The following is a 230,686-nucleotide window of genomic DNA, read 5'->3' on the forward strand; positions in this document are numbered from 1 at the left end:
ATGCCGTTAAAACACGCGAAATGGATCACGGGGATTATCACCCTGTTACTGGTCTTTCCCATTATCATTGGCTTGGTCGGCACCTTGCTTCCTGCGTTTGCGTATTTTCCGCCCCTTGGCGAATACGATGTTTCTTTGACACCTTGGCGCAATTTGTTTGCCCAAGGGGAATTCTACGCCAGTTTGAAACTCAGCCTAATCACCGGCATCGGTGCGCCTTTGCTGGCACTTTGGTTGGCATTGTCGCTGTTAGCTTGGGGTTATCAACAGGCGTTTTTTCGTAAAATTGAAGCCTTGTTATCGCCGATTCTGGCCATTCCCCACGCGGCCATTGCCATTGGCTTGTTTTTTTTATTAAGTCCATCCGGTTGGTTAGTGCGTTTGTTTAGCCCTTGGCTGACAGGGTTTGATCGACCGCCCAATTGGATTACCGTACAAGATCCTTATGGCATCTCGCTCATTCTCGCTCTGGTGATCAAAGAAATGCCCTATCTGTTGTTTGTCATGCTTGCCACGATGAAAAGCATCAAGGCGCGAGAAAGCCTGCAAGTCGGCCAAGCCCTCGGTTATAGCCGTTTAACCCTGTGGCGAAAAGTGATTATCCCTCAGCTGTATCCCATTATTCGATTGCCGATTTTTATCGTCGTTGCCTTTAGTCTTACCGTGGTGGATTTGGCCTTGGTAATCGGCCCCAACACACCGTCTACGCTAGCGGTGACTCTGTTGCGCTGGTTCAACGATCCTGATTTATCCATGCGTTTGATGGCTAGCGCTGGCGCGATTTTTCTTATGTTAATGATCGTTTTTGTCCTCGCTGGATGGGAACTGGCACATCAAGTATTGCGCAAGCTAACCCAAGCCGAGCGCAGTAATGGCAAACGTTTTGGCTTAACCGACAACTTATTGCGATTGGGCGTTGTGTTGGGCTTGATCGTTTTGTTGAATGCCTTTGTGGCGCTGGCTTTGCTGCCGATTTGGTCGCTTGCCAGACGCTGGCGTTTTCCTGATGCGTTGCCAAGCCAATGGACGTGGGACAATATCGACCGCGCCACGCCACTGCTAATAGAACTTAGTCGCAATACCTTGATCATCGCGTTCGTGGCGACATTAATCGCCTGTGCTATCAGCCTAATAATGCTAGAAACCAAACGCCACGCCATGGCTAAATCAACCGACATCAAACAGCACCATGTCTTTGATTGGCTTATTTATGTGCCGATTCTATTGCCGCAAATTGGCTTTTTGTTTGGTTTGCACGTATTGCTGATTTATACCAACCTCAATGGCGATCTATACGCCATTATTGCTCTGCATCTGATGTATGTGTTGCCTTATGTGTACCTTACACTCAAAGGCCCGTATTTAGCTTACGAGGAAGAATACTTGCGACAAGCCAATCGACTCAATCATCGGCCTTGGCGCAACTACCTTTTAGTGAAAATTGCCATGCTAAAGCCTGCATTATTCACGGCTTTTGCCCTAGGATTTTCCGTCAGCATCGCCCAATATTTACCGACGCTCATCGCCGGTGAAGGCCGTTACAGCACCTTAACCACCGAAGCCGTAGCACAAGCGGCATCGGGCGATAGAAAACAAGTCGGCAGCATGGCACTACTGCAAGCAGTCTTTCCCATTATGGTATTTTGGCTCGCGCAGTTCATCCCGCCACGTTGGACAAGATGGCGACTCAAACTCAAGCAAGTCTTTAACACTGGATTAATAGAAAAGGACAAACTGTGCTGACTGTAAAAGCTTTCTCTCTATCATTAGGCGATAAAACACTCATCAAAGAGTTAAGCTTCGACATCGCCGACGGCCAAGTCTTGTCTATCATGGGACCAAGCGGTATTGGTAAATCCAGCTTACTGCACTTTCTCAGCGGCTCCTTATCGCCTAATTTGACCACCACGGGCGAGGTGTTTTTAAACGACAACACCTTGCACACAAAACCCACCCAAGATCGCAAAGTCGGCTTATTGCAACAAATGCCCTTGCTGTTTCCGCACATGAGCATCATCGAAAATCTGCTCTTTGCCATCCCGGCCAACATCCACAAATCACTGCGCATTAGCATGGCGCAAAACGCCTTGGAAAAGCTCGGTATTCCCGATAAGGCCAACGCCCTACCACAGGAACTCTCCGGCGGCCAACAAGCCCGCGTCGCCCTGCTCCGTACCCTACTTTCCCAACCCGACTACCTACTACTCGACGAGCCCTTCAGCAAACTCGACCCAGCCCTAAGACGTGACGTTCGAGCCTTTGTACTCAACGAAATACAAAAAGCCAGCATACCAGCACTACTTGTCACACATGATCCTGAAGATGCAAAAGCCATGGAAGGAGAATGTTTGGAGTTAGGACGTGAGTAAATAACCTTTTAATTTCATATAAAAGGTTCGTAATGCGTTGGCTCGCGTTCAGGCGTTAAGTCTGTCTAACAACACGTAATTTTGCAAAGTCCCCCTGTTAAAGTTTATAAACTCGGCATAAGCACTTATTGCGCACATTAATGATATGATATAACATTTCTTTTATCATTAACCTAGATTGACATTACCTGTGCAAACAACGAACCCCGCATTGAGTAAAAATTATAATTTCCAAGGAGAAAACTGAATGATCAAACGCCTTAGCAGTGTTAGCCTTCTCGCACTGAGCATTAGTACTATTGCGATTGCAAGTGAAAACCACGATGACAGCATGACTCGTTATCGTGTATTTATTGGTGATCACGCTACACCACAAGTCACTGCTTTTGACTTAGATAATCCGGATAAGCGTTGGACCTTTAATACTGCAGGACAAAGCAAGCTTTACTCTGTTTCCAACAATGGCCTAATCGTTGCGGTTCAGTCTGATAATGATCAGGTGAACTTTATTCAATCCGGCTTTCACTTCCATGATCACGGTGCCCATACTGATATAGAAATCAACTATCCTGTCGCTCTAAAAAAAGTGCTTCAGGGCCCTCGTCCATTTCATCTAGTTGAGCACGATGATCTAGTGTCCATCAACTTTGACAAAGGTGGGTACGCTGATGTTTTAGATGGTCATGAACTAACGGAGGGACATATTGAAGTAACACGAGTACAACAAAATCATGCACATCATGGCTTTGTGACACCTTGGGGCGATAACTGGCTTTCTAGTATCGCATCGAACGAAGCTGAAGAAGGTCATGCTCCGCCACGAATTGGTTTACAAGCAATTAAGGCAGACGGAACACCAGCAGGTGATCTGCAAACTTGCACAGGATTACATGGAGAAGCTTTTTCTGGCGCTTATCTAACTGTCGGTTGCAAAGAAGGAGTCTTAGCCGCAAAAGCCGGTAAAAACGGTACAGAATACAAAATGCTTCCTTACCCTGCAGACTTTCCAAAAGGGGAAACAACAGGCACCTTATTAGGCTCTAAATCCTTTCAGATATTCCTTGGCAACTATGGCAAAAAAAGCTTAGCTATCATAGATCCAACAGAAGCACCTTACATGCAACTTGTGGAGTTGCCATTCCGCCGTGTGGACTTCATTTTAGATCCAGTTAGGCTTCAGAATGCCTACGTTCTAACTGAAAATGGTCAAATCCACCGTATTAACTTATTGAGTGGTGAAATCGAAAAAAGCACTCGTGTAACAGCGCCATACAGTATGGACGGGCACTGGAATGATCCAAGACCTCGCTTAGCAATGGCGGGTGATAATATTGTTATCACTGACCCAAATGCTGGCCTGATACGCCTCATTAATGCAAAGGACTTCTCTGAGTCGAAGACCATTAACATTGAAGGCATTCCTTATAATATTGCCGTTGCTGGCGGTAGTGGTATTAGCCACTAACTCAACCTTAGCCTTTAGATTTCGCAGATTCTAATTCAAAACCACTTTATGCAATGTAAAGTGGTTTTGTTGTTTTAAATTGACCAACAATATTGCAGACTTTAATACCGCTTAGAAGTAAAACCCCAACTTCTATTCACCGATAAAAAACACCTCTTAATATTATATTTCTCATTATTTACCGCAGCCTACTATTTGTATTTTTACCTTCTTTCTTATAAAGCGGCCACACACTGAACATAGAATACAACTCTAATCGTTAGATATGTAACTTTAAACTAAAAAATCCATTAGATAACGAATCATTAGACATGATATTTATTTCTAACGATCATTTTTAAGCTTAGCGCCTATTTTTAGGGCGTTGAAGGGCATTTTAAGAACTCAAAAAAGCGCTTACTTCATTGATTGAAATGTGAATTTTCAGATATTTTTGAAATTTTTGATTATTTCTCTATGTCTTTGTTTTGAGCGTTTTTTTTGATGGCTTTAGGTTTTATTTCTTAGCTTAAATGCCGATTACTGATGTCTTTTTAATTTTAACCACTTGCAACCCTATAAATATTTAATTACTACTGTATGAAGTCTTTCGATTTTTATATTCATTAGGTTTTATTTTTAAGGGTGCGTTATGCAGAATTTATGGCAAGAGAATGTGATCTTTGCTGAGAACTTGCGTAAGCAGTTGCACGCTCATCCCGAGTTGAGTTGGCAAGAAAAAAACACCGCGTCTTTGGTGCGCAGCCAGCTTGATGACTTGAATATTCCATGGCGCGCTTGCGCTGATACAGGCACGGTCGCTTGGTTAAATAAAGACGCCAAGGGCGCAGCGATTGCTTTGCGCGGTGATATGGATGCCTTGCCTATTGAAGAGCAAACAGGCAAAGCATGGCAATCGGTGAACCAAGGCTGCATGCACGCTTGTGGTCACGATGGTCACACGGCGACCTTGCTGGCAACGGCACGCTGGCTAAAGCAATTTGAAGCCGAGTTACCACAGCCTGTAGTATTGATCTTCCAACCTGCGGAAGAAGGTTTTCATGGTGCCCGTGAGATGATCAAGGACGGCGCGCTGGAAAATGTCGGGGCGATTTATGGTTGGCATAACTGGCCTGCTCTGCCCTATGGCACGATAGCTTGCCCAGACGATATTGTGATGTGCGGTAATGGCACCTTCACCATGACATTCAAAGGTCGTGGTGGTCACGCGAGCCAACCCGAATTATGTGCCGATCCTATTCTGGCCGCCAGCGCGGTCAATGTGGCCTTGCAGCAAATCGTCAGCCGACGCATTGCGCCACAAGCTACCGCAGTAATCAGTGTCACACAAATACACGGCGGCACCGCGCCAACGGTGATTCCAGAAACCGCCACACTCAGCGGCAGCATTCGTGTTCCCGACGAAGCAACGCGCCAACAAATCAATCAACATATTAGCCAGGTCGCCACGCACACCGCCGCCGCTTATGGCGTGGAATGTGTCGTCGAACATGACATGCGCTATCAGGCGACCATCAATCATAAAGAGCAAGCCACGCACGCCCGCACGGTTTGGCAGTCGCTTTATGGCGAACAAACACTCAATCATGGGCAAGCTTTGCCAATCATGGCGTCGGAAGATTTTAGTTATTACCTACAAACCATTCCTGGCGCCTTTGCCTTGATTGGCAGTGACGATGGCGAAGGACACAACATAGCGTGCCATAGCCCACATTACGATTTTAATGACCGATTGATTGCTGATGTCTGCCATTGGTTTTGCCAACTTGCAGGCCTTAGCGATCAATCATTGCCCAAGCGATAAATAGCGAGAGAACAAGCGATAAATAACGAGAGAAAAAGTACAACCGAGAAACAGTTTTAGTAAAGGCCAAGTGGCTAATTAGGAGGCAGTATGAGTATTTTTGAACAACGAGAATCCAACATTCGAGCTTACGCTCGCACGTACCCAACGGTTTTTGTTACGGCAAAAAACTCACGTCAGATTGACGAGAACGGCAAGGAATATATTGATTTCTTCGCGGGTGCAGGGGTACTTAATTTTGGTCATAACAACCCACTCATGAAAGAAGCCATGATCGATTATCTGCAAAAAGATGGCGTGCTTCACAGCTTAGACATGCAAACCCAAGCCAAAGCCAAGTTTATGCAGAAATTTACTGACGTTATTTTGAAGCCAAGAAACATGCCCCATCGCATGCAGTTCATGGGGCCAACAGGCACCAACGCCGTCGAAGCCGCCATGAAGCTGGCCAGAAAAGCCACCGGGCGCCACAACATTGTGGCCTTTAGCCAAGGCTTTCATGGCATGACATTAGGCGCCTTAGCAGCAACGGCAAACGAGTATTTTCGTCAGGCATCTGGCGTGCCGTTATTGCATGTCAGCCACGAATTATTTGACCAAGCACACGACCAAGAAGCGTCGCTGGCGGCGTTAGATACCTTGGCAAGCCAATATCGCGATCCTTCTAGCGGCATCAAGCCACCAGCGGCCTTTATGGTGGAAACCATTCAAGCGGAAGGCGGCGTCAACGTTGCCAGCAAAGCGTGGATGCAGAAGCTAGAAAAACTCGCCAAAGAGTTCGGTGCCGTATTGATCGTCGATGACATCCAAGTGGGCTGCGGCCGCACAGGGTCTTATTTCAGCTTTGATGACATGGGCATCAACCCAGACATCATCACCTTGGCCAAAGGCATTGGCGGCGCAGGCACACCAATGGCAATGAATTTGGTACACCCTGATTTGGACAAGCATTGGTCGCCGGGCGAACACACCGGCACCTTCCGTGGGCAGAACTTGTCCTTCGTGGCGGGTGAAGTGGCGTTAAGTTACTTTGAAGACGACTCGCTAATGTCGGTCGTTATGGAAAAAGTAAAACAAGTACGCGATGCACTAGAACCCTTGGTGAGCGAAAACAGCGCCAAAGAGCTGCGTGGTAAAGGCTTGATCCTTGGCCTAGACATGGGCAGTGGCGAAGTAGCCGCAAAAGTGGTGCAACGCTGCTTTCAGAAAGGCTTAATGCTCGGCGCTTGCGGTAGCGGCGGTCGAGTACTAAAAATCATTCCACCATTAACCATTCCAGAGACAGACCTCGCGGAAGGCTTGGATATTTTGAAAGACGCTGTACGTTTTGTGATGGAGGACGTTGCATGATTGAACGCGATGATATGACCTTTACCTTTGCTGAATATCAACGCCGCTTGGGTGAACTGCGCACTCGCATTGCCGAGCGCCGTTTGGACGCGGTGGTAGTCACTGACCCAGAAAACATTACCTATTTAACCGATTACCAAACCACAGGGTATTCGTTTTTTCAGGCGCTGGTGATTCCGCTCGAAAAAGAGCCCTTCATGATTACTCGTGCATTGGAAGAATCGAATATTTTTGCTCGTACTTGGGTTGAGTTAACCAGACCTTATCCAGACACAGGCGATGCGATTCAGATGCTCGTCGACGCGCTACGTGAATTTGGTTTGGCAGACAAACGCATCGGTTACGAACGCAATAGTTACTTCTTCCCTGCTTACCAACAGGATTGCATTCATACCACCTTAAAAAATGCCAAACTCATGGATTGCTTCGGCATTGTGGAAGAAGGTCGAATCTGCAAGTCGCAAGAAGAAATAGCCATCATGCGTCGTGCCGCCTTGGCAACAGAAGCGGGCATGAAAGCCGGTATTGAGGTTTGTCGCCCCGGCATTACGGAAAATGAAATCGCGGCCGAAATCGCCGCGGCCATGTTCCGTGCTGGCGGTGAAACGCCTGCCGTCATGCCTTACGTCACCTCTGGCCCACGAACCATGATTGGTCACGCCACTTTTGAAGGCCGCACAGTGCAACCAAACGAGCATGTCTTTTTAGAAGTGGGTGGTTGTTATCGCCGTTATCACACGGCCATGATGCGTACTGTCATTCTTGGCGAATTATCCGACGCCATGTATCAATCGCAAGAAATCATGAAGCGCGCGCTCAATGAGATTCATCGAGTGGTGCAACCGGGCATGACGGTGTCGGACGTGGATAACATGGTGCGCAACATCATTATGGACAACCAAGTTGGCGCGAGTTTAATCACCCGTTCTGGTTATTCCATTGGCATCGCCTTCCCGCCAAGTTGGGATGAAGGTTACATCATCAGCTTAAAACAAGGCAATTCTGCGATACTAAAACCCGGTATGACCTTCCATATGATTCCGTGGATGTGGGGCATTGAAGGCGATAAAACTTGTGGTATTTCAGACACCATCGAGATCACCGAAGACGGCTGCCGTTCTTTCTTTAACATGGATCGGGACTTCACAGTGAAATCCGGTGTCGCCGTACCGCAGGAAAAGAAAACCATAGACCTGTCCGGCACCTTGCCGATGAAAGAAGACGACAAGAAATCCAAATCAAACACCAAACAGTCTGAAAAAGCAGCCAGCTGATACGAGGTGACTATGTTAAAAACAATTAACCCAACCACAGGACAAGCCTTGCCTCCCTGCCCGGCTTTAACATTAGACGAAGCCCACGCAGCCATCGATAAGGTGGCAAAAGGGTTTGCCTCGTGGAAAGCCAAAACTTTTTCTGAACGAGCGGCCGTATTAAAAGCCGTGGCGGCTTCCCTACGGGAAAACAAAAGCGAGCTAGCCAATTTAATGGCAGTGGAAATGGGCAAGCCCGTAAAAGAAGGCCTTGCCGAGGTTGAGAAAAGCGCATGGTGCGCGGACTATTACGCAGAAAACGGCGCTGATTTTTTAGCGCCCGAAACCTTAGCGTCAGACGCCAGCCACAGTTATGTGCAATATCCACCGCTTGGCACAGTTTTGGGCATCTTGCCTTGGAACGCACCGGTTTGGTTGGCGTTACGTTTTCTCGCGCCCGCCTTGATGGCGGGCAATACTTGCGTGTTAAAAGCCGATCCCAATGTGCCTGCTACGGCCAACAAATTGGTCGAATGTTTTTATCAAGCGGGGGTACCAGAAGACGTGGTCACTAACTTAGCCGTGCCGAATTCGGTGGCGAGCAAAATGATCGATCACCCACAGGTGAAAGCCGTGTCTTTTACCGGCTCTAGCAAGGCGGGACAATCCATTGCCTCGCAAGCCGCAGCGGGACTAAAACCCGCCGTATTAGAACTGGGCGGCTCAGATCCTTGTATATTAATGGCCGATGCGGATTTGGAAAAAGCCCTCGATATTATCACCTTGTCGCGCATGGTCAACGCGGGGCAATCGTGTATATCAGTGAAGCGGTTATTCGTCGAAAAAGCAATTTACAACCAAGTCTGCGACGCCTTGCGAGAACGCTTTAGCAAACTAAAATGCGGCGACCCAAGAGACGAAAGCAATAACCTAGGGCCATTGGCTCGGGAAGACTTACGTGACCAACTGCACCAGCAAGTGTCACAAAGCATCGACGCCGGTGCTCGCTGTTTAACAGGAGGCGATTTGCCTTCTCGCTCGGGCTACTTCTATCCGCCCACCCTATTGGTTGACGTAAAACCCGGCATGGCGGTATTTGAAGAAGAAACCTTTGGCCCAGTACTCAGCGTGACGCCGATTGAGAATATTGATCAAGCACTGGAACTGGCAAACAACACCGAATACGGCCTAGGCGCCAGTATTTGGACACGCAGCCAAGTGGCTATAGATCGAGCCATCCAGACACTGGAGTCAGGACAAATTGCCGTCAACGGCATCGTAAAAAGCGACCCAAGACTGCCATCAGGCGGGATTGGTAAATCCGGCTATGGGCGTGAACTTGGCCCGCAAGGCATCCGTGAATTTGTTAACGTACAACAGATTTGGATTGCTTAACGTTATATTACTATCATGCTTAAAACCCATTAAAAGAGCCTCAATATGAGGCCCTTTTTTCATCTGAACAATAAGACAACTCGCCGTCTTACTTGAATGTTTAAGCGATGGTGACGCTGTCGGCTGTCGCGGAAAGTTGCTTTTATTCGTTGGATTGTTTGGGTTGATGAAGACTAGGCGCTAATTTTCATCTGACCCTAAACTCAATAACCTAGGGCCATTGGCTCGGGAAGACTTACGTGACCAACTGCACCAGCAAGTGTCACAAAGCATCGACGCCGGTGCTCGCTGTTTAACAGGAGGCAATTTGCCTTCTCGCTCGGGCTACTTCTATCCGCCCACCCTATTGGTTGACGTAAAACCCGGCATGGCCGTGTTTGAAGAAGAAACCTTTGGCCCAGTGCTCAGCGTGACGCCGATTGAGAACATTGATCAAGCACTGGAACTGGCAAACGACACAGAATACGGCCTAGGTGCCAGTATTTGGACACGCAGCCAAACCGCCATCGATCAAGCCATCCAGACACTGGAATCAGGGCAAATTGCCGTCAACGGCATCGTAAAAAGCGACCCAAGACTGCCATCGGGCGGCATTGGAAAATCCGGCTATGGTCGTGAGCTTGGCCCGCAAGGCATCCGTGAATTTGTTAACGTACAACAGATTTGGATTGCTTAACGTTATATTACTATCATGCTTAAAACCCATTAACAGAGTCTCAAATTGAGGGCTTTGGTTAGTTTAGCGACTAAAAACTTACCTATTTTCTTCAAGAAGCTCTCTTTCAAGCCTAGATATATCAACAAAGTTTTCTAGTCCGATCCACAATATTTGAAGGATCAACTTAACCTGGATAAGACCAAGTAAAACTAAAGCAGAAAAGGATACGCCTTTAAGATACGGGGCATAGGGCTGCACAAAGCTAACTTTAGAAAGTGCGTAATAAGCAAACACTTGAGTAAGACATACAAACAATACAACACTGCTGGCGGTGATTACATCGCTTAGACTCCCCATTCTTTCGATAACAGGAGACATACTTTGGCGTTCCTTAGCAAGCTTTCTCATTTGTGCTTCAGCATCAATTTTCATTAATGCGAGCCAAGCACCAATCACCCCAAATAAAATAGATGATATAGTGATCATACTGCCAGCGATTGAAACCTGATCTATCCCCTTAACGTTCGTGCCAGGGAAATAAGCAAAAATAGTAATAACCAAAAAGCAGCACCAAACGAAAACGTTAAACCGACGACAAAACGTTAAACCGACGACAAAACGTTTCATTTGCATGCAATTTAGCAAATACCTCTGGCCACTTTCTGAGCAAATTCATCATAAAATCACTCCGTCCGATAGATTGATTTTAGCACAATAGCGCTTTCACGAACTACGTAGAAAAGAACCAAATCGTGATAAAAGCTCTTTGTGGAATGCATCTTGATCAGGAAACTCTCTATTACCTTTTTGAGTTTTAAGATTAATAGTGTCGCCTTCCTTACTATAGCTTCCTGATAACCAGTACTCCCGACCATGCCCACTAATTTGAAAGCCCACGTTAAAAGCTTGCTCCTTAGTAAACTGCTCAAAATTTTGCTCTAGTTCTTCCACTTCACTTTTAAGCATGCCCGCAACTGGCACAACCATCCGTATTTGGCGCTTTTTATCAAAGTCCCCACTGTGGTTCATATACCCAGCTACAGACTCTTTCGCTTGCCAAAGCTGTCGGTTTGCAGTTTTTGGTATCAGATCTGGTTGCTTAATCTGATAGGTTACTTTGTAAATGTCACTTGCGTACTTTTTAACAGTATCTAGCTCTGAGTCGCCGTACCTGCGATTCCAATCTACTTTTGAAACTAGGCTAGCATTTAATACTTGAGTAGGATCAGATGATTTTTTCTCAGAAAAACCACCGTCTTTGCAGCGATACAAAGAATGACCATTCATGTAAGCCTCAAGATAACTTTTTAACTTGGGAGTTGAGACATAAGGTTTTCCAAAGCCTTTAAACCATAACTGAACAGTAGCCAATCGATTTAACTTAGGGAGGAAAAGGAAATACGCCATAAACCCTGGTATATCATGTACGTCTAGATTACCTCTAGGGTTCTTAGGAATTTCCCCCTTAACAGGTCTATTTCCAGGCAGCGTACTTACTCCTGCTCGCCCTCTGGGCAAAGCAACCCAAAATGCAGCTAAAAAAGTGTCTTGTAATTTAGTGATGTTGTAGCAATAAATTTTTTTTTCATCGGGTATGATATCAGGGCATGTGTTCGCCAACGGTTGACCGGATGCTATGGCCCATTGCTCAACTTCTATAAGTAGCTCTTCTATCCCCAAGCACTTAGGGACATCACTCTTATGAACAATTTGTCTACTGCCTTGTTCTGTCGCTTCGTACAATCCACACTTTTCAATATTGTGTAGAATTAACTCGACCTCAAAATCCGTTGTGCTCAAATGATTTCCTCCATACCCACTGAAAAACTAATGTCTTTGAACTTTAAGTATCTCTATAACCGTTTCACTTGTCACCATTTGAAAACATTTTATTGACTATTTACTGACAAATAGCGGATTGTCTTGCTAGTCTGGGAGGCAGGTCATTGAGGGTACGAGCATGCAGAGGAAAAGCAGGTCTGACATTCGCTGTGAGATCGCTGACGAGGCGATTAAAGAAGAGAACTACGACTGGCATCGCTCTGTGGACTTAGCTATCAAGCGTTACAAGGCGTGGGGAAGTCACTCTTCCGCTGAGTTAGATGACTTGATTGATATTGTCCGTCGTAAGATTGAAGATGAAGAAAAGCTACAGTCAAAAATAAAGCTAGAACAGTATAAGAATTTGAGAGGGTGATAATTCCCACCCGCTCCTAAATTAACTAAATTGGACTTCGAGATGGCTACAAAAGAATATTTGGATGAAGAGCGTATAAAGTTGTGGGCTGCGGTCGAGTCTTTACAACAAGAGCTTTCTTACATAAAAGAAGACTTCAGTAAAAGAACGCCAGAATTTGAAGCAGAAGCAAAACAGTCGTCTAGGAAAGCGTCAGAATATCGAAACAAAACATCGGCTTCAAAAGATACAGCAGATCAAGCACTAGCATCTATTTTATCTATGAAAGAATCAATGGAAGCGCTATATACTCAATTTGATGAAAAAAACACCGAAATACAAAGCTCTTCGATGATATTAAACGAAGCTAAGAAAAAAATTGAAGAGTTTTACTTAAAATCAGATGAGTTCGACACTCTCCTGGCTAAGAAAAGCAAATATGAAGGGCAAGTAAAAGAAATATCTGATTTACATGATAAATCAGAAGATGTCACCTCTAAATTAAGCGTGCTCTATAATTCAGTATTAAAAAAGAAAAAAGAGGTTGACGATCTCTATATAGAAGTATTTGGGTATGACGAACCAGACACAACAGGTAAAAATAAACATATTGATGGTTTGAAAGATGAGCTTAAATCCTCATTCACTAACCTTGAAAGCAGTATAGAAGAGTCGATATCTGAAATAGAATCATTAAAGGAATCAACCGACCAAAAATACAAGTCATTTTTGAAAGAGCAATCCGAAAATTTAACATCAAAAACAGAAAGCTGGCATTCTGAATATTCAACACTTGCGTCAAAAATAAAAAGCCTTCTTCCAGATGCTTTAACTGCAGGTTTAAGCTCTGCATTCGAAGAAAAACGCAAATCGGAAATAAAATCTGGCGAGAAATTAAGCACTCTATTTAACTACTCTATACTTGGATTAATTGCTGTTTCATTTATACCATTTCTAGTCAATGTGTACCTCTTCAACGGAGGGAAATCTTTAGACAAAATAATTCAAGACCTTCCTAATTTATTAGCTGCTATTCTACCACTATATATCCCTCTAGTTTGGCTAGCATATTCAGCAAACAAAAAATCAAACCTTTCAAAACGGCTAGTTGAAGAATACACACACAAGGAAGTATTAAGCAAAACATTCGAAGGCTTATCACACCAAATAGAATCAATTGAAGAAGACAGTATCTCTACTGAACTCAGAATAAAGCTTTTATATAATCTATTAGACGTCAGCTCAGAAAATCCGGGGAAATTAATTTCAAACTACAACACATCAGACCACCCTTTAATTGATGTATTAGAAAGCAGTTCTCGTTTAGAGGAAAACGTGACCAAGCTAGAAAAAATACCTGGAATGTCAAAAATAACAAAACTATTAAACGAACGTTCAAAGCGCTTAATTGAAGAGCAAAAGGCAAAAATTGAAAGTGGAATTGACATCAACAACAACTAAATAAACATATAATAGGAGAATATGAATTCATACCATAAAACAGCCCTGAACGGACGATCTGTTTATGAAAAGCAGTCTATTAATGACAATTTTCATCTGCCCCTGAGGTATCCCCACAAACTTACTCACGAATAGGCTCCTTGTTTGAGTTTCTGAACAAGTTGCCTAATGCCGTCCTGCCATTCCTTTTTTGATATCTGGAAACGAGTCATAATGGCTCGTTTCCCAAGGTAAAAGTGTGACAGAACTCTTCGCTTACGTAGAGTGTTCACTTGGAAGCGTTTTGCATAGCCTGCCAGCTCTATTGCTTTACCGATTAAAACAAGCAGAAGCGCAGTAACAGTTGTAAGCAGGATTAAGTTGCTCAACCGTTCTATCTTTGATGTAAAATTCAACTCAAATCCCAGGCCGAATCGGCTGCTTTTCATATCGCGAAACCCTTCTTCAATTTGAATTTGGGGTCAGATAAAAAAACAGCCCCAAACCTAAATTTATTTTTCCTCTGATCCAAAACTTATATTGGATTAGCAAAAATAACAGGTATAAAAAAACCCGCTTCTGCAGGTTATTCTTCGGTGTCTTCTTTAATTTTGCCTTTATCTGACTTGCTAGCATTAGGGTCAAATGCCCTATTCTTTTGTCCTAGCAAAAAGGCAATAGCGAGCGCGACTAGTACACCACTTAGTGCAATAGGAACAGCGACATTACCCTGATCGGCGAGATAAACAATTGCCAATAAAACCAACAATACAACGGCCATTGCTGCACTTCTATTCCAATTGGATTCTTTGTATTCGTTGTCTTGCGCTTTGGCGATGATTCGCTCCTCACGCTCAGCATTTTCACGCATCATTGCAAAAGAATCTTTAGTAAAGCCTGGATGAACCTTCTCGTATTGTTCTAAATGTTCGGGCGGGGGAAATGGACCTGAATGCCGCTCTGAACGAACAGCCATCATCACCTTGCGACGTTCTTCAGGATTCTCACGAACAACCCTTTCTACGTCTGGGATATCTTCCATGACAATAGATAAAGGCTCGTTTTCTTTGATTTCCTCTATCTCTTGATCAACAATTTGGCTATCTTCTTGGGCTTCCTGCCTATCATTCATTGAGCTGAAATACCTTTTTTAACTTTTTTGAGATAAGCACGACCGTCAACCAACTCGGCTTGTTGGTTAAATGCTAAGTTGAAGTCGGAGGAAAATCGTTCAGTTGCTCTACGATGGATTTCACCTTTTTTAGGCACCATTGCCATGTAATCTGTCTGAGGGAAAAGGTTGAAAACGCTTCCTATTCCTCTTAAAAAATTACTCATATCATGTACTCCATAGACAATTTAATATGCATTGTTAGGCACAAAACTTAGGGTAACTAGAACACAGTAGACTAGGATAATGGAACCAATTACCTACACACAATGTGTATTTCGCACTAAAGTGACGAGGCCGTCAACAAATATATTAACATAATTAAGCGGATTTCTTATTTTTTGAACCTCTAACATTCTATCTACGAAGGCTTTTTCTTAAATTCCATCGAGCTGCCATCGGCTATTTTGGCCACGACCATATCCCCCATCATACCCAGCGGACTATAGCCAAATTCGACTTTCAGGTGTTCTATTACTCGGTCGCAGATTTGTTTCTCTTAAACTTTCTACCATAGCTAGAAAATATTCGAACTCCAATGTCTGCCAGTGCTAAAGTGACAGGCAATCTCTATCGCTATTCAATAATCACGGGGCAATATGAACACAGCACAGCAGCAATACAAGATGAAAGGCATGCTTATTACCGAGTACGAGCTGGAGGTTCCGTTGGATTGGCGTCCCTCTAACAAGAGCTCTAACAAAAATGTCGATAACAACCCTGACAACAGCCCAATGATTACCCTGTTTGCTCGGGAGGTAGTGGATGTAAATCGCGCCGATGACGAATTACCTTTGTTGCTGTTTTTGCAAGGTGGCCCTGGTGGCAAATCCCCTCGCCCAATGCCAGGTTCGCCGTCTTGGATGGTGGAGGCCTTAAAAACCCATCGTGTTATTTTGATCGATCAGCGTGGCACGGGGCGCAGCAGTCGTATTGACACGAATTTGATCAGCCAATTGTCGGCGGAAGAAGGCCGTGATTATCTACTTAAATTCCGCGCTGACAGCATAGTGGCCGACTGCGAACACTTACGTAAAACAGTCTATGGCGGCCGTTTATTTGAAACCTTGGGACAAAGCTATGGGGGTTTTATCACCCTAGCTTATTTATCCCAAGCGCCAGAAGGCTTAGCCGCGTGTTATATAACGGGGGGATTAGCGGGGCTGGAGGAATCTACACAAGAGGTTTATCAATTAACTTATCAACGGGTGATCGAAAAAAACCAAGACTATTATGCGCGTTATCCAGAAGACGCCAAGGTCATGGCGAAGATTACACAATGTCTGACTAACGACACGGTACTTTTGCCTGATGGCGATCAACTGACGCTAGAACGCTTTCAAAGCATCGGCATTTTATTAGGCATGGGGCCCGGTATCGATCAAATCCATTGGCTGATCGATGAAGCCTTTGCGGGCAGCGATAAAACGCGTCTTAGCGATGTATTTTTAGAGCAAGTGATGAACCTCACCAGCTACCACGAAGGCCCGCTGTTTGCGGTGATTCATGAGAGCATTTATGGTCGACCTAACGAAAGCACCCGCTGGGCGGCACAGCAAGGCCGTAGACAGTTTAGTGAATTCGATGCTGAGCATTCACCCTTAATGTTAACTGGTGAAATGATCTATCCATGGATGTTCGAACAGATTAGTTCGCTACGCCCTTTTGCTGATGCGGCAAATGCTCTGGCAGATTATCAAGATTACACGCCACTTTACGATCTTACTAGGTTGGCCGAGAACAAGGTGCCTGTCGTCGCGGCCGTCTATTACAACGACATGTATGTACCGCGAGAGTTGTCACTTAAAACTGCGAATCAAGTCGCTAATACTCAAGTCTGGATTACCAATAGCTACGAACACGACGGCGTTCGTCAATCGTCAGAGGTATTCAACACACTAAGGGCGTTATTGTTGGATCAAGGTGGCCCGTTAAAAAACACAGCAAACGCTTTGCTCAAACCATAAAAGATCTCTAAAAATAGTGTTGAATATATGGATAATCAAATATATGATTATCCATATATTTTAATCATTGGCTGAATTCTTAATGACGCAAAAAAACCATAACGACATGAACCAAATGGACTTTACACAGTTGGAAACACCAGACTTCCAACGTTTTGTCACCACGCCCTCTGCACATAAACCCCGTATTCTATTGTTATATGGCTCATTGCGAGAGCGGTCTTTTAGTCGCTTAGTGATCGAGGAATGCGCTCGCATTCTTACGCACTTTGGCGCTGAGGTTAAAATTTTCAACCCTGAGGGCTTGCCTCAAACCGACAGTAGCGATGAGAAACACCCTAAAGTGGCTGAACTGCGCGAGCTTATGATGTGGTCTGAAGGACAAGTATGGTGCTCGCCAGAACGTCATGGCTCGATGACCAGTATTTTCAAAAGTCAGATTGATTGGGTGCCGTTGAGCATCGGCAGTGTGCGCCCTACGCAAGGAAAAACCCTCGCCGTTATGCAAGTTTGCGGCGGCTCGCAATCGTTTAACGTGGTTAATCAGCTGCGTATTCTTGGCCGTTGGATGCGCATGTTTACCATTGCCAACCAATCTTCGGTTGCCAAAGCCTTTTTGGAATTTGACGACAATAACCGGATGAAACCCTCGGCTTATTACAATCGCATTGTGGATGTGATGGAAGAGTTGATGAAATTCACGCTTCTTCTCAGAGACAACAAAGACTACCTAGTCGACCGTTATTCTGAGCGCGTTGAATCCGCCGAGCAATTAAGCCAACGCGTCAACTTATCCTCAATCTAGGAGCGGCCATGATCGTCATTCATCACAACCCAGACTGCGGTACATCTCGTAATGTGCTTGATATCATCACCGACGCAGGCTACCAGCCGATTGTCATTGATTACCAAAAAGAAGGCTGGACAAAAGCACAGCTACTGGCGCTGTTTGCCGCTGCCGATTTAACCCCCAAAACCGCGCTAAGAATCAGTAAATCGCCCGCGGAAGCGCTAGGCTTGCTAGAAGAAGGCGTGTCAGACGACGACATTCTACAAGCTATGTTGAGTCATCCTATTTTAGTGAATCGGCCCATTGTGTGTACGAATAAAGGCGTGAAATTATGCCGCCCCAGTGAATCCGTACTGTCATTGCTCGACCAGTGGCCAGCGGGTCCCTACTACAAAGAAGACGGTGAATGCATTTTAGACGCCGATGGTAAGCGGGCGCTAAACACCAACTAAACACGCTAATCTGTTGAGCGCTCTTATCTGTGGAACACTCTAATCTGTGGAACATTTTTAGTAAAAGGAGAGAACAATGAAGGTATTAGTATTTTTAGGCAGCGTTCGAGACAGCACACCGCCTTCGCCAGCAAGGCTTGGTGAACGTGTTGCTCTGGCTTGCGTTAAGCACCTTGAGGAACATTTTACGGATTTGACGGTTGAATTAATCGATCCTCTAGACTGTCCATTAGACACTATTTTTAAGCCGCATTTTTCTTATCACCAAAGTAAAGTACCGGAACCTCTTGGTACGCTAGCCACTAAAATCGCCCAAGCCGATGCTTATGTGATGGTCAGCCCAGAGTACAATCACTCGATGAGCCCGGCGCTAGCGAATCTACTCAACCACTTTGGCGCGTCACTCTTTTCCTACAAACCCAGCGCCATTGTGACTTACTCTGCAGGCCAATGGGGTGGCGCACGCGCTGCCGTAAACATGCGAACCTACTTAGCAGAACTTGGCTGTTTGCCCGTGTCTGCCATGATACACATACCTAAAGCGCAAACAGTTTTTCAACAAAATGGCGACTTTATTGCAGAACAAGACAGCGAGCAATGGCAAGGCTATTTGGGACGCACTTTCAAGCAGCTCTGGTGGTGGGCGGCCGCAACGAAACAGCAGCGTGAAACATTTGATCCACGCAAGTTGGTGGAAGATTTAAAACGCGATCCGTCGCAGCGTAACGCACCAAACACGCCATCAAGCTGATGGCTCAATTCCCTTAGTCATTGACAGGCGTCGAAGTGATTTCATGCGACGCCATTGTTGGCTATTGAATTTTTTATAAAGCCACAAGCAACCGATATCAAACGCAAAATAAAACACACTGATACCACTTGGCGGATTACTGCTGGTAATGAAAGGTACCTTGTTGAACCAAGTCTCTGGCCACACCCAGCACTGGTAATAGGTCCCCAGCAATTCCAAATACACCACCATGAAAAACATAATGAGAAAGAACAACTCATTGCTTGGTTTCTTTCTTAAAAAATACACCACACCCAGCATACAAAGAAAGCCAAACACGTCTTTATCAAACACCAACCATAGGCTGGAATAGACAATCATTGCCCAATACAAAACAGAAACAACACGCGTCTTGTTGCGCTGAATAATCTTCTCTTTTTGCAGATAAAACACCGCCGCGTAGACAAGACTATGGCCTAAAGGAACATAAAGCGGCACATTTTCCAGCCGATATTCATACATGCCCAACCAAATGGCAAAAACCACTTCACCAAGCAGCGCCAGCACAACGCCATACAGCATCAGCTTTTTTAGCTTGGTAGCGACACGAGAATAGACCCAAGCAAAGCACAAGAACACCAACCCATTAGTGATCCATTGATTGTATTGAAGAAATGCATGGTATTGAAATGAATGGTATTGAAGCTGCGCAGCCAAATCGGCACTGTCCAGAAACAGACCAAGCCAGAGCACAAGAAACACAGGTAAATAAATGGCGGTATATTGCAGTTTTGAAATCATGTTTGAATGATAAGTAAACTTGACGATAGGCACCACTAAAAACCAACTGATTAGTGCAATCCCTTATTTTTAAGATAACGCTTTGGCGTAACACCTGCGATTAGTTGGCATTCTCGCGTCATGTGAGCTTGATCTGAAAAACCGTATTCGATAGCTAGCTCTGCCAGTCGGAAGTGACTTTGCTCTTCTTTTAAAGCCAACAAAACGGCTCGCACTCTTCTCAGCCGCTGGAAGTATTTTGGCGACATGCTCAAACGACGCTGAAACTGGCGTTCTATTTGGCGCTGACTAATAGGAAGCACATCTAACAAATCGACTCGGGAAGATTGCTGCAGCAATTCTACGGCTTTCATCACAAAATCGCAGGTATCAGTCATACTAGAAACCCTTTGATTAAACGCCTTATCCAATAAGCCAATACGCTCTTCAATGTCCAAACAGTCTTTTAACTGCGCTAGTAAAGATTGAATAAATTCAGACGCTAGCAATGAACCTGCATTGTCCTCTTGCTTTGCCAACTCAGTTTGAAATAAGCGCCCCATTCCAGGCTGAAAACGCACGCCGACTAAATCGGCACCGGCTGGTAAATGAATAAAATGGGCCTGCTTATTGGTTGACTGAAACACCACCGGATCATGCCAAACCTCGTTATCAACACGTATCAGCACTCCAAGATTGAACAATATGCCACTGCCCGCATCCGCCACCAAACGACGAGTAACAGCTTGTCGATCTATTGGTACTTGTGCCGACCAAATAGCCTGCACCCACAGAGCAAGCGGCCCTTGAGGAAAGTGAATATCAAACAACAAGGGCGATGACATATGAATCCTCTAACTTACTAGCCAGCAGAAACGGCTTGTTTAGCGAAAACTGCCAACCTCAGGTTTAAAAACTTTTACAATTCGATTCCAACTAGAAATCGCATTTATCGCAATGGTTAAATAGGTTAATCCAGATTCACCAAAGCTGGCCAGCATTGCTTCGTAATGAGCATCATCCACAGAATGACCAGCAACAAGATGCTCTGATAAAGCCAACGCCTGACGCTCTTGCTCAGAAAACAGCGGTGAATCTTGCCACGCACTCAAAGCAATCATTCGCTCGTGCGTCTCCCCCATTTCTAACGCTTGCGTGCTATGCATATCCAGACAAAAAGCACATTGATTTATCTGTGATACACGAAGCTTCACCAATTCCAAAATAGCCTTACTTAGAGTTGGTATCTCTTCGAATTGCTTGCCTAAAACTTGTTCTTGCTTAAATAACAGCTCGAATGCTTGTGGTGCAGTAGCATAATAGTTGATGCGTTTTAACATAGTGAGATCTCCAATGAATAAATTTGAAGACCAATCTTAACGATAACGGGTCGGCATTAATTGAAGAAATTCGACATTTGAAAGGAAAAAATAAAATACGCCAAATAGGTGTAAATACTCCTATTCAGCGTGTTTTACTTAATTGTTCTATAGCGCCCTAGCGCCAATACCAAAACACTTATTGAACAAACTGCTCGGCCCAAAACGCCACTGGCGAGGCGATCAAAATAGTCAAGGCCACGCGTTGATACCAAACAATCAGCATTTGTTTAATGCTTAATGGAATCTCAGTCGACAGAATGCAAGGAATCGATGCAGAGAAGAAAAGGATCGATGAAATAGACACCACACCCACGACAAATTTCACCACAAAGACGCTTTTCGCGGCGATCAATGCAGGTAAGAACATTTCCGCCAAACCGGTTGCTGATGCAGTGGCCACCATCATAGGATCAGGCAATTGAGCGATCCAAGCGAATGGGTAAAACAAGTAACCAATCCACTCAAATACCGGCGTGTATTTCGCCAATAACAAGCCACACAAACCCACCGACATGATAGAAGGCAAAATGCTCATGGCCATTAACATGCCTTCTTTGATGTTTTGCAGAATCTTACGACCGATTGTATCGGCGTTCTTAGCCACCTCGATGCCTTCCAATGCCGCTTGCTTGAAGCGTGAATGCTCGAATTTTTCGACTTCACGACTTTCGGCTGTATCATCCATTTTGCTCAGCGGAAAAAGTCGCACTGTAATGGCTGTCACCACAAAGGTAATCAACAAGGTTGCCCAGAAAAAGACGTTCCAAACCTCCATTAAACCCAGTGTTTTCGCCACAATCACCATGAAGGTCGCAGACACGGTGGAAAAACCAGTGGCAATAATCGCCGCTTCTTTGGCAGAATATTGACCCGACTTATACACTCGGTTGGTAATCAACAAGCCAATGGAATAACTGCCCACAAACGACGCCACCGCATCAATCGCAGATTTGCCCGGCGTTTTAAACAAGGGTTTCATAATCGGTTGTAACAACACACCGGCGAATTCAAGCAAACCGTAACCGATTAGGAAGGCCAGAAATACCGCACCAATCGGTACAATCAAGCCAACCGGCACAACAAGCTTGCTAAACAAGAATGGCAACATGTCTTTTTCGAGTAAAAAAGCGGGCCCGACAGAGAAAAACGCCATGACAGCGGTCACAACGCCTAGCACCTTGAAAATAGACAACACGGTTTGGGTTTTATTAGCGCGCCAGCCCCCAGAAATGAAGGGATAAGCACCACCCGCCAAAACAACCAAGATAGCGTAAACCTCAGTCATTTGAGCAAAATCACTTCTTAGCCATGACACGATATGATCAAGCGGAATGGTTTCTTTTCCACCGATACTAATCGGAATAAAAAAGACAAAAATACCAATACAACTATAAGCAATAAGTTTGAGAAGAGACAGTGGAGACACAACGCCAGGTTTTGGATCTGTAGCATTCATATGACGACTTCCTATGAGAAGGTTATTAATCACAAGATGTAAAGCAACATACATACCAACATGTATATACATATAAAAGTCATGTAATGATGCGCTATTGTCTTGAAATTAATATCAGTTTGTTTTTATTTTTACGACCAACTCGCCGAGAATCGCACAAAAAAAGCGCGAAATAAAGCTTTATGCGCCAAAATAAAACATGAAACGTTCAATAAGATTAAGTTATCAATGATAATGTTTAAAATTAGTTGTATATACATAAGACAGGTTGCAAACCTTCACCCTATCAACCCAGCATACTTCTCAAGTAGGCGGTCTTTGCGATATTGATCAACCGATGGCGCTGCTACATTCTGCTTCGTAAGCTGCTCAATCAAATCCACTGCATGTTTCGCTTCTTGTTTTATGTTGTTTAGGTCGCTTTGATAGAGATATTGATCTCCGTTAGATGTCTGGGTAAAAAGCTCTGGGTAAACCTGTCGATTTGGCAATACAGGCACACAACCAAGCGCCACGGCTTCTAATACGGCCAGACCTTGAAACTCGTGCAAGGCGGTAGACAACACCATGTCTGACGAGGCAAGAAAACGCAGATAATCCGCCCGACTCGGCGCAAAGCCAAATTGCGTAATACGATGTGAAAACTGCGCTTTGATCTGCGCAAATTCTTTTGGAATAGAGCGAAATTGCTCGCCAAGAATGGCAATCTCATAGTCCAGCTCGCGATGTTCTAACGCTTCCAAAATGGCCAACAACCGATCTGGCCCTTTGTCGAACTCCCAACGCGCCGACCAAACCAATTTAACTCGTTTGGATTGTGTTTTTAGATTCACGTCCTCTTCTGCCAACAGCAAAGCCTCCACAGAAACGGGAATATCCAAAGGCACGGGCAGCACTTGGGCTTTTGCTTCTGTGTCATTTAGCCAATCTGGCGAAACATAATCCGGCAGCTTTTTTAACAACGCCCGAGCGCCTGCAAAAAATGACGTTTTGTTAAATTGACTGTTAAAAATACAAGTATCGGCTGCTAAGGCGCTGTACAGGGTGACCATTTGCATTTCAATCAGCCCTTGTTGCTTATCACTGGCCGGATAGGCGAATTGGTTTTCGTGGAAGTACAAAAGCCATGGCAGGTTCTGCAGGTTCGGACAAAACGCTTTCAAGCCCACCACGTCGGTCATCGAAGTGGCCAACACCAAATCATATGACTTGTCTAATATCGGCTTGAATTGCGGATCAAACGCCAAGCTCATGGCATTACCGCGAATCCGCCAAGCAAAATGCCGAGCGGGCAAAGACAAATACTCCCACTCATGCTGACCTAAACCGTCCATCAAGGTATTTGCCCAGGCTTTATGACTACTGGCTTCGTAGGCACTGATCAATAAAATTCGCACGCTTCTTTTTCTCGCTCGTCTTGTTAATTTCGCTTTTGCGGCTGGCTCATCAAGGTTGGGTCGAATATCATGTAGGAAAGTAACGAATCCTTTGAGGAAAAACATGATCATTCAACGCCACGATGAAGATATTAACACGCCAACCGGCACCATGCGCTGCACCGTTTATCGCCCTCAAGCAGCAGGACGCTTTCCTTGTATTTTCTTTTATTCTGAAATTTTCCAACAAACCGCGCCGATTGCTCGTTCTGCTGCCATCATGGCGGGTCACGGATTAGTGGTTATCGTGCCAGAAGTGTTTCACGAACTTAACCCAATCGGCACCGTATTGGGTTACGACGATGAAGGCAAAGACAAGGGCAACGCAGACAAATTCACTAAAACCCTAGAAGCTCACGACAGCGACACGGTGGCCATGCTGGAATATTTCGAACAGCAGGACTATTGCACCGGTCAATTTGGCACCATGGGCGTGTGCTTGGGTGGGCATTTGGCGTATCGTGCGGCACTGAACCCTCGCATCCAAGCGGCTTTTTGCTTGTACGCAACGGACATTCATTCAAATACCATTCCTTGTGACGAAGGCAATGATTCCTTCACTCGCACCAAAGAGATTCAAGGGGAATTAACCATGGTATGGGGCAAACAAGACCCGCATGTTTCTACAGAAGGACGTCAGAAGATTTATCAACAATTGATCGATACTGACCGCTTATTCACTTGGCATGAATTCAACGGCCAGCATGCTTTTATGCGTGATGAAGGCGACCGTTACGACCCTGCCCTTGCCTTGGAATGTTACAACAAGGCGGTAGCGTTGTTTCAACGCACCTTGCACAAGGCATAACACAGCAAATTGCACACTGTGTCGAAGGGGAGCTTATTGCTCGCCTCGCCACATTGGCGTCATAAGGCACTCGCCTAGTTCACCAGAAATCCACATATCGTTGTCTTGAATGGTCACGTTTAATTGCATCGAACGGGTGCAAATTTTCGCCAACGCTTCAACTTGAGCCTCAGGAAAACGCAAGACACGCATGTTATCAAAGCGGCTGTTTTTGCCTTTGTTTTGTTCCCACCAAATATCAGATTTATCGTTGTAGTTAACGACAACCACCTGTTGAGCACGACCACAAGCTTTGCGTAAACGCTTTTCATCAGGTTGCCCCAATTCTACCCACAGCAGTATTTCGTCTGAGTAGTTTTTCTGCCAAAGATCTGGCTCATCTTCGGTACTAATGCCTTTGGTGAAACTAAGTTGCTCACCACCCTCTTTTTCATCCGCCAATAAAGCAAACGCCGCCAACCTCACCATCATGCGCTCTTCGGTTTCAGAAGGGTGTAATGCCAAGGTTAATTCGTAACTTTGGTAATGATTTCGATCCATATCAGATACTTGAACGGATGCTTTATACACTGTTGCTTTCGTCGCCATGAGCTCACTTACTAAATTATTAACTACAAAAAAGAGAAGAGGAAAATCGCGACGAATTGTACAGCAAAAAACACTCACATTACTGCGGTAAAATGAGTGTTTTTTGTAGACTGAGGCATTAAAACCGATTTTCAAAAAAAATGGTTATTTCAATATTAGTAAGAATTGTGAATAAGATTTATAATTCTTACTACACTTCATGATCCTTCAACAATTCACTTTCAGTCACCTGTCCGTTGGTTGCTTTTGAGATACGCCGAATGTATTTCGCGGGAGAGCGTTTATGGACACGCAACCAATTCCACACATGGGCTTGCTTCACCCCCAAGATGTTAGCGAGTGCAGTTTGACCTCCTATAATTTCGACTGCTTTTGCAATGGCTGACATGTTACCTCCTTAACAACCTTTACTGTATCTAATGACAGTTTTTATTGCTTGTCAAATACAGATAAAGTTGTAATCATTCTTTTCATGAATATTGCCGATCGCGTCAAACAAAAAAGACTCAAACTAGGACTGACTCAAGCTGAATTAGCAAGACGTGTCGGCATTACACAACAATCTCTGCAAAAAATTGAAGATGGCAGAACTCAAAATCCGCGCAAACTATTAAACTTGTCCAAGGAACTCCATTGCTCCGCTGAATGGTTACAACTAGGAACCCAAGATGAGGTTAGGGAAAGCGCATCCCTTTATCACAACACAAATGAAACACTGATTACTCATCTTCGTCCTGTAATATCCAGCTCACAAGCCGCGGTATGGCCTTTTGATAAACAACAAGAAGATCAACCAACGCAATGGTTAGAGACACCCGCGAATACCTCAGAAAGTGCTTTTTGGTTGAAAGTTATTGGCGATAGCATGACATCAACATCAGGACTTAGCGTCCCTGAGGGTTACTTTATCCTTGTGGAACCGGATGTCAAACCTAAAAATGAAGACTTGGTCGTTGCAAAAGTCACAGAAAACCATGATGTAACGTTTAAAAAGCTGATCATGGATGCTGGGCAAATCTATTTAAAGCCACTTAACCCAAACTATCGCCCCATTGAAATCGCGTCGACCACCACCATTATTGGCACCGTCAAGCAAGCCCGCGCCTTATTTTAACCATCCTAACCACCTCTGAAAACCTCTATTAATGCTCACTCGACACTGCATAAAAGGCATCAACCTCGGGGATAAAATGAAAGTAGCCCTATTAAGCATTAACGAGCGTGTTTTTTAAACTATCTGCACACGTCTAGTCGTGTACTGGCGTCAATGTGGTAAGATGCAGTTTTTTATTACATTGGGCCAAATTTATGTCAAATACTCCCTCCTCTCAGGACACGTTTTACCGTCATACCAGCAGCGAACGAGACGATTTGATGCTAAAACACCTCAAGAAAGGAGAATCCATCTGGACGCTTGCAGACACCGAGGGCTGTTTAATCATCGATCTTGGCAGTGATAAAGTATTACCCATTTGGCCATCAGAAGCCCTAGCCACCGCGTGGGCTGAAAAAGATTACCCAGAATTTACCAGCCTAGAGATTCATGCCGCAGATTGGGCTGAAAAATGGCTACCTGGCATGCAAAATGACGGCTTTTCTGTTGGCGTCGCGCCGAACCTTGCTGGTGAATGCATCGTTTCTTCTGCAGAAGAGCATGCCGCTGACTTACAGCGCTAATATAACGGTTAGATAAAACACGCTAAGCGCTGTGAATTTTCAATTAGAAAACCCTCGATTAACGAGCCACCAAAATAAACGTACACAGTTCGCTGTGTGTGTTTGCTTGTTCGCGGTTTTGCTTATTTATTTTGGTCCGCTGTTCTCACAAATAAGCAACGCACTGTCGCCCCAAACGACTACGACACGCATGTCGATACAAAGCCTGTCCGCTCACACCATGAACACGCAAACCATGGACATGACTGGGCACAACCATGCCAAAATGCTTGCCAAGCAGACAAGCAACACGCCAGTGGCCATCGAGCATTCTCATACTGGCCATCACGCCCAAGGCGAAAGCACCAACCTGTTAGAAGCCTGCGGTTATTGCTCACTCCTGTTCCATTTAAACTGGATTGACGCCAAAACCTTCGACCTTATTCCACTAATACAAAGCCACTATCCGAACCGGATAATCGCCCAAATTTCGCACAAACACCCTGTGCGCTTCAGCCCTATCCTTCCCAGAGCGCCACCCGCTACCTCGGTCTAATTCCGATTTAAAATAACACCGCCATCGATTCTGATTCCTAACAGAACCGGTATTTTGATGCGTGTTTTTCATAATGATAGAAAAGTGAGTTTTTCACTCAAAGGCGCGGCTTTGCCCTTTTTTATAAAACGAGAATCCAACATGTCGACAACATCCCATAACAAGCCCCAACCTTCTTCCAATGCCCTGCTGCTGCTCATTACACGACTGCATTTTTACATCGGCCTTTTCATTGGGCCCTTTATCTTTATCGCCGCCCTGACCGGCACGCTTTACGTCATTTCTCCGCAGATCGAAAATGCGATTTACAAAGAGGTGTTGACCACACAAAGTGTGGGCGACAATCAACCACTTGCCCGACAAATTGCAGCAGCCAAATCCCACTTAACAAGCGATTTAAGCCTGTTCGCCGTGCGTCCAGCACCAGAACAAGGCGATACAACGCGCATCATGTTCTTGGATTCAAGTGCCCAACATTCAGGTACTAGAGCCGTGTTTGTTGACCCAATAACCCTCGAGGTGAAGGGCAATTTACCCGTCTATGGCACCAGCGGCATACTGCCATTAAGAACCACCATAGACTTTATGCATCGCCAACTGCTCTTGGGGGAAGTCGGACGCTATTACAGTGAACTGGCGGCTTCTTGGCTATGGATTGCGGCCTTGGGTGGGCTTTTCCTTTGGTACCAAGGCGGCAAGAAAAACACTGCAGAGTTTGCCGCCAAAACCGAACATTTACGCAAGCGTCGACGCCACTACCAAGTTGGTCTTTGCCTGTTTGTTGGCTTAATTTTTGTCTCCATTACAGGACTGACTTGGTCAAAATGGGCTGGCGACAACATTAGCACGCTGCGCAATAACATAGGCTGGGTTACGCCCTCCGTAAATCAAGACCTTAGCGCGAATACCCATGATACGATGATGTCAGATGAACACGCCGATCATCCAAATCATTCAAGTCACTCAAGTCACTCAAGTCACTCAAGTCACTCAAGCCACCATGACATGGCCACCAAAAAGCAGCCCGTGGAAAAGTTTGAAAATATCGATCTGCTTTTTGATGGTGTTCTTAACGCCGCAAGGGAAGCAGGCATTGACGCCAATACGCTGGAAATAAGGCCCTCATTCACCAAGGACAAAGCATGGCGCGTCAGCGAAGTAGATCGCTCTTGGCCCACACAAGTCGATAGTGTCGCGGTGGACGCCAGCACCATGACCGTCACCAGTCGCGCTGACTTTGCCACTTTTCCGCTTGTTGCCAAGCTGATTCGCTGGGGAATCGATGCTCACATGGGGGTTTTGTTTGGTGTCGCCAACCAAATCATTCTCGCCATCTTTGGCGTGTCTTTGTGCTTGATGATCATTTGGGGCTATAAAATGTGGTGGATACGTCGTCCACAAGCAGGCTCCACCTCGAAACCCTTACTGCAAGCATGGGGCAAACTATCCTTCTCGCAAAAAATACTGACACTGTTAATCACCATCGCATTGAGCATCAGCATGCCCGTAATGGGGGTGAGCTTGCTGGTCTTTTTGCTCATTGACCTTTATCGCTGGAAACGCCACTAGGCTAATAACCAAGAGCGCTATAACAAACACACTATAACAAATACCAACGTCTCACTGAGCTCAAAAAAAGCGTTACGAACTCAATGAGACGGCTGGCTTTCACTGGCCTCTTGGCGCGTTATCAGTACAATACCTGCTCTTAATTAATCATCATGTATCTTACGCAGTTGTATTTTATGGACACACAGTCACTAGCAACACTGACCGAACAGGTTTTATTCAAGCTCGCCCAACCCCCTCAAGGTGCTCAACGCCTATTTCATGGACGCGGCCGCTGCTTTCCCGGTTTAGAACAGATCACGGTTGATTGGCTGGAAGGCCAGATATTGGTGTCTCTTTTTAAAGAGCCCACTTCCGACGAATTAGATAAATTACATAATGAACTTATCAATTGGACGAATGAAACGGAATGGCATGACAGCAAAGCCCGCTCCCTGTTGCTACAACATAGAAGCCGTGACAAAAGCCCGACAGAGTGCCTTTGGGGTGACTATCAAGAACAGCAGATTGTGAACGAAGAAGGCCTGCTTTTTCAGCTGGACTTAGGGAAAAACCAAAACTCAGGTCTTTTCTTAGACATGCGATACGGCCGACGCTGGGTAAAGGAAAACAGTCAAAACAAACGCGTACTCAACTTGTTTGCCTATACTTGCGGCTTTTCACTGGCGGCCGTGGCCGGTGGCGCGGATTTTGTCGTTAACCTAGACATGGCAAAAGCCGTCCTGAGCCGAGGCAGGGAAAACCACCGCCTCAACCAACATGATTTGCATAACGTGAAATTTTTCGCTCATGATATTTTTAAGTCATGGGGAAAAATCAAAAAGTACGGCGAATATGATCTTATTATCATAGATCCACCCACATTCCAGCGTGGCAGCTTTGCTTTAACCAAAGATTATCAAAAAATATTACGACGCTTACCCGAGCTCTTAACCGAAAACGGCCAAGTGCTCGCCTGCGTTAACGACCCAACCGTGCCAGCACAGTTTCTCATTGACGGCATGCGTGAAGAAGCACCAAGCTTAGCCTTTCAACATCGACTCGATAATCCACCAGAGTTTATGGATATTGACATCGAAAGCGGCTTAAAAGCCCTTATCTTTAAAAAAATCACTGACCATAAAATCCATCAAGGAAGCCACAATGTCTAACACCACTGTTACCTTCGAATATGAAAAAGAAACCAAAAACAGCGTACGCTATCAAGAAGTCCCAGAAGAAGGAAAAGCCCCCATCATGGGGACTCTCTATGTGCAAAAATGGTTCGCTGGCAACAGCAAAACGCTAAAAATCACCCTAGAAAAGCAAGACTAACGTAATCGCTCAGCAGACAACCACGGATACCTAGGCATGCTTGAGTCTGTTTACGCATTGGCTGCTAACCATTAATAGTCGCCATTGCGCAAACGTAAAAAGCTAGCAAACCTAGGAATCCCACGCTGTGTGAAGCCATGGTATTTATAGGTGACCTGGTCACCTACTTGCGGAGGATGCAACCTTTCTTGGTCTGAAAAACCGCTGCCAATTTTAAAGCGAATGCCTGATGGCATTTCCACCAAAATAGACCCCATCATGCCATCGTATTTGCCCGCGCCATTTAAGATAGCAATCACTTTGGCCTCCGCGTCCATATACGGCTTTAATTTTAGTAGGCTATCCGTTCGGCCACTTTCAAAGGTCGCCAATTTGCGGTGCAGCATTAACCCCTCTGCGCCGTTTTTCACATACATCTCCAGTTGCGATGACAATGCCTGATTGTCCGCTACGGAAAATTGCGCTACTGGAAGTATGTGAGAAACATTCAAACCGTTAACAATACGGCTATAGCGTTGATATCGTTTTTCAAACGGCATCTCCTTTGCTTGGTCTGGCGCATCAAACACCATGTAATGGATTTTGCGCCACTCACTCTCTACAGGATCGTGTTTTCTCACAGCGGACATAATAAAAGCAAAATCATTGTGCTGAGACCAAAGCTCACCATCTAACCAAATAGGAGGAAGTGGGTCCGTAAACCAATCGGGGGCATAAATAGGATTACCTTGACGAGTAACAAGCTCATTTCCCGTCCAAATCGCGCGAATACCGTCGTATTTTTCGCTGATTAAATACTCATTAACCTGCACATCATCAGAAAACAAAGTGGCAAGCTGCACGGCTGGCTGATCTGGCTGAGGTAATGCAAACGCGGGGAAAAGCAAAAAACACACGACTAGACACTGTTTTAAAAACATAGTTCACTCCTTTGATATTGAATACACCGTCCTTGATGTACCAACAAGTTAAAGCGTTTTAGAGTAAGAAGCAAATATCGCGGACATAATATTGTGAACATAAAAAAGCCCATATTCATCACTCAATATGGGCTTAGGTTTGACTATTTTACGCGGTTATTACTTGCTTAGCTGAACGATCAACTTGTTCATGCGGCCAACAAATGTCGCAGGATCTTCTAACTGACCGCCTTCAGAAAGCGTGGCTTGCTCAAACAGCAACCAAGCCATATCCGCAAAACGCTCTTCGTCTGTTTCAGCGTCCATCTTAGCGACGATTGGGTGATCTGGGTTCACTTCTAGCGTCGGCTTAGAATCAGGCAACTTCTGCCCCGCCTGTTCAAGTAAGCGACGCATCTGCAGACCCATATCGTATTCACCCACCACTAAACAGGCTGGGGAATTGGTCAAACGGTCCGTTGAGTTAACACCGGCCACTTTCTCATCCAACACGGTTTTCATACGATCAAGAAGCGGCTTCATTTGCTCAGCCTTTTCTGCTTTCTCTTTTTTCTCTTCTTCGTTTTCTTGGTCAGCTAAGTCAAGCTTACCTTTGGTAACATCTTGGAAAGATTTGCCGTCGAATTCTTGCAAAGAAGACATCATCCATTCGTCAATGCGATCACTTAGTAACAAGACCTCAAAGCCTTTTTTACGCAAGATTTCTAAGTGCGGGCTATTCTTCGCAGTATTATGGTTCTCCGCGTAGATGTAGTAGATCTTATCTTGACCTTCACTCATGCGCTCAATGTAGTCTGCCAAAGACACGGTTTGCGCCGCCGCATCGGTATGAGTTGAACTGAAGCGCAACAAGCCAGCAATTTTGTCTTTGTTGCCCATATCATCGGCAGGACCTTCTTTGATGACATTACCAAACTCATCCCAGAATTTTTGATAGTCTTCTGGCTCGTTCTTCGCCATCTTGCTCAACATATCCAATACACGCTTGATCAAGGCAGAGCGCATAGAGTCAACCGCGTGGTCGTTTTGCAAAATTTCACGAGAGACGTTCAAAGACAAATCATTAGAATCCACCACGCCTTTCACGAAGCGCATATACGGCGGTAAGAAGGCTTCTGCTTCATCCATAATGAACACGCGCTGAACATACAACTTCAAGCCGCGCTGCATATCACGGTTCCAAAGGTCGTAAGGCGCCTTAGAAGGAATGTACAATAAGCTGGTGTATTCCAACTTGCCTTCTACTTTATTGTGCGACCATTTCAACGGCTCTTGGTAATCATGAGAAATATGCTTATAAAACTCTTGATATTCTTCGTCAGTGACTTCGTTACGAGGGCGAGTCCACAGCGCTTTGGCTGAGTTCACGGCTTCATATTCTGTTGCTTTGCTTTCATCAATCGGCTTAGGGTTGCCCTCTTCGTCCATTTCTGGGTAAACAGGCTTTTCCATTTCCACAGGAATGGAAATATGATCAGAATACTTGGTCACCAAATGACGTAGACGGAAGTTGTCCGCGAACTCTTTTTCATCGCCTTTCAAATGCAAAATGATGCGTGTTCCGCGTGTTTCTTTATCAATGTTTTCGATAGTGAACTCACCCGAACCATCAGACACCCAGCGTACCGCTTGATCCGCCGCAACGCCGGCGCGACGGGTTTCTACTGTGACTTTATCCGCAACAATGAAAGAGGAATAAAAGCCCACACCAAACTGCCCAATCAGCTGGCTGTCTTTTTTCTGATCGCCACTTAATTGCTCTAAGAAAGAAGAGGTGCCGGATTTGGCAATCGTACCTAGGTTAGTAATCGCCTCTTCACGGGACATACCCACACCGTTGTCATCAATAATGACGGTGTTGGTGTCTTTATCAAATTCAATACGAACACGAAGATTAGGGTCTTCAGCGAGAAGGTCTGCGTTAGCGACAGACTCAAAACGAAGCTTATCGACCGCATCAGACGCGTTAGAAATAAGCTCTCGTAGAAAGATCTCTTTGTTGGAATACAAAGAGTGGATCATCAAATGAAGTAATTGCTTAACTTCTGTTTGAAACCCTAACGTTTCTTTTTGAGTATCAGTTGCCATGTTGTAGCTTGCTCCTATTTGAATGAACCTTCGACCAAAAGCCAAAGGTGTATTTCGTTTCACTTGTGCCTCATAGATAAAGCCTCTTGCAGCAATTTCAAGAGGCTAACGCCGCAAAAGAAGCAAAAAGTCACAATAAACTTATGGATATAAAGCGGTTAGATGCATTCAGGTAGGGTCAAAGAAAATACCGACTCACCTTAACAATCAAAGTGAGGTGTTTTTTCGAACCAAAGTCAGTCCATCACCGATTGGAATTAACGACAACTCAACCTCCCCATCAGTATGAATGATCTTATTGAGTTCACGCACAATGTTGGTGTCTTTATCGGTAAACGCCTCGTCGGCGACGTTTCCCCACCACAGAGTATTATCTATCAACATACAACCACCTGGACGCAACAATTGTTTTGCCAATTGATAATAAGCCAATAAATTCTGCTTATCCGCGTCGATGAAGATGAAGTCAAAGGTTTCGCGCTCTTCTTCTAAAAACGACGCCATAACCGGCAACGCCTTATCGCAATAAGCCCGAACACGATCCATAACGCCAGCTTGCTCTAAATAACGCGTCGCAATATCCAGCCACATTTGTTTCTTTTCAATGGCAACTAATATGGCATTTTTGGGCATCGCCATGGCCATCGACAAAGTGCTATAACCCGTAAAAACACCAATCTCAAGCAATTTTTTTGGCGCTTGCAGTTTGACTAATAAAGCCAGCAACTGCCCCACTTCAGGCGACAGCTGCATGCGAGCCATATGATACTGGGCCGTTTCTCGACGCAAAGCTCTCAATAGATCATCTTCACGCACCGAGACATCAACCAAGTATTGATAGAGCCTGTCATCGACCTTAATCGTACGATTAACAGGCTTATCGTCTTCCGGCAACGGTTTGGGGAAATTAGGAAGCATGAGATTTCATAACCAGTCCACGGCTCAAGGTTTTGAAGGTTTTAGAACGGAATTCTCGACGATAAAGCACCGCCACAACCATCACGCTGGCCGCCATACAGAAATACGGCCCAAGGAACCAACCACAAAACGCCATGGCAAAATAGAAAGCACGCAAGCCGTAGTTAAATTGGTTCGCCGCCAAACTGCAGATTTGCGCCATATGCATCGCATATAATTCCCGCTCGCTGTCTTCGATACCACGCTCTGTTGCTAGCGGCGCACTGCCAACCAAAACGGAGCAAAAGTTATACTGCCTCACCGACCAAGTGAAGGTGAAAAATGCATAAGCAAAAATCGCTACCAGCACAACAATTTTCAACTCCCACTCTTGCTGACTCATTGGCGCCAAAAGATAAAAATCAGACAAAATGCCAATGGCTTTCTCAGAGTAGTTAAACGCCGTAAAAAGGCCCGCTATAATCAATAAGCTACTTGAAGCAAAAAACAAACTGCTGCGCTCTAAATTGGCCATCACGGAAGCATCGGCAATGCGGTTATCTCGCCTTAACAATCGCGACATCCAAGCCAACCTAAACTGATGCAGCACACTGACTAAACAAGCGCGCCGCTTGGAGTTATATTGAGCATAAAAAGCATACCCCCACCAACAGATAAAAAAGACCAAAAGTGTTGCAAGATCAAGGGTATTTAACAATGAAGAAACCGAACGACTTTCCATAATTCCACTCTGCTTCGATGGTAATTTATCAAGCGCTCATTAGAGCATTTTTCATTTTACATGTCCCAATTTAGACCGATAAAATTTTGCCTATTCGCGGTATTTTTTACGGATAAAAAGTTTCAAAAAAACAGTTGCATCGGGTAGAAATATCGGTAATATCTGCGCCCATCAACACGACATGCGGATGTGGTGGAATTGGTAGACACGCTGGATTTAGGTTCCAGTGCTTCACGGCGTGAGAGTTCGAGTCTCTCCATCCGCACCATCTTATTGCCTCCCCTAGCTTGCCTCTCTCGCCAGCTAAACTGACTCTTTTTTCCATCCTGTCTTTTACTTTAGACAACCCTAACCAATACGCTCAATGTAAAATTCTCAATAAAAAACCGAACCCATTGCTGAATTCGGTTGTTAGACATTTCAGTCAATTCGCGCCGCTTACTTTAACGTCCAAGCAACGTTTTTACCGGCAAAGAAAGGCACGATAGGTTCGCCGTTTGGCAAGGTGATGCTAGCGGGCACTTGCCAAGAGTCACGCACCAAGGTGACGGTTTCTGTGTTGCGCGGCAAGCCATAGAAATCGGCACCATAAAAGCTTGCAAAGCCTTCTAGCTTATCCAATGCGCCCAATTCATCAAATACCTGCGTGTACAACTCAAGTGCCGACCAAGCACTGTAGCAACCCGCACAGCCACAATCTGACTCTTTACGATGCTTGGCATGAGGAGCAGAGTCCGTTCCTAAGAAAAACTTCGGCGACCCAGACTTCACCACCGCACGCAAGGCCTCTTGATGAGTACTGCGCTTTAACACTGGCAAACAATAATTATGCGGACGAATGCCACCGTCTAACATGTCATTTCGGTTCAACAATAAATGCTGAGGCGTAATCGTTGCTGCAACACCATCACGGGCCGCCAAGACAAAATCCACCGCATCTTTGGTGGTGATATGCTCAAACACGACTTTCAGGTTGGGCACACGCTCAACAATCTTCACCATATGCTGATCGATAAATTCTTTTTCACGATCAAAAATATCAATGTGCTTTTGCGTGACTTCACCATGTATGAGCAACAACATATCGTTATCGGCTAACGCCTCAAACACCGGGTAAAGAGACTCAAGCGAATTGACGCCAGAATCCGAGTTTGTGGTCGCCCCAGCTGGGTACATTTTCGCCGCCAAAACACCCGCTTCTTTTGCGTCTTTAATATCTTGCACGCTGGTTTTGTCAGTTAAATAAATAGTCATGACAGGCGTAAAAGTACTGCCCGCAGGACGAGCCGCCAAGATACGCTCTTTATAACTTAATGCCAGCGCTGCCGTCGTAACTGGCGGTACCAAGTTTGGCATCACCACGGCACGCTCAAAGCAACGCGCTGTCGCCGGCACCGTCTCTAGCAGCATCTCTTGATCGCGGAAATGCAAATGCCAATCGTCTGGCTTGATAATCGTAATTTCGTTCATAATAAAACCTACGGTGATTTTTCAGGTGAAAAGCGATACAGAGTATTATCAATCAACCCATTGATATAAATTTGCACATAGGCCTTTAATCGACGCTCTAATTGCTCGAAGTCTGTCGGATTACTCTGCTCTAATGGTGTTACAAATGTACTAGGCAAATAGCCCGTCTCAAAGGGTGCATTTTGCGCCATGGGCAACTTCACATATTTGTCTTGAGACAACAACCAATAAGCGTCTTCTGCTTGAATGATCGCATCTGCCTGACTATTTTCCACCAACAGTGAACGACCAAATGGCAAAGTTTTATCCTTTTCTGGCAAATTCAAATAGTCAATAACAGTCGCTGGAATGTCAATTTGCTGGGCGATTTCGGTCACAACACCCGACTCGATACCTTCATTTGGCTGGTACAAAATAATAGGAATTTGATGACGCCCCAATGAAGACGCAAAACGTCGATCAAAATTATCAGAGGTATGGTCCGCGGTGATAACAAACAAGGTATCTTTGTACCAATCCTTTGTCGCTGCCGTTTCAAAAAAACGCTTTAGCGCCATATCAGTGTATTGCACGACCCGATGCATTGGAATCTCACCTTCTTGGATCACACCTTCATATTGCTTTGGCAGCGTATAAGGCGGGTGGGAGCTGATGGTAAACATACCCACCATAAACGGCTCGGGCATTTTATCTATTTCTTGCGCTGCAAATTGCAAAAATGGCTCGTCGAAAATCCCCCACTGGCCATCAAACTGAGCATCATCTGGGTATTCATCCAACCCATAGTATTGCTGAAAACCAAAACGGTATGTGGTGTCATCAAAATACATACTGCCATTCTTAGCCCCATGAAAAAAAGCACTGCTGTAGCCATAAGGTGCCACTATCCCCCCCAATCCATATACGGTATTTGATTGGTAAGGAGAACGCATATACGCTTCCGACATCAATGAAGGAATACCCGCCAAAATAGAAGGCACCGCTTCTATTGAGCGACGACCATTAGCAACGCCATTAGGAAAAAAGCGCCCCTGCTGAGACAGTTGCTGCAAAAAAGGCGCATAAGAATGAAGCCCGTAAGGAGGACCAAAATACTCAAGCCCAAAGCTTTCTAGTATCAAAATAATCACATTATGCTTTTTAATCGTCGCACTTTCTTCCTCTGGCGACCCAAGCTGCAGCGCCGCTTTGATGTCATTATCAGAGGAAAAGTATTGCACTCGTTTCAAATCATCAGCCTCTTCTCGCAATAAAGAAAATGGTGTATTCAAAACCAGCGCACCCAACGCACTCGAAGGATAACTGTAGGCGTTTAAAGCGCGAATAGGCTTAGATTGCAAACCGCCCCGACCCACAATAATAAACACCACAGTCAACACAAGACACATCAAAACCAATAAAGACGCCCTGATAGACACTGTTTTGACACGCTTTTTTATCGCAAACAAACACCAAACATAACCAATCAATAAAGCCACACTACCAGCAGCATATCCCCAATACACAAAAATCAGCTCTGGAAACTGTGACCGCACATCATTAAACATGGAAAAAACTTCAGGACCACTTCGGCGCCCCGTGTAGGGAAAATAAACCGAGTCGATCAGATTGATAATAACCATCGGAATATCAACCAAACATAAATAGAACAACACCAACGCCATGCAGAGACGGGCGAGAGCGCGAAACCAAATGAGAGCGAACAAAAGAAGCAGAATAGGAGTGTTTAATAAAGCAACGATAGACAGGTCGAATCGCACACCGTGCAACAAGGCGAGAAAAATATCCCCCACCGGTTCGGCTGAAAAATAGCCCATGTGAATAAAAAAGAAAAACAATCTTGTGAATATTAGCCCTAAGGTTGTGAACAGTAACCCATAACCCAAAAAGACAAGCGGTGTTATGTTTTTTTCTTGTTGTTTTAACCGAATGCTTCGCAACATAGCCGACCTTATTTATCCAATGTCAATATTGAGTGACATATCATACAAAAAAAGCCGCATAAATGCGGCTTTTTATCGGTATTATTTACACAATTTAGCTGTTTTTGCGTGGCGCTCTTGGGCGACGCTCAGCACCGCGATTTGCATCACGATCACGACCGCCAGCACCCGCGTTTGGACGACGACGTTCACCGCCACCCGCTGGACGCTTACGAGTAGAAGGCGCTGCAGCGCGCTTATTTAGCTCATCAGCATTTTGAAGCTGAGCAATATCAGTACGCTGACCACAAATACGTGTTTTGCTCAACTTGCCCAGTGCTTCTGCACTTAAACTAGATGGCAAATCGACGGTAGCAAAATCTTCATAGATTTCGATGTGGCCGATATAGCGACTTTCAATGTCAGCTTCATTGGCAATAGCGCCAACAATGTTGCCAGGCTTAACACCATCACTGTAACCCACTTGAACGACGTAGCGTGTCATAGCGGTATTTGGGTCATCTTTTAATGGCATTGCCTCTGCAGTAACAGGGCGAACTTTACGCTCACGCGGTGCACGATCACCTCTGTCTCCACGATCGCCTCTGTCTCCACGATCACCCCTGTCTCCGCGATCGCCACGAGAACCATCACGGTCATCACGTCGCTCTCTGCGCTCTTGGCGAACTTCCATCTCAGACAACAGTAGCGGTGTTTTGCCTTGCGCCATGTGAGCCAAAGCCGCGGCCATTTTCAATGGGTCGACTTCGTTCTCTTTTTGATAGCCTTGAACAAGATCTAGGAAAAAGTCTAGATTTTCATTGTCCATAACATCGGTAATACGCTGTTTAAAGCGATCAACACGGTGCGCATTAATATCTGACGCCGTTGGCAATGTCATACTTTCGATTGGCTGACGAGTCGCACGCTCAATGGCTTGCAACATACGACGCTCACGATGAGCAACGAACAATATCGCTGTACCTGAACGACCAGCACGACCAGTACGACCGATACGGTGAACATAAGATTCCGTATCGTATGGAATGTCATAGTTAACAACGTGACTAACGCGTTCTACGTCCAAACCACGTGCTACAACGTCTGTCGCTACAAGAATGTCAATTTGACCATTCTTAATGCGCTCAACGGTACGCTCACGTAGATTTTGGCTGATGTCACCATTTAAGGCTTCACAAGCATGGCCGCGTGCGGTTAGCTTTTCAGCCAATTCAACGGTTGCCGCTTTAGTACGAACGAAGATGATCATGCCATCGTGTTCATTCATTTCAAGAATACGAGTCAAAGCGTCTAGCTTATGCAAGCCGCTTACTGGCCAATATTTTTGCGTAATCGTCATCGCCGTAGACGTTTTAGTGACAATTTTCACTTCTTTCGGATTATTCAAGTGACGGTTGGCCACTTGACGAATCACCGCCGGCATCGTAGCCGAGAACAAAGCGATTTGACGTGTCGGTGGTGTTTGCTCAAGAATCCATTCGACATCGTCGATGAATCCCATGCGCAACATTTCGTCCGCTTCATCCAGAACCAACGCTTTTAGCGTGTCCAATTTCAGCGTTTTACGACGAATATGATCCATCACACGACCAGGCGTACCGACCACAACTTGAACACCACGCTTTAGCTGGCGCAGTTGAGTGTCGTATGACATACCGCCATAAATAGGCAAGACATGAAAATCGGGAAGATTACGGGCGTAGCTTTGAAATGCTTCAGCAACCTGAATAGCAAGTTCACGGGTAGGAGCCAGTACAAGTAATTGTGTCGTTTTATCTGTAACGTCAATGCGAGACAGTAACGGAAGCGCGAACGCCGCTGTCTTACCAGTACCCGTCTGCGCTTGCCCCAAAAGGTCTCGACCTTCTAATAGATATGGAATACTTTGCGCTTGGATAGCAGATGGTTGCTCGTAACCTAGGTCAGCAACCGCTTTAAGAACAGGGGCGATTAGGCCCAACGAATCAAATGTAGGCTGAGTATCAGCGTCAGACATGTAAATTAGTACCTTTTATTGGTGAGTATAAGGCGTGTAAAAATTTACATGCCCTAATAGAATTCTTCGGACGAAAATCCGATGGCGAAGTATACGTGAAAAAAGAAAAAAAAGCCAGTAAGCTTATAAATAAGATCTTACTGGCTTAGCGCACGCTAAATGAAGGTACCGGAATTAAAGTGCCTGAATGCTGAATACATCAACGCTTAGGCTGGCTCGTCTCAGAATCAATCATAATCGCCAACCAGTGCATTTTAGGGTTCGCCTCAAACGCCAACTTCATAATAATAGTCAGAGGAATCGACAGCAGCATACCGACTGGACCAAACACCCAGCCCCACAATAATAAAGAGAGAAACACAACCAAGGTCGACAAGCCTAGGCCTTTTCCCATGTAGCGAGGCTCAATCATATTTCCCACCACTAAATTCACGGCTAAAAAACCCGCCGCAGTCAAACCCGCAGACAAGCTACCAAGCTGAACAAATGCCAACAATACCGCGGGCACGGCGGCAATAATGGAGCCGATGTTCGGTACAAAATTCAATAAGAAAGCACACACACCCCATAAGATAGGAAAATCAACCCCTAATATCCAAAGCCAAAAGGTGATCAACACCCCCGTCAGGATGCTAACAAGCGTTTTGATCACCAAATAGCGATTAACGGACTGAATGAATGACTCAAATTTTTGCAAAGAGTTCGAGGCATCATGCAAGGCTAAAGACAGTTTTTTAGGCAACTCCACCGCCTCAAAAAGAATAAAAATCACAATCATCACCACCAGAACAAGATTGGTCAACGCGCTGCCTAGTCCTCGTAATGCATTTGCCACCATCTGCATCAATGCAGAAGGGTCAACATAGCCTTTCACTTGATCATAAGAAATAGGCAAGCCCAAACGACTCACCACGTCAATAAGACTCGACATTTCTTCCGCAAAGCGCTCCTTATAGCTGGGCAATTGATTCGAAAAATTATCTAGCGAGGCCCCAACCAGTAAGGCCAAAGAGCCGATTCCGACCAATATTAATAAAACCACCAATATAATGGCCAACCAAGTCGGCACTTTGCGCTGGCGCAAACTCGACATCACGGGCGCACAAATAATCGCAATAAACACCGACAGCATAAAAGGCACCACGATTTGAGAGGCCGCCTTTAAACCAGCAATAATAATAATAAAAGCAGCAAAACCGACCAACCAGTGAGTTCCTGAAGATTGTTCACTCATTTTTATGTCCTTACAGTGCTATAGGATAAATGCTTTGCGCATAGTCGGCTAAATCCTGCAGCATAATTTGCTTTGCCGCAGGCAAGTCTGGCGTTTGAGCAAGCTGATTCAAACGTTCAAAATATTGTTCCATATTAATAGACCCTCCGCCGTCTTTTTCAAGCAGACGAAGCTGACGATACTCTTCCCATTCCATACGTTGCTGATCGTTTAATTGATCTGGATAATTACGCCCAATATAGCGCATCAACATTTCTGGCAAGCGTCGATCGTCAAACGACAAGGCCAATTCGGCTAAATGCTCGGCCGGTGTCGAGCGAATGGTTTCCATTCTAGCCTTATCTTCACGAGAGAAGAAACCACCAGAATACAGCATGGTGTCAGGGTCTTTCTGAATCGGTCGCTCTTCTTGTAAAAACACCTCACTCAATTTTGCCGCCAGCTCAGTGTGCCCTTTTATCATGGCAAGATTATGACGACAAACCGCACCATCCAAGCCAAGACGCTTTACGACTTCCGCGTCTTTTAAAAAGGTCGCTGGCGCAACCGCGGGTGATTTATTGTAATGAATCACTTTGAGTGGCAGCCTTTCTAAATCGCCTAACTCGTCTTGGCGCGTAAACACGCGGTGACGAATCTCCTCAACACTCAGATCAATCAGCGGTTGTGCGTCCGCCATTAGGTCAAACACAACCACGCCATTTTTATTGGTGGGATGTGGCGCAATTGGCACGACAAACGCTGCATAATGCCTCGCTTGACCAAACATGCCTGAAATATGCAAAAAGGGCTTTAATCTCGCAATATCAATGAATTGCTGTAATTCATGTTTTTGGCGCATTTTCAAATAATAGCTGAACAACTTAGGCTGCTTATTACGAATCAACTTAGCCATTTCAATCGTGCCGTAAACATCTGACAACGCATCATGGGCCTGCTCGTGAGCGATGTCATTGGCTTTTGTTAGCGCTTCAAGTTTCATCGAAACCTGGCCATCTTCGCCTTTCGGCCAGACAATGCCATCAGGACGCATGGCGTAAGTCATTCTCACTAAATCAATAATGTCCCAGCGCGAACAATGGTTCTGCCACTCTCTTGCGTAAGGATCAATAAAGTTACGATAAAAGCCATGACGAACCACCTCGTCATCAAAACGAATCGAGTTATAGCCCAGCGCACAGGTGCCGGGCAATGACAATTCCGCCTCGATCGCCTGCATAAATTCCGCTTCACACAAACCTTCACGGTTGGCATCTTGCGGACTGATTCCCGTCAACAAACAGGCCTCTGGCTGAGGCAGCACATCTTCCGCCAAGCGACAATAAAACATCACCGGCTCGCCAATCGGATTAAAATCTAAGTCGGTTCGAAGCCCTGCAAATTGCATAGGACGATCTCGTGCTGGGTCCGTTCCGGTTGTTTCAAAGTCAAACCAAAAAAATGAAGTAGGGCCCGATGAGGTCACAAATAATTCCTGTTAGCCGTTAAATAAAAAGGTATTATACGCACCTTAAAGTACATTTGTGAAAATGCATTTGAGAAAGTACATTTAAGAAAGTGCATTTGGCGATGAGAGGAGTAATCTATGCCAACCCCAGTAAATTGTCCATGCGGAACAGGCAGCCCCTATGAGATGTGTTGTGGTATGTACCATAACAACCCTGGCACAGCGCCAACTGCAGAAGCATTAATGCGCTCTCGTTATACGGCCTTTTCTCTTGGCCATTTTGATTACATTGCCGCCACACAAAAACTCAAAGAAGCCCCCAACCAGTCAGCCTCCGACATACAAGACAGCAACGAATATACTCAATGGATAAAACTTGAAATCAACGCCACAGAAGAAGGCTCAGAAAAAGACAAACAAGGCACAGTGGCTTTTTCCGCGCACTTTAAAGAAGGCAAACACATTGGCTGTTTAAACGAACGCTCCGTCTTTAAAAAAGTAAAAGACCAATGGTTCTATATTTCAGGTGAGCATGACATTGCCAAAAACACACCACTGATTAACTCTGCTGCGATGAAACTGGGAAGAAACGACCCTTGCTTATGTGGGTCAGGCAAGAAATTCAAGAAATGTTGTGCGGCTAGCTAATCTAACCGCACAACAAGATAGGCGATGACAAAAGAGACGCTACGGCACGGGATGACCTTGAGACGCCACCCAAACACGAAACCAGTCGTCATCGCTTAATGATATAGACAAGGCTTGCGTTGCGGCGCTTAAACGAGCCACTTTCCCAGACCCCATAACAGGGCAAATACCGGCGGGATGACGTAACAACCACGCCACGACGATTTGATCAACAGCACAGTTCTTTTCTTGCGCCAAATCACTCAATACCGCTTGAACTCGCTTTGCTTTGTCGCTTGTACCAGAGAACAACTCCCCTCCCGCAAAAGGCGACCACGCCATTGGCGTTACCGCGTGTCGCTGCAGGTGATCCAGCGTGCCATCCTCAAAATGCGGTAATGCCAGCGGCGACAATTCCACTTGATTAACAATCAATGGCACATCAAGACGCGACTGCAACAAATCAAACTGTTGTGCGGTGAAATTCGACACGCCGAAATGCTTCACTTTGCCAAGTGTGAATAATAGATCAAAAGCCTGAGCCACCTCATCAGCGTCCATCAATGGACTGGGGCGATGCAGCAATAGCGTATCAATATATTCGCATTGCAAGTTTGCCAAAGAGCGATCGACACTGGCTATAATATGCTCCGCACGATAATCATAACGATGAATACGAATGTCTGGTCGATGCGTCGAAGGCAATAAAATCCCGCATTTAGTCATTATCTCCATCTTATCGCGCAGCACGGGCTTTTGTTTAAGCGCTTCACCGAACAAAACCTCGCACTGATAATCGCCATAAATGTCAGCATGGTCGAATGTTGTAACGCCTAGATCCAAACAGCCTTCAATAAACCCTAAGGCCTCCTGAGACGTCATATCCCATTCTTGCATTCGCCAAAAACCTTGAGCTATGCGCGACCCTTCAAAACCAAGAGGGTGATATTGGTGCCTCATAGAAATACTCCTTTCATGTTATTTTTAATAATCGCCATTCTACCCGCAAAAACCGATTCATGTAGATGTTTTGCAAGACTGACACAACAGATCATCGAAGGTATACTATGCCTCATTCAAGACTGACCTCTGATTAATAGAGCGACGCGACCACCAACATAAATAAGACACCACCGATAACAAATATTTTTGAGCAACACAGAACACTCTCGCAGCGACACGCTACTTACTAATAAACACAACACTGTGATGGACTTAATAATGAACTCAATAACGCTAGGCCCTCTTTCTAATGCCAATGGAGAAATCCAAATTCCAGGCTCAAAAAGCCTCTCTAACCGCATTTTGCTTTTAGCAACACTGGCCAAAGGCACCACTAAAATTACCAATCTATTGGACAGTGACGACATTCATCATATGCTCGCAAGCCTGACTAAATTAGGCGTCAACTACTCATTAGAAGATAACGGCACCACCTGTATATTAGAAGGACTTGGTGGCCCAATTAAAGCGCCATTTGGCGATTTATTTCTTGGCAACGCCGGCACCGCCATGCGACCTCTAACCGCCGCCCTTTGTTTAGGTCATGGTGAGTTTCACTTACATGGTGAGCCTCGTATGCATGAACGCCCAATCGGAGATCTAGTTGACGCGTTGCAGGCTCTTGGCGTCGACATATCGTATGAAGGTGAAGCCAACTACCCTCCTCTGTGCATTAAAGCCAATGGCTTATCGGGCGGAGAAGTGTCGATCAAAGGCAACATTTCCAGCCAGTTTCTTACCGCCATTTTAATGAGCGCGCCAATGGCAAAAGACGACTTAACTATCAAGGTTGACGGTGAATTGGTCTCTAAGCCATACATAGACATCACGCTGCATACCATGAAGCAATTCGGCGTCGAAGTAGAAAACCAAAATTACCAAGCATTCGTTGTTAAAGGCCGACAAACTTACCAGAGCCCTGGTGACATCATGGTCGAAGGCGACGCTTCTTCTGCGTCTTACTTCCTAGCCGCCGCCGCCATTGCCGGTGGCAAAATCAAAGTACATGGCGTGGGCACAGACAGCGTCCAAGGCGACGTGAAATTTGCCGATGTCCTGGCCAAGATGGGCGCAAAAATCACCTACGGCCCAACATGGATAGAAGCAGAGAGAAACGAACTCAATGGCGTCGACCTCGACATGAACCACATCCCAGATGCTGCCATGACCATCGCCACCACCGCACTCTTCGCCAAAGGCCCAACCACGATTCGCAACATCTACAACTGGCGCGTCAAGGAAACTGACCGACTATACGCCATGGCAACCGAACTTAAAAAACTTGGCGCCGAGGTCATTGAAGGCAAAGACTTTATCACCATCACACCCGTTAACAATTTAAAACATGCCGCAATCGACACCTACAACGACCACCGCATTGCCATGTGTTTTTCACTGGTTGCCTTCTCAAACACCCCAGTGACAATCAACGACCCAGGATGCACATCGAAAACCTTTCCCACCTACTTCGAGCTCTTCAACAGCATTGCTCGCTAAAAACTGACCCTCGCATCATTTTAAGATTTAAAATGATGCGAGTTACTCCTCCCTCTTACCAAATCATCTTCATTCCGCTCACTATGGATAAACACTCCTTTCTCTCGTGCAAATTCGGCAAAAAAATTAGTTACAAAAGCTTCAAAAGCATTTTTTAGTTTCATTAAAGGAAAGTAACTTCCGCTTAGAAGGAAGCTTGGTAGACTGCGGGCATATTAAAAACAAGCAAAAAAAGAGAGTCTATCATGATCACTAACGATGTTATGACGGTGCAAGATCAACGCACCAGTAAAATCATACTGGCTATTGCCGCTATCACTATTTTATTAGCCACTTTCGCGGGTAAAATGCCTAGCGGAATGATAGGGGCGTTAGGCATTATGGTTATTGTTGGCTTTATCCTTAATTATGTTGGGGATAGAACGCCGATTATCAACCAGTTTTTTGGTGGTGGTGCCATCGTGGTGATTTTCGGTTCTGCTTACTTATTTCACAGCGATTTTTTCCCTTCCAGCGCCGAAAACAACGTCACGACTTTTATGAAAAGCGGTGGCTTCTTGTCTTTTTATGTAGCCAGTCTTGTAACAGGTTCCATCTTTGGTATGGACAGGCAAACCCTAAAAAAAGCCGCGCTTAAGTACATTCCTGTTATTTTAGGGGCTGCTTTCTTTGCTTGTGTGTTTACAGGCCTAGTGGGCATGTTAGTGAGCAAAAGTTTTTATGACTCTGTGATGCTGATCGCTCTTCCTATTATGGGCGGCGGTATGGGCGCGGGGGCTGTGCCTCTGGTTGAAATCATGTCTGGAAAGACGGGAATGAGCGCCGAATCCCTCATGTCGCAAATGGTTCCAGCGCTGGCAATTGGTAATGCGATTGCCATTGTCATCGCTGGCTTATTAAATAAGCTTGGTCAAATGGCTCCTAGCCTTACGGGCAACGGCCAACTGATTCGTGGGCAAAAAACCATTGAAGAAGAGGGTCAAAAAAACGCACCGCTTAACATCACTATTTTAGGTGTTGGCGCATTATTAGCCGTCAGTATGTATTTCCTTGGCACTCTGTTATCAGACTATATCAGCATGCATACTTATGCCTTGATGATTCTATCAATCGCCCTAATCAAGGTGTCTGGCATCATGCCTAAAGGACTAGAGCAAGCGGCTTTCTCTTGGTATAAATTTGTCGTAGGCAATTTAACTCCGGCCTTATTAGTTGGTATTGGGGTGGCTTATACGGATCTAAACCAAATTCTAGACGCTTTGTCTCCTATGTACTTTTTGCTCGTATTAATCACCGTTCTTGGTGCCGTGTTTGGCGCGGGTTTAATTGGCTGGTTAATGGGTTTCTACCCTATCGAAGCGGCCATTACTGGCGGCCTTTGCATGGCAAACATGGGCGGAACTGGCGATGTGGCGGTACTTGCGGCCAGTAAGCGTATGGAGCTGATGCCTTTTGCACAGATATCGTCTCGAATTGGCGGCGCTTTTATGCTGATTCTGGCAACGCTGGTGGTTCAAGCCATCGCTTAACTGGCTTTCCCCCTTTCAACACAAAGGCAAAAACACATCTTGTTTTTGCCTTTTCTATTTTGCCTTTTGTTTAGCCCTTACTCTGTATGCGGTATAATGGCGCTTCTTCTTTTTCATGGTAATGAAGCCGCAATGACGCTCAAGTCTTATCTTGCCTTAATCACGATCTCGACCATTACTATTATTATCGTTGCTGTCGCCCTAGTCTTTGGTTACTCCTTACAAAACGCGTATTTGGATGGCATTAACAAACGAGGATTAGAGTTAGCACGCGTTGTCGCGCATGACGAAAAAGTCATTCAGGCGGTGCAAGCCAGTAACCGCGGACAGCACTTATCTCTCGAACAGCATATCGAGAACCTTCGCCGCCAAACGGACGCTTCCTACATTGTCGTCGTCGATAAACAGGCCATACGCCTTAGTCACCCTACCCCTTCTCTGGTTGGAGAGACCTTTATCGGTGATGACGTTTACCCCACTTTACGGCAAGGCATAGACTCAACCAGTTTAGCCAGTGGTTCCTTAGGTGAAGCCATTCGTAACTTCACCCCCATCAAAGACAATAGCGGCACTATTGGCGCGGTGAGTGTCGGCTACCTATCAAAAACCACCAGCGAATTAATTTATCAACACCTTAGAGAGGCCGGTTTATTGGTCGCCTTTGTGTATTTACTGGGCGTGATTATCGCGGTCGTATTAATTGCTAAGCTAAAACGCACTTTTTTGTGCCTCGAACCAGAAGAGATAGTACAAAAATTCAAAGAGCATGAATTGATTTTAGACAGTATCCGTGACGGCATTATTGCCATCGACCATGAGCTAAATGTCACGGCCATTAACAGCATGGCGGTTGAATGGTTAACCATGAATGTGCTCAGTCCATCACAGGTGATCAAACAACCCTTGAGTAAGCAATCGCAAAGCCTTTCTCATTTTGCTTTAGAAGCCAAAGGTCAAATCACACAAAACCGCTTCAGCTTAGGCAAGCGAGAGTTTATGGCGACCTTATACCCAATAAAAGGAAAAAAAGGCGACGTAGGATACGTCATTGTATTCTTTCCTGATCACGGCGAAAAATCCTTAGAACAAGAGCTAACAGCCAGCAAAAACTACGCCGATTTATTGCGCGCAAAAACCCATGAATACGCCAATCGTTTAAATGTGCTGTCCGGCATGCTGCAAGCAGAACATTACGAGGATGCCATAGAATTCCTACAGCAAGAAAGCGATGGTGATCAAGCCGCTTTGAGGCGTATTATAAAAACCATTGAAAACAGCGCCGTTGCTGGACTTATCTTCGCCAAACACAACAAAGCCAAAGACTTAAAAGTCGAGATGCTAATCGAACGTGATTGCCAGCTTGGTAGATACCCGCCTAAAACCAATGAAACATTGGTCACGTTAGTAGGAAATTTAATAGACAATGCTCTATTAGCCGCTTGGTCTAACAGACTTATCACCTCGCCTTTTGTTAAACTCTACATCAGTGATCGTAATGCACACATCATGATCCAAATCGAAGACAGCGGTGCCGGTGTGGATGAAAAACTAGAAAGCCGCATATTGGATTTTGGCGTCAGCAGCAAACACAATACAGAACAACATGGCATTGGGCTCTATTTGGTCAAAAAAGTAGTCGATCAATATCACGGCAGCCTTGATTGGGAACGCAGTGAGGTGAATACCACTGTGTTTAGTATTTATTTAGATAAACGAGCGCTAACAAGATGAATCGAATTCCTGTGATGATAGTGGAAGATGACCTACGTGCTAGCTATGTATTAGAAAACACCATCAATCAGCATCGTGATTTTTATGTGGTCGCCGCCTGTGAAAGCCTGCTAGAAGCCGAGCTAAAAGCCGAAGCGTTCGAACCAGAATTGATTATGGTCGACATTAGCCTACCGGATGGCAACGGCGTCGAACTGATAAAGCGGTTAAAAAGCAAAGGCATGAAAAGCGCTTTTATCATGACCACCGCAGAGAGAGAAACCGCCACGATCGAAAAAGCCATTCAACTTGGCGTCATGGACTATCTTGTCAAACCCATTCGCATGTCTCGAGTACTTCAGGCGCTTGATGACTATTTGGACTTCAAAAAACGCCTCACTCAAAACAATACCATTGATCAGCAAGCTATTGACGCACTTTTTCGCAAAAGCGCCACACAAGACAGCAGCCGAAAAACGCCGAAAGGCATCGATGAAAACACCTTGGATAAACTCACTCACTATCTAGACACCCTAGATAACCGCCCATTCACCGCTGAGGACATTGGCGAAGCCATTAACCTTAGCCGCATCACCGCCAGACGCTATCTTGAATACTTAGAGACCCAAGGCCAAGTCAGCATGAGCCTAGATTACAAAACCGGTGGACGACCAAAACAACGCTACAGTAAAACGGTTTAGTGGCTGATGAACAATCCTCTCGCGCGTATTTTAAAACCGCTTTTCCAACGTAAGCCAGCGCCCAAGAAAGTCATTTTTATTGGCATAGATTATCGATGTTTTTCCTTAGCAAAAACCTTACTCGACAACAATAAACAGGCCCAACAAACTATCGAGATTACAGCGTTTATCGATGATGAGCCATGGAACAACCGCACTCAGGTTCATGGCGCTACTGTTTTTTCTCCCAGCGAAATATCGGCCCTCGTTCGCAAACACGAGGTTGCCTTGATCATCCAAATACAGGGTGAATCTATTCACATCGCAGACAATATTTGGGACGGGATCTTGAAGACAAAAGCCAAATTAATCACCCTAGAACAGGATCAAGATTTGGCGACAATGCGGGAAATGGTGTATCAGGCTTGTTTGGCTTAATAGCGTTGGATCTTTAAATTAAAGCATTCTCTCTAGCTTAAAGATCCAAGTATTAATGGCTATTACTGAGCTAAGGCAACTCGTTCGTTAGACAGGCTCATGGCTGTTTTAAGAGACTGAGTCGATGACATAGCAACCTCTCTCAGCTGCTCTGTATAAACATTTTTAGGCAGTTTAATATCGCTACGTTGCGCCATCAGGGTTTTGAATTTTTCCACATCTATCGAGTCTGGACCATTTTTAATCGTCTTCAACTCATCTTCCGTTAAGCTTGCCATGCCGCCGCCCGGTAAATAAATTGCCCCAGTGATAAAGTCCACACCGAACGCCACCACACCAGGAACAAAGAAAAACAACAAACCAATCGCGTCTAATGCCGCAACACCAACATCGATTTGACCATTGGTCTGACCACGACGTTCTGGGTAAAGCAAGGTGCCACACGCCGCCACTTGCGTAACAAGCAGCGCTGCAGCAATGCCTCGTGCCAAATGCGTAAAACCTAAATTTTTCTTTAAACCAATCATACTTATTCCCTATTGGTGATTATTATAAAAACTACTTTATATCGAAACACCGAAAAAGCACACAGCAAGCCACCTTTATTTCACAATACTTTCGTACTAAACAGACGTTATTTGCTCGTCCAGCTTGTCGATGATGTAGGCACCAATCGGAAAGGCACTGGTCGCCGCTGGAGAAGGTGCATTGCAAACATGTAAGGTTCGAGCGCTTTGAACAAAGAGGAAGTCATGCACCAAGCTACCATCCTTCATCACGGCTTGGGCCCGAATGCCCGCAGGATAAGCTTGTAAGTCTTCTAAGGAAACGAGATCACAATACTTTTGGACTTGCGCTAAATAGCCGGGCTTATACCAAGAATTTTTTGTTTCTATTAAGCCAGTCCGCCAATGACTCATCAGTAGCTTCCAAAACCCTGGGAAACGCACCATATCGATAATATCACGCAGATTGATGTTAATGCGGCCATAGCCTTCTCGCTTCCAGCCTTGCACAGCATTAGGGCCAACCGTCACTGAGCCATCAATCATGCGAGTCAGATGCACCCCTAAAAAAGGCAAATCAGGATCGGGGATCGGATAAATAAGATGATTCACTATCTTATTATGCTTTGCTGGTAGCTGATAATATTCACCACGAAAAGGGATGATTTGGAAATCCGTCGGAATGCTCAGCATTTTAGTCAATCGATCGGCCATCAAGCCGCCACAGCTGACCAAATAAGAAGTACTCACCACATCGTTATTGAGTGTCATGGTAACGCGTTCATGACTTTCATCGAGACCAATCACCTCGGCACTTAAGCGCAGTTCACCCCCTTTTTGCACAAATAGTTCCGCCAACTTTTGGCAAATCTGCTGGTAGTTAACAATCCCAGTGGACGGAACAAACAAGGCCGCCACCCCTTTTACATTCGGCTCACGCGCTTTTAATTGAGCTTGGTCCAGCTTATGCACCGCCAAGCCATTATCCTGACAACGCAGGTACAGAGCGTCCATACGCTCTTTTTCAACGGCGTTCGTGGCAACCAGTAACTTGCCACATTCATCAAACTCAATATCATGTTTGCGACAAAAGTCCTTTGTGGCTTTTGCACCTCTTTGACAAAAATCCGCTTTAAGGCTGCCCGGCGCATAATACACACCCGCGTGAATCACACCGGAATTATGACCCGTCTGATGCTGCCCTACTGCGTCTTCTTTCTCGATCAGTAAAATACGATATTTGGGGTAGCGCTGAAGCAACTGCCACGCCGTCGAAAGCCCAACAATACCCGCACCGATTACAGCAATGTCATAAATAGAGTTTTTTAACGCTTCACTCATCACCTCATTCCTTTTTTATTGTTGTTAAAACACATAACAAAATACTATGCGCTAGCGACAAATCATCTCAAACAATAGAGAGCACTTTAATCAAAGCCAAATACTTTTAAGAAGCCTAGCTTATCGGCGCGATAAAACTCAATACATTGCCGACAAACACAAACGCTACCTTTTTGCTCAGGTGGAATAAGCGCCACCATGTCGTCAGGCACGATGACATGAAAACACCAACAAGCCTGACTCTCATCAGGTGCACAGTCATCGAGAGCACAACCATTATCCGTCAAACAAAAAGGACACTTCATTTTCACACCCATTTACGTAGTGATAACGCAAAAAAAATCCCCGCCGCAGCAGGGATTTTATAATCAGTCACACTTTAAAATACTAGCTTACCAGCCAGTAATTTCTTTCAGTGCAGTACCGATGTCCGCTAAAGAGCGAACCGTTTTAACACCAGCGTCTTGTAATGCTGCGAATTTCTCGTCAGCTGTACCTTTACCGCCAGAAATGATCGCACCAGCGTGACCCATACGCTTACCAGCAGGTGCCGTAACACCAGCAATGTAAGACACAACAGGTTTCGTCACGTTTGCTTTGATGTAAGCCGCCGCTTCTTCTTCCGCTGTTCCACCAATTTCACCGATCATCACAATCGCTTCTGTTTGTGGATCGTTTTGGAACATTTCCAATACGTCGATGAAGTTAGTACCTGGGATTGGATCACCACCGATACCGACGCAAGTAGATTGACCAAAACCTGCATCCGTCGTTTGCTTAACGGCTTCATACGTCAAGGTACCAGAACGCGATACGATACCGACTTTACCTGGCAAATGGATATGACCAGGCATGATACCGATCTTACACTCACCAGGTGTGATAACACCTGGGCAGTTAGGACCGATTAGACGTACGCCTAGCTCGTCACATTTCACTTTGCAGTCAAGCATGTCAAGTGTTGGCACGCCTTCAGTGATACAAACGATTAGTTTGATACCAGCATTAGCCGCTTCTAGGATAGAGTCTTTAACGAAAGGCGCTGGAACGTAGATCACAGACGCTTCTGCACCTGTTTGTTCTACCGCTTCTTTCACTGTGTTAAAAACGGGTAGGCCTAGGTGAGTTTGACCGCCTTTACCAGGTGTCACACCGCCAACCATTTTCGTTCCGTAAGCAATCGCTTGCTCAGAGTGGAACGTACCTTGTCCGCCAGTGAAACCTTGGCAAATTACTTTCGTATCTTTATTAATTAAAATAGACATTATTACTTGCCCTCCGCAGCTTTAACAACTTGCTCAGCGGCGTCTTTCAAGCTAACTGCAGCAATGATATCTAGACCAGAGTTCGCAAGAACTTCACGGCCTAACTCAGCATTTGTACCTTCAAGACGAACAACAACAGGCACGTTAACACCGACTTGTTCAACCGCACCGATAATACCTTCAGCGATCATATCGCAACGCACGATACCACCGAAGATGTTAACCAATACCGCTTTAACATTGCTGTCAGACAGGATGATTTTGAATGCTTCAGCAACACGTTCTTTTGTTGCACCGCCGCCTACGTCTAGGAAGTTAGCCGGTTTGCCACCGTGTAGGTTAACGATGTCCATTGTGCCCATTGCTAAGCCAGCACCGTTTACCATGCAGCCAACGTTACCGTCTAGCGCTACGTAGTTAAGTTCCCATTTAGCGGCATGTGCTTCACGCTCATCTTCTTGTGATGGATCGTGGAACTCTTGCATTTTCTTCTGACGGTAAACCGCGTTGCTGTCGATGCCAATTTTGCCATCTAGACAATGAAGGTTGCCTTCTTCTGTGATAACAAGAGGGTTGATTTCAAGAAGCGCAAAATCGTAGTCGTGAAACATTTGAGACAAGCCAAGAAACACTTTAGTGAACTGCTTGATTTGCGTTGGGTTAAGACCCAATTTAAAGGCAAGTTCACGTGCTTGGTAAGGCTGAGCACCTACTAGAGGATCAATGATCGCTTTGTGGATAAGCTCTGGAGTCTCTTCAGCAACTTTCTCAATTTCAACGCCGCCTTCTGTAGACGCCATGAAAACAACGCGACGAGTAGAACGGTCAACAACCGCACCTAGGTACAATTCGTTGGCGATGTCAGTGCAGGATTCAACAAGAATCTTAGTAACCGGCTGACCTTTTGCGTCTGTTTGGTAAGTAACAAGGTTTTTACCAATCCAGTTTTGCGTAAACGCAGCCACTTCTTCATAAGAATCAACAAGCTTTACACCGCCCGCTTTACCGCGACCACCAGCGTGAACCTGAGCTTTAACCACCCACTTGTCACCACCAATTTTCTTCGCTGCTTCAACCGCCGCTTCAGGCGTGTCTACTGCGTATCCTGTCGATACTGGCAGGCCATATTCAGCAAAAAGCTGTTTAGCCTGATATTCATGTAAGTTCATTTGATTCTTCCGCTCATCTGAATGGTTGACATAAGCTCTGCCCGTTAAGACAGAAATTGCCGGCTCATGGCCGGCAAATCCAATTTTTATTAACGCTTTTTACGGTTTGCGATATGGATCGCGTGGTTATCTACCGCTAGAGCCGCTTCATGAACTGCTTCACTGACTGTTGGGTGAGCAAACACAGTCAAAGCGATATCTTCCGCGGTAGAACCGAATTCCATTGCAATAACCGCTTGAGCGATCAAATCCGCCGCATGACCACCAATAATATGGCAGCCTAAAATACGGTCCGTTTCTTCACAAGCAATCATTTTAACGAAACCATCAGTGTCATTCGCCGCCATAGCACGGCCAGACGCTGCAAATGGGAATTTACCCACTTTAAACTTAATCCCTTCTGCTTTTAGCTCTTGCTCATTTTTACCAACCCAAGCAAGTTCTGGGTGAGTATAAATAACAGACGGGATGCAGTCATAATTCATTTGTGCTTTATGGCCAGCGATAATATCCGCTACCATAACACCTTCTTCTGAGGCTTTGTGAGCCAACATAGGACCACGAACGATATCGCCAATCGCGTATACGCCCGGAACAGAAGTACGGCATTGTTCGTCTACAAAGACAAAACCACGCTCATCTAGGTTAACGCCAGCATCACCTGCCAAACAGCCATCAGTAAATGGCTTACGGCCAACCGCAACAATCAACTTATCAAAGGTTTGCTTCTGCTCTTCACCTTTTGCATCAAGGTAAGTCACTTCTACTTCTTCACCATTGATTTGGCTGCCAGTAACGCGCGCGCCAAGGCGAATGTCTAGGTGCTGTTTTTTGAAAATCTTCGCCGCTTCTTTAGCAAGATCTTGATCACAGAGACTTAGGAAAGAATCTTGCGCTTCAAGCACCACTACTTCTGAACCAAGACGCGCCCAAACAGAACCAAGCTCTAAACCAATCACACCCGCGCCAATAACGCCAAGGCGTTTTGGTACCGCGCGAAAATCTAATGCGCCTTGGTTGTCCACAATAATGTCGCCCGTACGAGGAGCCGGTGGAATATTCACCGGTACAGAGCCCGTCGCCAAGATAACATTTTCTGTTTCAAGAACCGTCACTGTGCCGTCATGCGCGGTAAATTCTACTTTTTTGTTCGCTAGCACTTTACCGAAGCCTTCAAAGCTCGTCACACCGTTCGCTTTGAAAAGACCCGTGATACCACTTGTCAATTGGTCTACGATTTTATCCTTACGATCAACCATAGTATCAACATTCATAGCAACATCCTTCATGCTAATACCATGGATGCCAAATGTGTCTTTTGCATCATGGTATTTTTGTGAAGAGTCTAACAATGCTTTAGACGGAATACAGCCAACGTTCAAACAAGTCCCACCAAGGCGAGGCTTGTTATCTTTGTCTAACCATTTTTCGATACAGGCTGTTTTCAAACCTAACTGAGCAGCTCGGATAGCGGCAACATAACCACCAGGGCCGCCACCAATTACAACAACATCAAATTTATCAGACATAAGAGGTCCCATTTTTCAGTCAAGCTGAGCAGCACTTAAGAGTGCCACTCAGCATTCAATTCATACAAATTAATTGGTACGAATACTTAGATTTCAAGTAAAAGACGTGCTGGGTCTTCAAGTAGGTCTTTGATCGTTACCAAGAATTGTACGGCTTCTTTGCCGTCAATCATACGGTGATCATAAGACAAGGCCAAATACATCATTGGCTGAATCACCACTTGACCATTAACCGCCATTGGACGCTCTTGGATTTTATGCATACCCAAGATACCCGTTTGCGGTGGATTAATGATTGGCGTAGACAACAAAGAACCAAAAGTACCACCGTTAGTAATGGTAAAAGTACCACCTTGCATGTCGTCCATACCTAGCTTGCCGTCACGACCACGAAGTGCAAAGTCCATGATGGCTGACTCGATGTCCGCAAGGCCCATCGCTTCCGTGTTACGCAATACTGGCACCATCAAACCACGGGCAGTCGAAACCGCCACACCGATATCTTGGTAACCATGGTAAACCATGTCATTGCCATCGATAGAGGCGTTTACCGCTGGGAAGCGCTTAAGTGCTTCCGTCGCGGCTTTCACGAAGAATGACATAAAGCCAAGCTTAGTACCGTTATGCGCCTTAATAAATTCGTCTTTGTATTTCTTACGAAGTTCCATGATTGGACCCATGTTCACTTCATTGTAAGTGGTCAACAGAGCCGCTGTTTGCTGAGCTTCAACCAAACGTTTTGCGATAGTCGCGCGAAGACGCGTCATTGGAACACGTTTTTCGATGCGACCTTCAGCGCCTAATGCCGCCATTGGCGCTGCTGCTGCTTTAGGAGCAGGTGCAGAAGCCGCTTTGGCTGGTGCTGCAGCGGCAGGAGCCGATGATTTTGCTTTAACCGCCGCGTCAACGTCTTCTTTAGTAATACGACCGCCCTTACCGGTGCCTTTAACTTGAGCAACCGTTAGACCCGCTTCAGAAAGCGCTTTACGAGCAGCAGGACCTGCAACACCATCTTCATCGCCACCAGCAGTAGAAGCCGCCGCTGCCTGAGCAGGTGCCGCTTCAGCGCCAGATGCGCCAACCAAGAAGTTAGCAAGTACTTCATCACTAAGAACGGTATCACCTTCATTTTTCAAGATATCACCAATCACACCATCAGCAGGTGCAACCACTTCTAGGACCACTTTATCGGTTTCGATATCAACAATATGGTCATCACGCAAACAGGCTTCACCTGGTTGTTTGTACCAAGTTGCAACCGTACCGTCTGCAACAGACTCCGGAAAAGTCGGCGCCTTGATCTGAACGCTTTCTTTTGCAGCAGCAGCGGGTGCCGCAGCTTTCGCCGCTGGAGCCGGTGCTTTATCAGCCGCTGGAGCCGACGCTTTATCAGTCGCTGACGCGACAGCACCAGATTCAAAAACAGCCAATACTTCATCGCTCAATACGATATCGCCTTCCGCTTTTAAAATTTCTTTTAATACACCATCAGCAGGCGCAACCACTTCTAAGACAACTTTATCTGTCTCGATGTCGACAATATGCTCATCGCGTGCACAGGCTTCGCCTGGCTGCTTATACCAAGTAGCAACGGTGCCGTCGGCTACGGATTCTGGAAAAGTAGGTGCTTTAATTTCAATGCTCATTTTATACCCTTATCTCTCTGACAGGCTATGGTACTAACCAACTAGTGCGTCGTTGACCAGCGCTTCTTGTTCTTCAACATGGATAGACATGTAACCAGCCGCTGGTGCAGCAGACGAAATTCGACCTGCAAAGCGGATTTTCAATTCTGGGTACAGTTTTTCCAATACTCGGTTCATCCGGTGACGGTTAGCATGCCAAGCGCCTTGGTTTTTCGGCTCTTCTTGACACCAAACCAAACTCTCAACATGTTTGTACTGCTCCAACACAGACTCAAGGTCAGCGTATGGGAACGGATACAATTGCTCCAAACGAATCACCGCAACATCGTCTTTTTGCAGTTCTTCACGACGGTTAATCAAGTCGTAATACACTTTACCGCTACACAGAACAAGGCGTTTCACCTTGTCTGCGGTAACTGTTTCGACAGATTCTGGCAATACCGTTTTGAAGCTTCCTTCCGCCAAATCTTCTAATGTCGAAATTGCTTGCTTATGACGCAACAAGCTCTTAGGTGACATGATGATAAGCGGACGACGCATAGGTCGAATCGCTTGACGACGAATAATATGGAAAATTTGCGACGGCGTTGTCGGAACACAGACCTGAATATTAAATTCAGCACAAAGCTGCAAGAAGCGCTCTAGTCGTGCTGATGAATGCTCAGGACCTTGACCTTCATAACCATGTGGCAACAACATAGTCAAACCACATAAGCGGCCCCATTTGTGCTCACCACTGGTGATAAATTGGTCAATAACAACCTGCGCACCGTTAGCGAAGTCACCAAATTGCGCCTCCCAAATGACCAAGCCCTTAGGTGAGGTACTCGCATAGCCATACTCAAACGCTAATACCGCTTCCTCTGAAAGGTAAGAGTCGTACAGATCCAGAGTTGGCTGGTCTTCAGACAAATGTTTCAGCGGAATATAAGTACTGCCATCTTTTTGACTGTGAATGACCGCATGTCGATGAGAGAAGGTACCACGACCAGAATCCTGACCCGTAATACGAATCGGGTAGTCTTGCTCCAACAAGGTGGCAAATGCCAACGTTTCGGCGTAGCCCCAGTTTAGAGGTAACGCGCCCGCTGTCATTTTGTCACGATCCTGATAAATCTTCTGAACCTGACGCTGAACCACTATGCCATCTGGAATGCTGGTTAGCTTTTTAGCCACTTCCTGCAATTTAGACAAAGGATAGGTGGTATCACCCGCGTCCGTCCATTCGACGCCCAAATAGGGCTTCCAATCAACAAACGATCCCGTTTGAGATTCGAGCACCAGACTTTTCGCAACATGACGAGCATTATCTAAATCTTCACGATTTTCACTGACCATTTGGTCTGATTTTTCTTGCGTGACAACCGATTCCGCCACTAAGCGCTCTGAATAAAGAGTACGCGTCGTTTTCAGATTATTAATGATGCTATACATCAACGGCTGAGTACCAGAAGGCTCGTCTGTTTCATTGTGTCCACGGCGACGATAACAAACCATGTCAATCACAACATCACGGCCAAACTCGTAACGGTAATCCAGTGCCAACTGAGTAACGAACAGTACCGCTTCTGGATCATCACCATTAACGTGGAAAATAGGCGCTTGAATGATTTTAGCAACATCCGTTGCGTACTCAGTAGAACGCGAATCTTCTTGGCGGTTAGTGGTAAAGCCCACTTGGTTATTGATGACGATATGAACCGTACCACCAGTGCGGTAGGCACGAGTCTGAGACATCTGGAATGTCTCCATTACCACGCCTTGACCTGCAAAAGCAGCATCACCATGAATCGAGATAGGTACGACGGTTTTCCCCGTTGTGTCCTGACGACGATCCTGACGAGCACGAACCGAACCTTCAACAACCGGAGAAACGATCTCCAAATGCGATGGGTTAAAAGACAGAGCAATATGAACTTCTCCGCCAGCCGTCATCACATTGGAAGAAAAACCTTGGTGATACTTAACGTCACCGGAGGTATTGACGAGTTTTTTACCTTCAAATTCGTCAAACAAATCTTTCGGGTTTTTTCCTAGCGTATTGACCAATACGTTAAGACGACCACGGTGAGCCATGCCAATCACAACTTCTTTCGCACCCAGTGCGCCAGAACGTTGAATCAACTCATTCACCATCGGAATTAAGCTCTCGGCACCTTCAAGACCAAAGCGCTTCGCACCAGGGTAACGGCTTGCTAAATATTTTTCCAAGCCTTCTGCTGCAGTCAAACGCTCTAGTAAACTTTCGCGAGTTTCTTGAGAGTATTCTGGATGAGAACGAACAGACTCGACACGCTGCTGAAGCCATGCTTTCTCTTGCGTATCAACAATGTGCATAAACTCATAACCAATGCTGCCGCAATAGGTTTTGTCAAGTTCAGCAACGATTTCACTTAACTTTAATGCGTCTTTGTTAAAAAACAAAGAACCGACATTGAATGTCGTATCTAAATCCGCACCCGTTAAATGATGATAACCAATATCAAGGTCGGCGACTTTCTCACGCTTTTGCAATCCAAGCGGGTCAAGTGTTGCATGTTGATGCCCACGCACACGATAGGCATTAATTAATTGCAAAACATTGATCTGTTTCTGTTCATGGTCAGAACCGACAACCGGACCTGAAGACACAGGCAAGGAGCGGAATTTATTCTTACCTATTTCGAGAAACTGCTCTTGAATCACAGAATGAGGAAGATCCGTTGATTGCGCTTCGCTTACACGAGGCAATTGATCAAAACATTTACGCCACTCTTCCGACACTGAGTTCGGGTCGACGAGGTAGCTTTCAAACAACCCTTCAACATATTCCAGGTTTCCACCTGAAAAGTGAGAGGTGCTCCACAGCAACTCCATTAAACTTTCGTGCATTCTCGATCACCCTTATGTTCGAGCCAGCTACCGGGGTCCCGGTATCAATCTATAGTAAGACCGATCATTTTATCAGGCCCGTAAGGCTATTAAAGCCTCGATTTTTTGTTTATTTCCAGCTACTTTCGCCCTTTCACGTTCAATACTAAGTCACTAAATATGCTTTATTTAAGCAATAAAACACACTGAATCCATAATCACAATGTTAGTCACTTTTCTTAGCACATCCCTGTTCGTGAAGATCGAATTTTAAATTCTTTTCATTGCATCCTCTAGATTAGAATATGCAAAAACGGCGGCATTGAATCACATTCAAGCCGCCTTTTTCTCGTGGTCACATTAAAACAGCACAAAAGACCACTTTAGGCATTGTTAGGTCGCTCTCTGCAAAAGCATCGTACGAATATTACCAATGGCCTTAGTCGGATTTAACCCTTTAGGACAAACATTTACACAGTTCATGATACCGTGGCAACGGAACACACTGAACGGATCATCTAAATCACTTAGACGCTCTTGTGTGGCTGTATCTCGGCTGTCTGCTAAAAAGCGATAAGCCTGCAATAAGCCAGATGGCCCAACAAACTTATCTGGGTTCCACCAGAAAGACGGGCAAGCCGTTGAACAGCAAGCACACAAGATACATTCATAAAGGCCGTCAAGCTTTTCACGCTCTTCAGGGCTTTGCAAGCGTTCAATGGCTGGTGCCGGTGTATCATTAAGCAAATAAGGACGAATTTTTTCGTACTGCTTATAGAATTGCCCCATATCCACCACAAGGTCACGAACCACAGGCAAACCAGGCAGTGGACGCAATACCAACTTACCTTTTTTAACCGCTTCAGAAACCGGTGTAATACACGCCAAACCATTCTTACCAGACATATTCATACCATCGGAACCACACACGCCTTCACGGCATGAGCGACGGTACGAAATACTAGGGTCTTGAGCCTTCAATAAGTTCAACACATCAAGCACCATCAAGTCTTTACCTTCTGGCAACTCAATTTCATAATCCTGCATGTAAGGAGCGTCGTCCTTCTCAGGATTGTAGCGATAAATACTAACCAACATTGACATAACTCCTTAGTATGAACGAATCTTAGGTGGGAAAGCTTCCATTGTTTTTGGCGCAAAGTTTACATCACGCTTGGTCACTCTCTTATCCGCTGGGTGGAACAAAGAATGTTTCAACCAGTTTTCATCGTCACGTTCAGTAAAGTCATTACGGGCGTGAGCACCACGACTTTCTTTGCGGAATTCAGCCGGAATGGCTGTCGCTTCAGCAACCTCTAATAGATTCTCAAGCTCAAGTGCTTCGATACGAGCCGTGTTAAACGCCTGACTCTTATCTTCAAGATGCAAGTTCTCAACGCGAGCACGAATATCTTTCAGCTGCGCCAAACCTTTTTGCATTGCCTCGCCATCGCGGAACACACCAAAGTAAAGCTGCATAACACGCTGTAGATCAGCACGGACAGCAGCCACACTCTCACCACCTGTCGTGTTATTAAGGCGATTCAAACGCAACAGCGCCTTCTCAACATTGGTGTCATCGGCATCCAATGACTCAAAACCTTCATCCAATGATTTTTTAACTTGCAAACCAACGGCACGACCAAACACAACCAAGTCAAGCAATGAGTTACCACCAAGGCGGTTAGCTCCGTGTACAGACACACAAGCCGCTTCGCCACAGGCATACAAGCCATCGATAACGCTGTCTTCACCCGCTGTGTTTTGCTTAAGCGCTTGACCACCAATATTGGTTGGAATGCCGCCCATCATATAATGACAAGTTGGCACAACCGGAATCGGCTCTTTTACTGGGTCAACGTGTGCAAAAGTACGTGAAAGCTCAAGAATACCAGGCAGACGCTTGTTTAACGTCTCTTCACCCAAGTGATCCAATTTAAGCAATACGTGGTCGCCATCAGGGCCACAACCGCGACCTTCCAATATCTCAAGAACCATTGAACGAGCAACCACGTCACGACCCGCAAGGTCTTTCGCGTTAGGGGCATAACGCTCCATAAAGCGCTCGCCGTCTTTGTTTATCAGATAACCACCTTCACCACGACAACCTTCCGTTACGAGCGTACCCGCACCGTAGATACCCGTTGGGTGAAATTGCCACATTTCCATATCTTGCATCGGAAAACCAGCGCGCAACGCCATACCAACACCGTCGCCAGTATTGATGTGAGCATTGGTAGTTGATTGGAAAATACGACCTGCGCCACCCGTAGCAATCACGGTTGCCTTAGCTTTAAGGTAAACTGTTTCACCGCTTTCGATACAGATTGCGATAACACCCACCACCGCATCTTCATTGTTCTTCACCAGATCCGTTGCGTACCACTCATTAAAGAAAGTGGTGCCGCCTTTAAGGTTACCTTGATAAAGCGTGTGTAGCAGAGCGTGACCTGTTCGGTCAGCTGCGGCACAAGTACGAGCGGCCTGACCACCTTTACCAAAGTCTTTAGACTGTCCACCAAATGGACGCTGGTAAATACGGCCCTGCTCGGTACGAGAAAACGGCAAGCCCATATGCTCAAGTTCAAAAACGGCTTGAGGGCCAACAGAACACATGTATTCAATCGCGTCTTGGTCACCAATATAATCCGACCCTTTAACCGTGTCGTACATGTGCCAGCGCCAATCATCATTTGGATCATCACTTGCAATAGCGCAAGTAATACCGCCTTGAGCAGACACAGTGTGAGAACGGGTCGGAAATACTTTCGTAACACATGCAGTATTCAAACCAGACTCAGTCAACTGAAGCGCAGCACGCATACCAGCGCCACCACCACCGATAACAATGGCATCAAAAGAAATCGTACGGATATTTGCCATTACTTATAGCCCCCAAAGAACCTGAACACCCCACACGATGTAAATAAACATTACAAGGCCGCATAGAGATTGAAAGAAGAAACGTGCACCGGTGGCTTTAATATAGTCAGTAGAAATAGACCACAAGCCAATCCAAGAATGCATACCGATAGACAGAAGCACCATCAAGCTAAAGATGCGCATCCATGTTGCTTCAAATAAAGCGCTCCACTGATCGTATGTAAGATCAGGATTGAGTAGCAAGTAACCGATAATAAAAACCGTGTATAAAGACAAGACAACAGCAGAAACTCGCTGCATCATCCAGTCATAAAGGCCTGAGCGCCCAAAACTTGTAATCTGAGTTACCATATCCATACTCCTGCTAACACGATAAGAACAACCGCAATGACGATATTTGCAATGGCTGCATTACGCCCACTTTCTAATTCTTCAAAGCACCCCATATCCATAAACAAATGCTTAACACCCGCTACGAAATGGTACATCAAAGCAGAAACCACACCCCAAATAACAAACTTCACTAAAAAGTTCGTTTGCAATGCGTTAACGACTTGATCAAAACCTTCTTGCGACTCTAAAGAAAGGTCAAAGGCATAAAACAAGAAAGCCAATCCTACAAAAAGGATAATTCCTGTTATGCGGTGAAGGATAGATACAATTGCTGTGACGGGCATCGATATTGTTGAAATATCAAGGTTGACTGGTCTTTTTTTATTCACGACTTTTTACACCACTTTGTTGATTGAATGGTCAATCACGACCCAATGTCTATACGTGCTACATTTGCTGTTAGATTAAGAAAACATAGTGACGTCATAGGCCTACTTTGAAAATCTCATCGATTTGCAAACAAATGTTTAAAAGCGGCTCTCTTTTATCCATTAGCATCAACAAATCAATGAAATCGTCTGAGGCGCAATTATAGACCAGCGAAAAATACTAAGACAAATAGACTAGACAAGAGGTTTTCAATGGTCACCATTCATCAAATGAATGTAGCCATAAGCCGAAACAATAATGGTATAAAATTACATAAAAATAAACCCGAAAAAACCTTATAAAACACAGTAAATTCATAAACTTAAAGAATTAAATCGATTACCTTGACTTTACACAAGACCCGCGTTTTGTCAGATAATTACAAAATAACACAGCGCATTGTAAATGATGTGCAAACGAACAAGATTGACTTTTATACTCTAGAGACAGTATTTTTTCCGCACCTTCTGGGCCAGGAGAGTCAATCTACGACTTCTTTGCCCCGGACCAGAATACGAAGGAGACCATAAATGGCTGATAAAAAAGCGCTACTCACAGTGGATGGGATCGATAAAACCATCGAACTTCCCGTTCTTTCAGGTACCTTAGGCACCGACGTTATCGACGTTCGTGGTTTAGGTGCTAACGGTGTATTCACCTATGACCCAGGATTTATGTCTACCGGCTCTTGTGAATCCGCTATTACTTATATAGATGGGGACGCAGGAATCCTTCTGCACAGGGGCTACCCTATTGCCCAGCTGGCAGAGCATTCAGACTACTTAGAAACCTGCTACCTGTTGCTCTATGGGGAACTTCCCGATAAAACGCAAAAAGCAGAATTTGAAGAAACGGTTGGCAAACACACCATGGTGAACCAATCGATGCACAAATTCATCGAAGGCTTTCGCAATGATGCCCACCCAATGGCCATCATGTGTGGTTTAGTGGGTGCCTTGTCGGCTTTTTACCAAGACCACATGGACATTAACAATCCTAAGCATCGTGAAATTGCAGCTTTTCGCTTGATTTCAAAAATGCCAACCTTGGCTTCGATTTGCTACAAGTACTCTAAAGATCAGCCTGTTATGTACCCACGTAACGACTTATCTTATGCGGAAAACTTTCTTTACATGATGTTTGCAACACCTTGTGAAGACTACGTTGTTAACCCTGTTTTCGCCAAAGCAATGGATAGAATCTTTATCCTTCACGCCGATCACGAGCAAAACGCCTCAACGTCTACCGTGCGCTTAGCTGGCTCTTCTGGCGCCAACCCGTTTGCCTGTATTGCAGCGGGGATTGCAACACTTTGGGGGCCTGCTCACGGTGGTGCCAACGAAGCGGTACTAACCATGCTTGAAGAAATTGGCGACGTCGAAAATATCGACGAATACATTGCAAAAGCAAAAGACAAAAACGATCCATTTAGATTGATGGGCTTTGGTCACCGAGTGTATAAAAACTTTGACCCTCGCGCTAAAGTAATGCGTGAAACCTGTGATCAAGTATTGGCAGAACTGGGCCAATCAGATGACCCATTGTTAAAAATTGCCAAACGTCTTGAGCAAATCGCCTTAGAAGACCCTTACTTCGTCGAGCGCAAGCTTTATCCGAACGTAGACTTCTACTCTGGCATTATCATGAAAGCAATTGGTATTCCAACCAGTATGTTCACGGTGATTTTCGCCATGGCTCGTACCAGTGGTTGGATTTCCCATTGGAACGAAATGATCAGTGGACCTTATAAAATTGGCCGTCCTCGTCAGCTTTATGTGGGCAAACCTGAGCGCGATTACCCAAGCAAAAAGTAATTCAAAAGCGTTAATAAAAAACCGCGCCAATTGGCGCGGTTTTTTTATGGAGCAAAACAAGTCGACACTAAAGCACTACTCATCTTCCTCAACGATTTCCGTAATAGTGACCTGCCCACACTTCACACAGTTTCCTTCTATCCAAACGCCATCTTTGCTCTCAAACTCTTTAGGATTCGTCATTCCTAAGTCCACTTCCATACAGTGATTACACCAAGTTTGAGATAAAAAATCGTTTTGTTCCTCGATAGATCGAGCAAAAAAGTCACGCGTGACGGCATTGTCATTTAATAAATCTGGCATTTAGTTCACCCCACTATATTGATAAGATGCCACCCGATTCGCGTCAGGATCTAGAGCATTTAATGGCGCATCAATCAGCAGACGACTGAGGGAAATACTGTTAAATAACTTTTGCTTATCACCATCAATCTCAACAGAAAACTCTATTTTGTCGCCTTCAACGCGAACCAAGATCACATCTCGTACCACGCTAATGCTTTCCAAATAAGACTGCACTTTATTCATGATGTCATACGCTGTCACGCCCACAATTTGCAAGCTCAATTGGCTTGATGAATTGCGGTTGCGTACAGAAGCATATCTAGACGAAAAAACGCTCGCTAGGTTCGCGCTCGCTTGATCAATCACGCCATCCAGCGTGTCTGCGTTTAGCGTAAATTGCTCTGTCTCACCCTCTTTGAGCAACACCAACAAACGCCCCTCTAGGTGACCGGCGTAATTACTTATGCTCAATGCAGCAACAGAATCGGTCTGATAACGTTTACTGGCATTCGCAATACGATCTTCAAAAAAGCCCCACACTTCAGAGGCGGTAATCGCACTTTTATCAACACTGTCTAGCAATGGCGCGTATATGGGCACCCCTGCTTGATTTGCAGACAAAGCAAATTTATTCAACACCTCAGACGTCTCTCGTGAGCCAGATAAACTCCTGACACCATTGTTTTCATTCACCAACCAAACCAACACCGAAGGCCGGTTATCCCCCCATACAGGCAAGTTCTGTTGAGACAAAAACAAATCAATCGATGCCTGATAAAAGCTCACCCGAACCTGTCTACCAGGAACCAGACCGTTACTAGAGGGGATTAACTCACTAAGTGATGCAACGGAATGTTGAGCAACCCAATTAGGCGACTGTTTTTTGGCCTGCTCTACAAGGTCACCCGATATCGCCGCTTTATTGCCCGACACTTTAATCAGAACCTCTTCAGCGGCCAAACCAAATGCCTCATTCAACATCTGCGACTCAGATGATGTGACTGGCAGGTTAATTTCTGCACTATAAAGCCCCTTGACCGGAACCGCATTGGCGACAGAAACACAAAAAACACTAATAAGTAGTAAAAATATACGAGAATTCATAGCCCTTCCTTCGTTTATTTGCCTATTCTACTGCCTTAATTGCAAAGAACCATAGCCCTAATGCGTCACTATGCTAAAATGCCTTTTTTTCCCTCGTACCATCAAAAGGCATAGGCAATGACCAAGTCGGATAAACCATCGATTAGTTATAAAGACGCAGGCGTAGATATCAACGCAGGCAATCAACTTGTTGAACGCATCAAAGGCGTAAGCAAAAAAACTCGTCGCCCTGAAGTAATGGGTGGTCTGGGTGGATTTGGCGCGTTGACACGCCTTCCAACAAAATACAAAAACCCCATTCTTGTTTCCGGCACAGACGGTGTTGGCACCAAGCTTCGCCTAGCGATGGACCTTAACCAACACGACACCATTGGCATTGACCTCGTCGCTATGTGCGTCAATGATTTGGTCGTTGCGGGCGCAGAACCGCTACTTTTCCTTGATTACTATGCGACGGGCAAACTGGATATTGATGTGGCGGCCAATGTTGTCACAGGCATAGGTGAAGGCTGCCTACAAGCAGGCTGCGCACTGGTTGGCGGAGAAACCGCCGAAATGCCAGGCATGTACCATGATGGTGACTATGACCTAGCGGGTTTTTGCGTTGGCGTCGTAGAAGAAGAAAACATTATTGACGGCAGCAACGTAAAAGCGGGCGACATCTTAATTGCACTAGGCTCATCAGGCCCTCATTCCAATGGTTACTCCCTGATTCGTAAAATCCTTGAAGTCAGCAAAGCCGATTTGAATCAAGACATCGACGGTGTTGCGCTAAAAGACGCATTAATGGAACCGACTCGTATTTACGTTAAACCCATTCTTAAACTGATGGAAACAATTTCTGTCAATGCCTTGGCTCATATTACGGGTGGCGGCTTGCTTGAGAACATTCCTCGTGTGCTTCCTGAAAGCGCCGCCGCACGCATTGATGCGACAAGCTGGAAACGCCCCGCTGTGTTTGATTGGTTGCAAGAACAAGGAAACGTTGAGCAAGAAGAAATGTACCGTGTATTAAACTGCGGTGTGGGTATGGTACTTTCTATTGATGCAGAAAAAGCAGATGACGCCCTCGCTATTCTAAAAGCCGAAGGTGAAAATGCTTGGATTATCGGTGATGTTTGCCCACGCAATGGCGGAAAAGAGGTATTAATCTCTGATCTAGAGGCGCAGGCATGAGTTTTCCGATCGTTGTCTTAATTTCTGGCAGCGGCAGCAACTTGCAAGCTTTGATTGACCAAAGCTTGCAAGGACAACTCGACATTAACATCTGCGCGGTTATCAGCAACAAAGCCGACGTTTATGGACTAGAACGCGCCAAGGTAGCGGGTATACCAACGCACACCCTTAACCATAAGTCGTTTGATAGTCGCGAAGCATTTGATAACGAGCTACAAAAGCTGATTGATCAATATCAACCCAAGCTCGTCGTGCTTGCTGGGTTTATGCGTATTCTGACCGACACTTTTGCGCAACATTACGAAGGTAGAATGTTAAATATTCATCCTTCATTACTGCCAAAGTACAAAGGCTTGAATACGCATCAGCGTGCTATTGATGCGAACGAAAAAGAACATGGCGTGTCTGTGCATTTCGTTAGTCCAGAGCTGGATGCGGGAGCCGTAATACTGCAAGCCAGTACCGCCATAACAAAAGAAGACACAGCAGAATCCTTGGCGAATAAAGTTCACGCTTTAGAGCATGTCATCTATCCTCTGGCCATTAAATGGTTCAGTGAAGATAGGTTAACATTCCATCACGGCAAGGCGTTTTTTGAGCAAAGTGAACTCGCTGAAAGCGGAATTCTTTATAGCAAAGCACTAACTTGATGTAGGAGAAAGTATGAGAGCTGGTAAAATCCAAAAGCGTTTAATGGCTGTTTTTGTGGTGATTTTTATAAGTACTCCCATGCTTTCTTTTTCTTCCAGCGCACCACAAGACACCTTCTTGCAACCTTACTCTGCGGTTTACAGCACGGTGTGGAAAAAAGGCATCCGTTTAAAAGTCGAAGGCAAACAGACTCTTTCAAAACAAGACAACAATCTTTGGAAGTTTGTTTTTTCGGCTGATAGCATGATTGCCTCTCTGAGCGAATCCTCTATTTTCCATGTCGAAAACCATCAAATCATCCCTTCTCGATACGAATATAAAAGCACCGTTCTCGGCAAAAAAAGAGCCGCCACACTCACCTTCGACTGGGATAAAAATCTGGTCCGTAATGATATAAAAGACAAGCCTTGGAATCTTACTATTAATCCAACGACATTGGACAAACTGTCGATTCAGCTGCAAATAAGACAAGATCTAAAACTGGGCAAGAATAAATTTGACTATCAAATTGCCGATGGCGGGTATGTTAAAAACTGGCAGTTCAAACGCGAAAAAATGGAAACCATTAACACCAAGCTGGGCCGAGTTTCCGCGATCAAAATCATTCGTACGGACAATTTAGAGAAAGACAAAAAAACCTCATTTTGGTTTGTACCAAAATATGATTATCTACTGGTCAAACTTGAACACAAAGAAGACGGAGAGTCTTACCAGCTTGATATTGAATCAATGACGCAAAGTTAACTCACAAAATAATCACTTTAGCTGTTTGCTTGTATTGACATTCAACAACGCAGCGTCATCCTCCCAAATCACCGATTGACAACCAAAAGCCTCATAAAAAGCCATAACACTGCAGCCTTGCTCTTTATCAAAAAAGTGCTTGAGCGCCGCCAATGCAGACGCTGTTGGTAATATCGCATGCAAGGGATGAATACCCGAAGCGGCGCTTAAATAATGAATTGTTTCCGGACGTGATTGACTGGCCTGTTTCAGCCTTGCAAAAGCCTCGCTGCTAATACGCGGCGTATCGCAAGGCGACACCAACAAGTGAGACGTTTTTGCAAAGGCCAAACAAGTAAATAACCCAGACAATGGCCCTTTTCCTTGATAATCCAGACCATCAAGGATCACTTCGTAGCCAAATTCGGCATAGTGCTCAAGATTTCGATTGGCATTAATAAACACCTCATCAACGACACCGCGCAAGGCAGAGCTTATCCACAGCACCATGGGCTTGTCCTGATACAACAGCAGCCCTTTATCTTGCCCTAACATACGCTCAGCCTTACCGCCGGCCAAAATCGCAGCAGATAACGATGTAAATATCATTGAAACCTCATTGATACAATACGTTTAAGCAACAGAATCAAAATAGGCCCTGTCGCGCTTGGCCCAAATATCATCCGCCAGAACAAGACAGTCCTCATGAGAGGCGACACCATAAAGCAGTCCAGCAACCGAGGCAATGGTTTGTCGCACCGCTTGCTCACCAAATTGATCAAGCTGATCGCCACGCCAATGATCCGTCAAACGCGACAAATCTAAATTGTCTTTGAGGCGTTTATGCTCTTTTTCCGCCTTGGGCCAATCAGACCAGCTCGCCATGCCGTGCTGCCATTTACCCAAGGTGACATCTCGCTCTGGGTTCACTTCTGCCTCGCCATTACCACCCCGAAACACCAACACAGACGCATCGCCTAATTGTTCACAAGCCGCCAGGTGCAACTGATCATAACCACGATGAAACACACCGTGCACACTGTGATCCGCAAAAAAAGGATTCATCATACGCACCACAGTATTCACCGGCGAACGCAACCCCAATACATATTTAAGGTTCATCATGCCCCCCAGCATAGGGTCTACTTTTGCCAGAGGCAAATAGGCAAAATTCGTTGTTTCGAGCGCGCGTTTTACGTCTTCTCTCGATTGACAAACGGCCAAGCCCAACTGACTGATCGCATGCTCCACATACCATCTATTTTCCCCTTCAAAGGTATGCCCGTGCATGACAATCTTCACGCCGGTGTTGCTCAATGCCAACGCCGCGAGTAAAAACCAAGGCAATTCATTGCGCTTACCCGCATAAGCAGGCCAATCCAAATCGACTTTTATGCCCAGTGGCTGTTTTTTTGACAAATACGCCCTAGTCGCTTTGGTAAAACCCACCGTTTCCTCTACCGTCTCTTCTCGTATGCGAATCAGCATCCAGAAAGCCCCCGATTGCTCTGGCGCTACCTTGCCAGCCAACATCAAGCTCATCGCATGTTCCGCTTCTGTTACGGTTAAACTGCGCGCGCCTTTTTTGCCTCGCCCTAAGATTTTCACATAATTCGTGAAGTCATTACTCATGCAAATCATCATGCCGATAACTCCGTTGCTGTAGGGATAAAACGTTTTAATTCAGGCAGGCAAGAACCACAATTGGTGCCACATTTTAATTGTGTCCCCAAGGTCTCAAGAGAGCAGGCTCCGTCTGCGACGGCTTTTTCTATTTGCCAACTGCCGACTTGATAACAAGAGCAGATAATGTCACCTTTTTCTTCCACATTAGCAGGCGCTCCAACTAGCATGGCGATTCTATCTTGAGTTGACAAAGGCTCTGCACTGGCTAATGTTGACACCAACCAATCAGCAACAATAGCCTCAGGCTGCGGGTGTAAATACACCAGCAACACAAGCCGTCGCTGAACAATCTGCGCCAGCCGAAGCTGCTGCGTCACCGGGTTGGCATACTCTAACCACTCGGCTTGTTCCACTCCTTTTAATCTTTTATTCAATGCCTTCAAGGCCATTTGAGTCTGCCCTTGTGGCCATACGACTTCGTAATGAAAACCCTGCTCAGATGGCACGAGGCACCAATAAAGACAATCAGATAAGGTCAGCTCTGTGGTGGAAACCACCATGCCGTAACAGATATCAGTCACCGCTTCGAGCTGCACTGGCGTATGTTTAGACTCTGGCTGCCCTGACAAAGGATCCACTACTTGAGGAATCAAATTCGACACCACCGAGGCATTGGCAAATTGTTGCGTCCAGTGAATGGGCGCAAATACATTCGTTGGCGCAACAGCACGACTCAACTTGGCTTTTAACAAAACCTCACCATAGGGCGACGTAAGGCGCACCAAGGTTTTGTCTTTGATACCAAGGCGTTTTGCATCTTTAGGATGAATTTCCACATAAGGTTGCGCAGTATGTTTAGCCAATGACGCTGCATCACCGGTTCTCGTCATGGTGTGCCACTGATCACGCACACGCCCGGTATTTAACATGAAAGGCCACTCTTGTGAGGTGGCGTTTTTGGGTAAAGCTGGCGTAATGGGCACAAATCGCGCTCGTCCGTCAGGGGTAAAAAAACGCCCCTCTTCGAACATCCGCTTGGTGCCTTCTGGTCGGCCCTTTGGCACAGGCCATTGCACGGGTGTCAAAGCGTCGTATTCAGCCTTGGTTATTTGGCTAAAATGACCAATATCAAAATCACGTTTGCCATTGTTTTCAAATGCCGACAGCGCCGCATGTTCAGCAAAGATTTCATGGACATTTCGATACGAAAAAGCCGATTGATAGCCAAGCCTTTTTGCCACCTCACAGATTGCCCACCAATCATGTTTGGCATCACCCGGCGCAGGTAGCAAGCCTCGTTGGCGCGAGATGCGTCGTTCCGAATTCGTCACCGTGCCGTCTTTTTCACTCCAACCTGTGGCGGGAAATAACACATCTGCCATCACGGTTGTGTCGGTATGGGCCTTGCAATCACTGACAATCACCAGCTCACACTTTTCCAGCGCGCGCCGGACTTGCGCCGTGTCCGGTAAACTCACCATGGGATTAGTCGACATAATCCACACCACTTTGACCTTGCCTTCCTCCATCGCCTGAAATAAATCAACGGCTTTCAAGCCATTTTCTGTCGCCATATTTGGCGCTTGCCAGAAACGCTGCACCAATTCCTGCGCACCCGGTGTAGCAAAGTCCATGTGCGCCGCTAATTGATTAGCCAAGCCCCCCACTTCTCGCCCGCCCATGGCATTGGGTTGACCCGTAATCGAAAACGGCCCGGCGCCTTCCTTGCCAATACGACCCGTGGCCAAATGACAGTTAATAATCGCGTTGCATTTGTCGACGCCAGACGAAGACTGATTCACGCCTTGAGAATAAAAAGTTACTGTGTTCGGCGTATCGCACCACCAGCGGGCTAAGCTGGCTAGATCTTGCTCACTGACACCACAAAACGCCGCCGTGGCAGACAAGGTCGGCGTCGACTCATGCGCTTGCGCCAAAGCGTCAGCAAAACCATTGGTATGATGCGCAATAAAATCACCATCCAAAATATCGGCTTGCGACGAATACTGCAGCAGAAACGAAAAGATCGCCGCGTCACTGCCCGGTTTAATCGCCAAGTGCAAATCTGCAATATCACAGGTTGCGGTTTCTCGTGGGTCAATCACCACAATTTTCATCGCGGGTCGCTGTTTTTTTGCCGCTGCAATGCGCTGATACAAAATAGGATGCGTCCACGCGGCGTTTGATCCGACCATAATCAACAAGTCGCAGCGCTCTAAATCTTCATAGTTGCAAGGCACGGTATCTGAGCCAAACGCACGTTTGTAACCCACCACCGCAGACGCCATGCACAAACGAGAATTGGTATCCACATTGGCGGTGCCAATAAAGCCTTTGGCGAGTTTATTGGCCACATAATAATCTTCGGTAAGAATCTGCCCAGAAAGGTAAAAAGCAAAGGCATTAGGACCATGCTCTTTAATGACTTGAGAAATTTTCGCGCTCACTGTCTCAATGGCGGACGCCCAAACAACGGGCTGACCATTGACCCTAGGCGTTAGCAAACGATCATCCGACTGGATCGTTTGCGCCAAGCTACTGCCTTTGACACATAAGCGACCAAAATTCGCTGGGTGATCCAGATCGCCAGAAACCGGCGGCAGCGCATCCATAGATGCACTAGGAAGAGATAGATTCACGCCACAGCCAACCCCACAATATGGACAGGTCGTTTTTACGCTGGTTGCTGTCGTGCTTGTTACCGTCATAGACCCTCCTCACACTTTTCGCATTTTTAAGCAAAAAAAAGCCCAATCACTTTTCTGAAAAAGTCATTGGGCCTCGTTGCCTTTTGTCATATCTGTATGCTTTATGGGTAAACCATCGTCGGTTTACGGCGCATCAGTTACCTGTAACAAAGCAATAAGTAAGCCAAAATCAAAAAAATCACGATTAAGCGCGCATTTCTTATTATTCATGGCGCTGATGATCAAACAGTCCGGTAAATCATCCTAATGCACGTCGAGAAAGCCCTCAAACAGTGCAAATCACCCACAAAATGCACTGTTATCCACGGCAATTAAGGTGCTTTGGCTAAGGTGTTGTGATTAATGCAGCGCGATATACACCGCGTCACCCTCTAGTTTCGCTTCCCAATAAGGCACCTTAACCTCTTCTTCAAGGCATTGACCCGATGCCAGCACAAAGTGCTGTTTATACAAAGGACTGGCGACAACCCATTCATTTTTCAGGTGCGCCACCAAGCCTCTAGACAAAACATTGGCTTTTCCGACGGGATCCCAGTTGCCAATCGCATACACTTTTTTCTCAGACTCCGGTACATAAAAAAGCGCCACTTGTTCACCATTTACCATGGCAGCAACGCCAGCACCTGACACTAAATCACTTTGCTTACACACCATTTTCCACTGTATCGTCATCGTATTAGCCCACCTTCGCAATGAGTTGCTGCTTTTCTACATCCGTCGCTGGACGCATTTGATTACGCTCTTCAACAAACACTACATTGTTATCACTTCCCTCATAGTTGACAAATTGACGGAAGGTTTTAAGCGCATCGGGGTCTTCTAAGGTGGTTTTCCATTCGCACTGAAAGGTCTCAACAACATGCTGCATGCTCGCTTCAAGCTCAGCGCACAACCCCAGTTTGTCGTTAATTACCACGTCTTTAAGATAATCCAAGCCCCCTTCTAAGCCATCCATCCAAACGGAAGTTCGTTGCAATCGATCGGCGGTTTTAGTGTAAAACATCAATACGCGATCGATGTATTTGACCAGCGTTTCGTCATCCAAGTCTTTGGCAAACAAATCACCATGGCGCGGCTTCATGCCACCATTGCCACAAACATATAAGTTCCAACCGCCCTCAGTGGCAATCACGCCAATGTCTTTGCTTTGTGCTTCGGCGCACTCCCTTGTGCAACCCGACACCGCGAATTTGATTTTATGGGGCGAGCGCAACCCCTTATAACGATTTTCTAGATCAATCGCCATCTTCATGCTGTCATTAACGCCATAACGACACCAAGTGCTGCCGACACAGGATTTTACTGTCCGGAGCGACTTACCATAGGCTTGACCCGTTTCAAAGCCTGCAGCAATTAACTTTTGCCAAATTTCTGGCAATTGTGACAAGGTTGCTCCAAACAAATCGATACGCTGGCCGCCTGTTACCTTGGTATACAAACCGTATTCCTTTGCCACTTTACCCAACACGATCAATCTATCCGGGGTAATTTCGCCCCCCGGAATACGCGGTACAATGGAGTAAGTGCCGTCTTTTTGCATATTGGCCAAGAAACGATCATTGGTGTCTTGCAAGCTAATGTGCTCTTTTTTCAGCACATAGTCATTCCATACGCTCGCTAAAATAGAGCCCACTGCTGGCTTGCAAATCTCACAACCATGACCCTTACCGTATTTTTGTAATAACGTAGCAAAGCTTTTAATGCCTTCTACTTTAATCAGGTTATATAAGTCTTGGCGTGTATAAGCAAAATGCTCACAAATGTCCGTGCTAACCTCAACACCCAATGCCAGCAGCTCGTTATCAACGACTTTTTTCAATAATGCCGCGCAACCGCCACAGCCAGTCGCCGCTTTCGTCACGCCTTTCACATCCCCTACTGACAAAGCACCATTGCAAACCGCGTCACTGATATCTTGCTTAGACACGTTATGACAACTACAGATCGAGGCTGTCGCAGGCAAGGCATCCACACCTAATCCAACGGGTGCGCCGTCCATGGCCGGTAAAATAAGCGCTTGCGCTTGTGCGGGTAGATCAATCCCATTGAGATAATATTGCAGCAAGGTGTCGTAATAACTGTTGTCACCAACCAAAACAGCACCCAATAGTTTCTTACCGTCTTCCGAGACCACCATTTTGCGGTAGCTTTGGCTGATTTCATCTTGATACACAAAGACTTTACAGCCTTGGGATTGCGCATGTGCATCGCCAACCGAGCCTACGTCACAGCCCAGTAACTTTAGCTTGGTGCTCATGTCTGCGCCCGTAAAGGTCACACCAACCTGCCCTAAAAAATCAGCCAGTAAATGCCCTGCAGCCGATTTTGCCATGGCGTAACCCGGTGCCACCAAACCAAAAATACGATTATTCCAAAGGGCACATTCGCCAATCGCATAAATACTTTCATCACTGGTTTGACAATGATTGTTGACGCTAATCCCGCCCCGCTCCCCCACGGTTAGCCCTGACTGATGCGCCAAGGCGTCTTGTGGTCGAATACCAGCAGAGAATAAAATCAGATCCGTTTCAAGATGAGAGCCATCCGCAAAGTTCATTCGATGAAAGGCACTTTCCCCCTCCACAATGTCTTTGGTTGCCGTGTCGGTATACACCTTCACACCTAAACCTTCGATCATTTCTTTCAGCACAGCACCGCCTTTTTCATCAAGCTGAACCGGCATTAAACGTGGTGCAAACTCCACCACGCTGGTTTCCAATCCGAGATTTTTTAGTGCATTCGCGGCTTCTAAGCCCAGCAAACCACCGCCAACCACCGTGCCTCGTGTCACTTGTTGCGCACAAGCTCGAATCGCATCCAAATCATCAAGGGTACGATACACAAAGGTGTTCTCGCGTTGATGCCCCGGAATGGGTGGCACAAAAGGATAAGAACCCGTCGCTAAAACAAGCTTGTCATAAGGCAAGCGCTTGCCATTTTGCAGTAATAATTGCTGAGCATCCCGATCAATCTCGGTCACCAAACTGTTGGTAAAGTAGCGCACGCCATGGCGGTCGTATAAAGAGCCATCGGTCATGGCCAAATCGGCCGCGCCCTTTCCGGTGAAATATTCACTTAGATGCACACGGTCATAGGCCAAATACGGCTCTTCCCCAAACACAGTAATATGAAAGGCTTCATGGCCACCTTGGGCAATAATTTGCTCAATAAAATGGTGGCCGACCATGCCATTGCCAATGACAACGAGATGCGGTTTTGTGGTAAGAAAAGACACGGTTGACGTCATTGTATTCCCCTTGCGGTAACCCTTGTTTAAGTAACATGCCTAACGGCTAGCAATCTCTAAAACAACTTAATTCAGGCGACTTGGGGGCGACAATACGCCTCACCAAACACCAGTAAATCGAGCATGTCAGAGACATTGGTCTTATTTTGAATTAGCTGGAAATACCAGCTTCCATCGGCGACGTTGCCATATAAAATTGCCCCAACCAGTAAGCCATCGTTGACCACCAGCTTGCGGTAATGATTTGCGCCCACATCTTTAAAAAAGATGCAGCGGTCCTCGTCTGAAGGTTGAATCCTTCCGACTGAAAAAAGATTCACTCCTGACACTTTTAATTTTATCGGCGTGGGCTCGATTTCAAATCGAGCGACCTCTCCAGCCAATACCTTTATTAAAACGTTTATCTGAGTCCAAATCGGCGCGACCAAACCAAAGGTTTGTTGTTCAAATTCACAACATTCTCCCAAGGCAAACACATCAGCGTGAGAGGTCTTCATCTGTTCATCGACTAAAATTGCCCGATTAGTGGCTAATCCAGCCGTTTTAGCTAAGGTAACTTCCGGTGTAATACCCGCCGCCATGACCACTAAATCGACATTCAGCACTGAACCATCTTGGCTTAGTAACTGATTCACTAGCCCGTCTTCTGAGTGCAAAAAGCACACCGGCGATTCACCAAGACGAAACTCAATGCCCATTTGTTTCAGTCGAGTGAGCAAAAGCTCAGCTGCTTCGGCGTCTAATTGACGATTTAACAGCCAATTTGAGCGATGAAAAACCGTCACCTTGTGACCGCGCTTCGCCAAACCAACCGCCGCTTCTAAGCCTAAAAGCCCGCCGCCAATCACACACACTGATTGACACGTTTCCAGCTGCGTCATCCGCTCAACATCTTGCCAAGTACGAAAGCCCATCACATTGGGGGCTTCTGCGCCATCAATCGGTAATATGCTTGCTCGCGACCCTGTCGCCACCACTAACTGGTCATAATCAATGTCTTGGCCACTGGCTAACGACACGCTTTTGGCGGCCACATTGATGCTCGTCACTGGGGTATTTGAAATGACATTGACGCCGTTTTTTTGCATCGCATCGACGTCCACCAGCGGCATATCTAGGTGGGTAATATCACTCGCCAACAAAGACGACAGCATGATTCGGTTATAACCGACCTGGCGCTCTTCCCCGATCAAAATAATTTGATAGTCATCGCCATGTGCTTTTAACACCTCATCAGCCAGTTTGCTGCCTGCCATACCGCCGCCAACAATCACCAAGCGACGCTGCTTACTTGCCTGACGTACAGTGTTTGCTTGACGCACAGTGTTTGCCTGACGCACTAAGTTAAGCATGGGCGACCTTAGCCTTAGCTGGCGACGCTTTTGCGGCTTTTACGCCGCCTTGAATCGGCTCGACTTTGCGTTGTTTTTCATACAAGAAAGTCAGTACTTGAGTTCGATAATCCACATAACGGGGGTCTTTCGCCAAGGCTAAACGATCCCGTGGACGCTCTAAATCCACATGTAGAATTTCCCCAACTGTGGCGGCGGGTCCGTTTGTCATCATCACAATACGATCAGACAATAGAACCGCTTCATCCACGTCATGGGTGATCATAATCACGGTATTGTTTAGGTCTTTTTGAATTTCCATCAAAGAGTCCTGCAAGTGCGCACGCGTCAAAGCATCCAAAGCGCCAAAAGGCTCATCCATCAATAGAACACTCGGTTCCATCGCCAAGGCGCGGGCAATACCCACACGCTGCTTCATCCCACCTGAAATTTCATCTGGGCGTTTGTCCGCCGCATGGGTCATGTGCACTAACTCTAGGTTATGCATAATCCAGTCATGCATTTCTTTCTTCGATTTGGTTTTGCGAAAAACTTGTTTCACCGCCAATTCAACATTTTGATAAGCGGTTAGCCAAGGCAGCAAAGAATGATTTTGAAACACGACCGCTCGCTCGGGCCCTGGCCCTTTCACTTCTCGACCATCTAATAAAATCCCACCTTCCGTTGCGTCGTACAAACCCGCCACAATATTTAGTACGGTGGATTTACCGCAACCCGAATGACCAATCAGTGAAACAAACTCGCCTTTCGCTATTTTCAAGCTGACATTGTCCAGCGCTTTAAACGGCCCTTTTGGCGTTGGAAACTCAATCGAAACCTGACTGATGTCTAAATGTGTCGCCATGATTTTTCTCCAATTAGCGGATTTCTAATGAATGTATTGCTTAACGAAGCACTTGAGTTTTATCCCAAGAAACAAAACGCTGAATCGTCAGCATCACTCGGTCTAGCAAGTAACCGATGAAACCAATCATCAATACCGCCACCATAATTCGGCCCAATGAATTCGAACTGCCATTCTGAAATTCATCCCAAACAAATTTTCCTAAGCCGGGGTTTTGCGCCAACATTTCCGCCGCAATCAAGACCATCCACGCAATACCAAGCGATAAACGCAAACCGGTAAACATCAAGGGAATCGCTGACGGAATGACAATTTTCATCACATGAGTCATCCAACCAAGGCGCAATACTTTGGAAACGTTAAGCAAATCTTTCTCCACCGCAGCCACACCAACCGCGGTATTAATCAGCGTTGGCCACATACAACACAAGGTCACCGTGAACATGGACGTCAGAAAAGATTTGGAAAACATCGGGTCATCCGACACATAACTGGCACTCACAATCATGGTCACCAAAGGCAACCATGCCAATGGAGAAACCGGCTTGAATACCTGAATAACAGGATTCAACGCGCTGTACACCGAGCGGTTTAAACCAATTAAAATCCCCAGAGGAATGGCAATTAAGCTGGCCAAACCAAAGCCCGCTAACACCGTATAAAGACTGGTGAATATCTGATCAAAAAACGTCGGCTTGCCCGTGTAATCTCTTAACGTCCCCTCATAGCTTGGGTCTTTGGCTTGTCGCTCAGCAATACGCTCCTCTTGACGCACATAGAACTTATCCGCCTTGACGCGCTCATTTTGATGTTCTGCTACTAGGCCATTCCATTGCTCATAGACAACAGCAGGACCAGGAAACTCGCCTAATGAGGTATGTACTCGGCTGGCGCCTGCTTGCCAGAGTAAAATAAACACCACAATCCCAAAGATAGGCAGCAAAACCCCCTTAAACGAAAAGGCACTGATTTTGTCTTTTAAAGAAGCCATGGTTACGCTGGGTATCATCATTTTTTTCTCACTTGTCCTGTTGATTGAACTCGCCTCTAAAATAAAAGATCGTCGTCTTTTAAACCGATTTTGAAGCTTTTCAGATAATCATTTGGGTATTTACCGTCATACGTCACACCATCAATAAAATCACTTTGCGGTGGTTTAAAGCCGTCCTCTTTATCGAAATCAGGAAACTCAGACGCTGTCATCAGTCCGTCTTCGATTAAGGCGTTTGCCGCCTGAGCATAAATGTCTGGACGATAAACGTCTTTGGCGATCTTCATAAACCATTCATCGGATTTTGGCTCGGCAATTTGCCCCCAACGACGCATTTGCGTGAGAGACCAAATCGCATCGCTGTAATATGGGTAAGTAGCGTGATGACGGAAAAACACGTTAAAGTCTGGGATCTCACGCTTGTCGCCTTTTTCATACTCAAAGGTGCCTGTCATGCTATTGGCAATCACCTCATAATCGGCCCCAACATATTGGCTACGCGAGAGTATCTTGACCGCTTCGGGACGGTTGGCGTTGTTGTTTTCGTCTAACCATTTGGCCGCGCGAATCATCGCTTTTACGACTCGAATGTGGGTATTGGGGTATTGTTCTGCCCAGTCACTGCTCACCCCAAAGACTTTCTCTGGGTTGTTTTTCCAGATTTCATAATCCGTAATGACTGGCACCCCAATACCTTTAAACACCGCTTGTTGGTTCCACGGTTCGCCTACGCTATAACCGGATATGGTTCCCGCTTCCATGGTGGCGGGCATTTGTGGTGGTGGCGTTACCGACAGTAGAGCATCGGCATTTATGTAGCCGCTGGTATCCCCTTTAGCCGGAGCATAGTAACCAGGATGAATGCCGCCGGCCGCCAGCCAGTAACGCAGCTCGTAGTTATGCGTAGAAACCGGAAACACCATGCCCATTTTGAATGGCTTACCTTGGGCTTTATAGCCATCAATCACTGGCTTTAACGCACTGGCACTAATTGGGTGAAGGGGCTTGCCATCAGGGCCATCCGGGATGTTTTTCTTCATTTCATCCCACACTGTATTGGAAACCGTGATCGCATTACCGTTCAAATCCATGCTAAAAGCCGTCACAATGTGAGCTTTCGTGCCGTACCCTATCGTGGCCCCCAGTGGCTGGCCCGCTAGCATATGAGCACCATCTAGCTGACCATCAATCACTCGGTCTAACAGTACTTTCCAGTTGGCTTGCGCTTCTAAAGTGACGTACAAACCTTCATCTTCGAAATAACCTTTTTCATACGCTATGGCCAATGGCGCCATGTCCGTTAATTTAATAAAACCAAACTTCAGTTCTTCTTTTTCGGCATAACCCAGCTCGGCATGGGCGACACCAGACCAGAGTACAGAAGCCACGAGTAGCGAAAGACTGGCTTTTGAGGTAGCCGTTACACGTGTCGGTAAAGGGGTTACCGCTTTCAAAAATCTTAGGGTCATCGTCACACTCCGCATCAAAGGGTCGTTTAAAAACAAAAAAAGGCGCATGTAAATCACATATCATGTGTTCACAGGCGCCTTTGCCATTCAAAGAAAGTCCTACATTGGACTAACCATAATGTGAGTGATCATTAACCATCGTTGTTAATCTCACCAAAAATTTTAAAGTTCTATGCTTTTCTGTTCTTCGTTATCTCTGTTCTTAGCAAAGCACACAGCATGCCAATAAATCTAACTAGATGATTTATAATATTTTTTTTATCATTTATGAAAATTATAACAAACCGTTCAAACTAAAATTCTAACTTATTGCCCAATCATCACGCACAACGCACTAAAAAAAGACAGATCCTTAGCTTTCAAAGCCTTTCAAAATCCCTTCAGGATGCAAGCGTATCTTGCCAGCGGCCACAGACTCCAGCCAGGTGCTTTCTTCCTCAGTCGATAAGCGCCACGTGGCGTCGTTTTCTTCTGGCAAACCCAATGCCTTATAATACAACCCCTGGCGATACACCTGCTCCGCCAGATGATTAAGAGAGCTGATTTGGCCTATTTGTTGGTCGCCCAATTGTTGCCATCGATGCATCTGCGCCATAATCCATAAAGCGTAACTCGGTAACGGTTTGTTGATATCACGGCCAGAAAAGCGTTGGTAAGCCTTCATCGGCCAATCAAACTGGCCTTTGGGCTTAATCGCGCTAAAGCCATAAACCAGCTGCTCTAGCGTGCAATTGAGATAATCTGGGTGGCTTAATATATTCAACAATTCTGTTTGATTATTGATGTCGTCTACCCAACCACAGGCCTTTTCTAGCGCTCGAATAATCGCAAGATGAGCCGCTTGATGTTGCTCAGCCCAGTGGGTGTTTACGCCAAATACTTTTTCCGGTGTGCTGCCCCAAATCTCATAGCCGGTTACCAACATATGACCAACCCCCTGCTCAACAGCCAAACTGTTCCAAGGTTCGCCCACACAATAACCGTCAATGTCACCTTGTTTTAGGCTATCAAGCATCTTCACCGGAGGCACAACAATAATTTGAACGTCTTTATCTGAGTCAATCCCAGCTCGGCTAAGCCAGTCGCGTAACTGATAATTATGCGAAGAATAAGGGTACACAATCGCAAAACGCAGCGGCGCAGCCTTCGCACCTCGGTGATCTATAAGTCGCCTTAATGCGACGCCGGTACGAATATCCACCGACGCTTCGGCAAAGTCTTGCAACTGTTCATAAAGCACATTAGCCACAGTGATACCATTGCCGTTATGGCTCACCGTAAAGCTGGTTTGCATGGCGGTTTTGATCGTACCAATGCCCAAACTGGCGGCAATCGGCATAGAGGCCAACATATGCGCGCCATCGAGCAGGTTGAACGCCACTTTATCGCGGATACTGGCCCAGGAGGCTTCTTTCGACAACGCCACCGCCACGCCCTCTTGGGTAAAAAAGCCCTTTTCCTGGGCAATCACAAAGGGCGCACAATCAATTAACGGGATAAAACCAATACGCACTGGCTCAGCACTCTGCATGATATTACTTGTTTCCACTAAGCTCATTTTGAACCTCCCATCAAATCCATCACCGCAATCACATTTCGCGCCACATCCGTCATACGCTGACTGCGATCCATCGCTAGCTTTCTCAATGCTTGATAGGCAGCGGGCTCATCACATTTTTGATGTTTCATTATTAGTCCTTTCGCTTTGTCTATCAGCTTACGATCCTCAAGCTGAGTTTTTACCGATTCCAGTTCAGACCTTAATGCTTGGAATTCTCGAAATCGTGCAATGGCAACTTGCAGCAATGCCTTCACACTCGCGCTGTTGACACCGTCAACAACATACGCACTGACACCCGCTCGAATGGCGGCCTCTACGTGTCGAGAGTCGTCTTCTTCGGCGAACATCACAATGGGACGCGGGTTGTCTTGAGTAAGGCGGGACATATTTTCCAACATATCTCTGTCAGGGGATTCAATATCAATAATCACCATATCCGGTTGGGACTCATTCACCGCTTCTGTCAAATTTTTAGCATTTTCCAGTCGTCTAATAACACGATAACCGTTATCTAGCATCGCCTGCTCGACAATAGCGGCTCGCGCGGGCTCATTATCAACAAGCATTACGGTCAACTCTTTTGCTGGGGGCGCTGGCATGGTGCATTCTCTTAAAAAAACAATAAACGACCTTTAAGCAGATGCAATATGTGCGCCATTTTGACAATCGAAGAAATGACAAAAAGAGACTAAAAAAGCCTATTTAGGGCTTTAAAGACAAATAAAATAGGGATTTAAGAAGAGAAAGCACGATGGTGTGCAAAAAAAGTGCAGATTAAAAGTCTCAAGAACCAAATCAATGCACACAATATGTGTTAAATACCGTGTTTTAATAAACCATGGCGTTTTATAGATTAAAGCGCCGTGTCATATCGCTTTGCCAACAAAGCAAGTGACAACCTATCTTTCGTATCTGTCTTTTTGAAAATAGACGTCAGATGGGCTTTTACCGTGCGTTCGGTAATATTCATCGCTGACGCAATGTGCTTATTAGACAAACCTTTAGCCACATATTGCGCGACATCCCATTCACGTTCCGACAAGCTTCGAAGGCTACCGTCAGCAGAAGATGAAACACCTGCCGACTGCATAATTAACTGCTGGATAAACGCTTTCCCGCCCCAAATTTCACCCGAATCAATCACGGACAAAACCAAAGACAACTGCTCTTTACCAATATAAGGAGCACATTGCCCGTTCACCCCAACAGAAAAAAGCCTCAGCGCCGCAGATTGACTAGATTGGTTGGGAAATACGATAAGTTTTTGTTGAGGAAAAGCCAATCGCAAGGCGACAACCTCTTCAACTTGCTTCGAAAAGTTTTGATCGTCTAAATAAACAAAACAATAACGAAAGTCTGCCGACGCCATTGATAGCGCATCCTGTGTATCAGCCAACGTCTCAACACGAGCCAATACAACACTAGAACTGACGATTTGTTTCCAATGCTTCCATACATCTTCGTTTGTATTCCAACACAAAATGTTCAAAATGAATCTCGTCCCTTTAAGTGCGATTTGACTATTTTAACCAGCAAATACAAATGAAATGTTAACATTTGTTATTTTCTATCGAGCCACTAGATTTTTTTGTAATTAACGCTCACGAAGCGCGTTTTGCTTCGCCTTTAAAACCGGCTTTAACAGATAATCCAACAAGGTTTTCTTACCAGTAATAATGTCTACTGTTGCTTGCATACCCGGAATAATCGGCAAAGGCGCCTGCTCTGTGCCTAAATAATTTTTGTCTGTTTTCACCCTAACCAAATAAAAGCTGTTGCCTTCCTCATCTAAGATGGTATCAGCACTGATATTTTCCACCTTGCCATGCAGGCCACCAAAAATAGCGAAGTCATACGCAGAAAGTTTTACCACGGCATTAAAATTGGGCTGTATAAAACCAATATTCTCAGGACGTACCCTTGCCTCAATCAATAAAGAATCTTCTATTGGCACTATTTCCATCAGATTCATGCCCGGTTTTATCACGCCACCTACCGTGTTAATTTGCAGTTGTTTGACAATCCCTTTTACTGGCGAACGCACCTGTGTTCTTGAGACTTTATCTTCAAGTGACACGCTCGCTTCTCTTAGTTGGTCTAGTTTACTGCGCACCCCGGTTAAATCTTCTTGGGCCTCCGCTCGGAACGTCGCAGCACTTTCTTTGAGCTTACTTTGCGCTTCTTTTAATGCCGACAACGCTCTAGGAGCGGCCAATTGCGCTGCTTCTAAATCCCCTTGCAATTGATTCACTTCTCGCTCCAATTGCAACAGCTCAACCCTTGAAACCGCCCCCTGTTCAAACGCTGGACGCGTTAACGCCAGTTCCTCTTTAGAAAAAGCAAAGCTCTGCTTTAAATTCTCTAACTTGGCTTGTAACTCGACAATCTCTTGTTTCTTCTGTTCTATTTGTTGTTGAAAGCCAACTTGACTCGCCTGCAAAGAGGTTAGGCGATTGTTGTATAAATCCAATTCTCGGTTCACCACCAATGGGGCTTGTTTTATCAAATCAACATCAAAATTAGGAGAAATACCTTCAGACTCAGCTTGTAAACGAATCGCACGAACCTGTAGGTTAATCACTTCCGCCTGTTGCTCCCGCAATGAAGACAAGGCTTCCGTATTCTCAATCGTCATCAACACCTGACCCATTTCAACAACCTGCCCCACTTGGGCACGAATGTCTTTTAGAATCCCTCCTTCTAGATTTTGAATTTGCTGCACTTGGCTCGAAGGAATGACCTTGCCTTCACCGACGGTTACCTCGTCTAGCGAGGCATGGTTCGCCCATACCAGAGCAACCGCCACAAAGATGAAAACCACCCATAAAATAATCCGCCCGCCACGAGGCGCTTTTAGCATTAAAGCCGCATTACGATCGGTCAAATAGTCTAAATCACTTTGCGCAATTGATTTTTTATCACTCATCATTAACTGACCTTCAGTTTGCCTTGGCGTAGGGCTTCATGGACTTGTGCTTTTGGACCATCTGCAATTAAACGACCATTGTCCATCACAATAATACGCTCCACCATATCTAACATAGAGGCTTTATGCGTGATCAAGATCAACGTCTTATCCTTTACACCGTCGATTAAACGCCGCTTCATCCGCGACTCGGTGGTGTTGTCCATCGACGCCGTGGGTTCATCTAGGATCAAAATAGGCGGATCAAAGAGCAGCGCCCTTGCGATTGCGATGCTCTGTCGCTGCCCTCCCGATAGCAACATGCCTCGCTCTCCAACAAGACTGTCTAAACCGCTCGGTTTTCGATTGGCAAATTCAGACACACCAGACAAATCGGCAGCACGTATAATCGACTCATCGTCCATATAAGGCACGCCCATCACGATATTGTCTTTGATCGAGCCATAAAACAAATTAACGTCTTGTGAAACCGCCCCGATATTGCGCCGCAAATCGGTTGGGTTAACTTGCCTTAAATCCACGCCATCGATTCTTATCGCACCACTGTCTGGCGTATAAAGCCCTGTCATCAATTTACCCAAGGTCGATTTACCCGAGCCAATACGACCAATAATCGCGACTTTTTCGCCTTGTCTAATATTAATATTAATGGCACTGACCGCGGCCTGCTCTTGGTCGGGATAAGAAAAACTGACCGCCTCGAATTGAAAATCCCCCTTGAATACGGGACGATGCACAAACTTCACATCGTCTGGTTTCTCCACGGGGGACGACATAATTTCATTCAACGCGGTAAACGCCGATTTGGCTTGGTTATAGCGTGTTGCCAAGCTGGCAACCTGAGCCATTGGGGCAAGCGCGCGACCGGTTAACATCACCGCTGCCACCAATGCCCCCATGCTCATCAACCCTTCGGATATCTGATACACCCCAACGATAACAATGATAACCGTCGTCAGCTGCTGCGCCACCATGGCAAAAGACGACGAAGACTGTGACAGTTGACGCGTTTTCACGCCCCAGTCAGCAATATTCCCTACCGCGCTTTCCCACTGTTTTTGCATCACGCCTTCGGCATTGTTGAGCTTCATTGTTTCCGCGTTATAAAGGCTTTCAATCAACACGGCATTTTTTTGCGACGCGGTTTTTTGCCCTTCCTCAATGGAACGACGCAAAGGCACCTGAATAATAACGCTGTACAAAATAATCAAGGTAATGGTCACAAGAGGAATATACCCAACCGGGCCACCAATCAGCCAGATCACCCCAACAATTAAAAACATGAATGGAATATCAACCAAGGTCGTAATCGAAGCCGAGGTGATAAAATCGCGGATACTTTCAAACTCTTGAAGATTCTTCGCAAAGGCCCCTACCGACTTAGGCCGAGACGCCATAGTAATGTTATTAACCTTGGAAAAAATTGCTGAAGATATCAAGATGTCGGATTTTTTCCCAGCAATATCAATAAAGTACGCCCTTAAAGTGCGCAATAAAAAATCAAATAAATACACCACTGCGGCCCCGATCGCCAACACCCAAAGCGTGTCAAAGGCATTATTCGGCACCACTCGGTCGTACACATTCATCACAAAAAGAGGGCTGGCAACGGCAAAAATATTAATCAACAATGAGGCGATAAAAACATCTCGATAAATGCGCCACGAGTCAGTAATCGTCCCCCAAAACCAATGGCTTTTTTTACGCGTATCCTCATCACGATTTTCAGATCGTTTATCAAATCGATACAAGGGGCGCACAAAAAAACAATAGCCCGTATAGGCGTCATCAAGAGATGGCAAAGACAACACAATCTCACCTTCTCCGGACTCTGGACGCAATATTTTAGCCGTGCCTTGCGCATGATCAACCTCCAGCAACACACAAGCTTGCTGGTCTTTTAATAACAGCACGGTGGGCAACACCATCTCGGGGATTTTCTTCAATTCACGTTTGACAAAACGCGCGCTGATGCCGATTCGCTGTGCGGCTCGCTGAAACAAGGCGGGAGTCATTGCGTTGTCTGTAATCGGAAGACCCGCGGCAATACCGTCAGCCGTGTAGGGATTATGAAAGTACTTGCTCAACAAAACCAAGCAGTCTAAAAGCGGATTGGGGTATTCTAATGAGGCTTCCTGAGTGTCCCACTGCGATGAGCTTTTACGCTCTTCATCGCCATCTAATGCCTCTGTCATTCCCTCGCTGGACTCGTTAACGACGGTATTTTCGTCGTAAGAGTCATTTTCTAAAGGTGACGAAGAGTCCTGTTCTGAACGACCAGAGTCAGACATACTCTATATTCTCCTAACCATTTAAATACCCAGTTTACAAAGCCATTATTCATTTATTCTGGTCTAGAATAGTGTTTATTAAGTAATATGGGAAGCAAACAAGCCCACGGGCTACAAATTGAAACACTGAAGGAAATCAACATGCTATACGCAAAAGTAAATGACAATGGAGAGATAATAGATGTAGCAACCGCCCAATCAGATGAGTACAAGTTATTGGTCGCTCCCAATGAGCCAACGGTTGCCATGCTATTAGAGAAAAAATTCGCCACATCAAGCAAAAGCACACAAGAAATACTGGAAAACTCAGACAGCGATATGATGCGTATTTTGGAAGATTTAATCGATCTGCTGACAGAAAAGCGCTTAATACAGTTTACCGAGCTGCCGCTGGCCGCACAGAAAAAGCTACTTGGGCGAAAATGGGTGCGGGGAGTGCATAACAATCAAGACGACAACCTAATGACGAACAACAATCACAATGACGGAAACGAGGACTTATTAATTTAGCGGCACAACCCACCTCGCCTCAGCGGTTGGCCTTTATGTCGGCACACCTGTTTAACCCCGTCACTTGTCGATACAAGGTCGGGATTTATGCCGACAAAAAACAGGCTTGCAAAGGCACAGCAACATAACATTACATATCTTGCGCACGTCCAACCAAAAATCCTTGCGCCCCTATAATATCAAAACGCTGCAAAGCCACTAATTGCCTTTCATTCTCTACACCCGTCGCAATAACTTCGATATTAAGACTGTTAAACATTTTACACAGTGTGTGCATAAAAAAGGATTCAGACTCCTTGCCTGCGGCCATCCGTGTATAAGAGGAAGCCACTTTGACGTAATCTGGCATCAAGGTTTGCAAATATTGAAACGCGGAAAACTGCTTCCCCACATTATCGATACCAAATGGCACCCCTTGCGCTTTTAACATCTGCGCTAACGCATTTGCTTGTTGCTCCTCAATCAGCACGCTCTGCTCTGAAATTTCAAACATTAGCTTACTTTTCACATCGCCACCAAGGTGGCTTAGCCTTGTATTTAACCAGGCAATAAAACTGGCTTTAGCGTACGAAGAGGCCGACAAATTCACCGTTAACGGCACCACCAAATGTCGAGTTTTTATAAAATCAATCACGTGTTCAATAATCACCTGATCAATTTCACTGCCTAAATCAAATTGCTCCGCTAAGCCAATAAAATAGCCCGCGTGGTACGCTTTTCCCTCATGCACCAAGCCCATAAAAACTTCTTCATGCAGCACGCTGGAAGCGTCTCCCAATGTCGCCACAGGCTGCTTTTTAAGGTAAAAAGATCGAGTTTGTATGGCCTGCTCTAAAATATCCTTCCAAGCGGTTCGACTAATCGCCATATCTTGAGCGGTTTTCAAATCAAAAACGCGATACGTATTCGCTCCTTCTCGCTTCGCCTCGCGCAGAGCCGCATCGGCTTGGGACATTGCACTGGAACGTTCAACCGACGCATCAATAGTCACCGCTCCCATGTTGGCAACGCCGACAGAATAACTAATACTGGCGGTATTGAGTTCCATCAAGTCAAGCATCATCGCCTTTACTACTTGCTCAAGTTGATTGAAATCAACAGTCGGAATCAACACGACAAAGTCCGCGCCAGATAAGCGTGCTAAGGTGGCAGAAGAAGAAATCGCCGCTACTTTTTTGGCTAAAATATCGGCAGCCGATTGGATAAACATATCCGCTGATTCGTAGCCGCGTTCATTATTTAACTTGGCCAAATCCATTAGGCTAATCAGCACCAGACCATCCGTACCGCGCTCCATCTCCGTAAAATGCGATTTCATTTGGCTTTCAAAAAAATGTCGATTACCCAACCCGCTCACCGGGTCTTTAAACGCTTTTGCTTGCAGCCATTTGGCGGTTTCTACCTCAGAAGCAAACTCTTTTTCCAATTTTTTCGCCATGCGATTCATCGACAAAACAACCGATTTAAGCTCTCGTGTTTTAGGCACGTCAATCATTTTAATAAAACGCCGCTGCTGAATTGCTTCGGCTTGTTTCTCTAGCTCAGCCAACGGGCGGAACAAGTAACGTAAAGCCACACTTCCTAACACCAAAGTAATGGCACCAATCAAGAAAAACGACACTAACAAATCCCGCGAAGCCAGCCAAAGCTGGTAATAGCCATAACCCGCGCTGCCAGTAATATACACCTGACCCAACTCACTCCAGCCATTTGAAATGACCGCCTTCGCCACCGGCACTTTAAAGTCGATGAGTTGAATAAACCAAGCGGGGACGCCATCAATTCTGGTTTCATTTGAGCGCACAATGCTTTGATCGCTCTCATAGATGTGAATACGAACTTGCGAAAAATAACCACTGTCAAATACCGCATTAATACTGCTCTGTACCGACGCATAGTCTTCTAATGCCATAAAATCAGACACTGACATGCTTAGGGACGTCGCCGAGTCTTGCGTCGTCGACTCAAGCTGACCAATCAAATACCCCTTGGTGGTATTAAAATTGATCGCCATGACGACAACCAACATCATCGAGAATATGGCGACAATCGTCATCATTAATTGGCGGAACAGTGTCATCCCAATACTCCTAATTTGTAATCGTGTTTAGTCGATTGTTTAAATCTGTCCACAGGCTCAATCGTGATGAGCCACCCACTAACACACCACGCCCTTTCTCTTTCGTAAGCCATAAATTTTCTGCATTAAAGGAATAAATAGGCAGAAGATCGTTACGCTTTGAGGCGGGTTTTAACTCTTTATCTAGATTATCAAGCAAAACCGGGACAGACGTTGGTTTATGATAATACGCCAATACCATATGATGTTGATCCAAACTTAACGCCTTAACATAGACAAGTCGTAATTTTTCGTCTGGCACACCCAGCTCTCTAAGCGTGAAATATTTGGCAATGGTAAAGTCTTCGCAGTCGCCCGCCCGCATCCCCAAAAACTCAATCGGTGTCGCCCAGTAATCTTCTTTTCCCCATAGATCAACATCATCAACAAAATCCATTTGATTAAAAAAATTATTCACTTGTGCCAACTGTTCGACAATGGGTAATGCTTTTGATTCTTCGATTAATTGCCGCCAAGCTAAAATACGTTTTTCGGCGTCAGAGCCGTAAGTGCTTCCTGCTTGCTTGGCCAAGGTACGGTATTTATCTGACACATCAGCGTATAGCCACCAATGTGGAATACACAGCATAATAAGAAGCACGCAAACTAGGCGTTTGCGCCCTCTAAAAAAGTAAAAATACGAAGCAACGCGTTTTTTCACTGAAAATTACGTGTCCGATTTAGACGTTGCATTAAAGGCAGCCAGCTGTTCAGCTGTCGCTTCAGGCTGGTACTTGGCTTTCCAAGTGTCATAAGGTTCGCCATAAACGACCTCGCGCGCCTCATCGTAATTGACCGTAACACCCTGCTGCTCCGCTTCGGCCATATACCATTTACTCAAACAGTTACGACAAAATCCCGCTAGATTCATAAGATCAATGTTTTGCACTGACTTATTGTCATCTAAATGCTTTAAAAGACGACGCAATACAGCGGCTTCTATTTCGGTTTGCTTATCCATAATAAGATCCAAATTTTATGTTTTGTATGGCACCTTTTATTGATCAAGGTGCCGGTGATTCAAAGGCTGCTGGCGCCACTGCCACGCTTGCGCAGTACTCATAAACGCTCTTAGCGGTTGCATGTTATCACCCGCTATCCGCTCAACCGCATAGGCGCACGCCTCTAAGGTCGATAGGGACAAATCACTGGGTGATTTACGGATTTGATATTGCCCTATGGGAGGCTGTGAAAAACAAACAGCACCAAAACGCTGCAGCAAGGGCTCGGTAAAGTACAACTTCTTCGCCTTACGCCATGTTGCATCAAGCAAAATAAGACCCTCGATCTTGGCAATACAATCGGCTGCCATCGATTCAACCCTCACCGCGTCGTCCGTCGGAAAAACCAAACACCATTTTGCCGGATCTTTTTGCATCAACACATTTGCCAATACGGCTTGATCTGCCGTTGAAATACAGTCCACTGACGGCAACCCCAAGCGCAACAAAGTGACGGTGTTTTTAGCGTGCTTCGCCTCTTTTGGGTCTTGCAAAATCAACACCTTTAATCGCGTTGAAAGGGTCGGTATCCACTGACAAACACACTGCGCGGTTAAAAAATGGCACTGCTCACAGCGTGTTCTTTTTTCGATTTCCATACCTTAGCCCAATTTAGCAAGATACGCTTTCACCACGTTATTCCAACCCATGTCTAGAGCTTCAACCGTCAAGGCGTGACCAATCGATACCTCCATGATCCGACCTTGTTCACACAAGGCCTGAACATTGTTTAAATCCAAATCATGGCCCGCATTCACTTCTAAACCCACATCCAATGCCGCTTGTGCCGCTCGCTGATACGCTTCTAGAACCGCTTCAAAGCCCTCTTTGCCATAAGCATTGGCATACGCCTCAGTATAAAGTTCAACACGATCTGCGCCCACTTCTTTGGCCAAGGCCATGTTCTCGGCTTCTGGATCCATAAACAACACCACCCGAATGCCTTTTTCTTTCAGCTTAGCAATCACTGGGCGTAACGCATCTTGATCCCGGGCAATATTCCAACCGTGGTCAGAGGTAAGTTGATTTGGATCGTCTGGCACCAAGGTACATTGATCGGGTTCTGCTTCCAAGACAACCGCCAAGAACTGCGCATCAGGAAAGCCCTCAATATTCAACTCAGCACCGGGAAAACGTTTTAAAAGCGCCTTCAAATCGTAGGCGTCTTGATAGGTCGCATGGCGTTGATCGGGTCTTGGGTGAATGGTAATACCAAACGCACCAAGCTCGAGCGTGCGCTCTGCCATATCAATCAAATTTGGGTAATCTCTTCCACGAGAATTTCGAAGTAGGCCAATTTTGTTCAGATTAACGCTTAAGTGTGTCATTCAACTTCTCTCGACAGGGTCATTTATTGGCATTATAAGACAAACAGATAGCGTCTATCACTAAAATACCAAACAAGTTAGCCGACCAAGCCATTATATGCCGTAAGGCTTATGATAAACTGCACGCTACAAAATAGGAGTCCAAGATGAAATACGAACTCTTTCAATCCATTTACGATAGAGCCGCCCTTCGACACGGTGGCAACCAACACCTTGAGGCCATGCTTTCCCAGCCGTTAAGTCAATCGCAACTAAGTCAACACAGTGATGATAGATGGCTGGCGGCCTTTTCTCAGAAGGTTTTTCAATCTGGCATAAACTGGCAAGTGGTGCGTAATAAATGGCCCGGTTTTGAAAGCGTTTTCTTCGGTTTTGATATCGAAAAGATGTTACTGATCCACGATGAAATGTGGGAGGAAAAAGCCAAAGACGGGCGTATTATTCGCCACTTTGGCAAAGTGATGACGATTCGAGAAAACGCCTTAATGATTAGCGAATGTCAGGCCAGCCATGGCTCTTTTTCAAACTTTGTTGCCCACTGGCCAACTGACGACATTATTGGACTGTGGGCCTATTTAAAAAAACATGGCGCTCGTCTCGGCGGCAACACGGGGCCTTATACATTAAGAGCCATGGGCAAAGACACCTTTATGCTAACCCGAGATGTGGAAGGCTATTTGCGCCAACATGAGATCATTACCACGGGAAGAGACACCCAGTCTGCCTGGAAGGCGGCACAAACGGCGTTTAATCATTGGCACCAAGAGAGTGGTCGCTCTTATACCGCGATTAGCCAATGCATTGCGCTAAGCGTGAATTAAGCCCTGTAAATTGAACACTACAGGGTGCTATTTTATCCGTTTTTGATATTTTACCCATTTCTGACATTTTAGGAGAACACATGGCCGATCTGCGCATCGACATTATTTCAGACCTCGTTTGCCCTTGGTGCTATTTAGGCTACTCGCGCCTTAAACAAGCCATTGAACAACTGGGCGACGACTACCGAATCGACATTCGTTGGCAACCCTTCGAATTGCACCCTGATATGCCGCTAACAGGCGCAGACCGAGAAACCTACCTAGGCGAGCGATTCGGCAGTCCTGAAAAGCTTAACGAGGCCACTCACGCCATTCAACAGGTGGGCATTGAAGCCAATATTCAATTCAATTTTTCGGAAAAAGACCGAATCCCGAATACGAAACTTGCTCACCAGTTTGTACTCGCCGCCACCCAGTCAGGCCTAGCCACGCCTTTTGTTTTGGCCTTATTCCACGCCTATTTCACTGACGGAAAAGACATAGGATTACAGGCTACGCTAGAAGAAGTCGCGACGAGTATCGGCATGCAAAAAGTGGATATTGACTACGCACTTAGCTCAAAAGCCAAAACGCTTACTGAGAAAAAGCTAGAGCATTTACGGGGTTTAAACATTCAGTCTGTACCGACGTATGTCATTAATGACAAATATATGATTCAAGGCGCTCATGATCCAGAGTCCTTTCTAAAAGTGCTCAATGACATTGCTGAAAAGGAGCTATAAAACGATAAGAGTGAACTCCCCCGCCCCCAAGGGGCGAGGTATGAGTGTGTTGCTAAACGTTGTTCATACGTCGCTCACGCCCCTTGTGGGGTTAGCTATACGAACCCCAAGGGACGAGAAGTTAAAGCCAAAAAGCCCCAACCGACCATTTGATCTTATTGATCACACCGACAGAAATCTAAGAAAAGCTATCAAACCAGACAAACAGATTAATTTTTATCTATTGATAATCATTAACATTAAAAATAGAATCGCATTACTAGAATATAGGTAAGAGTGATTTTCATTTATGTACGTATGTATTTGTAACCGAGTATCAGACAAAGACATTAAAGCCTCTATCCAAGAAGGCATGACAACCATGCGTGATCTCTATAAAGAACACAGCATTGGCAGTCAATGTGGGAAGTGCTGTCAGTGCGCTAAAAAATTGCTGAACAATGAGCTTCTTAAAATAGCAGAAACTCAAGTTCAGGTGGCATAACACGGAAGCTAATCCGTCATGTCGTTATTACATTTGTGACTGGAGGTAGTTTTCAACACCAGAACTGGCAATCAAGTGTTGCTGAGTTTCAAGCCAATCAATCTGCTCTTCTTGCTCTTCTAGTATTTTTTCCAACGTATCACGACTCATAAAGTCTTTCTTTTGCTCGCACAAATCAATCGCCGCTTTTAGTGCAGGCAAGGTATCCAATTCAAACTCTAAGTTAGCCGAAATCATCTCTTCGCTGTTTTCTCCGATGCGCAGGCGCCCAAGGTCTTGCAGATTGGGCAGACCTTCTAAAAATAAAACGCGCTCAATCAAACGATCGGCATTTTTCATTTTTTGAATAGAGGTTTTATAGTCTGCTTTATCTAACGCACTAAAACCAAAGTCTTTAAACATGCGAGCATGTAAAAAATACTGGTTAATCCCTACCAGTTCATTTGCCAGCACCTTGTTTAAACTGGCAACCACATCACGATCCCCTTTCATAACGCCTCTCCTTAGTTACCCATTTGCGATTGATAGTAGTTTTGCATGCCAATTTTTTCCATTAGACCAAGTTGTTTTTCTAGCCAATAAACATGGTCCTCTTCTGTATCAAACAAAAGCTTCTCAAGCGTCTCACGAGTCTGATAATCACCTTCCGCTTCACACACGGCAATGGCCTCTCGCACACAACCCACCACTTCTAGCTCAAGTGTTAAGTCGTTGCTCATCATTGACTGCACATCTGAGCCAATCAGCAAATCACGGCGCTTCGTCATACATGGCACGCCTTCTAAAAACAAAATACGCTTAATTAGCCAATCTGAATGCTGAGTTTCCTCTTCCATTTCATGATTAAGACGTTCATACAGCTTATTAAGCCCCCAGTCTTCATACATGCGTGAATGAATAAAGTACTGATCAATTGCTGCCAACTCATTCGCTAATAACGAATTCAAGCTGTCTATTACCTTTTTGCTGCCTTTCATAATCGCTTCCTCTTATTGAAAACCGCTCACGGTGTGATCAAAAAAATTTAACCACAAGCGTGTTTACCCAACCCGCTAATAAGTTTATGACCGTTGGGCTGATTTATCCATTATTCAAACAATTCTGGGTTAGCGGTGTCGCCGACTTTAGCCAATTTCCCCTCACCCACTATAACATCCAGGCTGTCAATTCGCTGCAAGCCTCTTGGCAGTTTTAAGCCTCTACGGCCTCGTTCGCCAAGGTATTCTTCAAGATCTTTTTCAGTAAAGGATATGAAACGTTTTCCGGCATGAGCGGTCAACAAATCATTAGGCTGCACACAAGCCAAGGCGACAACCAATTCTTCTCTATCAGCGGCACGAGCGCTTGGAATACTAATCATTTTATTGCCTTTACCTTTTGCCATTTGCGGCAAAGAGGCCACATCAAATGCCAACATGCGCCCTTCATTAGACACCGCCACCACACGGCCTTGTGCTGGGTTTTGAACGAGCACTGGCGCCATAACCTGTGCACCTTTGGGCAAAGTCAGTGTGGCTTTGCCCGCTTTGTTTTTCGCGTGTAGCTCTTTTAACTGCGCCACAAAGCCATAACCTGCATCACTGGCAATCAGGTAATGCGCTTCTTCATCGTCCAACACAGCGGATATAATGGTCACGCCTTTTTCAAGCGAGATACGACCAGTGATAGGCTCACCTTGACCACGAGCCGATGGCAAAGTGTGTGCTTTAATGGAGTAGGTTCGACCATTTGATGCCAGCAATACCAAAGTTTGATTAGAGCGCCCTTTGGTGCTCACTAAAAACTCATCACCCGATTTGTAGCTTAAACCTTGCACGTCAATATCATGACCTTTCGCCGAGCGAATCCAGCCTTGCTTAGAAATGACGACCGTCACTGGGTCATTCGATAACAAGTCTTCTTCACTGAACGCTTGTGATTCTTTACGCGCCACAATCGGCGTGCGGCGGTCATCACCAAAAGCATCAACCGCTTCTTGAATCTCATCGCTAATCAATTTTTTTAATTTCCGATCAGACGACAACAAGCCTTCTAATTGCTTACGTTCTTTTTCCAGCTCGTCTTGCTCCCCCTTGATACGTATTTCTTCAAGCTTGGCAAGGTGGCGCAATTTCAATTCTAGAATAGATTCTGCTTGCGTATCGCTTAACCCAAAACGCGCCATTAATTCAACTTTAGGTTTTTCTTCCGTGCGAATAATATCAATGACTTCATCAATATTAAGGTAAGCAATTAACAAACCTTCTAATATATGCAGACGATTCATGACTTTATCGAGACGGAATTGCAAACGTCGACGCACCACATCAATGCGGAAACGCAACCATTCAGATAAAAAATTCTTCAACGGCTTAACTTGGGGCAGACCATCTAGACCAATCACATTCATATTCACGCGATAGGATTTTTCTAAGTCGGTGGTCGCAAAAAGATGCGTCATCACAGCGTCAATATCGATTCGGTTTGACTTGGGTACAATCACCAGTCGAGTCGGGTTTTCATGATCCGATTCGTCCCGTAAGTCGACAACCATTGGCAGCTTTTTAGCTTGCATTTGCGCGGCAATTTGCTCAAGAATTTTACTACCAGAGACTTGGTGAGGCAGTTCGTTAACAACAATTTCGCCCTCTTCAAGGGTAAAACGCGCTCTGGCTTTAATCTGCCCTTTACCGGTTTCATAAAGCTTAACGATGTCGCTTCGTGGCGTAATGATTTCGCCCCCGGTTGGGAAGTCGGGGCCTTGGACAAAATTCAGTAAATCGTCTAATTCAGCGTTTGGGTTATTCAACAGATGAATACAAGCGCCACCAATTTCACGTAAATTATGAGGGGGAATATCCGTTGCCATCCCCACCGCAATACCTGTGGTACCGTTCAACAATAAATTCGGCAAACGCGCTGGCAAGACAGAAGGCTCTTCCAGTGTACCGTCAAAGTTAGGCGTCCAATCCACCGTGCCTTGGCTAACTTCTCTGAGCAACACATCTGCGTATTTTGACAGGCGGGATTCGGTGTAGCGCATTGCGGCGAACGATTTAGGGTCATCTGGTGCCCCCCAGTTGCCTTGACCATCAACCAAGGGATAACGGTATGAAAAAGGCTGAGCCATCAACACCATGGCTTCATAACAAGCACTGTCACCATGCGGATGAAACTTACCAAGCACATCACCCACCGTACGAGCAGACTTTTTATATTTGGCGGTGGACTTAAGCCCCAACTCACTCATGGCATAAATAATTCGCCGTTGGACCGGTTTTAAGCCATCGCCAATGTGTGGCAATGCACGGTCTAAAATAACGTACATGGAATAATTTAAGTACGCTTTTTCTGTGTAGTCTTTTAATGAAAGGGTTTCATTCGACTCGAAATTTGATAACTCACTCAAGGAAACATTCCTTCTACAATCGATTGTATGCGCACATTATCGTCACATACAGATTTCATAAACTATTCTGGGCACAACTATAAAGAAACATCCCAACACACTGCAACACTGACACCAAGATTATCATGGAAAGGTCGATATTCTCGTGCTTCAATAGATTGAACCACTGAAAAGAGACAAGACAATGGGCTTATTTGATCAACAAACACTCTATCCTATCAGCCACAGCATTGGGAGCATCAGTCAGCGCATTATCATCCATCAACAAGATGACCTTTTTATTGCCCATGAACACCTCTATCAATCAGACACGCCGACGCGATTTTATCAACATTACGCCGACACCTTCCTTTTTGTTATTAAAGGCGAACTGTATCTGCAGCAAGACGCCGCTAAAGAAACCAAAGAAACGCTATTAAAAGCACAACAAGGGATTTGGTTGACCGCAACCAGCATCAACACGATGACATTACTCTCTGCGATGGTTGAACTGTGTCTACTGCACCTAAGCGTCACAAAGCAACCCGAAAACGCCTTGCCCTTTAATCGAGTATCCACAGGAACAGTCGAGCGAATAGAAGGGAAGAATCGAGTCCGAAGCTGGCCTCTTTGGCAAGGTCAGTCTGGCTCAGTGGCCATTCAAACCTACCCACCTCACTACACTGAAGCACTTTGCTATCAACAAGACGTCACACAATATTTACTACCACTCAATGGCCGTGTTTTACTTTCTGACCATAACGGTGTGAACCAAGAATGTTCAAAACAGGGAGAGATCATTTTCAAAAAGACACCAAGAGCCATTTTAAACCCAAACTCAAAAAGCATCACACTACTGACCGTGACAACGCCACATCCCATCAAAGGGCGGGTGTTATTGCTTAAAAATCCAATCAAAAAATGACTCGACGATGGCCAATTATCGGAGCACCAACGCCGTTAATATATGGTCTTCCCATACGCCATTAATTTTTAAATAACTTTTTGCTAACCCTTCTTTATCAAAACCCAGTTTCTCTAGTACCGCCGCACTTTTGATGTTTCTTGGCATATAAGTGGCCTGAATTCGATCAATCTGCCACTCTTTATGAAGATACTCGACACCAGCACTCAGTGCTTCGTGCATCATGCCTTTGCCCTGCTCGCTCTCTCGTAAACTGTAGCCGAGATTACACGCTTGGAAGACACCTCGAATAATATTTGAGTAGTTACTGTACGCCAGCATTCTGTCTTCATTCGGCGACAAAAAACACAGCACCACCCCCTTGCCCTCGACAAAGTCTCGACGTATTTCTCGAATGCGCAATTGACAGGTTTCGAGTGAATAATAACCCTCACTCCGCTGTGGCTCCCAAGGGGTAAGAAAGGCTTTTTCTTGATTAAGATAATCGAATAAGAGCGGCGCTTGAGCTTCATCCAGTACTGTTAACACCCCTCTTTTGGTGACAATTCGGGGAAAACGCGATGCAAACAGCTCGACATTGGCATGTTTAAACGACAGATCCGTTATGACTTCAAGCAGCTTTAATGAATACTCTTCATACCAACACTGCTCACTAATGGATAGCACCCTACGATGCACTTGATGGTTTAGCCAAGCGCTCGCCGTCTCTTGGTCTTGCCAGTAACTTACTAACACGTCCATTTCACCAGAGCCATATTCCGCACCAAGATAGCCTGGTTGAGCCTTCGCTAAATCCAACATTTTGTCGACCATAATACGATAGCTCAAATCATTAAAGCGCAATTTGCTTGACAAAATAATGGCGAAATAAGGCAATTTCTTAGGGGAACTAAATACAGTCATAGGCTCTCAAAGTTAAAACAGGCATGGCTTGAATATTAATAAAGATAGCGGACAAGATCCGCAGTTATTGAAAACCGAGCTATAGTTAATGTCTACGTTTGGGACAGATCTATAGTAGCGGGCAATTTCGCAGAATAAAGCGTCATCAATACGATGAGGCTAAATTGGCCGCTAAAGACAAAACCGCACTATTTTCATTTTTATAGGCTGCAAAAAGCCCAGTGCGAATAGATCTTCCTTATTGATGTTCCCCCCTTCAATCAATAGGGATAAGGAAAGCTTTGTGCCCGCATCCGCGGGCACTTTTTTGCGTTTTAACGTTTGCTTTCCCAAGAGCTACCCGCTCCTGAAGTAATGACTTGATACTGATCTGGACGACGGTCACGGAACAACCCAAATGAACGACGAGCCTTACGAATCGCGTCTAAATCATACTCAGAATACAAAATCGTACTCTCATCGCGATCGGCAACGCATTTCATCGCGCCCATTTCATCCGTCATAAATGAAGAACCGTAAAACTGGATAAAACTGTTTTCACCCTCTTCTCGGCCCACTCGATTTGCCGCAATAACAGGCACCATGTTCGCCGCGGCATGTCCCTGCATGGTTCTTTGCCAATGATCTTTTGAATCCCATTCTGGGTAAGGTGGCTCGGACCCAATTGCGGTCGGATAAAAAATCAATTCTGCGCCTTTTAAAGCAAGCTCACGAGCCAATTCAGGGAACCACTGATCCCAACAAATTCCACACCCAATGCGCCCAAACGCCGTATCCCAAACTTTTAGCCCGGTATTACCCGGCGTAAAATAGTATTTTTCTTGATAACCTGGCCCATCAGGAATATGCGTTTTACGGTACAGGTCCATTACCGTACCGTCCGCATCAATCATCACCAGAGAATTATAAAAAACGTTACCATCACGCTCGAAAAAACTGATTGGCAACACCACACCTAACTCTTTGGCAAGCTGGCTCATGGTTTGAATCGCTAAACAGTCATCGACAGGCTGAGCCCAATCAAAATACGCAGGCTTTTGATCAATGCAAAAATACGGCCCCATAAACAACTCTTGCAACAGAATGATATTTGCCTGATGCGCCGCGGCCTTTCTTACTTGTGCGACGGCGTTCTCTAAATTCGCTTGAAAGTCCGTACCGACCGACATTTGAACGCAGGCCACTTTTACGTTACTCATATATCACTACCTCCAAAAAGTATGCACCATCAAAAACATCAACGTTTTTTATACCTGAGTTAAATAAGTCGTACCTTCCAGTACTTTTTTATACGTCAGCATAAGCGCGGCTTGCTCATCTTGACTCAATGGGCTGGCGGCTACTTTGTCTTGATAACGCTTCATTAACTCATGTTCATTATAACTGACGTATTTCAGCACATCTTGCACACTGTCGCCTTTCAAAACATGGTCAATTCTAAAACCATCTTCGGTTAAATAGACATCCACTGAACACGTATCACCAAATAAATTATGCAAATCCCCTAAGGTTTCTTGATACGCCCCCACTAAAAAGAAGCCCATCAAATAATCTTCACCCTTTGGTGGCGGTGGCGGCAGCGGCAAAGAAGACTCAATGCCTTGACCATCAACATAGCTGTATAAACAACCGTCTGAATCACACGTCACATCTTGGATTTTCCCACGAAAAGACGGCGCTTGATCCAAGCCCTGTAACGGTAATACTGGGAAAAGTTGATTAATACCCCACGCATCCGGCATAGATTGAAACACCGACAAGTTCACAAACAACTTCTCTGCTAACCTTTCGTTTAGCTCGTCAATCACCGCACGGTGACCACGATTGCGATTGTCTAGTCGTGGCAACAAGTTACGACAGGCGGATAAAAATAAGTTTTCCGCTTGTGCCCTTTGTGACAAGTTAAGTTGACCATGGCTATACAGCGTCAAACTGTCATTAAAGTCATCCAACAAGTCATGATAAATTTCCACCAGCGAACGACTTTCATCGTCATTATGCTGCTTCAGACTTTGGTAGGAGGCCCACAAACGTTGCAACTCAAGCTCACTGTTTTCACCAGGCTCTTCAATCGGTAAATGCTCAGCACCATGCGAAAATACATCCGCGATCATCATCGCATGATGGGCGGTCACCGCACGGCCAGACTCAGAAATCAAATTAGGGTGAGGCAAATCGTACTGCTCACACACATTATGAAATGCAAATACAACGTTATTGGCATATTCACCAATACTGTAGTTAGCCGAAAAATCATTTTGGCAACGTGTGCCTTCGTAATCGACGCCCAGACCACCGCCCACATCTACCCATTTTACTTTGACGCCCATTTGGTGCAGCTCAGCATAGTAACGAGCACATTCCTTTAAACTATTCTGAATGTCTCGAATACGAGTAATTTGCGAACCCAAATGAAAATGGATCAACTCAAGGCAGTGCAGCAAATCCAATTCACGCAATCGATCAATAGCACGTAATAGTTGCGATGTGGTCAAACCAAACTTCGATTTTTCACCGCCACTGTTCCCCCAATGAGTGGTACAGGTGGACGCGAGGCGAATACGAATACCAATACGCGGTTGGACGCCAATTTTACCGGCTTCTTCTAGAATCCAATCCAGCTCGTGCATTTTTTCCACCACGATGAAAACCTGATGGCCCATTTTTTCGGCCATCAAAGCAAGGTGGATAAACTCTCGGTCTTTATAACCATTGCAGACAATAATGCCATCGGCATTTTTGTGCATCGCCAGCACCGCCATCAGTTCAGGTTTACTGCCCGCCTCTAAGCCAACAGTCGAGGCATTATCAGGCTGACAGGCAGCAATCTCTTCTACCACACGTCGCTGCTGATTCACCTTAATAGGATAAACAATCGAATACTTTGCTTGGTATTCATAGTGCTCTATTGCCTGCTGAAAGGAATGCGTAATCTTTTCGATACGCGAATGAAGAATATTAGGAAAACGGACCAGACAAGGGTAAGGAATACCTTGTGCTTTCAACGCGGCGGACAATTCAGTCAAATCTATCGTATTTTCTCTATCCGGCAAGGCGACAACACGCCCTTTCTCATTGATAGAAAAAAAACCGCTGCTCCAATGACTAACATTGTAAAGTTCCATTGACTCTTTGATAGACCAAGGCTTCATATCATCTCCAAAATGCTCAACGACGGTAAAATATTACAATCATAAAACGTGTAACGAGAACCTGAATTTTCTTCAGGCTCCATTAAAACAAAAAAAGCGGTGCTAAGAAAAATCTTAACGCCGCTTTTTCGACCAAACACGTAACTTAAGAAACGTGTTCACCGTGTGCTTGCTTATCTGCGTGATAAGATGAACGAACCAAAGGCCCACACGCAGCGTGTTTAAAACCTAGCTCTTTTGCGACTTGTTCATAACGTGCAAACTCTTCAGGCGGAACAAAACGCGCCATCGGAAAATGATGTTTCGACGGCTGCAAATATTGGCCAATCGTCAACATATCCACATTATGAGCTCGTAAGTCTTTTAGTACTTCAACGATCTCTTCAAACGTCTCACCCATACCCACCATCAAACCAGACTTGGTTGGTACATCAGGACAGCGATCTTTAAAGTTCTTCAACAGATCCAATGACCATTGATAATCCGACCCAGGTCTAACCTGACGGTATAAACGCGGAATAGACTCCAAGTTATGATTGAATACATCGGGTGGCTCTATAGAAAGCGTATCAATTGCGACCTCCATACGACCGCGAAAATCAGGTACTAGGGTTTCAATCTCAATATTTGGGCTTTCTGCACGCGTCTCGCGAATACAATCAATAAAATGCTGCGCACCACCATCACGAAGATCATCACGATCAACAGAGGTAATTACCACATATTTAAGCTTCATGTCACGGATCGCGGCCGCTAACTCTTTAGGTTCGTCTAAACTAAGCGGATTCGGGCGACCATGGGCAACGTCACAAAAAGGACAACGGCGCGTACAAATCTCACCCATAATCATAAAAGTGGCCGTTCCATTACTGAAACACTCACCTAGATTAGGACAGTTTGCCTCTTCGCACACAGATGCTAATTTATGCTCTCGCAAAGTTGCTTTGATACGAGCAATTTCTGGTGAGGCTGGCATACGAACACGCAGCCAATCAGGCTTACGAGGAATTTCTTCTGTCGGAACAATTTTAACGGGAATACGCGCCATTTTATCGGCACCGCGTAGTTTTTCCCCTTGGACAACGCGTTTGCGTTCTGCTGTCATTTTACTTCCACCCTTGTTGGATAGCCGGATAACTATATCCGAGTTGCTCAGCCAGCTGATTCGCCAGCTGAACCTTCACATTCGATAACATTACGTCTTTATTAAGACGAGCCATATCAACCATTTGTAAGCCTTGATAGCCACATGGGTTGATACGATTAAATGGGGTGAGATCCATATCAACATTCAAGGCAAGCCCATGAAATGAACATCCTCTTCGAACACGCAATCCCAGCGAGGCAATTTTATTCTCATTCACATACACACCCGGCGCATCCGGTTTCGCATAGGCTTCAATAGCGTGCATGGTTAAAGTAGAGACTATCGCGTTCTCTAACGCACTCACCAAATCACGAACCCCTATTTTGAGGCGTTTAAGGTCGATGAGTACGTACGCTACCAATTGCCCAGGACCATGATACGTGACTTGACCGCCACGGTCGACCTGAACAACGGGAATATCACCCGGTGCCAAAAGATGTTCTTCTTTACCCGCCTGTCCTTGGGTAAACAAGGGCGGATGCTCTAACAACCAGATTTCATCCGCATCGTCTTTTGAGCGAGTTTGAGTAAAGCTCTTCATTTGCTCCCATGTTTCGGCATAGTCAACCACGCCCAAATCACGGCAAATTAAATTCAGTTCCATTTACAGGACCATCTTAACAGCATCAAGGGACATCAAGTCACGATGTAGGGCTGATAATTGATCTTCACTATGAGCCACAATACGAAAACTAAAGCTTATAAAACGCCCCTTACTGGAACGGTTAATATTTTCGGCCGCGGTATCCATCTCAGGAGCATGGACAAGTAAACGTTCGGTTATCTCCGTATGAATACCTTCAACATCAAGTGAAACCACCTTGATAACGTAGTTCTCACAAGGAAACTCTATTTTAGGGGCATCAAGCACTTTTTCAGCCTGATCACCCTCTTTCGTAATTAACGCCATTTATTTACCACTTGCCAATGAGGCTTAAAATAAGTTCTTAAAGAAAAGCTTGATTTTATCAAACATACGCTTAAAGAAACCACCCTCTTCTACCGCTTCTAACGCGACAACAGAGCGCTCTAATAAAATATTACCTGCTGTACCAACAACAATTTTACCCAATACATCACCAACAGCGACGGGGGCAATAATCTCTTCCTGCATATCAAGTGAAGCGGGAATAGACTCGCCTTGCTGACGCGGCATAGTCACAAGAACGTCCTCAGCAAAACCGACTTTCACACTAGACTGGCTTCCACCCCAAACACGCGCATTGTTGACCACTTGACCACGGCTATATAGCTTACGAGTCTCATAATATCTAAAACCATAATCCAGTAGCTTTTGCGCCTCAGTGGCACGAGCTTCATCTGATTTGGTTCCCATCACGACCGTAATAAGTCGCGTGCCATTACGGACTGCAGAGGCCGCTAAACAGTAACCTGCTGCATCAGTATGGCCTGTTTTTAACCCATCAATGGTTTTGTCTCGCCACAACAATTTATTGCGGTTAGGTTGACGAATATTGTTGTAGGTAAATTCTTTCTCTGCATACATGGCGTAGTTTTCGGGAAATTGCAAAATAGTCGCTCGAGACAACTTGGCAAGGTCATGAGCGCTAGAGTAATGCCCTTCAACAGGAAAGCCAGACGCATTCACAAAATTAGAATTTGTCATACCCAGCAATTGAGCATGCTGATTCATCAAATCAGCAAAAGCGGATTCACTGCCTGCAATGTATTCCGCAGCCGCCACACTCGCATCATTACCCGACTGAATAATAATACCGCGCAGCAAATCTTCTATAGAAACTTGAGTCCCCTCACGAATAAACATGCGAGACCCTTGCATGCGCCAAGCTTTTTCACTGACACGAACACTGTCTTCAAAAGAAATATTGCCGCGCGCTAGTTCGTATTCAATGATATAAGCCGTCATCAACTTAGTCAGACTGGCTGGCGGAAGCGCCTCATCTGCATTGTGTTCCACTAAAATATCGCCCGTATAAGCATCCATCAGAATATAGCTACTGGCCGATAACTGTGGCGGCGCGGGGATAAGAGAGGGAGAAGCCAATACAGAGCCGCTAACTAGGCTAGCAACGAGAGATAAGATAACCAGAAGTTTTTTCATATGTATAAATATCGTCTTATTAACAAAATATGGGTGAATAATACTAGAGCATTCTACTAATCTCTAGCCCAAACAAAACGTCACTAAGGCAACAACGCCACCCGAACAGGGTTACCGAACCCTTCCTGCTGTAGTTTTTGTTGCCATTCAGACAGTGAATCAGAACCATCAAAAGGCCCTACCAAAACTTTATACAAACCGTCGCCCTGCTTATTTATCGAGACGTTGACACGCGTATCAAACACCTCAAAAAGGCGCTGCTTTAATCGATCTGCCGACGCTTCTGCGCTGAAAGCCCCCAATTGAAGATGAGAAAAAATCAGCTCAGATGGTGCCGTTTGTGACCCCGTCGACGATGTCGATATACTAGGCAAAGCCTTAACAGGTGCGCTTTCTGACGCTTGCGCAGGAACCTTAACGACTTCTTTTGATGACGGGTAAACCTCGCCTTGTGCGGGTGTAATCGCCTCAATTCGGACCCGGGCCAGACCTTTTTTATGATAGTCCAGACGAGCCGCTGCTGCATAAGAAAGGTCAATCAAACGGTCACCGTGAAACGGACCTCGATCATTCACTCTAACAATAACGGAACGCTGATTATCGAGATTGGTGACCTTGACATAAGTTGGTAATGGGAGGGATTTATGGGCAGCAGAAAAGTCATACATGTCATATATTTCCCCATTTGAGGTCTTATGCCCATGAAATTTATTGCCATACCAAGACGCCGTACCTTTCGCCACGTAACCTTGAGCCGAATCCATCACCCAATACTTTTTTCCCCAAACCTCATAAGGGCTTTTATTTCCCCCACGACTTTTGGCTTCCCACTTAGGTACTAAATCTGCCAAATGATCGACTTTTATGTCTCCGCTTGGCGCATGATCCTGCAGAATAGAATAACGCCCACCACCCGATGCTTTATCATAGTCTATAGGGTCTTTGCCCAGCACATGGCGCGTACTCATACAGCCATTCAGCACCAGCAAGCTAATGCCAGCGACAAACAGCAACTTAATAACGTTCATCGTTTCCTATACTCTCAGCGAGTTCCAATACCGACATGGCATATCGTCTACTAGGGTTATAATCCATAATGGTAAAAAAGTTTTCATAACCAAGCCAATAAGACACTTCTTCTGGCCCTGTTCGCAGAGCAATTAAGCCGGTTTTCTGAGCAATAAAAGACTGAGCGGGTAGCACACCCAGTGCCGACCAAGCCACCATGTCTTTACTCGGCTCTCTACCACGATTAATCTCATCCTTTACTTTCTCAGCGTCGGCAACGTACGCCATCACAAACCAAGGCTGACCTTTTTGCCAGCCATGATGCTTGAGATAGTTTGCCACACTGCCGATAGCATCGGCATCAGAACCCCATAGATCAACGTGACCATTTTCGTCGTAATCTACCGCCAATTTTTGATAGTTACTGGGCATAAACTGCACCATCCCCATCGCACCACTGTAGGACCCTTTTGTGGCCCCTATGTTCCATTCTTCTTGACGAGCAAGCAATAAATAGGCTTCAAGCTCACTTTGAAAGTAGGCTTTTCGTCTTGGGTAATCAAATGCCAACGTGGTTAAAGACGTAAAGACATCTCTGGAGCCCGTAATGCGCCCATAGTAAGTCTCGACACCAATCAGCGCGACGATAATGCGCGGCTCGACGCCGAACTCTTGCTCAGCTTTTTGCAGCCAATCCGCATTACGTTTGGCAAATTGTCGCCCCAACTTCGCCCTTTCTTCATTCACAAAGCGAGTTTTGTACTCATAATAAGGAATCAAAACTTCTGGCTGATTATCGGATTTTTCAATTACTTTTGGACGCACCTTGATGTGAGAAAAAGCCAACTCTAAACGTTTTCTATCGTAGTTATGCTCTTTTACGAGGCGGTCAATAAAACCCTGCACCTCTGGATTACCAGCATAGGAGTCCGACCACTCTGCTGGCTTATCCTCTAAAAGTGTCTCACTCACCCCCGAATCTGAAGGCAGTGTCGAATGATCCATACCGCTACACGCCGTTAGACCAAGCGTTAAAAATACCCATGCAGCTTGCTTAATCATCATCTTGCTCTTTTGTGTGTTTGTATTGACATCAATATCCCAAATGTCGCCATGATAGTTATAATAGAAGTACCACCATAACTAACGAGCGGTAAGGGTACCCCAACAACAGGCAGAATACCTGAGACCATGCCAATATTTACAAACATATAGATAAAGAAAGTCAGCGTTAAACTTCCCGCCAACAATCGAGCATAATTATCTTCCGCGTTCGCCGCGATGTATAAACCACGCGCAATTACCAACAAATAAGCCAAAATTAACACCGCACAGCCCAGCATGCCAAACTCTTCGGCCAGCACAGCGATAATAAAATCCGTATGACTTTCTGGTAAAAAGTCTAACTGGGCCTGCGAGCCTTCTAACCACCCTTTTCCATACAGACCACCAGAACCGATCGCCGTTTTAGATTGTATAATGTTCCAACCTGTTCCAAGCGGATCACTCTCTGGGTTCAAAAAAGTCAGCACTCGTTGCCGTTGGTACTCTCGCATAAACTGCCATAATACGTAGCCCGCAACAGGGGCTAAGGCCGCCGCACCAAGAATATAACGCCAACCAAGCCCAGCCAGAAAAAGGACAAAAATACCCGCGACAGCAACCAGTATAGAGGTGCCCAAATCAGGTTGTTTCGCCACCAATAAAACAGGCAAAACAATGAGAGCCAGAACGGCTAATATTTGCTTAAAAGTGGGTGGCAACTGCCTGTCCGAAAAATACCAAGCAATCATCATCGGCATCACAATTTTCATGATCTCCGATGGTTGAAAGCGCAACCCTCCTGGCAAGGGCAACCAACGCTGCGCCCCTTTTGCCCCCACGCCGAACAGCAACACACCCACCAATAAAAAAGTGACCAATATAAATAATGTCGGCGACGCTCGACGCATATACTTGGGCGGCAGCTGCGCTAAGGCCAAGCAAACCATCATCCCAACCGCCAAACGAAAGATCTGCCGCTCAACCATAGCCACATCCTGCCCTGACGCGGAGTACAACACAAAAAGCCCACCCGAAATCAACAGCAACAACGAACCAAGTAACAAAATATCAACGTGCACCAACTGCCACAATCGTGCGTTAGCAAACGATACCGCTCTGTGATAAAGGCTATCCTTCATTTTTATTACCTTTTAAATAATCATAGCGAGCGGGATAGTCATCATATAAGTAGGCATCAAATAGCTTTTTTGTTAGATCGGCCGGTTTTGAACTACTGCCGCCATGTTCAAAAATAGCAAACATCGAAATTTTTGGCGCTTCCGTTGGGGCAAAACCAATAAACAGCGCATGATCATGTAAACGCTTAACAAGACTCTCGGCATCGTATTCTTGATCTTCTTGTAAACTGAAAACCTGAGCCGTCCCTGTCTTACCAGCAATGCTATAGTCACCTCCTCGTAAGCGCCTTCCCGTGCCTAGGGGGTCAGTAATAACCTTACGCATAGCTTCGACTATTTTTTCCCAATTGCGTTGGTCTTTGAGGATTATGTCATCCCTGTCACCAGGCCCACTCTCAAACTTCGCCGGGACGTCTCCTACTGTGTTAGTCATTCTTGGATGAAAATAACGCCCCCGACTCGCCAACGCAGAGGTCGCTGAGGCTATCTGAATAGGTGTAGCCACCATAAACCCCTGACCGATGCCGACATTCACCGAGTCACCAGAATACCAAGGCTCTTTATACTTGGCTTTTTTCCACTCGCTGGACGGTAATATGCCATGACTCTCGCCATGTAAATCCAACAACGTGGACTGACCAAAACCAAAACGTGATAAAAAGTTATGCATCGGCGTGATGCCCATTTTATGGGCCAATTGATAATAATACGTATCAACGGACTCAATAATAGACCGTTCTAAATCAATCCAACCATGCCCTGTACGCTTCCAATCACGGTAACGGCGTCCGTCTGGATTAATTTGATAGTAACCTTTCGCAAAGTAACGCTCTGTCCATGAAGAAAACCCGTACTCTAATCCGGCTAAGGCCATGAAAGGCTTAATAGTCGACGCTGGAGGATAACCTCCACGCAAAGCACGGTTAAACAGAGGTAATTTTTTGGACTCACGGAGCTCAGAATAGCTGTCATAGGAAATCCCCCGCACGAATAAATTTGGGTCAAACCCCGGCTTAGACACCAGTGCTAAAATACCGCCTGTCGTTGGATCGATAGCGACGACAGAGCCAGTATAATCCCCCAAAAGATCGTAGGCATATTGCTGTAGCCTTGCATCTAAATACAAGTGTAAATCTTTACCTGGGGTGGGGTTTTGCCGCTCTAATTCGGACATGATACGGCCGCGAGCATTGACCTCAGCCTTACTCAGTCCAGCCTCACCAAACAGGGTATTTTCGTAAAAACCTTCTACCCCAGTTTTACCGATAAACAGCGCGCCTTGGTAAGCCAATCTATCAACTCGCTCTAAGTCCGCGGACGTAATTCGGCCAACATAACCAATCGCATGAGCAAACGCCTCACCATAAGGGTAATAACGCGTTAACTGCGCCTCAACCTGCACACCATCTAATTTATATAAATCAACCGCAATCTTTGCCCACTCTTTATCGGTTAGCTGTGATTTCAACGTAAGTGACTGATAAGGTCGACGATACTCTTTGCGTCGATCCTCAAAGTCTTGCCACTCGATGTCGCTAATAGGGATGATATTAGAAAGCGTTTGCTTCAGCTTAGGAAGGTCTTCTACTCGTTCAGGTATCACAGTCAAACTGTGTATTGGACGATTGTCTGCTAGCACCAAGCCATTTCGGTCATAGATCAACCCCCTAGGAGGAGGCAGCGTCGACAACATAACGCGGTTATCATCGGCTTTGGTTTGATATATTTCGTGCTCAATAACCTGCAGATAAAATAATCGCGCCATTAGCGCGATCACCATCAGAAGTACTAAAATGGCGGCGGCAATAACACGGTGTTGTGTTAAACGCTGCTCTTGACGATAGTTACGGAAATTTTGATGTCGACGACTCACCTACGTCACCTTATCTATGATATGGATGGTTATTCATCAGCGTCCAAGCACGATAAATTTGCTCCGCCAAAATAACTCTCACCATAGGATGTGGCAGGGTCAAACGAGATAAAGACCAAGTCTGATCAGCGCGAGCGGTACATCTAGGATCAAGACCATCAGGCCCACCGACCAACAAACTCACATTGTGACCATCCATTCGCCACTGCTCAGTCTGATCTGCCAATTGATCAGTAGACCACTCTTTACCAAGCACTTCCATTGCAATCACTTTATCTCCAGAAGGTATCGCTTCAAGCATGCTATCCCCTTCTTTACGAATTGCTTTTGATATATCGGTATTTTTTCCACGGGGTGACATAGGAATTTCAACCAACTCTAACGCAAAATCTTTTGGCAAGCGCTTAGCATACTCATCGTAACCTTCCGTCACCCATTTGGGCATTTTATTACCAATAGCAATCAAACGAACACGCATTTAAAAGAGCCTTACATTTGTTCTGGCTTAATGTCCCACAATTTCTCAAGATCATAAAATGCTCGAGCTTCTTCTGTCATCACATGCACAACAACATCATGCAAATCAACCAACACCCAATCACTGCCCATACCACGACCTTCAGAACCCAATGGTTGAAGACCTTGGCCTTTTAAATGTTCAAACACGTTTTGACCCAAAGCATTCACATGACGCTTTGAGGTGCCCGTACAAATCACCATATAGTCCATCATGTCGGTATGATTGCCAACATTCAATACTGTGATCTTATCACCTTTCACATCTTCCAATGCTTCAACAGCAAAAGCCAAAATTTGATCTGCTGTGAGGTTAAGCTGACTCATATAATTACGTTACCCTATCGATATAATTGATGTTGTTCTATGTATTGTTGAACCGGCTCTGGCAACAAATATGCAATCGACTCGTTTTTACGAGCTAACGCTCTAATCATGCTAGAGGATATCCCCAAAGGCGTAAGGGTCTCGAACCAGACCCGACCTGAGGGCGCGCATTGTAACTCATGCGACGATGCGGCACGATAGTTTTCGCAAAAAGCACTTAATTCAGAAATCAAATCTGGCTCCCAGCCAGGACGAGATACCACCAATAAGTGCGCATATTTAACTAGCTGCTGCCAATCATGCCAAGTAGGAAGAGACAAAAAGCTGTCCATCCCCAACACCATAATCAACGACTCTTCCGCGCCAATCTCTGACCGAATGTCCCGCAAAGTGTCAATGGTATAGCTTGGCCCTTCTCTGTCTATTTCTCGAGCGTCTACACTCAACCTAACGTCACTCGATGTAGCAAGCTTAGCCATTTCAAGACGCTGCAAAGCCGACACACTGGGACGATCTTTGTGCACAGGTTGAAAACACGGGACAAGCTTCAACGCTGAATAGTGGTAGTGATCTAAAATCTCAACCGCCGTTCTTAAGTGGCCATTATGAACCGGATCAAACGTTCCTCCCATAATAGCCAACCCAGAAGGCTTAACCGGCTTATTCGCCTCAGTTGTCACGAGTATGACCATCGCCCAGCACGATATATTTTTGACTGGTTAACCCTAACAAACCAACTGGGCCACGAGCGTGAATTTTGTCCGTAGATATGCCAATTTCAGCACCAAAACCATACTCAAACCCATCGGCAAAAGACGTAGACGCATTCACCATCACCGACGAAGAATCCACCTCCGTCATAAACGCACGTGCTTTTGAATAGTTCTGTGACACTATCGCGTCCGTGTGATGAGAGCCGTATTTATTAATATGCGCTATCGCCTCATCCATATCCGATACTATTTTAATTGACAGCTTAGGTGCCAAATACTCTGTGTACCAATCCTCTTCTGTCGCGATACCAATCACCGAGCTAATAACGCGAGCTTGATCACAGCCCACCAAAGCCACCCCTTTTTCTTGGTACGCCGCCATTAAGGTTGGCAATATATTTTCAGCGATGGCCGAATGCAACAACAATGATTCCATGGCATTACACACACCATAGCGACGAGTTTTGGCGTTCATCGCAATAGCAAAAGCCTTATCTAAATCCGCTTCTTCATCGACATAAACATGACAATTACCATCTAAGTGCTTAATAACAGGAACACGAGCGTCTTTACTAATACGCTCAATTAAACCTTTGCCACCACGAGGCACAATCACGTCAACAAATTCAGGCATAGCAATCAACATTCCGACCGCCTCTCTGTCTGTCGTATTAAGCACTTGCACAGCGTGTTCAGGTAAACCGGCGGCAACCACACCCACTTTTACGGCCTCAGCAATGGCTTGATTTGAATAAAAAGCCTCTGAACCGCCACGTAGAATAGTCGCATTACCAGATTTCAAACATAGGCTAGCTGCATCGATGGTGACGTTGGGGCGAGACTCATAAATAATACCAATAACACCCAGTGGCACACGCATCTGCCCGCGCTGAATACCGGATGGCAAATACACCATGTCCGATATTTCACCGATAGGATCAGGCAAAGACGCCACCTGCTTCAAACCTTCCACCATGCCATCAATACGCGCATCATCAAGCAACAAACGGTCTAGCAATGCAGAATCCAAACCCTTAACACGTCCGTTCTCCATGTCTTTCGCATTTTCCTCTATCAATCGAGGTCGAGCATTTTCCAAAGCGTCAGCCATAGCCAAAAGCGCTATGTTTTTTTGCTTTGTGGATGCTTTAGCAAGCAGACGAGACGCCGCTCTAGCTTGCTGACCAATTCGATTCATATAAGATTCTATAGACATTTTTGATCTCTAATAAAAGTAAAAAGAACACACATCAGATCGGTAAATAAGTCGCGATCTATTTCATCAAGACAGTATACTACCACACTATTTTTATTCATTTAGCGCAGATTTTCACGAAAGGATTACCTAATGCCGCCCCTCACTTCATTTACTTTACAGACGATAGGCATAGTACACTCTTGTTATAAAGAAAAATTTGGCATCCCTCGTCAGCCGGGGCTGGTCACAGAAGCCACCGCCCGCCTAGAGCTTATTCCACCCTACAACAGACTTGATACACTAGACGGAATTGATGGCTTTTCACACATTTGGATTCAGTTCATCTTTCACGCCTGCATATCAGAAAGCTGGAAAGCCAAAATACGTCCACCGCGCTTAGGTGGAAAAACAAAAATGGGGGTTTTTGCCACACGGGCCACACACAGACCCAATCCAATAGGCCTGTCCGTTGTAAAGATTGGACGCATTTACCAAGAAAATAAAAAAGTTTTTATTGATCTACATGGGGCAGATTTACTCGATGGCACACCCGTTCTCGATATAAAGCCTTACCTACCTTATGCAGACAATATTGCCAATGCAAAAGACGGCTTTGCGCCTCCCCCAGTGAAAACACAAATAAAACCGGTTGTCTTTTCAGACTTAGCAAAAACGCAATGTGAGCACTATCAAAATTTGCACAATAGAGACATAGCCACTTTAATAAGACAAGTTATTGAACAAGACCCAAGACCTTCGTATTTGTCTGAACAGCTAGACAGGGAACATGGCATTACGCTCTGGGAGCTCAATGTGAAGTGGTGTGCAAGAAACGATCATTTTGAAATACTGCGAATAGAGCAATAAGAAGCGAGTAGAAAATGAACAAAAAACAATTCTTAAATACTTATAAAAAAATCGATGCTCTTGACGAAGAAAAAGACGCGCCTACCGAAAACCCATCCATTTATCGCTCAAAACACGACGAACGCCTGATAAAAGACTTTCATTACGCAAAGTTTCAAAAGAATCTTAACAATGCCCAGCAAAGTCAAATTCTCAAAGACCTATTAAACAAAGAAAACTGGGATGAAAAAGACACCGAAAAACTTCTGCAATCACTGCGTTAGTTAAACCTACACCAGGTCTATACCCATGGTTATCCACATGTTATGTGTATAGTTTTTCTGTCAATAAATACGACTCAAATCGGTAAAAAATTCATAAAAAAAAGCGAGCCTCAGCTCGCTTTTTTATCACAACTCACAATCAAAAAACAAAACTTAGTTTTGGTTCTCTAGTTGCGCTTTGATCAAGTCACCAATGGTTGTAGGTCCAGTGGATTCATTTTGTTGTTTCTCTGAGTGAGATTTCAACGCTGCTTTCTCTTCAGTCGCATCTTTTTGCTTGATAGATAGCGTGATAGTACGAGCTTTACGATCAACATTGATAATCGCAGCTTCTACTTTATCGCCTTCTTTCAATGCAGTTGTTGCATCTTCAACACGCTCACGGCTAATTTCAGATACTTTCAACGTTGCTTCAACACCTTCAGCAAGAACCACTACCGCACCCTTCGCATCAACTTCAGAGACAGTACCGTTAACGATAGTGCCTTTGTCATTTTCAGCAACGAAAGCAAGGAACGGATCTTCTTCTAGCTGTTTAACACCTAGAGAAATACGCTCGCGCTCAGCATCGATAGACAATACTACTGTTTCTAGCATATCGCCTTTCTTGTATTGACGTACTGCATCTTCACCCGTTTCGTCCCAAGATAGGTCAGATAGGTGAACAAGGCCGTCGATACCGCCGTCAAGACCAATGAACACACCAAAGTCAGTGATAGACTTGATTGCGCCAGAGATTTTGTCGCCTTTATTGAAAGAAGTAGCAAACTCTTCCCATGGGTTCATGGTGCACTGCTTGATACCCAAAGAAATACGACGACGCTCTTCATCAATGTCAAGTACCATAACTTCAACTTCATCACCAATCTGAACCACTTTAGATGGGTGAATGTTTTTGTTAGTCCAATCCATTTCAGAAACGTGTACTAGACCTTCTACGCCTTCTTCAAGTTCAGCGAAGCAACCGTAATCAGTCAAGTTAGTAACTTTAGCAGTCACTTTCGTGTTTTCTGGGTAACGTGCTTTGATAGCAACCCATGGATCTTCACCCAACTGCTTAAGACCTAGAGACACACGGTTACGCTCGCGGTCGAACTTAAGTACTTTAACGTCGATTTCATCACCAACAGCAATGATTTCGCTTGGGTGCTTAATGCGCTTCCAAGCCATATCAGTGATGTGTAGAAGACCATCAACACCACCAAGATCAACGAAAGCACCGTAGTCAGTAAGGTTCTTAACGATACCTTTAACTTCTTGGCCTTCTTCAAGAGAAGCAAGCAATGTTTCGCGTTCAGCGCTGTTAGTCGCTTCCATAACGGCACGACGAGAAACAACAACGTTGTTACGTTTTTGATCAAGCTTGATAAGTTTGAACTCTAGATCCACACCTTCCAAATGAGACGTATCGCGGATTGGGCGAACATCTACCAAAGAACCAGGTAAGAAAGCACGGATATTTGCGATATCAACTGTGAAGCCACCTTTGACTTTACCATTGATAACACCGTGAACAATGGCGTTTTCTTCGTAAGCTTTTTCAAGAACAGACCAAGTTTCTGCACGTTTAGCTTTTTCGCGAGACAATTTAGTCTCACCGAAACCATCTTCAACAGCATCAAGCGCAACTTTAACTTCGTCACCGATGTTTAGGTTGAACTCACCACTATCCGTTAGGAACTGAGAACGAGGAATTACGCCTTCAGATTTAAGACCTGCATGAACAGTTACCCACTCACTGTCAATATCAACAATGATACCAGTAACAATTGAGCCTGGCGCCATTTCGACGGTTAATAGGCTTTCTTCAAACAGTTCTGCGAAGCTTTGAGTCATTGTATTTCCTATATAGTCGGCCCATAAAAAGAACTAGGCCATAACCACATTGCCAGCGATGTGGGTCAATTTTTTTGGATGATGCGACAAAGGCTTGCTGGCACCTTTACCGACTTGAATAACATTTGATCTATTCTAGCACATTTTAGATACAAAAAAGTAGACACAAGAAAGAACAGATTAAACAAGACCGGCTTTTACTGTCTCAGTAAAAATGATCTCGACAACCTGCTCTATGCTCAAATCTGTGCTATCTATGACTAAAGCGCCTGCGGCGGGTACAAGAGGAGCAATGGCTCTATTCGCATCTCGCTCGTCTCGTTCTTTAATCGTTTTAACCAATTCATTTAGATTAACAGCTTCACCTTTTTGCTGCAATTGCATCATACGACGTTGCGCACGTTCCTCAGCCGAGGCCGTTAAAAATATTTTAATCAAGGCAGAAGGAAAAACCACCGTCCCCATATCACGCCCATCCGCAACCAAACCAGGCGCTTGCGAAAAAGCCCGCTGACGCAGCAACAAGCCCTCACGCACTTCAGGAATCGCCGCCAATTTTGAGGCACAATTCCCCACCTCTTCGGTACGAATGGCTTGAGTAACGACTTCGCCTTCTAGAATAATTTCAACCTTTCCGTCTTCAGACTGCGCAAATTGTATATCCAAATGCTCCGCCAAGACTTTTAGCGACTCCACATCATCAGCAGACATGCCATGATGAGACACCGCGAGGGCAAGCAGTCGGTACAAAGCACCACTATCCAGTATGTGCCATCCCAGCTTTTCTGCGATTAACTGACTGACAGTGCCTTTGCCGGCACCACTTGGACCATCAATCGTAATAACTGGGCCTTGGTTGATCATAACTATTCCTCTTAAAAAACTATTGCGTCACCGTGCAATGAAAACCTAATTGCACCGAAACACTCTCCAACTCATTAAATTCTTCTAATAATTTTTGACAGTCATTTACCTTAGTTACCGACTGACTTCTCGACCCCAGCGCAAGCATGGCCAGCGCAAGCTTATCATCACCCGCACAATCCAGTTCACCACCCAGCGGAAGACCGCCTTTAATCAGCAAATCACCATTTTCGTAAGTACAAACAATTTTCATCTGGGCAAGCGCATCCACTAACGCCAACACTCTATCCTCATAATAATAAGGCAAAGCATTAATCCCCTGTATGCGACTTTCACCCGTTGCATACACCGCTGCCACACACAGTAAGGGCAACTTATCTCTAAACTGATAACTCTGCTCTGGCGTTAATAAAAAGCCTCTCAATTCCGCAAAAGCCGCTTTTACCACACCTTCATAAGAACCAAAGCCATCTTGCTCAGGAATCGTTACATCCGCTCCGATGGATTGCAAAAAACGCAAATACGCAAACGACACAGAATCCAGCCCAGCATTGGTGATAGCCAACTCAGAGCCAGGCAACAAGTTCGCCAACAACACCAGCCAAGCCGTTTCATATTCATCGCCAGACAAGGTAAGATTTGTACTCATTAACGAGGCAGGTTTAACGCTAAAACCATCCCCATCAGCAAACATCGTCGCCCCAAAGTGTCGCAACAAAACATCACTGTGAGACAATCCAGACAGCCAAGGTTTAACCTGCCCTTGAGTAGGCGAATACAACGCGGCTAAAAACGCCGCCATACGCAAACTCTCTGAACCACTTTGCAAATCAATAGAGACATTCGACGCCACACCCGGTACCAAACTCACAGGCAAGCAGTCCGCCACTTCAGACACAACCTGACCACCCATTTGACGCACCAGAGAAAACAAATCCCCCATTGATTGATTTAAGAGCTTACCTTCTGCTGCAACGACCACAGTAAAAGACTGCCCCGCCAAAACAGGCAACAACAAATACAAGCTTTCCCTTGATTGATGAACATTAATAGGCGCAATAGGGGCTTTCAAACCACGAAGTCCGACTCCATGAATCCGCAGCTGATCCATCGCCACCTCTTCAATAACAACCCCCATATCTCGAAAAGCCTGCATCGTGATACGAACATCGCCAGTCAAATCAATGTTCTTTATTTCACTCACACCTTCCGACAGCGCCGCTATAGTAATGGTTTTATGTGACAAAGATTTGTCACCCAATAAAGCAATAGCCCCTTTCATTGCCGATGCAGGCAAAACCGACACAGATATCGGGCGAGCCTCTTTTACCGAACCAAGCGTCCGCTGCTCCAACAATCGAAGAAAATGGTCACGCGCAGATTTGGCCCGAGTAAATACACCAAACATACTCGCGCCATCGCCTTGCTCTATCGCCGTGCGCATATCGGCAAGACGGTCAGTAAAGTGATCCAAGGTCGCCAAGGTCGCGTCTTTGTTAGCAAGAAAAACGTCTCGCCACATCACCGGATCGCTTGACGCAATACGAGTAAAATCACGAAAACCACCCGCAGCGAACTTAAAAACATCTTGGCTGCGCTCGCCATTCGCCAACGCATCCACCAAGGTGTAGGCAAGCAAATGCGGCAAATGACTGGAAGAGGCCAACACATGATCATGATGATCTACATCCATGCTCACCACATCCGCACCAACCGCACGCCACAAACGATGAAGACGATCCAACAAAATAGGATTACTGTCAGGTAAAGGCGTTACGATCGCCATGTGCTTCTCAAATAACTGCGAGTTAGACGCCAATACGCCGCTTTTTTCCGCTCCCGCAATAGGATGACCAGGAATGAAATTTGTCGGCACACAGCCAAAGACACGACGAATCGCCGCAACCACACTGCCTTTCGTCGACCCCACATCCGTTATCAAGGTGCGCTCTGACAAAAAAGGCTTAATATCCGCTAAAACCGACTCCATTGCTCTCACTGGCGTCGCCAGAACAATAACGTCCATCTTAGCAATAAAATCACTTGATAAATCCGCTGGGTAGTCAATCACTCCCGTCGACACACCTAACGTTAATTCTCCTGCACGTCGATCAACCCCATACAAGGTCGCCAAGCCACGCTCTTTTAGCGCTTTTGCAAATGAACCACCGATCATGCCAAGACCGATGATCATGACATTGCCAAATTTCTTCTTTTCTTGGGGCGTCACATCAACAGACACCTGAAAACCACTTTCACCAGTCAAAGCTCAACACTCTCAAATATATTGATTACAGCACAGCCACAGGATAAGAACCTAACACCTTCACTTCCGATGCACGCTCACGCAATTCTTCTATTACCGCGCGACAACTTTCATCTAAGTAATGGCCGACGAAGTCAATATAAAATATATACCCCCAGCGACTCATTAAAGAAGGGCGCGTTTCTAGGCGCGTCATATCAACACCATGTCGCTCAAACGCCTCAAGTAAGCGATACAAAGCCCCCGGCTCATTTTTAGCACTGATCAGTAAAGAGGTTTTGTCTTTACCACTGGGCGGCACATCCTGATTACCAACGATCAAGAAACGCGTTGTATTGTCTGGGCGATCTTCAATATTAGAAGAGACTTTTACCAAACCATACAATTCACAAGCCACTTCGCCCGCTATAGCCGCAATGGCCCGACCACTTCGACCCGCATCGGCGGCAAGTCGGGCTGCCTCCGCATTGGAGCTCACCGCAACACGCTCTACATGAGGCCAATAACGGTCCAGCCAAGCACGACATTGCGCCAACGACTGCTGATGCGAATAAATATGTGTCACATCATCGGCATTAATATTGGGACTCACCAAAAGATGATGATGAATACGCTCTTCTACCTCACCACAAATTTTCAAACGCGAATCGCGAAAACTGTCTAAGGTATGATTAACAACGCCTTCTGTCGAGTTTTCAACCGGCACAACACCATAATTTGCCGCGCCAGACTCCACTTCACGAAACACTTCATCAATCGCTGCCATAGGCGCACTGATAATAGACTTACCAAAGTGTTTCAACGCTGCTTGCTGTGTAAAAGTGCCTTCTGGCCCTAAAAACGCAATGCGCATTGGCCGTTCAAGCGCAAGACATGAAGACATCACCTGACGAAAAATCTTCGCCATTTCTTCATTCCCCAGCGGCCCTTCGTTGCGCTCCATCACTCTGCGTAACACTTGCGCTTCACGCTCTGGGCGATAAAACACAACCGCATCGCCACCCTGCTCGGCCAATTTAACGTCAGCGACCTTTTGAGCACAGGCGGCGCGCTCATTAATCAGCATTTGTATTTGTGAATCAATCGAATCGATACGATCACGCAATAAAGGCAGTGTATCTGGCACTGCTTGCTTAGAGTTTGACATGCTATTCGTTATCCGTGGTTTTTATTGTCTGTGAGTGTCTATTATCCGTGACGCTTTTCAAAGGCACGCATAAAATCAATCAACGCCTCAATCCCTTCCATCGGCATGGCATTGTATATACTGGCACGCATACCACCAACGGAACGATGCCCAGCCAAAGTACGCAGACCAGCGGCTTCCGATTCTTGTAAAAAAAGCGATTCCAACGACTCATCCGCCAAAATAAACGGCACATTCATACGCGATCGATAGGCAGGGTCAACCGGATTGGAATAAAAAGCACTGGCATCAATGAAATCGTACAGCGCTTGCGCCTTGCGAATATTAATCGCCTCAATCGCCTCAACACCGCCCTGTTCTTCCAGCCATTCAAACACCAAATCCGCCAAATAAATCGCAAAAGTTGGTGGTGTATTGATCATGGAATCATTTGCCGCTAAATTGGCAAAATTCCAGATAGAGGGCAATTCATCACTGCTACGAGCCAGCAAATCCTTACGAATAATGCAGATCACCACGCCAGCAGGACCGACATTTTTCTGTGCGCCAGCGTAAATCAAGCCATATTTGCTCACATCGATCTTGCGAGACAAAATGGTTGAAGACAAATCCGCCACAATCGGCAAACGGGTTTCTGGCAAATCAGCAAACTCTAAACCGCCAATGGTTTCGTTTGGACAAAGGTGCAAATACGCCGCACTTTCATCCAACGCCAAAGTGGAAAAATCAGGAACCGTAAGATAGCTCTGCTCTTTTGACGATCCCACCACATTGACGCTAGTGTATCGTTTCGCTTCTTTAATCGCTTTTGAAGACCAAGCACCCGTGTCCAGAAAACAAGCCGAATCAAAGCCATTGACCAAGTTAGCCGGAATCTGGGCAAATAAAGTAGACGCACCGCCCTGAACAAACAAAATCTCATAGTCATCGCTAATGTTCATCAAACGCGACAAACGCGCCTTAGCCGATGCCAGAATAGACATAAACTCAACACTACGGTGGCTCATTTCCATCACAGAAACACCCGCGCCATGCCAATCCAACATTTCAGCCTGTGCTTTTTTCAAAACCGCTTCTGGAAGCGCGGCGGGTCCAGAACAAAAATTATATACTCGGCTCATCCTGCTTTTTACCTCTAGTATTTTCAGGAACTACTTTACAAGAACTGTCTACAACAAAAGCGACGCACCTAGGTGCGTCGCTTTAATTTCTATTCCGTATCAGAATCAAGAATATCCGGAGATTCGTCGCCATCACTTGGCGCCTGATCAACGATAGCATCGCCTGCTTCGTCAATCTCAACCGTTTCATCCATCTCAATATCTTCTTCATCGTGCTCAACAACACGCTCAATACCAACCAGATGTTCATCATTGGTTAAGCGAATCAAAGTAACACCCTGAGTGTTTCGACCTTGACATGATACTTCGGTCACTCGAGTACGAACCAAGGTTCCCTGATCGGTAATCAAAATAATCTCATCGGTTTCATCAACCTGAGCTGCACCCACCACAGGGCCGTTACGCTCAGACACTTGAATACCGATAACCCCCTGACCACCACGACCATACACTGGGAAGTCTTCTACCAAAGTACGCTTACCATAACCATTTTCACACGCCATCAAGACTGCAGAGCCTTCCTGAGGAACGATAAGCGACACCACCTTGGCGTCTTCATTCAAGCGAATACCACGAACACCAGCCGCAGTACGACCCATAGCACGAACGTCTGATTCTTTAAAGCGGATTGTCTTACCAGAAGAGGAAACCAACATAATGTCGTTTTCGCCATTGGTAACAGACACACCAACCAACTCATCCGTTTCGTCTAGACTCAGCGCAATCAAACCAGTAGAGCGAGGGCGAGCAAAATGCTGCATCGCGGTTTTCTTCACTGTGCCGTTTGCCGTTGCCATAAAGATATAGCTACTTGCTTCAACGATCGCATCATCAGCCACTTCGTCATCCGCTTCCGAATCGACTTCAACCGCCTCAACCACTGGCAAAGGCAACAAAGCGGAAATCGATTCCCCTTCGCGCAATGGTAGTAGATTGACGATAGGACGACCTTTAGCACCACGACTCGCTACTGGGATCTCAAACACACGTAACCAATAAACCTTACCAAAATTACTGAACAGCATAATGGTGTCATGACTACTGGTTACTAGGAGGTGCTCAATGTGATCTTCGTCTTTCATGCTGGCAGACGATTTACCACGACCGCCACGGCGTTGAGCTTGATACTCTACCAATGGCTGAGATTTTGCGTAACCCGTATTCGAAATCGTCACCACCATCGGCGCTTCATCAATCAAATCGGCTATGGTTAAGTCCTGACGAGACGTCAATATTTCGGTACGACGAGCGTCACCAAAAGTATCTCGAACCTCTTCCAGCTCTTCACGAATGACTTCCATCAAACGATCAGGATTAGACAAGATATTCAGCAGTTCGCCAATGGTCTCAATCAGCGCTTTGTATTCGCCAAGCAACTTGTCATGCTCTAAGCCAGTTAAGCGATGTAAACGCAAATCCAAGATTGCTTGCGCTTGCTCAGGAGACAAATGATACGCCCCGTCAACAAAACCATAAGCGACGTCCAAATCATCAGGACGACAAGCATCAGCACCAGCACGCTCAAGCATGGCCATAACATCGCCAGGCTGCCACGACTCGCCAACTAACTTTTCTTTTGCTTCTGCCGAAGTGGGCGAGGTACGAATTAATTCAATGACGCGATCAATGTTGACTAACGAAACCGCCAAACCTTCAAGAATATGACCACGCTCACGCGCTTTACGCAGTTCAAAAATAGTACGGCGCGTCACCACTTCACGGCGGTGCTTAACGAAACATTCAAGAATTTGTTTTAAGTTAAGCAGCTGTGGGCGACCATCAACCAAGGCCACCATGTTGATGCCAAACACAGACTGCAATTGAGTTTGCGTGAAAATATTATTCACTACCACATCTGGGTTTTCACCACGACGCAACTCGATAACGATACGCATACCGTCTTTATCGGACTCATCTCGAAGCTCACTGATACCTTCCAGTTTTTTCTCTTTAACGAGCTCAGCGATTTTTTCAATCACCCTCGCCTTATTCAACTGATAAGGAATTTCAGTGAAAACGATGGACTGGCGATTGCCTTTTTCCATGTCTTCAAAATGATGGCGAGCACGCATATAAATACGCCCACGACCTGTTTTATAGGCCTCAATAATACCAGCACGGCCATTAATAAACGCCCCCGTTGGGAAGTCTGGCCCTGGTATGTGATCAATAAGCTCATCAACGGTAATGTCAGCGTTATTAATAACCGCCAAACAACCATCAATGATCTCACCGAGATTATGAGGAGGGATATTAGTCGCCATACCGACTGCGATACCCGCCGAGCCATTGACCAACAGCCCAGGCACGCGCGCAGGCAATACTTCTGGCATAAATTCCGTGCCATCATAGTTCGGCACAAAGTCGACGGTTTCTTTCTCAAGATCCATTAACAGATGGTGAGCAATTTTCGCCATTCGAATTTCGGTATAACGCATTGCCGCCGCACTGTCACCATCGACAGAACCGAAGTTACCCTGACCATCAACCAAGGTGTAGCGCATGGAGAAAGGCTGCGCCATACGAACAATCGTATCGTATACAGCAGAATCACCATGCGGGTGATACTTACCGATTACATCACCGACGATACGCGCCGATTTTTTGTACGGTTTATTCCAATCATTTTTAAGTTCATTCATCGCAAATAGAACGCGACGGTGAACCGGCTTTAACCCGTCTCGCACATCAGGTAATGCTCGGCCTACGATAACGCTCATCGCGTAATCTAGGTAAGACCCCTTAAGTTCATTTTCGATACTGACGGGAATAATTTCTTTGGCTAATTCACCCATAGGTACAATCGATCCTTATGCCTCGGAAGTCAGAAGTACTTCCTAATATCTTTTTATAAGCGCCGCATTATACCATAAGGAAATAAATAACACCCCTTCGAGGAACATGTTTTGTCGCTCTAGAGCCCAATTATACTTTTCCTGAGCACCATAACCACCACCATTTCACCCCAGCCTAGGAACTGGTTATACTAGCAAGATTAAGAAGACACTCTGCTGGCCACTTTATGGGGAGACGTTATACTAAAAGCCATACCAAAAAGAGAGACGTTAAGCACCACCACCTTAGCGCCAGCACAGCAAACTGATCAGCATAACGTCCCTAGCAAGTTGCTCAGCTCATCGAGTACAGTTTTTACTATTGACATAGAACACGACTAACGGAAGCCAAACATATGACCAGTACACAACAAAACAATGTAGACCTTGATGAAGTGGCAAAATTTGAAGCACTCGCTAGCCGCTGGTGGGATACGGAAAATGAATTTAAACCACTGCACGACATCAACCCTTTGCGCACAAACTATATCAATGAACGCACCTCTGGATTGCAGGGCAAAAAAGTCATCGATATCGGCTGTGGTGGCGGTATTTTATCAGAAGCCATGGCAAAACTCGGCGCCAAGGTGAAAGGCATTGATATGGGCGAAGCGCCTTTAGCGGTTGCAAAATTGCATCGCGAAGAGTCTCAACTCGATATTGACTACGAAAAAATCACCGCTGAAGAAATCGCCCAGCGCGAGGCAGGCCAATATGACGTGGTCACCTGCCTTGAAATGCTAGAGCATGTGCCAGACCCATCCTCTGTTATTAATGCTTGCATGACATTGGTCAAACCTGGCGGACAGGTGTTTCTTTCTACCATCAATAGAAACCCAAAAGCCTATCTTTTTGCCATTGTGGGCGCGGAGTACATATTGAAAATGCTCCCTAAAGGCACACATGACTATGCCAAATTCATCCAACCAGCAGAGCTAAATAATTACGCAAGACAAGCAGGATTAGAAGTCGTCCACATGACGGGGATGACTTACAACCCGCTCACCAAAGTGTATAAACTTAATGACAAAGACGTGTCGGTTAATTACCTCATGCACACCCAAAAAGCCGACACCTAACAGGCCCAAGGAGGCAATATGTTTGATTATCAAGCCCCAAGCCAACTACTCAAAGACAAGATAATCCTTGTCACAGGCGCGGGCGACGGCATCGGAAAAGCCGCTGCCATCACTTACGCCCAGCATGGTGCGACCGTCATTCTACTGGGTCGCACCACAAAAAAACTTGAAGCTGTTTACGACCACATTGAAAAACAGCATTATCCGCAAGCGGCTATCGTTCCACTCAATCTGGACGGTGCGGCGGAGCACGATTATATCGAGCTTGCTAACACCATAAAAAGCGAGTTCGGCCACCTTGATGGCATACTGCACAACGCCAGCCTATTAGGTGAGCGCACCAGCCTAGCAAACTGTGACCCAACCTTGTTTGAACAAGTAATGCGCGTCAACGTCACCAGTCAGCTCGTACTCAACCAAGCCCTGCTGCCCCTCATGCAAAAAGCAGAACACGCCTCAATCATCTTCACCACCTCTGGCGTGGGCAGAAAAGCCAAAGCCAACTGGGGCGCCTATGCGATATCCAAATTTGCCACAGAGGCGATGACTCAACTGTTCGCCAGCGAACTGGCCGAACACGCCCCTAACATACGCACAAATGCAATTAACCCAGGCGCCACACGCACCAGCATGAGAGCAAGCGCCTACCCAGATGAAGACCCTAACAGCTTACCCACAGCAGAAGACATTATGCCGATTTACCTCTATTTAATGGGTAAAGACAGCCTCACCGTGAACGGCAAATCACTCGATGCCCAATAAAATGCAACGCACTATTACTCCAATCTACTAACCGCCAATCAGCCGCTCCAGCTTCTCTTCATTGGTCGCAGGAGCGCTTTTTGCACCGTTAGAGCTCGCCGAAGAACGCTCTCCTCCAACAGGAGAAAACTGCCCTACATCAGGCCGACTATTACTTTGTGGCGCACCACCCGCTTCCTTTTGGTCGCCAAAGACACCTATTTCAGGCATCATCCGCAAACGCTTTTCTAGAATATCTTGAGGGACATTCCCAGTAAACAACACCGTAAACGGCGCTTCTTCTGTGCGCTTGTTGACTTCATCGTAGATCGCCTGCTCACGCGCAGCAATCGCATTTTCTTCCAGATAAGACATCCCCCGATTATTCGCCGAAACCACAACATTCGGCCTACGCGCTGAGCTCGACTTTTCCACAGGAATAATCGCCACCGCTTCTTGCGAGCGCATCACAACCTGATGCTCAGCACGAATAATCTCATCGCCGTAAATAATATCAACAGGGTGACGCTCGATTGTCTGCGCATTTGCCAACAAGGACACGAAACCAAGCAATCCCAATGAATATTTCATAAACACCTCAACAAACCAATTCGCCCACTATAAGAGATAAAAAGGCATAAAAAAAGGAGTTCAAGCCATGCTTGAACTCCTTTTTTACTTTCTGATCTTTTTTTTACTTTCTAATTTTTTTAGCGCTTAACTCAATATTAGAGAGTAATCACATCAAAGTCTGCTTCTGGATTGGCGTCCGCATCATAATCAACACCATCCAAACCAAAGCCAAACAATTTCAAAAACTCGTCTTTATAAAGCTGATAATCAGTTTCTGCAAACAAGTTCGCATCATTAATTTGTGGCCAAAGATCACGACAAGCTTGCTGCACATCTTCACGCAATTCCCAGTCATCAAGACGAAGACGATTCATATCGTCTGTCAACTCAGCTGGGGTGTGGTTATTGTACAAACGTTCAGAAAACAGACGATAAATCTGGTCCATACAACCTTCATGAAGACCTTTTTCACGCATCACTTTAAAGACCATCGCCAAGTACAATGGCATCACAGGAATAGCAGAAGACGCTTGCGTCACAACAGACTTCAATACCGCCACATTCGCACCGCCACCAAGCGTCGCCAACTGAGCATTAATGGCCGCAGAAGCACGATCCAAATCCTCTTTTGCCTTGCCCAATGCGCCATGCCAATAAATTGGCCACGTAATATCAGAGCCAATGTAAGAGTAAGCAACCGTACGAACACCTTCCGCTAGAACACCCGCTTCTTGCAACGCCGACATCCAAAGCTCCCAATCTTGGCCGCCCATTACCGTTGTCGTGGCCGCAACTTCTTCTTCTGTCGCTGGCTCGATTTCCGCTTCGATAATCACATCTTTATTGGTATCAATCGCCGTAGAACGGTAGGTTTCACCAATCGGCTTAAGAACAGAACGAACCACTTCACCCGTGTCTGGCAGCTTACGCACAGGAGACGCCAACGAATAAACCACCATGTCCACTTCACCAAGGTCTTGCTTAATGAGGTCAATAACGGTTGCGCGAGCGTCATTTGAAAAAGCATCGCCATTAATACTTTTAGCGTACAAACCTTCTTCTTTGGCAATTTTGTCAAACGCCGCAGAATTATACCAACCTGCCGTGCCGGTTTTTTTATCCGTACCAGGCTTTTCAAAGAAAACACCGATCGTCGCCGCGCCAGAACCAAACGCTGCTGCGATACGAGAAGACAAGCCATAACCACTTGACGCACCGATTACGAGTACTTTTTTAGGGCCATTTTCAACGGCGCCTTTGCTTTTAGTAAAAGCAATTTGCTCTCTTACATTTTGCTCACAGCCTACTGGGTGTGTTGTGGTACAAATAAATCCGCGAATCTTTGGCTTTATGATCATAATATCTTCTCAACGTCATGTTTTGCTTACGTCTTGCCAGATAATCCCTCAAACGAGACAGGCAAGACAAATCTGTCCGCCATGATACAATAGCCAGATGAATATGTCCTGATTCTCGTTAAAATACAGAATCAAAAGCTTACAGAGGCCTTAAAAATTACCGTGCACCTACTTGTCATCGGCTACGTCTGGCCAGAACCCAACTCCTCTGCCGCTGGCAGTAGAATGATGCAACTGCTCGACTGCTTTTATAAACAGCAGTGGCAACTGTCTTTCGCCAGCCCAGCGCAGCAGACTGAGCACATGGTCGATCTCTCTGAATTAGGCATTGAAGCTGAACATATCGAGCTTAACAATGCGTCATTCGACCGTTACATTGCCGATAAAAAGCCCGATATTGTGGTATTTGATCGCTTTATGATGGAAGAGCAATTCGGCTGGCGCGTCGAAAAATTCAGCCCAGATTCGTTACGCGTGCTCAATACGGAAGATCTTCACTCATTAAGACAAGCCAGACACACCGCTCTTAAACAAAACAGAGACTTTGTGATAGAAGACCTTTATAGCGACCACGGCATTCGTGAAATCGCCGCCATCCATCGTTGCGACTTAACCTTGATGATTTCCGAAGTCGAAACCGAACTGCTAATCGATAAATTTCACGTACCGGAAAGCCATGTGTTCCACCTGCCATTTATGCTGCCAGAACCACAGGACACCAACACACTACTAAGCTTTGAAGCACGCCAACACTTCATCAGCATTGGCAACTTTCGTCACGCCCCCAATTGGGATGCTGTGTTACAGCTTAAAACAGAGATATGGCCAAAGATTCGTCAACGACTACCAAAAGCAGAAATGCATATTTATGGCGCCTACCCGCCACCCAAAGCCACGCAATTACACAATGCAAAAGAAGGCTTTTTGGTAAAAGGCTGGGCCGAAAATGCTCAAAGCGTCATACAACAAGCCAGACTGTGTTTGGCGCCATTACGTTTTGGCGCTGGCATCAAAGGCAAGTTGGTGGAAGCCATGCAAATGGGCACCCCAAGCATCACCACCAGCGTTGGCGCAGAATCCATGCACGGAGAATTACCCTGGAATGGCGTTATCACAGACGATATGGAGACTTTTGTTGATGCGGCCGTTTCTCTTTATGAGGACAAAACTAGCTGGCTATTGATGCAACAAAATGGCAATAGAATTTTACAAGACCGCTACCAAGCAGACGAATGGCAAGCCAAGTTAATCAATAGATTGACACTACAAACTCAGCTAAGGGAAAGCTTGAGGAAAAAACATTTTTTAGGTTTGATGTTGCGACACCACAGCCTAAAAAGCACACAGTACATGTCACAATGGATTGAACTTAAAAATACTGCTGTGGAAAAGTGATGTTAAAAAAACATCGAAAAGCCAGTGAAAGTAAAGGCCATTATTACTCGCTGACGAACTGGCTTTTCGCTTCTCGCTCACGCACTTTTTTCATCACCGCCTGTTGCGATGCTTTGTTCATGCTGCCCCACTGGCTAATTTCCTTACCCGTTCGATAACACCCCACACAGACGTCATCATCATTAAGCAGGCAAAGGTTAACGCAGGGGGATTTTAACTGAGGTTTCGGCTTGGTCATTTTCACTCAACACTTATACAGAACACAGTAAACAAAAAGCCTTGGCGGAAAACACCACCAAGGCCTCTGATTCTAATATTCAGCGTTATGATAAACGCGCTGAACATCATCCAAGTCATTCAAAAGATCTAAGAAACGGTCAAACTGCTCGACTTCTTCGCCTTGAATTTCGGTGGTATTTTGCGCGACGAATTGAATTTCATCGACTTCAAATTCAATTTCACCAAAGGCATCCGTTAACGCTGTTTTCGCCTTACTGTAATCGGTGTGTGGCGCAAAAACAGTCACTTTACCCTCTTCTAGCTCAATGTCCGTCACATCCACATCTGCCAGCATTAAGGCTTCTAGTACCGCCTCTTCATCCGTGCCGGCAAACACAAAAATAGCACTGTGATCAAACATGTGACTCACGCTGCCTTGGCTGCCGATTTTGCATTTCACCTTGTTAAAGCAAGTACGCACATCACCAAAAGTACGATTAGGATTATCAGACAAGCAATCCACGATCACCATGGTGTTACCAGGACCAAAACCTTCGTAGCGAGCCGTATCAAAATCTTCGCCACCGCCACCTTTCGCCTTATCAATCGCTTTGTCGATAACGTGAGTTGGCACCTGATCTTTTTTGGCACGGTCAATCAGTGAACGTAGTGCCAAATTACCATTAGGGTCCATACCACCGGATTTCGCGCAAACATAAATCTCACGGCCGTATTTGCTGTACACCTTGGCTTTTTGGTCAGACGTTTTTGCCATGGACTCTTTGCGGTTTTGGAAGGCTCTGCCCATTACATATTCCTATTTAATACTGTCTTGAAAAGTGAGATTCTAACGTGTCCCTCAAAAAGAAGGAACTGCTAGCACGGCCTAAACACGATAAAAACCAGATAGCGCTATAAAAGCCCCACAAAGAAAAACAACATCGAAATAAAATGCGCCAAAAAGCAGCAAAAAAGCTCAATTCCAAATCCTCATTATTTACACGCCAAGCAAGTAGCCAGATTTCACAAAAAAACTGTATAGTAAACAGACGATTAGAATAGTTAAATACACAGTTCACCCAAGACACACTCCTATCGTGCATCGCTAGCGACATTTAGACCGTGCACAGTGAGTCATCAGGGGTCTCTCAACAGGATAATAAATAGGTTTTCAGCTCCACTATGACAATTGCCAAAGGGTTAAAAATTCGGCACAAACTTTTTGCCGTTTTTGTATTAAGCAACATATTGCTCATTGTTTCCATGTGGCAAGTATTTCAATGGAGCTTCGATCGGGGCTTTGTTTCCTATGCCACAGAGCGTGATCGCGACTTCTTAGGACAAATGGCCAACAGAACAGCCAACCTCTATATCTATTACGATGATTGGTATTTTTTAGTACAAGAAAGTCGAATGGAAAAAGAATGGCACCTAGCCAAACTCGATAATCTAAGAGATTTAGTCCCACCCCCCAGCACACCAAATTTGGATCTAATTTATCCTTCCCAATATTATCGTCAACGTTTTCTGCTCTTTGATAGCCAACAAAAAGCCATCATAGGCACGACACGTTTTAGTGATGCCGAAACGCATGCGGTAAAAGTCAATAAAAAAATAGTCGGCTACGTGGGTTTACGATCGATACGCGAGCTGGTTCAAGACCAGACGCTACGCTTCGTACGCCAACAGGGTGAAGCCTTTTTACTGATTTCAGCGTTTATGCTGGCTATTGCGGCGTTATTAACTTGGCCGTTAGCTCAGTGGCTAAGCCGTCCGCTGTGCTCTATGCAGCAAGCCACCAAAAAACTCGCCGCAGGCAAATATGAAACACGCATAGCGGTGAAAGGTTCGGATGAACTGGCGGATTTGAGCTGCAATTTCAATCTCCTTGCCTGCACACTGGAACATACCAGAGAAGCCCGCAAACGCTGGGTCGCCGATACCGCCCATGAACTCAGAACCCCCGTTGCCATTTTGAGAGGGGAAATAGAAGCCATGCAGGATGGTATTATTAAAGTATCGCCAGAGAGCCTCGCCTCTTTGCAGCAAGAAACACTCCATATTGCGCGTTTAATCGATGACTTAAACCAGCTATCCATGCATGATACTGGAAGCTTAAATTACGAAATGGAAGAAGTGTCACTAAATGAGATCATAGAGCAGACCGTGCAATCGATGACCTTACCATTTAGCGAAGCAGGATTGGAATTAGAGTTTGAATATTCACAAAAACACCCTATTGTTATGACAGGTGATTCAGATCGCTTACATCAGCTTTTTGCGAATCTCATGAATAATTCGTTGAAATACACCAATGTGCCAGGAAAGCTGATAGTAAAACTCTCGAAACACCAAAAGAAAGCACACATTCTTTTTGAAGATACCGCGCCGGGTGTTGGCGAAAATGAAATTAACAAAATTTTTGAACAGTTTTATCGGGTTGAAAACTCAAGAAATAGAACAACGGGTGGAAGAGGCTTAGGTCTTGCTATTTGCTCCGGCATTGTCGAAGGACACCAGGGCACTATCGGCGCTTACCATGCACCAGATGGTGGTTTAGGAATAAAAATAGAATTTCCTGTAAATTAATTCTTTTTAAATTACTGCTTTTTAACTAATGGAACGTAAAAGATTATGAGCAAAGTACTGATTATTGAAGATGAACCAAAGTTAGCCGAATTAATGAGCGCCTACTTGGAACAAGCAGGTTACGAACATCACCACCTAGACCGTGGAGATATTGCCGTTAATTACATTAAAAACAACTCTGTAGACCTTATTTTGTTAGACCTTATGCTACCTGGATTAGATGGCATTGAGATCTGCAAACAGGTGCGTCAGTTTAGTGGTGTACCCATTATCATGGTGACCGCAAAAGCAGAAGAAATAGACCGATTAATTGGTCTAGAAATGGGCGCAGATGACTACGTTTGCAAGCCTTTTAGTCCACGTGAAATCGTTGCACGAGTGAAAGCAAACCTACGCCGTGTTGAGCTAGATCAGGCAGAATCCCCCAGAACAGATGGTTTTGACTTAGATATAGATCGCTTACGAGCCACTTACAAAGGCGACCTTATTGATTTAACAACGGTTGAATTTCAGCTATTGCAGTTATTAATTAAAGAGCCTGGTCGTGTATTTGGCAGGGATCTTATTATGAAAAGCATTTACGCCGACAGCCGAGTGGTTAGTGATCGCACCATAGATAGCCATATTAAAAAGCTACGCAAAAAAATCTCGGCGGTGGCACCAGAACTCAATGTCATTCACTCGGTTTATGGTGCAGGTTATCGTTTTGAGAATAACGACCAATAGTACTCGACTGTAAGGAATAGCGTCGTTGGACAGCTTTTTAGATGTATTGGTATTTTCCTTTTCCATTACCATGCCTATTTTTACGATTTTGGTATTAGGTGTCGTGCTACGTCGAATACGAATTATCAATGATAACTTTATCGATGTAGCGTCTAAATTAGTGTTCAACGTCACGCTTCCCGCATTACTGTTTATTAGCATATCGAAAACAGATTTAACCACTAACACCGATCTATCCTTAGTGATTTACGCCATGCTAGCCGTCACCGTAACCTATGTTATGTTGGAGCTATTAATGTCGATATGGGAGCCAGATAAAGCACAGCGAGCGGTATTAGTACAGGGTGCTTTTCGCTCGAACATGGGCATAATTGGTCTTGCTTATTGTGTTAACGCTTATGGTAATGAGGTCTTTATCGTCGCTTCTGTTTACCTAGGCGGCGTGACAATACTCTTCAATATATTATCGGTTATTGGCTTAAGTCGAGCATTGGGCACCGATGCTAACCTTAAAAGCATTATCAAAAGCATCGTCAAAAACCCGCTTATTATTGCCATATTAGCGGCTTTTGCCAGCGCCATCACAGGCCTTCAACTGCCCACCACACTCTACAAAGCGGGCGACTACTTCGCTCAGATGACATTACCCTTGGCGCTGCTCTGTGCAGGGGCCTCGTTGAGTTTTAGCTCGCTAAAAAGCGATCTTCTAAGCTCTGCTATCGCATCCGCGGGAAAGCTTATTTTCATTCCTTTTGCCTTAACGTTAGGAGGCTATCTACTGGGCTACCGAGGCATGGAACTTGGCGTACTTTTTCTCATGTCATCAGCCCCCACCGCCTCAGCAAGTTATATCATGGTACGTGCGATGAATGGCAACGCTACGCTGGCCGCTAACATCATTGTGATTACCACCATCGTTTCCTTGATTAGCACCAGCATTGGCGTTACGTTGTTACGCAGTTTCCACCTAATTTGACCCATATCACCCAGCATTTACCTGACATCAAAATAGGGTTTATATGAAAGCCAGCGAGACAACCTTTGTTTTTATCATTGCGTAAACATCGTCTTTTTTTCCTCTCCTGTGGTGGCGCTTTACTGACCATGCTCTTTTTTGCTGTCAACACGGTCGCTTACCAAGCCCTGATTATTGACAAACATTCTGCTGGGCAAGACCAATTACTAGACTACGTTATCGAGCTGCGAAATGAGTTAAAAAACTACCACATTCTCCCCTATGCGCTTGCCGATAACCCAACCTTACTGGCGTTTATGGGCAACCCTAAAGACGCCTCATTAAAGAAAAACTTGCAACGCCAACTAGAAGACCTGACGCACGTGTCCAAAACCCATGATTGGTTTATTCTTTCTGAACAAGGAAAGCTACTCGTTTCTAGCGAACAATCCATTCATTTCAACCTAGACGACTACTTTGACAAAGACACCCTCAGTAACACACTAAAAGAGCAGCAAGGTGAATACATGCTGGTCTCTGGCTACAACCCAAGCCAGTACAAATCGGCCCATCTTGTGTTAGCGCCAGTTTACACACAGGCAGGGCTTGCAGGCGCAGTGGCGGTAAGAATTAATGTTAATGACCTAATAGAGCGCTGGAATTTATTCGAAGACTTAGTCGTAATGACCGATCAAAACAGCCTCATCTTTTTGGCCAGCAAGTTGAATCGACTTCTACCAAGTGACTGGCTAGAGCAGCCAACAGACATTCAGTTTCTAAATAATACCCGCTCAAAAGCCTATCGCTTAGACGACCAAAACTACCTTCTACAAAATGTGATGCTAGACGACCTTAAATGGCAAATACATTACCTATCAAACCTAAAAGGCATACAACAAAAAGCCCAAAACATTGCCTTTATTAGCTTAGGAGGGTTCGCTTTATTATTTTTATTTTGGCTCTATCGGCGTGAACGATCTTTGAAAATCGCCTCCAAACGAGAAAATGAATTACTGATTGCTGACAGCACACAACGACAAAGGGCGTTAATTGAAAACACCCACGTAGGACTCTTACAACTCACTAAATGTGGGGAAATCTCCTTCGTCAATCCAATGGGGCAACGTTACTTTGGCCTGCAATCACAACTCGACAGCCACTTTTTAGAAGAACTGCTACCGGATTGCCAGGAAAATCAAGTCGCGCTGTCTTTCATAAAATCACTGCGCACTCCAGATATAGCAAGCAATGGACACGCCAGTAACTTGCTAGAACAAGAAGTTATTTTACAAAAAATAGACGGTCAAACCTTTCCCGCCCTCCTCTCGGTGTCATCTTTAGAATGGAACGAGCTACCGGGCTATTTAGTCACTTTATTGGACATCAGCAAGAGAAAAAAGGCAGAACTGAGCTTATTAGAAGCCAATAGCCGACTAGAAGATCGCGTGTTAGAAAGAACCAAAGCGCTGGAAGCCGCGCAGCAAGAATTATTACGAACAGAAAAACTCGCGGCCATCGGCCAAATGTCAACAGCCATTGCCCATGAACTAAATCAACCCTTAACAGGCATCAGAACACTCGCCTTTACCGCCGAGCTGCTGCTAAAACGACAAGATTCGGAACAAGCCCTTAAAGTACTCTTTGATTTAGAATCCTTAGTCGGCAGAATGCAGTGCCTCACCAGTGAACTTAAAGTGCTCGCCTACCGAAGACCCGAACAGCTCACGCCAACCCCTATAAAACACACTATACAAAAAGCGATCGACAGCCTTGGTGACGACGCACAGAATATTAGCTGGTCAATACACCTCAACGACTTAGACAAGGTCATGGCTGAGCCGACACGATTAGAAAGAATATTTTCCAATTTGATCAGTAACTCTATACAAGCTTGCTCTGAGGAAAAAATACCCCCTCAAATAAACATCACTCTCGTCACCAAAAATGAAAAAATCACCCTCTGCTATCGAGACAATGGCCCCGGTATAAGCCAAGCTAACCTATCCCATATCTTCGAGCCCTTTTTTACCACCAAACCCATAGGCAAAGGCTTAGGACTTGGGCTTGCAATCAGCGCGAACTTAGCAAAAGATATGAATGGCGATTTAACCGCAAGCCATAACGAATCCTCCCAACTGGTGTTCGGATTAACCCTAGCAAAGGCCTAACATGGAAAACCCTACCCGCTCCGCAATTGAAGTCTGGCTACTCGACGATGACGACATCGTCCGCTCAACCACTGCACAATGGTTACGTTTATCCGATTATGAGGTGCGGGAGTTTTACAGTGCTCAAGAGCTGCTTAATCAATTTGCCAGCGCACAACCCTGCATTATCATCAGTGATATTCGCATGACGCCCATAGATGGCCTAACTGTGATGAACGATTGCCTTTCACAAGAGCATGATCTGCCTTTTATTCTTATTACTGGCCATGGCGATATAGATACCGCCGTCAGTGCGCTACGCGATGGTGCCTTCGATTTTCTTGAAAAGCCGTTTGATCCGAATCGGTTAATACAAACCGTAGAAAAAGCCATTCAACAGCGCCACGTCCAACTGCAACACGCCACACAATCCCAATACCTAGGCGAGTTACATGGCCTGGAAGAAGTGATCATCGGGCAACACGAACAAATTATCCGCATCAGGCAGCAAATCCACACATTTGCCAGCATGGACACTCACGTCATCGTTTATGGCAAAACAGGCTGTGGCAAAGAACTAGTCGCAAAAGCACTGCATGACTGCAGCCCGAGAAGCAGCCGCCCTTTTGTCGCGATAAACTGCGCCGCCATTCCGACAGACCTCTTTGAAAGTGAACTTTTTGGGCATGAAGCCGGCGCCTTTACCAGCGCCAATAAGCAACGAATTGGGAAACTAGAGCACGCCAGCGGTGGCACCTTGTTTCTGGATGAAATTGAAAGCATGCCTCTGCCTATGCAAATAAAATTGCTCCGCGTTTTGCAAGAAAATCAGCTTGAGCGCATTGGCAGCAACCACACCATACAAATCGACCTAAGAGTCGTTGCGGCAGCCAAAAGTGACTTACAAACACTTGAGCATTTCCGACAGGATTTATTTTTTCGCCTCAACGTATCACAAATACACCTCCCAGAGTTACGTCACAGAGGGTCGGATGTTCCTCTTCTGTTTGAGCATTTTTGCCGCATTGCAATCAAGGAGCGTGGCGGCGAAGTCCGGCAACTGAGCCCTATGGACCATGAAACGCTCACCTTGTATGGATGGCCGGGCAACGTAAGGGAACTAAGAAACGTGGCACTACGGTATGCCCTCGACCCAAACACCAGTGTGGCAAAAATACTGGCGGGGTATCAGGCACAAGACGATATTGACACCGTCACGCCATTGCCACTGAGTGTGAAAGTACAAGAGTTTGAGCGCAGTCTCATTGAAGCCAGCATCCGCCAACAAAAAGGCAACATTCAGCTGGTTTTAGAGCAACTTCAACTACCACGAAGAACCCTCAATCAAAAGATGCAAAAATACGGATTAAACCGCACAGACTACCTTTCATAACGCTTATCAGCGCAAAATATTAAAACAGTGATTCTCATATAAAAAATTTAATGAGAATCACTTGCATTGAATCGATAAAAAACCTTTAATGATAACCATTATCAGATTAGAGGCGACACATAATGCAAGTGAATATGAGCGATGTGTATGACAATGCGGGAAATATCGAAAAAAAGCAGTCCGGACAACTATCCGGTCATAAACAGCTTCTTTCTTTGCTTCCCAATCTGCAATTGCTTGACCAGCACTTACACAGCAAAACAGCGATCTCAATCTATGAAGAAGCTCGACAAGGATTGTATTTTTCTTTTTTAGGGACAAGCGCAATCAAGACAATACAAGATATAGAGTCGGTGCAAATTTCCTATCAAGCGCGAGATATAAATGGTGTGTTCTCTATCGCCGAAAACACAGAACGAAGCTTGATCCAAATACGCATCACGCCCTCACATTTGGCCATGGTGCTTGGAGAAACAGAAAATCAAATTATTCAGCATTTTAGCGCCATGCAAGACAAACTTGCGAATGAAAATGCCGTCATACAACTTCCCTTAACAGAAAAGACGGCCAACATCATTAAGCCTATTTTGAGCCATAAAGGCCATTCTATTAGCCTGGCAGGCCACCTTTATGCTGCTATTTTCACCCTGATCGAACAGCTGCAAATGCTGAACCATTTATCGCAATGTGAAGAGTGTCAAAGTAAATTATTTAACGCTCAAAATCTCATTGAAATCCCCGCCAAAGCGGCGCTAAACATTCAGCAACTAGCGCATACCGTTGGACTCAATACCGACGCCCTCGCCATCGGCTTTCACCTACTCGTAGGGCAATCTATAGAAAGCTATTGTACTCACAGCCGGATCAAAGTAGCGGCGGCGCAGCTGAGGCAAAATCCAGCCTCAAAATCACATATCGTTGCGCAGAGTGGTTTTTCAGCGGATCAATTTGAAGCGGCCTTTATTCAACACTTTGGTGTCAGCAGTCACCAATACGGACAAATTCATTAAGTAACTGATTCATTAAGTAACAGGAATAAAAACAAACTATGGCGAATTCATCCATTGCCCTTATTTACGGCACAGACACCAACAACACAGAAGAGGTTGGCCACAAAATAGCCAAACAATGGCAAGAACTTGGCGAACAAGTAGATATATTCAACATCAAAGATATTGAGCTTAGCCAACTTGAACAATACTCCATGCTCATTTTAGGCATTCCCACTTGGGACTTTGGCGGCATTCAATCGGACTGGGAAGACATTGGCGACAGCTTAGCTGAACTGGCCTTGGAAAATACGGTCATCGCCTTATACGGCTTAGGCGATCAATTTGGCTACGGAGACTACTTTGTCGACGCGGTAGGCTGGCTGTACGAGAAATTATTACCAACTAACGCTACGTTTATTGGCCAATGGTCAACAGAAGGCTATGAATTCGAAGCCTCTAGAGCGTGTATTGACGACAAAGAACACTTCATCGGCCTCGCCATTGATGAAGACCAGCAATTTGAACTCACTGATCAAAGAGTTGAGCAGTGGGTCATCCAGCTTTACGCAGAAAGAGCAGTAGAAGCGGCATAAGTTATCGCCTGTCTGGCCATTGATTGGAAGTAAACGACTCAAATTTGGAGCTCCATACATTCGCTGCCCCGAATGCCCAAATTTTACTTTCGGTCAATGAGATAACCATGCAACGAGCTCTGTAATGCGTGAAGAACGTGGCTACCTCTCCTTTCTCTCCTGCTTGGAGGTAGCCACGTATTTCTTTTTCTCGTAACAATTCGCTATGATGTCACCACTTTTTCAATGCAGCGTTGGCAAACATGAATCTACAACTTTCAGATATTACGATTGGTCTCACTGTCATCGCTTTTGTTTACGCTTGGTGGAGCAACATTTCCATGCGTGAACGCGCCCTCTTTAAAGTGAAGAAACATTGCGAATCCTTGAGCCTGCAATTACTGGATGACAGTGTCGCGGGAGCGGGATGGGTACCAACGTGGGCCAATGGCGGGCTAAAAATAAAAAGAACCTACAAATTTGAATTCAGCTCAAGTGGCGTTGCTCGTTATCCCGGCAGCATAACGCTCCTTGGAGAACAACAATTGAGCCTATGGCTTAGCCCGCATGACTTTTAAACTCGACGTCATTCGTCAGCAGACTTGCACAATCCTCAATTCACTGCAATGATATCGATAAATGTCATATTTTTATGTCATTTAATTGCAAAGAAGGCCATAGTAGAAATAGAATAGTTAGGTAAATATTTGTAATGCTTTGATAGGCTAGATTTCATTACTCAAGGGTGTTTAATTCATCTTATTAATGTGTCTATCGGTTCAATCTATAATAAAAAAGTGCAGGATATCACATGTTGGCAAACCTTAGTTTTCGTACCAAGTTACTCTCTCTGCTTATTGCAGCTATTCTTGGATTCGTTATTGTAACTGCTGTGGCACTACAAGGATTGAATGTTCAAGAAACCTCCTCCTATAAATTTGATCGTTTAACAAAAGTGGATAAGGATCTCGCTTCTCTCGTTATTACACTCATGGAAGAATATGAGTCCCTATCAGGCATAGACAACAGCTCCGCTGAAGGCTTTATTGAGCAGGTCAATGCCAACCATGAAAAATTCATGGGAATATTAGAAAAAGACACCGATTATCTTCAAGATGAAGAAGCAAAAACCTACCTAGACAACATCGCTGTCGCGTTAACAAACTACAATAACACACTCAAATCCTTGATTAATCAACGACAAAAAGTAGGCTTTAATGGTTCCTCTGGTCTAAAAGGAGAAATATCTCTTCTAGGCGAGAAAGTCACCGAAGAAATCTCTTTTTTAAGCTTGGTAAAACAAGAGTTTCTGCCAGTACGTGAAGCAGAGAAAAACTTCATTTTCGAGCCTGTTCCAGAAAACAAAGTCGAATTCATGGAGCGCTATGACAAATTCTATAAGCGCGTGACCAACTTTGGTCTAGAAGAGCGCTTCGGAGAAGTGATCAATCAATACTTTACTTCCGTTGAGAATTTCGACAGTGAAAACCAGCAACTAAAAACCTTACAAGCTGAGTTTCAAGCCCGTAAAGCAGACTTTAATCAAACACGCCTAATTGCCGTCGACTATATGCAGAACGCGGTATCAGAAGCTCGCACACAAGCTTCTGATAGCTCTCAACAAGCCAGTATCAGCCTAATTGTTGTTAGCATTGTGGTGGCTATTATCGCCGCCTTAATGATGATGGGGATAGGCCGCAGTGTGAGCAAAACCCTCAATCAAATTATCAAGGATCTTGGCAAAGTAAAAAGCGGTGACTTAACAGCACGCTTGTATGTCAACAACAAACGTAATGATGAATTTGACTCACTTTGTAGCTCAGTCAATGAGATGACCAACGGGCTTGGTTCGGTGATCGGAGAAGTCGTTGATACCACACAAGGTGTAAACGGCATGGTAACCGAGTTGAACACCTCTGTGACCAACATCGCTCAAAGCAACCGCTCAGTAAGTGAACAGACTAACTCCTTGGCGGCAGCAACAGAGGAAATCTCAACAACCATTTCTAGCATCTCAAACACCACAGAAGATTTAAGCAGCCAATCACAGCATACCTACGAGTCTGCTAAAGTCGGGGCCGAAACAATAAAAGGCGCACTGTCTAATCTATCCAGCACCATCAGTGTGGTGAATAAGACCAGTGAGCAGCTGAACGAGCTAGGACAGCTTTCAAAAGACATCGATAACGTGATAGGTATGATCAATGATCTGGCCAATCAAACCAACCTTTTAGCCCTTAATGCTGCGATAGAAGCGGCGCGGGCTGGTGAGGCTGGCCGAGGCTTTTCGGTGGTGGCTGACGAAGTCCGCTCTCTAGCAGAGAAAACGGTAGACGCGACGGCTAAAATTACCGACATTGTTAGCACCATTCAAACCTCAACGCAGACCGCTATTGAAACCATGCGCAGCGGCCAAGAAAGCCTGCATGCGATTGAAGAATTTAGCGAAAAAGCAGAAGTGGCTATTAAAGAAATTGAGCAAAATGCACAAACTAGTTCCGCATCTTCGATTGACATGGCACGCTCCATTCAGGAAGTCGCGAAAACAGCGGTGCACATGAGCGAAGAAATGGACAAAATAGCCCAACAGTTACAGCGAGATAACAGCTATATTAATAGCATTGAAGGCAATACCAGAGACATACACAATCAGGTAAGCAGCTTAGATAAGAAAACTGCCGTATTCACTACGCGCTAAGCCAATACTGGAAGTGTTATATTAACCCATAAAAAAACCGGCTCAGGCCGGTTTTTTTTATGGGTTTTAGTCGCTTTCACTTATTGTCAAAAAACACTCTATTGACCGTTTTGCGACAATTATAGTGCTAAGAAATTTATCGTTCTGAAAAACTATCGTCCTAAAAAACTATCGTCCTAAAAAACTATCGTCCTAAAAAACTACAGCTCTGAAAAACTATCGCCCTAAAAAACTACAGCTCTGAGAATTCTTTTTCCCAGCGTTTCGCTTCTTTCTTAGAAGGCCCACCCAATACATTTACGGCCGTACGCATACGGGCACGAGAAATATCAGAACCTAAAATTGCCATAGAATCGAACACAGACACCGACGCTGTGGTACCTGAAATCGCCACAAACAAAGGCGCAAAAAAGTCTTTTGGCTTAATTTCCATGGCTTGCGCCAATGTTTTCAGTTCATTAAAAATATTGTCTTTTTCCCATTTATTCAACGCTTCAAGACGCCATAAAGCGAACTGCATCGCTTTACGAAGGGTTTCTTCTTCCATTTTAATAGAAGAAAAGTCTTCTTTGCTGATGGGCAGCATGCCTTTCAAGAAAAAGCCCGCGACATCCGCCACATCCGAAAAGGTTTCAACACGAGGCATCACCAGAGGCAAGATTTTCATTAAATACTCAGGGTTAAGCGCCCATTCAACGTACTTTTGCGCAAAGGCTTCAGGCGTTAAATTTTCACGAATCCACATACCATTTAGCCAACTAAGCTTTTCGACATCAAAAACCGGTCCGCCTAGAGAAACGCGCTGAATATCAAAGTGCTCAACCATGTCATCTAATGAGAATTTTTCACGCTCATCTGGCATAGACCAGCCCATACGACCAAGGTAGTTGATTACCGCTTCGGCCATATAGCCCATACGCTGGTAGTACAAGATACTGGTTGGGTTTTTACGTTTCGATAACTTAGACTTATCTGGATTACGCAACAAAGGCATATGACACAAAGTTGGCATATCCCAACCAAAATATTGGTACAACAAAATATGCTTGGGTGCCGAGTTAATCCATTCTTCGCCACGAATAACATGGGTGATTTTCATCAAATGGTCATCAACCACGTTAGCAAGATGATACGTCGGCATGCCATCGGCTTTTAGCAAAACTTGCATGTCCACTTGAGCCCAATCAATCTCAATGGTGCCACGCAGCATATCCTGTACGACACATATACCTTCTTCGGGGATTTTCATGCGAATAACATAAGGCACGCCAGCCTCTAATTTCGCCTGCACTTCTTCTGGCGTCAGAGCCAACGCACGGCCATCGTATTTTTGCGGCAAACCTTGCTCTTTTTGTTCAATACGCATTTGGTCCAACTCTTCCGTTGTCTCAAATGCATAAAATGCGTGACCTTTATCAATCAGCTCTTGCGCGTATTGCCCATAAATATCACCCCGCTCGCTTTGACGGTAAGGACCATACTCTCCGCCGACATCTGGGCCTTCAGCCCAATCCAGCCCTAGCCAACGCAATGCATCCAAAATCATTTTTTCAGACTCTGGGGTGCTACGGGTTTGGTCTGTATCTTCAATTCGTAGAATAAATTTGCCACCCATTTTGCGAGCAAACGCCATATTAAATAACGCAATATAGGCTGTACCAACATGCGGGTCGCCGGTTGGCGATGGTGCAATACGTGTTCTTACCTCTGTCATAAAAATCTCATCTGTTTGTTGCCTGAAATGCCGCTATTATAAGCCTCTCGCTACTTATGAGTAAGAGGCTCGACTTATCTTTTCTGTCTAGAAAGTGGATTCACTCAACTTTTGGCGCGTTATAACGCAGCTGCGAAAGACGCACGCCAATCTCCACATCCGTTTTTAGGGCAACTAACGCTCGCGATTGCAGACATTGCTCGTAGCCACCCGCCAACAAGGACTGAATGCGTTCCGAAAAAGCAGATAGATTAGCGTAAATGTCTTCTATCGTAGAAAACTGATTCATAATGGCCAGCGCTGTTTTAGGGCCAATCCCCTTTACACCCGGAATGCGGTTGGTGGTATCGCCAACTAGGGCCCAATAATCAATCAATTGATGTGGTTCGACGCCATATTTTCCAGGCACCCAGATTTTGTCATAACCTAATTTGGCAAAATAATCATATTGAAGAATACAATCATCGCTTAGCAGTTGGGTGAATCCTTTATCGGTCGAAACAATATACGACTTAATATTATGACTCGCGGCCTTCACCGCCAATGTGGCAATAAGATCATCAGCCTCCCAACCATCAAGCCTTAAACAAGGCAGATGATTAAAACGAAATACTCGAGCAAAATCAGGCAAAGACAGCAGCAAGCCATCATCCATTGGCACCCGACCGAGCTTATATTCTGGGTACAATTCATGACGCCATGTTTTGCCACTAGAATCAAAAACAACAACAGCATAAGAAGGCTGAAACTGCTGGGTTAACTTTGCTAACGCTTCGACGGCAATACTTTGCGTGCGCTCAATCCGCCGAACCAAGTCTTGCTCAGACTCCAACGCGGCATAGAGGCGGCGAATTAAATTTAAACCGTCAACAATGAGTAATTTTTTATCCACTCCAAACCCTTATTTTTGCTACATTTAGGTTACTGTCGAATGACATTATTAGGGTAACATGTACAAAGCTCATCACGATAATTCATCATGATACACACAAGCAAGAAGGACGCTGCCATGAAAAAACAATCTACTTACCTTTCCCTTGGTCTTCTTTTAAGTGCCATAACCCCAGCTCTAAATGCAGCACCTCCTACAGCCCTTGCTTCCAGCATTCATGCAGTTATTGGGCTCGATAGCAGCCAGGTGGTCGAGGATAGTCAGCAACTAAGCCTCACCCCAACCCCCAGCACACTGTTTCCATTACAAGAAAACTTTGCCCCTATTACTCACTTAGAAAACCATTTCGACAAAAACTGGTTCGACGAAATCGGCCGTAAAGTGACAGTAGAGCATAAGCACAGAAAGCTAAACTACACTGGCCTCTTGACTAAAATCGAGCCAAATAATCGCTCTTTTTTGCTCATGATCAACGACCGGCCAACCACCTTGCCGTTGGATGATTTTTACCTTATCCCGCTCGAAAAAGCAGACATCAACAAAACACTCAAACCCGCCTATCAAGTCACCTATCAGACCGATCAGCTAGCATGGACACCGCAATTGAGTTTAATCTTCGAAAATGATCAGGTTTCCGTGTCCCAGCAAGCGCTATTACACAACCACTCAAGCTCGACCATTAAGATACAAGACAGCCTTCTTCACTATGCAAGAAACGCGACACCCCGACTTTTTAAAGCAGAACGCAGCACACTCGCCATGAGCGCAGATCAATCATCGATAGACTATCAAGACAATGAAATTAGTTACCCAATCGGTCATGACACGCTGACCATTGCGCCCTATTCCAATACGCTGATACCACTGCCAAGCAGCGCCAGCAAAATCAGCAAACTAACGCACACCGCACAAGTTTATACGCAAAGCAACCATGCTGGAGAAGCAGACCTTAATTTTTACGCCAACCTACGTTTTGTCTTACAAGATGACGGCCTTCCTGGAACCTACAAAACGTTCTGGAAAAGAGAAAACTTACTTATCCCAGGCAATACAGCGCAATTAAATACGGTCAGGAAAGACCACACAGTCAACATTACTACGAATAAAAGCCAAGATATTACTGGCTATCTCACCCTAGTCAGCGTGTCATCGCAAAAACTACCCAGCACGCAAGTATGGCGCGCGACCATTGAGAACCATGCAGACAAAGCTCAAAATTACGCGATAACACAAAACACCAATGGCATTATAGAGGTGCTCGAAGGCAACGGTGTGACCAAAACCAACGCCAACAGTCTGCTTATTGAGGGCAAAATAGAAGCCCATTCAAAGCAAACCATCACCTATAAAGTGGCATTAAAGAACTGAAAAATACGACCAAAGCAAAAAATAGAATCAAAAAACGCCGCTCTTGCATTAAGTTTCCACATTGGGGCGCTATTTGAAGTTTTTCGCTATGATATGGTCAAAATTCATAATAGATATAGCAAGAATGCCACTGCCACAAGCCAAAAACTTGAGGTAGTATTATAACTATATTTCATACTACGAGCCCACAGAGATCTATGAAAAAGCATATTATACCATCACTCATCGCTGCAGCCGTCCTAAGTAGTACGACTGCTCATGCTGAAAGCATTTACGAAGTTTACAAACTTGCCAAACAACATGACCCAGGTTTAAGAGCCGCTGCGGCCACTTATCGAGCCGAAAAAGAAGGTGTCACCGTTACTAAAGGCAACCTATACCCGAATATCAGTTTCAGTGGTAACTTGGGCTACACAAATACAGATGCAGATTCAGGAAGCAGTGACAATGACACGAATTCTCTAGCCCTATTATTGGATTATCCGATCTACTCTCCAGTGCTTAGCTATGGAGTAGATGCGGTAGAGCTCAGCTATGAAAGTGCTGGCATTAGTTTCAACAACGCGGAAGAAGACCTTGCACTGTCCACCCTGACAGAATATTTTGACCTATTAACGGCTCAATCTACCCTACAAACCACAGAAGCTTTGGTCAGAAGTACGGCCAGTCAACTGGATCGAGCCAAAAAACAGTACGAAGTCGGCTTAGCCTCCATTACCGACTTACAAGATGCGCAAGCCGAATATGACTCAGTTCGCGTTACTGAGCTTAGCGCACGTTCAAAAGTCTCCTATGCACAAAAAGCGCTGTATCAAAGAACCGGACAAGAAATAGACAATATTCCACAATTGTCAAAAGACTACCCGATTCGTCTTGACGCCAGCATGACAGTGGATTCTTTGATCGCAAAAGCACACCGTGACAATAAAGAACTACGTATACTAAATTTAAAAGTTGCCAGTGCCGAAAACAACATTAACATTCAAAAAGCCAGCGGACGTACACCGGTCGTAAAGATCACGGGGGAATTATCAAGGAAAGACAGTGACACTAGTCCAGCAAATCCAAACCTAGATGGCGTTACAAATACCGCCAAAATTGGACTTGGCGTTAGCATTCCGCTTTATAGCGGTGGCGCCATCAGCGCGTCGGTTCGTCAAGCAACCGCACAAGCCGAATCCACCACTGAGCAAAGAGCCAGCTCACTGCAAACTATCGAGCTTAACATTCGTAGCCTGTATTTAGAGCTACAAACTGCAGTTGCTCAAATTGAAGCACAACGCCAACTGATCCGCTCTCGTACCAGCGCCCTAGAAGCAACGAAAGCCGGATACGATGTCGGCACCCGTAACCTAGTTGAATTACTCGACGCACAGTCAAACCTGTACAACGCGCAAAATACCTATGAGCAATACCGCTACGATTTTGTAATGAAAAAACTCAACCTACTGGAAGCCACTGGCGACTTAACGGAAGACAAAATCCAAGAACTGGATAAGTGGTTAGTGGCAAAAAATTGATTTTTAAATCAATTTAAGCCTATAAAAAAACCGTAAAATGCTGTTTTACGGTTTTTTTGTTTCTGGCCTAATAACGCCAATAAGCTTATCGAGCAATCAGTTTTTCGCGTTTGGTGAATCGAGCTAAGACTTTATACAAACCATACGCATCACGGCTACCCGCCAGTTCACGAATGGAATGCATACCGAATGTCGGCAAACCAATGTCTATCGTCGGCACCCCAATTTCGCCAGAAGTAATCGGCCCAATCGTGCTACCACATGCCATATCACTGCGTACCACAAAACATTGCACCGCATAGTTTTCTTCTGCCGCGATATCACGATAAATACTCGCGGTTTCACTGTTGGTGGCATAACGCTGATTGGCATTCACCTTAATCACCGCGCCTTTATTAATGGCGGGGGCATGATTTTTATCGTGCTTATGCGCATAGTTCGGATGCAAACCATGGGCGTTGTCAGCCGACACCAGCATAGAGCGCTGAATTGCTTGTACGTATTGCTCTGGATTTGGCATTAAACGGCGCAAGACATCGTCTAAAAATGGGCCATTGGCGCCACTGGTAGACAAACTACCGACTTCTTCGTGATCAGTGCAAATCAATACACTTGGGCGCTGTGAATCTGAGCTTAATAATGCCTGCAAGCCCACATAACAACTCAACAAATTATCCAACCGCGCGGAGCAAATATATTCCTTATGCAAACCCACTAGCGCCGCTGGTTGCGTATCGTACAAACTCAATTCAAAATCAAGAATCGTCTCGATATGCAAATCCGCATGTTGCTTTTTAAGCTGAGTTTTTAGCAGCTCATGCAAATCAAATGCATTTTCAGCACCGCATAGAATGGGCAAAATTTCTTCTTGTGGATTAACCGAAAAGCCCTCATTGGCTTGACGGTTCAAATGAATCGCCAAATTAGGCACCACCGCGATCGGATCTTTAAAATCCACCAAACGACTCACAATGTCGCCATTTTGTGTTTTCAAGGTAATACGCCCCGCAATCGACAAATCACGGTCTAGCCATGTATGCAATAAAACACCGCCATACACCTCAACCCCCAACTGATGATAACCAAAGCGATCCACCTGTGCATTTGGCTTGAGCTTCAAACAAGGGCTGTCCGTATGCGCTCCAATCATCCGCCAGCCACGTTGACTAAAGTTGAGCTGCGGTGTGGTAAAAGCAATCAATGATGATTGATTACGTGTCACAAAATACTTACCACCCTCTTCGATTACCCAGCTATCATCTTCCAAAAGCTCAATAAAACCATCTTGCAGCAAAGCGTGGCGCATACTGGTCGTTGCATGAAATGGGGTGGGAGAAGCCTGAAGAAATGACAATAAACCGTCATTGAAGTTTGAATATTCCATAATGTCCTATAGCACAATGCTTTAAAAAAGTGACTTTTTTACACTTTGGCTAGCCTTACAGCCCAGTGTCTAATATGATTTTACCCATGACGTATTAAACAGACAGAGAGAACTTACACCGGATGAACTATAAACACTTTTTACTTTGCCTTTTAACCGGCTACGCTTTTGCTGTAACCCCTGTGTCTGCCTACCAGGAATTGCAACCTCCTCATGAATACGACAAAGTCTCAAAAGAACTCGTAGAAATGCTTGAAGGCATCCATTATAACAGACCTCAGATTGATGATGCTATTTCAGCCAAAGCATTTGACTACTACATTGACGCCTTAGATCCGAGCAAAAGCTTCTTTTTACAGAGCGACATCGACATGTTATCCAAGCACCGCCATAGCTTTGACGATGCCCTCAGAAACGGCGACACACAAGTAGCCTATACCATTTACAACCTCTATTTAGAGCGCCTAGAGCACAGACTCATCAAGCTTCAAAAAAACCTGCCAGAGATGGTAAAAAGCTTTGACTATGAGATTGACGAGACCTTTAACGCCGACCCAGAAAACCAGCAATGGGCAACAACGACAGCAGAACTGGATGATAACTGGCGCAAACGCATTAAAAACCGCGCCCTGACACTCAAATTAAATGGTGAAGACGAAGAGAAAACCATTTCAATCATCGAACGTCGATACAAAAACCAGCTAAAACAAGTGGATCAAACCAACGCTATTGATGTCTTTCAAACATTCGCCAACTCAATCACCGCCGCACTAGACCCTCATAGCAACTACTTTGCACCAAGAGCATCGGAAACATTCAACATCAACATGAGCTTGTCTTTAGAAGGCATTGGTGCTGTTTTGCAAATGGACGATGACTATACCAAAGTGGTCAGATTAGTCCCTGGAGGCCCTGCGGCAACACAAAGCGACCTAGCCCCTAACGACCGAATTATTGCCGTAGGACAAGAAGGCCAGCCGATGATTGACGTCGTGGGTATGCGCCTCGACGATGTAGTGGACATGATTCGTGGCGAAAGAGACACCAAGGTAATATTAGAAATCACCCCTAGCAAAGGCGACACGCAAACCAGCAAAAAAATCAGTATCGTGCGTAAAAAAGTCAAACTCGAAGACCAATCGGCCAAAAAAGAAATTGTCGACATTGAGCGTGACGGTGAAAAATACAAAGTGGGCGTTATTAGCCTACCGACTTTTTACTCTGATTTTGCCGCTATTCAAGCAGGCGATAAAAATTACAAAAGTTCAACCAGAGACACCAAACAACTCATTGACGAACTGCGTGAAGAAGATATTTCCGCACTTATCCTCGACCTAAGAAACAACGGCGGTGGTTCTTTACAAGAAGCCAATGCACTGACTGGACTGTTTCTTCCATCCGGCCCAACCGTACAAATACGAGACCAAAGTGGACGCGTGACACCGCTAGGCGATACTGACACCGCCATCGCCTACAGTGGCCCTATGGCCGTTTTAGTCAACCGCATGAGCGCATCCGCGTCCGAAATCGTCGCAGGCGCACTGCAAGATTACGGACGCGCGCTGATTCTAGGTGACCAAACCTTTGGCAAAGGCACAGTTCAAGTACTGCAAGAACTGGACAAAGGGCAACTCAAAGTCACACAGGCGAAGTTTTATCGTGTCTCTGGCGAAAGTACTCAGCACAAAGGCGTCATGCCAGACATTGCCTTTCCATCCCTGATTGACAAAGACACCATAGGCGAAAGCGCCCTAGACAACCCATTACCTTGGGATAAAATCCATGAAACGCGCTACCCAGTGTATTGGAACATACCCGCTTACTTGCCCGTTTTAGAACCACGCCATGAAGCCAGAATGGCGAAAGATCCCAACTTTGTAGCGATCAATGGACAGATAAACGAATTCAAAGAACTGGCCGAAAGCTACAAAGCGCTTTCATTAAAAGAAAGCACTCGTATACAACAACGAGAAGACAGCAAAAAAAGAGAACTAGAAAGAGAGAATACTCGTCGCCAAGCACTCGGCTTAGAAACGCTCGCCTCGGTTGAAGATATAGAACCGATTGAAGAAGACACCTATGCAAAAGAAGCCTCAGAAATACTGCTAGACTTCATTGCAACCAACCAAATGGCACAACAGCAAACCGACAAGCAAACCGCACAAAAGTAGCCCAACAAACCAGCAACAAAGCGTTTTTGCGACGCCTTGCTGCTGGTTTTTTAACTAAAAGCCACCTTTTAACAACGACACGAATTAAATAAATCATGGCAAAAGCGTCATCCGATCGGAATACAATCGACCTATTTGGCAAATCTCCTGGTAGACCTCGCACCCAACCACTCACCAGAAAAGACCAGCTTAAACTAAACAAACGCGCCCAACGCGAAAAGGCAAAAGCCCAAGGCTTGAAGCGTTTGGAACTCATTGTAGAGCAAGACATTATTGATAAGTTAGATCAACTCTGTGAACTCAATGATGTAAAACGTGCCGAATGGCTAACCTTGCAAATTAACAAAAGCCTAGCCAGAGCAAAAACCATAAAGCCCAAAAAATAAGGCTATAGAGGCTAGTGATTTGCTATACTACCCAGCCAAATTCACTAGCAAGCTATTAAACCGACCCGATATGGCCAAACTGTACTTTTACTACTCGGCAATGAACGCCGGAAAATCCACCGTTCTATTGCAGTCCGCTCATAATTACCAAGAGCGAGGTATGCGAGTGCTACTCCTGACAGCGTCAATAGACGATAGGTTCGAAAGTGGACAAATCGCCTCTCGAATCGGCATATCGGCACAAGCCAGCTTATTTGACAATGACACAGGCATCATGGCATTGGTGACAGCCGAAAATCATCAGCAAACACTAAGCTGCATTCTCATTGATGAAGCGCAATTTTTGACCAAAGAGCAAGTTTATGACCTATCAGAGGTTGTTGATAAGCTGAATATTCCAGTCTTAGCGTTCGGTATTCGTACTGATTTTCAAGGGGAATTATTTGCCGGTAGCCAAGCCTTGTTAGCTTGGTCAGATACGCTCATAGAGTTAAAAACCGTGTGTCATTGTGGCAGCAAAGCCACCATGGTCATTCGACTCAACGAACAAGGAATTCCCGTTAAAGAAGGCGCACAAGTAGAAATAGGCGGCAATGACCGTTACTTGTCCGTCTGCCGAAAACACTTTAAAGAAGCCGTGAGAGACTAATTATGTGGTTCAAAAACGCCCAGATATTTCAATTAAAAGACACCGAATCACTCGATACCAATGAATTGATCGACAAAATCCCCGAGTTTCCACTAAAAGAATGTGGTTCTCAGGAAGAGTTCTCTTTCGGCTGGTTGCCTCTTATCCGCAACAGCGAGCAATGGAGTTTAGCCAGCGACCGCTGTTTGCTATTTCGTGCCGGTAAAGAAGAAAAAGTGTTACCCTCAGCCGTAGTCCGCGAAGAACTGGAAGCCAAAGTCGCTGAAATCGAACTGATTGAAGGGCGCAAAGTCGGCCGCAAAGAAAAATCTGACATGAAAGACGAACTGGTGTTCACCCTGCGCCCAAAAGCCTTTTCAAAACGCACTGACATTTGGGCGTATATTGATTTACAAGCCAAAATACTGGTTCTCAACAGCACTAACGCCAGCATGACAGAACAACTGTTTAAACACTTGCAAACCACGCTTGGCAGCTTCCCGATGACACCCTTACAAGCGCAAGTTTCACCCTCTTCCTTGATGACAGATTGGCTGGTCAAAAATGAAGTACCCGCCAGCTTAGAAACCGGCGACGAATGTGAAATCCAAGACGCTTCTGAAGACAAAGCCACCATCCGCTTTAAGTCCCTAGAACCTTTATCAGAAGACGTAACACGCCACTTACAACAAGGCATGGCGGTTAAAAACCTTGGCCTACGTTGGGCCGACAAACTCAGCTTCGTGTTGCATGACGACCTGACACTGCGCAAAATCAAATTTGATGACGCCCTCAAAGAAGCCGCTTTCAATGATTCTCAGGGCGGTGGTTTGTCAGACATGGACGCTAATTTCTCTCTCATGTCACTTACCATGCGAGAGTTCTTTGCTTCCTATTGCTTATGGTTTGAAATCAACTAAGTACCGTCTTTCCTTAGCTTGCCAAGCTTTTCCACAGATATCGTGGATAAGCTTGGGGAGAACATCGGGTAAGCTAGGCGGCATGGCGTTCTTGCAGAATATACCTAAAACGCACAAAATTGAACCACTATAATCCACCCTAATTAACAAAGAAAAAGCCAGATATATCTCACATTAATACCAACTTAAATTAAAGCTATTGCTAGAAACTTAAGTTCTGTTAAGTCACATCAATTATGTGCACTAGCAGTCAATTTAAAAACCGACAACAGGTCAAAAACCACATGACAAAACAACTGCAAGAACAAGACATTGCCGTAAGAGTCACCCTAGTCGGTGCGGTTTGGGATGCCATACTGGGCTTAGCCAAAATAGTCGCTGGGTATTTTTCTCAGTCACAAGCTTTAATTGCCGATGGTATTCACTCTCTATCCGACCTAGTGACTGACGTATTTGTGTATTTTGCTTCTGCTAATTCTCGCCAAGGGCCCGATGAAAATCACCCCTATGGTCATCTGCGTTTTGAAACACTCACCACGGTATTTCTCGGTATGGTGCTGATCATTGTCGCCCTAGGCATTGCCTATGACACCATTACCGCGCCCGCCTCGCAAGCACAGCTGACTTGGTATGGCCTTGCCGCACTCATTGCCACTATTGTCATCAAAGAAGCCATTTTCCATTACACCAAAAAAGCGGGCGATCAAATTGGCAGCAAGATGCTGATTGCCAATGCATGGCACAGCCGTAGTGATGCGCTGTCATCGATTGCCGTATTGATTGGTTTGATTGGCGTTTATTTTGGTTATGGCTGGGCAGATAGGGTGGCGTCTATTGTTGTCGCCCTATTGATTGGCAAAATGGCCGTGATTATGGTGTGGGAAAATCTAGCGGAACTTGTCGACACCGCGCCCGATCCAAAGCTTATTGCCCAAATCAAAGCGACCGCCAACAGCTTAAAACACGTTATGGCGCCCCATGACGTGCGAGCAAGATCCATGGCAGGCAAAATCTATTTAGACATGCACATTCATGTGCCCAGCCATGCCAGCGTCAGCGAAGGCCACTATCTTGGCGATTTGGTCGCCTACACCATCAAACAGGCGCACCCACAAGTCGAAGACGTCATGGTGCACATAGACACCGACGACAAAATCCAAACCGACAGTTTTCTTAATCACACGGGAAAGCCACCGCACCTCAAACTGCCCGCACGCCACCAAATCATGGCGGACTTAGGCTTTTTACTGCGCCAACATACCGCGTATGTAGACATCGCCAACGCTCGCTTGCACTATCTAGACAACCACCTTGACGTAGAAATCATCGCCCATTTCGACAAAGCCCCCGAAGGCGCCGACCTGCAACAACTGACCGCCAGAATTCTTCAGGAACTACAAACAACAAGCTATATCAACAAAGCCACCGTGCTTTGGGTCTTTCCTGAGTAATAGAGAAACGCAATCAGCAAAGGCTTTTGTAGGCCTGATGAGGGAGGTACGACCGTAATCAGGCATTAAACACTTCAATTTCAACTAATCACTCGACTCGTCTGTAAGAACATCATCGTTCAGATACTCCACTGGCAAGGCCTTGCTGGTTTTAGCACCCATCAATTTAAGCTTTTCTGCTCTGGCCACCAAATTACCACGTCCCGCCGTGAGCTTTTTCAAGGCCGCATCGTGGGTTCGGCTCACCGCGTCTAACTTGCTGCCAATATCGTCCATATCCTGCACAAAGCTCGAAAACTTGTCGTACATGGCCCCGGCTTGGCGCGCGATTTCGATAGCATTTTGACTCTGTTTTTCATTGCGCCAAATATTTTGAATGGTCCGCAAAGTCGCCAATAAATTAGACGGTCCGACGATAATAATATTGTGTTCAAAGGCTTCACTAAACAAACCATTGTCGCCTTGTAAGGCCAAGCCGAACGCCGCTTCGATGGGAATAAACAACAACACAAAATCCAACGAAGTGACGCCGGGTAAATCATGATAAGACTTGGCGCTTAACTCTTTCATATGACGGCGTACCGCCTCTAAATGCTGTTTTAGCGCCCGATTTCTGTCTTCATCGGTTTCGGCTTCCATGTAAGCCAAATAACTGATCAACACCATTTTCGAATCAACGATAATCTGCTTACCTTCAGGCAAATGAATCACCACATCTGGCTGTAAACGTCGGCCTTCCGCCGTTTGGTAAGAGGCTTGCGTCTCATATTCACGGCCTTTTTCTAAGCCAGAGCGCTCTAGGATTCGCTCCAGAATCACCTCGCCCCAACCGCCTTGCAGCTTGTTTTGGCCTTTTAAAGCATGGGTCAAACTCACCGCATCATCGCTGATTTTTTGATTCAGTAACTGCAAACCCTTGATCTCTTTCACCAAGGAAAAACGCTCACGGGCTTCTTCTTGATAACTTTTTTCCACACTTTCCTGAAACTTCTGAATTTGCGAGCCAAGCGGGGTTAACAAAGACCCTAGCTGACGCTCGTTTTCTTTTGCCAACTGCTGACCTTGCTGACTCATGATTTCATGGGCCATTTGTTTAAATTCAGTGGCGTTTTGCTTTTTTTGCTCCCGATAAAAGGCTTCCTTTTCTTGCCAAACACTTTGCGCAGCGGCAAATTGTTGCTCTAGCGTCAGGGACTCTTTTTCCAAATAATGAATCTGATCTTTCGATTGCTGCAAAAGACGCAGTAATTCTGCATTTTGTTGCTGCATTTTCTCTTCGGTAAGCTGCCACTGACGGCGCATAGCCTGTACAATAACGCCAGCAATGCCAGAGAGAAGAATCGCGCCGATACAAAAGCCCGATAACACCCAAACTGATTGCGAAAGCCAATCTGTCATATGAATTTAAACTCGCTATTTTAAATGTCTGTTTTTAACAAAGTGAGGCATTTGCATGACGTCACGAGCAAAGGCAAGACGAGGCAAAAATAGACGAAAACGCGGAGTTTATAGGTTATAAATGAGCATTTTGAGTCTGTTTTTAACACTGTATTGGCGCGCGCAGCAGTCATGCTAAGGTCTCGATAAGTTTACATGGATTACTACCTAAGCCCAACACACACGCAACGCTTTGATCTAACAATAAAAAACAGTCAGTTTATTACAACCGTTTGTCGTACCAAGGGTCGTGATGCGGCAAAAGCCTTTATTGAAGAAATGCGCCAGCGTTACCCCGATGCCAACCATCATTGTTGGGCATTTATTGCGGGTATGCCAAATAATGCTCATTTATGGGATCAAAGTGACGATGGCGAACCCAAAGGCACCGCGGGAAAGCCCATGCTAAATGTATTACAGCATTCGGACTTTGGTGAAACCACGGTGGTAGTAACGCGCTTTTTTGGTGGTGTAAAACTCGGTGCAGGCGGCTTAGTCAGAGCTTATAGCCAAGCCGTTCAAGAAGCGCTTGCGCAAACAGAATATGAAAATGTGTACCCACGTTGCCCCGTTCAGCTAAAAATCGCCTACCCTTTACTGGGTAAGGTTGAATATTGGCTAGAACAGAGCGACATAGAAATAACCAATAAAACCTACAGCGACAGCATAGTGATTGACCTTGCTGTCATTGAACGTACTTGGCCTGAGCATAAAGTCACATTGACCGATTTATGCCAAGGCAGTTTAACTTTAATTGAACCGGACAACGCATAACTATGTACCAAACTGGACAAAGATGGAGTAGCCGCAACGAGCCTGATCTCGGCGTAGGCATGATAATAGACACCCAAAACAAATCTTTTACCTTGCACTTCCCTGATGCGGAAGCGGATCGTCAATACTCAAATGACCAGACCAGTCTTGTTCGACGCACCTTAACCGTCGGCGATCAACTGCATTTCCAAGATGAAACCTTCACGGTATTGGAAGTAGAAGAAATTAACGACCTGATCGAATACCGCATCAGCGACGACGATGATTGGCTAGAAGAGTCCATCATTCAATTCCCGCGCAACGACAAGAACGAGCTGGATTCGTTATTGGCGCTGTCGCCTGCGCGCCGCATGTGGTTCGACCTACGTCGCCATACCCTTGAACACCAAGCGGCCAATGCGGCTTCGCCAGTACGCGGTTTAATGGGCTTAAAAGCCGAATTGCTACCACACCAAATTTATCTGGCTCACGACATTGCCAATCGCCCTAAAGCGCGCGCGCTATTGTGTGACGAAGTCGGTATGGGGAAAACCCTAGAAGCCGGTTTGATCTTGCATCAGCGTCTCTTAAATGGCCTTTGCAAACGCGTGCTTATTTTGACACCCACCAACCTGCAACATCAGTGGTTGGTTGAAATGTTACGCCGCTTCCACCAGCCCTTCTCACTGATTAATGAATCCGTGTACGAAGACTTCATGGAAGGCGACGACAACCCGTTCGAACAACAACCCTTCGTTATTTCACCAATCGATTGGGCCAGCCAACACCCGAAAGCCACTCAACACATGTTGGATGCCGAATGGGACATGGTGATTGTCGACGAAGCCCATCACCTTGCGTGGCACCCAGAAACTCCCAGCATTGGCTATCAAGTAGTGGCACGTTTAGCGGCGAAAACCGAGAGTCTGTTGTTGCTCAGTGCCACTCCAGAACAAACTGGCGAGCGTGAACATTTTTCTCGTTTACAACTATTAGATGCCGATCATTACCACGACTTCGAGCATTACCAAGCCCAGCAGCATGCTTTCAAACAAGCCGCAGAACTGGCCGGGGCTTTACTACCATTCAGCCAAGAAAACAGCTCAGCAGAAGCGCTTGATTGGAATGCGGCCTTTGGCACTTACCTAAAAGAAGTCAGCGCCAAAGAATGGTTCCAAACACTCACCACCAAAACCGGCGCGGAGCAAACCGAAGCCGCAAAAGAAGCCATCAGCTGGTTAATCGACCGCCACGGCACAGGCCGCGAAATGTTCCGCAACACCCGTGCAGCAGTGGGCGGTTTCCCAGATCGGTATTTGCATTCTTACCCGCTGGACAACAATGAATTCTTCGAATCAGCCAGTCATCACGTACAGCCCGAAACCGAAGTCGCTGACGGTTTGTGGGAAAAAGACCCGCGCTGGCTTTGGCTAAAAGAATTCCTCGAATGCCAAGCAGACAAGGTACTGGTGATTTGTCATACCGCCGACATGGCACAATGGCTAAACGACCAACTAACCTTCGCAGGTTTCCAAAGCGCGGATTTCCATGAACAAATGCCACTTATCCACCGTGACCGAGCGGCAGCCTACTTCGCCGACGATGACGGCGCGCAAATTCTAGTGTGTTCTGAAATCGGCAGTGAAGGCCGTAACTTCCAGTTTAGCCATCACATCGTCATGTACGATCTACCAGAACACCCAGATTTACTCGAACAGCGTATTGGTCGTCTGGATCGTCTAGGCCAGCTCAATGACGTGCAAATTCATGTACCTTACATCAAGCAAAGCGTGCAAGAACGCCTGTTCAACTGGTATCACCACGCCCTAAACGCCTTTTGCCGTACCACAGGTTCTGGCGACAAAGTGGAAGAAGCCTTTGGTGACAGCTTACATGCCTACTTGCATGGTCAAGACGACGACACAGACCTGCTAAAAGAAGCCAATATCTACCATGAAGCACTGCTAAAACAAATGGAAGAAGGCCGCAACCGCTTGCTAGAAATGAGTTCGTGCCGCCCAGAACAAGCCCGTGCGCTAATCGACCAGATTAACCATCAAGCAACAAAAGGCTTACACCACTACATTGAGCAAGTCACCCATGCGTTTAACATTTACGCAGACTGCATTAATGACGACCCAGATCGTGCCGCTTGGTTCTTACGCCCTTCTACCGACATGATGCTCGAAGCCCTGCCAGGCATCGAAGAAGAAGGCAAAATGCTCATGCTTGATCGCCGTCAAGCCAGCCAGCGTGAAGACGTGGCCTTCGCTACATGGGAACACCCATTAATCACCATGCTTATGGACGAAGTACAAGGCTTTGACTCCGGCAGACTGACCTCGGCTATCTTGCCTATTGCAGCGCTACCAGAAGGCACCGTCTTGGTGGAAAGCATGTTCGTCATCGAAGCCACCGCTCACCCACGCTTGAAATTGGCGCAATCCCTACCAATGACCCCCATGTGGCAGTTGTCCGACTCCAACGGTAAATTCCTTCACCAGCAATTTACCGCCGACAAATGGGCCGAAAAACTCAAAGGCGTACCAAACCGAGTGGCGGAACAATGGGTGGCAGCTTTACGCAAAAACCTTATTGAAGTGCTGCAAGCCCACCAGCTAAACGCCCAAGACCAAGCTCGCCCGATTGTGCAAGCGGCGAAAACCGCTTACCAGCACCGCTGCCAAAATGAAATCGAACGATTGATTGAATTGAAAGCTTTCAACGACACCATTCGTGACCAAGACATAGAGCGTCTAGAAACCAACATGCAAGAAGGTTTGACTCGCATCGACGAGCACCAAATCCGCTTGGATGCGATTCGTATTATTCTAACGACTAAGCCGGAATAATATCCTGTGCAGGATACCGTGCCGAGTGTAGAGCTATCTCGCTTAGAGATATTGTACGAAGACGAATGGTTTGCCGTCATCAACAAACCTGCTAACTGCTTATCTGTGCCCGGACGTGGCGCAGATAAGCTCGATTCTATCTTGCATCGAGCAGAATGTTTATTTGGCCAAGCCTTTGCCATTCACCGCTTGGATGAAGCCACCTCCGGCTTAATCCTCGTGGCGAAAACCCACGAATGTCAAAAACGCATGTACGCCCACTTTCGTGAACGCGAAGTGCAAAAAGAATACCGCGCCTTACTGCGCGGTCATCTTTTGGGTGAAACAGGCGAAGTACGCAAACCACTGCGCTGCGACTGGCCCAACCGACCCAGACAAATCATCTGCACCGACGAATGGAGCAAAGACTCCATCACCTACTGGGAAAAAATCGGCTATGAAAACAACACCACCCGTGTTCGACTCGTGCCCTTTACCGGCCGTTCCCACCAACTGCGCGTCCACATGCAAAGCCTAGGACACTCCATCATTGGCGACGAATTCTACGACCCAGAATACACCCCAAACGACCCTCGCCTGCTACTCCACGCCTATCGGCTAGAGTTTCGGCATCCGTTTACCCAAGCTTGGGTGGCCTTTGCCGCCGCTTGTCCTTTTTAACAGCAAAACCTTCTTTATCCCCTCCCTTTATGTCTTCCAAGGGGAGGGCTAGGGAGGGGTTATTTCTTTGGGTTTTAAAGTGTATTTTCTTCCTCTCAATGACCCTAAGTTGCAGCTTTATTCCGCCCTGCTGAGCGGGCTACTTTTTGCAAACGCCCAAAGCTGCAGTTTAAAGGAAAGCAAAAATCGTAGGCCTACATGAGGGAGGCACGACCGTAATCAGGCGCTGAAAGCGGAGCTTTCACCTGTAGGTCGCGGCTTCAGCCCGACGCGGAATTCACGTTCCACACCAACACATTGCATTCCCAACCTTTATTCCGCCCTGCTGAGCGGGTAACTTTTTGCAAGCGCCCAAAGCTGTAGTTTAAAGGAAAGCAAAAAATCCTCTCGTTCCCACGCTCCGCGTGGAAATGTATACGGTCGTGCCTCCCTCATACAGGCCTACCTGCCAGTCCCTTCTATCACAAACACGCTTTCCAAACCTGATTCGCGGCTTGGTGCAGTAAACTATGCCGCCATGCGACTTTGTCTTCTTGTCTGTCGTAGCCACCGCCGATAACGCAAGCGGTGGGCAATTTGCGTGCGACGCAGGTTTCGATGACATATTTATCCCGCTCTAAAATGCCTTGGTCGGTGAGGTTAACATAGCCGAGTCGATCGTCTTGGTGCACGTCGACGCCAGCATCGTAGAAGATGAAGTCAGGTTGGTGTTGGTCGAGTATCGCGGGTAAAGTGCTTTTTAGGATGGACAGGTACTCTTGGTCGTTGGCGCCTTTGGGAATGACGATGTTGATGCCGGCGGTTTGTTTGATTTGTGGGTAGTTTTCTTCACAATGCCACGAAACGGGGATGATGTCGGTTCGATCTTTGAAGAAGGCGATGGTGCCGTCGCCTTGGTGGACGTCGCAATCGATGATAAGAATTTTCTTGGCTTTACCTGTGTTAATTAACGCTATAGCGGCAACCGCCAAATCGTTGAAAATGCAAAATCCAGAGCCATGAGTCGGATGCGCGTGGTGTGTGCCACCCGCAAGATGGCACGCCAAACCATGTTGCAGTGCCAGTTCGCTGGTGAGTATGGTGCCGGATACGGCGCGTAAGGTTCGTTCGACCAGCCATTCTGACCATGGCAAGCCGATGTCTTTTTTTTCCTGCAGGCTAAGCTCGCCACGAATAAAACGCTGGACGTATTCTTTGTGATGAGCCGCCATCAGTACAGTAAGAGATAACGGTGCTGGTGGGTATTCGTTCTCGTCTGTCAGAATCCCCTGCTCTCGTAAGGTTTTTGCGAGTAAGCCAAATTTTGCCATGGGGAAACGATGGCCTGCTGGAAAAGGAATACTGTAATGAGGGTGAAAAACAAGTGGTAACAAGGCGACCTTCATAAAAAATAACGTAGCTAAATCGAAAGTGTCATGCTAACAAGGGTCCGCTGCGCCGCGCTACTTTCTTTTGTTATTGATGACTTTCTTTTGTTATTTACTATTGCTATTTGTTTTTGCTATTGGCTCTTGGCAACCAGCACTTTACGGATCGCTGCGTTGAAAGATTCGATAAGATGTGGCGGAAAGCCTTTTCCACTTTCGAAGTTCAGTATTTTTACCGCTCGCATGGCGCTTTTGTTGTATTCGCTGCCGAATTTACCCCAAACAGCATCAATAAACATCACGGCCATGGATAAAATAAACGCCCCTTGTGGAATCAAGGAACCCACCAAGCCTTGCGGAAACCCCGTACCATCAAAACGTTCTTTGTGGGCTTGAACCATGGCAACCGCGGCTTCCCAGCCCTTATGTTTCGCCAACAATTTGGCGCCGACCATGGGGTGGTTTTGCTCAGCCTGTCGTTTAGACTCATCGTCCTTGCTGTTTAGAATAAGGGCCATACCCATATTATGCATGTAGGCCGCTGCGCTAAGTTGGGCCGGATTAACCGGGGCTTTACATTCGACATTGATCAACTGACAGAGCTTGAGAATGCGCTCGCTACGTTCTGATGAATACCCCAGCAGACGGTTAAGTTTCTGGCTAAATCCAATGAAGAGTGCAATGTCATTTTTTTGTTCCGCGGTGAAATCTACTTTCACTATCACCGACGTTGCGACGGGCTCTGCCTTTATTTTTTGGGTTATTTGATGGCTTTTTTGCAGTAACGCCGTGGCCATCGCTGGCCGTTTACTATCATCTTCTTCGGCATAGATTTGATCTAAACCACGCTGCAATTCATCACGCAAAAGACTTTCAGCCACATGAGATTGATAAATTTGCAGTAATAAACCATGCACTTTTTCAACCACGACAATAATCAGCTCACCCAAATAAGGGTGATATTGGATGTACCCACCACGCATGCCATCCACTATTTCTTCTAGCTTGTGGAGTATGCCCACCAATGGGTCGAGAAAACAAACAGAGCAGTTTCCCTTCATGCTGTGCAACGAGCGAAACAGTTTATCGAGTTGATCAAATGAAAAGCCTTCACTCTCGATGCGGTTAATAATTTCTTCCATTTCTTGCTGTGCTTCCACATAGCATTCTAGCAAGTCATCCTTGAGCTCTTTCTCCAACGCTGAAAACGCTTTACAGGCAAAGTGGCTCATTTTTTTATTCCAGCATAAAGCGCTTGGCGCTTTAAAAGCATTAAGACTAATCGTCGTGTTCATAGCATCCAGCTTTTATTGTAGATAGAATCTGGAAAAGCGTGAACATATAGAATGTTTCATTGTGTAGTATGCTTAATGGAAAAGAGAGATAACCATGCCCCATTACTGGCTAATGAAGTCTGAACCCGATGCCTTTTCTATCGACGATCTAAAACGCCTAAATGAGTCACCTTGGGATGGCGTTAGGAATTACCAAGCACGAAATTTTATGAAAACCATGAATGAAGGCGATTTGGTGTTTTTTTATCACTCCAGCTGCGCTCCTGCTGGTATTGTAGGCGTCGCCAAGGTCTGCCGAGAAGCGTATCCAGACCACACCAGCTGGGACAAAAATAGCGCCTACTATGATGCGAAATCTACTCCCGAAAACCCTCGCTGGTTTATGGTTGATGTGGCGTTTGTTGAAAAATGGTCGTCTATCCTGACCCTGGCCGAATTAAAGCAAAGCCCTGCATTGGACGACATGCTATTAACAAAGAAAGGCAGTCGTCTTTCGGTGATGCCGATTACACAAGATGAGTGGGAGTACATCACCACAATACTAAAAAAGTAAATCTCGTTTTAGCGTTTGGCTATGTGTACATAAGGAGCGAGTGAAGACGACTATTAGGATGTGTTATTCATTGAATAAAATAATAATTTTGAAAATGGCATGGATGACTATTATGTTCAGTTTATTCAGCTCTTTGGCAATCAGCCAGCCGTTATATTCTGCCAACCTAATGAACAGGTTAAAAGATTCTGATCTTGACGGCGTCATTAACGCTAGAGACTTGTGCGCCCATACAGCGCAAGGCATTGACGTCGATATTCATGGCTGCCCGCTCACCGAGCTGGAGTCTTTTAGCTTCGATTTCGATGTTCAATTCAACATTGGCAGCGCAAAACTAAGGCCTGAATATCACGCTCACCTACAAGACTTAGCGACATTTCTACAACAGGCCCCTGACACACAACTTTTAATCGAAGGCCACACAGATAACACCGGAACCGAAGGCTACAACTTAACCCTGTCTAAAAAACGCGCCGAAGCAATTGCTGGTGCGTTAATGTCAACATTTAACATCGACCCTAAGCGCATCAAAACATTGGCTTACGGACAGGAGCGACCGATTGCCTCTAACGACACAGAGGTGGGCAGAACCCGCAATCGCAGAGTCAGTGGTGAGATTGTGGTGCCTTTTCATTATAAAAACGAGGCAGAAAACCATCAAGATGCCAAACACCCTCGCATCGGCCGCAGTGATTTGATCATTCCCTTCAAAAGCAATCGGGACAGTGTCAAGGAGATATACCGCCCCTCAATACAAAGCTTAGGGAAAACACTGCAAGACAACCCAGACACACTACTCATCATAGAGGGTCATACTGACAATGTAGGCCGTCGGGATTACAACTTGGCCCTGTCCATTGAAAGAGCAAACAAGGTTGCGGAGATGATTCGCGCTCAGTTTTCCATTTCAAAAAACAGGCTAAAAGTACGGGGTTATGGGCAAGACGTGCCGATTACTTCCAATGCAACGGAAGCAGGCAGAAAGAAAAATAGACGTGTCAGTACAGAAATAGTTAAAACATTTAAAGCAACACAAAAAGTCCCTCTGCCGAAATGGACCATCTGGAGTGTGGATGAAATGGATCAAAAAACCCCAAAAAACTAGTGAAACTCTCGCTCACGTTGCTTTAACGATACCGCATAATCAAAATAATATTCCACAACAGCGCCCACGTAATTGTAATCTTTGCCTTTTCTAGCAATCAAACCCATGCTGCCCATTTGACGGTATTTTTTCGGCTGATAATGCGTTTCTAAGCGCCAACCCATTGCTTCGCCATTGTACTTTTCCCGAAATAACGACACCCGCTGGTCATCGTTAAAATAATAGCCCAAGCCAATCCGCGAGCTGGTTACATTACTCAAGGTATCATCGGTCGAAATATAGTTGCCAGTGAAAGAAAAATCCCCCAGAAACGCCTCGCCAATAAATTGACCGATAATATCACGCTCTGTTTCTAATTCTTCGTCCATTGGCTCCCGTTCGCTGATTCCAATCCCAAGCCCCAAACGGCCATAATCATTACGCAGGAACCAGTTTGAAGAAAACTCTGATTGGGCAAAACTGTCCGAGGAAGACCCAGTAACCAAATAGTTACTGTTTAATAACACTTGTGTTGAAAGATAGCGGTTGATTGGAATATTCACTTTGAAATCAATGTTCATTAGCGATTTTCGGTCCAAAAGACCATACCCCAAACCAAAGGCAAAGTTCGGTACATCCTGAGCGACAGACGCCGTGCTTTTTGTCTCTACGGCATCGTTGGCATAGACATGAACCACTCCAACACTCATCAAGGGCAACACCAAAAAACGAAAAAATACGCTCAAAACAGATCCATACAGAATAGTGACATGGCGGCTATTGTGACGGGTCTTGAACGAAATCACCAGTCGACCGAAGAGAAAAAATGGAGACTATTTCGACGCTATATTTCGACTAAAAATGCAGGGAATGTAGAACACCCCTGTGATTCGAGAGCAAAGCCCAATATAATAGGCGCAAAGTCGATTAGACGAACACATTTTAGGTTTATACGTTACATGGCAAAAAAACTCTTTATCCAAACTCATGGCTGTCAAATGAACGAATACGATTCCTCTCGTATGGCAGATCTCCTTGGCGAAAGCCATGAAATGGAGCTAACAGACAACGCAGAAGAAGCAGACGTTTTGCTGCTTAACACCTGTTCTATTCGTGAAAAGGCGCAAGACAAGGTCTATCACCAATTAGGTCGTTGGAAAAAACTCAAGCAAAAAAATCCGAACTTAGTGATTGGTGTGGGAGGTTGCGTAGCAAGCCAAGAAGGCGATGCGATTCGCAAACGTGCCAAACATGTCGATATGATTTTTGGCCCGCAAACCTTACATAAACTACCCGAAATGGTGAACGCGGCCGGAAAGCACATTCCCATCACCGACGTTACCTTTCCTGAGATCGAAAAGTTCGATCACTTGCCCGCCCCACGGGTTGATGGTGCAGAAGCGTTTGTGTCTATCATGGAAGGCTGCAGCAAATACTGTACTTTTTGTGTCGTGCCTTATACACGCGGCGAAGAAGTCAGCCGTCCGTTTGATAGCATCTTGCTTGAAGTGGCGCAATTGGCCGAGCAAGGCGTACGTGAAATCCACTTATTAGGGCAAAACGTCAACGCTTACCGTGGCGACACAGCAGAAGGCGATGAAGCGGATCTGGCGGATATTATTCATGCGGTGGCACAAATCGACGGCGTTGAACGCATTCGCTTTACCACCTCGCATCCGGTTGAATTTAGCGACAGCTTGATCGAAGCCTTCCGCAATGAACCAAAACTGGTGAGCCATTTGCATCTACCGGTTCAGAGCGGCGCAGACAGTATTCTAAGCGCGATGAAACGCGGTCATGATCGTCAATATTACATTGATAAAATCAACCGCATTAAAGAAGCTCGCCCGGGCATCAGCTTGTCTTCTGACTTTATTATCGGCTTCCCTGGCGAAACCGATGATGACTTTGTCGATACCATGAACCTAATTCAACAAATCGGCTTTGATCACTCGTTCAGTTTTGTCTACAGTCAACGTCCGGGTACGCCAGCGTCAAACTTAGACGACGACACGTCAGATGAATTGAAAAAAGAACGTTTGGCCATATTACAACGTCGTATTAGTCAACAAGCCTATGACATCAGTTTGTCCATGGTCGGCGACGTACAACGTATTTTGATCAGCGGCTATTCACCGCGCGATCCTGGACAACTACAAGGGCGAACCGAAAACAATCGGATTGTAAATTTCCGTGCATTCGACCCCCAACTAATTGGTAAGTTCGCAGACGTGGTGATCACTGACGCTTATCCTAATTCCTTATTGGGTGAATTAGTCAGCTCCGAACTTGATTCCGACTTTGTACTACAATAAAAGCACGCTTCCATAAAAGTGTACGTCAACAATCAAAGGTAACTCTTGGAAACCACACAGACAACTCAGCAAATCCGTCTAGCACCTGCCGAAGCCAATGCTTTGGTTGGGCTATGCGGTCAACTCGACGAGAACATTAAGCTCATTGAAAAGAGACTTGATGTTTCTATTAAGTACCGTGCCGAGCTATTCGACATCTCAGGAGAGGATTCTGAGCATGTGGCAGCAACAAAAACACTGCTAGAAAACCTCTATCGTGAAGCCTTAGCGAACGCAGAAATCACCCCTGAAACCATTCATCTTTATTTGCAAGAGTCGGCGGTTGAGTCACTCTCCAGCAATAAAAGAGAGAAAGGCGATCCGTTGGTGATTAAAACTCGCAAAGCCTTCATCAAGCCCAAAGGCAAAAACCAACAAGGTTATGTCAAACAGATTCGCAAACACGATATCAACTTTGGCATTGGGCCTGCTGGTACCGGCAAAACCTATTTGGCCGTCGCTTGTGCGGTTGAAGCATTGGAAGCGGATCGTGTTGAACGTATTATGTTGGTTCGCCCTGCGGTAGAGGCGGGTGAAAAGCTTGGTTTCTTACCCGGTGACTTGTCGCAAAAAATCGACCCTTACTTGCGCCCACTGTACGACGCCTTATATGAAATGCTTGGCTTTGAGTTAGTCGACAAATTAATCGAAAAAAACGTCATTGAAATCGCCCCGCTGGCCTTTATGCGGGGTCGAACCTTGAACAACGCCTTTATCATTCTCGATGAAAGCCAAAACACCACCCGCGAACAAATGAAAATGTTCTTAACACGCATTGGCTTTGGCTCGACGGCCGTGATCACTGGCGATACCACGCAGGTAGATCTACCTCGTGGCACCACATCAGGCTTAGCGCAAGCCATGCACGTCTTAAAAGGTGTTAACGGCATCAGCATGACGCTGTTCAGTTCTTCTGACGTGGTTCGTCATCCATTAGTGCAACGTATTGTGGAAGCCTATGACCGCTTCGATGTGGAAGTAGAAGAAGAGAAAAAAGCCCGAACAGAAGCACGCTTTAACGCACAAGCAGAACCCACTGCAGGTAGAAAATAATGGCGTATTTAGAACTCGACTTACAAATCGCAACGGCAGAAACGACGAATTTACCCAGCGAAGCGGATTTTAGACTTTGGGTCGAAAAAGCCCTAGCAGACTCAGATGAAGAGTTTGAAGTCACCATTCGCATCGTCGATGAAGAAGAAAGCCATGCGCTCAATCACGAATACCGTGGCAAAGACAAACCCACCAATGTGTTGTCTTTCCCATTCGAAGCACCGCCTGGGTTAGAACTGCCCTTGCTAGGGGATTTGGTGATCTGCGCTCAAATTGTGGCCAAAGAAGCTAAAGAGCAAAATAAAGAATTATTGCACCATTGGGCCCATATGACGATTCATGGCATCTTGCATTTACGTGGTTATGATCATATAAATGACGACGAAGCAGATGAAATGGAATCCATAGAAACAGAACTACTGGCTTCCCTGTCTATTTCCGACCCTTATTTGATTAAAGAGTGAGCTGATACCCTAATGAGTGACGACCGATCGAGTTTATCCAACGATCAACAAAAATCTTGGTTTGAACGTTTAACCCAAGCCTTTAATGATGAACCTCGTAGCCGTGGCGATATCGTTAAACTTCTAGAAGCCGCGGTAAAGTCCGATATTATTGATCGCGACGCCTTCGCCATTGTGGAAGGCGCACTAGAAGTGTCTGAAGTGCAAGCCCGAGATATTATGATTCCACCGTCGCAAATGGTGGTCATTAAATCGGAAGACGATCCAAAAACCTCAATCCGTAAGATTATTGACTCTTCTCATTCACGCTTTCCCGTGGTGGGCGAAGACTCTGATGAAATTCTTGGTGTCTTGCTGGCCAAAGATTTATTACCGCTACTGTTTAAAGACAGCGCCGTCACCATCGACGATATTTTAGCGCGATTACGCCCAGCGAACTTTATTCCAGAAAGCAAACGCCTAAACGTACTACTCAATGATTTCCGTACTAAGCGCTACCACATGGCGTTGGTATTAGACGAATATGGCAGCGTCTCTGGCCTAGTCACTATTGAAGACGTGCTAGAACAGATCGTCGGTGAAATCGAAGACGAAACCGACAAACTGGACGACGAAGGCATACAAGTGACTACCGAGCCTGGCGTGTACCTTGTGCCTGCCCTGTGCTCTGTAGAAGATTTTAACGAATTCTTTAAAACGGAACTCAACGAAGAAGAGTTCGACACCATTGGCGGTATCTTGGTGCAACAATTTGGCCATGTTCCATTGCGTGACGAAGAATTACACTTTGACAACTTCCACTTCCGTGTTGTGAAGTCGGATGGCCGTCGAGTCAAAACCATTCAAGTCTCCAAACAACCTCTAACCACATCGGAATAATATGAGCATGTCTCACCCCGACTCAACCAATGCGAAGACGGGGTGGGCGCCTCGTTTAATAACGAAAGTATCCAAGCTTCCGCCCTATTTCATCGGTCTTATTGGCATTGTTGCTGGCGCTGTTGGCGTCACCAGCTTTTCGCCCTTTCATTTTTGGCCAGGCTACTTCATTAGCCTGATTGTTTTCAGCCTTCTTATTTTAACCAGCACCACGGCAAAAGCCGCCGGTTGGCGTGGCTCATCGGTCGCGCTGGGATTTTTTGGCGCGGGCGTGTCTTGGGTTTACGTCAGTATTGCCGAATATGGGCAAGTTGGTAGCCTAATAGCGGGACTCATCACGTTCGCATTCGTGGCGGTGCTCTGTGCTTTTTGGGCTTTTTCCGCTTGGCTGGCTTGGAGAATGAGCCAGCGCTTGCCGTTGCTACCTGCCAGTCTGTGGATCACGCTAGCGTTACTATTAGGGGAATTTGCTCGCAGCACACTTTTCACCGGCTTCCCTTGGCTGTTGCCCGGTTACGCCATTGAAAACACTTGGCTGTTTGAGCTTTTACCCATAGGCGGCATTTGGCTAACCAGCAGTATCCTGGTGTTAACCTCTAGCGTCATCGCCAGTGTTTTGCTGAAAAAGAACCACCAATGGACGCTACTGTGCGTCTTGCTGATTATCTGGCTAGGCGCAGCCTTTTTAAATTATTCGCCTATTTCTTGGGTGCAGCAAACAGGCACACTCAAAACCACCTTGATACAAGGCAATGTCAAACAAGATGAAAAATGGTTGGCGCAAACCGCTGGGCAATCACTTGCTTATTACCAGCAAGCGACGATTGAACACCTAGACAGCGAATTGGTCGTCTGGCCAGAAACCGCCGTCACTTACACTTACCCACAAATTAAGCCCTATTTTGCCTCCTTTAGCCAAGAACTGGCCAACAGCAACACCACATTAATCACTGGTATTCCCGACGTTAGTGAAGATAAGCAAAATTATTACAATGCTATTTGGGCAACGGGCGATGGTTTTGGTCTTTATTATAAACGCCGACTGGTTCCCTTTGGCGAATACATCCCTTTTGCCGAATACATAGGCCCTATTCTGGATGTGTTTGGCATGCCCATGTCGAGCTTTAAATCAGGCGATGAAAACCAGCCGGTTCTGCAAGTGGGCGAATGGGGCATTGCGCCGTTTATCTGTTACGAAATTGTCTATGCCGAGCAGGTAAGGCGAATGGTAAGAGACAGTGATTTTCTTATTACGATTAGTAACGATGCGTGGTTTGGCACCTCGTTTGGCCCTTGGCAACATTTGCAAATAGCCCAATTTAGAGCCAAAGAATCGGGTCGCTATGTGATCCGCGCCACCAATACAGGCATTACGGCGTTTATCAATGAAAAAGGTGCCGTGGTCGCTCAAGCGCCACAATTTGAAAGAACCACTCTCACCGCCAACGCCAAAGCCTTTACGGGTAACACGCCATATGTGCTATGGGGTTATTGGCCGACGCTATTACTGCTGGGGATTTGCGTGGTATTTACCTATTTAAACGGCTTAATTCTAAACCGCAAAAACAGATAACCAATAAAGAAATGAACCTTGGCATTTGATTCACGCTGACGCGTTGAGCTTGCGAAACAAGCGCAAGTATTTTCTATTTTAAGAACTGAATACCAAGGCTCATGGTATGCATTACCACGCAGGACACCTACAGGGATGTAGGTGGTAGAGTCGAGTCAGGAACAGAGACCGAGCGTGGGAACGAGGAACAATGAATTACTCAGTTTTATCACTCTGATCATCATGCGTTGACATCAAGCCATAATGACATATTTCACAAGGCGCTAATGCTTGCTTGGTGTCGATCACATTATCATGCCCACAAGACATGCAATGGTAAGTGCCCGGCTCAACGTCCGTCCCGACCACATGACACTCTTCAAGCGGCACAGGGTTGTTATTGGCGTGATTAATCAACCACAACAAAGCCACGTCTTCTTTTTCATCTAACTCGTCGGCCAGCTCATGACCTTCATCAAGGACATACTGCCAATTCGCGTCAATCCATGCTTCGGTATAGCCCATTTTGTCATGCCAATAAGCCGTCATTAAGGCAACGTCTTCCAACAACCAATCTTTTGCACCAACCAATGTTTTGCGTGCTTCTTCGACTAAATTAGAATCACTTTCACTTTTTAATGGATCTTTTTTCATAGAATTCATAACTCCTCCTCCATCTAGCTTCTAATTAGAGCGTCATCTCTATAAAATAGCGGATATTTACAGACTCTGTTAGCCATAGCACTATTATCTTGTGTTATGTCGCTATAATAATGCCCCTCTTTACATTAAAGAGAATACAGGTCTACCAACCTTACGTCGATCACGGGATAAGAAAACACCATGCAAGAACAATATAATCCGCAGCAAATCGAACAAGCTGCTCAATCTTTTTGGGACGAAAACAAAGTCTTCAAAGCCGTCGCTGATTCCAACAAAGAGAAGTTCTACTGCCTTTCTATGTTCCCTTACCCAAGTGGTCGCCTACACATGGGGCACGTACGTAACTACACTATTGGCGACGTTATTTCTCGCTACCAACGTATGCAAGGCAAAAACGTTCTGCAACCAATGGGCTGGGATGCTTTTGGCCTACCTGCTGAAAACGCCGCCATCAAACATAAAACCGCGCCCGCAAAATGGACCACTGAAAACATCGCCTACATGAAAAGCCAACTTAAAGAGCTGGGTTTTGGTTATGATTGGGATCGCGAAATCGCCACCTGTACGCCTGAGTACTACAAATGGGAACAGTGGTTCTTTACCCAATTAGTTGAGAAAGGCTTAGCCTACAAAAAAACCGCCGCGGTTAACTGGTGTCCAGAAGACCAGACTGTCTTGGCTAACGAGCAAGTCGAAGAAGGCTGCTGCTGGCGCTGTGGCACGGCGGTAGAGAAAAAAGAAATTTCTCAATGGTTTATCCGCATCACAGATTACGCAGAAGAATTATTAAACGACCTTGATCAACTAGACGGCTGGCCGGAAAAGGTTAAAGCCATGCAACGTAACTGGATTGGTCGTTCAGAAGGGCTTGAATTCAGCTTTGCCGTAGCAGGCAAAGACGAGCGTCTATCAGTTTATACCACGCGCCCAGACACTATTATGGGGGTGACTTATGTTGCCGTCGCAACACAACACCCTTTGTCATTAGAAGCGTCAGAAAACAACGCAGATTTGGCGAGCTTCATTGCTGAAAGCAAAAAAATGTCGACCACCGAAGCCGACATGGCAACGGTCGAGAAAAAAGGCATGGACACGGGCTTTAAAGCCATCCACCCCATTACTGGCGACGCGCTTCCGGTTTACGCGGCGAACTTCGTGCTAATGGATTACGGTTCTGGCGCCGTGATGTCGGTGCCCGCTCACGATCAACGTGACTTTGAATTTGCGAAAAAATACGGTTTGGCAATCAAGTCAGTTGTCCAACCAGCCGGTGACGAAGTGGTTGACCTAGAAAAAGCCGCCTTCACCGAGAAAGGCGTACTTTGCAACTCTGGCGAGTTTGATGGCTTGGCCTTCAAAGAAGCCTTTGATGCTATTTCCTCTTGGATGATAGAACGCAAGCTAGGCGAAGTGAAAGTCAACTACCGCCTACGTGACTGGGGTGTGAGCCGCCAACGTTATTGGGGAACGCCCATCCCAACCATCAACCTAAAAGATGGCTCGGTTGTGCCGGTTCCACAAGATCAGCTCCCTGTTGTATTACCAACCGATGTGATCATGGACGGGGTTAATTCACCGATCAAGAACAATCCAGCCTTCTCTTCCGTTATGTTTAATGGCGAGGAAGCCGAACGTGAAACCGATACTTTCGATACCTTCATGGAATCGTCTTGGTATTTTGCGCGTTACTGCTGCCCAGATTCCACCGATGCCATGCTAACAGAAGAAGCCAATTACTGGCTTCCTGTTGACCAGTACGTTGGTGGGGTTGAACACGCTATTCTTCACTTGCTGTACTCACGCTTCTTCCATAAATTGCTACGTGATGCGGGTCTAGTGAACTCTGATGAACCTTTCAAACGTCTATTGACGCAAGGCATGGTTAACAAAGATGGCACCAAGATGTCTAAGTCCAAAGGCAACACGGTCGACCCACAAGAGATGATTGAAAAATACGGTGCCGATACCGTCCGTTTGTTCATGATGTTCAGCGCGCCACCAGAACAATCGCTTGAATGGAACGACGCCGGGGTTGATGGTGCTTCACGTTTCTTACGCCGTTTATGGGCGCTATCTTACCGTCATACCAATGCGGGGAAAGCTGGCACGCTAAACATTGCCGAACTAAATGGCGCGCAAAAAGCCTTACGCCGTAAGACTCATGAAACCATTCAAAAAGTCACCGACGATATTGAACGTCGCCAAACCTTCAACACCGCCATTGCGGCCGTAATGGAGCTTTGCAACGAGATCAGCAAGTTTGAAGACCCATCCGAATTAGGCCTTGCTGTCGTGCAAGAGGCTTTGGAAGCGGCAACCTTATTACTGTCTCCGATCGTTCCTCATATTGCTCATCAGTTATGGAGCGAACTAGGCCACAATGATAACGTCGTCAATACGCCATGGCCGACACTCGATGAGGAAGCCTTAGTCAAAGACGAGCTGATTATTGTGGTTCAAGTCCTAGGTAAAAAACGCGCCGAATTGACCGTTTCTGCCAGTGCTGACAACAAAACCATTGAAGCCGAAGCGCTCGCGCACCCAGGTGTTGCCAAGTACCTTGAAGGCAAAACGGTACGTAAAGTTATTGTGGTGCCGGGGCGTTTGGTCAACATTGTTGCTAACTAACCCTGTTGCCAACTAATCGAGGCACAATAAGGGGTGGCGATGCCATCCCTTATTCCCTCACTACCTTACAGAGATCACCAATATGACAGCCACATTGACACACTTTACTCGCTTATTTTTATTCGCCTTACTCACCCTAAGTGTTGTCGCTTGTGGCTTCCATCTGCGAGGTGATGTCACCCTTCCTGCCAAACTCAAGGTGTTGACCCTAACATCAGACAGTGGCTCAGATCATTTTGATAGATCGCTACGCGGTGTTTTAAGCAAAGCGGGCATTGTGATTATCAATAAAACCAACGCCACAGCAGACACTCTGAACCTAAAAATCAACCCCATCACCACAGCCGATACAGAACTGGCTCGAGATGGCAACAACGATATTTCACAGCTCCAACGTCGTTTAAGCAGCGTCTATTTTATCCGTCAAGCAGACGGCAAATCTGTCTACGGCCCACGCACTATTAGCACAACAAAAACACTCAGCAATCAAAATGCCGAAGAAAGCGCCAAGGCATCTTACAACCAGGATCAGGTCAAAATCATGGCAGAAGAACTAGCCAAGCAGCTTATTTATGACCTCAACTATGCGCCACTTTAAATTACATTCTAAGTCACATTCTAAATCACAGTAGAGTTAGACAAATACCACACCATGAGACCTTTGCACGATGAAAGTTAGAGCTGAACAACTACCACCGCAGCTCAAAAAAAACCTCGCGCCGATTTATATTATTTCGGGGGACGAGGTTTTGTTGTGTCAAGAAGCCGCGGACCAAATCCGCAAAGCCGCTCAATTTCATCACATAGACGAACGCCTACGTTTTGTGGCCGATGCGCAGTTCGACTGGCAAGACGTCATCAATGAAAACCAAAGCCTGTCGTTGTTTTCGACGCGTCGTATGTTTGACATTCAAATTGATAAAATGGGCGAAAAACACAGCAAAGCCCTAGCGCAATTGGGTCAGTCTCTAAGTGAAGACAATGTCATTTTATTGACCTTGCCTAAAATTGACGCGCGAACCCAAAAAGCAAAATGGTTCACGCAATTGGAATCCCAAGGTGTCTTCGTACAAATTTGGCCGATTGATTCAAGCCGTCTGCCCGCTTGGGTGCAGCAAAGAGCGCAAGCCCTCGACCTTTCACTTACCCGTGATGCCGCCAGTATCATCTGCGAGCGTGGAGAAGGTAACCTGCTTGCCCTTTCCCAAGAATTAGAAAAACTGGCGTTATTGCACGGACAAGGCGCCAAGATTGATGCCGAGAAAGTCGTCGAATCCGTTGCCGACAGCAGCCGCTATTCGATTTATGATCTCAGTGACCGTCTTTTAATGGGCAAAACCAAAGACGCTATGCACTGTCTTAACCAACTTATTGGCGAGGGCATGGAAGCCAGCATTATTCTTTGGCTGTTTAATCGAGAAATTCAAACTCTGGCCAACTTACTGCAAAGCATGCAGTCTTCTAGTTTTAGACAAGCCTGCCAAAACGAAAGAATTTGGGACAAGCGCGTCCCCTTTTATGAAAGCGCCCTATCGCGCCACAACAAGATCACCCTTCCTTATATGCAAAACTATCTCGCCCTGATCGATAAAAGCATCAAGGGGCTAGAAGGCCCAAACAGCGAAACCGGTTTTCGTAATCTAGTGATGATGTTTTGTGGCTACAAACCAACGATTACAGAGCTGGACATTCCAGCGTAACCTACACACCTTATCCCGCTCTTTTTGGTAGACATAAACCATGACTAACACCTCAATTATCGAAGAAATTAATGTTTGGACAACGCCACTGTTTGTCACTCAAATGCCCGACCACGACTTTTTAAAAGAGGCGCTGCTCGCCGCGGTCTATCAACAAAAAGCCCTGCAAACCACGGCCATTGAGAGCCAAATTGCACCCAAAGCCAAACACGCTTTGCATGAAAGTAGATTGGACTTTTTGGAGCTTGCCGATGCCAATGTAATGGAAGCCAAACGCGCTTTAGAAGAGTTGATTCTAGAGATTGCCGCGTCGGTCAATCAGGCGTTTTGGCCGGAAGATACGCAAGCTGACGCACATATTATTGAATCTTGGTACCACGTCACGCAAAAAGGCGGCTACCATGACGCTCACTCTCACCCAAATTGTTCGTGGTGTGGCATCTATTATCTAGAACCAGGAGATGCCAATATCGAAGGCAATGGCGGCCTAAATCGCTTTTATGATCCAAGAGTCAATGCGGAACATTATGCGGACCCTGGCACCGCTTACCTTGGCGGTCATGGGGTTTGGGACTTCACCCCCACCGATGGCCAAGTGGTTATTTTTCCATCTTATCTAAAGCATTCTGCCTTGCCTTATTTTGGCGACAAAGATCGTGTTGTTATTGCTTTTAACAGTATTATCGAAGCCTACTAAGACAAAAACCGTCAGCGCCTTTCCCCCACGAGCCTTCTAAGGAATGGCGTTGGCCCGCCTATCCGGCCCCCTCTTTGCTTCTTTCTTTTACAATAAATGTCATAAGTTTCCACTCAAACATTCACAACAGACGGCTATTTGTAGTAATTTAACAAGTAATATTTCACAATCACGGAGAAGCCTATGCGTTTCCAGTTTGATCAACTCAGCGGCAACCAGCGCTATCACCTGATCACCCAAACCATTACGCCAAGACCCATTGCATGGATAATGACCAAAAACGAAAACGCGAGTTACAATCTTGCGCCTTTTTCGTATTTTGCCCCTATTTCTTCCGACCCTGCGCTTTTAATGGTTTCCATTGGCAATAAAGCAAACGACGTTGCCAAAGACACGAAATACAATCTACAGCGAGAAAAGGAATGTGTTTTGCATATTCCAAGTGGGGATTTAATAAACGCGGTTAACGAAAGTGCGGCGACGTTATCTTATGATGAATCTGAACTCCCCAGAGCGGGTTTGTCACTGACTGATTTCACCAAGACATTGCCTCGTATCACAGAAGCAAAAGTCGCTCTCCACTGTAAACTGTACGACCTACACACATTAGGTAATTCAGCGTTTAATGCGATTTATTTGGAAATATTGGATGCATATATTGATGATAACCTTATAACAGAAGTAGGTGATCGCACTCTCATCGATAACAAAAAACTCAATCCGCTTTCACGACTAGGTGGCAATGATTACGCCCTTTTAGGCGAGACAGTAACGATCAAACGTCCTAACTAGGGCAATACAGATTTGGGGTACTAAAAATGGACGTCACAAAACAAGTACAAGCTTTTCCCTTTACGGCTGACGCTGATGACGAATTAGCGTCATCACTGATCGACATTGCCAACATTAAGACACTCAAAGCTGGGGACATATTAGCCAAGCAATTTGAAGTAGGCCAACACCTCTACTTTCTGATTGAAGGCGAAATTGCCATTTCCGTGCCGCTACAAGACACAGGAACATCTTACAATGTTGGTCTAATAAACAACCCATTTTCTCCGGTTGGCTGGTCTGCGTTTCGACATCCTTCTCGCTATGCAACCACCTTTACGGCCACCAAATCTTCGACTTTACTGGTCTGGCCTCTGGTCGCGTTACAAAAAATACTCGACGCCAATTTACTCTTTGCCAGCCAATTTCTACAGTTTGTTTATCAAGAATCTTTACCCGTTCTTACGGACATACAGAACCAAACACGGCCGTTTTTTTCTAACGAGACCTTGGCGTTTGAAGAGACTCGCCCGCTGATTAACTCTGAGACACAAGTTCACGCACTTAAAGACGCCATCAGTTTGCTCAACTATGCGCCTTTTTGCGAAACCTTCACCCAAGCAGAAATACACACACTGGCGAAAAAATCATCGATTTTATTGGCACATCAAGGTGATATTTTAAGCCAACAAGACCAGCCCGCGGGTGGCCTATATCTGCTGATTAAAGGCAAGGTGGTTGTCAGTTATCAAACCGATTCTGGCGATATTATTACCACGCGCACCATCTCCCGTGCCGGTACCGTGCTGGCTTGGGCTACAAAAAATAACACGCTAAAGAATCGCACATCGATTATCTCTTCCAGAGACAGCAGCATTTTGTTTATCAAACGAGATGATCTATTGGAAATATTCGCTGACAACCCTAAATTTTTGGTCAAATATCTATACCGACTGATTTGGCTCATAGGAACACACTTATTAGCGGCCAGAATGCGTTATTTGTCGCAGATCGCCAACGATGAAGTACTGGCCGTCAGTAACGTGATAGAGCAAAATGCAGCCCTGTTGCCGGTTAGCTCACCATTGTATAAAGTCAGCGAACTGCTCAAGAGCGCGATTACAACCGACGAAGCATTTGGCGTGCTGTATAAATGCCTGCATTTTGGCTGCGTACTAGAACGCACTATTTCTGGTATGTGTTTAGACATTTTAAAAGACTTACAACGCGAAAATGCTTTTTATCGTCATTTGCAAAATGTCTATGACACCATTAATACTCTTCCTAAAGACACCCCCGCACTGGATGCACGACGGTTGGCTTCTGAGTTGTTTAAACAAGCTTTTCAGCAAGTTCCCTATGTTATCAAGGGACTAGAAAACTTACCCAAAAAAGCCGGCTCCGTGTTTATTTATAATCACCTGCTTGGCTCTCCTACCAATCGCTTACCCAATGGCTTCCGTTTCTCCATGGACGCTCAATTCATTGGCACCATGGTAATAGACAACGAGTACGGCGTTTCAGGCCAGCGCGTTGTACGTCGCAGTAAAGAAAGTGAGTTTTGGCGTGATGACTTCTATGAAAAATTCGGCAACATTTTTATTGATAGCTGGGAAAACCTCACCAGAGACACGCCAGAATACGAGGATTTCATTCAACAATCTCAAGCCACGTTGCGACAAAATTTTCCATTATTAATTTCTCCAGAAGGGCAAAGTTTCAGCACCCATCAATCGCCCGGCCCATTATTGCCTCATGTTTTTGAGGTTGCAGGTTCGATGGGAAGCGATGAGCCTTGGATCGTCCCCATCGTTGTCGCCAACTTCGACAAACGGGCCGACCACAACATTTATACCGTGATCATAAAACCCGCGTTTAAATTGTCTGACCGAGTGGATGTAAACGACAAAAAAGCCTTGGATCAGTTCCTCGTCACCTATCAAGAGGAATACAAAAGCTACGTCAATGAAGCCGTTGAGCTATCCAGAGAAATACGCCAATACCCTATATTCAGCGGCAAAAATGGCTACCGCTCTAACGTCATGAGTTTAAACCAGATTGATATTGAATTTGAATCTGACGTAAGAGAGCTGGAGTTTCATCTTGCATACCAGCAATACAAAGAACAACCCGTGGCGTTTTACGGCTCATCAACCATGCGTCTATGGAACGATTTTGCCCACCACTTCCGAGACAAAGAGGGCATTAATCTAGGGTTTGGTGGCGCAACCTTAGCTGCCTGCGTGTACTACTTTGAACGTATTATCTTGCCTCATAAGCCTCGCTCATTGGTCATCTATGCGGGTGATAACGACATTGGCAACCACTGTGACAGCAACAAGGTAGTTGAACTGTATATTGAGCTTTTACAGAAAATTGATGAGCACCTGCCCAACATTCCTGTCACGCTAATTAGCATAAAATGCAGCCCAGCCCGCATCAAAATGCGCCATACCATTGAGACTGCCAACAAGCAATTGGCGCGCCTGGCTCAGACACGCCCTAATACACAGTATGTGGACTTATTCGCGACACTATTAGACAAGCATGGCGAGATACAAGAAAACTTATTTGAAGGCGACAGACTGCATTTAAATCACAAAGCCTATGCGCTTTGGACTAAGCGACTGCTTGAAACGGAGGATTTTATTTTCCAAAAGTAGCCGCTGTCTAACAGTACAGATACATAACAGTACTGATACATAAAAGTACTGATACATAAAAGTACTGACCATAAAAAGTCCCCCCAATATTGGTTATCCAACTATTGGGGGTGACTTCAATCAGAGCGTTTTTTTATGGAAAAAGCGTACCGACAATCACTTTTAAGCCGAGCAAAATAAGAATACTCCCCATCCCTCTATCCACCCAAACGATATGACGGCGCAACCATGCCAGTACAGGGCCACCCGCCAAAAGCAGAGCCACCAACACGTACCAGCCAGTATCGACCACAAAAACGGTTGCCCACAATTGAAGTTTAATCAACGCATCCATATTGCTGGGAATTAGCTGGCTAAACAACGCCAAGAAAAACAGGGCGATTTTCGGATTCATTAAAGAGACCATCAAGCCATCACGAGCCGCTCCCCAATAGGAAGAAGGTACGCCTTCCGCTTGTGCTTCTTTTCCTTGTCCTGCGTAGCGCCATGCTTTGACGCCAAGCCACGCAAGATAACAACCACCAAGTACGGTTAGCAGCGCAAAAACGTCTTGGTATTTGTTCATCAAGATTGCTAAGCCTTGCAGTGTTAAAAAAGCCCAAAAACCAATACCTAACCCATGCGTAATAGCAGAAAGTACGCCGTGCAGAGCAGACTGAGACACAGACACTCGTATAATCACCGCCAAGCTTGGCCCTGGAGAAATCGCCCCCATCACACAAACCGCTACCAAAGAAAGCCACGTCGCTATATCCATATTTTCTCACTACTTTTAAACATAAATTCATTAATATCAGGAGGCTGGGGGGCGATAAAATCGCACCGTATACTATCTAATCCAACGTTAAAAATCGAATTCAACGCTAACAATCGGACCTAATTAAGGGTCAGACTTAAATTCAGCTCGACGCAACAAAATGCCTGCCATCCTATTGACCTTTATTTAAAAAAAGGTCAGCATAAAGACACTCATTAACGCAAATACACTAGATTTTATTTTATGAACAGCATTCTCTTAAATAAACGTAACGGCGATAAACGTAAAGCAAAAAAGCTTTGCGGCGCTGACGTGTGGAACTAAGAGACAAACCATTCCCCGGCAGCATTCTCGCTGACGGTTTACCCTTCTTCGCAGCAGAATGCCTACCGGCCTAAACGAGGCTAAAACATGTTCTACGGCGCAATCACTGCATTAATCACTCCATTTCGTCAGGGTCAATTAGACGAAGACGCTTTGCGTAACATTGTACGTTGGCAAATCGATCAAGGCATCAACGGTTTAGTGCCTGTTGGCACCACCGGCGAATCCCCCACCTTGAGCGAGCACGAGCACAAACGTGTGATTGAAATTACCGTACAAGAAACCAATAAAGCCGTTCCTGTGCTAGCGGGCGCCGGGTCAAATAACCCAGTTGAAGCGGTCAACTACTCAGAATACGCTTATCAAGCAGGTGCAGACGCTACCTTGCACGTCGCAGGCTACTACAATCGTCCAAACCAAACGGGTTTGTATGAGCATTTCAAGTACGTCCATGACAACAGCAAGCTGCCTATCATTCTTTACAACATTCCACCACGCTCTGTGGTCGGTTTAGAGGTTAGTACCTTGGCTCGGTTAGCGGAATTGCCCAGAGTGATCGGTGTAAAAGACGCAACGGGGGACCTTACTCGGCCGATTCGCGAGCGGGCGTTCATTAATAAGCCCTTTAATTTTTTAAGCGGTGACGATATTACCAGCGTCGCTTACAACATAGGGGGTGGCAACGGCTGTATTTCGGTCACATCTAACGTGGCACCAAAACAGGTCGTAGAGTTACAACGTTTATGTCGCGAAGGCAAATATGTCGAAGCAGCACAATTACAGGACAAGCTGTTTGCTCTGCATAATGCTCTTTTTATTGAACCTAACCCCACAGGCCCCAAATACGCCATGTCATTGCTAGGTCTTTGCACAGAAGAATGTCGTTTACCAATGGTGCCATTACAAGACAGCACCAAAGCAACCATTCGTCGTATTATGGAGGAACTGGAGCTTATTTAAACGCGACTCGATTACAAAAAAACGCCCCCATCTTGAAAGCTCAACGATGGGGGCTGATGTTAAAAAATACAAACTGTCGGCTAGATGTCAGTGTTTTATGCGCCACAACGCTTGGCCTGACTGCTTATCGATTAAGTCCAAACGCTCTTCGTGGGCGGTTAATTCATCATCAGACGCTTTAATGACTTTTAAACTAGGTCGATCAGCAGTGAAGCGACGCACCTCCTCGACTCCGCCATCCTCTTTCGAATCAGAGTCTGCGCTGTTTGCCAAACCTAAACTGGTCTGCCCCCCGGTCATCAATAGATAAACATCGGCCAGAATTTCCGCGTCTAATAAGGCCCCATGTAATTCTCGATGCGAGTTATCAATGCCATATCGTCGACATAAAATGTTTAGGTTATTTTTTTGTCCAGGGTGTTTTTTACGCGCGTACACCAAGCTATCAAAAACACCACACACTTCGGCTATTTTAGGATAACCGCCCAATCGAGCAAATTCATGATCAATAAAGCCAATATCAAAAGGTGCATTATGGATAATTAGCTCTGCACCTTTAATGAAATCAAAAAAGTCTTGTGCCACTTCATGAAAGCGAGGTTTATCAGCAAGATATTCATTACTGATACCATGTACTCGAAAGGCCTCTTCTTCCACTTCTCGGTCAGGGTTAATATACACATGAAAGTGGCGCTTGGTGAACTTGCGCCCCACCATTTCCACACAACCGATTTCGATAATACGATGCCCTTGTTTAGGGTCAATGCCTGTTGTTTCAGTATCAAGAATGACTTGCCTCATGATGCCGCCCTTAATTCTTCAATGCCCTGATTGGCTAATTGATCGGCGATTTCGTTGCCTTCAATACCAGCATGACCCTTTACCCATTTCCAAGTCACTTCATGATGCTGACACTGTTCATCTAGGGCTTGCCAAAGGTCTTTATTTTTTACGGGTTGTTTCGATGCCGTCATCCAGCCTTTGCGTTTCCAACCAGCCAACCATTCGGTAATGCCTTTTTGTACATAGGACGAATCGGTATACAAAGTCACTGAGCATTTTTCCTTTAACGCTCGCAGCCCTTCTATGGCGCCCATCAATTCCATACGATTGTTGGTCGTGTTTTGCTCACCGCCACACAAGCGCTTTTCATGCTCACCAAAAGCCAGCCAAGCGCCCCAACCTCCGATGCCGGGGTTTCCCTTGCAAGCACCGTCTGTGTACATAATTACCTTTTTCACTCTTTCATCTCTTTTACGGTTGGTTTTGACAAGGGGGGAACTCGAACCCGCGCCCCTGACCAACGAGGTTTTAATGGAATATGACGCTTCACCTGTTTTGTTGCCGTCATGACATACACGCCGCTAAAGGGCAATTTGAGTGGCCTAAGCACCTTACCAAGCCATTGGAAGTGGGAGCGCCATTTGCTGCTTTGCAAGGGGGGGTCGTAGTATACAAAACGCTTTGTTTCTAAGGTTAATCCCGCTACTTTCAACCAATCTTCTAAGCGCTGATGGGCAATAAATTGTCCACACCAAGGGGCTTTAATACGCTTGGAAAACACTCGGCACAGCCCCCATAAACTCCAAGGGTTAAAACCAACAATAATCAACTTCCCACTTGGCAATAACGTTCTGGCCGCTTCCCTTAAATCATCATGAGGCATCGCAGAAATATCCAACGCGTGATGAAAAATATGCACATCCACGCCATCCGCTTCAAATGGTAACTCACTCGCTCTTGCCACAACCGTATGACAAGGCGCACCAAACTCTAATAAAGGCGCAATCAAAATGCTCTCGCGCAGGCGATGTTTTTCTAACTTAATATCTTTTAAAGGCGACTGAATGACTAAATAATAACCTACTGTAGAGTCAATCTCAGCCGCCATTTCTGCCAGCTCCAATGCTAGAACACTGCGTCCCAGATCACTTTTATACCAATTCTGAAAAAATTGTCTTGATTGATCATCCAACATACAATGAATTCTCTGTGTAAAACGACAGGACGCTGCCTTTATTCTTATTATGAGCGCGTCATACAAAATACAGCAACCTGATATAAAAATGTAGGTAACCTATGACTATTTTTCCGCTTCCCGCTTTCCATGACAATTATATATGGATAATCCAAGACAAAGATAGTTCAGACATTTGGGCCATCGATCCAGGTGATGCCAATGTGGTTTTGCAGCACTGCCATGAACACACCAAAAACCTCGTGGGTATTTTAATCACTCATCACCACAAGGACCACACCGGTGGCGTAGCCGAACTAAGACAACGCACAAACTGCGTCGTTTATGGGCCAAAACACTTAACAGAACTGGTCACTCACCCTGTCAATGAGGCCGACGACGTGACCGTGTTCTCACGTACTTTTTCCGTCTTGGCAACACCTGGACACACGCTTGACCATCTTTGTTATTTTTCACCAACCGAGCACCCTATACTGTTTAGCGGTGACACCTTATTCAGAGGAGGTTGCGGGCGCATTATGGAAGGTAATGCCGAACAGATGTTGGCGGCAATGAATAAAATCGCCGCCCTACCAGACAACACACAGATCTATTGCACACATGAATATACGCTGGCCAACTATCGTTTTGCACTGTCGCTGGAACCGAATAATGACGAACTCATTAGCAGTCAGCGCACCAGCCAAGCACTACGCGCCAGCAATCAACCCACAGTGCCGACAAAACTTAGCCTAGAGAAAAAAACTAATCCTTTTTTGCGCACCCATAATGAGTCTTTAAAAAATCAGGCAGCACAACAACTTAACGAAGATCCAGCGGATAATCCGACGGCCAGCTTTAGCCAAGTAAGACGCGCGAAAGACAGTTTTAGTTGACCTTGCGCGCCACACCCTTAAAATGACCAAACTTTACTCAACCTTGTGATCTTCATGACCTATAAATTTGCCTGGATTTGCCTTGCCAGCCTAATCTTAAGTGCCTGCCAAACGACGTCTAATATAGAAAGAAACAACGCCTCAATGGACCTAACAGAGTCTGTAGAAGACGCTGAAGTGGTGGAAGCAGACACGGAGCATTTAGGGTTTATCGATACGGTTCCACCTATTGATACAACCGACGCAGCGACAGATGACACAGCAGAACAAACACCAGACGACAAGGCGGTGGTAGCAAGTAAACCCAAAGCGCCAGAAGATCTTTGGGACAGAATTCGCTCAGGTTACCAACTTAATTTGGACATAGATCGCCCTAGACTGTCCTCTCAGTTGCGCTGGTTCAGTACTCACCCGTCGTATTTGGATCGAGTCTCTAAACGAGGCGAGCGCTACCTTTACTATATTACCAGCGAACTAGAAAAAGCCGGACTACCCGCCGAAATCGCACTACTGCCCATCGTCGAAAGTGGCTTTGACCCCTTCGGCTATAGCCATGGCCGCGCCTCTGGGCCTTGGCAGTTTATCCCATCCACAGGGCAAATGTATGGCTTGGATCAGACTTGGTGGTACGATGGTCGACGCGACATCATTGGCTCAACACAAGCCGCTATTGCTTACTTAACGCGCTTACACAGAATGTTTGACGGTGATTGGCTACACGCTCTGGCCTCTTACAATTCCGGTGAAGGCACCGTGATGCGGGCGATCAGAAAAAACAAAAAAGCGGGCAAGCCAACCGATTTTTGGTCATTGGATTTACCGAGAGAAACACGCGCCTACGTTCCAAAGCTCATCGCGCTGGCTAAAATCATCAAAAATCCAGAAAAATACAATTACTCGACGTATTTCATTCCAAACAAGCCTTATTTTGATGTCGTCAATATCGGCGGTCAGCTTGACCTTGCTCAAGCGGCAGAAATGGCAGACATCAGTATTGATGAAGTCTATTTGTTAAATCCGGGCTTTAATCAATGGGCCACTTCTCCAGATGGCCCACACCGTTTGCTAATGCCCATCTCAAAGGCCAAACAGTTTAGAACAAAGCTAGCGGAGATCCCCAACAAAGAACGAGTCACTTGGGTTCGTTACACCGTAAAAGCTGGTGACAATTTGCTACTGGTCGCCAAACAGCACAATACCACGGTAAACGTGTTGCAAGAGGTGAATAAAATCTCCTCGACCATGATACGAGTCGGGCAAGAGCTCATGATTCCGGTAGCAGGCAATGACATAGAAAGCTACACACTAAGCTCACACCAGCGCTTACTGGCAAAACAGTCCAGAGCCCCTAACCGTAATCGCATCAAAATAAACCATACCGTTAAACCAGGCGACAGTTTGTGGTTGATCTCAAACAAGTATGACATCAACAGTAAAACGCTCGCTCGTTGGAACAACATGGGGTTGGCCGACCCGCTTATACCCGGTAAAAAACTGGTTGTATGGCTAGAACCTAAACAATCAGAAAATACCACACGCAGCGTAATGAAAAAGGTCATTTATACCATTCGCTCCGGTGAGTCTCTGGCACTGGTTGCCAACAAATTCAAAGTGTCGGTCAACGACATTAAAGAATGGAACCCTAAAGTCAGCAGCCAAAAATACGTTCAACCTGGAGACAGGGTAACGTTACTGGTCAATGTTGTTGGTGGTTAACCGAACAGCAGAATAAAACCAAAAAAAAGGGCTGATCAAATCAGCCCTTTTTTTGTATCAAATCAACAACTTTATTCGTAACGGCAAAGGTAGGCTGTTGTTTCTTCTACCTTTAACTGGAAGGTTTGATTCGCCTCGACAATAAAAACCTCCCCTTTTGCAAAGGTTTTCCATTCACTTTGTGCGGGCAACTTAACGGTTAACGCACCCGATACAACGGTCATATATTCTCGCTGACTGGTACCAAACTCATATTCCCCGATTGCCATAACGCCAACGGTTGAAGTACCTTCCGCGTTATTCAATGCAATGGATTTAACTTGATCATCAAAATAGCTGTTTACTGTTAACACTTTGCTCATATCGACACTCTTAATTGACATTAAAATACACTTTAAAACAGGCTAAAGACCTTTAATAACGCCTTAGCAGAGCCTCAGCCATCACAGGTCACAACATCATATTGTGCTGTCCGGCTTGTTGCCCACCATCTCTTCAATAATCCACTCTTTAAACGCCGACATAGCTGAAGTAACTGAGCGACGTTTTTCATAGACTAAATAGAAAGATCGATTCGTAATCAGATGCTGATTAAACAATACTTGTAACGTGCCAGCTTCAATTTCTGGCGCAATCAGCTCAGGATCCGTCAGCGAGATCCCCAACCCTTGTGCCGCCGCGCCAGCCGTTAACGAGCCACTTGAGAACATCAGGCCCCGACGAAATAACGTAGGATCTAGGTCATGTTGCTGCAACCAATCATGCCATTCGTCTTTGCGTTTAGTGACATGTAGCAAGGGGTAAAAGCGCATATCTTCTGGCTTATTTATCGGCTGTTCGGGCTTAATCAATCGTGGATTACACACTGGCGCAAGACGAGCAGGACGCAAATAATAGGCTTCCACATCCTCCCAATCACCGCTGCCAAAATACACCGCCATATCGACATCATTGGCCGCAAAATCGATTAAACCAGTAGACGAACTAATCTCGATCTGGATATCAGGGTAACGCTCTTGAAAACGCTCCATCCTCGGCATTAACCATCGAGTTAAAAACGCTGGGGCAACCGCCAATCGAAGAGACCCTGACTTTTGCTTACTTTTCAGCTCTGACGTGGCATTTTCCAATTGCTCAAAAATGCTCTTAATGGGCTTTAAATAAGACTCCCCAGCTTCCGTTAATATAACTTTGCGCTTAGTCCGTCGAAATAACTCAAGGCCCAGAAAACTTTCCAGCCCTTTGATTTGATGGCTAATCGCAGAAGGCGTAACAGACATTTCCTTGGCTGCTTTATTGAAACTGCCATGACGCGCAGCGGACTCAAAACACCTTAATGAATTTAATGGGGGTAAACGATTAATAAGCTCATCTCCAACAGATAAGAAAGATTAACCAATAGCGTGAATATGGTTCATCTGTCAATTAATAAAACCAAATTACCTAGCACACTTATTAAGCGCCACAGTGAAGAGCCAACATACAAAAACGCGCTCCCCAACTACTCCTCATCACCGGTAGTATTTTTTGTTTCAAAACGCTTAGCGGGCAAGGTAAAGGCGGCAAAACCATCTTGCTGATTATCATGAAAACGAGCTTTACCAGCGGGTTTTTTATGAGTTTTCTTTGCTGCTTTAGTGGGTGCTTTGGCGCTGCTTTTTTTACTTTCTTGACGAACCGGCTTAGCGGGAAGCAAGCCTTTAAACTTAGGCTCAAGCCCTTCAATAGCTTCTGTGGTAAAGGTTTTTTGTAAGAACGCCTCTATCGCCTTAAAGTTCAGCCAATCTTTTGGACCAACCAAAGAATACGCGTCGCCTTTAAACCCCGCACGACCTGTACGCCCTGTTCTGTGGACAAACTCTTCTGCTTGCTTTGGTAAATCAAAGTTAAAGACATGAGACACTCTAGCAATATCCAAGCCACGAGACGCCACATCGGTACTGACCAAGACATCAAACTGGCCTTTGGCAAAGCTTTCCATGGTTTTATTGCGCGCACTTTGAGACAAATTTCCGTTCAAAGCCTGAGTACTCAAGCCCCAACCAGCAATGATCTCGGACAAACGTACGGTATCACTCTTTGTTGCCGTAAAAATAATGGCCTGCTTAATGGTCTGACCCAACAATAAATGCTTTAACAAGGCTTCTTTATGGTCTAAATGATCACACAGCAACACATGCTGAGAAATGTCTGAGTGCTCATCAAAGCCTTGGCCGATAGCAATACGAGACGGCTCGCGTAATAGTTCACCGGCAATGTCACTGACGTTGGTATTATCTAAGGTAGCGGAAAAGAACAAGGTCTGACGCTGACGATGACTGGCCGCAGCATTTATGGCGCGCATCGCCTCGGCAAAACCCAAATCCAGCATGCGGTCAGCTTCATCCAAAATAAGCAACTCAAGCCCTTCCAAAAAAACATGACGCTGCTTTAAGTGATCAACTAAACGACCTGGCGTTGCCACAATAAAATGCGGGTCTTTTTGCAATGATTTATGCTGATCGTTAAAGTTTTCACCGCCTTGAATAAGAATGGAGGTAAAACGAGTCGCCGCTAATAAAAGGCGCAACTGACCAAAAACCTGTTTGGCTAGCTCACGTGTTGGCACCAAAATCACCACACGAGGATCACGTTTAGACAAGGCTTTTTTCTTGTAAACGCGATGCAAGGCAGGCAAAAGATAGGCAAGTGTTTTTCCTGAACCTGTTTTTGACGACGCCAACAAATCTCGCCCCGCCATCGCTTCTGGAATAGCGCGAGCTTGAATCTCAGTCGCCTCATCAAAACCCAAATGACCGATGGACTTTAAAATGCGATTATCAAAACCAAATTCTTCGAATAACAAACAACTACCCCTTCAAAACTAACATACTACACAAACAAAGCGTCGCGTCTAATCTGCGCATTATAACCTAGACACATCAAAATTCGTCACTCATCTTTGATTAAAAGATAGCTTTTACCCGCACTTATGATGCCCATTCCAACGCCTTCGGATGTCACAACCTGTTCAAGACTTTCAGCAATACCATAAAACACATTTCGCCCTACTAGAGCGCTCATGCCATAGCGCATAGAAACATAAGGTCGCTCTTCCTGCTGATACGATGCCATCCAAAAATCACAGTCAACCCCCAGCACGACAACATCCTCTGTTTGCGTCACCAACTCAATCGCTCGGCCCTGTTCTGTTGCTATCCACTGCCAACCCGTTACCAGAAACGGCGCATCTTCGACTTGAATCCGTACCTTTTCTACCGGCGTCACCAGAAAGTATTCGCCCGCTTCAAACCACAAAATACGACTAAACATAGTCACCATGGCAGGGCGTTTAATTTTACTGCCTTCATGGAACCACTCGCCATTCGCTTTAATCACCATGTCCATGTCACCACAAAAAGGGGGAGACCAAGTATGGACAGGCGGCAAGCCAGCAGATGACGCGGCAGAAAAGCCTTTTAATTCGATATTTGACATAATTCTTCCCATTTACAGCCAAGCACAACCTTTTCATCACACCAATAAGATTAGCGCCTCTCACTTCATCTACAATTATATTCAACTTCTAAACAAAGCCTTGAATTCATTTCACTGTTAGAATAGACCCAACAAACAAACATCACGAGACGCAGAACAATTTTTTCTCAATACTATCTGCCTCGTCTACATAGAGTGTGACATTATGAAATCGGAATTAGCAAGCAAGTTTCAAGACCCTAGTCGAGGTGTTTACTTCATTGGCACCACGCCACCCAAGTCGTCGCTTGAGGAAGAGCAATTAGAACAAGTCAGTGAAAAACTACTTGAGCGCCTTAGTAACATCGAGGTCGATGGTCTAATCGTTTATGATATTCAAGACGAAACCAGTCGCATTGACAAGCCGCGCCCTTTTCCTTTCATGGAAACTCACGACCCACGAGCTTGGTCAAAGCGTCTTCACCAACAATCTGGCAAGCCGGTCATTACCTACAAATCTGTTTCATCTCGTAGCCCAGAAGCTTTTGCTGGCTGGTTAACAGAAGCATGGGAGCAATATGGCATCCGCGATTTAGTCTTGGTTGGTTCACCGTCTTCAAATGGCGATATCAAACTGCCATTGCCACAAGCCTACGACACCTTAAAAGCCTCCCCTCATGAATTTAATCTGGGTGGCGTCACCATTGCGGAGCGTCACGCGAAAAAAGGCGACGAGCATTTACGTCTGTTGAAAAAATCAGAGTCCGGCTGCGAGTTCTTTATTTCACAGGCGGTTTATAACCACCAAGCAACCGCCGACTTAATCAGCCGTTACGCAAGAAGCTGCAAAGAAAAAGGCGAAGCACCAAAGCGTATCATTTTAACCTTTACGCCATGCGGCAGTGCAAAAACCCTTGAATTTATGGAGTGGCTGGGGATTTCCGTACCCGATGCAACCAAACACCGTATACTGGATGCCAAAGCGCCATTAAACGAATCCATCAAAATTTGTCGTAATGCATTAGAGCAAATCATTGAAACGGCGTTACCGCTTGGCGTTCCGCTGGGTTTAAATATCGAAAGCTTAACCAACCGTAAAGAAGAGATCGATGCTTCTATTCGACTGTATAAACTGCTCAAGGCGACCTTAGATCTTAAATTGGCTGAGCAGTCGCTTACTAAATAGCGTGGTCATATTCTCTATTCCAATCGCCTAGTTAAATCATCGAGTTAAATCGCCTGACTAGATAAGCGTATCCAACACCGCCAACACCCGCTCAATAGAAATATGTTGCATGGCCTTCGGGTCATGCACGCGTGTTGACCAAGGCAATTGTGCGATAGGTTTTTGATGTTCCTTCACCACCAACTCCTCGTACACACTCACCACGTTAGCTAAATCACGATATGGCCCGGTTCGTTCAGGATTGGAATGCGCGTACAACCCCAGCACTGGCGTGCCCACTAATGTTGCCATATGAGCCGGGCCCGTATCAGGACTAATCACCAAAGCGGCGCCCTTTAACACGGACAACATCGCATCCAGCGGCGTTTTACCGACGAGATTAATCACCTGTTCAGTCCGATCGGCAATCACTTGCTCAGCAAACGCCCGCTCATCTTTCGATGGACCACCGGTCATCACAGGACAAAGCCCTTTCATCAACACACGATCCAATACCGCTTGGTAGCCTTCTAGCGTCCAATTGCGTTCTGCTTTAGACGCCGATGGGTTGATCACCACATAGCGATCAGGCAACGCAATATTCCGTTCCGGCAGGCTTAATTCACAAGGCAGACTAGGCTCAGTAACCCCTAACACACTGGCAATCGACAAGAAGGAATCAAGCACATGTTCACCTTGGGGTTCTGGCGCATATTCATTGACAAACCAATGCTGTTTTTCACGAGAATGGGACAAAGCAAAACCAATACGTCTTTTTGCGCTAAGCATCCGAGACACCAAACTCGCTCTTAAAGACCATTGCAAATGCAGCAACACATCAAACGTCTGCCCCTTTAACAAAGCGCGCAGCGCCAAAAGCCCCTTAACCCCTGTTCTTTTATCGTATTCAACCACTCGAACACCCTTGAGCAAACGCACTAAATTTGCCTCTAAAGGCGATGTCACCCAAGTTACCTGCATAGACGGATTGGATATCATAATAGCCTGAACCACCGCCATGGCATGACACACATCCCCCAACGCCGATAAGCGAACCACCGCCAAATGCTGAATTTGGTGATTACCCTGCACTGTATGCTTTTTTGTTGGTTCTTGCTGTATGGGCTCTTGTTGCATGTCTTCCTCTTAGGGCTGCTTAAACTCGGCAAGTATTATAGAATAGTCACCCTTGAATGTGTCCACATTTGTCGACATTACAAAGAGCCTCTTACTAAAGCGAGCAAAATGCCACAAACCATCAAAATATCGCCCAGTACCATACTGCTAAAAAGCGACCCTACATTGCCGCTATCAAACGCTTGGTTCGACCCTGAATTCTGGCGATCACAGCATGCACTGGCTGGCACAGGAAATGGCCGAGGCGCCGTTTGGTTCATCGACAGCGAGTTTGGAAAATTTGTCATTCGACGCTACCGCCGCGGTGGACTGATTGCCAAATTCAATAAAAGCCAGTTTTTTTACACCGGGCAAAAACACACTCGCCCCTGGCTTGAACTGAGTTTATTAGAGCACATGCGCTCAATTGACTTGCCGGTTCCTCGCCCTATTGGCGGTATCTACAGGCTCGAAAAAGGCTTTTATCAAGCCGAGCTACTAACCGCCACCATTGACAATGCAAACGACCTTTTTGACCTTCTTAAAAGTGGCCATAGCCATAAATTAAACTGGAAAGAAATAGGCGCCGTGATTAAACGCTTCCATGACAATGGCATTTATCACTCAGACTTAAATTGCCACAACATCATGATAGATCAACAAGACAAGGTGTGGCTGATTGACTTTGATAAATGCGAACAAAGGCCGCCAAATCCAAAATGGCAACAAGACAACCTAGATAGATTGAAACGCTCATTGGACAAAGAATCCAATCTACACTCACACTTTATTGTTTCTGACGCGCAGTGGCGCGATTTTATGGAAGGCTACCGTGGCTAAAAAAACCTCAACATTAGACCAAAGCATCACCCACTTTCTTGGGCCAAAACACTGGCTAACATGGTGCGCCATGGGCATCGCCTATGCTTTAAGCTTCTTACCATGGTCGCTGCAACAAGGCTTAGGCAAATACCTTGGTCGTGCGCTACACCTCATCGCCAAAAGACGTCGTCACATCTGCGAGGTAAATTTAAAAATTTGCTATCCAGATATGCCCTCTGTTGAGCGAAAAAAACTCACCAAAGCGCATTTTGAGAGCATGGGAATTGGCGTTCTTGAGACTTTTACCTCTTGGTTCCAAAATCAAGAAAAATTCCAATCAAGAACCACATTTGAAGGGCAAGACGTCATTGACAAAGTTCTGGCGACAGGCAGAGGCTGTATATTAATCAGTGGACACTTTTCCCCTCTCGATATTTGCGGCGGTCAAATGTCACACTTTATGGATGTCCACCCCATTTATAAACTGCAAACCAACCCCGTCATGAACTGGGTCATGGAAAGACAACGCCGGGCTATTTTTTCCAAAACGATCGAGCGAACGAACATGCGAGAAGTACTCAAGTCGCTCAAACAGAACAAAGCGGTTTGGTACGCCGTCGACCAAGACTACGGCCGGAAAAACTCCGTATTTGCGCCATTTTATGGACGTCAGTGCGCCACTATTGCGCACATTGGTCGCATCGCTAAGATGACAAACGCCCCTGTCGTTTTATATGACTATGGCCGAACAAAAAACGGTTACCACCTTAGACTGGTCGAAGTGGAAAACTACCCAAGTCAGGATGATATAGAAAACGCCACTCGAATAAATGAACTAATGGAAGCCGTTATTGAACCGAAAAAAGAACAGTACTTTTGGTCGCACAGACGCTTTAAAACACAACCTATCGCCGGTGATCCATCGCCTTACGGCAAATGAAAAAAAGCCACTGGAAGCGCAAACTTCCAGTGGCTTATTAAAACGCCATGGCGTCTTTTAACCAACACCCCTTTTATCCCAGCCTGTTTACCTAAAGACTGTTTATCTAAAGACTGTCACGCACTTCGGCCATTAAGCGCAAAGAGGTTAATCGTGCCTCAGGGTCATGAATCGGCATGGAAACAATCAATTCATCCACCTTTGTCAGCTCTAAAAAGCTTGCCAATTGAAAAGCCACTGTCTCTTTTGAACCCACAATCGCATATTGCAGCATATGTTCAACCATATGCTTTTCACTTGGCGACCAAATCCCTTCCATTGACTCAACCGGTGTTGAGAAAGGAAGGTTTCGATCACGTCGCAAATTGACAAACTGTTGCTGGGCCGAGGTAAACAAATAATTTGCCTCTTCGTCTGTATCCGCCACCACCGCCATAATACCCGCCATAGAATGCAGTTTAGCAAGCTGCTCTGACGCCTTGAAATTGCGACGATAGACGCTCAGTGCCTGAATCAACTGATCAGGCGCAAAATGCGAGGCAAAGGAATAAGGCAAACCAAATTCAGCCGCGACTTGAGCGCTGTACAAGCTCGACCCTAGCAACCAAAGAGGAACATGAGTATTGTGCCCCGGAACCGCCATCACGCCTTGATCACCGTGACCTAACAAACGCTGCAACTCTAAGATGTCGTCTGGGTAACTGTCCACCGAGGCATTCATATTGCGACGCAACGCTCTTGCCGTTTGCATATCTGTACCCGGGGCTCGGCCTAAGCCCAAATCTACTCGACCAGGATACAACTCAGCCAAAGTGCCAAACTGCTCAGCAATCACCAAAGGCGAATGATTGGGCAACATTACACCGCCCGAACCAATACGAATCGTCGAGGTCGCCGCCCCAATATGAGACAACACAACAGACGTTGCAGAGCTTGCCACCGCCGCCATACCATGATGTTCCGCCAACCAAAAGCGCGCATAGCCATGCTCTTCAGCGGCAACGGCCATTCTACGGCTCATCACTAAAGAATCGGCAACCGAATAGCCCTCTGCAACGGGGGCTAAATCAAGAATTGAAAAAGGGACCATAATACTTACCTAATAAAAAAAGAATATGTCTGCTATTTGGGACCCATCAGCGCAAGTTACAAGCATCCAATCATGCAGAAAATGCAGAAGTGCTTATCGCTTACCTCTAACCCCCTATTCTTATCTATTTTCTAAGCGATTGTAGTCCAAAATACCACTTTCTCTTGGGCGGTCTCGCTTATTTAAATTCGCAATCGCATCACTGACAAACCAAAAGTTAGGGTGGGTTCGACGAATACCAAAGCTGTCCAAAAGCGACGAATAATCCTCTCGTGTTTTAAGGTTAGCCACCTGATTGGCCCAGTCTGCCAACTCATTTTCTTCTACCTGCATCAACACATTCGGGTAGTCCCCTAACACGCCTTTCACCAAAGTAACGCCGTCTTCCTCAGGCAAACGAGCGGCCTCTTCGTCCAATAAACTCGAAATATTGGCGTGGGCTTTATTATGAATCAAGCTAATCACTTCCAGTGGCACACCTTGTTGAGTCACCAGAACCGTCGCCACATTAGGCAAATGCACCAACCCACCACCACGCACCGTTTGCAGTTCATACAGCGCCGCCACCTGCTCTGCAGACAGCGCACTTTGTTCCAAGTCATGGCGACGATCAAGCACATCGTCTAATTTAGCGCGCAGCTTTTCGTACAACTCAGCCTGATGATCGTCCGTCTCATAAGGGATTTGAGTTTGTCTGTCCACTTTAATGTAATCGCTAAAAATATACTCTTTAATCGTTTGGCTGACGTCTCGATACCAGTATTTTCGAACCGACTCACGCTCTTCTTTTGGCAGTAATAACAAAAAATTCATTTCCCCTTCCATGCGGAGAAAATCCATATACAAACGCGTTACGAGTTGATGACCAACATTGCCATAGACATCAAAACCCGCCACTAATAAATAATGAATACGTTCTAATAACGGATAATCAATGACCCAAGTGGTTTTAGGGTATTGTCCAACCATGCCTTTCACCACAGACGCATTGTCAAAATGGCGAAAAATAGTCAATACCGCATTGTCGTTATTGCCATCACCGCCCCAGATCAAATCCAGATCTAACGGTACTCGGCTACCTTCTTCGCCCTCAATCAATGCCGCCTTGGCGGACAAATATGACTTCTGCTGCTCAGAAAAAGTCACCCACGAGGCAAGTGGCAAGGTATTGCTAGAACCAATAGCGGGCAGGTCGAGATTCTGCACTTGATCCTCTAAATAATCGGCCGATCCTTGGTTATACACCACGTCAGGGTCAACAAAATAGACCCAAAAATGCTCATTAATTACATTGACCGCAACCTGACCACGACAAACGGGGCCTTTAATAAATGACATAATGGTTTTTTGGGAATGGTCTAATAAAAACCGGTAACGCCCATGGGCCGGTATCTCACGAAACGCTTTAAAGGGATTGGTCGCGACGTCTGGGGCGTAGCCTGGATCTCTTGTTACCTCATAATCATCCGTATAAAAATACGACTGCCAACGCAGGTAACGAGCCTCATCTAACTGCATCGGAATGTGGTTTTTTTGGACGATTACTTCTCGGTCCGACCAGAAACGATAATAAACACGATCCACACCAGGATCATCGTAAGGGCGACGTGTCGCAATACGCTCAATCGGCTCACCGGGTGGTGTTTTTGAACGCACTAATTGAAAACGCGGTGAGCTGTCTTGATCCGCCGCTAATTCACTATCACCTAATTCACTATCGCCTAAATAGAGACTGTACAAATACAAATGCTCATAGATGTACCGAGCAATCAATCGGTCTTTCAGGCTATCGCCATTAAGTCTAGATTCCCATAACGTCACTTGTTTTTGCAAAGTATCAGACAACACAGGCGCATTTGGCATTTTTCCGCCTTTTGCTAACCATCGGGTCAATACGTTGTACTCGTTATCACTTAAAGCAGGAAGGCCATAAGGCATCCCCCAGTTGGGGTAATCGCGTTCAAATTGCCGATAATCTTCAATACTCACACACTGCTGATCGCGAGCCAGAGAAAAGTCATAATCATCAGACAATACGGGCTGGGTAAATTCACCTTGCTGGCGACGCAATGCCACCGCCCGATAAAGCAAGCTGCCTTGTAGATTTGCGGAAGGCGATTGTTCACGCTCGTTTAGTACAGGGTGAAAGCCTTTTTTACGCCACTCATCGGTACTTTTAGCGTCAATAAATAAGCGCGTAGGAGAAGACGCTAATAATCGCGTGCCATCGTAAACCAGTTCTTTTGAACCGCCTCTTTCAATGCCATCGGTAGCGGTTAATTTAAGTTGGCAAGGTGCATCATAACAAGCGTGACAAGAAACACAGCGATTATCCAAGATAGGTTTTACTTGTTGATGATAAAACTCCGCGTCGGTGGCAGAGACATCATCTAGTCGATTGGCGGTATCTTGAGCACCAAATACCGTGTCAAACTGATGAGTAGCATACGCCGCACAGCCAGAGACCAGTACTAGGGCAAAAATCAGAGTCAACCACCGAGACATAAAGCAATTCCTTTTCTATTCACAAAATACACACTAGGTCTTTTCACAATATCATGAACGAAGCCAAGCTTAGACACAGTTGACACAAAAAAACGATTTAAAGCGGGAGAGAGGTTAAAACAGCATAATGACATAAAACAAAAAGCGCCAAAAGGCGCTTTTGCAATCATAAAACTCGTTATTTACATCGAGTATGAGGTTTTATATTAAAAATAACGCCCAACTGAAGCAAAGTCAGACAATGCATGTGCACACAGCGCTCGGCATTATTTTTCGTCGAGAATGTCATCAGCCGCACCATCATCTGAATAGCCATCATCTGGATAGTCATCATCCAACTCATAGGCATCATCGCCCATCGCATCGTTGGCTAACAACAGCGCCTCTTCATAAGCGCCGCCAAATTCAATACGGGTAATATCGTATAAATCGTACTCAAATGTGTCGTCAAACCAACGCGCATCAGAGCCAATTTCTTCTAATTCATAAGTCACAGCGTCAGCACGTACCACGCGCCCAATTTCACAACTGTCTGGTTCAACTTCTTCACGATGCAAGGTAACAAGACCAAACTCTTCGCTGATATCAATCAGCAACACCGCTAAATCGTCAAGCTCAACCTCAGGGTCAACCATTGCTTCGCCACGCAGTGCCAAGACTTTTTTCTGAAAATCATTAAAGGGAGCGGGATGCGCAAAGTCACTAATGTCCTCTAAAAAGAGAACTTGATAACCATTAAGGCGGACGCTGTCATCCACTAATTGGAGCAAAACCATTTCTTCGTTGGCATCCACAACAAAACCGTCTGTCCAGCTATCTGGACCGTCCAATTCTTCACGAAAAATGCGAACAACATTGTTTCGAGTGCGGGCTTTTTCCAATTCGATGAGCATATCGGCTCCCTAAAAAAACGTTAAAAATAAACCAGCGCTAGTGTAAACCCAGCCAGCGCAAGGAACAACTGTCTAACATTAAACCGTCTGACACTAAGAACAACCGTCTAACAGCTAAAAATACCGCCCTAACTCTGTCGAGTTAATGCAACACCGCGTGCCAGCTTTCAATCATATTAATCAGATCGTCTAAGCCGCATTCTGCTTGAATACCATCGGTCGAGGTCTGATAAAAGCTTTCTTGAGAATCAAACATCGCTTTTATTTCTTCTTCCGCCGAGTCTAGATCGACTTGTCGAGACACAGACACGCCCTCTTCGCTCAATATCACATCAAAAGGACCATGCTTAAACTCTGTGGCTTCTTTTTCTGTTTCGGCTAGACGGGCCGCCATTAGCACGCGCTGAATGCTTTCCAAATCACGCACATATTCAGAGACCCATTCGCCAATTGCGGCAAACTCGTATCCGGTATAAATGCGATAAACGTTTTCGTCCTGATCAAAGGCAATTTCATAATCCATGACCGTGAACCTCACTGTTTGTCATCTATGTTCTCATCTTGCTTAATAGTTTGAGCTTGATCCGTTGATTCGACTTGAGCTGTTGATTGAGCATTACGATAAGCACGATTACTGGCTTGTTGGCGTTGCGGAATCGCCGCCGCCAATCGAGCCTGTCTGTCGGCTTCTTTTTTCGCTTTTGCCTCTTCAACCAAACGCTCTTCATGAGCAATCATGTCTGGCGTTTCCATGACATAAGGCCCAATGGCGCCGGTTCTTACATCATTCAAAAATACTTCAGCGGCTTTATGCATATCCACCTTGCCGCCCGCTCGTAAGGCACCACGCTTAGAACCAATGACCTTCAATACGTCATAAGCGTTCGGTGGAATGTCTTTCAATTTATAGCGTGTCGTCAATGACTCTAGATAATCGGCGATAAAGAACTTCAATCCCGCCAAAGCCACATCTTCGTAATCAATCGCGGTATCACGCACCGCGCCGGTCACCGCCAAACGGTAGCTGGCATCCGGGTTTTCGATCTTTGGCCACAAAATGCCCGGTGTATCGAGTATCTGAAAACCATTTGTTACTTTCAATTTCTGTTGCGACTTGGTCACGGCGGGTTCATCGCCCACTTTCGCCACTCGGCGACCTAACAAGGCATTCATTAAGCTGGACTTCCCAACATTAGGAATACCGGCAATCATCGCGCGGATCGGTTTCTCTGCGCTGCCTCTATGGGGAACCATCTGGCTCACCCATTGGCTTATTTTGGCGACATCTGCTTTGTCTAAAGTAGAAAAAGGGTGCGCTAGAATTGACTCACTACCACGCCAATGCTCTAACCATAAGTCTAGACGAGATTTATCGGCCAAGTCTTTTTTATTCAGCAAACGCAGAACCGGAACATCACCACGCAACGTAGTCAGCATAGGGTTTTGACTGGAGTCAGGAATACGTGCATCCAATACTTCGATCACTATGTCCACTTGCGTCATGACTTCTTCGATTTCTCGACGCGCTTTGTTCATGTGCCCTGGATACCATTGTACGCTCACCCTAATCCCCTATTTTAACCAAGTCTTTTTCGGTGGCGGATTCTACCACAAGTTCCAACAAGATAGAGAAAATACTACAGCGTCGAACAAGACACCGATACGCACCATCAATGAGATACGTTAGTCGAGACGATATATGGTCTCGGCTTTTTGCATTTCGTCTTCCACGTACCTCAACAGATCTGGATACAAAGCCAAAAAAGGCGCTTCCGCCTGAGCAATCACTGTGGGTAAATCGTCTATAAAGTCTTGCAGATACTCACCATACTTCCAACGCCGCATAATAGAATGAATGGCGTTATCAACGCCCTCAATAGTGCCTAAATTAGGCAGCCAGTTTTCCTGCTCTAAAGAGCAAATCATGTTTTTTAAGCGTTCTGGACTGCGATACTTGTCTTTCACCAACCCTTGCACCGCCTGATCGCAAAAAGACGGCAGAGGGGTCACACTAAAATCCGCCCAATATTGTATTAACCAATAGTCCATAACAATGTCTTGTACAATACCGGCGAATCGCCGACGCCCTTTGCGCGGCATAGAACGATAGTGAAGACTAGCGGCGTGCTGATCGACCATCACATCCACCTTTTGATGCAAACGCCACCCCGCCAACAAATCCACCTCTAAATGGGACGGATCGACTGGAAAATCCCCCAGCAAATTGCCCACCCAAGACGTATTAGACACCGCGGCAATGTGTAGATGCGCAAAATAATTCATACTGGCCTCTGTGATATCAAATACTTCAAATGCAACTGTCAAATCAATACGGCACTCGTTCAAATCAATACAGCACTCGTTCAAATTAATACAACACTTGTTCAAATTAATAAGGTTACTGTCTTTTTACGCATTTTTTTGCAAAAATGCAGAATCGTCTATATGGTCAGGATCAAGGCAAACGCATGAACATTATTTAACCAACCCCATCACTTTAAACAGATACTTATCATCCCAGCCGCAGGCTTTACGTTTATTTTTTATGCCCAGTTTCAAACTTGTCTCCTGCTTTAATAAATTTAAAGCGATTTGTCGGGTGGTGGCTAGGTTTTCTGCCGCGTAACCTTGTCTAGCTCGGCACTGATCTTCCCCAAAAGAGACGTCCAACACCCAATGTAGCTGATTTTCTACTCCCCAATGCTCGCGAGTGGCCTTTAGCACTTCCTCCGCCGTCATCGGTTTACTGGAAATAAAATAACGAATATGGCTTCGGCCTTTTTCATTAGCCACTCGATCTGATTGTATCGCGGCGACAGTTTTTGCTTGCCATTCTGCTGCAATAGACAGGGAGGATAAGTCCGTCGTGACCCAGCATCGACGATGCTCCTTGCGACCATGAGTTTCGTTTTCTTGCTCAAAAAAGTGATCACTTAGCGTATCTTGTGTATGGTTTTCCCAGTAATGGTCGAAGTAGGTTACAAGCTCTTTATGTAACGTTTTCTGATTACTTTTTACGGTAACCAAATAGTCTGACTCTCTTTCAATGACCTTGGAAACAATGTCTTTCTGACATCCCATGGCATCCATTGTGACCAAGCAACCTTTGATAGCCAGCTGATCTAGTAACTTAGGAATGGCTTTGATTTCATTGGATTTTTTATCTACTTTGTATTGACCAAGAGAGACGCCAGCCTGTGAAGCCCAAGCGTTCACCATGTGAATAGCTTGGTGTTTGTTCGAGCGCGACGCCCGCACCGTCTTTCCATCGATCGCGACGACACCAGATAATGGGGTATCGATCAACATATCTTGAACCCAGCCACAAAACATTTCTCGATAACAGGCTGGATCCAACAAAGAAAATAAACGGTTAAAGGTGTCATGTGATGGAATGCCGCCAGGCAATCGAAGAAATTGTTTAAACCAGTCCTTTCGAGTATCGGCAAAGAGCTGAATCGATTCCCAATCATCCGCACCACAAAGTATCGCGCAGGTAGTCATGAAAACGACTTCCCCTAAATCATGGGTACATTTTGCTTGTTGGCGTGGGTCATTTAGCTGCATCATACGGTCTAATAAGGTCATCGGCTTCAAAAGGGCATGATCATTCATCAAACACGGATTGAATGCAAATATTGTGTTAATTGATCAAGAAACGTTCATGCGTTTGCCCTGTGGTCAGGATCCCCCAGCGTTCAACCTTTATGCTGTAGACACTCCAGAATAAAAAATAACACCGACCTAATCTTCCTTTTCATCCCCATAAGAAAGAAGTAGAAGAAAGGACACTCTTTAAAAAAAGAGACCGAAAAAAGAGACCGGAAAAATGAAAATAATAGTTACGCTAGCCTGTTGCTTAGCTCTCATCTCATTTAATACCGCAATGGCCAACACATTAAGAATCGCCTTTGATGCGGACCCTGTTTCACTTGATCCACATGAGCAACTATCAGAAGACACGCTACAATTTTCCCACCTTGCTTTTGACCCGCTGTTACGCTGGAAACAAAACGGTCAATTTGAGCCTCGCCTTGCCACAAAATGGCAACGCCTTGACGACCGAACAATACGCTTCTTTTTACGCCGCAACGTGACCTTTCAAACCGGGCACGCTTTTTCAGCCAAAGACGTGGTGTACACCATTGAACGTTTAAAAAAATCGCCTGATTTTCGCGCCATGTTCGACATCATAGAGTCGGTCTCTTTGGTTGACGACTTCACCGTTGACGTACACACCACTTACACCAACCCATTACTGCTTAATATCATGGCGTATGTCTTTCCGATGGATAAGGTGTTTTACCAAAACCACGATCAAATTATCAAATATGGCGAATCGTTTGCCTCACGCAACGTATCAGGCACAGGGCCTTTTATCTTGGTGAATCGAGAACTTGGCAGCCGACTAGAGCTAAAGCGCAACCCTGACTATTGGGATAAAAACAGTCTGGGCAACGTAGATCGTATTATTTTCACCCCGATTCGCGCCGATTCTACAAGACTCGCCGCACTGCTCTCTGGCGACGTTGACTTTATTTTTCCCGTCTCGCCGATCGACATTGAGCGCACTAAAAGAGTAGCAGGAATACAACTGGTAACACTGCCCAGCACACGTATTCTATTGCTGCATATGAATCAGGCAAGACGCAAAGAGCTACGAGACCGCCGCGTCAGAAAAGCCATTAATTTAGCCATTAACCAACCGTTGATCGTTAAAAAAATCTTAAAAGGCTACGCCACCCCAGCCGGCCAATTGAGCCCGGACAGTTTCCTAGGCCACATTAACGACTTAGAACCTGAATACAATCTAGCCAAAGCATTAGAACTAATGAAGCAAGCGGGTTACGAAAAAGGCTTTCGAATCAGCATGATGGCACCCAACAATCGCTACATGAACGATGAAAAAGTCGCGCAAGCCATCGCCGCAATGTTAGGAAAAATACACATCAAAGTAGATTTAAAAACCCTGCCAAAAGCCCAATATTTCCAAGAGTTTGACCAACGCAGTGCCGACATTATGATGCTTGGCTGGCAATCTGACACCGTAGACTCCAATAACCTATTTGAATTTATTATCGCCTGTAGCGATGCCAAAACGGGCTTAGGCGCTTATAATGCCAGCGAATATTGTCAACCCAGCATCAATGATGACATTCGCCAGGCCAATCGAGAAATGAACCCAGAAAAGCGCCGTCGATTCCTGCAACAAATAGAACGGACACTGCACAAAGACTCGGCCATTGTACCTCTGTACTGGCAAGACCTCATTTGGGCTGCCAAAGATAATGTCAACATACAAGACATAGTCAACGACCAAAACTACCCTTATCTAGGAGATTTGTTCATTGAACAAAAGTGAATACGCCAGAGGCTTAATCAGTCTTTACCCAAAAAGCGTCATTGCAATGACCTATGAGAACACAACCACCTTATGTTGATCTTTTTACTGCGCCGCTTATTACAAGCCTGTTTTGTGATGATCATCATCAGCATTATCAGCTTTGCCATACAAGACAGGCTAGGCGATCCCGTACGACAAATGGTCGGTATGACCGCCTCGCCAGACGAGCGCGCACAATTACGCGACGAGTTAGGTTTAAACGAAGGTTTTATCAGCCAGTATTGGCGCTTTGCCAAAGGCGCTCTGCATGGCGACCTAGGCACCTCGTATTACTATAAAGAGTCGGCGCTCACTGTCATTCTAAGCAAACTGCCCGCCACCTTAGAGCTGGCTTTCTGTGCCATTTTAATCGTTACACTGGTCGCCACGCCATGCGGCGTGCTCGCCGCCATTAAACCCAAGCATTTACTTTCGCGCTTCTTGATGGTGTTGAGCTCCATTGGCTTATCTGTGCCGATTTTTATTATTGCGATTTTTATGGTGTATTTTTTCGCCATCGAATGGAACATAGCGCCCAGTTTTGGTCGCGGCCAAACAACGCACGTGTTTGGTATTTGGGAAAGCGGACTGTTCACCAAAGACGGCTTGCACCACTTACTTCTGCCCAGTCTTTCTCTCGCCCTTGCCTTAATGCCGATTTTCATTCGCCTAATTCGAGCCGAAATGATGGAAGTATTGCAATCAGAATACATCCGATTTGCTTGGTCAAAAGGGCTGTCAGCACGCCGCATATACTTTATACACGCACTCAAAAACACCATGTTGCCCGTTATTACTGTCGGCGGCATTCAGGCTGGCACCTTGGTGGCTTACACCATTTTAACCGAGACTATTTTTCAATGGCCGGGAATGGGGTTCCTCTTTATGGACGCAGTGAGCCGAGTCGACACGCCACTGATTTCGGCCTATTTAATGGTGGTTGGCGGCATGTTTGTTATCACCAACACGCTGGTTGATTTGATCTACGGTTTTGTTAATCCTACGGTACGTTTTGCGAGTCACGGTTTATGAAGTACGCCAAAAGAGAGCTAATCTACCCAGCCTCAGGCAGCCGTTGGCAGCATATTTGGTCAGGATTCTTAGGCGATAAATTGGCGGTATTAGCCTTACTCATTTTTGCCTTTTACTGTTTAGTGGCCCTACTCGCGCCTTTAGTGGCACCTTTTGACATCGCTGACCCTGCCTTTATGAATCTGGTCAATGCCGAAATTGCGCCACGTTGGATCAGTGGCGACGAGCGTTTTTTACTCGGCACCGATGCCCAAGGGCGCGATTTACTCTCGGTTATTTTACACGGCACCCGACTATCACTGACCATCGGTATATGCGCCGTGATAATACAAGCCACGTTGGGTATTTGCATTGGCTTGATTGCGGGCTATTTGGGCGGCCGCATTGATAATTTTTTAATGCGCTGCGCCGACATCCAGCTGTCTTTTTCTAACATGATGGTCGCCATTGTTTTTCTTGCCATTTTTCAGTCTTTATTTGGCATGGCTATGTACCAGCAGCTGGCGATGGTTATTCTCATTTTAGTGATTGGCCTGACAGAATGGCCGCTGTTTGCACGAACCGTTCGCGCCTCGGTGCTGGCGGAAAAGCAACAAGAATACGTAGATGCCGCTCGGGTCATGGGCATAAGTTCAAAACGCATCATGTTTCGTCATATTCTCCCCAACACATTATCCCCTGTGTTGGTTATCTTCACGGTACAAATTGCCAATGCGATTGTCGCAGAAGCGGCGCTGTCGTTTTTGGGCTTAGGCATGCCCGCGACGGAGCCGTCGCTTGGGGCCTTAATCTCAGAAGGTTTCGCCTACATGTTTGCTGGCTCATGGTGGATTTGCGTCATTCCAAGCCTCACCCTCATCGTATTGATTTTAGCCATGAACCTACTCGGCGATTGGCTACGCGACCACCTAAACCCTAGGACGTATAAAGATTAAGATGAGGCCTTTTACACGATGTGGCGAGCGAAGCAAAGACGAGGCAAAAATAGACGAGAAAGCGGACACCTACATGGATGTAGGTGTTAGAGCGACGCAAGGAGCCAAAGCCGAGTTTATGGGTTATATATGAGCAATTCGAGTCTATTTTTAACAAAGTATTGGCAAGCACAGCAGTCGTGCAAAGGTCTCAAATGAATTTACTCAGCGTTAGTCACCTATGCGTCAATTTTCACATAAAAAAGCAAGAACTTGTGGCGCTTATTGATATTAGCTTCACCTTAAACCGTGGCGAACGCATTGCGATTGTGGGCGAGTCTGGCGCGGGGAAATCGATTCTGGGATTCTCAATTGTCAACTTGATTGGCAAACCTGGCTATATTAAATCGGGGTCCATTAAGCTGGAGAATAAAGAACTTTCTACGATGAATTTACGCCAGTTACAGGAAGTTCGAGGTAAACGCATCGCCATGATCTTTCAAGATCCAATGATGACGCTCAATCCGGTTATTACCATTGGTGATCAGCTGGTTGAAACCATCCGCAGCCACACCAATATTTCATACAAAGACGCGCGTAGCATTGCGATTGAAAAGCTTCATCACGTACAAATCGCCTCCCCTGAGAAACGCTTTGATCAATACCCTCATGAACTGTCGGGCGGTATGCGCCAACGAGTCATCATTGCCTCGGTGCTGTTGCTCAACCCAGACATTATTATTGCGGATGAGCCGACCACAGCGTTAGATGTGACGATTCAGGCTGAAATACTGCAATTGCTGCTGGCCATTTGCCGAGACAACGGTGTCGCGCTTATTTTGATCAGCCATGACCTTGGGGTGGTTTCCAAAGTGGCGGAACGCACCTTAGTGATGTACGCCGGCCATATTGTGGAAGAAGGCCCCACCTTAGAAATCATCAACGATCCTCAACATCCGTACACCCAAGGCTTGTTAAACGCCTTGCCACAAATGACCTTGCCGGGGCAACGACTTAATCAAATCCAAGGCAGCATGCCCTCCTTGGCCGAACGACCATCGGGTTGCGCTTTCCACCCGCGTTGCCCTTATGCCACCCAAAAATGCCGACAGGAACAACCGCGCTTTATTTACAGCGGTGTGTCCAGTGTGGCCTGTTTTCTCGTTGAGGACATGCTCAATGAGTGTGCTGAACACGATCAGGAGGCAATGTAATGGCCACGCCTCTTATTCAAATTAGCGGTTTAGAAAAAACCTTTACCAGCAACGAAAGCTGGCTGGGGCAATGGCGCTTTCATCAAGGCAGACTACAGCGCCACAAAGACAGCGTTCATGCTCTTAATGGCATAAATCTAACGATCAACCAAGGTGAAACGCTATGTGTGGTGGGCGAAACCGGCTGCGGAAAATCCACGCTGGCGCGCGTCATCATGGGATTGTCTAGTCCAAGTGCTGGCGAAATACATTATCTGGACCAACGTATAGATCAATTAAACAACCGCCAGCGCATGTTTTTTCGACGTCGTATGCAAATGGTGTTTCAAAACCCTTATGCGTCTTTAAACCCTAGAATGACGGTTTATCAAACTCTCAGCGAGCCAATTTCATTCCATAATCCACAGCTGTCGCAATCACAAGTAGACGAGCAAATTGACAACCTGCTGGACTCAGTTGGCATTTCAGCGTCGAGCTCAGACCGCTACCCTCATGAGTTTTCAGGTGGACAACGCCAACGCATTAGCCTTGCCCGCGCGTTATCCGTCGAGCCCGATTTTATTGTCGCAGACGAACCACTGTCAGCATTGGATGTGTCCGTTCAGGCCCAAGTACTCAATCTAATGATGGACAAACAAGCGGAACGTAACCTCAGCTACCTGTTTATTACCCATGACCTTGCGGTAGTCGAACACTTTGCCACCCGCGTTGCCGTCATGTATTTGGGACGCATTTGCGAGCTAGCAGCAACGAAAACCTTATTTCAGTCTCCCAAACACCCTTATACAAGAGCCTTACTGTCGGCCATTCCGCGTTTAGACAGCAACACAGCGCAGCCAATCCGCTTAATCGGTGAAGTCCCCACGCCGATGGAAAAACCCATCGGCTGCGTTTTCCAAGCACGCTGTCCATACGCTAATCCACGCTGTTATGACGTCACGCCCGCCATGACATTACAAAGTGATGGTAGCAGTGTGGCTTGCCACGCCATTGAGGAGGGACGACTATGATGCTTTCGTTATGGTTGACTCTAGCCGCTTCGATTAAGGGAGAGGCACGATGGAAATAAGATGGCTTGAGGATTTTATCGCCCTTGCAAAAACACGCCACTTTTCTCGTGCAGCGGACGAGCAAAACGTCACCCAACCAACGTTTAGCCGTCGTATCAAATTGCTCGAAGAAGAAATGCGCGTCACACTTATTGACCGGAACACACTGCCCTTATCGCTTACGCCAGCGGGCGAAGTGTTTTTACACAGCGCTGAGCTCATTACCAGACAACTCAAAGACGCCAAAGAGCGCTGCCAAGAAATCCGTAAACAAGAAGAGTCGCAGATACGCTTTGTGACCACTCAAACCTTATTTTTGAGTTTCTACAAAGACGTCATAGAACCATTTTGTCAGAGCATTGATACAGATCTAGACATCAATATGAAATCCAGTTCATGGTTGGGTATCGATTTTGTCAACGCCTTAATGGACCAACAATGCGACCTTATGCTGTGTTATTGGCACCCAGCTATTAACTTTATTCGCGCCCTAGACGATGAACAATATGAACACCTTGTGATTGCAGAAGAGACCCTCATTCCCTGCAGCGCAACAGACAGCACAGGCGAGCCCAAATTTACGTTACCCGGGGTGAAACGCAAACCGCTGCCTTACATTGGTTATTACGAAAACTCGTTTCTACAGCCCGTTATTCATCATCATTTGCAAAGACAAAGAGACATTCCACAGCTGCAAACCCTGTCAGAGAATTATCACTCAGTCAGCATCAAAGCCATGGTAAAAGAAGGCTATGGCATTGGCTGGATCCCCAAACGCCTCATGCTGGATACCTTGAATTATGGAAAAGTGGCGTTGGCTGGGGAAGATAACTGGAATATTCCACTGGAAATACGCCTGTACCGGTCTAAATTTAACCAAAACCCGAATCTGACCCAATTTTGGGAAGCACTCAAAAACAAGATAAACAGCAGCGCCCCGCTTTAAATGGGCGCGCTGTTTTAATAAAAGATCACGCCGTTCTAATAAAAGATCACGCCGTTCTAATAAAAGATCGCGCCGTTCTAATCATCAAATGAGTGCTGCTCGTTTAAGGCCGCAATCATCGGATCATTGGCCATAGAATGCGCGCCCAACGCCATGCTAAACAAATAACCTTGGCCAATATCGCAGCCGTATTCACGTAACAAAGCAAGCTGCTCAAGGCTAGTAATGCCCTCAGCAATCACCTTTAGATTCAAACTGTGACTTAAGCTGATAATCGCCCGAGTTAACGCCGCATGACTTTTATCAGCAACAATATCCCGAATAAAGACCTGATCAATTTTGACATAATGAAAGGGTAAATCTTTCAAATAGCTCAAACTGGAATAACCCGTACCAAAATCGTCAATCGCCAACCGCATACCCAACCGACTCATCTGTTGCAAAAGCTCGGCACAGCCTTTCGCATCTTCAATCAAAATAGACTCAGTGACTTCGATCTCCAACAAACTGGGATCAATCTGGTAAGTGTCCAGTAGCGCCAATAATTTAGGCAAAAAATCCGCGCGTTTTAACTGCGCAGCCGAACAGTTTATTGCAATCGGAGGCACCTTGATGCCTTGCTCCTGCCACTCCAATATATGGCGAAAGGTCTGCTCGAATACCCATTCACCCAAAGGCAAAATAATACCCGTTTGCTCTGCAATAGGAATGAATTCCGCTGGCGACACAACACCCAGCTCAGCATCGCTCCAGCGCAACAACGCCTCCATGCCAACACAGCGCTCGCTAATAAGATCCACTTTGGGTTGAAAATGCATCTCTAGACTTTCGCTTTGCAAGGCGTGTCGTAAACGCGTTTCTATTCTGACATTACGCGCGAACTGCCGTCCCATTTCACCATCATAAAAATAGTAAGTGGCACGACCAGCGGCTTTGGCGCGATGAACCGCCATATCGGCGTATTTAATCAAGGTCACCGCATCCTGCCCAAATTTAGGATACAAAGCGACACCAATAGAGCAACCGATATTCAATGTCAGCTCATTGACCGCATAACTCTGGCTGATCTCTTCTATTGCCCCAGCCAGCACGCCAGCCAAAGCCGCCGACTCTTGATCATCCAGTACCAATAGAACCAGAAAAGCATCACTGCCTAGATAGCCGATCACCGCGTTGTTTGGAAATACCGTCGTCAAACGCTCAGACACTTTCGTCAACAGGGCGTCACCAACTTCATGACCAAAAGCATCATTGATTGTTTTAAAATGGTCCAAATCCAACATCAATGTCGCCAGCGTTTTTCCCTCAGCCTGACAGGTCTCAATCCGTTCCGCCAACTCTTGCTGGATTTGAAAACGACTAAACAGTCCCGTTAATGGGTCAATGGCGACACGTTGGTTGGCTAAGTTCAACGCGGTATCATAGCGCTGTAAAAACCTTTTGGTGCAAAATGCAAAGAACCATGCCAACGCACCAAACACCAGCACTGGATCCACTTCCCAAGGCAGCAGGCTTAGGATCACACCACATAAAAATACAGCCCAGAAAACAACATAAGGCGTATTTTTACTTTTCACTTGGTTTTTTAAAAACATCATCTTCGCTCATCGAGGTGTGATACAAATCAGGGTGGGTGAAGCAGAGATGCGTGCTTTATTCATCTCATCGCAACAACCGACTAACACTCTACCGAAAAACACAAAACTCGACACGGAATAAATCGTTAAGAAAAGTATTTATGGGCGTTTTCTGGTATCCTCTGCCCATTATTTATTCTATCGAACAGGCCTCTTGTGACCCAATTCCAGCACGCACTAAATGATCTACTGCCAACAAAACTTACCGCGCTACTTTCAGACATGGGATTCACCACTTTTACCCCCATTCAAGAACAAAGTTTGCCGCCTATAATTGATGGCAAAGACATCCTCGCTCAAGCTCAAACAGGCAGCGGTAAAACCTTAACCTTTGCCATTGGCTTGCTACTAAAAATTAACCCACGTTTTTTTGGCGTACAAGCACTAGTAATGTGCCCAACGCGTGAATTAGCGGATCAAGTCTCCAAAGAAATTCGCAAAGTGGCGCGTTATCAGGACAATATTAAAGTCTTAAGTTTATGCGGTGGCATGCCATTTGGCCCACAAATTGGCTCGTTAGAGCATGGAGCACACATTGTTGTCGGCACACCGGGGCGTTTAATGGAACACCTGCGTAAAGGCACGCTAAAACTCAATGCACTCAACACCTTAGTCTTAGACGAAGCTGATCGTATGCTGGATATGGGCTTTGTTGACAGCATCCGCGAAGTGGTTGAACTGACCCCAAGCAATCGCCAAACATTGCTTTTTTCCGCCACTTATGGCGATGGCATCGAAGCGATAAGCAGCGAATTCCAAAACCAACCGATTAGCATTAAAGTCGAAGCACAAGAAGATCTTAAACCCAATATAGAACAATTCTTTGTGCGCAGTGAAAACAAAGACAAATGCGAAACCCTGTTGGCGACACTGCAGCATTTTGAACCCCGCCAAGCGATTGTCTTTTGCAACACCAAAGCCGAATCACAAGTAGTGGCCGATTGGCTAGCAGAGCACAAAGTCGCGGCCCAAGCCATTCATGGGGATCTTGAACAAAGACAACGTGATCAAGTATTGGTGCGCTTCAGCAACCAAAGTAGTTGCGTGTTAGTGGCTACCGACGTAGCCGCTCGTGGTATCGACGTTAAAGAAATCGACCTTGTGGTGAACTATGACACCACCCGCGATACGGATGTTCATACCCATCGTATTGGTCGAACGGGGCGTGCCGGTGCCGCAGGCATTGCCGTCAACCTTGTGACCTCTAAAGACGATTATAAAGTACGTGATATCGAAACGCGTTTTAACACCACAGCGAACTTCATTGAACTTGGAGAAATGGACCTTCACTACCGCTTGATTCCGCAAAAAACCACCATCTCTTTTGATGCCGGCCGTAAAAACAAACTTCGCCCCGGCGACATACTTGGTGCACTCACCGCAGGCTTAGGACTGGATAAATCTCAAGTCGGCAAAATCGATATTTTTGACTTTCAAGCTTATGTCTCTGTCGACAATGACGTCGCCAAAACCGTGGTCAAGGAATTCGAAAACAAAAAAATCAAAGGCAAAAATATACGCGCCCGCATTTTACGATGATCCACAAGCTCACCTCACCGACAGCACAAGCTGTCGGTTTTATTCTAGGCGCGCTCATCATTAGTTTGGCAACTCTAACGCCAGCGGACTCTCTTCCTCTTGCACCGGGCTCTGATAAACTCCACCACCTGCTTGGCTTTGGTGGCTGGGCACTTTTATGCGCGTTTGGCCCGATGAAGCGTTTTGTGTCTATGAGCCTACTGATTATTGCTTGGGGAGGCGCGATTGAACTGATCCAACCCCATCTTAATCGTTATGGGGAATGGCTCGACTTTTACGCCAATACTTCGGGGGTTGTTGTCATTGTCTTGGCCAAATGCTTATTGCGGCATCTTTCTAAACGATTGGTTTAACGCCATTTTTCAATTAACAAAAGAGTTTGCTGAAAGACGGAAAAAGACCTGATAAAGTATAACCACTCGGTCAAGTATTATCCCCAAAGACACTTGTGAAAAGACATTCAAGATAAGCATTTAAGAGAGAGAAAATGAGCCATTTAAAAGCGTGGCGCGCTGCCATCGTTCACTGCATCGCAGACCCAAAAGACGTTGGCATTGAGGCCGCTTATGAATACTTTGAAGATGGCTTGTTAGTCATTCAAGACGATAAAATCCACGCCCTTGGCAACGCCAAAGACCTACTCTCAAAGCTTCCAGACAACACCCCAGTTGAACACTACCCTGACGCCATCATCGCACCCGGCTTCATTGATACTCATATCCATTACCCACAAACCGATATGATCGGCTCATACGGCGAACAACTGCTCACCTGGCTAAACACTTACACCTTTCCAGAAGAAGGCAAATTCTGTGACAAAGACCATGCGCGCAATGTTGCCGATCGTTTCCTTAACGAATTACTTCGAAATGGCACCACCACCGCCTTGGTCTTCGGTACGGTTCATAAAGTCTCTGTGGAAGCGTTTTTTGAAGCCTGCGAAGTTCACAACCTGCGCATGATTTGCGGCAAGGTCATGATGGATCGCAATGCGCCAGAGTATCTAACCGATACCCCAGAAACAGGCTATCAAGAAAGCAAAGAACTGATCGAGGCGTGGCACAACAAAGGTCGTCTGCATTACGCCATTACCCCACGTTTCGCCCCGACCAGTTCAGACGAACAACTGCAATTAGCAGGTAAACTGTTAAGCGAGTATGACGATGTTTATATGCATACTCATTTATCAGAAAACAAAGACGAATGTGCCTGGGTACAAGATTTATTCCCCGCAAGTACGCATTATTTAGACGTTTACGACCAACACAAATTATTAAGCCAACGCTCTGTTTTTGCTCACGGCATTCACTTATGTGATAACGAATACCACAGATTGCACGAAACAGGCTCAGCGATCTCCTTCTGCCCAACCTCCAACTTATTTATTGGTAGCGGTTTGTTTAAACTCAATAAAGCAGAAGAGTATAAAGTGAACGTGGGCCTTGGCACAGACGTCGGTGGAGGTACGAGCTTTTCCATGCTGCAAACTATGAACGAAGCCTACAAAGTCATCCAGCTACAAAACGAAAATCTAAACCCGATCAAATCTCTGTATTTATCTACCTTAGGCGGCGCAAGAGCACTTCGTCTAGAGGATAAAATCGGCAACTTAGCAGTAGGCAGTGAAGCGGATTTCATCATTCTCGACAAAAAAGCCACACCGCTATTGAGCTCTCGTCTAGCGCTGTCTAAAAATATCGAAGAAAGTCTATTCGTCTTAATGACCATTGGTGACGACCGCGCGATTCAAGCCACCTACTCAGCAGGAAAATGCGTTCACCAACGCTAGAAAGGCACGACAACTGATTGGTTTTTTGTAGGTCGTGATTTATCGCGACAAAGACATTATTTCAGCGACGACAGGTTTTGTCGGCCTAAAGGCACGACAACTGATTGGTTTTTTGTAGGTCGTGATTTATCGCGACAAAGACATTATTTCAGCGACGACAGGTTTTGTCGGCCTAAAGGCACGACCTGATTGATTTTTTGTAATAAAACGGCACATTACTTCAGCAAATTCTTTTGAGGCTAACTACCATGAATGCTCTTGCTACCATCGCCCTTGGCGCTTTTGCCATTATTTTCTTTTGTTTAGCCTTGATAATCGGACTGATTATTCTAAAAAAATACCAAGCAGAGCAAGCGAGGCTAAATAAACTAGCTAGGAAAAAAACCGACATAAATAAAACTAACACAGATAAAGAAAGCCACTGACGACCCAAGGTTATGGATAAAGGCGCACGATGCCGCTTTTGCCTTCCATATCACCAAGAATCCAAACTTTTTCGAAAGCGTGCGGAACCGGTATGGTAATAAGATGCTCCAGCGCTTTAATATCCGCCTGACTCCAAGCAGGATGGGCATTGCGGATAACCAACCACACTCGGTTTGAATCGTATTGCTTGCCTGACTTATTTTCTAAAATCCTATTTAAAGACCTTAGTAGCCGCTCATCGGCAGGTTCGTCTTTTAAAGCCTGCAATGTAGCACGCGTTTTATCTGTTAAATCTCGCCCGAGAATCGCCATAGCCTCTTCTTCCGAGCCATACAAATGGGCAATTTCTATATCTAAACGCTCACCCTCCAGCATGCAAGACACGTCAGGACGGATTGGATCATTGTGCCAAATATGACGAATACGCTGTAAGCGCCCTTAAATCTGCATTCTTGCTGACCTTCTCGTAATATCAGAACCTAACACCTGTTTACTTTAACCATGAACAGGTGTCTTTATGAATACTTTTTCGGATCCTCAATCCCGTGCTGACTTTTGGCGGGCGCAAGTCACAGCTGCTGAGGCAGCGGCCATGTCCAGTGCTCGGTTCTGCAAAGAAAACGATCTCAATTATTCTCAATTCATGTATTGGCGGCAGAAATGTCAGACACCATCAGCCCCAATATCGGAGGACAAGTCGTCCAGTTTTATCAAAGTGGAACCTTCATTGGGCCAGTTAGGGTCAGGCTTGTCGGTGTCTTTGCCAAATGGCATGCAAATCCACGGTATTGATTCGACCAATGTGACCTTGGTTCGTCAGTTGTTGGAGTGGGCGTTATGACACGTTATTTTCGCCCGTCGGTCGACATGCCTAAGATCTATCTTTATCGTCAGCCAGTGGATTTTCGTAAAGCCGCTGTGGGGCTGGCAGCGATTGTGGAGCAGGAGTTGGCGCAGAATCCTTTTGATGGTGCTTTGTATGCGTTTACCAATCGGCACCGGAACAAAATTAAATGTTTATTTTGGGAGGACAATGGTTTTGTGCTGTATTACAAAACCCTTGCCGAGGACAAGTTTCGTTGGCCCAAAAAGGGTGACGAGGTGATCTCTCTTACTGGACAACAGATTAATTGGCTGCTGGATGGCTATGATATAACGGCGATGAAAGGCCATAAAAAATTGCATTATGAGTCTGTTTTTTAACGCGTTTTAGGGGCTGTTATGATAAAATAACGTACATGAAAACAGCCCCTAATACGCACAACATCTCGGTCAATTATGCGACTCTGTCACAGGCGGAGTTGTTGTCGTTGCTGGTCAAAAAAGACCAAGATCTCGTGCAAAAAGATCAGGTGTTAGCGCAAAGAGATCAGGTACTAGAGCTGAAAAATCAGCTCCTTGATGATCACCATCAGGTTATTCAGCATCAAAAAGCCTTGCTGGATGAAAGAGACCGTAAAATTGCACAGTTAGAGGAGCTCCTGCGCTTAGCCAAGGCTCAGAAGTTTGCGGCAAGCAGTGAAAAGTCCGTCTATCAAATCGATCTGTTTGATGAGGTGGAATTGGAAGCGGCCATTGCGGCTCTGATCGAACAACTGCCCGAAGACGTGCTTCCAGAAGCGGTTCGATCTCGTAAACGCCAACGTGGCTTCTCTGACAAACTGACTCGCGTACGGGTGGAACTGCGTTTGTCAGAAGAAGAAAAAGCCGGTGCCACGTCTACCTTTTTCAGCAAGGTCAAAGAAGAACTGGACATCATACCCGCCCAGGTTCGAGTGTTAGAGTACTGGCAGGAAAAAGCCGTCTTTAAAACACAAGAGGACCAAGCAGACCACATCGTTGTCGCCAAACGTCCTCTTCACCCACTCGGTAAATGTGCCATTAGCATCAGCGCGCTGGCTTACATCATCGCTGGAAAATATGCGGATGGCCTGCCCTTGTATCGCTTGGAAAAACAGATCGAACGTTACGGAGGGCATTATGACCGCACCAGCATGGCCCACCACGTCATCCTGCTGACTGACAGAGTCCAGTCCCTACTGAATCTTGCTTGGGAAACCCAATTGGAAGCGGGGTACCTACAGGGTGACGAAACCCGTATCCAAGTGCTCAAAGAAGACGGCAAAACCGCCCAATCGGATAAATGGATGTGGGTGATACGCGGCGGACCGCCAGACAAACCTATCGTGCGTTTTGAATACAACCCTTCCCGAAATGGGGAGGTACCCGTGCAGCTGCTCGATGGGTTTAAAGGTGTCCTGCAAGCCGATGGCTATGGCGGCTACAATGCCGTGTGCCAGAAATACAACCTAACTCGCATTGGTTGCTGGGATCACGTGCGCCGTAAATTTATTGAGGCCAGCAAAGGCGCTGACACCAAAAAGAAAAACAAAAACTCACCCCCTACCAAAGCCGAGGTGGCATTAAGCCATATCCGTAAACTCTACAGGATTGAAACACAGATAAAAGACCTGAGCGACGCTGAGAAACATCGCGTGCGCCAAGAGCAAAGCCTTCCGGCCCTCAACACCTTTAAAGAATGGCTCGGCAATAATGTCGATAAAACCCCAAAAGACCAGCTGACCTACAAGGCCATCCGCTACGCCCTCAACCAATGGGAGACACTCACGGGATACTGCGAGGATGGGCAATTGCACATCAGCAATGTCTTGGCTGAGAACGCCATCCGCCCCTTCGCAATTGGACGTAAGAATTGGTTATTCGCCGACACCTCACAAGGGGCCAAAGCCAGCGCGGCTTGGTACAGTCTTGTCGAAACCGCCAAAGCCAACGGCCTAGAGCCTCATGCGTATATTTTGCATATCCTGCAGCACATCGCTAGCGCCGACACCGTTGAAAAATTAGAAGCCTTATTGCCTTGGCGTGTTAAAGCGGCGCTGTAAAGGCACACGCCCATCAAGCAAACGGACACAACAGCAAAAAGCACGGGATAAAAAAGAAACGGGTAGGCGTAAAATAAAAAAGTAAAATAAAAAAATAGAAATCGTAAAAGCAAAGAAGAGAAATCAAAGAAAGGCTTTACCGCCGCATCCCTGCAGCCACTGAATCTTCCTGAAAAGAGACAGAGCCTCCCTCCTGGAGGCGTAGGCAAATCCGTTCGCCCTCTGTCTATATTTACCCTAGCCTTTTTTGACACCTGATGCAACCTCACGTATCAATTTACATTATCGATGGATGATCACTACAAGGTCATTTACAACAACACAAAACAAATTAAACGACAAGAATGCTGATTTAAGGGCGCTTACAATACGCTTGCCCGTGTTGCGCTCATAACAACGCATAAACAGCTTAGCGGCTTGGTGCTCAAGGGCGATTTTTTCCGCTTCACTGTGATGCATAATCAATGCTTCTGGGTAGCGCCAAATACGCCATGACAGCACGGTCGCGGACAACTGACCCTAAATGGTACTGACGAAGCCTGTACTCTTGACAGTATTCTGAAGCACTTCCTTCCCCGTGCACAAACTCATTTTTTTGGATACCAGACAAGGCCGTTTGCCATTGCTGCAACAGCGCTTTCGGTGGTGGAGGAAGCACAGACAATATACGCTCTGCGGCCGTAAACTCAGTGGCCATGGTCATCGCTAACATGTCGTCGTTGGCTTCGCCAATCCAACTGACGCCATCCTCACGCACATACACCATCGGCATAAAAGGCGCTAAAGCTGGGCACACATCGTTACGATAAACCTCAACCCCCCAGTACGCCTGAGCCACCTCAATAAATTGCTCAAAACTCGATATATGAGCAAAACCGGAATCGGCCAACGGCAAAACTTCTACTCTCGGTTTATTTGGGTTCACCGTATCGTTCGAAACGTCCAAATACCAATCACCCAGTGTCACCGCATTCTGAAAATAAACCCCTCTCAACGTCCCCCATATTTTCGTTAGTACAACCCCCTGATCCAAGGCTTCACGGATTAACGTCAAACCAGCTCCTGAGGGTTGCTGAAGCTGAGTTTGTAACTCAACAAAAACCGCATCACGGATTTCTTTGCAACGCCCTAAAGGATAGATTTTCTTGCCAAAATACGGATGACGAGGCACCAAATCCAAATCCACTAACAGACGCAAACTCGCCAAGTCTTTCACCACAGCGTCGACTTGTTCAGGCGTCCACTGTGGGCAAGGCGCGGTTTTATTTTGCATAATAATCTTTCACACCATCATCAATAAACATATTCATCAACAACACAAGCATTGCACTGCTGTCTTTAGAACCCAGATTCACGAATCAACACCCCATAAAGAAAGCGTAACCCATCCACTAGAAAACTGCTCGGCTCAATAGCCAAGCGTACTTCCCCAAACTCTTGCCGAGTCAGCAATGCTTCCCCCTGAAGAGTCAAATGCACCTCATAGGTTGCGGTTTCGGGAATCAACTCATCCTCTAACTTTTGGGTGGCAATCGCCCCACCATGACTCGAAGCAAGACCCGCATACGAAAGACGCCTGATAGCCGTCGGAATCACCTTATCAACCCCCAAACTGGCAGCCAAAGGTTCGCCATCATTGCCTATAAAAGTAGCCGTTTGATCGTCCTTCAATAAAGGAATAAAGCGGCCGTCGATGTAGGCTTTAACAATCAAACTCTCATCATCGTAAAGTGTGGCTAACGCAGAACGCTCGTTGACATAATCGCCAACAGACAAAGACAACCATTCGCCTATATAACCATCAAAGGGTGCTTTAATGGCAAGTTTTTCTCGCCGTTCAAGCAAAGATTGCAAACGAGATTGCTCCCTCGATATCTGCACCTGCAGGCTAGACAAAGAATCCAACATACCCGCACCAGATCCCGCCCGTTGCCAACTTACCTGCAAGGCATTCAACCTAGACTGAGTCAATAAAACCTGCTGCTCCACGTCAGGGGATTCTAATAAAATCAATAACTGCCCCTGAGTCACTTTTTGATTGGGGGTGACTTGCCAGGCAACAACACGCGCAGCCTCGCTAGGGTAAAAAGCCTGATGACGTTCGAACGTCGCCACGGCAGGAACGCTAATGTGTGTTTTCCATGGCACAATTAAAATAGCCAAGCCCAGCATACAAAACAGTAACGTCAGTGTACTCGCACGATTAAACGACATCTTCTTTCTCAAACTCACCCAAACCTTTACTTCTTTTATAATCGGCAGCAACACAAACCAAACAATTTCTACCACAAACAACACAATGCCCAATAACTTAAAGGCAAAGTAATACACTAATGCCGCAATTCCCAAAAACAAGAAAAAGCGATATATCCAAGTACACCAAGCGTAAGTCACCATTAAAGCGCATTTTTTACGATTAAGGGGTTCCGGCGGCAAAAAACCAAAACCAAACAAACGTTCACGTAAAAACCATTTTCCAACTAAGAAAGAACGTGGCTGAAGATTCTCCATGCCCAGAAAGTCTGACAGCGCATAATAGCCATCAAAACGCATAAAAGGGCTAATGTTAATCAATAACGAAGAAATCCAACTGGTCGTCGCAACAAAAAACAAAACACCGCGAAAGCCGCCATCGGGCACGACTCCCCACAAAAATGTCGCCACACAAGCAATGTAAATTTCAACTTTCACCCCAGCGGTGACTATACTTAAACGCTGAAAACGCGAGCGCAAACGCCATGCGTCCGTCGTGTCGGTATACAAAATGGGCGTCATCAATAAAAATGCCACCCCCATTGAGCTGACTCGACAACCATAACGCTTAGCCACCAAGGCATGGCCTAGCTCATGGGCGGTTTTCACCAACACCAAAGCCAAAATGTAATACACAATCGCCGATAAATTAAACAAGTCTTGGAAGGTATGAGTGAATGTCTCCCACTGCCTCAACACCATCACCAAGCCCAAGGCGCCCAACACTAAAGCGACTCTGTCTAAGCGCAATCTAAACAATCGTTTGGTAAATGGATAAATACGTGTCAGAAACAGATCAGGACGAAAAAGCGGGATTTTAATAAATAAATAATTGTGTAAAAGCCATAACAAAAAATGCTTTTTATGCTGACTCACTTCCCCTCGTAAGCGTGCGATATCCTTTTCAGTGCGAATTTCTAAAAGATGATTCACCTCCAAAAAGCGCAAAAAATACGCCAGTTCATCCTCTTCTAGTTCTATGCCCTTTTGCGCCAGACGTAAGCGTAATGCTTCATCGTCGCTAACATGACGCCACTCACGAAAAATATAAAACGCCGTGCGAGACAAGTAATAAAACGTATTACTCAGTGGATCAAAAATCTGCCAACGGGGCTCACCATCTTCATCTGGTGGTGCCGTCAATAAAGATAAATTTTGCCGCAAGGTTGGAAGTGCTTTCGCCTCCGCTTCAACAGACATCACACACCCAAATATTGACGAACAAAGGTAACCGGCCGACGAAAGAGGTAATAGGCCAAAGACACCTCATCGCCATACAACTTAGCCGTGCCGCGCAACCCTATTCTAGGTGGCATAGCCTCGCCCTGAATATCCGCCACAATGCGATAAGCAATAATCTGGTCTGGGGTTAAACTCGGTTCAAAAGACGAATAATTCACCAAAAAAGGAATAGGATTTAACGGATCCGTATCCAGAAATAACGTCACCTCATCACCATGGTTCAATGAAATGGCGTCCGTTACTGGCAGCATAATTTCCAATTGCACTTTAGTAGGATCCGCTATCGACAAAATACGTTCCCCCACTACAACGGGGCGGCCCTTCCATTTTTCTGGGTCGTCAAGCACCACCATCCCCGCCTTATCGGCTAGGATTTGTGTCTGATCCAGTTTGGTTTGTAGATAGTTTCGCTCAATCGTTTTAAGCGCTACTTGAGATTCTAGCTCAGCCAATTCTGCCTTTTTTCGACGATCAACATAACCCGCCTGCTCTGTGGTTCTAAGCTCCGCCATTGCCCTTTCTAGCTCCCTTTGGGCCACATCAAAACGCCCCTGAAACTCCGTTTTGTCCATCACCACGATAGACTGCCCCATACTCACCAAATCCCCAGGTTTAACGGATACCTCACGCACTGCTCCTGCAATGGCAGAGGTCACCAATAGAGCATCTTTGGCAATAATTTCAGCCGGTGCTAACACGGTTAAACGTACTGGCACAAAACCGAGCAAGATCGCCGTCGCCAATACCGCCAAGCTAATCCGCTTAGAGAATAAGCGTCTTCGCCATGCTTGCCACCCAGAATGCTGAACGAACACCTGCAGCGCATGGGCATAACTGGACGCCAAATGCTGCAATAGGCCGATCTCTTTTTCCGTCCATGGCTGAGACTTGGCAAGCCAAAGCACGCCGACTCTTTGATTCGGTTTAGAGGGGATCAACAAAGGCAGCCAGAGCATATAAGGCGACGTAAAATCGTTTAAGTCACTCAATAACGCTGCTGGCAGGTTCTTCGTCTCTATCGTGTGGGCTGTATTCGCCTGCTCTGACGCACTAACAACGGCAGAGACTTGTTCAAGCCACGCACTAAATGGCGTAGTCCGATCCACCAAGGCAATATCACTGATGGCCGTAACTTTTAACGACTCCAACTCTGTACCAGACAAATAAACAGCCTGCTGATAAGGCACCAAATCCCGTGTTCTGTTAACCAGAATAAAACCAAGCTCCGTCGCGGTTTCACAACAACGGACCTGTTGCTCTATTTGCAATAACTGGGCGATAGCATGATCAGACATACGTTAAGAAGCCAACAGCTTCATTAAGCCGCTCCCATAGTCATCGTATTGTTCTGCAGCGGCCGTTAATTGCTCATCTAACGACATAAAGGCCGCACCATTATCAGAAACCGTATTGGCTGGTGCCGCTTGAAGCGAACTAGGCAAATTCGCCAAATCAACCTCTATTTCCAGCACCCGTACATTACCATCAGCATCCACTGAATTAATTTTCAAGCTAATAACGCCCTGGCCCGCCGGCGGATTCATTGTCACCTCACCGGTTGATGAGTTCACTTCCACCCAATCTGGCAATGCCGTTCCATCCGCCAAGGTCGCACTATATTGAGCAACCGTTGACGCATCCGCTATCGTGATAGACACTCGGTCCACTTGCGAGACAATATTAGCCACCGTTAAACCAGTGGTATTCGTTGGCACACCACCGGCGTCAGTCACTTGTACCTGACCATTTGCGCCAACATTCACTGTCACTCTGGACTCAGAAATAATCACCGTATTGGCATTCGACTGCTCAGCACCATTATTTTCGGACTCGGTTCCTATGTCAAAAAAACCACTAGAGCCTTCTGACGTAACAAGCGTTCCTGATGGCAATGACCCCGTCGTCACCGTTAATTCAGGAGCGCTAAAACCTGTACTCTGGCTAAGAACAGAAGGCGGCACATCAACCGGCGCACTCGATGGCGGTGATACAGGTGCAGATTCCAACGTCAAGGTAACAGGTACCTTAACTTGGCCACCACTGCCATCAGTGGCCACAACTTGCAGAACATTAACCCCTTCAAAACCACCTTGAGGCGTACCAGAAATAGTCCGAGTCGCCGCGTTAAACACTAACCCTGTCGGTAAATTCTCAATACTCCACACCAATTTTGCTGTTTCACCAGCATCAACATCAGTAAATAAATTCGCAGGTAAAGTCACTGGTGTAAAGATCTGCCCCGACGTTCCAGACATATTGGCAACCGTTCCAGTAGCAGTCGGTACGTCATTACTGCCGGTGAGGGTGACAGTTACGTCTTGGGTAGCGGTCGCGCCTTCGTTATCGGTGACTGTGATGGTGAAGATGGCCGTGACCACTTCGCCTTCCCCTAGGAAGTCGAGATCGGTTTCGGCAATGTCATAGGTCCAGTTCACCGTACCATCGTTGGTGTTGCTGCTGACGTTTTCGATGCTGAACGCGCTTTCAATCGCGGTTTGCTGCGCCGTAGTCAACGTCAGTACCGTACTGCCGTCTTGCGCTTTAGCCGTCACCGACTGAGTTGCTTCGGTTGCCACTGGGCGATCCGTTAGATCCACATCAGTAAAGGTCACGCTGCCTGTGTCAATCAGAGTGCTGCCTTCGGTGATGGTCGCTGCAACGTCCACCACTGAGATTACCGGTGCATCGTTGCTGCCGGTGAGGGTCACGGTCACGTCTTGGGTAGCGGTCGCGCCTTCGTCATCGGTGACCGTGATGGTGAAGATGGCCGTGACCACTTCGCCTTCCCCTAGGAAGTCGAGATCCGTTTCTGCAATGTCGTACGTCCAGTTCACAGTGCCATCGTTGGTGTTGCTGCTGACGTTTTCGATGCTGAACGCCTTTTCAATCGCGGTTTGCTGTGCCGTAGTCAACATCAGTACCGTACTGCCGTCTTGCGCTTTAGCCGTCACCGACTGAGTTGCTTCGGTTGCCACTGGGCGATCCGTTAGATCCAGATCAGTAAAGGTCACGCTGCCTGTGTCAATCAGAGTGCTGCCTTCGGTGATGGTCGCTGCAACGTCCACCACTGAGATTACCGGTGCATCGTTGCTGCCCGTTATGGTAAAGCTGACCGTGTCTGTTGCCGTAGCATTTTGGCTGTCTGTCACCGTCACTGTGTAGCTAAAGGTGATGGTTTCATCGACACCAAGAAAGTCCAAGTTAGCGTCCGTCACATCGTATGACCAATCTACAGCGCCCGGTGCTGCGATGCTTGTGCCAGTAACCGAGAAGCCCGCAAGCAGTTTATTAGCCAATGTTGTGTCAATCGTACCGGCAGACCAAGTGATATTATTATTACTTGCAAAGGTCACGTCTATTACGTCAGAAGCATCAACATCCGCAAAACTGACTTCGCCTGTGGTGCTGATATCTTGTGCCGTAGCATCGACCGTTTCAGAAATCTCGGTCGCGTCATCTGAAGCTTGAGTAGGATTATCGTTGGCACCATGAACCGTAATCACCAAGGTTGCCGTATCCGTTAATGCCCCTTTATCTGTCAAGGTGTAGGTAAAGTTATCGGTAATACTGGCGCCTAACGGCAAGCCCTGCACAGCCGCATTGGTGTTATCCACCACATAATGGTAGGAACCATCTGCATTCAGTGTTAACGCGCCATAACGACCGCTCAATGCCTGACCTAGTACGCCACTGTTGCTACCAAAACTCACATCAGAAACCGTTTTCGTATCCGTTCCATCCACATCAGTGTCATTGCTCAGCACATTGCCCGAAGCATTTGAACCCGCAGTGCCATTATCAACACCACCGGCTTCTGTCGCAGAACCCATATCGCTATTGGCAACGGGCGTTTCGTTCAAGTCATTCACGCTTACCGTTACCGCTTGCGTCGTGCTCAAGCTGCCCGAGTTAAAGTTGCCAGCACCATTGTCAGTCGCGATAACGTTAAAGCTGTAGCTCGCTTTAGCTTCATAGTCAGCGGACGCTTTCAGCGTCACCGCACCAGTAGTCGCGTTGATGTTTAACTTATCCGCATCGTCACCTGACAAGCTGTACACCAAGGTACTATTGGCGGCGGTGCCATCGGCGTCTGTTCCTGTTGCTGTGTAGATCACCGTCGACGTTGCCGCGTTTTCATCCACGTTGCCCGTTGTGCCGGAGATAATCACTGGCGTGTTATCGTTAACATCGCTGACGTTTAACGTCACGGCTTGCTCTGTACTGCGCATACCATCAGAGGCAATCACAGTAAAACTGTAAGAAGATTTGGTTTCATAATCTGCCGAAGCAATCAGTTTCACTTCACCAGTACTGCTGTTGATCGTAAAAGCACTGTGATCGTCTGTTGCTTTTAAGCTGTAAGTCACACTGTTATACGCAACGGACGTATCTGCGTCCGTTGCGTATGCATCATATACCACCTGAGTTGTCGCGCTATTTTCTGCAACACTGGCGGTATTTGCAGAGCTAAATACTGGCGCATTGTCATTAACATCTTGAATGGCGATAGTGATGGCGACAGAACTAGAAGCCTGCCCAAGCGCATCCGTTGCAACAATGTTCAGGGTATAAGTTTGCAGTGTTTCATAATCAATGGCCGCGGCACCCGCCGATGTCAGCGTCAACACGCCATTGCTATCAATCGCAAAATAGCCGTTATCATTACCGGATTGAATCACAAATTGACTCACACCATTGGCATCGCTCGCTTTTACTTGACCGATAACCGTGTCTGTTGCCATACCTTCATCAAGGTTAAAACTTTGATCAGCCGTAACAACCGCGGCGGTATTATCAATGGTTAACGTATCGCCAGAAGTAAAGCCAGCCCCGATGGCGTTACTCGCTGCATCCGTAATGCCCGTGCCAGGCGCGTTAAGGTCAAGCCGCAAACTACCATCACCACTGATGTTATTTACGGTAACTTGGTAAGTCGTACCAGAACCGCTTATCGACGTAACCGTGCCAGATGCTCCACCCAATAAACTAAAGTCGCTAATATCAAGGCCTGACACCGCCTCATCAAAAGTCACGGTAAAGGTCGCGCTGTCTGCAGTGGTGAGCGCGGCAGCATCACGATTAATAGCAAGCACGCTTGGACCGGTATTATCTATAGTAACCTGTTGCCCAGTCACACCAGCGCTTATCGCATTACCCGCGGTATCGCTAATGCCTGTGCCAGCAGCATTTAAATTCACTCCCAAAGTACCATCACTACTGACACCATTCACTGTAATGGTATAAACCGAGTCAGACACTTGGGTCACACTGGTGATAGAACCGCCTGCTGCTGTGCCAGTTAAGGTAAAGTCCGCAGCATCGACACCACTGACCGCTTCACTGAATACTGCGGTGAAGGTAACGGCACTGCCGCTTTGTGTCTCTGCACCAGCCCGCACAATCGCCACGCCAGTGGGTGCAGTAGCGTCAATGATAAAGCTTTCACTGTCTCCTGCCGCCAAGGCATTACCCGAGGTATCCGCTATATTGGAGGTATTCAATGTCAGCACATAAACACCACCAGCCGCCGTGATACTGGATAGATCAATGGAGTAAGCACTACCGCTACCCACAACAGAAAGCCCGCTAATATCAACTGTTTCGCTATCTTTGGTTAAGCTAAAGTCACTAATATCAACATTCGTGACTTGCTCACTAAAGTTAATACTGACAGTACCAGCGTTGGGCTGATTAGGAGAGGTTACATCAACAATCGCTACCGTTGGCGCCGTGGTGTCCACCGTGCCAGTGGTAAAGTTATAGCTCGTTGTATCACTGACAGCCGCCACATCATTGTTGGCATCATCTTTTAACGCACCAGCCGTCATTTGAATCGCATACTGATTAGTTGCCATCAAATTATCGCTTGGATTAATGGTCAATACGTTATCTACAATAGATAACTGATCAGCATGACTGGATACATCAATGGTCACACTGTTGGCCCCAGAGCCTGTAATATCATACAGAGTAATAGTCCCAGCACTGCCTAACTGAGCACCCTCATCAAATGTCACCTGAATTGAATCCGCGACCGACACCCCACTAGCATTGTCTGCAGGTACCACCGCACTAATAATAGGTGCAACATCGTCCGTTACTGTGATAGTAAAGGCTTTCTCAAAGGTGGCATCACCGTCATTCACTTGCACGCGAATATTGTAAGTTCCTGCTGGCACATCCGCACGGCTTGTGGCACGTAAATCTGTGCCACTGATATTGAACTTGCCGTTGTCCGTATCTCCCGTACCGGACACCAAAGAATAAGTGAAGCTTCCACTGGTATCCGCATCGGTAGCAGAGAAGCTGCCGACAACAATATTACTGGAACCTTCTGAATGAACGTAATTCGAATCACTTAACGCAATATCGCTTGGTGCATCGTTAATAGAGGTACTCACCACTGTGGTCGTGCTGTTAATGGTGTCAGTCGTGCCGTCATTCACGGTAATGGTAAAAGTCGTGGTTTCAGTCGAGTCCACCGCCACACGGTTATCTGCTGGATCAAATACCAAGGCACGCAACGCCGTCTGAGCCGAGACTAAAGTGGTTGATGCTAAGGTATAAGAGCCACTGCCTGCATCGGTAAAACCAGATGCCGTCAACGAAGCGGCGGTAAACACCCCTTTAGCTGCGGTGTCCAAGGCCACCGTAATAGACACATCATCCCCATCTGCATCTGCTAAGGCGATATTGCTGAAAGGTGAAAGTGTTGCGGTATCGTTCACCGCTTGATCAGATTGTACATCAGCGATGGCTGGGGCTTGATTAGCAAGTGCAGGATCTTCAACTGAAAATGCATTAAAGTAGTGCCAAAGCTCTGCATTTGGACCAGAAGAATACTGAGAAAGGGAGCTTGGCGTAATTTCGACCCTATCAACATTTTCAAATATTGATGCGCTAAGCTCTGTTGAGGTGAGCTGTGAAATATATGTTGGATCGTCATTAGGCTGAATGGTTATACTGCCTGTTGTTACTCCATTTCTATAGCCAATAATGGTTAACTTGGCATCATCTCCAGTCAATCCATAGTTGTTAAAAATATTTACACCGCTAAACTTAAACTCGCTGCCATCCGTTGATTTGACGACGAGATACGACCTTGGAGTACCATCGCCGCCAAAGGCAGTTGCTAACTGGGCATTTGTTACAGTTGCGCGCTCTCCGTTATATATTTCTGGTTCAAAATCACTATCTTCATTCTGATACAAACCTATATTGTCCGCCTTGATATCCGATAAAGCAGAATTGGCATAAAAGATCTCAAAATTCTGACCGGTAATATTTACCGAGTTTTGCTCACCATCCGTTAACTCTGCTCCGAGGTCATACCATTGCCCTGCGGTTCCGGTTGGTTTGATTGTTCCTGTAGCTAAAACCTCTT

The 230,686-nt window shown here is 45.8% G+C and carries 204 protein-coding genes, 1 tRNA gene and 2 pseudogenes (1 of these 207 cut by a window edge); 93 read left to right on the top strand and 114 right to left on the bottom strand.

Annotation, left to right across the window (positions count from 1 at the left end):
- From J8N69_RS00005 to J8N69_RS00040, 8 genes and pseudogenes are all read left to right on the top strand, one after another.
- Entirely contained in the window at positions 1-1,743 is a 1,743-nt protein-coding gene (locus J8N69_RS00005) for an ABC transporter permease (RefSeq protein WP_168822178.1), read from the top strand.
- The gene (locus J8N69_RS00010; protein WP_168822177.1) at positions 1,737-2,369 is read left to right on the top strand and encodes an ATP-binding cassette domain-containing protein; all 633 of its coding nucleotides are present in this window, start codon (positions 1,737-1,739) and stop codon (positions 2,367-2,369) included. The genes J8N69_RS00005 and J8N69_RS00010 overlap by 7 nt, the downstream gene beginning before the upstream one ends.
- Positions 2,370-2,616: 247 nt before the next feature.
- Positions 2,617-3,834, top strand: coding sequence for a metallochaperone AztD (locus J8N69_RS00015; RefSeq protein WP_168822176.1), 1,218 nt, complete (start codon positions 2,617-2,619; stop codon positions 3,832-3,834).
- A gap of 631 nt (positions 3,835-4,465) precedes the next feature.
- Complete coding sequence (gene doeB2 / locus J8N69_RS00020) at positions 4,466-5,638, top strand: N(2)-acetyl-L-2,4-diaminobutanoate deacetylase DoeB2 (protein ID WP_168822175.1); 1,173 nt, start codon at positions 4,466-4,468, stop codon at positions 5,636-5,638.
- Positions 5,639-5,728: 90 nt separating this feature from the next.
- Entirely contained in the window at positions 5,729-6,988 is a 1,260-nt protein-coding gene (locus tag J8N69_RS00025; protein WP_168822174.1) for an aspartate aminotransferase family protein, read from the top strand.
- A complete protein-coding gene (gene doeA / locus J8N69_RS00030) occupies positions 6,985-8,262 on the top strand; it encodes an ectoine hydrolase (RefSeq protein ID WP_168822173.1) in 1,278 nt (425 codons plus the stop codon). The genes J8N69_RS00025 and doeA overlap by 4 nt, the downstream gene beginning before the upstream one ends.
- Positions 8,263-8,274: 12 nt before the next feature.
- Entirely contained in the window at positions 8,275-9,636 is a 1,362-nt protein-coding gene (locus tag J8N69_RS00035) for an NAD-dependent succinate-semialdehyde dehydrogenase (protein ID WP_168822172.1), read from the top strand.
- Positions 9,637-9,853: 217 nt separating this feature from the next.
- Positions 9,854-10,312, top strand: a pseudogene (locus J8N69_RS00040) (aldehyde dehydrogenase family protein); the annotation flags it as partial.
- Positions 10,313-10,390: 78 nt separating this feature from the next.
- Here J8N69_RS00040 and J8N69_RS00045 read toward each other — a convergent pair.
- Together J8N69_RS00045 and J8N69_RS00050 are read right to left on the bottom strand one after the other, a co-directional pair.
- A complete protein-coding gene (locus J8N69_RS00045) occupies positions 10,391-10,927 on the bottom strand; it encodes a hypothetical protein (protein ID WP_168822171.1) in 537 nt (178 codons plus the stop codon).
- Positions 10,928-11,017: 90 nt separating this feature from the next.
- On the bottom strand, positions 11,018-12,094 hold the full coding sequence (locus tag J8N69_RS00050; RefSeq protein WP_168822170.1) for a hypothetical protein: 1,077 nt from the start codon (positions 12,092-12,094) through the stop codon (positions 11,018-11,020).
- Positions 12,095-12,254: 160 nt separating this feature from the next.
- Between J8N69_RS00050 and J8N69_RS00055 the strand changes: the two genes are divergently transcribed.
- A complete protein-coding gene (locus J8N69_RS00055) occupies positions 12,255-12,491 on the top strand; it encodes a hypothetical protein (RefSeq protein WP_168822169.1) in 237 nt (78 codons plus the stop codon).
- A 42-nt stretch (positions 12,492-12,533) separates the two neighbouring features.
- Entirely contained in the window at positions 12,534-13,931 is a 1,398-nt protein-coding gene (locus J8N69_RS00060) for a hypothetical protein (protein ID WP_168822168.1), read from the top strand.
- 125 nt (positions 13,932-14,056) lie between these two features.
- Here the strand turns inward: J8N69_RS00060 and J8N69_RS00065 are convergent, their stop codons facing one another.
- The 3 genes from J8N69_RS00065 to J8N69_RS00075 form a co-directional block, all read right to left on the bottom strand.
- The gene (locus J8N69_RS00065) at positions 14,057-14,359 is read right to left on the bottom strand and encodes a hypothetical protein (RefSeq protein ID WP_168822167.1); all 303 of its coding nucleotides are present in this window, start codon (positions 14,357-14,359) and stop codon (positions 14,057-14,059) included.
- Between the two features lie 137 nt (positions 14,360-14,496).
- Positions 14,497-15,042, bottom strand: coding sequence for a DUF2335 domain-containing protein (locus J8N69_RS00070; RefSeq protein ID WP_168822166.1), 546 nt, complete (start codon positions 15,040-15,042; stop codon positions 14,497-14,499).
- Positions 15,039-15,248: a hypothetical protein gene (locus J8N69_RS00075; RefSeq protein WP_168822165.1), complete on the bottom strand. Its 210-nt coding sequence runs from the start codon at positions 15,246-15,248 to the stop codon at positions 15,039-15,041. The genes J8N69_RS00070 and J8N69_RS00075 overlap by 4 nt, the downstream gene beginning before the upstream one ends.
- Positions 15,249-15,680: 432 nt before the next feature.
- Between J8N69_RS00075 and J8N69_RS00080 the strand changes: the two genes are divergently transcribed.
- The 4 genes from J8N69_RS00080 to J8N69_RS00095 all read left to right on the top strand — a co-directional run bounded on the left by J8N69_RS00080 (position 15,681) and on the right by J8N69_RS00095 (position 19,041).
- A complete protein-coding gene (locus tag J8N69_RS00080; RefSeq protein WP_168822164.1) occupies positions 15,681-17,048 on the top strand; it encodes an alpha/beta fold hydrolase in 1,368 nt (455 codons plus the stop codon).
- 115 nt (positions 17,049-17,163) lie between these two features.
- Positions 17,164-17,853 carry an arsenical resistance protein ArsH gene (arsH, locus tag J8N69_RS00085; protein ID WP_227804044.1) on the top strand — a complete coding sequence of 230 codons (690 nt, stop codon included), beginning with the start codon at positions 17,164-17,166 and terminating at the stop codon, positions 17,851-17,853.
- An 8-nt stretch (positions 17,854-17,861) separates the two neighbouring features.
- The gene (locus J8N69_RS00090; protein ID WP_168822163.1) at positions 17,862-18,290 is read left to right on the top strand and encodes an arsenate reductase family protein; all 429 of its coding nucleotides are present in this window, start codon (positions 17,862-17,864) and stop codon (positions 18,288-18,290) included.
- A 76-nt stretch (positions 18,291-18,366) separates the two neighbouring features.
- Positions 18,367-19,041, top strand: a complete 675-nt coding sequence (locus tag J8N69_RS00095) for an NADPH-dependent FMN reductase (RefSeq protein WP_168822162.1) — start codon at positions 18,367-18,369, stop codon at positions 19,039-19,041.
- Here J8N69_RS00095 and J8N69_RS00100 read toward each other — a convergent pair.
- From J8N69_RS00100 to J8N69_RS00120, 5 genes are all read right to left on the bottom strand, one after another.
- Positions 19,033-19,821 (bottom strand): hypothetical protein, encoded by a 789-nt coding sequence (locus tag J8N69_RS00100; RefSeq protein ID WP_168822161.1) that lies wholly within the window; start codon positions 19,819-19,821, stop codon positions 19,033-19,035. The genes J8N69_RS00095 and J8N69_RS00100 overlap by 9 nt on opposite strands.
- A gap of 50 nt (positions 19,822-19,871) precedes the next feature.
- Entirely contained in the window at positions 19,872-20,645 is a 774-nt protein-coding gene (locus tag J8N69_RS00105; RefSeq protein WP_168822160.1) for an AraC family transcriptional regulator, read from the bottom strand.
- Between the two features lie 39 nt (positions 20,646-20,684).
- Entirely contained in the window at positions 20,685-21,140 is a 456-nt protein-coding gene (locus tag J8N69_RS00110; protein ID WP_168822159.1) for a carboxymuconolactone decarboxylase family protein, read from the bottom strand.
- Positions 21,141-21,318: 178 nt separating this feature from the next.
- The gene (locus J8N69_RS00115; RefSeq protein WP_227803923.1) at positions 21,319-22,638 is read right to left on the bottom strand and encodes a YjiH family protein; all 1,320 of its coding nucleotides are present in this window, start codon (positions 22,636-22,638) and stop codon (positions 21,319-21,321) included.
- Positions 22,639-22,916: 278 nt separating this feature from the next.
- Complete coding sequence (locus J8N69_RS00120; protein WP_211084800.1) at positions 22,917-24,140, bottom strand: tRNA-queuosine alpha-mannosyltransferase domain-containing protein; 1,224 nt, start codon at positions 24,138-24,140, stop codon at positions 22,917-22,919.
- Between J8N69_RS00120 and J8N69_RS00125 the strand changes: the two genes are divergently transcribed.
- Complete coding sequence (locus J8N69_RS00125; protein WP_168822157.1) at positions 24,139-24,882, top strand: dienelactone hydrolase family protein; 744 nt, start codon at positions 24,139-24,141, stop codon at positions 24,880-24,882. The two genes, J8N69_RS00120 and J8N69_RS00125, sit on opposite strands and share 2 nt — an antisense overlap.
- Positions 24,883-24,915: 33 nt before the next feature.
- Here J8N69_RS00125 and J8N69_RS00130 read toward each other — a convergent pair whose 3' ends face one another.
- A complete protein-coding gene (locus J8N69_RS00130) occupies positions 24,916-25,470 on the bottom strand; it encodes a YaeQ family protein (protein WP_168822156.1) in 555 nt (184 codons plus the stop codon).
- Between the two features lie 190 nt (positions 25,471-25,660).
- Positions 25,661-25,858: a helix-turn-helix domain-containing protein gene (locus tag J8N69_RS00135; protein ID WP_168822155.1), complete on the bottom strand. Its 198-nt coding sequence runs from the start codon at positions 25,856-25,858 to the stop codon at positions 25,661-25,663.
- An 84-nt stretch (positions 25,859-25,942) separates the two neighbouring features.
- Between J8N69_RS00135 and J8N69_RS00140 the strand changes: the two genes are divergently transcribed.
- The 6 genes from J8N69_RS00140 (at position 25,943) to J8N69_RS00165 (ending at position 30,565) form a co-directional block, all read left to right on the top strand.
- Positions 25,943-26,584, top strand: a complete 642-nt coding sequence (locus J8N69_RS00140; protein WP_168822154.1) for a LexA family protein — start codon at positions 25,943-25,945, stop codon at positions 26,582-26,584.
- A 194-nt stretch (positions 26,585-26,778) separates the two neighbouring features.
- Positions 26,779-27,147 (top strand): DUF2750 domain-containing protein, encoded by a 369-nt coding sequence (locus tag J8N69_RS00145; protein ID WP_168822153.1) that lies wholly within the window; start codon positions 26,779-26,781, stop codon positions 27,145-27,147.
- Positions 27,148-27,241: 94 nt separating this feature from the next.
- Entirely contained in the window at positions 27,242-27,682 is a 441-nt protein-coding gene (locus J8N69_RS00150; protein ID WP_227804045.1) for a DUF2946 domain-containing protein, read from the top strand.
- A 141-nt stretch (positions 27,683-27,823) separates the two neighbouring features.
- Complete coding sequence (locus tag J8N69_RS00155) at positions 27,824-29,251, top strand: PepSY-associated TM helix domain-containing protein (protein ID WP_168822151.1); 1,428 nt, start codon at positions 27,824-27,826, stop codon at positions 29,249-29,251.
- A 176-nt stretch (positions 29,252-29,427) separates the two neighbouring features.
- Positions 29,428-30,402 carry a class I SAM-dependent methyltransferase gene (locus J8N69_RS00160; RefSeq protein WP_168822150.1) on the top strand — a complete coding sequence of 325 codons (975 nt, stop codon included), beginning with the start codon at positions 29,428-29,430 and terminating at the stop codon, positions 30,400-30,402.
- Positions 30,395-30,565, top strand: coding sequence for a hypothetical protein (locus tag J8N69_RS00165; protein ID WP_168822149.1), 171 nt, complete (start codon positions 30,395-30,397; stop codon positions 30,563-30,565). The genes J8N69_RS00160 and J8N69_RS00165 overlap by 8 nt, the downstream gene beginning before the upstream one ends.
- Before the next feature lie 71 nt (positions 30,566-30,636).
- On the opposite strand, the gene J8N69_RS00170 is transcribed toward J8N69_RS00165, so the two are convergent.
- The 4 genes from J8N69_RS00170 to J8N69_RS00185 all read right to left on the bottom strand — a co-directional run bounded on the left by J8N69_RS00170 (position 30,637) and on the right by J8N69_RS00185 (position 35,212).
- The gene (locus tag J8N69_RS00170) at positions 30,637-31,485 is read right to left on the bottom strand and encodes a DNA ligase (RefSeq protein WP_168822148.1); all 849 of its coding nucleotides are present in this window, start codon (positions 31,483-31,485) and stop codon (positions 30,637-30,639) included.
- Positions 31,486-31,644: 159 nt separating this feature from the next.
- Positions 31,645-33,573 (bottom strand): molecular chaperone HtpG, encoded by a 1,929-nt coding sequence (gene htpG / locus J8N69_RS00175; protein ID WP_168822147.1) that lies wholly within the window; start codon positions 33,571-33,573, stop codon positions 31,645-31,647.
- A gap of 207 nt (positions 33,574-33,780) precedes the next feature.
- Positions 33,781-34,491: an O-methyltransferase gene (locus tag J8N69_RS00180; RefSeq protein ID WP_168822146.1), complete on the bottom strand. Its 711-nt coding sequence runs from the start codon at positions 34,489-34,491 to the stop codon at positions 33,781-33,783.
- Complete coding sequence (locus J8N69_RS00185; RefSeq protein WP_168822145.1) at positions 34,481-35,212, bottom strand: DUF599 domain-containing protein; 732 nt, start codon at positions 35,210-35,212, stop codon at positions 34,481-34,483. The genes J8N69_RS00180 and J8N69_RS00185 overlap by 11 nt, the downstream gene beginning before the upstream one ends.
- Before the next feature lie 183 nt (positions 35,213-35,395).
- On the opposite strand from J8N69_RS00185, the gene J8N69_RS00190 reads away from it, so the two are divergent.
- Positions 35,396-35,480 (top strand) — tRNA-Leu (locus J8N69_RS00190).
- 170 nt (positions 35,481-35,650) lie between these two features.
- Here the strand turns inward: J8N69_RS00190 and pyrC are convergent.
- The 5 genes from pyrC to sbcB form a co-directional block, all read right to left on the bottom strand.
- Entirely contained in the window at positions 35,651-36,682 is a 1,032-nt protein-coding gene (gene pyrC, locus J8N69_RS00195) for a dihydroorotase (protein WP_168822144.1), read from the bottom strand.
- 8 nt (positions 36,683-36,690) lie between these two features.
- Positions 36,691-38,625, bottom strand: coding sequence for an LTA synthase family protein (locus tag J8N69_RS00200; RefSeq protein WP_168822143.1), 1,935 nt, complete (start codon positions 38,623-38,625; stop codon positions 36,691-36,693).
- A 94-nt stretch (positions 38,626-38,719) separates the two neighbouring features.
- Positions 38,720-40,621, bottom strand: a complete 1,902-nt coding sequence (locus J8N69_RS00205) for a DEAD/DEAH box helicase (protein ID WP_168822142.1) — start codon at positions 40,619-40,621, stop codon at positions 38,720-38,722.
- Between the two features lie 199 nt (positions 40,622-40,820).
- Entirely contained in the window at positions 40,821-41,855 is a 1,035-nt protein-coding gene (locus J8N69_RS00210; protein ID WP_168822141.1) for an AI-2E family transporter, read from the bottom strand.
- 10 nt (positions 41,856-41,865) lie between these two features.
- On the bottom strand, positions 41,866-43,320 hold the full coding sequence (gene sbcB / locus J8N69_RS00215; RefSeq protein ID WP_168822140.1) for an exodeoxyribonuclease I: 1,455 nt from the start codon (positions 43,318-43,320) through the stop codon (positions 41,866-41,868).
- A gap of 120 nt (positions 43,321-43,440) precedes the next feature.
- Between sbcB and J8N69_RS00220 the strand changes: the two genes are divergently transcribed.
- The gene (locus J8N69_RS00220) at positions 43,441-43,950 is read left to right on the top strand and encodes a YchJ family protein (protein WP_168822139.1); all 510 of its coding nucleotides are present in this window, start codon (positions 43,441-43,443) and stop codon (positions 43,948-43,950) included.
- Positions 43,951-43,989: 39 nt separating this feature from the next.
- On the opposite strand, the gene J8N69_RS00225 is transcribed toward J8N69_RS00220, so the two are convergent.
- The gene (locus tag J8N69_RS00225) at positions 43,990-44,889 is read right to left on the bottom strand and encodes an aldo/keto reductase (protein ID WP_168822138.1); all 900 of its coding nucleotides are present in this window, start codon (positions 44,887-44,889) and stop codon (positions 43,990-43,992) included.
- Positions 44,890-45,150: 261 nt separating this feature from the next.
- On the opposite strand from J8N69_RS00225, the gene aroA reads away from it, so the two are divergent.
- From aroA to J8N69_RS00250, 5 genes are all read left to right on the top strand, one after another.
- Positions 45,151-46,428: a 3-phosphoshikimate 1-carboxyvinyltransferase gene (gene aroA, locus J8N69_RS00230; RefSeq protein WP_168822137.1), complete on the top strand. Its 1,278-nt coding sequence runs from the start codon at positions 45,151-45,153 to the stop codon at positions 46,426-46,428.
- Positions 46,429-46,673: 245 nt separating this feature from the next.
- A complete protein-coding gene (locus tag J8N69_RS00235) occupies positions 46,674-47,957 on the top strand; it encodes a 2-hydroxycarboxylate transporter family protein (RefSeq protein WP_168822136.1) in 1,284 nt (427 codons plus the stop codon).
- Between the two features lie 96 nt (positions 47,958-48,053).
- Positions 48,054-49,688 (top strand): ATP-binding protein, encoded by a 1,635-nt coding sequence (locus J8N69_RS00240; RefSeq protein ID WP_211084799.1) that lies wholly within the window; start codon positions 48,054-48,056, stop codon positions 49,686-49,688.
- Positions 49,685-50,368 carry a response regulator gene (locus tag J8N69_RS00245; protein ID WP_211084798.1) on the top strand — a complete coding sequence of 228 codons (684 nt, stop codon included), beginning with the start codon at positions 49,685-49,687 and terminating at the stop codon, positions 50,366-50,368. The genes J8N69_RS00240 and J8N69_RS00245 overlap by 4 nt, the downstream gene beginning before the upstream one ends.
- 6 nt (positions 50,369-50,374) lie before the next feature.
- A complete protein-coding gene (locus tag J8N69_RS00250; protein WP_168822135.1) occupies positions 50,375-50,785 on the top strand; it encodes a nucleoside-diphosphate sugar epimerase/dehydratase in 411 nt (136 codons plus the stop codon).
- A 62-nt stretch (positions 50,786-50,847) separates the two neighbouring features.
- Here J8N69_RS00250 and J8N69_RS00255 read toward each other — a convergent pair whose 3' ends face one another.
- The 12 genes from J8N69_RS00255 to sdhC all read right to left on the bottom strand — a co-directional run bounded on the left by J8N69_RS00255 (position 50,848) and on the right by sdhC (position 64,696).
- Entirely contained in the window at positions 50,848-51,312 is a 465-nt protein-coding gene (locus J8N69_RS00255; RefSeq protein ID WP_168822134.1) for a polyribonucleotide nucleotidyltransferase, read from the bottom strand.
- 96 nt (positions 51,313-51,408) lie between these two features.
- Entirely contained in the window at positions 51,409-52,632 is a 1,224-nt protein-coding gene (gene lhgO / locus J8N69_RS00260) for an L-2-hydroxyglutarate oxidase (RefSeq protein ID WP_168822133.1), read from the bottom strand.
- Between the two features lie 86 nt (positions 52,633-52,718).
- Complete coding sequence (locus J8N69_RS00265; RefSeq protein WP_168822132.1) at positions 52,719-52,937, bottom strand: cysteine-rich CWC family protein; 219 nt, start codon at positions 52,935-52,937, stop codon at positions 52,719-52,721.
- A gap of 87 nt (positions 52,938-53,024) precedes the next feature.
- A complete protein-coding gene (sucD, locus tag J8N69_RS00270; protein WP_168822131.1) occupies positions 53,025-53,897 on the bottom strand; it encodes a succinate--CoA ligase subunit alpha in 873 nt (290 codons plus the stop codon).
- A 2-nt stretch (positions 53,898-53,899) separates the two neighbouring features.
- Positions 53,900-55,066: an ADP-forming succinate--CoA ligase subunit beta gene (gene sucC / locus J8N69_RS00275; protein WP_168822130.1), complete on the bottom strand. Its 1,167-nt coding sequence runs from the start codon at positions 55,064-55,066 to the stop codon at positions 53,900-53,902.
- An 89-nt stretch (positions 55,067-55,155) separates the two neighbouring features.
- Positions 55,156-56,595, bottom strand: a complete 1,440-nt coding sequence (lpdA, locus tag J8N69_RS00280) for a dihydrolipoyl dehydrogenase (protein WP_168822129.1) — start codon at positions 56,593-56,595, stop codon at positions 55,156-55,158.
- A gap of 86 nt (positions 56,596-56,681) precedes the next feature.
- On the bottom strand, positions 56,682-58,241 hold the full coding sequence (gene odhB / locus J8N69_RS00285; RefSeq protein ID WP_168822128.1) for a 2-oxoglutarate dehydrogenase complex dihydrolipoyllysine-residue succinyltransferase: 1,560 nt from the start codon (positions 58,239-58,241) through the stop codon (positions 56,682-56,684).
- A 33-nt stretch (positions 58,242-58,274) separates the two neighbouring features.
- The gene (locus tag J8N69_RS00290) at positions 58,275-61,112 is read right to left on the bottom strand and encodes a 2-oxoglutarate dehydrogenase E1 component (protein WP_168822127.1); all 2,838 of its coding nucleotides are present in this window, start codon (positions 61,110-61,112) and stop codon (positions 58,275-58,277) included.
- Between the two features lie 372 nt (positions 61,113-61,484).
- Positions 61,485-62,189, bottom strand: coding sequence for a succinate dehydrogenase iron-sulfur subunit (locus J8N69_RS00295; protein ID WP_168822126.1), 705 nt, complete (start codon positions 62,187-62,189; stop codon positions 61,485-61,487).
- 12 nt (positions 62,190-62,201) lie between these two features.
- Complete coding sequence (gene sdhA / locus J8N69_RS00300) at positions 62,202-63,974, bottom strand: succinate dehydrogenase flavoprotein subunit (RefSeq protein WP_168822125.1); 1,773 nt, start codon at positions 63,972-63,974, stop codon at positions 62,202-62,204.
- Between the two features lie 3 nt (positions 63,975-63,977).
- On the bottom strand, positions 63,978-64,325 hold the full coding sequence (gene sdhD / locus J8N69_RS00305; protein WP_111606188.1) for a succinate dehydrogenase, hydrophobic membrane anchor protein: 348 nt from the start codon (positions 64,323-64,325) through the stop codon (positions 63,978-63,980).
- Positions 64,319-64,696, bottom strand: a complete 378-nt coding sequence (sdhC, locus tag J8N69_RS00310; RefSeq protein WP_168822124.1) for a succinate dehydrogenase, cytochrome b556 subunit — start codon at positions 64,694-64,696, stop codon at positions 64,319-64,321. Before sdhC ends, sdhD begins: the two co-directional genes overlap by 7 nt.
- Before the next feature lie 570 nt (positions 64,697-65,266).
- Between sdhC and gltA the strand changes: the two genes are divergently transcribed.
- A complete protein-coding gene (gene gltA / locus J8N69_RS00315) occupies positions 65,267-66,550 on the top strand; it encodes a citrate synthase (RefSeq protein ID WP_168822123.1) in 1,284 nt (427 codons plus the stop codon).
- Between the two features lie 75 nt (positions 66,551-66,625).
- On the opposite strand, the gene J8N69_RS00320 is transcribed toward gltA, so the two are convergent.
- Together J8N69_RS00320 and J8N69_RS00325 are read right to left on the bottom strand one after the other, a co-directional pair.
- Positions 66,626-66,853, bottom strand: coding sequence for a hypothetical protein (locus tag J8N69_RS00320; RefSeq protein ID WP_168822122.1), 228 nt, complete (start codon positions 66,851-66,853; stop codon positions 66,626-66,628).
- Positions 66,854-67,939 (bottom strand): DUF2066 domain-containing protein, encoded by a 1,086-nt coding sequence (locus J8N69_RS00325; RefSeq protein ID WP_168822121.1) that lies wholly within the window; start codon positions 67,937-67,939, stop codon positions 66,854-66,856. It abuts the gene before it with no gap.
- A gap of 117 nt (positions 67,940-68,056) precedes the next feature.
- Between J8N69_RS00325 and purM the strand changes: the two genes are divergently transcribed.
- Genes purM through J8N69_RS00340 form a run of 3 tightly spaced genes read left to right on the top strand, consistent with a single transcriptional unit; the run spans position 68,057 to position 70,510 of the window.
- Positions 68,057-69,115 (top strand): phosphoribosylformylglycinamidine cyclo-ligase, encoded by a 1,059-nt coding sequence (purM, locus tag J8N69_RS00330; RefSeq protein ID WP_168822120.1) that lies wholly within the window; start codon positions 68,057-68,059, stop codon positions 69,113-69,115.
- On the top strand, positions 69,112-69,765 hold the full coding sequence (gene purN, locus J8N69_RS00335) for a phosphoribosylglycinamide formyltransferase (protein WP_168822119.1): 654 nt from the start codon (positions 69,112-69,114) through the stop codon (positions 69,763-69,765). The genes purM and purN overlap by 4 nt, the downstream gene beginning before the upstream one ends.
- 13 nt (positions 69,766-69,778) lie before the next feature.
- Positions 69,779-70,510, top strand: a complete 732-nt coding sequence (locus tag J8N69_RS00340; RefSeq protein WP_168822118.1) for a DUF3108 domain-containing protein — start codon at positions 69,779-69,781, stop codon at positions 70,508-70,510.
- A gap of 12 nt (positions 70,511-70,522) precedes the next feature.
- Here J8N69_RS00340 and mobA read toward each other — a convergent pair whose 3' ends face one another.
- The 14 genes from mobA to J8N69_RS00410 all read right to left on the bottom strand — a co-directional run bounded on the left by mobA (position 70,523) and on the right by J8N69_RS00410 (position 89,504).
- Positions 70,523-71,098 carry a molybdenum cofactor guanylyltransferase gene (gene mobA, locus J8N69_RS00345; protein WP_168822117.1) on the bottom strand — a complete coding sequence of 192 codons (576 nt, stop codon included), beginning with the start codon at positions 71,096-71,098 and terminating at the stop codon, positions 70,523-70,525.
- Positions 71,099-71,122: 24 nt separating this feature from the next.
- A complete protein-coding gene (locus J8N69_RS00350) occupies positions 71,123-72,133 on the bottom strand; it encodes a glycosyl transferase family protein (RefSeq protein ID WP_227803924.1) in 1,011 nt (336 codons plus the stop codon).
- A complete protein-coding gene (locus J8N69_RS00355; RefSeq protein WP_168822115.1) occupies positions 72,130-74,823 on the bottom strand; it encodes a nitrate reductase in 2,694 nt (897 codons plus the stop codon). Before J8N69_RS00355 ends, J8N69_RS00350 begins: the two co-directional genes overlap by 4 nt.
- Before the next feature lie 339 nt (positions 74,824-75,162).
- Positions 75,163-75,495 carry a nitrite reductase small subunit NirD gene (gene nirD, locus J8N69_RS00360; RefSeq protein WP_168822114.1) on the bottom strand — a complete coding sequence of 111 codons (333 nt, stop codon included), beginning with the start codon at positions 75,493-75,495 and terminating at the stop codon, positions 75,163-75,165.
- 4 nt (positions 75,496-75,499) lie between these two features.
- The gene (gene nirB, locus J8N69_RS00365) at positions 75,500-78,070 is read right to left on the bottom strand and encodes a nitrite reductase large subunit NirB (RefSeq protein WP_168822113.1); all 2,571 of its coding nucleotides are present in this window, start codon (positions 78,068-78,070) and stop codon (positions 75,500-75,502) included.
- Positions 78,071-78,141: 71 nt separating this feature from the next.
- Positions 78,142-79,422: an NAD(P)/FAD-dependent oxidoreductase gene (locus tag J8N69_RS00370; RefSeq protein ID WP_168822112.1), complete on the bottom strand. Its 1,281-nt coding sequence runs from the start codon at positions 79,420-79,422 to the stop codon at positions 78,142-78,144.
- Positions 79,415-80,266 carry an ABC transporter ATP-binding protein gene (locus J8N69_RS00375; RefSeq protein ID WP_168822111.1) on the bottom strand — a complete coding sequence of 284 codons (852 nt, stop codon included), beginning with the start codon at positions 80,264-80,266 and terminating at the stop codon, positions 79,415-79,417. Before J8N69_RS00375 ends, J8N69_RS00370 begins: the two co-directional genes overlap by 8 nt.
- A 40-nt stretch (positions 80,267-80,306) precedes the next feature.
- Positions 80,307-81,278, bottom strand: coding sequence for an ABC transporter permease (locus J8N69_RS00380; RefSeq protein WP_168822110.1), 972 nt, complete (start codon positions 81,276-81,278; stop codon positions 80,307-80,309).
- A gap of 35 nt (positions 81,279-81,313) precedes the next feature.
- Positions 81,314-82,726, bottom strand: coding sequence for a CmpA/NrtA family ABC transporter substrate-binding protein (locus J8N69_RS00385; RefSeq protein ID WP_168822109.1), 1,413 nt, complete (start codon positions 82,724-82,726; stop codon positions 81,314-81,316).
- 352 nt (positions 82,727-83,078) lie between these two features.
- Positions 83,079-84,284 carry a CmpA/NrtA family ABC transporter substrate-binding protein gene (locus J8N69_RS00390; RefSeq protein WP_168822108.1) on the bottom strand — a complete coding sequence of 402 codons (1,206 nt, stop codon included), beginning with the start codon at positions 84,282-84,284 and terminating at the stop codon, positions 83,079-83,081.
- On the bottom strand, positions 84,281-84,886 hold the full coding sequence (locus J8N69_RS00395) for an ANTAR domain-containing response regulator (protein WP_168822107.1): 606 nt from the start codon (positions 84,884-84,886) through the stop codon (positions 84,281-84,283). Before J8N69_RS00395 ends, J8N69_RS00390 begins: the two co-directional genes overlap by 4 nt.
- A 254-nt stretch (positions 84,887-85,140) precedes the next feature.
- Positions 85,141-85,776 carry a response regulator transcription factor gene (locus tag J8N69_RS00400; RefSeq protein WP_168822106.1) on the bottom strand — a complete coding sequence of 212 codons (636 nt, stop codon included), beginning with the start codon at positions 85,774-85,776 and terminating at the stop codon, positions 85,141-85,143.
- Between the two features lie 105 nt (positions 85,777-85,881).
- Positions 85,882-87,216 carry an HlyD family type I secretion periplasmic adaptor subunit gene (locus J8N69_RS00405; protein WP_227803925.1) on the bottom strand — a complete coding sequence of 445 codons (1,335 nt, stop codon included), beginning with the start codon at positions 87,214-87,216 and terminating at the stop codon, positions 85,882-85,884.
- Positions 87,216-89,504 carry a type I secretion system permease/ATPase gene (locus J8N69_RS00410; RefSeq protein ID WP_168822104.1) on the bottom strand — a complete coding sequence of 763 codons (2,289 nt, stop codon included), beginning with the start codon at positions 89,502-89,504 and terminating at the stop codon, positions 87,216-87,218. Before J8N69_RS00410 ends, J8N69_RS00405 begins: the two co-directional genes overlap by 1 nt.
- Before the next feature lie 141 nt (positions 89,505-89,645).
- Between J8N69_RS00410 and J8N69_RS00415 the strand changes: the two genes are divergently transcribed.
- Positions 89,646-90,014: a hypothetical protein gene (locus tag J8N69_RS00415; protein WP_168822103.1), complete on the top strand. Its 369-nt coding sequence runs from the start codon at positions 89,646-89,648 to the stop codon at positions 90,012-90,014.
- A gap of 130 nt (positions 90,015-90,144) precedes the next feature.
- On the opposite strand, the gene J8N69_RS00420 is transcribed toward J8N69_RS00415, so the two are convergent.
- The 5 genes from J8N69_RS00420 to J8N69_RS00440 form a co-directional block, all read right to left on the bottom strand.
- Positions 90,145-92,094, bottom strand: a complete 1,950-nt coding sequence (locus tag J8N69_RS00420; RefSeq protein ID WP_168822102.1) for an EAL domain-containing protein — start codon at positions 92,092-92,094, stop codon at positions 90,145-90,147.
- 10 nt (positions 92,095-92,104) lie between these two features.
- On the bottom strand, positions 92,105-92,722 hold the full coding sequence (locus J8N69_RS00425; RefSeq protein ID WP_168822101.1) for a transglutaminase-like cysteine peptidase: 618 nt from the start codon (positions 92,720-92,722) through the stop codon (positions 92,105-92,107).
- A 78-nt stretch (positions 92,723-92,800) separates the two neighbouring features.
- Entirely contained in the window at positions 92,801-93,094 is a 294-nt protein-coding gene (locus J8N69_RS00430; RefSeq protein WP_168822100.1) for a DUF1244 domain-containing protein, read from the bottom strand.
- A 36-nt stretch (positions 93,095-93,130) separates the two neighbouring features.
- On the bottom strand, positions 93,131-93,733 hold the full coding sequence (locus J8N69_RS00435; RefSeq protein ID WP_168822099.1) for a tRNA-uridine aminocarboxypropyltransferase: 603 nt from the start codon (positions 93,731-93,733) through the stop codon (positions 93,131-93,133).
- Positions 93,734-93,736: 3 nt separating this feature from the next.
- Complete coding sequence (locus J8N69_RS00440) at positions 93,737-94,462, bottom strand: pyridoxine 5'-phosphate synthase (RefSeq protein WP_168822098.1); 726 nt, start codon at positions 94,460-94,462, stop codon at positions 93,737-93,739.
- A 146-nt stretch (positions 94,463-94,608) separates the two neighbouring features.
- Between J8N69_RS00440 and J8N69_RS00445 the strand changes: the two genes are divergently transcribed.
- The 3 genes from J8N69_RS00445 (at position 94,609) to J8N69_RS00455 (ending at position 96,489) form a co-directional block, all read left to right on the top strand.
- On the top strand, positions 94,609-95,283 hold the full coding sequence (locus J8N69_RS00445; RefSeq protein ID WP_168822097.1) for a DNA-3-methyladenine glycosylase I: 675 nt from the start codon (positions 94,609-94,611) through the stop codon (positions 95,281-95,283).
- 65 nt (positions 95,284-95,348) lie between these two features.
- Positions 95,349-96,005 (top strand): DsbA family oxidoreductase, encoded by a 657-nt coding sequence (locus tag J8N69_RS00450; RefSeq protein ID WP_408631806.1) that lies wholly within the window; start codon positions 95,349-95,351, stop codon positions 96,003-96,005.
- Between the two features lie 289 nt (positions 96,006-96,294).
- Positions 96,295-96,489 carry a (2Fe-2S)-binding protein gene (locus tag J8N69_RS00455; RefSeq protein WP_168822095.1) on the top strand — a complete coding sequence of 65 codons (195 nt, stop codon included), beginning with the start codon at positions 96,295-96,297 and terminating at the stop codon, positions 96,487-96,489.
- Between the two features lie 27 nt (positions 96,490-96,516).
- On the opposite strand, the gene bfr (J8N69_RS00460) is transcribed toward J8N69_RS00455, so the two are convergent.
- The 3 genes from bfr (J8N69_RS00460) to parC form a co-directional block, all read right to left on the bottom strand.
- Positions 96,517-96,981: a bacterioferritin gene (gene bfr, locus J8N69_RS00460; RefSeq protein WP_168822094.1), complete on the bottom strand. Its 465-nt coding sequence runs from the start codon at positions 96,979-96,981 to the stop codon at positions 96,517-96,519.
- An 11-nt stretch (positions 96,982-96,992) separates the two neighbouring features.
- A complete protein-coding gene (bfr, locus tag J8N69_RS00465; protein ID WP_168822093.1) occupies positions 96,993-97,466 on the bottom strand; it encodes a bacterioferritin in 474 nt (157 codons plus the stop codon).
- 110 nt (positions 97,467-97,576) lie between these two features.
- Positions 97,577-99,877 carry a DNA topoisomerase IV subunit A gene (gene parC / locus J8N69_RS00470; RefSeq protein ID WP_168822092.1) on the bottom strand — a complete coding sequence of 767 codons (2,301 nt, stop codon included), beginning with the start codon at positions 99,875-99,877 and terminating at the stop codon, positions 97,577-97,579.
- Positions 99,878-100,061: 184 nt separating this feature from the next.
- Between parC and J8N69_RS00475 the strand changes: the two genes are divergently transcribed.
- Entirely contained in the window at positions 100,062-100,781 is a 720-nt protein-coding gene (locus J8N69_RS00475) for a hypothetical protein (RefSeq protein WP_168822091.1), read from the top strand.
- A 15-nt stretch (positions 100,782-100,796) separates the two neighbouring features.
- On the opposite strand, the gene J8N69_RS00480 is transcribed toward J8N69_RS00475, so the two are convergent.
- The 15 genes from J8N69_RS00480 to J8N69_RS00550 form a co-directional block, all read right to left on the bottom strand.
- Positions 100,797-101,684 carry a GNAT family N-acetyltransferase gene (locus J8N69_RS00480; protein WP_168822090.1) on the bottom strand — a complete coding sequence of 296 codons (888 nt, stop codon included), beginning with the start codon at positions 101,682-101,684 and terminating at the stop codon, positions 100,797-100,799.
- A 314-nt stretch (positions 101,685-101,998) separates the two neighbouring features.
- A complete protein-coding gene (gene aguB, locus J8N69_RS00485; RefSeq protein WP_168822089.1) occupies positions 101,999-102,883 on the bottom strand; it encodes an N-carbamoylputrescine amidase in 885 nt (294 codons plus the stop codon).
- 48 nt (positions 102,884-102,931) lie between these two features.
- The gene (gene speA / locus J8N69_RS00490) at positions 102,932-104,836 is read right to left on the bottom strand and encodes a biosynthetic arginine decarboxylase (protein WP_168822088.1); all 1,905 of its coding nucleotides are present in this window, start codon (positions 104,834-104,836) and stop codon (positions 102,932-102,934) included.
- Positions 104,837-104,981: 145 nt separating this feature from the next.
- The gene (gene lipA / locus J8N69_RS00495; RefSeq protein WP_168822087.1) at positions 104,982-105,941 is read right to left on the bottom strand and encodes a lipoyl synthase; all 960 of its coding nucleotides are present in this window, start codon (positions 105,939-105,941) and stop codon (positions 104,982-104,984) included.
- A gap of 1 nt (position 105,942) precedes the next feature.
- The gene (gene lipB / locus J8N69_RS00500) at positions 105,943-106,587 is read right to left on the bottom strand and encodes a lipoyl(octanoyl) transferase LipB (protein WP_168822086.1); all 645 of its coding nucleotides are present in this window, start codon (positions 106,585-106,587) and stop codon (positions 105,943-105,945) included.
- The gene (locus J8N69_RS00505) at positions 106,588-106,893 is read right to left on the bottom strand and encodes a YbeD family protein (RefSeq protein WP_168822085.1); all 306 of its coding nucleotides are present in this window, start codon (positions 106,891-106,893) and stop codon (positions 106,588-106,590) included.
- A 24-nt stretch (positions 106,894-106,917) separates the two neighbouring features.
- On the bottom strand, positions 106,918-108,066 hold the full coding sequence (locus J8N69_RS00510; protein ID WP_168822084.1) for a D-alanyl-D-alanine carboxypeptidase family protein: 1,149 nt from the start codon (positions 108,064-108,066) through the stop codon (positions 106,918-106,920).
- 83 nt (positions 108,067-108,149) lie between these two features.
- Positions 108,150-109,094, bottom strand: coding sequence for a septal ring lytic transglycosylase RlpA family protein (locus J8N69_RS00515; protein WP_168822083.1), 945 nt, complete (start codon positions 109,092-109,094; stop codon positions 108,150-108,152).
- Entirely contained in the window at positions 109,081-110,139 is a 1,059-nt protein-coding gene (gene mltB / locus J8N69_RS00520; RefSeq protein WP_227803926.1) for a lytic murein transglycosylase B, read from the bottom strand. Before mltB ends, J8N69_RS00515 begins: the two co-directional genes overlap by 14 nt.
- A complete protein-coding gene (rodA, locus tag J8N69_RS00525; RefSeq protein ID WP_168822081.1) occupies positions 110,136-111,257 on the bottom strand; it encodes a rod shape-determining protein RodA in 1,122 nt (373 codons plus the stop codon). Before rodA ends, mltB begins: the two co-directional genes overlap by 4 nt.
- On the bottom strand, positions 111,247-113,130 hold the full coding sequence (gene mrdA / locus J8N69_RS00530) for a penicillin-binding protein 2 (protein WP_168822080.1): 1,884 nt from the start codon (positions 113,128-113,130) through the stop codon (positions 111,247-111,249). Before mrdA ends, rodA begins: the two co-directional genes overlap by 11 nt.
- 10 nt (positions 113,131-113,140) lie before the next feature.
- Positions 113,141-113,608, bottom strand: coding sequence for a 23S rRNA (pseudouridine(1915)-N(3))-methyltransferase RlmH (rlmH, locus tag J8N69_RS00535; RefSeq protein WP_168822079.1), 468 nt, complete (start codon positions 113,606-113,608; stop codon positions 113,141-113,143).
- 11 nt (positions 113,609-113,619) lie between these two features.
- Positions 113,620-113,973, bottom strand: coding sequence for a ribosome silencing factor (gene rsfS / locus J8N69_RS00540; RefSeq protein ID WP_113915820.1), 354 nt, complete (start codon positions 113,971-113,973; stop codon positions 113,620-113,622).
- A gap of 14 nt (positions 113,974-113,987) precedes the next feature.
- Positions 113,988-114,653, bottom strand: a complete 666-nt coding sequence (gene nadD, locus J8N69_RS00545; protein WP_227803927.1) for a nicotinate-nucleotide adenylyltransferase — start codon at positions 114,651-114,653, stop codon at positions 113,988-113,990.
- A complete protein-coding gene (locus J8N69_RS00550) occupies positions 114,643-115,902 on the bottom strand; it encodes a glutamate-5-semialdehyde dehydrogenase (protein WP_168822077.1) in 1,260 nt (419 codons plus the stop codon). The genes nadD and J8N69_RS00550 overlap by 11 nt, the downstream gene beginning before the upstream one ends.
- A 132-nt stretch (positions 115,903-116,034) precedes the next feature.
- On the opposite strand from J8N69_RS00550, the gene tsaA reads away from it, so the two are divergent.
- Both tsaA and J8N69_RS00560 read left to right on the top strand, forming a co-directional pair.
- Positions 116,035-116,751 carry a tRNA (N6-threonylcarbamoyladenosine(37)-N6)-methyltransferase TrmO gene (gene tsaA, locus J8N69_RS00555; protein ID WP_168822076.1) on the top strand — a complete coding sequence of 239 codons (717 nt, stop codon included), beginning with the start codon at positions 116,035-116,037 and terminating at the stop codon, positions 116,749-116,751.
- 14 nt (positions 116,752-116,765) lie between these two features.
- A complete protein-coding gene (locus tag J8N69_RS00560; RefSeq protein ID WP_168822075.1) occupies positions 116,766-117,014 on the top strand; it encodes a hypothetical protein in 249 nt (82 codons plus the stop codon).
- A 153-nt stretch (positions 117,015-117,167) separates the two neighbouring features.
- Here the strand turns inward: J8N69_RS00560 and rpsA are convergent, their stop codons facing one another.
- The 6 genes from rpsA to gyrA all read right to left on the bottom strand — a co-directional run bounded on the left by rpsA (position 117,168) and on the right by gyrA (position 127,043).
- A complete protein-coding gene (gene rpsA, locus J8N69_RS00565) occupies positions 117,168-118,850 on the bottom strand; it encodes a 30S ribosomal protein S1 (RefSeq protein WP_168822074.1) in 1,683 nt (560 codons plus the stop codon).
- A gap of 180 nt (positions 118,851-119,030) precedes the next feature.
- Positions 119,031-119,714, bottom strand: a complete 684-nt coding sequence (gene cmk, locus J8N69_RS00570; RefSeq protein ID WP_168822073.1) for a (d)CMP kinase — start codon at positions 119,712-119,714, stop codon at positions 119,031-119,033.
- Between the two features lie 19 nt (positions 119,715-119,733).
- Positions 119,734-121,980 (bottom strand): bifunctional prephenate dehydrogenase/3-phosphoshikimate 1-carboxyvinyltransferase, encoded by a 2,247-nt coding sequence (locus J8N69_RS00575; protein ID WP_168822072.1) that lies wholly within the window; start codon positions 121,978-121,980, stop codon positions 119,734-119,736.
- 25 nt (positions 121,981-122,005) lie between these two features.
- Positions 122,006-123,127, bottom strand: a complete 1,122-nt coding sequence (gene pheA, locus J8N69_RS00580) for a prephenate dehydratase (protein ID WP_168822071.1) — start codon at positions 123,125-123,127, stop codon at positions 122,006-122,008.
- A 41-nt stretch (positions 123,128-123,168) separates the two neighbouring features.
- Entirely contained in the window at positions 123,169-124,248 is a 1,080-nt protein-coding gene (gene serC / locus J8N69_RS00585; RefSeq protein ID WP_168822070.1) for a 3-phosphoserine/phosphohydroxythreonine transaminase, read from the bottom strand.
- An 89-nt stretch (positions 124,249-124,337) separates the two neighbouring features.
- Positions 124,338-127,043: a DNA gyrase subunit A gene (gyrA, locus tag J8N69_RS00590; RefSeq protein ID WP_168822069.1), complete on the bottom strand. Its 2,706-nt coding sequence runs from the start codon at positions 127,041-127,043 to the stop codon at positions 124,338-124,340.
- 395 nt (positions 127,044-127,438) lie between these two features.
- Here gyrA and ubiG point away from each other — a divergent pair, with 395 nt between their 5' ends.
- Both ubiG and J8N69_RS00600 read left to right on the top strand, forming a co-directional pair.
- Positions 127,439-128,161, top strand: a complete 723-nt coding sequence (gene ubiG / locus J8N69_RS00595; protein ID WP_168822068.1) for a bifunctional 2-polyprenyl-6-hydroxyphenol methylase/3-demethylubiquinol 3-O-methyltransferase UbiG — start codon at positions 127,439-127,441, stop codon at positions 128,159-128,161.
- Between the two features lie 18 nt (positions 128,162-128,179).
- Entirely contained in the window at positions 128,180-128,923 is a 744-nt protein-coding gene (locus J8N69_RS00600) for a YciK family oxidoreductase (protein WP_168822067.1), read from the top strand.
- Positions 128,924-128,950: 27 nt separating this feature from the next.
- Here the strand turns inward: J8N69_RS00600 and J8N69_RS00605 are convergent, their stop codons facing one another.
- On the bottom strand, positions 128,951-129,493 hold the full coding sequence (locus J8N69_RS00605) for a hypothetical protein (RefSeq protein ID WP_168822066.1): 543 nt from the start codon (positions 129,491-129,493) through the stop codon (positions 128,951-128,953).
- A gap of 137 nt (positions 129,494-129,630) precedes the next feature.
- Complete coding sequence (fabV, locus tag J8N69_RS00610; RefSeq protein WP_168822065.1) at positions 129,631-130,833, bottom strand: enoyl-ACP reductase FabV; 1,203 nt, start codon at positions 130,831-130,833, stop codon at positions 129,631-129,633.
- Positions 130,834-130,995: 162 nt separating this feature from the next.
- Here fabV and J8N69_RS00615 point away from each other — a divergent pair, with 162 nt between their 5' ends.
- The gene (locus tag J8N69_RS00615; protein WP_227803928.1) at positions 130,996-132,228 is read left to right on the top strand and encodes a glycosyltransferase; all 1,233 of its coding nucleotides are present in this window, start codon (positions 130,996-130,998) and stop codon (positions 132,226-132,228) included.
- A gap of 43 nt (positions 132,229-132,271) precedes the next feature.
- On the opposite strand, the gene J8N69_RS00620 is transcribed toward J8N69_RS00615, so the two are convergent.
- Together J8N69_RS00620 and J8N69_RS00625 are read right to left on the bottom strand one after the other, a co-directional pair.
- Positions 132,272-132,466, bottom strand: a complete 195-nt coding sequence (locus tag J8N69_RS00620) for a DUF1289 domain-containing protein (RefSeq protein ID WP_168822064.1) — start codon at positions 132,464-132,466, stop codon at positions 132,272-132,274.
- A gap of 72 nt (positions 132,467-132,538) precedes the next feature.
- Entirely contained in the window at positions 132,539-133,255 is a 717-nt protein-coding gene (locus J8N69_RS00625) for a YebC/PmpR family DNA-binding transcriptional regulator (RefSeq protein WP_168822063.1), read from the bottom strand.
- 374 nt (positions 133,256-133,629) lie between these two features.
- On the opposite strand from J8N69_RS00625, the gene J8N69_RS00630 reads away from it, so the two are divergent.
- From J8N69_RS00630 to J8N69_RS00670, 9 genes are all read left to right on the top strand, one after another.
- Positions 133,630-135,036: an ATP-binding protein gene (locus J8N69_RS00630; protein WP_168822062.1), complete on the top strand. Its 1,407-nt coding sequence runs from the start codon at positions 133,630-133,632 to the stop codon at positions 135,034-135,036.
- A gap of 45 nt (positions 135,037-135,081) precedes the next feature.
- On the top strand, positions 135,082-135,762 hold the full coding sequence (locus tag J8N69_RS00635; RefSeq protein WP_168822061.1) for a response regulator: 681 nt from the start codon (positions 135,082-135,084) through the stop codon (positions 135,760-135,762).
- 25 nt (positions 135,763-135,787) lie between these two features.
- A complete protein-coding gene (locus J8N69_RS00640; RefSeq protein WP_168822060.1) occupies positions 135,788-136,738 on the top strand; it encodes an AEC family transporter in 951 nt (316 codons plus the stop codon).
- 128 nt (positions 136,739-136,866) lie between these two features.
- On the top strand, positions 136,867-138,885 hold the full coding sequence (locus tag J8N69_RS00645) for a PAS domain-containing sensor histidine kinase (protein WP_168822059.1): 2,019 nt from the start codon (positions 136,867-136,869) through the stop codon (positions 138,883-138,885).
- 1 nt (position 138,886) lies between these two features.
- The gene (locus J8N69_RS00650; protein WP_168822058.1) at positions 138,887-140,257 is read left to right on the top strand and encodes a sigma-54-dependent transcriptional regulator; all 1,371 of its coding nucleotides are present in this window, start codon (positions 138,887-138,889) and stop codon (positions 140,255-140,257) included.
- 122 nt (positions 140,258-140,379) lie between these two features.
- Positions 140,380-141,267, top strand: a complete 888-nt coding sequence (locus tag J8N69_RS00655; protein WP_168822057.1) for a helix-turn-helix domain-containing protein — start codon at positions 140,380-140,382, stop codon at positions 141,265-141,267.
- 38 nt (positions 141,268-141,305) lie between these two features.
- The gene (locus tag J8N69_RS00660) at positions 141,306-141,842 is read left to right on the top strand and encodes a flavodoxin (RefSeq protein ID WP_168822056.1); all 537 of its coding nucleotides are present in this window, start codon (positions 141,306-141,308) and stop codon (positions 141,840-141,842) included.
- 242 nt (positions 141,843-142,084) lie between these two features.
- The gene (locus tag J8N69_RS00665) at positions 142,085-142,399 is read left to right on the top strand and encodes a DUF3301 domain-containing protein (RefSeq protein ID WP_168822055.1); all 315 of its coding nucleotides are present in this window, start codon (positions 142,085-142,087) and stop codon (positions 142,397-142,399) included.
- Between the two features lie 233 nt (positions 142,400-142,632).
- Positions 142,633-144,519: a methyl-accepting chemotaxis protein gene (locus tag J8N69_RS00670; protein WP_168822054.1), complete on the top strand. Its 1,887-nt coding sequence runs from the start codon at positions 142,633-142,635 to the stop codon at positions 144,517-144,519.
- Positions 144,520-144,751: 232 nt separating this feature from the next.
- On the opposite strand, the gene gltX is transcribed toward J8N69_RS00670, so the two are convergent.
- Both gltX and xni read right to left on the bottom strand, forming a co-directional pair.
- Positions 144,752-146,233, bottom strand: a complete 1,482-nt coding sequence (gene gltX, locus J8N69_RS00675) for a glutamate--tRNA ligase (RefSeq protein ID WP_168822053.1) — start codon at positions 146,231-146,233, stop codon at positions 144,752-144,754.
- A gap of 100 nt (positions 146,234-146,333) precedes the next feature.
- Positions 146,334-147,125, bottom strand: coding sequence for a flap endonuclease Xni (xni, locus tag J8N69_RS00680; RefSeq protein ID WP_168822052.1), 792 nt, complete (start codon positions 147,123-147,125; stop codon positions 146,334-146,336).
- A 117-nt stretch (positions 147,126-147,242) separates the two neighbouring features.
- On the opposite strand from xni, the gene J8N69_RS00685 reads away from it, so the two are divergent.
- Together J8N69_RS00685 and J8N69_RS00690 are read left to right on the top strand one after the other, a co-directional pair.
- Entirely contained in the window at positions 147,243-148,493 is a 1,251-nt protein-coding gene (locus J8N69_RS00685; RefSeq protein WP_168822051.1) for a hypothetical protein, read from the top strand.
- 197 nt (positions 148,494-148,690) lie between these two features.
- Positions 148,691-150,013 (top strand): TolC family outer membrane protein, encoded by a 1,323-nt coding sequence (locus J8N69_RS00690; RefSeq protein ID WP_168822050.1) that lies wholly within the window; start codon positions 148,691-148,693, stop codon positions 150,011-150,013.
- Positions 150,014-150,098: 85 nt separating this feature from the next.
- Here J8N69_RS00690 and J8N69_RS00695 read toward each other — a convergent pair whose 3' ends face one another.
- Positions 150,099-151,397, bottom strand: a complete 1,299-nt coding sequence (locus J8N69_RS00695) for a M18 family aminopeptidase (protein ID WP_168822049.1) — start codon at positions 151,395-151,397, stop codon at positions 150,099-150,101.
- 122 nt (positions 151,398-151,519) lie between these two features.
- Here J8N69_RS00695 and J8N69_RS00700 point away from each other — a divergent pair, with 122 nt between their 5' ends.
- The 5 genes from J8N69_RS00700 to J8N69_RS00720 all read left to right on the top strand — a co-directional run bounded on the left by J8N69_RS00700 (position 151,520) and on the right by J8N69_RS00720 (position 156,953).
- Positions 151,520-153,568 (top strand): carboxy terminal-processing peptidase, encoded by a 2,049-nt coding sequence (locus tag J8N69_RS00700; protein WP_168822048.1) that lies wholly within the window; start codon positions 151,520-151,522, stop codon positions 153,566-153,568.
- A gap of 95 nt (positions 153,569-153,663) precedes the next feature.
- Positions 153,664-153,954, top strand: coding sequence for a LexA regulated protein (ybfE, locus tag J8N69_RS00705; RefSeq protein WP_168822047.1), 291 nt, complete (start codon positions 153,664-153,666; stop codon positions 153,952-153,954).
- 70 nt (positions 153,955-154,024) lie between these two features.
- On the top strand, positions 154,025-154,603 hold the full coding sequence (locus J8N69_RS00710; RefSeq protein WP_168822413.1) for a thymidine kinase: 579 nt from the start codon (positions 154,025-154,027) through the stop codon (positions 154,601-154,603).
- Between the two features lie 2 nt (positions 154,604-154,605).
- The gene (locus tag J8N69_RS00715; RefSeq protein ID WP_168822046.1) at positions 154,606-155,502 is read left to right on the top strand and encodes a recombination-associated protein RdgC; all 897 of its coding nucleotides are present in this window, start codon (positions 154,606-154,608) and stop codon (positions 155,500-155,502) included.
- Between the two features lie 284 nt (positions 155,503-155,786).
- Positions 155,787-156,953, top strand: coding sequence for a cation diffusion facilitator family transporter (locus J8N69_RS00720; protein ID WP_168822045.1), 1,167 nt, complete (start codon positions 155,787-155,789; stop codon positions 156,951-156,953).
- A gap of 84 nt (positions 156,954-157,037) precedes the next feature.
- Here the strand turns inward: J8N69_RS00720 and J8N69_RS00725 are convergent, their stop codons facing one another.
- A complete protein-coding gene (locus J8N69_RS00725) occupies positions 157,038-158,351 on the bottom strand; it encodes a DNA recombination protein RmuC (RefSeq protein WP_168822044.1) in 1,314 nt (437 codons plus the stop codon).
- A gap of 195 nt (positions 158,352-158,546) precedes the next feature.
- Here J8N69_RS00725 and J8N69_RS00730 point away from each other — a divergent pair, with 195 nt between their 5' ends.
- The 3 genes from J8N69_RS00730 to J8N69_RS00740 are packed head-to-tail and all read left to right on the top strand — an operon-like array spanning position 158,547 to position 162,655.
- Positions 158,547-159,164: a YigZ family protein gene (locus tag J8N69_RS00730; RefSeq protein WP_168822043.1), complete on the top strand. Its 618-nt coding sequence runs from the start codon at positions 158,547-158,549 to the stop codon at positions 159,162-159,164.
- Between the two features lie 2 nt (positions 159,165-159,166).
- Positions 159,167-161,995, top strand: coding sequence for an RNA polymerase-associated protein RapA (gene rapA / locus J8N69_RS00735; RefSeq protein WP_168822042.1), 2,829 nt, complete (start codon positions 159,167-159,169; stop codon positions 161,993-161,995).
- Between the two features lie 6 nt (positions 161,996-162,001).
- Positions 162,002-162,655, top strand: a complete 654-nt coding sequence (locus J8N69_RS00740) for an RluA family pseudouridine synthase (protein WP_227803929.1) — start codon at positions 162,002-162,004, stop codon at positions 162,653-162,655.
- A gap of 461 nt (positions 162,656-163,116) precedes the next feature.
- Here the strand turns inward: J8N69_RS00740 and J8N69_RS00745 are convergent, their stop codons facing one another.
- Together J8N69_RS00745 and J8N69_RS00750 are read right to left on the bottom strand one after the other, a co-directional pair.
- Positions 163,117-164,028: a histone deacetylase family protein gene (locus J8N69_RS00745; RefSeq protein WP_227803930.1), complete on the bottom strand. Its 912-nt coding sequence runs from the start codon at positions 164,026-164,028 to the stop codon at positions 163,117-163,119.
- A 128-nt stretch (positions 164,029-164,156) separates the two neighbouring features.
- Positions 164,157-165,317, bottom strand: coding sequence for an HD domain-containing phosphohydrolase (locus tag J8N69_RS00750; RefSeq protein WP_227803931.1), 1,161 nt, complete (start codon positions 165,315-165,317; stop codon positions 164,157-164,159).
- Positions 165,318-165,411: 94 nt separating this feature from the next.
- Here J8N69_RS00750 and J8N69_RS00755 point away from each other — a divergent pair, with 94 nt between their 5' ends.
- Together J8N69_RS00755 and J8N69_RS00760 are read left to right on the top strand one after the other, a co-directional pair.
- Positions 165,412-165,870, top strand: a complete 459-nt coding sequence (locus tag J8N69_RS00755) for an EVE domain-containing protein (protein WP_168822040.1) — start codon at positions 165,412-165,414, stop codon at positions 165,868-165,870.
- A gap of 112 nt (positions 165,871-165,982) precedes the next feature.
- On the top strand, positions 165,983-166,975 hold the full coding sequence (locus tag J8N69_RS00760) for an OmpA family protein (RefSeq protein WP_168822039.1): 993 nt from the start codon (positions 165,983-165,985) through the stop codon (positions 166,973-166,975).
- Here J8N69_RS00760 and J8N69_RS00765 read toward each other — a convergent pair.
- A complete protein-coding gene (locus tag J8N69_RS00765) occupies positions 166,972-167,700 on the bottom strand; it encodes a hypothetical protein (RefSeq protein ID WP_227803932.1) in 729 nt (242 codons plus the stop codon). The two genes, J8N69_RS00760 and J8N69_RS00765, sit on opposite strands and share 4 nt — an antisense overlap.
- 213 nt (positions 167,701-167,913) lie before the next feature.
- Between J8N69_RS00765 and miaB the strand changes: the two genes are divergently transcribed.
- From miaB to lnt, 5 genes are read left to right on the top strand one after another with little or no spacing between them, the layout of a single operon-like run.
- The gene (gene miaB / locus J8N69_RS00770) at positions 167,914-169,269 is read left to right on the top strand and encodes a tRNA (N6-isopentenyl adenosine(37)-C2)-methylthiotransferase MiaB (protein WP_168822038.1); all 1,356 of its coding nucleotides are present in this window, start codon (positions 167,914-167,916) and stop codon (positions 169,267-169,269) included.
- A 45-nt stretch (positions 169,270-169,314) separates the two neighbouring features.
- The gene (locus tag J8N69_RS00775) at positions 169,315-170,361 is read left to right on the top strand and encodes a PhoH family protein (RefSeq protein WP_168822037.1); all 1,047 of its coding nucleotides are present in this window, start codon (positions 169,315-169,317) and stop codon (positions 170,359-170,361) included.
- On the top strand, positions 170,361-170,825 hold the full coding sequence (ybeY, locus tag J8N69_RS00780; RefSeq protein WP_168822036.1) for an rRNA maturation RNase YbeY: 465 nt from the start codon (positions 170,361-170,363) through the stop codon (positions 170,823-170,825). Before J8N69_RS00775 ends, ybeY begins: the two co-directional genes overlap by 1 nt.
- A gap of 12 nt (positions 170,826-170,837) precedes the next feature.
- Positions 170,838-171,704, top strand: coding sequence for an HlyC/CorC family transporter (locus J8N69_RS00785; protein ID WP_168822035.1), 867 nt, complete (start codon positions 170,838-170,840; stop codon positions 171,702-171,704).
- 1 nt (position 171,705) lies between these two features.
- Complete coding sequence (gene lnt / locus J8N69_RS00790) at positions 171,706-173,277, top strand: apolipoprotein N-acyltransferase (protein ID WP_227803933.1); 1,572 nt, start codon at positions 171,706-171,708, stop codon at positions 173,275-173,277.
- A 195-nt stretch (positions 173,278-173,472) separates the two neighbouring features.
- Here the strand turns inward: lnt and J8N69_RS00795 are convergent, their stop codons facing one another.
- Positions 173,473-173,919 carry a hypothetical protein gene (locus tag J8N69_RS00795; RefSeq protein WP_168822034.1) on the bottom strand — a complete coding sequence of 149 codons (447 nt, stop codon included), beginning with the start codon at positions 173,917-173,919 and terminating at the stop codon, positions 173,473-173,475.
- Positions 173,920-174,099: 180 nt separating this feature from the next.
- Between J8N69_RS00795 and leuS the strand changes: the two genes are divergently transcribed.
- From leuS to J8N69_RS00825, 6 genes are all read left to right on the top strand, one after another.
- Positions 174,100-176,547 (top strand): leucine--tRNA ligase, encoded by a 2,448-nt coding sequence (leuS, locus tag J8N69_RS00800; protein WP_168822033.1) that lies wholly within the window; start codon positions 174,100-174,102, stop codon positions 176,545-176,547.
- Positions 176,548-176,629: 82 nt separating this feature from the next.
- On the top strand, positions 176,630-177,145 hold the full coding sequence (locus tag J8N69_RS00805; RefSeq protein WP_168822032.1) for an LPS-assembly lipoprotein LptE: 516 nt from the start codon (positions 176,630-176,632) through the stop codon (positions 177,143-177,145).
- A gap of 70 nt (positions 177,146-177,215) precedes the next feature.
- The gene (gene holA / locus J8N69_RS00810) at positions 177,216-178,247 is read left to right on the top strand and encodes a DNA polymerase III subunit delta (RefSeq protein ID WP_168822031.1); all 1,032 of its coding nucleotides are present in this window, start codon (positions 177,216-177,218) and stop codon (positions 178,245-178,247) included.
- A 40-nt stretch (positions 178,248-178,287) separates the two neighbouring features.
- On the top strand, positions 178,288-178,944 hold the full coding sequence (locus tag J8N69_RS00815; RefSeq protein ID WP_168822030.1) for a putative 2OG-Fe(II) oxygenase: 657 nt from the start codon (positions 178,288-178,290) through the stop codon (positions 178,942-178,944).
- Positions 178,945-179,127: 183 nt separating this feature from the next.
- Entirely contained in the window at positions 179,128-179,736 is a 609-nt protein-coding gene (locus J8N69_RS00820) for a flavin reductase family protein (RefSeq protein ID WP_168822029.1), read from the top strand.
- Between the two features lie 26 nt (positions 179,737-179,762).
- The gene (locus J8N69_RS00825; RefSeq protein WP_168822028.1) at positions 179,763-182,378 is read left to right on the top strand and encodes a cyclic nucleotide-binding domain-containing protein; all 2,616 of its coding nucleotides are present in this window, start codon (positions 179,763-179,765) and stop codon (positions 182,376-182,378) included.
- 133 nt (positions 182,379-182,511) lie between these two features.
- Here the strand turns inward: J8N69_RS00825 and J8N69_RS00830 are convergent, their stop codons facing one another.
- A complete protein-coding gene (locus J8N69_RS00830) occupies positions 182,512-183,135 on the bottom strand; it encodes a LysE family translocator (RefSeq protein ID WP_168822027.1) in 624 nt (207 codons plus the stop codon).
- Between the two features lie 411 nt (positions 183,136-183,546).
- Here J8N69_RS00830 and dapA point away from each other — a divergent pair, with 411 nt between their 5' ends.
- The gene (gene dapA, locus J8N69_RS00835) at positions 183,547-184,419 is read left to right on the top strand and encodes a 4-hydroxy-tetrahydrodipicolinate synthase (protein WP_168822026.1); all 873 of its coding nucleotides are present in this window, start codon (positions 183,547-183,549) and stop codon (positions 184,417-184,419) included.
- 87 nt (positions 184,420-184,506) lie between these two features.
- On the opposite strand, the gene dnaQ is transcribed toward dapA, so the two are convergent.
- From dnaQ to J8N69_RS00850, 3 genes are read right to left on the bottom strand one after another with little or no spacing between them, the layout of a single operon-like run.
- Positions 184,507-185,220: a DNA polymerase III subunit epsilon gene (gene dnaQ / locus J8N69_RS00840; protein WP_168822025.1), complete on the bottom strand. Its 714-nt coding sequence runs from the start codon at positions 185,218-185,220 to the stop codon at positions 184,507-184,509.
- Positions 185,217-185,660, bottom strand: a complete 444-nt coding sequence (gene rnhA / locus J8N69_RS00845) for a ribonuclease HI (RefSeq protein ID WP_227803934.1) — start codon at positions 185,658-185,660, stop codon at positions 185,217-185,219. The genes dnaQ and rnhA overlap by 4 nt, the downstream gene beginning before the upstream one ends.
- The gene (locus J8N69_RS00850; protein WP_168822024.1) at positions 185,657-186,397 is read right to left on the bottom strand and encodes a class I SAM-dependent methyltransferase; all 741 of its coding nucleotides are present in this window, start codon (positions 186,395-186,397) and stop codon (positions 185,657-185,659) included. Before J8N69_RS00850 ends, rnhA begins: the two co-directional genes overlap by 4 nt.
- A gap of 101 nt (positions 186,398-186,498) precedes the next feature.
- Between J8N69_RS00850 and gloB the strand changes: the two genes are divergently transcribed.
- Together gloB and J8N69_RS00860 are read left to right on the top strand one after the other, a co-directional pair.
- Entirely contained in the window at positions 186,499-187,272 is a 774-nt protein-coding gene (gene gloB, locus J8N69_RS00855) for a hydroxyacylglutathione hydrolase (RefSeq protein WP_168822023.1), read from the top strand.
- 54 nt (positions 187,273-187,326) lie between these two features.
- Entirely contained in the window at positions 187,327-188,988 is a 1,662-nt protein-coding gene (locus J8N69_RS00860; protein WP_168822022.1) for a lytic transglycosylase, read from the top strand.
- 71 nt (positions 188,989-189,059) lie between these two features.
- Here the strand turns inward: J8N69_RS00860 and ppnP are convergent, their stop codons facing one another.
- The 4 genes from ppnP to J8N69_RS00880 all read right to left on the bottom strand — a co-directional run bounded on the left by ppnP (position 189,060) and on the right by J8N69_RS00880 (position 192,465).
- A complete protein-coding gene (gene ppnP, locus J8N69_RS00865) occupies positions 189,060-189,350 on the bottom strand; it encodes a pyrimidine/purine nucleoside phosphorylase (protein WP_211084795.1) in 291 nt (96 codons plus the stop codon).
- Between the two features lie 96 nt (positions 189,351-189,446).
- Positions 189,447-190,352 carry a transcriptional regulator GcvA gene (gene gcvA / locus J8N69_RS00870; RefSeq protein ID WP_168822406.1) on the bottom strand — a complete coding sequence of 302 codons (906 nt, stop codon included), beginning with the start codon at positions 190,350-190,352 and terminating at the stop codon, positions 189,447-189,449.
- A gap of 137 nt (positions 190,353-190,489) precedes the next feature.
- Positions 190,490-191,833, bottom strand: coding sequence for a DEAD/DEAH box helicase (locus J8N69_RS00875; protein ID WP_168822021.1), 1,344 nt, complete (start codon positions 191,831-191,833; stop codon positions 190,490-190,492).
- Positions 191,834-191,919: 86 nt separating this feature from the next.
- Complete coding sequence (locus J8N69_RS00880) at positions 191,920-192,465, bottom strand: DUF1285 domain-containing protein (protein WP_168822020.1); 546 nt, start codon at positions 192,463-192,465, stop codon at positions 191,920-191,922.
- Between the two features lie 205 nt (positions 192,466-192,670).
- Here J8N69_RS00880 and J8N69_RS00885 point away from each other — a divergent pair, with 205 nt between their 5' ends.
- Positions 192,671-193,630: a hypothetical protein gene (locus J8N69_RS00885; protein ID WP_168822019.1), complete on the top strand. Its 960-nt coding sequence runs from the start codon at positions 192,671-192,673 to the stop codon at positions 193,628-193,630.
- 57 nt (positions 193,631-193,687) lie between these two features.
- Here the strand turns inward: J8N69_RS00885 and J8N69_RS00890 are convergent, their stop codons facing one another.
- Entirely contained in the window at positions 193,688-194,746 is a 1,059-nt protein-coding gene (locus J8N69_RS00890) for a glycosyltransferase family 9 protein (RefSeq protein WP_168822018.1), read from the bottom strand.
- A 108-nt stretch (positions 194,747-194,854) separates the two neighbouring features.
- Here J8N69_RS00890 and J8N69_RS00895 point away from each other — a divergent pair, with 108 nt between their 5' ends.
- Both J8N69_RS00895 and J8N69_RS00900 read left to right on the top strand, forming a co-directional pair.
- On the top strand, positions 194,855-195,565 hold the full coding sequence (locus J8N69_RS00895) for a 3-deoxy-D-manno-octulosonic acid kinase (protein WP_168822017.1): 711 nt from the start codon (positions 194,855-194,857) through the stop codon (positions 195,563-195,565).
- Entirely contained in the window at positions 195,558-196,487 is a 930-nt protein-coding gene (locus J8N69_RS00900; RefSeq protein ID WP_168822016.1) for a lysophospholipid acyltransferase family protein, read from the top strand. Before J8N69_RS00895 ends, J8N69_RS00900 begins: the two co-directional genes overlap by 8 nt.
- Positions 196,488-196,593: 106 nt before the next feature.
- On the opposite strand, the gene J8N69_RS00905 is transcribed toward J8N69_RS00900, so the two are convergent.
- The 7 genes from J8N69_RS00905 to J8N69_RS00935 all read right to left on the bottom strand — a co-directional run bounded on the left by J8N69_RS00905 (position 196,594) and on the right by J8N69_RS00935 (position 204,590).
- On the bottom strand, positions 196,594-197,577 hold the full coding sequence (locus tag J8N69_RS00905) for an LLM class flavin-dependent oxidoreductase (RefSeq protein ID WP_168822015.1): 984 nt from the start codon (positions 197,575-197,577) through the stop codon (positions 196,594-196,596).
- Positions 197,578-197,697: 120 nt separating this feature from the next.
- Positions 197,698-200,082, bottom strand: a complete 2,385-nt coding sequence (locus J8N69_RS00910; protein WP_168822014.1) for a fatty acid cis/trans isomerase — start codon at positions 200,080-200,082, stop codon at positions 197,698-197,700.
- A 266-nt stretch (positions 200,083-200,348) separates the two neighbouring features.
- On the bottom strand, positions 200,349-200,975 hold the full coding sequence (locus tag J8N69_RS00915; protein ID WP_168822013.1) for a hypothetical protein: 627 nt from the start codon (positions 200,973-200,975) through the stop codon (positions 200,349-200,351).
- A 142-nt stretch (positions 200,976-201,117) separates the two neighbouring features.
- Positions 201,118-201,498: a YacL family protein gene (locus J8N69_RS00920; RefSeq protein WP_168822012.1), complete on the bottom strand. Its 381-nt coding sequence runs from the start codon at positions 201,496-201,498 to the stop codon at positions 201,118-201,120.
- An 11-nt stretch (positions 201,499-201,509) separates the two neighbouring features.
- Complete coding sequence (ylqF, locus tag J8N69_RS00925) at positions 201,510-202,538, bottom strand: ribosome biogenesis GTPase YlqF (RefSeq protein ID WP_168822011.1); 1,029 nt, start codon at positions 202,536-202,538, stop codon at positions 201,510-201,512.
- A 120-nt stretch (positions 202,539-202,658) separates the two neighbouring features.
- Positions 202,659-203,258 (bottom strand): acyl carrier protein phosphodiesterase, encoded by a 600-nt coding sequence (locus J8N69_RS00930; RefSeq protein WP_168822010.1) that lies wholly within the window; start codon positions 203,256-203,258, stop codon positions 202,659-202,661.
- 192 nt (positions 203,259-203,450) lie between these two features.
- On the bottom strand, positions 203,451-204,590 hold the full coding sequence (locus J8N69_RS00935; RefSeq protein WP_168822009.1) for an ISAs1 family transposase: 1,140 nt from the start codon (positions 204,588-204,590) through the stop codon (positions 203,451-203,453).
- A gap of 214 nt (positions 204,591-204,804) precedes the next feature.
- Here J8N69_RS00935 and J8N69_RS00940 point away from each other — a divergent pair, with 214 nt between their 5' ends.
- The 6 genes from J8N69_RS00940 to J8N69_RS00965 all read left to right on the top strand — a co-directional run bounded on the left by J8N69_RS00940 (position 204,805) and on the right by J8N69_RS00965 (position 211,513).
- On the top strand, positions 204,805-206,337 hold the full coding sequence (locus J8N69_RS00940) for an ABC transporter substrate-binding protein (protein ID WP_168822008.1): 1,533 nt from the start codon (positions 204,805-204,807) through the stop codon (positions 206,335-206,337).
- 72 nt (positions 206,338-206,409) lie between these two features.
- Entirely contained in the window at positions 206,410-207,390 is a 981-nt protein-coding gene (locus tag J8N69_RS00945) for an ABC transporter permease (RefSeq protein ID WP_168822007.1), read from the top strand.
- The gene (locus J8N69_RS00950) at positions 207,387-208,325 is read left to right on the top strand and encodes an ABC transporter permease (RefSeq protein ID WP_168822006.1); all 939 of its coding nucleotides are present in this window, start codon (positions 207,387-207,389) and stop codon (positions 208,323-208,325) included. The genes J8N69_RS00945 and J8N69_RS00950 overlap by 4 nt, the downstream gene beginning before the upstream one ends.
- Positions 208,326-208,519: 194 nt before the next feature.
- Positions 208,520-209,518: an ABC transporter ATP-binding protein gene (locus J8N69_RS00955; protein WP_168822005.1), complete on the top strand. Its 999-nt coding sequence runs from the start codon at positions 208,520-208,522 to the stop codon at positions 209,516-209,518.
- Complete coding sequence (locus tag J8N69_RS00960) at positions 209,518-210,528, top strand: ABC transporter ATP-binding protein (RefSeq protein ID WP_168822004.1); 1,011 nt, start codon at positions 209,518-209,520, stop codon at positions 210,526-210,528. The genes J8N69_RS00955 and J8N69_RS00960 overlap by 1 nt, the downstream gene beginning before the upstream one ends.
- 49 nt (positions 210,529-210,577) lie before the next feature.
- Positions 210,578-211,513 (top strand): LysR family transcriptional regulator, encoded by a 936-nt coding sequence (locus J8N69_RS00965; protein WP_168822003.1) that lies wholly within the window; start codon positions 210,578-210,580, stop codon positions 211,511-211,513.
- Positions 211,514-211,590: 77 nt separating this feature from the next.
- Here J8N69_RS00965 and J8N69_RS00970 read toward each other — a convergent pair whose 3' ends face one another.
- The gene (locus J8N69_RS00970) at positions 211,591-213,111 is read right to left on the bottom strand and encodes a putative bifunctional diguanylate cyclase/phosphodiesterase (protein WP_168822002.1); all 1,521 of its coding nucleotides are present in this window, start codon (positions 213,109-213,111) and stop codon (positions 211,591-211,593) included.
- Positions 213,112-213,306: 195 nt separating this feature from the next.
- Between J8N69_RS00970 and dbpA the strand changes: the two genes are divergently transcribed.
- From dbpA to J8N69_RS00990, 4 genes are all read left to right on the top strand, one after another.
- Positions 213,307-214,689 (top strand): ATP-dependent RNA helicase DbpA, encoded by a 1,383-nt coding sequence (gene dbpA, locus J8N69_RS00975; protein WP_168822001.1) that lies wholly within the window; start codon positions 213,307-213,309, stop codon positions 214,687-214,689.
- Positions 214,686-215,042 carry a VanZ family protein gene (locus J8N69_RS00980; RefSeq protein WP_168822000.1) on the top strand — a complete coding sequence of 119 codons (357 nt, stop codon included), beginning with the start codon at positions 214,686-214,688 and terminating at the stop codon, positions 215,040-215,042. Before dbpA ends, J8N69_RS00980 begins: the two co-directional genes overlap by 4 nt.
- A gap of 134 nt (positions 215,043-215,176) precedes the next feature.
- On the top strand, positions 215,177-216,478 hold the full coding sequence (gene guaD, locus J8N69_RS00985; RefSeq protein WP_168821999.1) for a guanine deaminase: 1,302 nt from the start codon (positions 215,177-215,179) through the stop codon (positions 216,476-216,478).
- A 248-nt stretch (positions 216,479-216,726) separates the two neighbouring features.
- Complete coding sequence (locus J8N69_RS00990) at positions 216,727-216,903, top strand: hypothetical protein (RefSeq protein ID WP_168821998.1); 177 nt, start codon at positions 216,727-216,729, stop codon at positions 216,901-216,903.
- A 10-nt stretch (positions 216,904-216,913) separates the two neighbouring features.
- Here the strand turns inward: J8N69_RS00990 and J8N69_RS00995 are convergent, their stop codons facing one another.
- Positions 216,914-217,279 carry a hypothetical protein gene (locus tag J8N69_RS00995; protein ID WP_328796790.1) on the bottom strand — a complete coding sequence of 122 codons (366 nt, stop codon included), beginning with the start codon at positions 217,277-217,279 and terminating at the stop codon, positions 216,914-216,916.
- 142 nt (positions 217,280-217,421) lie between these two features.
- Here J8N69_RS00995 and tnpA point away from each other — a divergent pair, with 142 nt between their 5' ends.
- The 3 genes and pseudogenes from tnpA to tnpC form a co-directional block, all read left to right on the top strand.
- On the top strand, positions 217,422-217,745 hold the full coding sequence (gene tnpA / locus J8N69_RS01000) for an IS66 family insertion sequence element accessory protein TnpA (RefSeq protein WP_168827677.1): 324 nt from the start codon (positions 217,422-217,424) through the stop codon (positions 217,743-217,745).
- Complete coding sequence (gene tnpB / locus J8N69_RS01005; protein ID WP_168827675.1) at positions 217,742-218,107, top strand: IS66 family insertion sequence element accessory protein TnpB; 366 nt, start codon at positions 217,742-217,744, stop codon at positions 218,105-218,107. Before tnpA ends, tnpB begins: the two co-directional genes overlap by 4 nt.
- Positions 218,108-218,325: 218 nt before the next feature.
- A pseudogene (gene tnpC / locus J8N69_RS01010) lies at positions 218,326-219,807 on the top strand (IS66 family transposase); the annotation flags it as partial.
- A 282-nt stretch (positions 219,808-220,089) separates the two neighbouring features.
- On the opposite strand, the gene J8N69_RS01015 reads toward tnpC, so the two are convergent.
- The 5 genes from J8N69_RS01015 to J8N69_RS01035 all read right to left on the bottom strand — a co-directional run.
- Positions 220,090-220,266: a hypothetical protein gene (locus tag J8N69_RS01015; protein ID WP_227803935.1), complete on the bottom strand. Its 177-nt coding sequence runs from the start codon at positions 220,264-220,266 to the stop codon at positions 220,090-220,092.
- Entirely contained in the window at positions 220,253-221,080 is an 828-nt protein-coding gene (locus tag J8N69_RS01020; protein WP_168825220.1) for a hypothetical protein, read from the bottom strand. The genes J8N69_RS01015 and J8N69_RS01020 overlap by 14 nt, the downstream gene beginning before the upstream one ends.
- 65 nt (positions 221,081-221,145) lie before the next feature.
- The gene (locus J8N69_RS01025; protein WP_168825218.1) at positions 221,146-223,260 is read right to left on the bottom strand and encodes an HlyD family efflux transporter periplasmic adaptor subunit; all 2,115 of its coding nucleotides are present in this window, start codon (positions 223,258-223,260) and stop codon (positions 221,146-221,148) included.
- A complete protein-coding gene (locus J8N69_RS01030) occupies positions 223,260-224,597 on the bottom strand; it encodes an efflux RND transporter periplasmic adaptor subunit (protein WP_168825216.1) in 1,338 nt (445 codons plus the stop codon). The genes J8N69_RS01025 and J8N69_RS01030 overlap by 1 nt, the downstream gene beginning before the upstream one ends.
- A 3-nt stretch (positions 224,598-224,600) precedes the next feature.
- Positions 224,601-230,686: the end of a DUF4347 domain-containing protein gene (locus J8N69_RS01035; protein ID WP_168825214.1), read on the bottom strand. The gene runs 7,138 nt beyond the window's last position; only the last 6,086 of its 13,224 coding nucleotides appear in the window; its start codon lies beyond the right edge, outside the window; its stop codon occupies positions 224,601-224,603.

The sequence above is a fragment of the Marinomonas profundi genome (genome assembly GCF_020694005.1).
Classification (GTDB): Bacteria; Pseudomonadota; Gammaproteobacteria; order Pseudomonadales; family Marinomonadaceae; genus Marinomonas; species Marinomonas profundi.

Coding starts and splice junctions, on each gene's coding strand:
- J8N69_RS00005 (WP_168822178.1), top strand. CDS start 1: ATGCCGTTAAAACACGCGAAATGGATCACGGGGATTATCACCCTGTTA.
- J8N69_RS00015 (WP_168822176.1), top strand. CDS start 2,617: ATGATCAAACGCCTTAGCAGTGTTAGCCTTCTCGCACTGAGCATTAGT.
- doeB2 (WP_168822175.1), top strand. CDS start 4,466: ATGCAGAATTTATGGCAAGAGAATGTGATCTTTGCTGAGAACTTGCGT.
- J8N69_RS00025 (WP_168822174.1), top strand. CDS start 5,729: ATGAGTATTTTTGAACAACGAGAATCCAACATTCGAGCTTACGCTCGC.
- doeA (WP_168822173.1), top strand. CDS start 6,985: ATGATTGAACGCGATGATATGACCTTTACCTTTGCTGAATATCAACGC.
- J8N69_RS00035 (WP_168822172.1), top strand. CDS start 8,275: ATGTTAAAAACAATTAACCCAACCACAGGACAAGCCTTGCCTCCCTGC.
- J8N69_RS00045 (WP_168822171.1), bottom strand. CDS start 10,927: ATGCAAATGAAACGTTTTGTCGTCGGTTTAACGTTTTGTCGTCGGTTT.
- J8N69_RS00055 (WP_168822169.1), top strand. CDS start 12,255: ATGCAGAGGAAAAGCAGGTCTGACATTCGCTGTGAGATCGCTGACGAG.
- J8N69_RS00060 (WP_168822168.1), top strand. CDS start 12,534: ATGGCTACAAAAGAATATTTGGATGAAGAGCGTATAAAGTTGTGGGCT.
- J8N69_RS00065 (WP_168822167.1), bottom strand. CDS start 14,359: ATGAAAAGCAGCCGATTCGGCCTGGGATTTGAGTTGAATTTTACATCA.
- J8N69_RS00070 (WP_168822166.1), bottom strand. CDS start 15,042: ATGAATGATAGGCAGGAAGCCCAAGAAGATAGCCAAATTGTTGATCAA.
- J8N69_RS00075 (WP_168822165.1), bottom strand. CDS start 15,248: ATGAGTAATTTTTTAAGAGGAATAGGAAGCGTTTTCAACCTTTTCCCT.
- J8N69_RS00080 (WP_168822164.1), top strand. CDS start 15,681: ATGAACACAGCACAGCAGCAATACAAGATGAAAGGCATGCTTATTACC.
- arsH (WP_227804044.1), top strand. CDS start 17,164: ATGGACTTTACACAGTTGGAAACACCAGACTTCCAACGTTTTGTCACC.
- J8N69_RS00090 (WP_168822163.1), top strand. CDS start 17,862: ATGATCGTCATTCATCACAACCCAGACTGCGGTACATCTCGTAATGTG.
- J8N69_RS00095 (WP_168822162.1), top strand. CDS start 18,367: ATGAAGGTATTAGTATTTTTAGGCAGCGTTCGAGACAGCACACCGCCT.
- J8N69_RS00100 (WP_168822161.1), bottom strand. CDS start 19,821: ATGATTTCAAAACTGCAATATACCGCCATTTATTTACCTGTGTTTCTT.
- J8N69_RS00105 (WP_168822160.1), bottom strand. CDS start 20,645: ATGTCATCGCCCTTGTTGTTTGATATTCACTTTCCTCAAGGGCCGCTT.
- J8N69_RS00110 (WP_168822159.1), bottom strand. CDS start 21,140: ATGTTAAAACGCATCAACTATTATGCTACTGCACCACAAGCATTCGAG.
- J8N69_RS00115 (WP_227803923.1), bottom strand. CDS start 22,638: ATGAATGCTACAGATCCAAAACCTGGCGTTGTGTCTCCACTGTCTCTT.
- J8N69_RS00125 (WP_168822157.1), top strand. CDS start 24,139: ATGATCATTCAACGCCACGATGAAGATATTAACACGCCAACCGGCACC.
- J8N69_RS00120 (WP_211084800.1), bottom strand. CDS start 24,140: ATGTTTTTCCTCAAAGGATTCGTTACTTTCCTACATGATATTCGACCC.
- J8N69_RS00130 (WP_168822156.1), bottom strand. CDS start 25,470: ATGGCGACGAAAGCAACAGTGTATAAAGCATCCGTTCAAGTATCTGAT.
- J8N69_RS00135 (WP_168822155.1), bottom strand. CDS start 25,858: ATGTCAGCCATTGCAAAAGCAGTCGAAATTATAGGAGGTCAAACTGCA.
- J8N69_RS00140 (WP_168822154.1), top strand. CDS start 25,943: ATGAATATTGCCGATCGCGTCAAACAAAAAAGACTCAAACTAGGACTG.
- J8N69_RS00145 (WP_168822153.1), top strand. CDS start 26,779: ATGTCAAATACTCCCTCCTCTCAGGACACGTTTTACCGTCATACCAGC.
- J8N69_RS00155 (WP_168822151.1), top strand. CDS start 27,824: ATGTCGACAACATCCCATAACAAGCCCCAACCTTCTTCCAATGCCCTG.
- J8N69_RS00160 (WP_168822150.1), top strand. CDS start 29,428: ATGGACACACAGTCACTAGCAACACTGACCGAACAGGTTTTATTCAAG.
- J8N69_RS00165 (WP_168822149.1), top strand. CDS start 30,395: ATGTCTAACACCACTGTTACCTTCGAATATGAAAAAGAAACCAAAAAC.
- J8N69_RS00170 (WP_168822148.1), bottom strand. CDS start 31,485: ATGTTTTTAAAACAGTGTCTAGTCGTGTGTTTTTTGCTTTTCCCCGCG.
- htpG (WP_168822147.1), bottom strand. CDS start 33,573: ATGGCAACTGATACTCAAAAAGAAACGTTAGGGTTTCAAACAGAAGTT.
- J8N69_RS00180 (WP_168822146.1), bottom strand. CDS start 34,491: ATGCTTCCTAATTTCCCCAAACCGTTGCCGGAAGACGATAAGCCTGTT.
- J8N69_RS00185 (WP_168822145.1), bottom strand. CDS start 35,212: ATGGAAAGTCGTTCGGTTTCTTCATTGTTAAATACCCTTGATCTTGCA.
- pyrC (WP_168822144.1), bottom strand. CDS start 36,682: ATGAACGAAATTACGATTATCAAGCCAGACGATTGGCATTTGCATTTC.
- J8N69_RS00200 (WP_168822143.1), bottom strand. CDS start 38,625: ATGTTGCGAAGCATTCGGTTAAAACAACAAGAAAAAAACATAACACCG.
- J8N69_RS00205 (WP_168822142.1), bottom strand. CDS start 40,621: ATGTCTGACGCTGATACTCAGCCTACATTTGATTCGTTGGGCCTAATC.
- J8N69_RS00210 (WP_168822141.1), bottom strand. CDS start 41,855: ATGAGTGAACAATCTTCAGGAACTCACTGGTTGGTCGGTTTTGCTGCT.
- J8N69_RS00220 (WP_168822139.1), top strand. CDS start 43,441: ATGCCAACCCCAGTAAATTGTCCATGCGGAACAGGCAGCCCCTATGAG.
- J8N69_RS00225 (WP_168822138.1), bottom strand. CDS start 44,889: ATGAGGCACCAATATCACCCTCTTGGTTTTGAAGGGTCGCGCATAGCT.
- aroA (WP_168822137.1), top strand. CDS start 45,151: ATGAACTCAATAACGCTAGGCCCTCTTTCTAATGCCAATGGAGAAATC.
- J8N69_RS00235 (WP_168822136.1), top strand. CDS start 46,674: ATGATCACTAACGATGTTATGACGGTGCAAGATCAACGCACCAGTAAA.
- J8N69_RS00240 (WP_211084799.1), top strand. CDS start 48,054: ATGGCGCTTCTTCTTTTTCATGGTAATGAAGCCGCAATGACGCTCAAG.
- J8N69_RS00245 (WP_211084798.1), top strand. CDS start 49,685: ATGAATCGAATTCCTGTGATGATAGTGGAAGATGACCTACGTGCTAGC.
- J8N69_RS00250 (WP_168822135.1), top strand. CDS start 50,375: ATGAACAATCCTCTCGCGCGTATTTTAAAACCGCTTTTCCAACGTAAG.
- J8N69_RS00255 (WP_168822134.1), bottom strand. CDS start 51,312: ATGATTGGTTTAAAGAAAAATTTAGGTTTTACGCATTTGGCACGAGGC.
- lhgO (WP_168822133.1), bottom strand. CDS start 52,632: ATGAGTGAAGCGTTAAAAAACTCTATTTATGACATTGCTGTAATCGGT.
- J8N69_RS00265 (WP_168822132.1), bottom strand. CDS start 52,937: ATGAAGTGTCCTTTTTGTTTGACGGATAATGGTTGTGCTCTCGATGAC.
- sucD (WP_168822131.1), bottom strand. CDS start 53,897: ATGTCTATTTTAATTAATAAAGATACGAAAGTAATTTGCCAAGGTTTC.
- sucC (WP_168822130.1), bottom strand. CDS start 55,066: ATGAACTTACATGAATATCAGGCTAAACAGCTTTTTGCTGAATATGGC.
- lpdA (WP_168822129.1), bottom strand. CDS start 56,595: ATGTCTGATAAATTTGATGTTGTTGTAATTGGTGGCGGCCCTGGTGGT.
- odhB (WP_168822128.1), bottom strand. CDS start 58,241: ATGAGCATTGAAATTAAAGCACCTACTTTTCCAGAATCCGTAGCCGAC.
- J8N69_RS00290 (WP_168822127.1), bottom strand. CDS start 61,112: ATGCACGAAAGTTTAATGGAGTTGCTGTGGAGCACCTCTCACTTTTCA.
- J8N69_RS00295 (WP_168822126.1), bottom strand. CDS start 62,189: ATGTTGGTTAGTATTTATCGCTACAATCCTGAGAAGGACGACGCTCCT.
- sdhA (WP_168822125.1), bottom strand. CDS start 63,974: ATGGCAAATATCCGTACGATTTCTTTTGATGCCATTGTTATCGGTGGT.
- sdhD (WP_111606188.1), bottom strand. CDS start 64,325: ATGGTAACTCAGATTACAAGTTTTGGGCGCTCAGGCCTTTATGACTGG.
- gltA (WP_168822123.1), top strand. CDS start 65,267: ATGGCTGATAAAAAAGCGCTACTCACAGTGGATGGGATCGATAAAACC.
- J8N69_RS00320 (WP_168822122.1), bottom strand. CDS start 66,853: ATGCCAGATTTATTAAATGACAATGCCGTCACGCGTGACTTTTTTGCT.
- J8N69_RS00325 (WP_168822121.1), bottom strand. CDS start 67,939: ATGAATTCTCGTATATTTTTACTACTTATTAGTGTTTTTTGTGTTTCT.
- purM (WP_168822120.1), top strand. CDS start 68,057: ATGACCAAGTCGGATAAACCATCGATTAGTTATAAAGACGCAGGCGTA.
- purN (WP_168822119.1), top strand. CDS start 69,112: ATGAGTTTTCCGATCGTTGTCTTAATTTCTGGCAGCGGCAGCAACTTG.
- J8N69_RS00340 (WP_168822118.1), top strand. CDS start 69,779: ATGAGAGCTGGTAAAATCCAAAAGCGTTTAATGGCTGTTTTTGTGGTG.
- mobA (WP_168822117.1), bottom strand. CDS start 71,098: ATGATATTTACATCGTTATCTGCTGCGATTTTGGCCGGCGGTAAGGCT.
- J8N69_RS00350 (WP_227803924.1), bottom strand. CDS start 72,133: ATGATGATTTGCATGAGTAATGACTTCACGAATTATGTGAAAATCTTA.
- J8N69_RS00355 (WP_168822115.1), bottom strand. CDS start 74,823: ATGACGGTAACAAGCACGACAGCAACCAGCGTAAAAACGACCTGTCCA.
- nirD (WP_168822114.1), bottom strand. CDS start 75,495: ATGACGATACAGTGGAAAATGGTGTGTAAGCAAAGTGATTTAGTGTCA.
- nirB (WP_168822113.1), bottom strand. CDS start 78,070: ATGACGTCAACCGTGTCTTTTCTTACCACAAAACCGCATCTCGTTGTC.
- J8N69_RS00370 (WP_168822112.1), bottom strand. CDS start 79,422: ATGCTTAACTTAGTGCGTCAGGCAAACACTGTGCGTCAAGCAAACACT.
- J8N69_RS00375 (WP_168822111.1), bottom strand. CDS start 80,266: ATGGCGACACATTTAGACATCAGTCAGGTTTCGATTGAGTTTCCAACG.
- J8N69_RS00380 (WP_168822110.1), bottom strand. CDS start 81,278: ATGATGATACCCAGCGTAACCATGGCTTCTTTAAAAGACAAAATCAGT.
- J8N69_RS00385 (WP_168822109.1), bottom strand. CDS start 82,726: ATGACCCTAAGATTTTTGAAAGCGGTAACCCCTTTACCGACACGTGTA.
- J8N69_RS00390 (WP_168822108.1), bottom strand. CDS start 84,284: ATGAGCTTAGTGGAAACAAGTAATATCATGCAGAGTGCTGAGCCAGTG.
- J8N69_RS00395 (WP_168822107.1), bottom strand. CDS start 84,886: ATGCCAGCGCCCCCAGCAAAAGAGTTGACCGTAATGCTTGTTGATAAT.
- J8N69_RS00405 (WP_227803925.1), bottom strand. CDS start 87,216: ATGATGAGTGATAAAAAATCAATTGCGCAAAGTGATTTAGACTATTTG.
- J8N69_RS00410 (WP_168822104.1), bottom strand. CDS start 89,504: ATGTCTGACTCTGGTCGTTCAGAACAGGACTCTTCGTCACCTTTAGAA.
- J8N69_RS00415 (WP_168822103.1), top strand. CDS start 89,646: ATGCTATACGCAAAAGTAAATGACAATGGAGAGATAATAGATGTAGCA.
- J8N69_RS00420 (WP_168822102.1), bottom strand. CDS start 92,094: ATGACACTGTTCCGCCAATTAATGATGACGATTGTCGCCATATTCTCG.
- J8N69_RS00425 (WP_168822101.1), bottom strand. CDS start 92,722: ATGCTGTGTATTCCACATTGGTGGCTATACGCTGATGTGTCAGATAAA.
- J8N69_RS00430 (WP_168822100.1), bottom strand. CDS start 93,094: ATGGATAAGCAAACCGAAATAGAAGCCGCTGTATTGCGTCGTCTTTTA.
- J8N69_RS00435 (WP_168822099.1), bottom strand. CDS start 93,733: ATGGAAATCGAAAAAAGAACACGCTGTGAGCAGTGCCATTTTTTAACC.
- J8N69_RS00440 (WP_168822098.1), bottom strand. CDS start 94,462: ATGACACACTTAAGCGTTAATCTGAACAAAATTGGCCTACTTCGAAAT.
- J8N69_RS00445 (WP_168822097.1), top strand. CDS start 94,609: ATGAAATACGAACTCTTTCAATCCATTTACGATAGAGCCGCCCTTCGA.
- J8N69_RS00455 (WP_168822095.1), top strand. CDS start 96,295: ATGTACGTATGTATTTGTAACCGAGTATCAGACAAAGACATTAAAGCC.
- bfr (WP_168822094.1), bottom strand. CDS start 96,981: ATGAAAGGGGATCGTGATGTGGTTGCCAGTTTAAACAAGGTGCTGGCA.
- bfr (WP_168822093.1), bottom strand. CDS start 97,466: ATGAAAGGCAGCAAAAAGGTAATAGACAGCTTGAATTCGTTATTAGCG.
- J8N69_RS00475 (WP_168822091.1), top strand. CDS start 100,062: ATGGGCTTATTTGATCAACAAACACTCTATCCTATCAGCCACAGCATT.
- J8N69_RS00480 (WP_168822090.1), bottom strand. CDS start 101,684: ATGACTGTATTTAGTTCCCCTAAGAAATTGCCTTATTTCGCCATTATT.
- aguB (WP_168822089.1), bottom strand. CDS start 102,883: ATGAGTAACGTAAAAGTGGCCTGCGTTCAAATGTCGGTCGGTACGGAC.
- speA (WP_168822088.1), bottom strand. CDS start 104,836: ATGAAGCCTTGGTCTATCAAAGAGTCAATGGAACTTTACAATGTTAGT.
- lipA (WP_168822087.1), bottom strand. CDS start 105,941: ATGACAGCAGAACGCAAACGCGTTGTCCAAGGGGAAAAACTACGCGGT.
- lipB (WP_168822086.1), bottom strand. CDS start 106,587: ATGGAACTGAATTTAATTTGCCGTGATTTGGGCGTGGTTGACTATGCC.
- J8N69_RS00505 (WP_168822085.1), bottom strand. CDS start 106,893: ATGGCGTTAATTACGAAAGAGGGTGATCAGGCTGAAAAAGTGCTTGAT.
- J8N69_RS00510 (WP_168822084.1), bottom strand. CDS start 108,066: ATGAAAAAACTTCTGGTTATCTTATCTCTCGTTGCTAGCCTAGTTAGC.
- J8N69_RS00515 (WP_168822083.1), bottom strand. CDS start 109,094: ATGAACGTTATTAAGTTGCTGTTTGTCGCTGGCATTAGCTTGCTGGTG.
- mltB (WP_227803926.1), bottom strand. CDS start 110,139: ATGATGATTAAGCAAGCTGCATGGGTATTTTTAACGCTTGGTCTAACG.
- rodA (WP_168822081.1), bottom strand. CDS start 111,257: ATGAAGGATAGCCTTTATCACAGAGCGGTATCGTTTGCTAACGCACGA.
- rlmH (WP_168822079.1), bottom strand. CDS start 113,608: ATGCGTGTTCGTTTGATTGCTATTGGTAATAAAATGCCCAAATGGGTG.
- rsfS (WP_113915820.1), bottom strand. CDS start 113,973: ATGAGTCAGCTTAACCTCACAGCAGATCAAATTTTGGCTTTTGCTGTT.
- J8N69_RS00550 (WP_168822077.1), bottom strand. CDS start 115,902: ATGTCTATAGAATCTTATATGAATCGAATTGGTCAGCAAGCTAGAGCG.
- tsaA (WP_168822076.1), top strand. CDS start 116,035: ATGCCGCCCCTCACTTCATTTACTTTACAGACGATAGGCATAGTACAC.
- J8N69_RS00560 (WP_168822075.1), top strand. CDS start 116,766: ATGAACAAAAAACAATTCTTAAATACTTATAAAAAAATCGATGCTCTT.
- rpsA (WP_168822074.1), bottom strand. CDS start 118,850: ATGACTCAAAGCTTCGCAGAACTGTTTGAAGAAAGCCTATTAACCGTC.
- cmk (WP_168822073.1), bottom strand. CDS start 119,714: ATGATCAACCAAGGCCCAGTTATTACGATTGATGGTCCAAGTGGTGCC.
- pheA (WP_168822071.1), bottom strand. CDS start 123,127: ATGTCAAACTCTAAGCAAGCAGTGCCAGATACACTGCCTTTATTGCGT.
- serC (WP_168822070.1), bottom strand. CDS start 124,248: ATGAGCCGAGTATATAATTTTTGTTCTGGACCCGCCGCGCTTCCAGAA.
- gyrA (WP_168822069.1), bottom strand. CDS start 127,043: ATGGGTGAATTAGCCAAAGAAATTATTCCCGTCAGTATCGAAAATGAA.
- ubiG (WP_168822068.1), top strand. CDS start 127,439: ATGACCAGTACACAACAAAACAATGTAGACCTTGATGAAGTGGCAAAA.
- J8N69_RS00600 (WP_168822067.1), top strand. CDS start 128,180: ATGTTTGATTATCAAGCCCCAAGCCAACTACTCAAAGACAAGATAATC.
- J8N69_RS00605 (WP_168822066.1), bottom strand. CDS start 129,493: ATGAAATATTCATTGGGATTGCTTGGTTTCGTGTCCTTGTTGGCAAAT.
- fabV (WP_168822065.1), bottom strand. CDS start 130,833: ATGATCATAAAGCCAAAGATTCGCGGATTTATTTGTACCACAACACAC.
- J8N69_RS00620 (WP_168822064.1), bottom strand. CDS start 132,466: ATGACCAAGCCGAAACCTCAGTTAAAATCCCCCTGCGTTAACCTTTGC.
- J8N69_RS00625 (WP_168822063.1), bottom strand. CDS start 133,255: ATGGGCAGAGCCTTCCAAAACCGCAAAGAGTCCATGGCAAAAACGTCT.
- J8N69_RS00630 (WP_168822062.1), top strand. CDS start 133,630: ATGACAATTGCCAAAGGGTTAAAAATTCGGCACAAACTTTTTGCCGTT.
- J8N69_RS00635 (WP_168822061.1), top strand. CDS start 135,082: ATGAGCAAAGTACTGATTATTGAAGATGAACCAAAGTTAGCCGAATTA.
- J8N69_RS00645 (WP_168822059.1), top strand. CDS start 136,867: ATGCTCTTTTTTGCTGTCAACACGGTCGCTTACCAAGCCCTGATTATT.
- J8N69_RS00650 (WP_168822058.1), top strand. CDS start 138,887: ATGGAAAACCCTACCCGCTCCGCAATTGAAGTCTGGCTACTCGACGAT.
- J8N69_RS00655 (WP_168822057.1), top strand. CDS start 140,380: ATGCAAGTGAATATGAGCGATGTGTATGACAATGCGGGAAATATCGAA.
- J8N69_RS00660 (WP_168822056.1), top strand. CDS start 141,306: ATGGCGAATTCATCCATTGCCCTTATTTACGGCACAGACACCAACAAC.
- J8N69_RS00665 (WP_168822055.1), top strand. CDS start 142,085: ATGAATCTACAACTTTCAGATATTACGATTGGTCTCACTGTCATCGCT.
- J8N69_RS00670 (WP_168822054.1), top strand. CDS start 142,633: ATGTTGGCAAACCTTAGTTTTCGTACCAAGTTACTCTCTCTGCTTATT.
- gltX (WP_168822053.1), bottom strand. CDS start 146,233: ATGACAGAGGTAAGAACACGTATTGCACCATCGCCAACCGGCGACCCG.
- J8N69_RS00685 (WP_168822051.1), top strand. CDS start 147,243: ATGAAAAAACAATCTACTTACCTTTCCCTTGGTCTTCTTTTAAGTGCC.
- J8N69_RS00690 (WP_168822050.1), top strand. CDS start 148,691: ATGAAAAAGCATATTATACCATCACTCATCGCTGCAGCCGTCCTAAGT.
- J8N69_RS00695 (WP_168822049.1), bottom strand. CDS start 151,397: ATGGAATATTCAAACTTCAATGACGGTTTATTGTCATTTCTTCAGGCT.
- J8N69_RS00700 (WP_168822048.1), top strand. CDS start 151,520: ATGAACTATAAACACTTTTTACTTTGCCTTTTAACCGGCTACGCTTTT.
- ybfE (WP_168822047.1), top strand. CDS start 153,664: ATGGCAAAAGCGTCATCCGATCGGAATACAATCGACCTATTTGGCAAA.
- J8N69_RS00710 (WP_168822413.1), top strand. CDS start 154,025: ATGGCCAAACTGTACTTTTACTACTCGGCAATGAACGCCGGAAAATCC.
- J8N69_RS00715 (WP_168822046.1), top strand. CDS start 154,606: ATGTGGTTCAAAAACGCCCAGATATTTCAATTAAAAGACACCGAATCA.
- J8N69_RS00720 (WP_168822045.1), top strand. CDS start 155,787: ATGACAAAACAACTGCAAGAACAAGACATTGCCGTAAGAGTCACCCTA.
- J8N69_RS00725 (WP_168822044.1), bottom strand. CDS start 158,351: ATGACAGATTGGCTTTCGCAATCAGTTTGGGTGTTATCGGGCTTTTGT.
- J8N69_RS00730 (WP_168822043.1), top strand. CDS start 158,547: ATGGATTACTACCTAAGCCCAACACACACGCAACGCTTTGATCTAACA.
- rapA (WP_168822042.1), top strand. CDS start 159,167: ATGTACCAAACTGGACAAAGATGGAGTAGCCGCAACGAGCCTGATCTC.
- J8N69_RS00750 (WP_227803931.1), bottom strand. CDS start 165,317: ATGAACACGACGATTAGTCTTAATGCTTTTAAAGCGCCAAGCGCTTTA.
- J8N69_RS00755 (WP_168822040.1), top strand. CDS start 165,412: ATGCCCCATTACTGGCTAATGAAGTCTGAACCCGATGCCTTTTCTATC.
- J8N69_RS00760 (WP_168822039.1), top strand. CDS start 165,983: ATGTTCAGTTTATTCAGCTCTTTGGCAATCAGCCAGCCGTTATATTCT.
- miaB (WP_168822038.1), top strand. CDS start 167,914: ATGGCAAAAAAACTCTTTATCCAAACTCATGGCTGTCAAATGAACGAA.
- ybeY (WP_168822036.1), top strand. CDS start 170,361: ATGGCGTATTTAGAACTCGACTTACAAATCGCAACGGCAGAAACGACG.
- J8N69_RS00785 (WP_168822035.1), top strand. CDS start 170,838: ATGAGTGACGACCGATCGAGTTTATCCAACGATCAACAAAAATCTTGG.
- lnt (WP_227803933.1), top strand. CDS start 171,706: ATGAGCATGTCTCACCCCGACTCAACCAATGCGAAGACGGGGTGGGCG.
- J8N69_RS00795 (WP_168822034.1), bottom strand. CDS start 173,919: ATGAATTCTATGAAAAAAGATCCATTAAAAAGTGAAAGTGATTCTAAT.
- leuS (WP_168822033.1), top strand. CDS start 174,100: ATGCAAGAACAATATAATCCGCAGCAAATCGAACAAGCTGCTCAATCT.
- J8N69_RS00805 (WP_168822032.1), top strand. CDS start 176,630: ATGACAGCCACATTGACACACTTTACTCGCTTATTTTTATTCGCCTTA.
- holA (WP_168822031.1), top strand. CDS start 177,216: ATGAAAGTTAGAGCTGAACAACTACCACCGCAGCTCAAAAAAAACCTC.
- J8N69_RS00815 (WP_168822030.1), top strand. CDS start 178,288: ATGACTAACACCTCAATTATCGAAGAAATTAATGTTTGGACAACGCCA.
- J8N69_RS00820 (WP_168822029.1), top strand. CDS start 179,128: ATGCGTTTCCAGTTTGATCAACTCAGCGGCAACCAGCGCTATCACCTG.
- J8N69_RS00825 (WP_168822028.1), top strand. CDS start 179,763: ATGGACGTCACAAAACAAGTACAAGCTTTTCCCTTTACGGCTGACGCT.
- J8N69_RS00830 (WP_168822027.1), bottom strand. CDS start 183,135: ATGGATATAGCGACGTGGCTTTCTTTGGTAGCGGTTTGTGTGATGGGG.
- dapA (WP_168822026.1), top strand. CDS start 183,547: ATGTTCTACGGCGCAATCACTGCATTAATCACTCCATTTCGTCAGGGT.
- dnaQ (WP_168822025.1), bottom strand. CDS start 185,220: ATGAGGCAAGTCATTCTTGATACTGAAACAACAGGCATTGACCCTAAA.
- J8N69_RS00850 (WP_168822024.1), bottom strand. CDS start 186,397: ATGTTGGATGATCAATCAAGACAATTTTTTCAGAATTGGTATAAAAGT.
- gloB (WP_168822023.1), top strand. CDS start 186,499: ATGACTATTTTTCCGCTTCCCGCTTTCCATGACAATTATATATGGATA.
- J8N69_RS00860 (WP_168822022.1), top strand. CDS start 187,327: ATGACCTATAAATTTGCCTGGATTTGCCTTGCCAGCCTAATCTTAAGT.
- ppnP (WP_211084795.1), bottom strand. CDS start 189,350: ATGAGCAAAGTGTTAACAGTAAACAGCTATTTTGATGATCAAGTTAAA.
- J8N69_RS00880 (WP_168822020.1), bottom strand. CDS start 192,465: ATGTCAAATATCGAATTAAAAGGCTTTTCTGCCGCGTCATCTGCTGGC.
- J8N69_RS00885 (WP_168822019.1), top strand. CDS start 192,671: ATGAAATCGGAATTAGCAAGCAAGTTTCAAGACCCTAGTCGAGGTGTT.
- J8N69_RS00890 (WP_168822018.1), bottom strand. CDS start 194,746: ATGCAACAAGAGCCCATACAGCAAGAACCAACAAAAAAGCATACAGTG.
- J8N69_RS00895 (WP_168822017.1), top strand. CDS start 194,855: ATGCCACAAACCATCAAAATATCGCCCAGTACCATACTGCTAAAAAGC.
- J8N69_RS00905 (WP_168822015.1), bottom strand. CDS start 197,577: ATGGTCCCTTTTTCAATTCTTGATTTAGCCCCCGTTGCAGAGGGCTAT.
- J8N69_RS00910 (WP_168822014.1), bottom strand. CDS start 200,082: ATGTCTCGGTGGTTGACTCTGATTTTTGCCCTAGTACTGGTCTCTGGC.
- J8N69_RS00915 (WP_168822013.1), bottom strand. CDS start 200,975: ATGCTCATCGAATTGGAAAAAGCCCGCACTCGAAACAATGTTGTTCGC.
- J8N69_RS00920 (WP_168822012.1), bottom strand. CDS start 201,498: ATGGATTATGAAATTGCCTTTGATCAGGACGAAAACGTTTATCGCATT.
- J8N69_RS00930 (WP_168822010.1), bottom strand. CDS start 203,258: ATGAATTATTTTGCGCATCTACACATTGCCGCGGTGTCTAATACGTCT.
- J8N69_RS00935 (WP_168822009.1), bottom strand. CDS start 204,590: ATGAATGATCATGCCCTTTTGAAGCCGATGACCTTATTAGACCGTATG.
- J8N69_RS00940 (WP_168822008.1), top strand. CDS start 204,805: ATGAAAATAATAGTTACGCTAGCCTGTTGCTTAGCTCTCATCTCATTT.
- J8N69_RS00945 (WP_168822007.1), top strand. CDS start 206,410: ATGTTGATCTTTTTACTGCGCCGCTTATTACAAGCCTGTTTTGTGATG.
- J8N69_RS00950 (WP_168822006.1), top strand. CDS start 207,387: ATGAAGTACGCCAAAAGAGAGCTAATCTACCCAGCCTCAGGCAGCCGT.
- J8N69_RS00955 (WP_168822005.1), top strand. CDS start 208,520: ATGAATTTACTCAGCGTTAGTCACCTATGCGTCAATTTTCACATAAAA.
- J8N69_RS00960 (WP_168822004.1), top strand. CDS start 209,518: ATGGCCACGCCTCTTATTCAAATTAGCGGTTTAGAAAAAACCTTTACC.
- J8N69_RS00965 (WP_168822003.1), top strand. CDS start 210,578: ATGGAAATAAGATGGCTTGAGGATTTTATCGCCCTTGCAAAAACACGC.
- J8N69_RS00970 (WP_168822002.1), bottom strand. CDS start 213,111: ATGATGTTTTTAAAAAACCAAGTGAAAAGTAAAAATACGCCTTATGTT.
- J8N69_RS00980 (WP_168822000.1), top strand. CDS start 214,686: ATGATCCACAAGCTCACCTCACCGACAGCACAAGCTGTCGGTTTTATT.
- guaD (WP_168821999.1), top strand. CDS start 215,177: ATGAGCCATTTAAAAGCGTGGCGCGCTGCCATCGTTCACTGCATCGCA.
- J8N69_RS00990 (WP_168821998.1), top strand. CDS start 216,727: ATGAATGCTCTTGCTACCATCGCCCTTGGCGCTTTTGCCATTATTTTC.
- J8N69_RS00995 (WP_328796790.1), bottom strand. CDS start 217,279: ATGCTGGAGGGTGAGCGTTTAGATATAGAAATTGCCCATTTGTATGGC.
- tnpA (WP_168827677.1), top strand. CDS start 217,422: ATGAATACTTTTTCGGATCCTCAATCCCGTGCTGACTTTTGGCGGGCG.
- tnpB (WP_168827675.1), top strand. CDS start 217,742: ATGACACGTTATTTTCGCCCGTCGGTCGACATGCCTAAGATCTATCTT.
- J8N69_RS01015 (WP_227803935.1), bottom strand. CDS start 220,266: ATGCATCACAGTGAAGCGGAAAAAATCGCCCTTGAGCACCAAGCCGCT.
- J8N69_RS01020 (WP_168825220.1), bottom strand. CDS start 221,080: ATGCAAAATAAAACCGCGCCTTGCCCACAGTGGACGCCTGAACAAGTC.
- J8N69_RS01025 (WP_168825218.1), bottom strand. CDS start 223,260: ATGTCTGTTGAAGCGGAGGCGAAAGCACTTCCAACCTTGCGGCAAAAT.
- J8N69_RS01030 (WP_168825216.1), bottom strand. CDS start 224,597: ATGTCTGATCATGCTATCGCCCAGTTATTGCAAATAGAGCAACAGGTC.